Below are 230,686 nucleotides of genomic sequence, written 5' to 3'. Positions count from 1 at the left end.
GGTACTTCAGTGACACCTACGAGGGATTGCCCGTCGACGGCTACACCGCGTGGCTGCAGAACATGGCCGCCGACGACCGCATCGAGGTCCGGCTCGACACCGACTGGTTCGACGTCCGCGACGAGTTGCGCGCGGCCAACCCCGAGGCTCCCGTCGTATACACCGGCCCGCTAGACCGCTACTTCGACTACGCCGAAGGCCGGCTGGGCTGGCGCACCCTGGACTTCGACGTGGAAGTGCTGCCGATCGGAGACTTCCAGGGCACGTCGGTGATGAACTACAACGATCTCGACGTCCCCTACACCCGCATCCACGAATTCCGCCACTTCCATCCCGAGCGCGAATACCCGTCGGACCAGACGGTGATCATGCGCGAGTATTCCCGGTTCGCCGAAGACGAGGACGAGCCCTACTATCCGATCAACACCGAGGCCGACCGCGCCCTGTTGGCCGCCTACCGGACCCGGGCGAAGTCCGAGACCGCGTCATCGAAGGTTCTGTTCGGCGGGCGCTTGGGCACCTATCAATATCTGGATATGCATATGGCCATTGCCAGCGCTTTGAGCATGTATGACAACGTCCTCGCGTCGCACCTGCGCGACGGTAGACCGCTGGCGGAACCGCCGGCCGAGGAGAGTGCGCGCGGATGAGTGCCGTAAGCCTTTTGTCCCGAGTCATCCAGCCGCGTCCGGGCGAACCGCTCGACGTGCGCAAGCTGTACCTCGAGGAGTCGACCACCAACGCTCGGCGCGCGCATGCGACCAGCCGGACCTCGCTGCAGATCGGTCCGGAATCCGAGGTCTCCTTCGCCACCTACTTCAATGCGTTTCCGGCCAGCTACTGGCGACGCTGGTCGATCTGTAAGTCCGTGGTGCTGCGCGTCGAGTTGTCCGGTGCCGGGCGCGTCGACGTCTACCGGACCAAGGCCACCGGAGCGCGCATCTTCGTCGAAGGGCGCGCATTTGCCGGTGATGAGGACAAGCCGGCCGTGCTCGAGATCGAGGTGGCGCTGACGCCGTTTGAAGACGGCGGCTGGATCTGGTTCGACATCACCACCGACACCGCGGTGACCTTGCTCAACGCGGGCTGGTACGCGGCCGAGCCCGCGCCGGGAACGGCCAACATCGCGGTCGGCATCCCGACGTTCAACCGCCCCGCGGACTGTGCCAACGCGTTACGCGAACTCACCGCGGACCCCTTGGTGGACGAGGTCGTCGGCGCGGTGATCGTGCCGGACCAAGGCACCCGCAAAGTGCGCGATCACCCGGACTTCCCGGCCGCCGCAGCCCGCTTGGGCGACCGGCTCTCCATCCATGACCAGCCCAACCTGGGCGGTTCCGGTGGCTACAGCAGGGTCATGTACGAGGCGCTGAAGAACACCGACTGCCAGCAGATCTTGTTCATGGATGACGACATCCGCATCGAGCCGGACTCGATCCTGCGGGTGCTGGCGATGCACCGCTTCGCCAAGAGCCCGATGCTGGTGGGTGGGCAGATGCTCAACCTGCAGGAGCCGTCACACCTGCACATCATGGGCGAAGTGGTGAACCGGGCGAACTTCATGTGGACCGCGGCCTCGCACGCCGAGTATGACCACGACTTCGCCGAATACCCGTTGAACGACAACGAAGACAAGAGCAAGCTGCTGCACCGGCGCATCGACGTCGACTACAACGGCTGGTGGACCTGCATGATCCCGCGGCAGGTGGCCGAGGAGCTGGGCCAGCCACTGCCGTTGTTCATCAAATGGGACGACGCGGACTACGGGCTACGGGCCGCCGAACACGGTTACCCCACCGTCACCCTGCCGGGGGCGGCGGTGTGGCACATGGCTTGGAGCGACAAGGACGATGCCATCGACTGGCAGGCCTATTTCCATCTGCGCAACCGGCTGGTGGTCGCGGCCATGCACTGGGACGGTGACGTCACCGGACTGGTCCGCAGTCACCTCAAGGCGACGCTGAAACACCTCGCTTGCCTCGAGTATTCGACGGTGGAGATCCAGAACAAGGCCATCGACGACTTCCTCGCCGGCCCCGAACACATCTTCTCGATCCTGGAATCGGCGCTGCCGGAAGTGCACCGCATTCGCAAGTCCTACCCGGATGCGGTGGTGCTGCCCGCGGCCAGTGAGCTGCCCCCGCCATTGCACAAGAACATCGTGAACAAGCCCCCCACCAACCCGGTGACGATCGGCTACCGGTTGGCCCGCGGCATCTTGCACAACCTCAAGACCGCCGACCCGGCCCACCATGGCCGCCCGGAATTCAACGTGCCGACCCAAGACGCCCGCTGGTTCCGGCTGTGCACGGTCGACGGCGTCACCGTGACGACGGCCGACGGGTGTGGCGTGGTCTATCGGCAGCGCGACCGGGCCAAGATGCTCTCACTGCTGTGGCAGTCGCTGCGCCGTCAGCGGGAGCTGTCCAAGCGATTCGACGAGATGCGCAGGACCTACCGCAACGCGTTGCCGGTGCTGTCGAGCAAGCAGAAATGGGAGACGGCGCTGCTGCCGGCGACGAGCCACGAGCCCGAGCATGCCTGAACCGGCGCCACCGCGCGGTGAAGCCGCGGCGATCGTCGCGGTTCAGTCGGCACTGGCTGATCGCCCCGGGGTGCTGGGCACGGCGCGCGGGCTCTCCCACTTCGGCGAGCACAGCGTGGGCTGGCTGCTGGTGTCGGCGCTGGGCGCGATGCTGTTCCCGAGCCGGCGCCGGGAGTGGGTGGTCGCGGGGGCCGGCACCTTCGTCGCGCACGCCGCCGCCGTGGTGATCAAGCGGGTGGTGCGGCGCAAACGGCCCCATGACCCGGCCGTGACGGTCAACGTCGGCACGCCCAGCAAGCTGAGTTTCCCGTCCGCGCACGCCACCTCGACGGCCGCCGCGGCCATCCTGCTCAGCAGGGCGGCCGGGGTGTCCGAAGCTGCGGGCGCGGCGGTGTTGGTGCCGCCGATGGCCCTGTCTCGAATACTGCTGGGGGTGCACTATCCCAGCGACGTGGCCGCCGGCGTCGCCGTGGGTGCCAGCGTCGCGGCCATCGCCGCGCGACTCGACAAGGTCTCGACAAAAGGTATGTCGCTATGAGCGAAGACGTGGTGACCGGACCCCCGACCAACCTGGTGGCCGGTGTGGTCAAGGCGATGCGCCCACGTCAGTGGGTGAAGAACGTGCTCGTGCTGGCCGCCCCGCTGGCCGCGGCGGGCCGCGGGGTCCGGTACGGCTACGCGGAAGTGCTGTTCGAGGTCTTGGTGGCCTTCGTGGTGTTCAGCCTGGCCGCCTCGGCCATCTATCTGATCAACGACGTGCGAGACGTCGAGGCGGATCGGGAGCACCCCACCAAGAGGTTTCGCCCCATCGCCGCCGGCGTGGTGCCCGAATGGCTGGCGTACACGTTGGCGGTGGCGCTGGGCGTGACGTCACTGGGGCTGGCCTGGTGGTTGACCCCGAGCCTGGCCGTGGTGATGGTCGTTTACCTCGCCATGCAGTTGGGCTACTGCTTCGGCCTCAAGCACCAAGCGGTGATCGACATCTGTATCGTGTCATCGGCGTATTTGATCCGCGCCATCGCCGGCGGCGCGGCCACCGACATCCGGTTGTCGCAGTGGTTCCTGCTGACGGCGGCGTTCGGGTCGCTGTTCATGGTGGCCGGCAAGCGTTACGCCGAGCTGCAGCTCGCCGAGCGCACCGGTGCGGCGATCCGCAAGTCGCTGGAAAGCTATACGAGTACCTATCTGCGGTTCGTCTGGACGTTGTCGGCCACCGCCGTGGTGGTGTGTTACGGGCTGTGGGCGTTCGAGCGGGACAACTACTCGGGATCCTGGTTCGCGGCGTCGATGGTGCCGTTCACCATCGCCATCCTGCGCTACGCGGTCGATGTCGACGGGGGATTGGCCGGGGAGCCCGAGGAGATCGCCCTGCGGGACCGGGTGTTGCAGCTGTTGGCGCTGGCGTGGATAGGAACAGTTGGGGCCGCTGTTGCCTTCGGCTAGCTCCAGACTCAAGGCCCTGCAGGCCGGTGCGCTGGCACGGCGGCCAGTGCTGCGGCCAATCAGGTGGCCGGCGTTTCCGTATGACCCCTGGGTCCGGATCAGCCTGTGGATCGGTGTGGCGATCATTGCCCTGCTGTTCGGGTGGGGAGCCTGGCAACGACGCTGGATCGCCGATGACGGACTCATCGTGCTGCGCACGGTGCGCAATCTGTTGGCCGGCAACGGGCCGGTGTTCAACATGGGCGAACGGGTGGAGGCCAACACCTCGACGGTGTGGACCTATCTGCTCTACGCGGCGAGCTGGGTCGGCGGGCCGATGCGGCTCGAGTACGTCGCGCTGGCGGTAGCGCTGACGCTGTCGGTGCTGGGTGTGGTGCTGGTGATGCTGGGCGCCGGCCGGCTGTATGCGCCGAGCCTGCGCGGCCGTCGGGCGATCATGTTGCCCGCGGGGGCGCTGGTTTACATCGCGGTACCCCCGGCGCGTGACTTCGCGACGTCCGGCCTGGAAAGCGGTCTGGTGCTGGCCTACCTGGGACTGCTGTGGTGGATGATGGTCTGCTGGTCGCAGCCGCTGCGGGGTCGCTCGGACAACCCGGTCTTCATCGGCCTGCTGGCCTTCGTCGCCGGATGCAGTGTGCTGGTGCGCCCGGAGCTGGCGCTGATCGGTGGGCTGGCCCTGATCATGATGCTGATCGCGGCCCGCAGTTGGCGTCGTCGCGGGTTGATCGTGCTCGCCGGTGGGTTGCTGCCGGTGGCCTACCAGATCTTCCGGATGGGCTACTACGGCTTGCTGGTTCCCGGCACGGCGCTGGCCAAAGACGCCGCGAGGGACAAATGGTCGCAGGGCATGGTCTACCTGACGAACTTCAACCGGCCGTATGCGCTTTGGCTGCCGCTGGTGCTGGTGGTGCCGCTGGGAGTGGTCGTGATGTTCGCGCGGCGGCGGCCCGCGTTCCTGCGCCCGGTGCTGGCACCCGATTACGGACGGTTTGCCCGCGCGGTGCAGAGCCCGACCGCGGTGGTGGTCTTCATGGCCGGCAGTGGCGTACTGCAGGCGCTGTACTGGATTCGCCAGGGTGGCGACTTCATGCATGGCCGGGTGCTGTTGGCGCCGCTGTTCTGCGTGCTGGCGCCCGTCGCCGTCATTCCCCTGGTCGTGCCCGATGGCAAGGACTATTCGCGTGAGACCGGCTACTGGGTGGCCGGTGCCGTCAGCGTGCTGTGGTTGGGCGTTGCGGGCTGGTCACTGTGGGCGGCGAATTCGCCGGGGATGGGTGACGACGCCACCCACGTCAGCTATTCGGGGATCGTCGATGAGCGCCGTTTCTACGCTCAGGCCACCGGGCACGCGCACCCGCTGACCGCCGCCGACTACCTCGACTACCCGCGGATGGCCGCCATTCTGACGGCGCTCAACAACACCCCGGACGGGGCGTTGCTGTTGCCGTCGGGCAATTACACCCAGTGGGATCTGGCGCCGATGATCAAGCCCGGATCGGCCCCCGGCATCCCGGCCAGCGAAAAGCCGCAGCACACGGTGTTTTTCACCAACTTGGGCATGGTTGGCATGAACGTCGGGCTCGACGTCCGGGTGCTGGACCAGATCGGTCTGGCAAACCCGCTGGCCGCGCACACCGGGCGGCTCGAGCATGGCCGTATCGGCCACGACAAGAACCTGTTCCCGGACTGGGTGATCGCCGACGGTCCGTGGGTGAAGTGGTATCCGGGTGTCCCCGCCTACCTCGATCAGCAGTGGGTCGCGCAGGCCGAGGCCGCCCTGCGATGCCCCGCCACCCAGGCGGTGCTGAACTCGGTGCGGGCACCGATGAGCCTGCACCGGTTCGTGTCCAACGTGGTGCACTCGTTTGAGTTCACCCGGTACCGGATCAACCGGGTGCCGCTGTATGAGCTGGTCAGGTGTGGCCTCGAGGTGCCCGACGTCCCGCCCGCCCCGCCTCGGGAATGAGCAAGTCGGTAGTGGCGCCGGACCGTTTTGGGGGTGCCGCTGCGCGGCGCAATATTCGGTTTGGTAAATATTTGGGTCGGATTCGATCGCACCGCACGCCGGGGCTGACCCTGGTTTGATCGGATACTGACAGAAACATCACATTTGATCTGTCACCCGCGCGCACGGAACCGCGGGCACGTGCGAAAACGCAACGTTGCGGTGGCGGGCGGGTCCGAAAAATCGGTCCGGATCCCCGCTGGGTAACGAACTGCGCGCCGTCTTCGATGAGAGGATCGGCCCAAAGATGTGGTTGACTACACGGGCACTGCGGCCCACCGCGCGCAGTCTGACCTAGTTGAGGATGCGCCCGATCTAACCGGATGCGCCTAAATGAATGAGGATGAGGAAGCAAGGATGAAGCTTGTTGACAGGTTTCGTGGCGCCGTGACGGGTACGTCGCGCCGACTCATGGTGGGAGCCGTTGGCGCGGCCCTGCTATCGGGTCTGGTCGGCTTCGTCGGCGGCTCGGCGACCGCGAGTGCGTTTTCGCGGCCGGGCCTGCCGGTGGAATACCTGCAGGTGCCCTCGGTGGCGATGGGCCGCAACATCAAGGTCCAGTTCCAAAGCGGTGGCGCCAACTCTCCGGCGCTGTACCTGCTGGACGGCATGCGTGCGCAGGACGACTTCAGCGGTTGGGACATCAACACCCCCGCGTTCGAGTGGTACTACCAGTCGGGCATCTCGGTCGCCATGCCGGTCGGTGGCCAGTCCAGCTTCTACTCGGATTGGTACAACCCGGCTTGCGGTAAGGCTGGCTGCACCACTTACAAGTGGGAGACCTTCCTGACCAGCGAGCTGCCGCAGTACCTGTCGGCCAACAAGGGTGTCAAGCCCACCGGCAGCGGCGTGGTTGGTCTGTCGATGGCGGGTTCGTCGGCCCTGATCCTGGCGGCCTACCACCCCGACCAGTTCGTGTACTCCGGCTCGCTGTCGGCACTGCTGGACCCGTCGCAGGGCATGGGCCCGTCGCTGATCGGCCTGGCCATGGGTGACGCGGGCGGCTACAAGGCTTCCGACATGTGGGGCCCGAAGGACGACCCGGCCTGGGCGCGTAACGACCCGATGCTTCAGGTCGGCAAGCTGGTTGCCAACAACACCCGGATCTGGGTGTACTGCGGTAGCGGCAAGCCGTCTGACCTGGGTGGCGACAACCTGCCCGCGAAGTTCCTGGAGGGCTTCGTCCGGACCAGCAACATGAAGTTCCAGGCCGCGTACAACGCTGCCGGTGGCCACAACGCCGTGTGGAACTTCGACGACAACGGCACGCACAGCTGGGAGTACTGGGGTGCGCAGCTCAACGCTATGAAGCTTGACCTGCAGCACACGCTGGGTGCGACACCCAACACCGGTGACACCCAGGGCGCCTAGTACCAAGCGCTCGGCGTACTAACAGAACAGCGATTAACGGCGGCGGCCCTCAGGGGTCGCCGCCGTTAATCATTTCTGGCGTTATCTCCCCTTTATCCGGTCGTAGCCGGTGTGGTTAGCTACGTGCGGGCCGGGCCTTGCTGTGAGCACGCAGCGATACACGATGGAGGTGGACATGAGGGGTGTGTCAGTGGTGATACGGCTGCTCTGCGTTGCCGTGCTGTCAGTCACGTTGGGCGGTATCACGGTGGCCACGGGATCCACCGGAAAGGCCAACGCCGCTCCGTACGAGACCCTGATGGTCCCCTCGGGCGCAATGGGCCGAGACATCCCGGTGGCTTTCCTGGCCGGCGGGCCGCACGCGGCCTACCTTCTCGACGCCTTCAACGCCGGCCCCGATGTCAGCAACTGGGTCACCGCGGGTAACGCGATGAACACCCTCGGCGGCAAAGGAATCTCGGTGGTCGCGCCGGCGGGCGGCGCGTTCAGCATGTACACCGACTGGGAACAGGACGGCAGCAAGCAGTGGGACACCTTCCTCTCCAGTGAGCTGCCCGATTGGCTGGCTGCCAACAAGGGCCTGGCGCCCGGCGGCCACGCCGCGGTCGGTGCGTCCCAGGGCGGCTACGGCGCGATGGCGCTGGCCGCATTCCACCCCGACCGGTTCGGTTTCGCCGGATCGCTGTCCGGGTTCTTGTACCCGTCGAGCACCACCACCAACGGGGCGATCCTGGCCGGGATGCAGCAATTCGGCGGAGTGGATGGCAACGGCATGTGGGGTGCCCCACAGTTGGGTCGGTGGAAGTGGCACGACCCGTGGGTCCACGCCGCCCTGCTGGCGCAGAACAACACCCGAGTGTGGGTGTGGAGTCCGACCAACCCGGGCGCCAGTGATCCCGCGGCCATGATCGGCCAGGCCGGTGCGGCAATGGGCGACAGCCGGTCGTTCTACCAGCAGTATCGCAACGTTGGCGGGCACAACGGCCACTTTGATTTCCCGGGCGGCGGCGACAACGGCTGGGGCTCGTGGTCAGCGCAGCTGGGTGCGATGTCTGGTGATATCGTCGGCGCAATCCGCTAGCCGGCCGGCGTACGACCTCGGCTGACGGCGCTGCTCCGACACCCGCTGTATCTGTCAGCCGGGAAGTAACCCCGTGGTGAGCCGGTACCGTGTATGGAGTGCAGCTAAGGGCGGTACCGCCGCGTCAATACGCGGTGCGGGTGAGTTCGGGTGGCTCGGGTGGTGAGCGGGCGCGACACCGCCGCCCCCAGCACCTGTACCCACACTGATAAGTACCTACCCTGCAGCAGGAGAACATGGCCACGAACTCCCGGCGGAGACGCCGACACCGGATCCTTGCCTGGGTCGCCGCGGGTGCGATGGCATCGGTGGTGGCGTTGGTCATCGTGGCCGGGGTGATCCTGCTGCGCCATTCCGAAACCCCGCCGAGCGCGGTACCGCCGGGCATCTTGACTCCGGCGCCCACCACCCCCCACCCGCGCAAGCCCCGGCCGGCATTCCAGGATGCGTCGTGCCCCGACGTGCAGTTGATCGCGGTTCCGGGCACCTGGGAGTCATCGCCCCAGGATGACCCGCTCAACCCGCTGACGTTCCCCAAAGCGTTGCTGCTCAAGGTCACCGGGCCGATCTCCACGGACTTCCCCGAATCCCGGGTGCAGACCTACACGGTTCCCTACACCGCGCAGTTCCACAATCCGTTGAGTGCCGACGGCAAGATGTCCTATAACGACAGCCGGGCCGAAGGCGCCCGCGCGATGGTCGCGGAAATGACGGACATGAACAACAGGTGCCCCCTGACCAGCTACGTACTGGTCGGGTTTTCCCAGGGCGCAGTGATCGCCGGCGACGTGGCCAGCGATATCGGCAACGGCCGCGGACCCGTCGACGAAGACTTGGTGCTGGGTGTGACGCTGATTGCCGACGGGCGCCGGCAGCCCGGGGTGGGCAACGACATCCCGCCCAGCCCGCCGGGCGAAGGCGCCGAAATCACCCTGCACGAGGTGCCGGTGCTGTCCGGGCTCGGATTGACCATGACCGGCCCCCGGCCCGGCGGATTCGGTGCGCTCGATGACCGGACCAACGAAATCTGCGCCGAGGGCGACCTGATCTGCGCCGCCCCGCAAGAAGCTTTCAGCCCCGCCAACCTGCCGACCACCCTGAACACCCTGGCCGGCGGAGCGGGTCAGCCGGTTCACGCGATGTATGCCACCCCGGACTTCTGGAGCTCCGATGGGGAGCCGGCTACCGAGTGGACGCTGAACTGGGCCCATGAACTCATCGACAAGGCACCGCATCCCAAACACGGGTGATCGAGTCCCGGTAGTAGCGATCGGCGACCGCCAGCGGGCCTCGCCAGGGGGACACAGCGACTCGCTCGCGATGGCAGGCGCAAACAGCGGTACCTTGTGATTTGGTCTGTCGCGCCCTGCCCCTTAACGTTAAGAGAAATTTAAGAGCATGTGGAAGGCCGCATCGGGTCGAAGCTGGCACCGTCGCGCGAGCTGTGGCTCGCGCGCGCCGCTCGAGGGCTGGTCCGCGCACAGATGTAAAACGTCGGCCCAGCCGACCGAAATGTAACCCCGTCGGCGTAGCCGACTGAGCAGTGTTGTGACAGGAGAGGGCCCCATGGCGTACCACAACCCGTTCATCGTGAATGGAAAGATCAGGTTCCCGGAGAACACGAACCTGGTTCGTCACGTCGAGAAATGGGCACGGGTTCGTGGTGACAAGCTGGCCTACCGCTTCTTGGACTTCTCCACCGAGCGCGACGGTGTCGAGCGCGACATCTTGTGGTCGGAGTTCAGCGCCCGCAACCGCGCCGTCGGTGCGCGGCTGCAGCAGGTGACTCAGCCGGGTGACCGCATCGCGATCCTGTGCCCGCAGAACCTGGACTACCTCATCTCGTTCTTCGGTGCGCTCTACTCCGGCCGGATCGCGGTGCCGCTGTTCGACCCGGCCGAGCCGGGCCACGTCGGCCGCCTGCACGCCGTGCTCGACGACTGCACGCCGTCGACCATCCTGACCACCACCGACTCCGCCGAGGGCGTGCGGAAGTTCATCCGCAGCCGGTCGGCCAAAGAGCGGCCCCGCGTGATCGCGGTCGACGCGGTGCCAACCGAGGTCGCCTCCACCTGGCAGCAACCCGAAGCCAACGAGTTGACCACCGCCTACCTGCAGTACACCTCCGGCTCCACCCGCGTCCCCTCTGGCGTGCAGATCACCCACCTGAACCTGCCCACCAACGTGCTGCAGGTGCTCAACGCGCTGGAAGGCCAGGAAGGTGACCGCGGGGTCAGCTGGCTGCCGTTCTTCCACGATATGGGCCTGATCACGGTGCTGTTGGCGTCGGTGCTCGGGCACAGCTTCACCTTCATGACGCCGGCCGCGTTCGTGCGCCGGCCCGGGCGCTGGATCCGTGAGCTCGCCCGCAAACCGGGCGAGACCGGCGGCACCTTCTCGGCCGCGCCGAACTTTGCGTTCGAGCACGCCGCGATGCGCGGTGTGCCCCGCGACGACGAACCGCCACTGGACCTGAGCAACGTCAAGGGCATCCTGAACGGCAGCGAGCCGGTGTCGCCGGCTTCGATGCGCAAGTTCTTCAAGGCGTTCGAGCCCTACGGCCTGCGCGAGACCGCGGTCAAGCCGTCCTACGGTTTGGCCGAGGCCACCCTGTTCGTCTCCACCACACCGATGGACGAGGTGCCGACGGTCATTCACGTCGACCGCGACGAGCTGAACAAACAGCGCTTCGTCGAGGTTGCCGCCGACGCGCCAAACGCCGTCGCGCAGGTTTCGGCGGGCAAGGTCGGTGTCGATGAATGGGCGGTCATCGTCGACACCGAGACGGCCAGTGAGCTCCCGGACGGCCAGATCGGTGAGATCTGGTTGCACGGCAACAACCTGGGGATCGGCTACTGGGGCAAGGAAGAAGAATCCGCCCAGACCTTCCGCAACATCCTCAAGTCGCGGGTTCCCGAGTCGCATGCCGAGGGCGCTCCCGACGATGGCTTGTGGGTGCGCACCGGCGACTACGGGACCTACTTCAAGGGCCACCTCTACATCGCCGGCCGGATCAAGGACCTGGTCATCATCGACGGTCGTAACCACTACCCGCAGGACCTCGAATACACGGCGCAAGAATCCACCAAGGCGCTGCGGGTCGGGTACGTCGCGGCCTTCTCCGTGCCGGCCAACCAATTGCCGCAGAAGGTCTTCGACGACCCGCATGCCGGACTGAGCTTCGACCCCGAGGACACCTCCGAGCAGTTGGTGATCGTCGGCGAACGCGCCGCGGGTACCCACAAGCTCGAGTACCAGCCGATCGCCGATGACATTCGGGCGGCCATCGCCGTCGGGCACGGAGTGACCGTGCGGGACGTGCTGTTGGTGTCGGCCGGGACCATTCCTCGGACTTCGAGTGGCAAGATCGGCCGCCGCGCCTGCCGCACCGCCTACATCGACGGCAGCCTGCGCAGCGGCGTCAGCTCCCCGACAGTCTTCGCCACCGGATCGTAAGCAAGCGTAAGCAAAGGTAGCCATGGCTGACACAGGCCAACCTCAGTCGAACGAGGACGCGCAAGCCAACAAGTCCGATATGACGGTCCCCGAGATGCGGCAGTGGCTGCGCAACTGGGTGGGCAAGGCGGTCGGGAAGTCGCCGGACTCCATCGACGAGTCGGTGCCGATGGTCGAGCTCGGTTTGTCGTCACGGGATGCGGTGGCCATGGCCGCCGACATCGAAGACATGACCGGCGTCACGCTGTCGGTCGCGGTTGCCTTCCAGCATCCGACCATCGAGTCGCTGGCCACTCGCATCATCGAGGGTGAGCCCGAAGTCGCCGACGACGGCATCGACAACATCGACTGGACGCGCAACGGCCCGGCCGAGCGGGTCGACATCGCGATTGTGGGTCTGGCGACCCGGCTGCCCGGCGAGATGAACAGCCCGGAGGAAACCTGGCGGGCGCTGCTGGAGGGCCGCGACGCGATCACCGACCTGCCCGAGGGGCGCTGGTCGGAATTTCTGGAAGAGCCGCGGATCGCCGAGCGGGTCGCAAACGCCCGCACTCGCGGCGGCTACCTCAGCGACATTAAAGGCTTCGACTCCGAGTTCTTCGCGGTGGCCAAGACCGAAGCCGACAACATCGACCCGCAGCAGCGGATGGCGCTGGAGCTGACCTGGGAGGCGCTCGAGCACGCCCGCATCCCACCGTCGAGCCTGCGTGGCGGCCCGGTCGGCGTCTACGTCGGCGTCTCCAACAACGACTACAGCTTCTTGGCGGTGTCGGACCCGACCATCGCCCACCCGTATGCGATCACCGGCACCGCGACGTCGATCATCGCCAACCGGGTGTCCTACTTCTACGACTTCCGCGGGCCTTCGGTGGCGATCGACACCGCGTGCTCGAGCTCGCTGGTGGCAGTCCACCAGGGCGTGCAAGCGCTGCGCAACGGTGAGGCCGATGTGGTCGTGGCCGGCGGGGTGAACGCGCTGGTCACCCCCATGGTGACGCTTGGTTTCGATGAGATCGGCGCGGTGCTGGCCCCGGACGGCCGGATCAAGTCGTTTTCGGCCGACGCCGACGGGTACACCCGCTCCGAGGGTGCCGGCATGCTGGTGCTCAAGCGCGTCGATGACGCCCGCCGCGACGGCGACCAGATCCTGGCCGTCATCGCCGGCAGCGCGGTCAACCACGACGGACGGTCCAACGGCCTGATCGCGCCGAACCAGGACGCCCAGGCCGACGTGTTGCGCCGGGCCTACAAGGACGCGGGCATCGACCCGCGCAACGTCGACTACATCGAGGCGCACGGCACCGGAACCATCCTGGGTGACCCGATCGAGGCCGAGGCGCTCGGCCGGGTGGTCGGCAAGGGGCGTCCGGCGGATCGGCCCGCCTTGCTCGGTGCGGTCAAGACCAACATCGGACACCTGGAGTCGGCCGCCGGTGCGGCCAGCATGGCCAAGGTGGTGCTGGCGCTGCAGCATGACAAGCTGCCGCCGTCGATCAACTTCGCCGGACCCAGCCCCTACATCGACTTCGACGCGATGCGCCTGAAGGTGGTCGACGCGGCCACCGACTGGCCGCGATACGGCGGCTATGCGCTGGCCGGGGTGTCGAGCTTCGGATTCGGCGGCGCCAACGCCCACGTGGTGGTGCGCGAGGTACTGCCGCGCGACGTCATCGAGCGCGAACCCGATCCCGAGTCGGCGCCGGCCGCGCCCGCGCAGGCCGGCGAGTCCGAGGCGGCGAGCGCCGAAGGCCACGCACTGCGCTTCGACGAGTACGGCGAGATCATCACCGACGCGCCCAGCTACGGGCAAGCCGAAGAGGCGGAGCCCGAGCTGCCCGGGGTCACCGAGGAAGCGCTGCGGCTCAAGGAAGTCGCGCTGGAAGAGCTCGCGGCCAAGGAAGAGCCCGAAGGGCCCACCAAGCCCCTGATTCCGCTCGCGGTTTCGGCGTTTTTGACCTCGCGTAAGAAGGCCGCCGCCGCCGAATTGGCGGACTGGATGGAAAGCCCCGAAGGCCAGGCGTCCTCGCTGGAGTCGATCGGCCGCTCGCTGTCGCGGCGCAACCACGGCCGGTCCCGCGCGGTGGTGCTGGCCCACGACCATGAAGAGGCCATCAAGGGCCTGCGCGCGGTCGCCGAGGGCAAGCAGCGTCCCGGCGTGTTCAGCGTCGACGGTCCGGTGACCAACGGCCCGGTGTGGGTGTTGGCCGGGTTCGGCGCGCAGCACCGCAAGATGGGCAAGAGCCTCTACCTGCGCAACCCGGTATTCGCCGAGTGGATCGAGAAGGTCGACGCGCTGGTCCAGGACGAGCTGGGCTACTCGGTGCTCGAGCTGATTCTGGACGACTCGCAGGACTACGGCATCGAGACCACGCAGGTCACCATCTTCGCGATCCAGATCGCGCTCGGTGAGCTGCTCAAGCACCACGGCGCCAAGCCCGCCGCGGTGGTCGGCCAGTCGTTGGGCGAGGCCGCGTCGGCCTACTTCGCCGGCGGTCTGTCGCTGCGCGACGCCACCCGGGCGATCTGCTCGCGCTCGCACCTGATGGGCGAGGGCGAGGCGATGCTGTTCGGCGAGTACATCCGGTTGATGGCGCTGGTGGAGTACTCCGCCGACGGGATCAAGACGGTGTTCTCCGACTTCCCCGATCTGGAGGTGTGTGTCTACGCGGCACCCACCCAGACCGTCATCGGCGGCCCGCCCGAGCAGGTCGACGCGATCATCGCCCGCGCGGAATCCGAGGGCAAGTTCGCCCGCAAGTTCCAGACCAAGGGCGCCAGCCACACTCAGCAGATGGACCCGCTGCTGGGCGAACTCGCCGCGGAGCTGCAGGGCATCAAGCCGATGAGCCCGACCGCCGGCATCTTCTCGACCGTGCACGAGGGCAGCTACGTCAAACCCGGCAGTGACCCCATCCACGATGTCGACTACTGGAAGAAGGGCCTGCGCCACAGCGTCTACTTCACCCACGGCATCCGCAACGCGGTCGACAGCGGGCACACCACCTTCCTGGAGCTGGCACCCAACCCCGTCGCGCTGATGCAGGTTGGTCTGACCACGGCCTCGGCCGGTCTGCATGACGCCCAGCTGATTCCGACACTGGCCCGCAAGCAAGACGAAGTCGAGTCGATGATTTCGACGCTGGCGCAGCTCTACGTGCACGGCCACGACCTGGACATGCGCACCCTGTTCCAGGGGCCGGCCGGGCCGGCGGACTACGCGATCATTCCGCCCACCCGATTCAAGCGCAAAGAGCACTGGTTGGACGCAAAGTTCTCCGGTGATGCGTCGGTGATCATGCCGGGTAACCATGTCGCCTTGCCCGATGGCCGGCACGTCTGGGAATTCGCCCCGCGCGAGGCCACCGATCTGGCCGCACTGGTCAGAGCCGCTGCCACGCAGGTGCTTCCGGACGCCCGGCTCAGCGCTGCCGAGCAGCGCGCGTTGCCCGGCGAGGGCGCGCGGCTGGTGACGACCCTGGCCCGCCATCCCGGCGGCGCGTCGGTGCAGGTGCACGCCCGCATCGATGAATCGTTCACCCTCGTCTATGACGCCCTGGTCGCCCGGGTCGGCCAGGACGCGGTGTTGCCGGCCGCGGTCGGCGCGGGTACCGCCGTTGCGGCGGCTGTCGACGGTGCCGTCGATGCCGTGGCACCGTCCGCGGACGCGACCGAGGAATCCGACGCGGAGACGCTGACGGACAGCCTGACCAACCGCTACATGCCGAGCGGCATGGGCAGATGGACTCCGGATACCGGCGAAACCATCGCCGATCGCCTGGGCCTGATCGTCGGATCGGCCATGGGCTATGAGCCCGAGGACCTGCCCTGGGAGGTGCCGCTGATCGAGCTGGGCCTGGACTCGTTGATGGCCGTGCGGATCAAGAACCGTGTGGAGTACGACTTCGACCTGCCGCCCATCCAGTTGACGGCGGTGCGTGACGCCAACCTCTACAACGTGGAGAAGCTGATCGAATACGCGGTCGAACACCGCGATGAGGTCGAGCAGCTACACGAACACCAGAGGACCCAGACGGCCGAGGAAATCGCCAGGGCGCAGGCGGAGCTGATGCACGCCAAGCACGACTCCGCGCCGGCTCCCGCCGCGGAGGCGGAGGCCGAGGCGCCGGAGTCGGAGGCGGCCGCCCCGCCGGCGTCGGACGTGCCGCTGCCGCCGCCCACCAACCCGGCCGGCCCGTCCCCCAACGGGCAGTCCAGTTCGACGCCCGACCTCAAGGGCGCCGCCGATGCGCTCAACCAGGAAGCGGTCGCCAAGGCGCTGAACGCCGACGTGCCGCCGCGTGATGCCGCCGAGCGTGTCGTCTTCGCTACCTGGGCGATCGTCACCGGCAAGTCCGCGGGGGGCATCTTCAACCCGCTGCCCAAGCTGGACAAGGACAAGGCCGCCAAGATGGCACAGCGCCTGTCCGAGCGGGCGGAAGGTTCCATCACCACCGAGGACGTATTGAGTTCGCAGAACATCGAGGCGCTGGCCGAGAAGGTGCGCGGATACCTGGAGGCGGGCACCATCGACGGGTTTGTGCGCACCCTGCGGCCCCGCCCCGAGGGCAGCTCCAAGGTGCCGGTGTTCGTGTTCCACCCGGCCGGTGGTTCGACGGTGGTCTACGAGCCGCTGCTGAACCGGTTGCCGGCGGACACGCCGATGTACGGCTTCGAGCGGGTCGAGGGATCCATCGAAGAGCGGGCGGCCCAATACGTGCCGAAGCTGATTGAGATGCAGGGCGACGGGCCTTACATCCTGGTCGGCTGGTCGCTGGGTGGCGTGCTGGCCTACGCGTGCGCGATCGGGCTGAAGCGCCTGGGCAAAGACGTCCGGTTTGTCGGTCTGATCGACGCGGTGCGGGCGGGGGAGGAGATCCCCCAGACCAAGGAAGAGATCCGCAAGCGCTGGGACCGCTACGCCAAGTTCGCCGAGAAGACGTTCAACGTCACCGTTCCGGCGATCCCGTACGAGCATCTCGAGGAGCTCGACGACGAAGGTCAGGTCCGGTTCGTTCTCGAAGCCGTCAGCCAGAGCGGGGTGGAGATCCCGGCCGGCATCATCGAGCACCAACGCACTTCGTACCTGGACAACCGGGCGATCGACACCGCCGAGATCCACCCGTACGACGGGCATGTCACCCTCTACATGGCCGATCGCTACCATGACGACGCGATCATGTTCGAGCCGCGGTATGCCGTTCGCCAGCCGGACGGCGGCTGGGGCGAGTATGTTTCCGACCTCGAGGTCGTGCCGATCGGTGGCGAGCACATCCAGGCCATCGACGAGCCGATCATCGCCAAGGTCGGCGAACACATGAGCCGCGCTGTGGACAACATCAAGGCTGAACCGACCAGTGAGGTAGGCAAGTAGTGACGGATACAGCTCCAGGCCCAGCTCCTGTGGTGCACTCCACTGCCGAGAAGCTCGCGGAACTGCGGGAACGCCTGGAGCTGGCCAAAGAACCCGGCGGTGAGAAGGCCGCTGCCAAGCGTGACAAGAAGGGCATTCCGAGCGCCCGCGCCCGGGTGCACGCGCTGGTGGACCCGGGCACCTTCTTCGAGACCGGTGCGCTGTGCAAGACCCCGGGTGACCCGGGCGCGCTGTACGGCGATGGGGTGGTCACCGGGCACGCCATGATCGACGGCCGGCCGGTCGGGGTGTTCTCCCACGACCAGACCGTGTTTCAGGGCTCGGTCGGTGAGATGTTCGGCCGCAAGGTGGCCCGCCTGATGGAGTGGTGCTCGATGGTCGGTTGCCCGATCATCGGCATCAACGATTCCGCCGGCGCCCGTATTCAAGACACGGCGACCTCGCTGGCGTGGTACGCCGAGCTGGGCCGGCGCCACGAGATCTTGTCCGGCCAGGTACCGCAGATCTCCATCATCCTCGGCAAATGTGCTGGGGGAGCGGTGTATTCGCCGATCCAGACGGACCTGGTGGTCGCCGTGCGCGACCAGGGCTACATGTTCGTCACCGGGCCCGACGTGATCAAAGACGTCACCGGCGAGGACGTCAGCCTCGACGAATTGGGCGGCGCCGACTCGCAGGCCCGCTACGGCAACATCCACCAGGTGGTGGAGGACGAGGCCGCCGCATTCCAGTACGTGCGGGACTTCCTGTCATTCCTGCCATCGGACTGCTTTGGCGACCCGCCGGTGGTCAACCCCGGGCTGGAGCCCGAAATCACCCCGAGTGACCTCGAGCTCGACTCGATCGTGCCGGACTCGGACAACACCGCCTACGACATGCACGAGATTCTGCTGCGGATCTTCGACGATGGGGATTTCCTCGACGTCGCCGCGCAGGCGGGCCAGGCGATCATCACCGGTTACGCGCGCGTCGACGGACGCCCGGTGGGGGTGGTGGCCAACCAGCCGATGCACATGTCCGGCGCCATCGACAACGAAGCCTCCGACAAGGCCGCACGGTTCGTCCGGTTCTGCGACGCGTTCAAGATCCCGCTGGTCTTTGTGGTGGACACACCCGGCTTCCTGCCGGGGGCCGAGCAGGAGAAGAACGGGATCATCAAGCGCGGCGGGCGGTTCCTGTACGCCGTGGTGGAAGCCGACGTGCCGAAGGTGACGATCACCATCCGCAAGTCCTACGGCGGTGCGTACGCGGTGATGGGCTCCAAGCAGCTGACCGCGGACTTCAACTTCGCCTGGCCGACCGCGCGCATCGCGGTGATCGGTGCCGACGGTGCCGCGCAGTTGCTGATGAAGCGTTTCCCGGACCCGACCACGCCCGAGGCCCAGAAGATCAAGCGTGACTTCATCGAGGGCTACAACCTGAACATGGCGATCCCGTGGATCGCCGCCGAGCGCGGGTTCATCGACGCCGTCGTCGACCCACACCAGACCCGGCTGCTGCTGCGCAAGTCCATGCACCTGCTGCGGGACAAGCAGCTGTGGTGGCGGGTGGGCCGCAAGCACGGCCTGATCCCGGTCTAGCGAGTACCGCCCCCCAGTAGCTCGCCCGGCTAGGGCGAGCCCGGTCCGCCGTCGCCGCCGTCGCCGCCGGCGCCGGCGCCACCGGTAGTGCCGGAAGGAAGGCTGCCCGGGACGCCCGCGATGCCGATGGTGCCACCGGTGCCGGGAAGGCCGCTCTGTCCGACGCCGCCGGTCCCTCCGGTTCCGCCATCGCCGCCGTCGCCACCGAAGCCGCCCTCGAAGGCGCCATCGCCGCCCGTGCCGCCAGTTCCCCCTGGCCGCCTTGGCCACCGTCACCGCCGGTACCCAGTGCGCTGTCACCGCCGGTGCCGCCCTGGCCACCGTGGCCGCCGTCGCCACCACCGCCGAACAATCCGCCACTACCGGACACGCCGCCGTCGCCGGCTTGACCACCCTCACCGCCCTGGCCGCCGGTGCCGGCTCCGCCGCCGTCATCGACCCCTCCGGCGCCGCCCTGGCCACCGCTACCGCCATCTCTGCCGTCCCCGCCCAAGCCGTTGGTGGCGCCGGCGACGGCGTCGCCCCCATCGCCGGCCTAGCCGCCGGCGCCGCCTTGACCGCCGGTGGAGCCGTCAGCGCCAGCGGGGCCGATAGCACCGGCGCCGCCTAGGCCGCCGTTCCCGCCATCGCCGCCGGAGCCCGCGGAACTGCCGATGGTGGTGGTGGCGCCGCCTTTGCCGCCGTCGCCGCCGTCGCCGCCCATTCCCGCGGTACCGGCAGTGCCGCCGGAGCCACCCGAGCCCACCGCGCCGGCGCTGCCTCCCACGCCGCCGAAGCCGCCGTCGCCGCCGGCGCCTGCGGCGTCGCTGCCGTCGTCGTCGTAGCCGTTGCCACCTTGGCCTCCCGTGCCGCCCGCGCCCCCGGCTCCGCCGCTGCCGTTGGTCGCGCCGGCGACGGCACTGCCGCCGCTACCGCCGTCGCCGCCGTGACCGCCTTGGCCGCCGCGACCGCCGGGACGGTCGGCGGGGCCATCGATGCCATCGCCGCCGGTGCCGCCGGTGCCGCCGGTGCCGCCCGCCCCGGCGGTGTGACCACTGACGGCGGTGGCGCCTCCTTGGCCACCCGCGCCGCCGCCGTCGCCGCCGTCGCCCGCGAAGCCGATGCCGCCGGTGCCGACGATGCCGCCGGTGCTGGCCGCGCCGCTCTGACCGCCCAGGCCGCCGGCGCCGCCGCTCCCACCGGCGCCGGCATTGTCGCTGCCATCGTCGGCGCCGCCGCCACCACCCTGGCCGCCGGTCCCGCCGATACCGCCCTGGCCGCCGTAGCCATTAGTCGCGCCGGCGACGGCATCCCCGCCCTGGCCGCCGGTGCCTCCCGCGCCGCCCTGGCCACCGTCGTAGCCATTGCCGCCGGCCGGGCCGGCGCCACCATCGGCACCTTGGCCGCCGCCGCCGCCGGCGTTGCCGCCGTAGCCAGCATGATGACCGCTGATGGTGGTCGCACCGCCCTTGCCGCCGTCACCACCGGTACCGCCGGTGCCCGCGGCGCCCGCGGTGCCGCCGTCACCTCCGGTGCCGGCCGCTCCGCCGCCGCCGCCGCCGCCTTCGCCACCGTTGCCACCGACACCTGCGTTGTTGGCGTCGTCGTCGTCGTAGCCCTGCCCGCCCTTGGCCCCCGCGCCGCCCTGACCGCCGGCGCCGCCGCTGCCGTTGGTTGCGCCGGCGACGGCATCGCCGCCAGTACCTCCGTCACCCCCGGTGCCGCCGAAACCGCCGGTGGACCCGGCGGCGCCGGGAACGCCGGTGTCGGCAGCAGCGCCGCCTTCACCACCTTGACCGCCGCTCCCGCCGGTACCTGCGGTGTGCCCGACGATGGTGGTGGCACCGCCTTCGCCGCCGGCACCCCCGTCACCACCGTGGCCCGCGGTGCCGGGGAATGCCAAGCCCACCGTGCCGCCGCTGCCGGTCGCACCGGCCGCGCCCCCGGTGCCTCCAGCGCCGCCGGCACCGCCGGTGCCGGCATTGTCGCCGCCGTCATCGGTGCCGCCGGCGCCTCCTTGGCCTCCTTGGCCGCCGTAGCCACCGGTGCCGCCGCTGCCATTGGTTGCTCCGGCCACGGCGTCGCCGCCGGCGCCGGCCGGCGCCTCCTTGGCCGCCCTGCCCACCGTCGGAGCCGCTGCCACCGGCAGGGCCGGCGGCGCCGCCGCCTCCTTGGCCGCCATAGCCGCCATTGCCGCCCCAGCCGGCGGTGTGCCCGGCGGTGGTGGTGTCGCCGCCCCGGCCGCCACCGCCACCGGTGCCGGCGGTACCCGCGGTGCCCGCGGTGCCGCCGAGACCGGCCGTGCCCGCGGTGACGGCGGTACCGCCGTCACCGCCGTCACCGCCGTCACCGCCGTTGCCCCCGGCCCCGCCAGCCACACCGGTACCCCCGGCTTCGCCATTGCCGCCGCGTCCCCACAATCCAGCCGAACCGCCGGCACCGCCATTGCCGCCGGGTGCTCCAGAACCGCCGTTGCCACCGTTGCCGATCAGCCAGCCGCCATCGCCACCGTTTTGCCCGGTGCCGGGCGCCCCATCGGCACCGTCGCCGAACAGCGGACGTGCGGTCAGCGCTTGGCTGGGCGCATTGATCGCCGCGAGGACGTTCTGTTCGAGCGTTTGCAGGGGAGAGGCATTCACAGCCTCGGCAGCCGCGTAGGCGGCGCCGGCCCTGGTCAACGAATGCACGAATTCGGCGTGCAGGTGGGCAGCCTGGGTGCTGACCATTTGGTATTCCCGGGCGCTGGCGGAAAACAGCGACGCGATGGCCGTGGATACCTCGTCTTCGGCAGCGGCCAGCAGCCCGGTGGTCCGGGCCAGCGCCGCGGAATTGGCGGCGCCAAGAGCCGAGCCGATATTGGTCAAATCCGATGCCGCCGCCGCGAGCATGTCTGGCGTCGCGATCACATACGACATCCCGTGTCCCCTTACCCCAAGCGTGATGCGTTGGCGTTTACGGTCGCGCTAATTCGCCGCGGACCAATAGGGACTTTCGTCTCTACTTGGGAGTTGGTCGGTTCGGCCGCCCCGCGGGCATGGGCCAGGCCGATCAGGCGGTCGCCAGCGCCCCCGCCACGAGGTCACCGAACCGATCCAGGGCCTCTCCGGAGTCGGCGTCGATGCCGCGCAGCGGCCCACGATCAGCCAGATACCGTTCCGCGTAGAGCCGGGCGACCAGCGTCGCGCGGTCGGTGCCGCTGACCTCGCGCTCCCAGGCGGCCCGCTCGATGAGCAGCGCCCCCGCGTAGACGTCGCCCATGAACTGGGTCAGCGGAAAAAGCCGCGCCTCACCAAGGCGCCTGTCGAGCTTGGTCCACGCCGTGATTGCCGCGTCGAGATCGTCGATGCGGGCCTCGACCAGTCGCGTGGTGTCGTCGTGGTCGGCGACCGATACCGCGTCACGCAGTCGGGCCAGCAGCGTCTCGTGGGCGCTGGTCTGTTCGATACCCCGCCGTACGTCCAGGCACAGGATGTTGTCCGGGCCCTCCCAGATCGTGTTGACTTGCGCGTCGCGCAGCAGGCGGGCCACCGGCCAGTTCTCGACGTAGCCGTTGCCGCCGTGGATCTCGATCGCATCCGAGGCGGCGCTGATCCCGAGCCGGCAGACCTTGAGCTTGGTAACCGGAACGGCGATGCGCTGGCGGATGGTCCTGGGCTGGCGGTGGTTGGCCACTCCGAGACCGTCGAACACCAACGTCTGGGCGGCTTCGACGTCGACGATCAGCTCGGCGAGCTTGCGGCGCATCAGCGGCTTATCGATGAGTGCGCCGCCGAAGGCCCGGCGCTGGCGGGCATAGCACAGCGATTCGACCAAGGCGCGGCGCGCGTTACCCAGCGCGAACGACGCGATGCCCAGCCGGGCCGCGTTGGTCAGCTCCATCATCCGGGCCAGGCCGCGCCCGCCAGACGGGCCGGCTTGAGATTGCGGGCCGGATGGCTCCTCGGACAACAGGAAGGCCTCGGCGTCGACGAATTCCACCTCGCCGGAGGCGACCGATCGGGTGCCGAGCTTGTCCTTGAGGCGTCGGACCCGTACGCCATTGCGCGATCCGTCCCGGCGGGTGCGCAGCACCAGGAAATTCGCGACCCCTCGGGTGGTGTCGGGAGTGCCCTCGGGTTTGGCCAGCACGACGAAGGCCTGCCCGGCGCAGTTGGACGCGAACCACTTGAAGCCGTTGAGCCGCCAGGAGTCCCCATCGCGGGTGGCCGTCGTCTCCAGCGCGCCCAGATCCGAGCCGCCGGTGCGCTCGGTCAACAACTGGGCGGTCTCGCCGGCCCACTCGCCGGAGTCGAACTTGGCCAGGACGTGATCGCGCACGTCGGCCGGCGCGAAGGCGGCCACCAGCGACTGCACCATCCCGGCACCGGTACCCAGCGCGCAGCCCATGCCGATGTCGGCCTGGTTGAGCAGATAGTTGGCCGCAAACAGTGCCACGGTCGGTCGCATCCCGGCACCTCGCGCCTCATCACGCAATGCCGCCTGGGCATCCAGGACGGCGCGCTTGGACTGGGTGAAGGATGCCGGCATGACGATCCGGCTGACGTCGTGGCCCCAGCGGTCGTAGCGCTGCAGGCGCGCGCGGGGGGGGGGGGGGGCTCGGCCCACCGTGCCACCGCACCACCCATCAGCTCGCCGGTGCGGATCAGGTGCGGTTCGACGACCGCCAGCTCGTCGGGTTGCAGGTAGTACGCCACGGTCGATCGCAACGTGGGGTCGGTCAGGTACCAGTTGAGGCCCACAGCCCCGCGATAGCTCTCCGTTTGGTAGCGCTGGGCCTTCTCGGGCGTCGAGAAGGGCAACCGGTCGACGCCCTCCGTCTCGTACTCGCCGTCGCGCTGGCTCATGACGCGACGGTATTACACCTGTGCTGCCGGGTGAAGGCGTTGCGCCGGGTGCTCAGGCAGCGCGCGGCAGGTCTCGCGACGCCGCCGCTTCGTGCTGGCTGGGCCCGCTGGCCGCCGGCGCCCAGCCGACATAGATCAGATAGAGCCCGAGCAGCGCGAAGACGATGCAAAGACTCACCCACACGGCTTGCGCACCGATCATGCTGTTGGCCGCCGAAACAAACGCCTTGGGGAACGCCAGTAGCAGCACCCCGCGCAGCGTGACGATCCAGCCCAGCACCGACACGATGATCGCCGCTGCACCGTGCCAGTACTGGTGACCGGCCACCATCACCAGCCCCAGCACCAGCACAAAGGCGCCGGTGACCCATGTCCACAGGGAATTCGCCTCGAATTGCGACAGCAGGTTCTGCATGTCGGAGGCGCGGGCCACCGCCGTGACATCGACGATGACAAGCAGTGGACCCAATACCCGGCAAAACATCCGGGTCCTGGCCTGCGAATCCAGTGAGACGCTCATGGCTGTACCTCCTTTGACCACATTGGCCGCCATTGGCGCATCACCTCCATCGGATCACCACAACACGCTGCGGCGATAGGGTACGAAGTCCCGTTTTTGCCGGCAGATCCGTCGGTGCGGCCCCGGGCGGGCCCGATGCCCGCTAGATCGAAGCCAGAAAGTCGGAGGTGTAGACCTCGGCGGGGTCCTGGGAAAAACTGCTCGGACGTTGCACCAGCACCCAGACCCCCGTGGCACCCGGACGGATGGCGTTTCGAATGGTCACCGTCCCCGCGCCGGACCCGTCGAGGTCCAGTCCGGTGAAGGCGGTGTCCGGCGCGCCGGGGCCGCAAGGGGCCGACGACGGGCGGGGCGCCTGAATCAGGCCGACGTCATAGTGCATGCCTGGTAGCGCGGTGTTCACCAGATGCACCTCGGCGATCACCGTGGAACCGGCCGTGCGGATGAGGGCCGAGCCGGTGCCGGTGGGGCCTGGCGGCAGCTGGGGCGCGAAAGCGGTGATGCTGAAGTCGCAGTGTCGCCCAGCCGCCCGTAACCCAACCCGAGTAGCGCCTCCAGGATCCGGAATGGCACCCGCGGTGCCAGCCGAAAAAGCTGCCCCCGCAGAGATTGCCAGTGTGATTGCCGTGGACACCATCAATATCCGTACCAGCCTGCGCATCAGCCCCACCGTCTATGTGCGTTTGATTTGCCCGCCCGAACTGGGATATTGACCGCATCGCTGACGCTGAAACCTCACCGATGGCACCTACCGGGTGACCACGAATCGAAAATGGCTCGGCAACAAGGCTCGACCGCCCGCAGCTCACGCAACGCCGCCATGGGTTAGCGGATCACAGGGCGAAGATTTGCCCGTCCTTGGCGACTGTGGTTCTGCCCGAGTAGTTCTGGTTGATCTTGTCGAGCCATTGGGAATCGGGCAGGTCGTCGGGTGCGTAGTGACTCAGGATCAGATGCTTCGGTTTGACCACTGCGGCTACCTCGCCGACCTGCTCGGCGGAGGTGTGTGACTTGGGCAGATAGTCCGGCGGGAAGACGTTGCCGTAGTAGGCGGTATCGAGGCTGAACATCGCTTCGTGGACCAGGATGTCGGTGCCGTTCGCCAGCGCAACGAGGTTGTCGGATTTGGTGGTGTCGCCGGAGAAGGTAATGGACACAGCGGGGTTCTTCACGTCGAAGCGGAAGGCGAATGCGGGATAGACGTCGTAGTGGGGCACCAGCGTCGTGGTGACCGATACGTTGTCGTTCGGTACCACGGGGAACGGGCTGACCTTCGGCGCTGTGTTGCGATAGTCCGACCCCGCCGGCACCGGGATTTCGATGACCTTGGCCAGATCCTGAACGTTATCGATGCCGTAGTCGCGGATGAAGATGTTGCTGCTGTAGGCGAAGGCCTGGTGCAGCGCTTCAGTGGTCGCGGCCAGCCCTGGCGTCGGGTTGGCGGGATTGACGGTGGCGGGATTCGGGTTGCCGATTTCGCTTGGCGGCAATCCGCCGGCTGGACCGGGACCATAAACCGGGATCGGCGCCCGCCCGGGCGGGGCTTGGAAGCCGCCGGAGAGGAAGAAGCTGTAGTAGTCGACGATGTGGTCGGTGTGTAAGTGGGTGATGAAGATCGCCTTGAGGTCATTGAACTGCAGGCCCGCGTTGGTGAACGCGTTCAGCGAGCCCAAGCCGCAATCGATCAGATAGAGATCGCCGCCGATTTTCAGCACCGACGAGATTCCGATCTTGTTGGGCGTTGGCGGCGGGCCCGCGGCGACCCCGAGAGTGATCAGCGCATTTTCGGGCAACGCGGCCGGGCTGGGCGGCGCCGGCGACTCGCCCGGACCGCAGGCCGACGTGGCCAAAACGCCTGCGCCGACGACGGCTAACCCCGCCGCGGTCAGGGCGGACCGCCGTGAAGAGACCGCGGCCACTATCGATGCGCCACTGTGGTCGCACGCCTGGTGCATACCGTGCAGCTTAGGTTGCGTCATGGCCGAGGCCGCCGGTCGCGAAGAGCGGTGTGCGACTCACTTCCACGAACCGGTCCTTCGCGGCAGCTACGGACCGATGCGGATCTTGCCCGGCGACCACAACCCGCTGTGCGTCGTGGTGCCCAAGTCGAGCTGTGCGGGCGGCGCATCGACCAGGGTCTCGAACTGACGCAGTGACCCCCAGTCGCGCGCCCAGTCGCGGGACAGATAAGTCGCCATGACATGGGCCCGCAGCAGCAGGTCGGTGATACCGAGCAGACCGCCATTGACGCCGTCCTCCCAGGTGTCGGTGTCCAGCTTCTTGGCGTTGTAGTCCGGCGTGATACGGAACTTCGGGATCTCGGTGACGCCGTTGACGTGCAACATCGGCTGCTGGCAGGGGAACGCCAGCCCGACCGCCCAGTCCAGCAGCACCGGTTGCGTCGAACCGACGTACTCCTGCAACGAGCGCAGGTCCGGCACCCGCGGCGGGGTCAGCGCGATCCAGTCCTCCGGTGTCAGCGACAGGTCCTCGGCCACCACACGGACTGCGACGGCGTCGGCCGGCATCTTGTCGCGGGCAAAGCGCAGATTGCGCCAGGCCTTGGGCTGCTCGCCGAACAGGTCGTCAGGCACCATCCGTCCGGCGGCCACCAGCGGGCCGGGACCGGGCCTGGCGTACTCGAGCACCACGGTCTGTCCGGGGGTGTAGCCGTGCAGCACACTGTTTCCGGCGATCTTGCCCGCGGCGGTCACCACCACCAGGGGGTGCCCATCGTCGGGCTTGGGCAGCTGGTACCACGCCGAAGTGAGTTTGCTTTGCTGCTGTGACCCGGTGGCATAGGTACCCGCGAGCGGAACCCGCGCCGGGTCGAGCTGGTAGGGTAGCGGCACGGTGGACCCGTTGATACCCGGGGTCTTCAGCTTCACCGGCTGATCCCAGTCGTAGTCGGTTCCGGGCTGGTTCGGCTTCATGACCATCGCCTCGGCGACGGTGTGGTCGGGGACCCCGTTGGGGGAGAACCCGGCCGGGTTCACCCCGCCCAGCGGTCCCAGCGGGCCGTAGTCGCCGGGCAGCGGCGTCATGAAACCCGCGTTGGTGTCCGGCTCGACGAGCACGTCATCGGCCAGGCCGCAGCCGCCGGTAAAGGCCCTCAGGTTGGCCCAGCCATTGGAGTAGGTGGGGTATTGCCGGAGAATCCCGATACCCATCGATGCGACGAACACCACCGCCATGAAGCCGGCCGCGATGGGAACCGGCGCCGTGGTGAGCGCGCGGGTCAGCCGGCCTTCACCGCTGCCGCGCGGGGCGAAGTGTAGCCAGGCCGCGTACAGCACGGCGAGCGCGAACAGCACGAAAAATATGGTGCTGACCGTGATTCCGGCGATCTTGGGCATCGCGCTGTTGAACGGCACCCCGTAGCTGGAGACATACCACCACCCGTTGGTGGTGGCCCAGCACAACGCCAGGGTGAACAGCAGCGCCGCCAGGAATGCCATCCGGTTGCGCGACCAGCGCAGCACCGTTGGAGACACCAATACCGTCGTCAGCGCCGCCATCGCCGCTCCCACCGCGGCGAACAGCCCAAAGTGGTGCACCCACTTGGTGGGGGTGAACATCAGGAAGAACATGGTGCCGAAGATGACGCCCATCAGGCGCCACGCGGGTCCGCGCGCCACGCCTGCGACGCGCTTGCGCCGCAGCATGATGAACACCGCTGTGAACAGGCACAGCGCGGTAATCAGGAAGCCGAACCGGCGCGATAGCGACCCGTCGACGGTGGGCAGGATCAGGTAGTAGTACCGCAGGTTCTCGGTGTACCAGGCCTGGCTCGGCCCGATCTTGCCGCGCACCCGGGTGGCTTCGAACACCGTCGACAGGGTCTGGTCGGCGAACACCACGGTCAGGATGATGGTGCCGGCCGCCAGCATCGGCGACAGCAACGGCAACGTGCCGACCTGGCGCCGGCGTTTGACCAGGATCCGCAGGATGGGGCGGCCACCGGCCACCAGCGCGGCCACCGCGATCAGCCCGGTCGGTTGCACACCGAGGGTGAACGCGGCGGAGATGATCGCCAGCGCCGCCGGTGTCAGCCGGCCGTAACGCATCGACCGCTCGATCAACACGTAGGTGACCAGCGAGCCCAGCGCGATGATGCCTTCGGGACGCAGTCCGTTGTTGAATGGCATCCACGCGGTCAGCAGCACCATCGCCGCGGCCCAGTTGGCGGGTTTGCTGGCCGCGACCGCCGGCCCCAACCGGGGCAGCACCTCACGCGACAGCAACAGCCAGCACACCAGCCCGGCGAACAGGTCGGGCAACCGCATCCAGATGCTGGCGTCGCTGACGTGGGTCATCAGCGCAAGGAGGTTGTAGTACCAGCCGAACGGGTCCTCGGGGCTGCCGAACCAGCGGAAATAGTTGGACATGTAGCCGGCGTGATCGGCGACCCGGGCCATGCCGAGGATGTAGCCGTCGTCGGACGAGTTCGCCCCGATGACATGCCACAGCAGGAATCCGAATATCACCGCCGCGTCGACCAGGGTGAAGGCGCGCCAGTTAGCCGGGAACAGGCTGCGTAGCCGGCGCCCGTCCAGTCGGTCGAGGCGCCAGAGCGCGATCAGCGCGACGGTGGTGGCCAGGATCGCACCGATGATCGCCAGCAACTTCAGCGTGGTGGGTGTGGTGGAGAACCGGGTGTCGATGGTGGCCGAGAGCCGCAGCCCGTCCGGCGCGGGTCCGGTCAGATCGGTGAAGACCCCGACGATCTGAGGGCGCAGGTTGGGATCCGGGTAGCCACTGCGTAGCGGGGCGCCGGAGGGATCCTTGAGGCCGACAAAGGTGGCGAAGGTACCGGCATGCGTCGAGCTGATCTCGATGCGCTCGCATTGCGGGGAATCCACCTGCTCGCGTGGCACCGACAGGATCACCACGTTGCGGTCGGTGACGTTGACGCGCTTGCTGTTGACGACGACGAACAGCGCCTGCAGGTTGGCGTCCTTGCCCTGCTTGGGTGCGGTGCCCAGCACCACCCCGCCCTTGGCGGGCATGTCGCGCACCACGCTGCAGGGCACCGAGGCCGTCAGATTCACCGGCGTCAGCGAAATCAGCGGCGCGGTCACGCTGTTCAGCTGCCCGTTTTGCGGCCAGTTGAGCATCGCGGTGGTCTGCACGACCGGCAACAGCGGGGTGGCCACCGAGAGCACGAAGCCGATCAGGCCCGCGATCGTGGCTACCCATCGGGTCACCCGCACCTCACGGGCGCTAGCGGTGGTGGCGGCGGTGGCCTGTTCGGTTTCGTTCGTGACGCTCATGGCAGCGCCCTAATCGGTCCCTGGCGACTCCAGCCGGGCACTGTGATCACACCCTCTTGCACAACGGCCTCCGGCGCCTGATCGGCCGGCACCAAGCGGTAATACTGCTCCACCGATCCCCAGTCGCGATGCCAGTCACCGCGCAGGTAGGTGGCGATGGTCGAGGTTCGCAGCAGCGCCTGGGTGAACAGGAACGGCCCACCGGTCGGGCCGGCCTGCCACAGGTTCGACGACGCCGCGGTCTGCTTGTGGTCAGGCAGGATGCGGTACTGCGGCAGTTCGGCGATGCCGAGGTGCTCGGAGAACGGCCGCTGGCACGGGAAGTTGGCTGCGGTCGCAATGTCCATCAACACCGGGGTCTTCGATCCGATCAACTGCTGCAGGGTTTCCAAAACCGGCACCCGGGGCGGGGTGAAGGCGAACCACTGTTCGGGACTCAGGTTTGGGTCGTAGGCGACGATGCGCGCCACGTTGGCCTCCGGCGGGGCCCAGGCCAGCGGGAAGCGCAGGTTGCGCCACGCCGGTTGTGGCCCGATGTCGATCGGGAATACCTGCCCCAGCGGCTGCGTGGTGCCGTCGGGGCGAGTGACGCCCCACTCCAGTTTCAGGGACTGCCCGTAGATAAAGTCGCCGTCCTCTTTGTAGGACCAGATGGCCCCGGCCGCGGTGACCACGACCAGCGGCTGGGCGGCGATGTTGGCCTTCCAATCGCCGGGCAACTGGTACCAGGACGAGGTCGCCGTGGCGGCCAGCGAGTTCTCCCCGTAACTGCCCATCACCGGGGTACGGGCCGGGTCCAGTCCGAACGGCAGCGCCGCGTGGGATCCGTTGATGCCGGCCGGGCCCTTGCCGCCGGCGGTGCCGGCGGAGTCGCTGATGGCGGCGTTGGGCTTGTTGGGCGATGCGTCGGAGTTGACCAGGCCGGGCTTGCTGACCACCGGGTCGGACTTGAGGTCTTCGCCGACCCCTTCCGGCTTGAACCCGAACGGGTTGATGCCGCCCAGCGGTCCGCCCGGTCCGAAGGTCTGCCCCGGAAGTGGTTGCAGCATCCCGGCATTGGGATCGGGCTCGGCCAGCACGTCATCGGCCATAGCGCAGCTGTTCGGGGATAGCCCCGACGTCAGGGCGGCCAGGTTGGCCTTGCCGGTGGTGTAGAGCGGGTAGCGGAAAACCGCGGCCTTGGCCATCGAGCCGACTTCGCCCAGGACCATGATGACCGCGACCACCAGTAGCGGGGTGGAGGCCAGCACGCGGTTGCGCCGGTTGTCCTTGACTTCGGTGTGCCCGGCGTAGTCCATCCGGAAGTGGTACCAGGCGGCCAGCAGCCCGGTCAGGATCGACAGGGTCAGGAACATCGAGGTCACCGGATGGCTGGCGATCACCGGCTGAATGTCGTACCAGGGCACCCCGTAATTGCCGACGTAGAACCACCCGTTGATGCCCGAGGTAGCCCACGCCAGCACGAACAACAGGGCGGTCACATAGAGCGTGAGGTTGCGTCGGCTGTGCAGGCCGATCCGGGCGAAGCTGAATGCCATCACCGCCCCCAGCGCACCGGCCAGCCCGGCGAAGGCGCCGAACTGCACGGCCCACTTGGTCGGCGTGAAGGTCAGCAGCAGCAGACCAACCGCGGTGGTGCCGATCAGTCGCCAGGCCGGGCCGCGGGCCAAACCGCCCACCCAGCCCCGCCGCAGCAGCACCACCAGTGAGCCGAACAGGCAGAGCAGCAGCACCAGCACGGCGAAGCGTCTGGTCATCGACCCGTCAATGTTGGTTTCGACGGTCAGGAAGTAGTAGCGCAGGAAGTCCTGGTACCACGCGATGGTCGGGCCGACCTTGTACTTGATCCGCGCCGCCTCGGCCACGGTGGCCAGCGTCTGGTTGCGGAACACCACGACGGTGATCAGCGACAGCGATGCGGCCAGGACGGCGAGCGGGGCCAGCAGCCCGTCGGTGCCGCGGCGCTTACGGATGATCCCGGCGATGACGCGCGCCCCGGTCAGCAGCGCGGCCACCGCGATCAAACCTTGCGGTGCCAGCGTCGCGGTGAGCATCGCGACGATGATCGCGATCGCGGCCGAAGCCAGCCGGCTCAGCGCGATGGCGCGTTCCACCAGTGCCCAGGTGACCAGCACGCCAAGGGCGATCAGCGGCTCGGGGCGCAGGCCGTTGTTGAATGGCAGCCAGGCGGCCACGAAGACCGCGCCGGCGGTGAACACGGCCACCCGATTGGCGGCCAGGCCGTTCTTGCCGGGGCCGAGCCGGCGCAGCACGAAACGGCTGATGAGCAGCCAGCAGGCGATGCCGGCCAGGGCGGCGGGCAACCGCATCCAGACGCTGGCGGTGCTGATCTGGGCCAGGTGCGCCAGCAGCTCGTGATACCAGTCGAAGGGGGCCTCGGTGGCCCCGAAGTATCGGTAGTAGTTGGCCACGTAGCCGGCCTGGGGTGCGATCCGGGCGATGGTCAGGTTGTAGCCGTCGTCGGAGGAAAGGGCTCCGATCACATGCCAGAGCAGCAGCGTGGCGATCACCGCGGCGTCGGTGAGCCAGGTTGCGAACCCGACGCGCCAGCGCGACAGCCGGGGCAGCCGCGGCCGGTACCTGGAGAGCCAGGAGATGGGGGAGCGCCAGTCGCGCAGCGCGTCACCGCCGCGGCTGAGCCGGTCCAGGGCGGCCAAGGCCACGATGGCGCCCAGGACCGCGATCGCACCGAGGATCATGGCGATGGTCTTGGTGACCGTGGGCGCGGTGATGAATCGGGTGTCGACGTCGATGCGCGCCGACAACCCCGGTTGGGCCTGGACCTTCAAGTCGGTGAAGATGCCACCGACTTGAGGCTTCTTCTCCGGGGGCAGGGTGCCCGCGGCACCGGGAATGCCGACGAAATCCGCGTGCGCGCCGGTGGCGTCGGCCCAGATGTGCAGCGCGCTGCACCGACCCTCGGCGATCGCGGCGCGCGGTGCCACCGCGGCCACCGTGTCGCGGAATGCGACCACGACCGAGTCCTTGTCAGCGCGGACGACCAGCCCGTTCTTGCCGGTATCCACGCCCCCGGCGGGGAGGGTGGACAGCACCAGACCGCCGTTGGCGGGCAGGGTGGCGATCGCCGCGCAAGGCAGTGAAATGTCCAATGCGCGCGGCGCGCCGGACACCAGTGGGGCGGTGATCTGGCTGATGTCGCCGTCCGCGGAGGCGCCCTGGGGCCACAGGATCGTCGCCGTCGTCTGCTTCACCGGAAGGAGCGGAACCAAGGCGCACAGGACCAGCCCGGCGACTCCCAAGACGACGGCTGCTAACCGGGCGATCCGCTGAGATCGCTCATTACCGTCGAGGGACACGATGGTCGATCGTAGGCGACGCGGCTTAGCGCGGTGAGGACGCGGGGCCGCAAAGCGGCTCCGGGGAGGGCCCGGATCGGCGGATCCAGCGCCGTCAGGACGCGCCGCCGCAAAGCGATTCCGGCGCCGGCGCCGTGGCGAAGGGTCGGACAGGCGGATTGGGTGCGGCGCGGCCGCGAGTCCGCAAAGCGGTTGCCCACCGCCTCGGGGCCCCGCTAACCCTTACGCAGGGGTGCCGGATTCCACAGACCGCTGTGGGTTGCCGTGCCCAGTTGCAGCCGTGCCGGTTCGGCCTCCGGGTAGTACGGGGTGAGGCGCTGCAACGCGCCCCAGTCCCGGAACCAGTCGTCCTTGAGGTAGCTGGCGACCGTCGTCGCATGGAACAGCAGCTCGGTGACGCCGAGCGGGCCACCGCCGTTCTTGTCCATCACGGGCGAGTTGGCTTCCGCGCCGAACCGGTCCGGCAGGATCCGCCATTTCGGTGATTCATCGACACCGTTCTGATGGCCGAATGGCCGCTGGCACGGGAAGGCCAGGCCCACCAGCCAGTCCAGGAACACCGGATCCTTGGAGCCCACCACCTCCTGCAAGGTGCGCAGTTGCGGAATCCGCGGCGGGGTCAGGGCGATCCAGTGCTGCGGAGCCAGGTCGTTGTCGTCGGCCACCAGGCGGATTTGCGTGGCGGAGTCGGGGATGGCGGACAGCGTCGCCCGCAGGTTGCGCCACGCCGGTGCCGCCCCGACGTCGGCAAACCCCATCGAGCCGCCGTGCTTCCCAGCTGCCGCTTGCTCATCGGTGGCCCACTGGACCTGGACTTCGCGGGGATCGAACCGGCCGGCCGCGGACACCACCAGCAGCGGTGTCTTCTTCCGCTGATCCGCGGGGGGCAGTCGATACCAGCCCGACCGCAACATGGCAGGCACCTGGATGCCGGATCGCCAGCTGCCCAGCACCGGCGTGCGCGCCGGATCGAGGTTGAAGGGCAGCCGCGCGCGCGAGCCATTGATGCCCGGTGCGGCAGTGGTGCCGCCCTCGGTGCCGGCCTCGGTGCCGGTGACCAGACCGTCGTCGTTGACGAAGCTGCGGTCGCCCGGGCGCTCCATCACCGGGTCCGCGGAGACGTTGGCGGGGATTCCGTTGGCGGTGAACCCGTCTGACAGGCCGGCGCCCAGCGCATCGGCCACCGGAGCGCTCACCGGGGGCAGCATTCCCGCGTCGGGATCCAGCTCCACCAGCACGTCTTCGGCCAGCCCACAGCTCTTGCCGGTCAGCGCCTGCAGGTTGGACCGGCCCACCGACCACGCCGGGTACTGCGACATCATGCCCTGGGGCAACGAGACGACTTCCATCGTCACCAGCAACCAGGTGGCAATGGCCAGCGGCGCTTGGACGATCGGCGCCAGCCGCGCCCCGAGGCGGGTCCTGGGCGGCCCGTCCCCGGTGGCGACGAAGTTGAACCAGGCGGCCACCACCAGCACGATCACCGACAGCTCGAGCAGTGCGGTGGTCAGCGACCACCGCAGTCTGGGGAACGAGTTCGACCACGGAACGCCGAAGTTGGAGACATACCACCAGCCGTTGACGCTGGCGAACGACAGCGCCATCACAAACAGCACCACGGCGGCGAACACGGTGCGGTTGCGTCGCGAGCGCATCGCCACCCCGGTCACGGCGACGGCGGCCAGCGCTCCCAGCGAGCCGGCCAGCCCGGCGAACACCCCGAAGTGGTGGGTCCATTTGGTCGGGGTGAACATCATCGCCAAGAACGAGATGATCGTGATGCCGATGATGCGGCGGCTGGGGCCTGCCGCAGTGCCAGGAATCCGGCCCTTGCGCAGCGACATCGCCACCACGACGGCGAGCGCGAGGATTAGCGCCAGGACCGCGAAGCGACGGGCCACCGAGCCGTCGGGGCTGGCCATGAACAGTCGCTCGTAGCGGATGTGCTCGTCAAACCACTTGAGGCTGGGGCCGACCGCGCGTTTGAGCACGCTGGCCTGAGCCTCGCCCGCGAAGGTCTGGTCACGGAAGATCAGGATCACAGTGACGGTGGCCGCGGCGAGCAGCGGCGCCAGCAGCGGCAGCGCGCCGAACTGTTTGTAGCGGCGGTGCAGGATGGTGCGCAGCGGCCCGATCGCGACCAGCAGCGCGCCAATGGAGGCGATGCCGGTAGGCCCGGAGAACAGGGTCAGGGCACCGATGATGCACGCGATTGCCACCGGCAGCAGCCGGCTGGTGGCCACCGCTCGCTCGACCGAACACCAGGTCAGCAGGATGCCCAGGGCGATGATCGGCTCTGGGCGCAGCCCGTTGTTCAGCGGCAGCCAGACCGCCAGGAACATGCCCGCGGCCGTCCAGGCCGCGGCCCGGTTGGTCTTGACGGCGTGCCCCAGCCGCGGGATGACCTCCCGGCTGATCACCCACCAGCAGGTCAATGCCATCGCCAGGGTGGGCAGGCGCATCCAGACGCTGGCGGTGCTGACATGGGCCCACATCGCCAACAGGTCGTAGTACCAGCCGAACGGTGCCTCGGGCGTGCCGAACCAGCGGTAGTAGTTCGCCATGTAGCCGGCGTGCTCGGACACCCGGGCCATGGTCAGGATGTAGCCGTCGTCGGAGGTGTTGGCGCCGACGAAGTGCCACCACACCAACACGGCGGTGACCAGCCCGTCCAGCGCGCCGATCGACCACCAGCGCGGCGGCAGGATGCGCCGATGCCGGGTGCCGTCGGCGGTATCGAGGATGTGCAGAGCGACCAGGGCGACCGCGGTGGACAGCAGGCCGATGATCATCGCGGCCATCTTCAACGGGGTGGGGCTGCTGCTGTAGCGGGTGTCGATGGTCGCGGAGAAGCTCAGGCCCGGCGGTGTCGGCCCGGTCAGATCGGTGAACACCCCGACGATTTGCGGCCGGAAGTCGTAGCCGCTGCGTTCGCCGCGCAACGGCTCGCCCGGATGCTCGGCGTTGGGGCCCTGCTTGAGCCCGACGAATTCGGCGGTGACGCTCTCGGCGTGCGCGGTGAAGGTCAAACGCTGGCAGGCGGGGCTGAGCACTTGGCTCAGCGGCGCGGAGACCACCGGGACGTTGCGCACCACGAGAACCAGATCGTCGTTGGCGCGCTGAACGAGTAGTCCACGGTCGACGGCGTTGGGGGCTTGCTTGGGCACCGTCGACAGCAGCACCGTCTTGCCATTTTTCTGCGGGCCGGCCAGCCCGGCGGCCGCCGAACAGGGGATGGTGACTTCCAGGTCGGTGGCCACATAGCTGATCAGCGGTGCCTCGACGCTGCTGAACGTGCCATTCTGCGGCCAATTCAGCTTGGCCGTGGTCTGGTCGACCGGCAGCAGCGGGGTTGCCAGCGCCAGAAGGGTCCCCAGCAGACCCGTGACCACGGCGACGAGTCGGGCAATCCGGTACTTTGCTCCCGAATCGCTCACGGACGTAGATGGTAATTGTTCCAATGCGCCGGGTGCGGTCTCGGTCGCCATCAGGCGCTCGCCGCCGGCTTGCGGATGGCCAGCACGAAGGGGCCGATGGTCTCGACGGTGAAGCGTGGGTCGGCGAACAGCGCGGCCTTGAGGTCGACGGTGTAACGCCGGACGTTGGGCTGGTTGGGGTAGACGTCTTCGGCCAGCCGCAGGGTGTAGCTAGCGCCCGAACCGGGACCGGCGCCGCGTCGCATCAGGAAAACCGTTGGCGCCGGCCAGGGCAGTTTGTCCAGGGCCTGGACGAACTCGTCGGATGTCTTGATCTTGCCCCAGCTCTCGATCTGGGCCGCGCGCTTGTCGAACTGCGCCAGCGGGTTGGCGTAATGCGACGTCAGACCCTGAAAACCCCAGTAGGGGTAGTAGGACAGGAAGCTGTAGTCGGCGGTCATCACGACGACCTGATCGCGCGGCTTGCCGGTGACCTTGCGGATGGTCGTGTCGATCGTCGAGTAGTACTTCTCGGAACCGGGCGGGCGCTGATCGCCGCGCTCGCCGTAACCGTCGGTGTCGGTGTAGGCAATCGTGAGGTCGGGCCGCAACACGTCGGGAATGTCCTGGCTGAACGCGATCGCCCCGGCCAGTCCGATCGCGGCGGCGACGGGCAGCGCGGCGCGGCTGCGGACGGTCAGCGCACGCGTTCCTTCCAGGAAGCCAAAGACCCCGGCCGTGGCCAGCAGCACGGTCAGGGTCGGCTGCAACCGGAACGACAACAGGGTGGTGCGCGCCAGCGTGGTCAGCATCGACAGCAGTGACCACAGGTAGACGGCCAGCACGCCGATGGCCAGGGCGCCGGCCCGGGTCGAGGACCGTGCCCGCACCACCAGCCACAGAGTGCCCAGCATGCACAGCGCGCCCAGCAGCGAGAACTGCAGCATCGGGAAGGTCAGTTCGGCGCCGTCGGCGGGCAGGTAGTGCTGGGCGCTGCCGGTGTCGCTGACCGGGTCACGGGCCGCCCGCAACAGGTAGGGCAGCCAGGTGGTGGACGCGATCGTCGCAGCGATCACGGCGATCACGGCCAGCCGTCGCAGCGGATCCACCGCGGCCCTGAGCCCGCCGCGGCGCCACCGTGACACGACCAACAGCGCGGCCATCAGCGTGACCGTGAACGCGCTGTAGGCCACCAGCAGCGTGTACCAGGTGGCGGCGAAGCCGAGGAAGATCCCGGCGCCGACCACCGCGGCCCAGCCCCGAGCCGCCTCGGCGCCCAGCGTCACGTCAGCGTGTCTTTCGGCGTCGGGCGCCACGCTGGCGTGACGTTCGGGGCCGGGCGGGGCGCCGGCGCGCAGGCCCGACCACGTCAGCACCAGCACCGGCGGCAGCAGCACCGTGATCATCGCGGCGTAGGGCTCCGGCGAGCTGTAGGCCAGTGTCACCGCCGTGGTGGCGATGGTGACCAGCAGCGCGTACTCGAAGCGAATCATTCGCCACCACAGCACCAGCGCGACCGCGACCGCGACCGCGATCGAGGTGATGGCCCACGGCTTGAACATTTCCCAGGCGGGGCTGCCGGTCAGTGCCGCGGCGCGACCGCCGATCCAGAACCAGCCCGGCGGGTAGAACGGCGGCAGTCCGATGTAGGTCATGTCGTGCAGTGCCGGGCTGTCGGTCAGCCGGGTCAGGTATTCGGTGCGGAACTGCTGGTCCACCGAGATGCCGAACAGGTACAGCCGGGTGGCCCCCAGCGGCATGCCGAGCGTCACCACGGTGAACGCCGAGACTAACACCAAGCCACCCAGCTGAGCCGGCCGCCGCAGCCGGCCGCCGCGTCGCCAGGCCCAGCCGGCGCCGAGCATGCCGGCCAGGCAGCCGACCTGGCCGACGGTGGTCAGCGCGTGCAGCTGGTTGGACGACGGAAAGGCCGGCCACTGCACCTGCGAAATGGCGGATAGGGCGACCACCGCGACCGTCACGGCCACCAGTACCGCGGCCGCCATCTGGCCGAGGGTGGCCAGTGCATTACGCATGCTCAGATTGGCAGCCTGCGGAAGATGCTCCGCGGGATGTGACGCAACACCATCATCACGTAGCGAAATGCTGCTGGCGCCCAAACCAGTTCCTTACCTTTTGCGGCGGCGGTCACCGCGAGGTTGGCGACGTACTCCTTGTCCACCGTCAGTGGAGCTTCCTTGACGTGTGCGCTCATCCGGGTGCGCACCTGACCCGGCCGGATCACCAGGACACGAACCCCGTGTTCACGCAGAGCCTCGGACAGCCCGAGGTAGAAGCCGTCCAGGCCGGCCTTGGTGGATCCGTAGACGAAGTTGGAGCGTCGTACGCGTTCACCGGCCACCGTGCTCATGGCGATGATCTGGCCGAAGCCCTGGGCCCGCATCTTCTCGCCCAGCAGCACGCCCACCGACACCGCCGCGGTGTAGTTGATCTCGGCGATCTGCACGGCCTTGTGCTGGTTTTGCCACAGCTCTTCGGCATCGCCGAGCAAACCGAACGCGACGATGGCCACGTCGACGTCGCCGCCGCCGAATGCCTGCTCGATCACCTTCGGGTGGCTGTCGGTGTCCATCGCGTCGAAGTCGATCAGCTCGACCGAGGAGGCGCCGGCGGCCTTCATCTGCGCGACCGCGTCGTCGCGGCCAGGGTCGTCGGGCAGGCAGGCCAGCACGATCCGGGCCGGAGCGTTACGCAGGTAGCGCTGGCAAATGGCCAGACCGATTTCGGAGGTGCCGCCGAGCAGCAGCACGCTCTGGGGATTTCCTACGGCGTCCAGCACCATTTAGAGCAGCTCCAAACGTCGGGCCATGTCGGAGGCGAACACCCCGCAGGGGTCCACCTTGCGGCGCACGGCGATCCATTCGTCGATGTGCGGATACATGGCGTGAAAGGTTTCAGCGGTGGTACGAGAGTCCTTGGCGGTGTAGAGGCGGCCGCCGAATTCCATGACCCGGCGATCGAGTTCGCTGACGAACTCGTTCAGACCCGCCTTGATCGGGAAGTCGACGCAGATGTTCCAGCCGGGAATCGGGAAGCTCAGCGGGGCCTGATTCCCGGCGCCGAACAACTTGAACACATTGAGAAATGAGTAGTGCCCGCTGGCCTGGATGTCGCCGATGATCCGCTTGAACTCGTCGACCGCCTCGGTGGGAACCACGAACTGATATTGCAGGAAACCCGCCGGACCATAGGCGCGGTTCCACTCACCGAACATGTCCAGCGGGTGGTAGAACTGCGTCAGATTCTGGACCTTGCCCCGATAGGTGCCGGACTTGCGGTACCAGAGCTCGCCGATGGGCCCGAAGGTGTATTTGTTGGCCAGCCCATTGGGGAATACGTCGGGAAATGTGAGCAGTTGCGGCGCGTCGAACTTCAGCGGATCCCGTTGCAGCTTGGTGGGGAGCTGGTCGATGGTGGCCAAGCAGCCGCGCGACACCGCGGCACGGCCCAGCTTGGGCGGCCCGCTGATCGCGTCGAACCAGGCGCTGGAATAGGTGTAGTTGCCTTCGCTGCCGTCGCTGTGCAACGCGATGGTTTCGTCCAGGCTGGCGGTGACGTCCCCGTCGGCGATGAAGTACGCGGTCTCGGTGGGTGTCATCTCGATGGTGGCGCGCAGGATGATCCCGGTCAGGCCGTTGCCGCCGACGGTGGCCCAAAACAGCTCGGTGTCTGCGGTCTCGGTGCCCGTCGGAGTGAGGTGGCGGACTTCGCCGTCGGCGGTCAGCAGGTCCAGGCTGCGCACATGGTTGCCGAAGCTGCCCGCGCTGTGGTGGTTCTTGCCGTGGATGTCGCATGCGATCGCACCGCCGATGGTGACTTGCCGGGTGCCCGGCAATACCGGGACCCACAGGCCCAGCGGTAGCGCCGCCTTCATCAGCTGGTCGAGATTCACCCCAGCATCGACGTCGACAAGCGTGCTGTCGGCGCTGATCGAGTGGATCTTGTTCAGCGGGCTCATGTCGATCACCAACCCGCCGCCGTTTTGCGCGTTGTCGCCGTAGGACCTGCCCAGGCCGCGGGCGATGACGCCCCTGGCGCCGGTGTCGGCGACACGCGCGACAGCCGTCGCGATCACCTCGGGATCTGGGGTGCGGAGCACCTCGGCCACCGACGGCGCGGTTCGACCCCATCCGGTCAGCCGGGTGGGTGTGGTGGGAACGGGCGCGCTAAACATCGTCAAAGAGGGTACCGCTTGGTTCGGCAAGGATGCCCACGCTCACGCCGGTAGCGGGCGTTTTTGCCGGCGGGAAAGTGCAGTTTGGGCGGGACCGGCTCAGTGTCTACGGAAGATCACGGCCCGCTGCGCCACGAAGTTGATCACCGTAGCAACGGCCTGGGCGATCACGAATGCGACCGGTATCGCCCACCCGCGATAGTGCATAAGTGCAAGACAGAGGTGGTTGATTCCGACCTGCACGGCGAAGGTGACCCCGTAGAGAGCCATCACGGCGGCAAATCGCGCCCCGCTTGGTGCCGCCTGGAACGTCCACCGGCGATTGATCAGGTAGGCGGTGATGGTGCCGATCACGACGCTGATGAACTTGGACAGGTCGACCTGCAGGCCGACCACCTTGTAGAGCACCACGTACACGCTGAAGTCGACGATTGCCGCGAAACCGCCGGTCACGATGAAGCGGATCATCTGAGTCGTCAGATGCAAATGCTGGCGCTGGTGCTCTTCGGCGGGCGCGGCAGCGGGCTCTGGCGGGATCATCGGGGGAAGTCTAACCAGGTTGGCGAGCGATTCTGGCGTTCTGTCGGGAACGGGCGCTACTAGGTGGGCAACTTGATCGAGAGGAGTTCCACCTGGCTCGGTCCGCGCGGGGTGGAGTAGGTCACCGTGTCACCCGCCTGGCGCCCCGCCAGGGCCTGCCCCAGCGGGCTGTGCGCGGTCAGCGTCCCGTACTCGTGGCCGACCGGGTTCTCCTCGACGATGGCGATCACGTGCATCGTGACCACCTCGCCATCGTCGAAGCGCAAGGTGACCTCGGTGCCACTTGGCAGCGTTTCGGACCCGGTCGCGTTGGATGGCCCGGCTTTCAGTCGCCGATCGAGCTCGTGGATCCGTTCGGTCAGCACGGCCAGTTCGTCGGCGCGCTGAATCGCCTCAGCCGCGGCGCCGTGATCGCCGATCATTCCGCGGTCGTTTTTGACCTCGATCTCCAGCCGGTCGTGGCGTTGCCGGAGCCGGGCCAGCTCGGCGGCGAGGTTATCGCGCGCTGCCTCTGCCAGCCCTGGTGATTGGACTTCCTCACTCACGTCCGTCGACCTTTCGTCCGATGTGGGTTGCCCGTAGTTCCGTTTGCCAATAACTCATCGGCCATGTGGCGTTCCAGTGTTACACCACTGACAGGCCGCCGTCACCCGTATTCGTGAAGCGTTTACAGCCCGATAAAGTCCTGCGGCTTGCCCCGGACCGTCGTGGCCACCCGCCGGTGGCGCCAACGGCCTTGCTAGACGTTGTCTGTGGTTCCGGCGTTCCAGGGCGCCACCGCGTTCTCCCCGTCGTTGTCGTCAGCGACGCTGCCGCGCATCGCGTCGAAAATGGCGACCCCTTGAGAGACCAGCCCCGCGGCCACCTGGCTGAGCCCGTCGGCGCCATTGAGCACGGTGAGATTTGCGCCCGAGAGACCCAGGGCGGCCTTTTCGACGATGTCGGGCAGCTGGTCGATGAGCATGCGATCCAGCGCCACCCGGTTGTGCGACGCCGCAGCCTCGGCCTGGATCTTCATCTTCTCGGCGTCGGCGACGGCCAGGATGCGGACCCGCTCGGCTTCGGCCTCGGCCGGCTTGACCACCTCAGCGACCAGCTCCTGCTGGCGCAACTCGGCGGCCCGCTCGGCCAGTTCGGTGCGCATCTCGAGCACCTCGCGCTGGGACTGGGCCTCGGCCAGCGGACCGGCCTGGGCGGCCTGGGCTTGAGCCTTGTCGACCTCGGCCTTGTATTGCGCCTTGACAATGGCGGTCTCACGGGCGAATTCGGCTTGCTTGCGCTGCGATTCCTGCTCTGCCTCGGCGGACAACTGGTTGGCCTGCGCCTGGGCGATCTGTGCTTGCTGCTGGATCGCCGCATTGTGCGGTGCCGACATCGCGTCGATGTAGCCGAGCCCGTCGTCGTCGATCGACTGGATCTGCAGGGCGTCGACGTTGAGGCCGATTCGGGCCATCTCTTCCTTGGAACCGTCGAGCACCTCGGTCGCGAGCTTTTGGCGCTCCCGGATGATCTCTTCGACGGTCATGGAGCCGATGATCGAGCGCAGGTGGCCGGCAAAGATGCGCCCGGTCAAGACCGACATCTGGTCTTGTTCGGAGAGGAATCGTTGCGCCGCGGCGATGATGCTCTCGGTGTCGTTGCCGACCTTGAAGGCGATGACCGCCCGGACGTTGAGCGTGATGCCCTGCTGGGTCACGCATTTCTCGGCGACCTCGGCTTCACACATCGCCAGCGTGAGGAAGCGGACCTTACGGAAGAACGGAACGACGAAGGACCCGTGGCCGGTTACCACGCGAAACGGCGCGTTGCCTTTGACCCGGCCCCCGGATATCAGCATCGCCTCATCCGGATCGGGAACCTTGTAACCGAGCATTGTTGGACTCCTTGAATTTTTCGTGGTTTGGATCAGAGAAGTTCGGTTACGAACAGATCGTTCCAGGGCTCGACGAGCACCGTCCGGGCTCCCCGAACCCCTACCACCAGCACCGTGGTGCCTTTGGGTAACGGATGGTCAGATCGTGCCAGGAAGGCCTCCTTGGAGCCCCGAACGGTGAGCAGGACCTCGCCGGCACCGTGTTTGCCGCGGGTCGCGACCACCAACGTCCCGACGCAACCGATCACCGAGGCGTCGCTCACACTTGCATATTCTTCCAGCTACTGGCTTTTGCGTTCTCGGGTGATAGAGAGACTGCATGCGGATTCTGGCGGTAACACGCGCGCACAACGCCGGACGGACGTTGGTGCGCACGTTGGACTCGTTGGCTGCGTTCAGCGACGACATCTATGTGATCGATGACCGCAGCACCGATGACACCGCCGAGATTCTGGCGAACCACCCTGCGGTGACGAATGTGGTGCGTGCACGTTCTGATCTTCCCGCCACGCCCTGGCTGATTCCGGAGTCCACCGGGCTGGAACTGCTGTATCGGATGGCCGATTTCTGTCGCCCGGACTGGGTGATGATGGTCGACGCGGATTGGCTTGTCGAGACCGACATCGATGTCCGTGCGGCCCTGGCCCGCACCCCCGAGGACGTGGCGGCGCTGCTGTGCCCGATCGTGTCCAGTTGGGACGATCCCGAATATCCCGAGCTGATTCCGGTAATGGGAACCGCTGAAGCGCTGCGCGGGCCCTTCTGGCGCTGGTCTCCGGGTCTGCGTGCCGGGATCAAGCTGATGCACAACCCGCACTGGCCGGCCAATATCACCGACCACGGTCGGATCGGCCGGCTGGAGGGGGTTCGGCTGGTGCACGACGGTTGGTCGACGCTGGCGGAGCGGATCTCGAGAGTCGAGCACTATCTCCGGCTCGATCCGGATTACCGGCACAACTTCGGGGTGGCCTACGACCGGTCCCTGCTGTTCGGTTACGCGCTCGACGAGGTCGACCTGCTCAAAGCCGACTATCAGCGGCGCATCCGCGGCGACTTCGACCCGCTCGAGCCGGGCGGGCGGCTGCCGATTGACCGGGAACCGCGGGCCATCGGCCGTGGATACGGGCAACGCGCCGGTGGTTTTCACCCCGGTGTCGACTTTGCCGCCGACCCGGGAACACCCGTGTACGCTGTGGTGTCCGGGGCGGTCAGCGCTGTCGCTGATGTCGACGGCTTGTTGTCGATGACGATCTCGCAGGGCCCGGACCTCGACGTCGTCTATGTGTTTCGCCCGGTAGAGCGAAACGGGATGTCGGTTGGGGATCGGGTGCGCGCGGGTGCGCGGCTCGGCGCGGAGGGCGACTCGGACGACGGCTATCTGCATTTCGAGGTCCGCCAGCGCGGCTCGCACGTCAACCCGCTGCGCTATCTCGCCAAACTGGGGCTGCGGCCGTGGCCGCCGCCCGGGCGGCTGCGGGCGGTGTCGGGCAGTTATCCGCCGGCCACCCCGTGCACGATTACCGCGCCCCAGCGCTAGTGGGGGACGGTCATCCGTTCGCGGTCGACCTGTCGCCGAGCCCGTCCAGCTCGTATGCGTGCTGGGGCTGATCCTTAGCCCAGGCGATGTACCGGTCGATGCCTTCCCAAATATCGACTTGCGGCTCGAATCCGATGCTTCTCGCCAATGAGATATCGGCGGGAAATCGCTGGACCTCCCCAGGGCGGGCATCGCGCTGTTCGATTGTGGCATCGAATTTACCCGCGACGTACTCGACGATATTCTTCACGCAGGTGTCTTTACCGCTGGCAAAATTGATCGTCTGGCCACGCAGGGACGGGGTCTGCAATATCAGGTTGTAGGCGTTCACAATATCGCTGATATAGAGATAATCGCGGCTCGAAGTGCCCCCGCCGAAAATTGTCAGGTTCTTGCCATTGATTGCCTGCCGGACGAGCCGCGGAATCAGCGCGCCGAATCGGCCGGTCTTTTGGCGAATTCCAAAGATGTTGAACGGGCGGACGATGGTGACGTCGATTCCGAAGGAGCGAAAATACGAGTAGCACAGCCGGTCGGCGGCGGCCTTGGACGCGGCGTAGGGGCTATTCGGTTTCAGTTCGGCGTGTTCGTCGAGGCGCTGGCCTTCCTCGAGATTGTGCCCATCTCCGTAAACTTCGCAGGTGGACACGTATATCAGCCGGTTGCGGTAGCGGCGCACCGCTTCGAGTGCTCGGTAGGTGCCCATGACATTTGTTTCGAGAAAGCTTTTCGGGTCGCTAAGCGACTCGTCAACGTTGGTTCTGGCCCAGGGCTCCGGCGTTGTTGATTAGCAGGCTTGTGAGCTGGGGAATTGTGGATTGAGGAGGTCTAGGCGGCGGTTGGCGGTCAAAGCGGTGATCCGGCAGGCTTCGGCGATGTTGTCGGCGCCGTTGAGGCGGTGCAGATTGATCGCGGTGTTGCGTAGCGTTGCTAGGACCTGTGCGCCGTTTCCGGTATGTGCCCTTTGACGGTCTTCGTCGAAGGTGACGTCGCGTATCCAGTGCAGGCTGTTCTCGATTCCCCAGTGTTGACGCATCCAGGTCATGATCGCGGTAGGGCGGGCGTGCTCGAACGGCAGGCTGCAGATGGCATAGACCACCTCCACGCTGCGCTGGTCGGTGGCGGTGATCAAGCGTTCACGAGTGATCCGGATGATTTGTTTTGCGTAGGGGAAGCCGATTCCTCGTGCAGCGGTGATGATTTGCAGGGTGCGGGTCTCGACACGGCCGTGGCCGCGGGAGTCGTCGGTAGCGGCTGTGGGCACCTCGGCCCAGGGCAGCGCGGTGATACGCGCAAGTATTTTGGCTTGGTTGGACTTGACGATCATCAGGTAGTGCGACTTCAAGGTGGCGCAGATCAACTTCGCGGTGACGACCTGGGTATGCATCGCATCCACGGTGACCAGCCACCGCAAGCTACCCGGCAGCAGCGTGAGCAGGGCACGTACGCAGGGAATTTCATTGCTTTTCTCGGCGACAGCGAGTTGACCGAGCACCAATCGGGCACGGTGGGCGAACACCGACACGAGATGCGTGGCTGTCGCTTTGGCGCGTAAAGCACCACGCAGCATCTTGCCGTCCAACGCGATCGGCACCAATCCACTGGGGTCGCTGCTGGCCACGTGTGCAGTGAAGTAACTGCCCATCCTGGCGTTGAGGTCGGCGGGGTCTAGCCGAGACAAAACAGCGCGGAAGGTCTTCTCACTGGGCCGCCGGAACCGGACCCCTAATTGGGCCAACACATCATCGGGAGCGGTGGCCGCCCATGTGGCAAAACCAGCATAGCCGCGCATCCCCGCGGCAGTGGCCAGAACCGCGATCGCCAACAAAGCCATCAGCGAATACCTCCGACCGCGTGGGTCCCTCGGGTCTGGCACCGAGGCCAACACATCGAGAAACTCCGATCCGATGAGCTCGCTGCGCTCACCAGGACTCCAGCGGTCGAACACCTCTGGAACCGACGACACAGGCAATACTGAAACGGTAGGCACGGGCAACTCCAGACCAACGACGAACAGTAACCAACTCGATCGTTCTCCAGATAGCCCGTGCCTACACTCCGGCCCCAATAGCGCGGCACCAAAGATCATCAACCCAGCTCACAAGCCTGCTAATCAACAACGCCGGAGCCCTGGGTTCTGGCCGCCAGGTGAAACACGACGTGGTGATCACGCACCGCGCGATACACCGTCTCGCCGTCGGTTACCGATCCGGAGATAAATGAAACCCGCTCGTGCGATTGGAACCCTTGCATGTTGCGAGTGGTGTTTTTAGAAGGTGTATTGAGGACGGTTACTCAATGTCCATCGGCCAATAGGGATTCGGTCAGGTGGCTGCCTTGGAAGCCCGCGCCGCCGATGACCAGAATTTCCATCCGCTACCCTTCGAGTCTCATCGGCAATAGCGACCTGAATCGATGCTCACACGCAATGGCAGGACTTGTCAGCTGATTTCGAAATCTCGTGAAGGCCGTTTCATTGATGAAGTATACGTGCGGCGGCGTGTCGGAACACCTTATGGCTCCGGCGGGAGACCAGGGTAAAGGCGGCCAATACCGGTGTCGCCGGCGCGGGTTTCGCGGGGTTGGTAGCCTGGCGTGCCGCCATCGTCGCAGGCAGACTGCGCGGGACAGGAGATTTGTCATGCGGACATCGCGGCGGCCGCCGGTAAGGCTATTCGATGCGTATTTCCACATCATCGACCCATCGTTTCCGCTGATCGGAAACGATGGGTATTTCCCGCCCGCCTTCACCATCGGCGACTACCGCGCCCGCACCGCCGGGCTGGGCATCCGGGGCGGTGCCGTTGTTTTCGGGTCATTCCAGGGGTTCGACCAAGGGTATTTGCGGGAATCGCTGGCGCGGTTGGGGCCCGGTTTTGTCGGGGTCACCCAGTTGCCCTCGACGACTTCGGACGCGGAGATACGCGATCTTGATGCCGCCGGAATCCGTGCGGTCCGGTTCAATCTCTATCGCGGTGGGTCCGAGACCATCGACGAATTGAACTCGTTCGCCCGCCGGGTTCACGACATTGCGGGTTGGCATGTCGAGCTCTATGTCGATGCCGCGCACCTCGGGCAGTTGGCCGATCAGCTCATTGCGCTGCCAGCGGTCAGCATCGACCATCTGGGCATGTCAGCCGAAGGGGTTGAGCTGTTGCTGCCGTTGGTGGACAAGGGGATTCGGGTCAAGGCGACCGGCTTTGGCCGGGTCGGTTTGGATGTGCGGGACACGGTGAAGAAGATCCACGCGGTCAACCCCGATGCCCTGATGTTCGGCACTGACCTGCCCTCGACGCGTGCTCGGCGCCCGTTCGAGGACAGCGACATCGATCTGATCAGCGAGGCGCTCGGGGACGCGGGCGCCAGCAAGGTGCTGTGGGAGAACTCTGCCGCGTTCTATCGGCTGGCCGAGGCCCAGGACCGGTAAAGCGCGTGCGGCGAGCGGGCCGTCCCTGATTAGCCCGATGCGCCGCCGGTGCCCGGTGTCCCGCCGGCGCCCTGGTCACCGGTCTGGCCCGACATTGCGCCGCTGCCGCCGGTCCCGCCGTCGCCGCCAGTGCCGGCGTCACCACCGTCGCCCGCGTCGCCCATCTGGCCGAACATTCCACCCGAGCCGGCGGCGCCACCCGTGCCGCCGTTGCCGCCATTGCCGCCGGCGCCACCCGTGCCGCCGTTGCCGATCATGAGGTCGGTGGCGTTGCCGCCATCGCCGCGGTTGCCCCCCGCCCCGCCGCCGGACCCGCCGCTACCGCCGGCCCCACCGTTGCCGCCGGAAAAGCCGCCGATCGCACCGTTGCCCCCGGCACCGCCCCCGCCGGCGCCATCGCCGCCGGACCCGCCGCCGCCGCCGGACCCGCCCATGCTGGCGGTGCCGCCGTTGCCGCCATTGCCTCCCAGGGTGCCGGGCCCGCCGGTTTGGCCATCACCACCGCCGCCACCCAGGTCGACGCCCGTGCCACCCTCACCGCCGTTGCCGCCCTGCTGCCCGGCGAACACCCCCGGGCTACCCGGTGCGCCGTCGCCACCGATACCGGTGGTGTCAATGCCGTCGGTCCCGGGGTCAGCCTGCTCGAAGACCGGGTTTGGGGTGGGGTTGACGCCGGCGGCGCCAACGGTTCCGTTTCCGCCGTTTCCGCCGTTGCCGCCGTTTCCGTAAAGACCGCCGTTTCCGCCGGCGCCGCCGTTACCGCCGTCGGCGCCGGGTGTGGTGGGGGTGTAGCCGTCGCCACCTTTGCCGCCGTTTCCGGCCACGGTGGTGGGGGTGGCGCCGTCGGAGCCGTGGATGCCGGTGCTGGCTCCGGTGCCCCCGGCGCCGCCGGTCCCGCCGAGCCCTGGATTTCCGCCGTTGCCGCCCTTGCCGCCATCGAGATGGGTGGCATCGCCGGCCCCGCCGGTGCCGCCGTCGCCCTGTTGACCCTGGGCGCCGAACAGGCCGGCTTGTCCGCCGGCGCCGCCGTTTCCACCGGTGCCGCCGGTCCCGCCGTTGCCGCCGTCGCCTCCGGTGGCGCCGGGCGTGGTGGCGGCCGCGCCGATGCCGCCGATCCCGCCGGCCCCGCCCAGGCCGCCGGCCCCGCCGCGCCCGCCGCCGCCCAACAGCAGCCCGCCTTTGCCGCCGGCGCCGCCGTTTCCGCCGTTGCCGGCGGCCCCGCCGTCGCCTCCGGTTTGACCGGCTGGCCCGGAGATACCGGTAGCGCCGGCCCCACCGTTGCCGCCGGCCCCGCCCGCCGCTCCTTGGCCCAATAGGAATCCGCCGTCGCCGCCGGTGCCGCTGCTAGACAGGCCGCCGGCCCCGCCGCTGCCGCCGGACCCGCCGCTGCCGTTGTTGCCGGCCCCGCCGGCCCCGGACAGCCACCCGGCCTGCCCGCCGGCCCCGCCCATCCCGCCGCCGCCACTAGTGCCGGTCCCGCCGGCTCCGCCGGTCCCTCCGGCTCCGGTCAACCAGCCGCCGGCCCCGCCGGTACCCCCGGCGCCTCCGGTGGCGCCCGCTCCACCGGCCCCACCAGCGCCGCCATTGCCGATTAGGCCCGCCGCGCCTCCGTTGCCGCCGGCCTGCCCCGCCGCTCCGGTTCCGCCGTTACCCCCGTTGCCCCACAGCAGGCCGCCATCGGCCCCGTTCTGCCCGGTCCCGTCGGCGCCGTTGGCGCCGTTGCCGATCAGGGCCCGCCCCAGCAGTGCCTGGGTGGGCGCGTTGACCACGTTGAGCAGGTCTTGGGGCAGGCTCTGCAACGTTGCGGCACCCGAGGCTTCCGCACCGGAGTAGGCGTCGGCGCCCGCGGTCAACGCGGCCACGAAGCGGTCATGAAACTCCGCCGCCTGGGTGCTGACGGCCTGATAGGCCTGGGCGTGGTTGCCGAACATCGCGGTGACCGCCGCTGAGACCTCATCAGCGCCCAACGCACTCAACAGGGCCGTGGTCGGCGCCGCCGCCCACGCATTGGCCGTCTGCAGGCTGGATCCGATGGTCGAGACCTCAGCAGCGGCGGCGTTGAGCACCTCCGGGCTCGCGAAGACATAAGACATCGTTAGTTCCCCCGGCCGTTAGGCGCCCGACACCACCAAATCCGCGATCACCGCACCATGGGCACCGCACCATGGGCACAGCACCATGGGCACAGCACCATGGGCACAGCACCATGGGCACAGCACCATGGGCACAGCACCATGGGCACAGCACCATGGGCACAGCACCATGGGCACAGCACCATGGGCACAGCACCATGGGCACAGCACCATGGGCACAGCACCATGGGCACAGCACCATGGGCACAGCACCATGGGCACAGCACCATGGGCACAGCACCATGGGCACAGCACCATGGGCACAGCACCATGGGCACAGCACCATGGGCACAGCACCATGGGCACAGCACCATGGGCACAGCACCATGGGCACAGCGCCATGGGCACAGCGCCATGGGCACAGCGCCATGGGCACAGCGCCATGGGCACAGCGCCATGGGCACAGCGCCATGGGCACAGCGCCATGGGCACAGCGCCATGGGCACAGCGCCATGGGCACAGCGCCATGGGCACAGCGCCATGGGCACAGCGCCATGGGCACAGCGCCATGGGCACAGCGCCATGGGCACAGCGCCATGGGCACAGCGCCATGGGCACAGCGCCATGGGCACAGCGCCATGGGCACAGCGCCATGGGCACAGCGCCATGGGCACAGCGCCATGGGCACAGCGCCATGGGCACAGCGCCATGGGCACAGCGCCATGGGCACAGCGCCATGGGCACAGCGCCATGGGCACAGCGCCATGGGCACAGCGCCATGGGCACAGCGCCATGGGCACAGCACCATGGGCACAGCACCATGGGCACAGCACCATGGGCACAGCACCATGGGCACAGCACCATGGGCACAGCACCATGGGCACAGCACCATGGGCACAGCACCATGGGCACAGCACCATGGGCACAGCACCATGGGCACAGCACCATGGGCACAGCACCATGGGCACAGCACCATGGGCACAGCACCATGGGCACAGCACCATGGGCACAGCACCATGGGCACAGCACCATGGGCACAGCACCATGGGCACAGCACCATGGGCACAGCACCATGGGCACAGCACCATGGGCACAGCACCATGGGCACAGCACCATGGGCACAGCACCATGGGCACAGCACCATGGGCACAGCACCATGGGCACAGCACCATGGGCACAGCACCATGGGCACAGCACCATGGGCACAGCACCATGGGCACAGCACCATGGGCACAGCACCATGGGCACAGCACCATGGGCACAGCACCATGGGCACAGCACCATGGGCACAGCACTCACTAGCAAAATGATAACACACGTTTCCGAGTTTGGGTAACGATTGCCCACCTGGGCGTGAGCGGCCGGCAAACCCTTATCCGTTGACAGGCAAGTAACGGCTTGCATATCGTGCGGGAGGTGGGCGATGTCTTCAAGGCGCTGGCGGATCCCACCCGGCGTGTCATCCTCGGCGAGCTGACCGACCGGAACGGCCAAACTCTCTTCGAGATCTGCGCTCGTCTGACTACGAAACATGGGATTTGTTCGACACGACAGGCGATTTCGCAGCACCTCGATGTGCTGGAGGCGGCTGGGTTGATCGAAACGCAGCGCGGCGGCCGGCAAAAATTCCACTATCTCAACACCGCTCCCCTTGGCCAGATCGCCAAGAGGTGGCGCATCGATACCGCCGACTCCGGAAGAGGGACTACATGAGGATCAATCTGGCCAGTGTCCTGGTCGACGACCAAGACAAGGCACTGCGCTTCTACACCGAAATCCTCGGTTTCCAGACCAAACACGACGTTCCGATGGGCCAGTTCCGATGGATTACCGTTGTCTCACCGGAGGACCCCGACGGCACCGAGCTGGTCCTCGAGCCCGACGAGCACCCGGCGGCCAAGCCGTTCAAGGACGCGCTGAGCTCCGACGGGATTCCGTTCACGGCCTTCGCGGTCGACAACGTGCAAGCCGAGTTCGACCGACTCCGGGCCCTCGGTGTTCGCTTTACCCAGGAACCCACCGAGATGGGGCCGGTGACCACCGCGGTTCTCGACGACACCTGCGGCAATCTCATTCAGATCCAACAGGCCGGCTCGCAGCCCGCGAGTGAAGGGTCGGGCGGTTGATAGATGCCGAAATCTCGGGTGCGCGCGAAAAGTAAGGATTCTGCCGGGCCGCGGCGCTGTGCCAACTGGCCAGGCCCACCGGTGGTTACTCCGTAGGCGGGTGTCGCGTATCAGGGGAACCCAGGTCCGCCGTCGCCACCGTTGGCTCCGGTGCCATCGCCGCCGGAGCCTCCGGGGCCCGGGGTACCGGTGCCGGGGGAGGTGCCGGCCATACCGGCTTGGCCGGTAGATCCTGTGGCCCCGGTATCCCCGGACAGGCCGCTGGTGCCGTAGGGGGGACGGGGGTCGACGGGGTCGTAGCTAACGCCGCCGCTGCCGCCGTCGCCACCGGCACCGCCCTCACCGCCGGTCCCGCCGTTGCCGGCTGCGCCGCCGGTGCCGTTGGTGCCGGATTGTCCGTAGCTGCCGCCAGCACCCGCGGCGCCGCCGTCGCCGCCGTTGCCTCCGGTGCCTCCCGTGCCGCCGGTGCCTCCGTCCCCGCCGTCGCCACCGTTCCCGGGGAGCGACGAGAGGCTGTTGCCGGTGGAGTCGCCGCCGTTGCCGCCGATGGCTCCGGTGCCCCCGGTGGCTCCGGTGCCGCCGTCGCCTCCGGCGCCACCTGTACCGCCGTTGCCGCCGTTGCCGTAGAGGCCGCCGGACCCGCCTGCTCCGCCCGCGCCGCCATTGCTACCGTTGCCGCCGTCGCCGGCTTGGCCGGTGAATCCGTTGGCGCCGGACGACGTGCCGCCGTCGCCGCCTGCGCCGCCGCCGTCGCCGCCTGCTCCGCCGTCGCCGCCCCAGCCGCCTACCAGGGGACCGGTGCCGCCGGTGCCGCCGGCGCCGCCTTGGGTGCCGGGGCCGTCGATACCGCCGGTTCCGCCATTACCTCCGAAGGGATTCGTGTCGCCCTGGCCGCCGCTGTTGTAGCCGTCGCCGCCGGTGCCGCCTTGTTGTCCCGCGGTGGTGCCGTCGCTGCCGGTCGTACCGTTTCCGCCGTTGGTGGTGGTGCCGTCGGTTCCGGAGGTGGCGGTGCTGGTGACGGGGTGGGGGGTGGGGTTGGTGCCGGTGGCGCCGTTGCCGCCGTTTCCGCCGGTGCCGCCGTTGCCGCCGTTGCCGCCGTTGAGGGTGGGGTCGGTGGAGGTGTAGCCGTCTCCGCCGCGTCCGCCGCTGCCGTTGGTGGTGGTGGTGGGGGTGGTGCCGTTGATGCCGTGGGCGGCGGTGTCGGTGCCGTCGCCGCTGGTGCCGCCGGCCCCGCCGAGTCCGCCGATGCCGGGGTTGGCGCCGCTGCCGCCGTTGCCGCCGTCGACGTGGGTGGCGTCACCGTTGGCGCCGGTGCCGCCGTCACCGGCGATCGCGCCGTCACCGCCGTCACCGCCGGCTCCGCCGGCCCCGCTGGTGCCGGTGGCGCCGTGGGTTGCGCTGCCCCCGCCGCCGCCGCCCCCGCCGGTTCCGCCGTTGCCGCCGTTGCCGCCGTTGAGGGTGGGGTCGGTGGAGGTGTAGCCGTCTCCGCCGCGTCCGCCGTCGCCGGCGTTGGTGGTGGGGGTGGTGCCGGCCAGGCCGTGGGCGCCGGTGTGTGAACCCGTCCCGCCGGTCCCGCCGGCGCCGCCGGCGCCGGGGTTACCGCCGTTGCCGCCGTCACCGCCGTCGAGGTGCAGGGCATCACCGTTGGCGCCGGCGCCGCCGTTGCCGGCGATCGCGCCGCCCCCGCCGGTGCCGCCGTTACCGCCGGCCCCGGTTATCCCGGTGCTGCCGAACCAGCCGGTGCCACCGCCGTTACCGCCGTTACCGCCGTTACCGCCGTTGCCGCCGCTGGTCCCGGCGGTCGTCGCGGTTGCGCCCGCGCCTCCGGCTCCGCCCGCACCGCCGGCACCGCCGGCCCCGCCGGCTCCACCGTCGCCGCCGGCACTGAACAGCCAGCCGCCTCGGCCACCGGCCCCGCCGGCCCCGCCGGCCCCGCCGTCGTGTCCGGTCTGGCCGGTTTGTCCGGTCAAACCCTGGGCACCCGCCCCGCCGGCCCCGCCCGCGCCGCCATCACCGAACACCAGTCCGCCGCGCCCCCGGCCCCACCGACACCGCCGTTTCCGCCGGCTGCACGGGCCCCGCCCGCCCCGCCGGCGCCTCCTGTGCCGGCCAGCCAACCGCCGTGCCCGCCGGCGCCGCCCGCGCCGCCCGTCCCGCCCGCGCCGCCGGCTCCGCCGCTGCCGATCAACCCGGCGTCGCCACCGCGGCCAGCGGCCTGACCCGCCGCCCCGGCCCCGCCGTTGCCGCCGTTGCCCCACAAGAGGCCGCCCGCCCCGCCGTTGTGGCCGCTGCCCGCGGCCGCGTCAACACCGTCACCGATCAACGGGCGCCCCAACACCGCGATCGTCGGCGCGTTCACCGCACCGAGCACATCGTCGCCGACGGTCTGCAACACCGCCGCACCAGCGGCCTCGGTCCGGCCATAGGAGCCCGCGGCCGCGGCCAACGCCGCCACGAACCGCTGATGAAACGCCGCCGCCTGCGCACTGACCGCTTGATAGGCCTGAGCGTGGCCACCGAACAACCCCGCCACCGCTGCCGACACCTCATCGGCACCCAACGCGCCCAACACCGTCGCGGTCGGACCCGCCGCAGCCGAACTGGCCGCACCAACATTGGAACCGACACCAGCCAGTAGCGCGGCCGCCGACTCCAGCTCCTGCGCAGAAACCACCAGATAAGACATCACTGATCACCCCACCCCGGAACGGACCAAGACCACACCGCCCGGAATTCACCGGAGGTGACCATCAACGAAACTCAGATGGTAGCGGTATAAGACCCGATGTTTCCTGAATTGGGGCAAGAAGTTTTTGGACGGTGTGGGTCGCCCTCATCGCGGTCATAGAAGAATGGCTGCCAGATGTCCGGTCGGTACGGTGGGCAACTCCCCGACGGACTCGCGAAGGGCCGGCGCAGGACCAATGCCGCCGCGACGAATGCCACGACTACGGTCGGCGACTTAGGAGACCATGAACGACGATTCAGAGCTGGCTGAATGGATCAGCGAGCAGCATTGGCGGCAACCAGTGCAGAGCACCGCAATGACCGTCGCAGACGGGGGCCGGTTTCGGGTCACCCGAGTCGGTGCGGGTCAGGGATCTCCGGTGGTGCTGCTCCCCGGGATGTTCGACAACCGTCGTCTGTATTTGTGGCCGGGTGGGGGTGGGCTGGCCGAAGCACTGGCCGATAGCGGCCTGGACGTATGGATCGTCGAGCGGCGCGGAGCAGGTGGGGTAGCCGTCGATACCGGGGTCCGCGCGGGCTGGGAGGAGATGGTTCGCATCGATCTGTCGGCCGTCCAACGGCTGATCGCCACCCACAACGGTCGTCCGGCATTCTGGGTGGCGCACTCGTTTGGTGGGGTGGCATTGGCCCGCGCCGCCGCACAGACGATGCAACAAGCGCAGGTCGCGGGGCTGGTGTTGGTGGAAAGCGCCGTCGATATCCCGTTGCTGGCGAATCGGGTGGTGGCCGCGACCGTGCAGGCCAGCATGTGGCGCGGTATGTTCCCGGCCCGGCTGTTTCGGCTCGGTCCCGAAGACGAGCCAGTGGCCGCCTTCCAAGACGCGATCTCCTGGGGCCGTGCCGAACGCGCTGGCGGCGAGTTGTCGGCGGCGCTGCAGGCCGTACACGTGCCCGCACTGGCCATCACAGCTCCCCGCGACGTCATCGCCCCCGCTGGGCGCTGCAAGCGGCTTGCGCAGGCATTCGGCAACGCTGACCGGCGCATCCAATCCGCCGCACGCCGCCACGGATTCGCCCGCAATCACAACCACGAATCCCCGCTGCCGCATCCCTCGGCGAGTGCGGACGTGTTTCCGTTCCTACGTGACTGGTTTTCCGCGCGCCTCGACGAGTGCCCGCCGGACACCGCGGCTACCGCCCCGGTCGGGCGGCACCGCCTGCAATACACCGTCGAACTCGACGCTCCACCTGAGTGGACCTTCGACGTGCTCACCCACCATTGGGCGACTTTGTGGCCGGTACGCCACCGGCGGGTGCGGGCCGGGGTGCATCCCCGTGCGCCGGACGGTCTGCGGTCGGTCCGGGCGCAACGCGCGTTGGGCGTCTGGCCGATCCAGGAGGAGATTGTCGGTCACCGGCCGGCGCGGCTGATCGAATATCGGACCATTCGCGGCCCGGTGCGCAATCATTTCGGCCGCATCGAACTCACCGCCGTCCCCGGACGCGGCACACAGCTGGACTACTCGATCAGCTTCGACACCCCGGCGTGGTTGCCCGGGCGCTTGCTGGCCGCCGTGCTGGATGTGACCTGGCGTTTCTACAGCCTGCCCCGGCTACGGCACCAAACCGGCGGCGGCTGATAGGCAAAGCACCAAGACGGGTTGGGTTGATACCGCTGGCGGCGCTACACCCAGTAGGGCACCCGCGCGCGGTATTGCCGCATCGCGAACGCCGCCAGCACCCAGCCGACGATCGTCAGTGCGATCACCACCAGCCAGTGCCTCAGCTCTTGATGGGCACCCAGCAATGGCGCGCGGACGATGTCGAGGTAGTGCAGCAGGGGATTGAGTTCGACAATGCGTGCCCACCGGCCCGCGCCCTGGCGGTGCAGGGTCTCGTCGTTCCAGATGATCGGCGTCATGAAGAACAGCAGCTGCACCAGCGAATTGAGCAGCGGTGCGATGTCGCGATAGCGAGTCGCCAGGATGCCGAAACATAATGACACCCATACACAATTGAGCACGATCAACCCCAGCGCCGGCACCACCGACAGGTCCGCCCAGGACCACGGCTTGGGAAAGATGATCGCGACGACGAAGTAGATCACGATGTTGTGTGCGAAAAAGATCATCTGCCGCCAAACCAGCCGGTAGACGTGCACGCTCAACGGTGCCGGCAGCTGTTTGATCAAGCCTTCGTTGGAGACGAAGACGTCGGCGCCGTCCAGGATGGCCGCGTTGATCAGATTCCAGATGATCAGCCCCAGGGTGACGTAGGGCAGATGTGCGGACAGCTCGAGGTGGAAGAGCTTGGAATACAGCCCGCCCATCGCCAGGGCGGTGGTGCCGGTCGCGATGGTGATCCAGAACGGCCCCAGCACCGATCTGCGGTAGCGCTGTTTGATGTCCTGCCAGCCCAGGTGCAACCACAGCTCGTGGCGCCGAAAGCCCTCCAGCAGGTCACCCCGGGCGCGGGCGAACGTCCTGGACTGGGCCGCCGCGTCGATGAACGTCATCTGGATCCTCCAAGATCGGGCTTTCCGAACTTCTCGTGACGCCCCAAGCGGCGCAACCGAATCCACTCCCGCAGACCCTTGGGGTCGTGGCGGGTCACCAGGAAGAACCAGCCGAACCTCAGCCACTCTTGGGGCAGCAACTTACGCAGGCCGGGCTGAGACAACACGTAGCCGCGGTTGCGGTAGGTGAAGAACCGTTTGCCGGGGTCGTCAGGGTATTGGGTGTGCATCCGGCCGCCGAGGATCGGTTTGAACTCGTCCGATCCGCACGGGTGCAGATAGGCCGTGTCCAGGCAGGTTCCGAAGGGTAGTCCGGACCGAACCAGCCGGCGGTGGATCTCCACCTCGTCACCCCGGATGAAAAGCCTCAGGTCCGGGACGCCGATCGCTTCCAGCGTCGACGCGCGGAACAGCGCTCCGTTGAACAGCGAGGCTATTCCTGCCAGCAACTCCTGGCCCGCCTCGGTGCGCAATTCGCTGGCGTGCCTGCGCCACACCAGGCCACGCCGCAACGGAAAGGCCAGGCGCTGCGGGTCGTCCATGTTGCAGACGACCGGCGACACTTCGGCCAGCCCGTACTTTTCGGCGCATGCCAACAGGGTCGCCAATACGCCGGTGTCCCGGGGGCGCCCGTCGTCGTCGGCCAGCCACACCCAGTCGGCCCCCAGCGCCAGCGCGTGCAACATGCCGAGCGCGAAACCGCCCGCGCCGCCGAGGTTTCGACGTGACTTCAAGTAGGTGGTGGGGATCGGTTGTCCCGCAACAAGATCGCCAACCCGGTTGGCGCCGGAGTCCTCGGCAGCGTCGTTGTCGATCACGATCAGGTGATCGGGCAACCTGGTCTGGGTGCTCAGCACGTCCAGCGACTTGGCCAGCTCATCGGGGCGCCGGTGGGTGACCACGACGGCGATGACGGTGTCACTCATCCCCGGAAGCTTTGTGCGCCAGCGGCTGTTGAGCGACGTTGTCACGCTGCGTTTCGGCCAGCACGTCGCGCACGTGGCGGGCCGCGTCTTCGCCCTCGTAGGCCCGCACGACGTCCTCGATCCCGCCGCTGAGCTTGATCTCGCCGTGGTCGATCCACATCGCCGTCTTGCACAGCCGCGCCAGGAACTCGTTGGAATGGCTTGCAAAAACCAGGATTCCGGAACGCTCCACCAAACTCTGCAGCCGGGACTGGGCCTTCTTGAGGAACTCCGCGTCCACCGCGCCAATGCCTTCGTCAAGCAGCAGGATTTCCGGGTCGATGCTGGTCACCACGCCCATGGCCAGCCGGACGCGCATGCCGGTGGAATAGGTGCGCAATGGCATGGACAGGTAGTCGCCCAACTCGGTGAATTCGGCGATTTCGTCGACCTTGGCCAGCATCTGCTTGCGGGTCTGCCCCAGGAACAGGCCGCGGATGATGATGTTCTCGTAGCCGGAGATCTCGGGGTCCATGCCGATCCCCAGGTCGAAGACCGGCGCCACCCGGCCGGTGACCTTGGCCAGCCCACGGGTCGGCTCGTAGATGCCGGACAACAAGCGCAGCAGCGTGGATTTTCCGGCCCCGTTGTGGCCGACCAAGCCGACCCGGTCACCGTGTTCCAGGGACATGGTGATGTCCCGCAGGGCCTCGATGACGACGACGTTGGAGCTGTTGCGGCCGATGGAACCGCCGGCCTTGCCCAGGAAGGCCTTCTTCAGCGAGCGCGACTTGGCATCGAAGATGGGGAATTCGACCCACGCGTCGCGGGTTTCGATCCGTGGCAGTTCAGACACGGTCTAGAGGTACTGTCCGGTGCCGTGACCGTGGGGTCCCGGTTTGCCGATGCCTGGAGGCAGCGCACCCTGGCGCATCTGCTCCAGCTGCGCGCGCGCTGCCATCTGTTGGGCGAACAGGGCGGTCTGGATGCCGTGGAACAGCCCTTCGAGCCATCCGACCAGTTGCGCCTGTGCGATGCGCAACTCCGCGTCCGACGGCGCTGAGTCCTCGTTGAACGGCAGGGTCAGCCGGTCGAGCTCTTCGCGCAGTTCGGGTGCCAGACCGTCTTCGAGTTCGCGGATGCTGGTGGCATGGATGTCGCGCAACCGGTTGCGGCTGGCTTCATCTAGCGGTGCGGCCCGGACCTCTTCGAGCAGTTGCTTGATCATGGTGCCGATGCGCATCACCTTGGCGGGCTGTTCCACCAGGTCGGTCAGTGAGCGCTCGTCGGAGTCTTCGTCGGTTACCGCCATGAGCCTCGGGTCGATGCCACCGATGACCTCGACGTCCTCGGCCTCCGGGTCATCGTTGCCGGTACTCAATCCAGTCACCATCCTCTTACGGACCTACTTGGAGTGCGTCTGTGCGGTCTTGCCGCTCCACTCGTAAATTCGGGCTCCACCGTTGTCGTAAATTTTCTTCCACGACGGGGAATTCTCCAGAGAGACTAGCCCGTCGGGAACGGCGAACCCTCTGACCGTCGGGCTGCTGGTCAGGATGTAGCGAATATTGAGCACCTTGATCGACTCGACTACCCGGGGATCGGAATCGCCTCTACCTGCGTAGGCCCAGAAAATAAACCGGTGGTATCCCGGCCCCTGCTGCACGGGATAGTCGTAGTGGGTCCACAACGGATGCAGACCCGCCACGGCGTACATCCAGGCGGTGCCGTCGGTGTTGGCATTGCCGATCATGGTGTCGCGCGCGCCGGGCAGCGTCGCCAGGTACGCCATGGCGTCGAGGTCCTTCTGGTCGATCATCACCGAGTCGTACTTGTCGCCGAACAGGAACCGATGGCGCGGAAAGTAGTGCCAGGTGCTGACCAGGCAGACCCCCAGCAGTAGCGCCACGGTGACCGAGACCCAGAACGGTTGGGGCAGTGGCCGGAATCGATCCGTGAGTCCCCGCGCCGCCGCCACCACCAGCGTGACGATCCAGAACAAAGCCACGCCGGCCATCAGCATCAGCAGCAGCGTGGTGGCGGCCGCGATGCGGCGTGGATCGTTGTAGAAGAACTCGCCGAGCGACCCGGCCATCGCATCGATCGGACCGCCCAAGGGGGTTCCCGCATTGACGTTCATGACGACCAGCAGCAGCCACACCGCCAGCGGCCACCAAATCTTTTTGATCAGCAGAATGAACCCGCCGATCGCGGCCAGCGCAATCAGCGCGTACTGCACCGGGAAGTCGTTGAGATGGCGCGAATGCTGGAACACCGCATCGAACACGCCCCGCTTCTTGCTCAGGTAGGTGAGAAACGAATGCCCGGCGATGATGTCTTCCTGCTGTTCCACGCTGATGAACTGCGGCAACATGATCAACCCGGAAATCGCGGCCACCCCCGCCAGCGTCGCCAGATCGGCCAGCCGGCCCCGCACCGGATGCCACAGCGCCTCGAACAACCACCAGGCTGCGACCAAGAGCACGACCACCATGCCGCCCGCGATGTGCACCGACAGCACCCCCACCAGTGCCAGCACCGCTATCGGAATGCGGTCGCGGTGCCGCGGTGTCGAGGTGATCAACACCATCGCGGGTACCGCGACGCCGTAGGAGGCTAGATTGGGCATGGCCGCGGTGCCGAATTCCACGTAGGGCAGCGCGGTGAACGATGCGGACAGCGCCGCTGCTGTCGCCGCGGAGCCCGCGGTGCGCCATTCCGTCAGGTGGCCGCGCATCGCGCGCCAGGTCAGCGTTGCCGCGCTGACCGGAAACAGCCAGATCGCTGCGGCCAGCGAGTTCAGTGTGTAGCCGGTGGTGGGCGCCGCGCCGGTGAGTTGGCAGAACACCGTGGTCAGGCCATGAAACACCGAGGGGTAGTACAGCAGCGCATGGGTTTCGACGTTGCGCAGCTCGCCCATGTGGGTAGGGGAGGCCTGGCCGGTGTCGAGAATGAAGCGCACGGTGTTGGCGTGCCAGACCGCGTCCCAGGTGCTGGGGATGGACTGCCAGTGCGGGATGCCCCGGTAGGCCGCCCAGGCAATGAACAGCGTCCCCAGCGCCACGCCCGCCGCGACGGTGAGCGCCGGGCCGCGGCTGACACCGCGGGCTTCTGCCTCCTTGTCGCGAAAGCGGCCGAGTAGCAGCTGGAAACCCGTTACCGCCGCGGCCACGACCGCCAGCGCCAGCAGCGCTGTCCAGCCGTTCCACGGGATGCCGAGCGCGCCGTAGGGGACGATCGCCAGTGCGATCACGCCGTAGGTCAGCGGCGGGCCCACCGCGATAGCGATCGGCCAACTGAGCTGCGCGATACGTGCGATGAGGGTCCCCGGCGCGATCAGCAGGATCAATGCGATCAGCGTTCCGAACCACAAGGTCACTCGACTATTATGGCGGGGCCGGGTGACCTGGCTCCGGAAGCCGGAACGGTTGGAATGTCTGGAACGATCCGGGCCACCCGCTAAACGTCACCAATCCGCGTGAGTGGCTAGATTCTCTAAGGTGGCAGGCATGGCATATGACGTCGCCCGGGTGCGTGGACTGCACCCGTCCTTGGGCGACGGGTGGGTGCATTTCGATGCACCCGCCGGCATGCTCATTCCCGATTCGGTCGCGACCACTGTGTCCACGGCCTTCCGGCGTTCGGCCGCCAGCACCGCGGGCGCGCATCCGTCCGCCCGGCGCAGCGCCGCCGTGCTGCAAACGGCGCGGGAGGCGGTGGCCGATCTGGTCAACGCCGACCCGGCCGGTGTGGTGCTGGGCGCCGACCGTGCCGTGCTGTTGTCGGCACTGGCCGAGGCGTCGTCCTCACGCGCGGGGCTGGGGTACGAGGTGATCGTCAGCCGCCTCGACGACGAAGCCAACATCGCCCCCTGGCTGCGCGCCGCCCACCGCTACGGGGCCAAGGTGAAGTGGGCCGAGGTCGACATCGAGACCGGTGAGCTACCGACCTGGCAATGGGAGAGCCTGATCAGCAAGTCGACCCGGCTGGTCGCCGTCACCTCGGCTTCGGGAACCCTGGGCGCGGTCACCGATCTGCGGGCGATGACCAAGCTGGTTCACGACATCGGCGGCCTGGTCGTCGTCGACCATTCCGCCGCGGCGCCCTACCGGCTTTTCGACATCAAGGAGACCGAGGCCGACGTGGTCGCGATGAACGCGGTCGGCTGGGGCGGTCCGCCCATCGGGGCGATGGTCTTTCCGGAACCGGCGCTCATGCACAGCTTCAGCTCGGTGTCGACCGATCCGCACGCGACCGGCCCGGAACGGCTGGAGACCGGTTTACACCAATTCGGATTCCTGGCCGGTGTGGTCGCCAGCATCGAATACCTCGCCTCGCTCGACGAGTCGGCGCGCGGAACGCGGCGTGAGCGCCTGTCGGTATCGATGCAGTCCGCGTCGGCCTACTTGAACCGGATCTTCGACTACCTGATGGTCTCGCTACGGTCGCTGCCGCTGGTGATGTTGATCGGCCGACCGGAGGCGCGGATACCGGTGGTCAGCTTCGCGCTGCAGGACGTGCCGGCCGACCGGGTGGTGCAGCGCTTGGCCGACAACGGCATCCTGGCGGTTTCCAACTCCAGTTCGCGGGTTTTCGATGTGTTGGGCGTCAACGATGTCGGCGGCGCGGTGACCGTCGGGCTGGCCCACTATTCGACGATGGCCGAAGTGGACCAGCTGGTGCGTGCGCTGGCCTCGTTGGGCTGAGCCCGGGGGTTGGGGGTTTCCCGACGGCCTACGTTCGGGCTAGCCGTCGACGGTGAGCAGGATCTTTCCGTAGCTCTGACCTGACAGCAGCAGTTGATGCGCCTGTGCCGCCTGCCCGATGGGCAGTCGGGAGCCGATGATGGGCCGCACCCGGTTGCTGGCGATCATCGGCCAGACCGAGGCCGTCACGGCCTGGGCGATCACGGCCTTGCCGTTCGGACCCTGCAGCGGCCGGGCCCGCAGCGTGGTGCCGATGACGCGAGCACGTTTGGTCAGCAGTTTGCCCAGGTTGAGTTCCGCTTTGATCCCGCCCTGCATGCCGATGATCACCAGCTGTCCGTCCACGGCCAGCGCGTCGACGTTGCGGTCCAGGTAGGCCGCGCCCATGATGTCGAGGATCACGTCGGCACCCGAACCGTCGGTCTCTTGCTTCAGGCGCGCCACGAAGTCCTCGTCGCGGTAATTGATGGTGATCTGGGCTCCCAGATCGCGACACAGCTGCAGCTTCTCGGACGACCCCGCGGTGACCGCCACGCGGGCGCCCAACGCGGTGCAGACCTGGATTGCGTGGCTGCCGATGCCGCAGGCGCCACCGTGAATCAGCACCAGCTGACCCGGCCCCAGGTGCGCGGTCATCACCAGGTTCGACCACACCGTGCAGGCGACCTCGGGCAGCGCCGCGGCGTCGATCAGGCTGACTCCGGGGGGCATCGGTAGCACCTGGCCGGCCGGAACGGCCACATACTCGGCGTAGCCACCACCGGCCAGTAGTGCGCAAACCTCTTGTCCAGCAGACCATTCCGTGACACCGTCGCCGATATCGGTGATGGTGCCGCTGACTTCCATGCCGATGATCTCGCTGGCTCCCGGCGGCGGGGGATACTTGCCGGCGGCCTGCAAGACGTCCGCGCGGTTGACGCCGGCGGCGGCGACCTTGATGACCACCTCGCCTGCCCCGGCCGTGACATCGGGTACTTGCTGCCAAACCAGATGATCCGCGGATTCGGCGACGATGGCGTGCACGAACGCCACGCTACTACCTCGGAATCGGGCCCAGCTACCCTTAGCAGCGGTGGCGTGGCAGAGCGGCCTAATGCACTCGCCTTGAAAGCGAGAGACGGCTAAAACCGTCCGGGGGTTCAAATCCCTCCGCCACCGCCATGTGATCGATCGAGCCGTCGGCGACCGTGCTGGTGGTCGCGCTACCGCGTGGTCGCGCCCTATGCGGAGCTCAGTAGCGGCTCAGTAGCGGTTCAGTAGCGGCTCGATAGCAGCCCGGTAGCGGCTCAGTAGCAAGGCACCCGGACCGCACTTCCGCGCGGTGAGCATTCGGCTGGCACGGCCCGCACGTGCCGTAGAGACTTTGCCGGCCGAGGATTTTCGTGAGCAAGATCGACCCCCGGCAAGTTTTCGGCAGCGCCTTTGAGTATTCGCATCTACGCATTCTTGTTTGAGCATTCGCGGCTGGGTATTCGCAACCGAGTAGTCGCATTTTGGCATCTTCCGGAGTCCCGTAACTTCGGGATCAAAACCCCGGCGACGCCACCGTTGCTGTCACGAAAAACTGTCAATTGGAGGGCATTTCGTATAGAAAGTGGTGGCAGAAGGCGGCCGCTGCACTGCCGCGCATTTGGTTATTAATGGCACCCCTCGAGGACAGGGAGAGCATTAGTGAATTTCTTGGTCGATCCGCCGGAATTAACGTCGGCGCGAATTTATTCCGGTCCAGGTTCGGGGCAGATGTTCTCGGCCGCGCAGGCCTGGGATGGGTTAGCTGCGGAGTTACGCCTGGCGGCGTCCTCGTTCGAGTCGGTGACCGCAAACCTGATGGCTGGGGCCTGGCAGGGCGCGTCGGCGACGGCGATGGCGGCAGTAGCTACTCCCCATGCGGGACTGTTGCAGGGCCTGGCGGGCCAGGCCGAACAGGCCGCCGCCCAGGACCGGGTAGTGGCAAGCGCCTTTGAGGCGGTGCGCGCGGCCACGGTGCACCCGGCCTTGGTCGCGGCCAACCGCGCTCAGTTTGTGTCGCTGGCGCTCTCGAACATCTTCGGGCAGAACGCGCCCGCGATCGCGGCGGTTGAGACGGACTACGAGGAGATGTGGGCGCAGGACGTGACCGCGATGGTCGGTTATCACTCGACCAGCTCGGCGGCCGCCGAACAGTTGACCCCGTTTCATCGGATGTTGGCGGGCCTGTCTGGCCGGTCGGTCAGCTCGGCGGTGGCTGGCGGTCGCCTCGGCGGCTTTGTCATCCCGGGCCTGTCCATCGGCAACCGTGGCCTGCTGAACCTCGGTCTCGGTAACGCCGGGAACCTGAACCTGGGCTGGGGTAACGCCGGCAACCTGAACCTCGGCAGCGGAAACACCGGTGGAATCAACCTGGGCAGCGGCAACACCGGTAGTTTCAACCCGGGTTGGGGAAACGCGGGCAAGCTCAACCTGGGCAGCGGCAATATCGGCAACCTCAACCTGGGTAGCGGCAATATCGGCAAGGGCAACTTTGGGATTGGGAATACCGGCAACTTCAATCTCGGCGGCGGCAACACCGGCGGTCACAATTTCGGTAACGGCAACAGCGGCAACCACAACGTAGGCGGCGGAAACTACGGAAATTCGAATTTTGGCAGCGGGAATATCGGTTCCGGAAACTTCGGCTTCGGGAACTCCGGCAACAACAATATTGGCTTCGGCAACAGCGGCAACAACAATATCGGATTCGGTCTGACCGGAGATGGTCAGATAGGCATCGGCGGCCTGAAATCGGGCTCCGGAAATATTGGTGTCGGGAATTCGGGCAACAACAATATCGGCTTCTTCAACTCGGGTGACAATAATGTCGGTTTCCTGAATTCGGGCAGTGAGAACAAGGGCTTCATCAACTCGGGTCTTGGCACGGGGCGAGGCCCGAACTTGAGTGCGGGCATTGGAAATTCCGGCGACCTCAACACGGGCCTGTTCAACTCGGGTGGGTCGAGCGCGACTACCAACACCGGTTGGTTCAACTCGGGTTCCCACAACACGGGCATCGGAAACTCCGGCGATACCAACACGGGTTTCTTCAACTCCGGGAACCTCAATACGGGCTTGTTCAACTCGGGTGACGTCAACACGGGGCTCTTCAATTCGGGGAACAACAACTTCGCCGCCTTCAATTCGGGGAACAACAACTTCGCCGCCTTCAATGCCGGCAGCACGAACACCGGCAGCTTCAATGCGGGAAGCTCGAACACACTGGCCTTTAACTCGGGCGACTCGAACACCGGTTACGCAGGGTCGGGTAACTACAATACGGGGGGTTTCAACTCGGGGGCCAGTAACGCGGGCTTTTTCGACTCCGGGGATCTCAATACGGGCATCGGCAGTCCAGTTGATCAGAACGTCGCGAATTCGGGATTCATGAATACCGGAACCGGAAACTCGGGAATCAGGGGAACCGGTGACTATAACTCCGGATTCGCTAATAGGGGAACTTATAACTCGGGTGCTGACAGCGCCGGGCACGAGGCCGGGATGACCAGTAACTCGGGCGTTCTGAACATTGGAAGCAACAATGCGGGATTCCTGAACTATGGCAACTATAATTCCGGATTCAGAAACACCGTCTACCCATCGGGAACGCCCGTTGGGAATACTTCTGGATTTGTCAATGTGGGAGCGGTCAATTCGGGATTCTTCAGTACCGGGACGGGCGATTCCGGCTTCGGGCAATTAGCTGACTATTCCTCGGGTGTGCTCAACGCCAAGGACTACATATCAGGTTACTTTCACTAAAATTCGCGGGCCCCGATCGGCGACATCACTCGACGGTTTTCGGGGGAATCTCAGCGGTGATGGCATTCTTGAGGGCGACGTAGCGTTTGGCGTCGGGATCCCTGCCGGGCTTTCCGCTGTTGATGAGGCCGACCGATAGCCCGCGGTCAGGGTCGGCCCAGGTGGCGATATTGACCAGCCCGAGATGTCCGAAGGCCGCCGGTGCATTTCGGCCGAACGGTCCGAATCTGTTTGAACCCAACATGAATCCGGTTCCCCAGCGCAGGGGAGCGAGTCCCGTCGCGAAATCGGGCCGCAAACGCCGGCATTCTGTGACCGCGCTGCGCACCGTTTCGGGCGCCATGATCCGAACCCCGTCGAGTTCGCCACCGCGGCGCAGGATCTCCATGAAACGGGACAGCTCGTTGGCGGTCGACACCGTGTTCGACGACGGGATGATGGTGCGCAGGAACAGCGGCTTGTTCGTGTAGGGGATGACCTCGTGCACGGTGCCGCCGATCGCCTTGCGGAACGCCGCGGCGATCACCGGGGGCAACGGGCGCCCGGTGGCGTGGCTGGGCGCCACCAGCGGGAGGTCCTCCTCGGCGACGCCGAAGTTGGTCCAGCGAAAGCCCAGCGGGTCGAGGATCTCGGTGGCAAGGATGTCGCGAATCTCCTTGCCGGTGGTGGCCCAGATGATCTCGCGCATCAACGGTCCCCAGGTCAGCGCGTGGTAGATGTGCACCAGCCCCGGCGGGTAGAGCGGCCGCAGCTCGCCCAGCTCGCCCAGCTCGCCCAGCTCGCCCAGCTTGCGTGCGGCGTACTCGTGGTCGTCGGCCCGGGTGACGTCGGGGCGGGGCCCGGTGGGGAAGGGGACGCCGGCACTGTGGGTCAGCACGTGCCGGATGGTGGTGCGGTCTTTGCCGTGGCTGGTGTAGCTGGGTATGTACTCGCAGACGCGGTCATCGAGCGAGAAGTGCCCGCGTTCGGCCAGCATGTGCACGACCGTGGCGGTGATGGCCTTGGCCGAGGAATACGTACAGAACGGTGTATCGGTGCTGACCGGGATTTTCTCGGCGTCGGGCGCATCGCTGGGTGCGTTACCCCAGCCGTGGCCAATCGCCCGGTTGAGCACCACCCGGCCGTTGTGCCTGATGCACAACTGGATCGCCGGATGCATCCCGGCTTGGTACCAGTACCGAGTGGCCTGCCAGATCCGCTCGATAGCCGCACTGTCGATTTCGGAGTGATCTTCCGCACCGAGCGCCGTGACGGCGTCAAGGTCGGCCGGGACTCGAATCCTGCCGTCTTCGGTCATATTCGCCACACCGCGAGGGTACGTGGAGGCCGCCGCCTACTCCCCGGTGAACTGGGGAGGCCGCTTGGCGAAGGTCGCCGATATTCCCTCGGTGAGGTCCTTGGACGGCAGAAACGCCGCATTCCAGGCCGCGACGTAGCGCAGGTTTTCCGCGACGGCCGACGCGCGCTGCTGGTCGAGGACGTCTTTGACGCCGTACACCGCCAGCGGGGGATTGGCGGCAATTTCGGTGGCGGTGGCGTGGGCGGTGGCCAAGGTTGCATCGGCGTCTTCGAACACCTGGTTGACCAGGCCGATCTTCTCGGCCCGAGCGGCGTCGATATCCCGACCGGTCAGCGCCAGCTCCCGCAGATGCCCGTCGTTGAGGATCATCGGAAGGCGGGCCAGGCTGCCCATGTCGGCGACGATGGCGAGCTTGACCTCGCGTATCGAGAACTTCGCATCGGCGCTCGCGTAGCGCATGTCCACCGCCGAGATCAGGTCGACGCCGCCGCCAATGCACCAGCCGTGCACCGACGCGATGGTCGGGGTCCGGCAATCGGCGACCGCATTGGTCGCCTTCTGCATCCGCAGCACCTCGGCATGAAAGTCGGTGCGGGGACGCGCGAGCGCCCCTTCGGCCATCAGCGGGGCGAAAGTTCCGCCCATCGCCGGCACGTCCAGTCCGTAACTGAAGTTCTTGCCCGACCCGGTGATGACGATCGCCCGCACATCACGGTCGGCGTCCAGCGCCGCGAAGACTTCCGGCAGCTCCGACCAGAAAGCGGGCCCCATTGCATTGCCCTTGCCCGGCCCGATCAACGTCACCTGTGCGACCTGGTCTTTGATCTCGACGGTGACAGATTCGTATGTTTCGCCCATGTCCAGACCGTAGCGTGGCGGACATGGCCTCTGATTTGCGACCCGGACCAGATTCTCCGCCGACCGACGAGCTGGCCAGCGCCGAACGCGCCCTGGCGGTCCTGCAGCAGGTGCTGCACCCGATCGGAGATGGTGACCTGTTCCGGCCAACGCCGTGCCCCGAGTACGACGTGTCCGGGCTGACTGGGCACTTGCTGAACTCCATCGTGGTCCTCGGCGGTATGGCCGGCGCCGAATTCACGATGCGCGACCACACCTCCACGCCGGAAGGCCAGGTGGTCAGCGCCGCGCGCCCGGCACTGGATGCCTGGCATCGCCGCGGCATGGATGGCGACGTGCCGCTGGGCCCCGCCTCGATGCCCGCCAGGGTGGCCGTCTCGGTGTTCTCGATTGAATTCCTGGTGCACGCGTGGGACTACGCGACGGCGGTGGGGCATGACATTCACGTCCCGGACTTGCTGGCCGACTATGTCCTGGGTTTAGCGCAGAACCTGATCCAGCCGCACGAACGCGGTGCCGCCGGGTTCGATGATCCGGTCCAGGTTGGCGACGATGTCCGCGGGCTGCACCGGCTGGTCGCCTTCACCGGCCGCAACCCGATCAGGTAGGCACCCTCGACGCCTCTGCGCGGGCCCTACACCCGTTCCAGATAGAAGTAGTAGTAGCGGCCGTTATCGAGAACGCCTTTGCCGTTCATGATGCCCATCACCGCGTCGTCGTCGATCCGCTTGAAGTGGTCGTGCACGGGCTGGCCGTCGTAGACCATCGTGGCGGTGGTTTCGCCCCGAAAGTCCTCGAGCCACAGGCTGGCCTCGCCCTTGCCCATCGCCACGTTGGAGAACTTCTGCCCATCGGCGTCCAGGCACACCAGCGGCTGCACATCGGTGGGGGAGGTGAAGGTCTTGCCGAACCAGCGGGCCTTTTCCAACTGCCCGTTCATCTTGTGACCGGTGTCGAACTCACCGCCCTTCCACTCGCCGATCATGCCGTCGATGCTTGCCGGTTCCAGGGTCGCCCAGAAGTCGTCGAGCTCGGCATCCGGAATCGCACCCACACGGTTTTTGAACTCGGTGAACGTGTCACGGGCGTTCATCGCGCACCGTCGCGGTGGGTGATCCAGCAGCGGGCGAACCGCAGCAGGGCGTCGTTCTCTTCGGGAGCGGCAATGGTGACTCGCACCCCGTCGGCCCCGTAAGGGCGGACCACGATGTGCGCCTTGGCGGCCTGTGTGACGAAGTCGGTGGTCCGGTCTTCCAGCGGTAGCCACACGAAGTTGGCCTGTGACGGCGGCACGGTGAAGCCGGCGGCACGCAGTTCGGCGCTGACCCTGCCGCGTTCGGCCACCACCGCGTCGGTGCGGGCCAACAGCTCATCGGCGGCCTGCACCGAGGCGATGGCCGCGGCCTGGGCGAGGCTGGACACGGTGAACGGCACGTAGACTTTGTCCAGCGCGGCGATCACGTCGGGCTGCCCCACCGCGTAGCCGACGCGCAGGCCCGCCAGGCCGTACGCCTTGGAGAAGGTCCGCAAGACCACGACGTTGCTGTGAGTGCGGACCAGGTGCGGGTTGTCGGGAACCGTGCCGTCGCGCAGGTACTCGACGTAGGCCTCGTCGATGGCGACCAGGATGTGCGGCGGAACCGAGCGAACGAACTCGGCGAGAGCCTCCGGCTGCACCACCGTCGACGTCGGGTTGTTCGGGTTGCAGACGATGATCAGCCGGGTGCGCTCGGTCACCGCGGCCAGCATCGCCTCGAGGTCGAAGGTGTGGTTGGTCAGCGGCACCTGAATGGCGGTGGCGCCGGCCACCTGCACCTGGGGTGGGTAGAGCTCGAAGCTGCGCCACCCGAAAATCACCTCGTCTCCCACCGACGCGGTGATCTGCACCAGCTGCTGGCACAGACTCACCGAACCGCACCCGACGGCGATGTGCTCGGGGCCGAAGTCCGCCGCGCTCAGCGAGCTGACGTGGCGGGCCAACGCCGCCTTGACCGCAAGGCAGCCGTTGTCGGGGTAGCGGTTGATCGACTGGGTGGCGTGTTCGATGGCCGCGCGCACGCTGGGCAGGGGGCCGAACACCGTCTCATTGCTGGCCAGTTTGATGGCTCCCGGCACTGTTTTGCCGGGAACGTAGACTGGCAACCCGGCCAATACGGGGCGTAGGCGGGCGGTCACTTCGACAGCATATGTTGCGGCTGTGTACGCTAAGCCTCCGGCGGCTCGGGGGGTTCCCAGCGTCGGGTACCCTCAGGAAGTCCAAAGGAGGCGTGCCAGAGCGGCCGAATGGGGCTCACTGCTAATGAGTTGTCCCCCTTCAAGGGGACCGGAGGTTCAAATCCTCTCGCCTCCGCGCGGTTCCTCCGGGGACACAACTGAACATCGGCGCCCGTAGCTCAACGGATAGAGCATCTGACTACGGATCAGAAGGTTAGGGGTTCGAATCCCTTCGGGCGCGCTTGATGATGTCTGAGGACATCCGAGTTGGCGGGAATCGGCCCGAATCCTCGACGGGGGTTCGGGCTTTTCTGCGTCGGCGCCGCGCCGCCGCCCGGGTTGCGGGCTAGGCGCCGATCAGCCCCAGTGCCCGTTCGAACAGGTGCACTGTGGCGGCATGGAGCTGATCGCCCACTTCTTTCTCGGCCTGGCCCGCGCAGGCGCGTGCCAGCGTGCCCTCGATGACGATGCCCAGCTTGAAGCAGGCCAGCACGGTGTACCAGGTGATGTGAGATAGATCTCGCGTGGTGTTGGCCGCATATCGCTGCAGCAGATCGTCGGTGCTGGCCAACCCGTCCTGGGCGCCCAGGGCGTGGCCGAACACGCTGGCCCCGTCGGACTGCCGCCAGGTGGCCAGCAGCCAGCCCAGATCCAGCAGCGGGTCGCCGATGGTGCACATCTCCCAATCGCAGATGGCCACCACCTCCGGCCCGGTGCGGGAGAACATGACATTGGCCATGTGGTAATCGCCGTGCAGGATGCCGGGCGTCCACGCCGTCGGGCGATGGCTGTCCAGCCAGCAGGACACTTCCCCGATGCCGGGGATGTCGGGTCCCGGGTAGCCGTCGTACTGCTGATAGGACTCCAGTTCGGCAAGCCAGCGCGGCACCTGGCGTTCCAGAAATCCCGCCGGCTTGCCGAAGTCGGCGAGACCCACGGCGGCATGGTCGACCGCGCCGAGCTTGGCCAGCGCGTCGGCCATCGACAGGCCCATCTGAAACCGGATGCTCGCGTCCCCGGCGTGCAGCGGCGGCAGCCCTTCACCGGCATTGAAGCCTTCGACGGGTTCCATCAGATAGAAGACCGCATCACCGAGCACCGTGGGGTCCGGGCAGGCGGCGATCAAAGGTGGGTGTGGAACGTCGGTGCCGGCCAGCGCCGCAAGCACCTTGGTCTCGCGCAGGATCACGCTGTTGCTGCGCGGACGCAGGTGGCGGGGGCCGCGGCGCAGCACGTAGGTGCGTCCGGAGCGGGTGAACCGCAGCATCACGTTCTGTGTTCCACCGGTGACCGCGCAGACGTCGTACAAGGGACCTTCACCCAGTCCCTGCCCGGACATCCATTCCGCGACCGCGTCGGGATCCACCGGGTGCATCGGCGTCAGCCCTTGGCTTGTGGCGTGTATCGAACCGTTTGGGCCCGGATCATGCCGCCGTCGAAGATGAAGGTGTCCACGCCGTCGTCCACGCGGTGGTGCGCGGAATCGGCGGCCCATTCCAGGAACAACAGGTCGCCGTCGAAGACTTGGGATTTCAGGTCCCAGGTGGCCCCGGGCAGGTCGTCGAGCAACTTGACGAACACCTGGCGGATGGCATCCTTGCCGCGCGCGACACCCGCAGCGGTCAGGAGCACGGAGTCGTCGTCGTAGTCGGCGATGATCTCGTCGAGGTCACCGGCGGCGAGCGCGCGGCCGTGGTGGGCGAATACTTCCTGCGGCGTCCGTGTCATGGTGCTCCCTTGCAACCTGTAGACCCTCTGGGAAAAAGCGTAGGACACTCCCGGCGAGCGGCCACGGCCCGCGGCGGCTGCAAGACTGGATGGCTGGAACCCATTTCTGCTTGGGAGGCTGGCAATGCCACGAACCGACAATGATTCCTGGACCATCACCGAGAGCGTCGGAGCCACCGCCTTGGGTGTGGCAGCCGCCCGGGCCGCGGAGACCGAGAGCGAGAACCCCCTCATCGAGGACCCGTTCGCGCGAGTCTTTGTCGACGCCGCCGGCGATGGCATGTGGAGCATGTTCGCCAACCCCGCTTTGCTGGCCGGCGCACCAGAAATCGAGTCACAGGTGGGGGCGCGGGTCCGCCAGATGATCGACTTCATGGCGACGCGGACGGCGTTCTTCGACGAGTTCTTTCTGGGTGCCGCCGACGCCGGTGTGCGGCAGGTGGTGATCCTGGCGTCCGGTCTGGATTCCCGCGCCTGGCGGTTGCCGTGGCCGGACGGCACCGTCGTATACGAGCTTGATCAGCCCAGGGTGCTGGAATTCAAGTCCGCCACATTGCGTCAGCACGGTGCCCGGCCGACGGCGCAACTGATGAATATCCCGATAGATCTGCGCCAAGACTGGCCAGCGGCCTTGTTGGACAGCGGTTTTGACGCGTCTAAGCCGACTGCCTGGTCGGCGGAAGGGCTGGTGCGCTACCTTCCGGCGCGGGCTCAGGATCTGCTGTTCGAGCGCATCGATACGCTCAGCCCCGCCGGAAGCTGGCTGGCAACCAACGTGCCCCAGGAAGGCTTCTTGGATCCCGATCTGGTGCGCCGTCAACACGAGGAAATGCAGCGGATGCGAGCGGCGGCCGGCCGACTGGTGGAGATCCAGATGCCGGCCGTCGAAGACCTTTGGTACGCCGAAGAGCGCACCCCGGTCGCGGATTGGCTGGGTGAGCACGGCTGGCGCGCGTCGGCCACGACCTCGGCCGAATTGCTGACCCGCTACGGGCGTCCGGTGCCCGACGATGCCGAAGGACCCGTCCCGCCCACCCTTTTCGTGTCCGCACACCGGCCCGCGGCCTGATTAGCGCACGCCCGAACGCATTTAATGCGCAATTTATCCAAGAGATGAACGACGCTCACGGGGTCGGCTTAGGTTGGAATGGAAATGTAGTCGGTCTAGGGATTTCAACGTAATCGGCTGCGCTTCCGGAATGCCCACGATTGCCGACCACGGATGGAGGCAGCGTTGTCTCAGATGCCGCACATCGCGGTCGCCCCAGATCTTGTCGCTTCGGCCGCGAACCAGCTGGAGCGCATCGGTTCGGCGCTCAGCGCAGCAAATCTGACCGCCGCGGCGCCGACAACGACGGTGATGGCCGCCGGTGCTGACGAAGTGTCCACGGCCGTGGCCGCACTCTTCGGCGGGCACGCCCAGGAGTATCAGGCTTTGGTTGCCCGGGCGGAAGCCTTCCATTAGCAGTTTGTCCAGTTGATGACAACGGGTGCCGGGTCGTACGCGGCGGCCGAGGCGGCGAACACCACCCCCCTGCAGGCCGTCGGCCAGGAATTGCTGGCAGCGATCAATGGCCCCACCCAGGCCATCTTCGGGCGTCCGCTGATCGGCGACGGTGCCGCCGGGACGGCGACCGACCCCAACGGTGGCGCCGGAGGGCTGTTGTACGGCAACGGCGGCAATGGCTACTCCGAAACGACGGCCGGAGTAGCGGGGGGGCGCCGGTGGCGCTGCCGGGTTGATCGGCAACGGCGGAAGTGGCGGGAACGGTGGAATCGGCGCCGCGGGCGGCGCCGGCGGCAGCGGTGGGTGGTTGTGCGGCAACGGCGGTGCTGGCGGGCAAGGCGGTGCTGGCGCGGCCGCGGTGGACGGCCTTGGCGTTGGCAATGGCGGGAGCGGGGGAGTCGGTGGTGCCGCCGGGCTCTTCGGTTCGGGAGGCGCGGGTGGCTCCGGCGGGGTCGGTGGGCTGAACGCCGGTGCCCAAGGCGTCTTCGATATCAGCGCCGGTGATGGTGGCGCCGGTGGCCATGGCGGCCATGGCGGTCTGCTGTATGGCTCGGGAGGTACCGGTGGACAGGGCGGTGGCGGCGGCGACGGGTTCCTCGCCACAAATGCCGACGGCGCCACCGGTGTGGTCGACTTCATGGGTGGGAGCGCAGCGGCCGGTTCCGCCGGCAACGGCGGGGCGGGCGGTGCCGCCGGACTGTTCGGTGCCGGCGGGGCGGGTGGTGCCGGTGGCATCGGCGGGCTCGCCGGGCCTACCGACAACGGTGATTTCATCATCGCGAGCTCTAGTTCAACAATCACGATCGGTTCCCTATTCGGCACTGGGGGAACCGGTGGCGATGGGGGAATCGGTGGCCACGGCGGATGGCTATTCGGCAACGCCGGCGCCGGTGGGCCAGGGGGATCCGGCGGTGCTGGAACCTACATCAGCCCAAGCGGCCGCCTCACCGTGGTGGAGTTTGCCGGCGGTGTGGGTGGTGGCGGTGGAGCCGGTGGAGGCGCGGGTGTCTTCGGCAATGGCGGGGCCGGCGGCCTCGGCGGGGCCGGCGGGGTAAGCGGCGACCACTCCGGTGGGAACGGTGGTGAGGGCGGCAACGGCGGTGATGCTCAGTTCGCCGGCCACGGCGGAGCCGGGGGCCCAGGGGGTACCGGCGGCGGGGGAACCGCCGATGACGGCGTTGCCGGTTCGAATGGTTCGCCAGGACTGTTTTTCGGCTGAGCTGACCGAATACCCAGGGCTCCGGCGTTGTTGATTAGCAGGCTTGTGAGCTGGGTTGATGATCTTTGGTGCCGCGCTATTGGGGCCGGAGTGTAGGCACGGGCTATCTGGAGAACGATCGAGTTGGTTACTGTTCGTCGTTGGTCTGGAGTTGCCCGTGCCTACCGTTTCAGTATTGCCTGTGTCGTCGGTTCCAGAGGTGTTCGACCGCTGGAGTCCTGGTGAGCGCAGCGAGTTCATCGGATCGGAGTTTCTCGATGTGTTGGCCTCGGTGCCAGACCCGAGGGGCCCACGCGGTCGGAGGTATTCGCTGATGGCTTTGTTGGCGATCGCGGTTCTGGCCACTGCCGCGGGGATGCGCGGCTATGCTGGTTTTGCCACATGGGCGGCCACCGCTCCCGATGATGTGTTGGCCCAATTAGGGGTCCGGTTCCGGCGGCCCAGTGAGAAGACCTTCCGCGCTGTTTTGTCTCGGCTAGACCCCGCCGACCTCAACGCCAGGATGGGCAGTTACTTCACTGCACACGTGGCCAGCAGCGACCCCAGTGGATTGGTGCCGATCGCGTTGGACGGCAAGATGCTGCGTGGTGCTTTACGCGCCAAAGCGACAGCCACGCATCTCGTGTCGGTGTTCGCCCACCGTGCCCGATTGGTGCTCGGTCAACTCGCTGTCGCCGAGAAAAGCAATGAAATTCCCTGCGTACGTGCCCTGCTCACGCTGCTGCCGGGTAGCTTGCGGTGGCTGGTCACCGTGGATGCGATGCATACCCAGGTCGTCACCGCGAAGTTGATCTGCGCCACCTTGAAGTCGCACTACCTGATGATCGTCAAGTCCAACCAAGCCAAAATACTTGCGCGTATCACCGCGCTGCCCTGGGCCGAGGTGCCCACAGCCGCTACCGACGACTCCCGCGGCCACGGCCGTGTCGAGACCCGCACCCTGCAAATCATCACCGCTGCACGAGGAATCGGCTTCCCCTACGCAAAACAAATCATCCGGATCACTCGTGAACGCTTGATCACCGCCACCGACCAGCGCAGCGTGGAGGTGGTCTATGCCATCTGCAGCCTGCCGTTCGAGCACGCCTGCCCTACCGCGATCATGACCTGGATGCGTCAACACTGGGGAATCGAGAACAGCCTGCACTGGATACGCGACGTCACCTTCGACGAAGACCGTCAAAGGGCACATACCGGAAACGGCGCACAGGTCCTAGCAACGCTACGCAACACCGCGATCAATCTGCACCGCCTCAACGGCGCCGACAACATCGCCGAAGCCTGCCGGATCACCGCTTTGACCGCCAACCGCCGCCTAGACCTCCTCAATCCACAATTCCCCAGCTCACAAGCCTGCTAATCAACAACGCCGGAGCCCTGCTGATCACCCGCGGGCCGAATCGCCGGAATTGATGGCAGCATGGAACCGTGACGGGAAAGGTTTCCACGACGACGGTGTCCTGGGATGTGGTTTCGGTTGACAAGCCCGAGGATGTCAACGTCGTCATCGGCCAGGCGCACTTCATCAAGACGGTCGACGATCTGCATGAAGCCCTGGTCGGGGTCAGCCCGTCGCTGCGGTTCGGGCTGGCCTTTTGCGAGGCGTCGGGCCCACGCTTGGTCCGCCGCACCGGCAACGACGCCGAGTTGGTCGACCTTGCCACCGACACCGCCCTGGCCATCGCGGCCGGCCACAGCTTTGTGATCTTCCTGCGCGAGGGCTTCCCGGTGAACATTCTCAACCCGGTCAAGGCGGTGCCCGAGGTCTGCACGATCTTCTGCGCCACCGTCAATCCCGTGGAAATCGTGGTCGCGGCGACTCCCCGGGGTCGCGGCATCGCCGCGGTGATCGACGGCCAGACGCCGCTGGGCGTGGAGACCGACGTGGATGTGACCGAGCGGCGCGAACTGCTTCGCGCCATCGGCTACAAACTTTGACGGCCTCGCGCCGCGGTCACTGCTTGCGGTAGAGCGAATCGATCTCGCCGGCGAATCGTTCGGCGACCACGTTGCGCTTCACCTTCAGCGTGGGGGTCAGCTCACCGGTGAGGACGGTGAAGTCCACCGGCAGGATGCAGAACTTGCGGATTGATTCCGCTTGGGAGACCACCTGATTAGCCTGTTTGACGGCCTGATCGATCTCGGCGGTGAGGTCGGGGTCATCGATGAGGTCCGCAACCGAGGCGGCGGCGGCCTTGCTGTGGTGCTGCTTCCAGACCTCGAAGCCTTCCGGGTCGATGGCGATCAGCGCGCCGACGAAGGGCCGGTTGTCCCCGACCACCATCGCCTGGCTGATCAGCGGGTGCGCCCGCAGCTGGTCTTCGAGGACCGCCGGTGCCACGTTCTTGCCGCCGGCGGTCACGATGATCTCCTTCTTGCGACCGACGATCGACAAGAATCCGGCGTCGTCGACCGACCCCAGGTCACCGGTGTGGAACCACCCATCGACGATCGCCTCGGCGGTGGCCTTCTCGTTGTGCCAATAGCCGGTGAACACCACCCCGCCGCGGACCAGCATCTCGCCGTCCTCGGCGATCGCCATGCTGTTGCCGGGCAACAGGTTTCCGACCGTGCCCACTCGCTCTTGACCGATCCGGTTGGCGGTGATGGCAGCGCTGGTTTCGGTCAGTCCGTAGCCCTCGTAGATCGTCAGCCCGATGCCGCGGTAGAAGTGACACAACCGGGTGCCCAGCGGCGCTCCCCCGGAGACGGCGGCGTGACAATCGCCGCCCAGCGCCGAGCGCAGCTTCTCGTACACCAGCCGATCGAACAGTGCATGCCGGGCCCGCAGCAACAGGCCTGCGCCGCCGGTGTCCAGCGCCTTACTCCAGGCGATCGCGGTTGCGACGGCGAGATCGAAGATCATGCCGCGGCCGCTGTCGCGAGCCTTCAACTCGGCTGTGTTGTAGACCTTTTCGAATACCCGGGGCACCGATACCACGACCGTCGGCTTGAAGACGCCCAGCGTCGCCACCAGGTTCTTGATGTCGCCGGTGTAGCCGATGGTGACTTTGTTGGCGAACGCAAACATCGACAGCGACCGGGCCAGCACATGGGCCAGCGGCAGAAATACCAGCAGTCGCTCGCCCTTGCGCAACAGCGTCGGAAAGCATGACGCCGCGCCGCGCGCTTCGTAGAGCAGATTGGAGTGGGTCAGCTGACAGCCCTTCGGGCGCCCGGTGGTGCCCGAGGTATAGATCAGTGTCGCCGGGTCGGAGGACCGCAGCGCTGCCAGCCGGTCGTCGAGTTGGTCGCGGGCTACCGATTTCCCTGCTTCGGCGAGCTCGTCGAGCGCCGCGGGCCCATCGGAGTCGAGGTGCAAGATCTTGCGCAAGCTGGGCAACTCATCGCTGAGTTGCTTGATCAGCTGGGCATGGGCATCGGTCTCGGCGACCGCCAATACCGCCCCCGAATCCTCCAGGACCCAGCGCACTTGCTCAGCCGAAGACGTGTCGTAGATCGGCACGGTCACCGCCCCGACCGAGAGGATCGCGTAGTCGAGGATCACCCACTCGTAGCGAGTGGCCGACAAGATGGCCACCCGATCGCCGGCATTGACCCCCTCGGCGATCAAACCCAGTGCGGCGGCCCGGATCTGCTGGGCGGCCTGGGCGCAGGTCACGTCCGTTCAGGTGCCGTCGACAAGCCGCTGAAAGATCACATGATCTGGGTAGTCTCGCTCATGCGTGTACACGCAGCTGGCGACGTTGTCCTCTGCGGTAACGGTGAAATCCGCGGGAACATCCCATTCACGCATGCTCAGCAACCTCTCCCAAGTCAGATCCGAAAGTCAGATAGCGGTGCCGGGGCCAAACAACTGAGTCAAGCTCTGTCGGCTCGCACCCATTCGAGATTAGGCGCCCAGCCGCCACCTTCCCAGTACCGGCTGAAAGCCTACGTTGCGAATCGGCCCTTGTGCCGCCATTCACACTTTGACCTGTAGATATCCAGCCGACCACCGGCCACGCCGACTCTGGTCCTTGACACGACGCGAGCTTGTGCAGAGTGTCGAGTGCATGTCCGTGGTGCGCGGGACCGGGCTCTCGAACTACCCGAACCTGGTTTCCGAATTGGGCGGAGACCCGGCGGCGCTGCTGCGCGCGGCCGGTGTCTGCGAGCAAGACGTCGGCAACTACGACGCGTTCATACCGGTGCGCGCGGTCATCCGAGCGATCGAGACAGCCGCGGCCGCCACGGGCACGCACGACTTCGGGCGGCAGCTGGCGCAGCGGCAGGGCATCGAGATTCTCGGACCGGTTGGGGTGGCGGCGCGCACCGCCGCGACGGTGGCGGATGCCCTGATGATCTTTCACACCTTCATGGCCGCCTACAGTCCGGCCATCCACATCGAGATCACGCCGCTGGCCCATACGCAGCGCTCGTTCGTCGACATCGAGATTGTGCCCGACGATCCGATCCCCTGCCCGCACACGTTGGAGCTGGCACTGGGCGTCTCGTTGGGGGTGTTCCGTTTGCTGATGGGTGCCGACTACACCCCGCTGGCGGTGCATCTGCCGCACGACCCGTTGACCCCTCCGACCACCTATGTGCGGTATTTCGAGTGCACGCCCCACTTCGCGGAGCGCCGCAGCGGATTCACGGTGCGCAGCACCGACCTGGTCCGTCCGCTGCACCGCGACGAACTGGCGCACCGCGCGGTGGTCGACTACCTGAGCAGCATCACCCCGCTGGGCGCCGGGATCGTCGAATCGGTGCGCACCATGGCCCGCCAGCTGCTGCCCACCGGGGCGGCGACACTCGAGGTGGTCGCCGCGCAATTCCACCTGCATCCCAAGACCCTGCAGCGCAGGCTTGCCGACGAATCCACCACCTTCGCCGCACTCATCGACGAGGTGCGCAAGGAGACCGCCGATCGCTACCTGCGGACCACCGCCATGAGTCTGTCGCATCTGGCGCGCGAACTCGGCTACGCCGAGCAAAGCGTGCTGACCCGCTCGTGCAAACGCTGGTTCGGAATCGGGCCGGCCGCCTATCGCGCCAAGACCCGCGTGCGGGCTACCCCGCGACGGAGATAGCGACAACGACTCTTCCGGCATCACCGACTACCGGACCGCCGCGAGTGCGGACGGTTCCCAGCCAGCGGTAGACATCGGCGCTCGAGTTACGTCACAGCCCGACCGCACGCTCCAGCTCCTTAAGCGAGGTCTCCAGATGTCCGAGCATCCGCTGCAGATGCGGCACGCTGCTGCGGCAACCGACCAGCCCGAAGTCCAGCCGGTCGGCGGTACTGGTCAACGTGATGTTGAGCGCTTGTCCGTTGATTGGCAGCGACACCGGATAGTTGCCGACCAGTCGGGCACCGTTGAAGTATCGAGGCTCCCGGACGCCGGGGACGTTGGAAATGCAGACGTTGAACGGCGGCGGTGTCACCGTCGACAGACCCGGAAGCGTATTGAGCGCAGCGGGGCTCAGCAGCAGCAGCGACAGGGCCAACGCCTGCGCCTGGGGCAGTTGTGCCAGCACCTTCTTGTTGTCGCGCATCGAGGCGTGGATGACGGCCTAGCGCTGCGCCGGATCGTCAAGATGTGTCGCCAAGTTGCACAACACCGCACCGACCATGTTGCCCCCGACCGAATCACGCTCGGTGCGCAGGCTGACCGGAACCATCGCCACCAGCGGTGCGTCGGGCAACGCGTCGTTGTCTTCCAGGTAGCAGCGCAGCGCACCCGCGCACATCGCCAGCACGACGTCGTTGAGGCTCACTCCCGCAGCGTTTTTGACCGTCTCGACGCGGTCGATGTCCCATGACTGCGCGGCGCAGCGCCGCGCTCCGCCGATGGCGACATTGAGCATGGTGCGCGGCGTTGCGAACGGCAACGTCAGCTGCTGTTCCAATAGCGCGGACCGCGCCAGGCGCAGTGACGAGGGAGCCAGCCCCGCAACCGATCCGAGCATCCCGCCGAGTTGGCGCAGCGGGCCGGGCCGGGTCTGAACCCCGCGCGGCCGCTCCGGCGCCGGCGACCAGGTAGCGCGGAAGTTGGTGTCAGCGGGATCGGCCGGAAGCGACCGGCGCATCAGCGCGAGTCCGGAGACGCCGTCGATCAGCGCGTGGTGCATCTTCGAGTAGATCGCAAAGCGCCCGTCGTTGAGGCCTTCGATGACGTGTGTCTCCCACAACGGACGATGACGATCGAGCAGGTGGGCATGCAGCCTCGAGGTCAGTTCCAGCAGCTCACGCACCCGCCCCGGAGCCGGCAGGGCCGAACGCCGCACGTGAAAGCCGAAGTCGATGTCATCGTCGACCGACCAGCCCAGATTGGTGAGTACGCCCTGAAACGATGCGGGGCGCTTGCGGAACAGCGGGGCCACCTCGCGGCAGTCGAGCATCGCCTGGTGAGTCTCATGCACGAATGCCCGTCCCGCCCCCTCGGGAGGTTCGAACAGTTGCAGCGCACCGACATGCAGCGGATGCTCGCGCGACTCTGCTGACAAGAACAGCGCGTCAACCGGTGACATCAGTTCCATCGTCTTGTTACTCCTCGTGGTGGCTCGGCCCGTCTGCGGGCAGTCAGCCCGTCAAGGCCAGCGGGGGTGTGTCGGCGGCGGCCGACGCACTGAATTGCAGGTGGTCATCGTCGACCGGACCTTCGCGCAGCGTCGCGCGGTCTGCGCGGTAGTCCATGCAGGTCCGCCATGGGCCTTCGGTGCCCTGGTGGGGGAACGCGGCGGCGGCACGCTTGACGTATCCGGCGGTGATCTCCAGCAGCGGCCTGGTTGGCATCGACGCGGGCGCGTGCGGGCGACATATGTTGTGACCGTTGGCATCCATGTGGGCCAGCAGTCGGCAGAAGTGCTCGCACACCAGCCCGACCTTGAGCGTCCATGACGAGTTGGTGTAGCCGAAGACGTAGGCGAAGTTGGGGACGTCGCCGAGCAGGAAACCCTTGAAGGCCACCTTCTGGGAGACATCGACGGGTTCACCGTCGACCGACAGGCCGATGCCGCCGAAGGCGAGCAGGTTCAGGCCGGTGGCGGTGACGATGATGTCGGCTTCCAATTCACGCCCGGACTGCAGCCGGATCCCGCGCTCGGTGAACGTCTCGATCTGGTCGGTGACTACCGAGGCCCGCCCGTCGCGAATGGCCTGGAACATGTCGGCGTCCGGCACGACGCACAGCCGTTGATCCCAGGGGTTGTAGTCGGGCCGGAAATGCTCGTCTACCGGATACCCGGTTGGCAGCAGCCGGGCGTTGAGATGGCGGATGACTCGCCGCGCCGCCCCGGGGTAGCGCTGGCAGAAGTGCCACACGAGTCGTTGCTTGGCGACATTCTTCTTGCGGGTGAGGGCGTAGGCCCGCTTCCGGCCGACCAGCTTGGGCAACGTGTTGGCGATGCGGTCCTTGGACGGCACCGGAATGATGTAGGTCGGCGACCGCTGCAGCATCGTCACGTGGCCGGCGGTCTCGGCCATCGCCGGCACCAAGGTGACCGCCGTCGCGCCGCTACCGATGATCAGCACCCGCTTGCCCCGGTAGTCCAGGTTTTCGGGCCACTGTTGCGGGTGCACCACCTGGCCGGCAAAGCGCTCGCGGCCGGGGAACTCCGGTGTGTAGCCCTCGTCGTACCGGTAATAGCCGCTGGCGCAGAAGAACCATTCGCAGCTCATGGTCACGCGTTCGCCGGAGCAGAGGCGCTCGATCGTGACCCGCCAGCGCGCATCCCGGGTAGACCAGGCCGCCTCTATCACCTTGTGCCCGAAGCGGATCGCCCGTGCGAGGCTATTCTCTGCGACCGTCTCCCGAAGGTAGGACATGATGGCGCCGGCACTGGCGATCGCCTTCTCGTTTTCCCAGGCCTTGAACTCGTAGCTGAACGTGTGCAGATCGGAGTCCGAACGAATCCCGGGGTACCGGAACAAGTCCCAGGTTCCGCCGATGTCGTTGCGCGCCTCGACGATTGCAAACGTCTTTGCCGGCTGATGTTCCTGCAGGTAGTAAGCCGCGCCGATGCCCGAGATCCCGGCACCGACGATCAACACGTCGACGTATTCGATGCTGCTGGAGTTCATTTTCGCGTGTCCTGTTCGGGTTGGCTGGCCCCACGGACCGCATTGTCCGCAGGGCGGTGGTTGAACCACCAAGAACACTTTGCGGCAGGACACGGCCCTCAGTCTTGACAGCAAGCGACAACTTTTTGACCATCAAGGACACCGGGTACCGACTAGGTCACAGCAGGTCGGTGGTGGTTTTCAACCCCGCGTCACGGAGCGCCCGGGCCCCTTCCCCTGCCGCCGGTGCACCCGCTGCGCGCCTCCCGCCGCCGTCGTTGACAGTGCCCGCCATATCGACATACCGTGCGTTTGGGAGGTCGCCGATGAGTGGTCCCGCCAAGCTTCGAGTCATCCAATGGGCGACCGGGGGCGTTGGTAAGGCCGCCATCGAGTGCATACTCAATCACCCGCAGCTCGAGCTGGCCGGTTGCTGGGTGCACAGCGCCGCCAAACACGGCCTCGACGTCGGAACGATCATCGGCGCGGCCCGGTTTGGCGTTACCGCCACCAACGACGTCGACGAGTTGCTGGCGCTGGACGCCGACTGCGTCATGTACAGTCCGCTGGTCGCCGATGAGCAAGACGTCAAAGCGATTCTGCGCTCGGGCAAGAACGTGGTCACCCCGGTTGGCTGGGTTTATCCCGACCTCAGCAAACCGCGCGTCAAAGCGGTCGCCGATGCGGCGGTTGCCGGCGGGGTGACACTGCACGGGTCAGGCATCCACCCTGGCGGCATCACCGAACGATTTCCGCTGATGGTCTCCTCGCTCTCGTCCGCGATCACCCATGTCCGCGCCGAGGAGTTCTCCGACATCCGCACCTACAACGCGCCCGATGTGGTGCGCGACATCATGGGATTCGGCGTGCCCCCTGCCCAAGCCATGCAGGGACCGATGGCGGCGCTGCTCGAATCCGGATTCAAGATGTCGGTACGAATGATCGCCGACCACATGGGATTTCACATCGACCCAACGATCAGAGCGACACACGAGATCGCCGTGGCGACCTCCGACATCGCCTCCGATGTGCTGCCCATCGCCGCGGACACCGTCGCCGGCCGCAAGTTCCGCTGGCAGGCACTCGCCGACGGAAAGCCGGTGATCACCGCCGCGGTCAACTGGCTGATGGGGCAGGCCGACATGGACCCGGACTGGTCGTTCGGGGAGCGCGGCGAACGTTTCGAGATCGAGATCACCGGCGACCCGAGCGTGAGTCTGGTGTTCAAAGGCCTGCAGCCAACATCGATTACCGAAGGGCTGCAACGAAACCCCGGCGTCGTCGCGACCGCCAATCACTGCGTCAACGCCATCCCCGTTGTCTGCGCCGCCGATCCCGGCATCGCGACCTACTTGGATCTGCCGCTGTTCGCCGGCCGGCCGGCACGAGCCAGTCGAGGTCTCGAGCGGTGAGCTACTCGCATCCGGAATCACTACGGGGGCACATCGCGATCGTCACCGGCGCCGCCCGCGGGGTCGGCAAGGGCGTCGCGGCCGCGCTCCTCGAACGTGGCGCCGCGGTGCTGCTGGTCGACATCCTCGACCAGGCCCTGGCCGCCACCACCGCCGAACTCGATTCGACGGGTCGCGCCAAAATGCTGGTCGCCGACCTGCGCGATCCCGACAGCGCGCAGCGGATCGTCGCGGCCGCGGTCGACGCCTTCGGCACGGTACACGGCCTGGTCAACAACGCCATCGCGACCAACGAGCCCAAACCATTCGTCGAGATCACCACCGAGGATCTGGCCCTGGACCACGACGTCGGCCCGCGGGCGACGTTTCTGCTGATGCAAGCGGTGTACCCGGTGATGGTCGAGGCTGGCGGGGGCTCGATCGTGAACCTGGGCTCAGGAACCGGCACCGGCGGCGAAGCCAAGTGGGGTGGCTATGCCGCGGCCAAGGAGGCGATCCGCGGATTGTCGAAAGTCGCCGCGCTGGAGTGGGGGCGCGACAACATCCGCGTCAATGTCATCTGCCCGTTCGCCGAGTCGGATGGGGTCAAGCTCTGGAAGCAGTTCGCCCCCGATGACTACGCCAAGGCACTGCGTCGGGTTCCGATGCGGCGTATCGGCGATGTTCGCACCGACGTGGGGGCGCTGGTGGCGTTTCTGCTGAGCAGCGATGCCTCCTTCATCACCGCGCAGACGATTCACGTCGACGGCGGAACCGGCTGCTTCCGATAGCCGCCCGGTGCGCGCGGACGCACTGGCCTGCCGGTCATGACGGTGGCCGCCGAACCGCTTGCGGGTTGGCGATCCGGATGGGGGCGCCGTCCAGCCAGGCGACCACCGCTTCCACGGTGTCGGCGTAGCAGGCACTCGGCATTTCGCGGGTGACATACCCGAGGTGGGGCGACAGGGTCACGTTCGGCAGCGATCGCAACCGGTGATCGACCGGAAGCGGCTCCACGTCATAGACATCGAGTCCGGCTCCGGCGATTCGCCCGGCCTCGAGCGCACCGATCAGCGCGCCCTCGTCGGCGATCGGGCCCCGGGACGTGTTGATCAGGTAGGCGCCGGGCTTCATCGCCGCCAGCTCGCCCGCGCCGACCAAGGCCCTGGTGCGTTCCGAAAGCACCACATGGATGGACACCATATCGGATTGGGCGAAAAGCACCGGCTTGTCCACCCGGCGCACGCCGTGGGCCGCGGCGGCCTCCTCGGTGAGATTCTGGCTCCACGCGATGACGTCCATCCCGAACGCCTTCGCGTATTCGGTCATCCGCTTGCCGACCCGGCCGAGACCGAGCAGTCCGAGCGTCTTGCCGGACAGCGTCATGCCCGTGGTGGTCTGCCAGCCACCCGCACGCAGCTGACGATGCTCTTCGGCCAGGTTGCGCACCGTCGCGATCAGCAGCCCCCAGGCAAACTCAGCGGTGGCGTCGCGCGCGGCCCTGAATCGGGGATGGGCGAAGTTCGAATGAGCGACCAGCACCCCGCGCTCGGTGGCCGCGGCCAGGTCCAGGTTGGGCAGGTTCATGCCGACGATGGTGATCAGCTTCAGGCGCGGCAACCGCTCGAGCAGCGAGCGCGGAAAGGCCATCCGCTCGCGCATGGTGCACACCGCGTCGAAGTCCGCCAGCGCCTCGGCGGCCTCGGCCTGGCCAAGATGGCGGTCGAAAACGGTGAGGGTGGCCCTGCCCCGCACCGGTGGCCAGTCGGCGAGGTCGGTGGCTACGCGCGCGTAGTCGTCGAGAATCGCCACCCGGGGAACGTGGTCTTGGCCGAAGCCATGCGATGCCGGCTGGCTCATTTCCAGGCCCCTATCAGCTATCGACTCGTGTACCGCCCCCTCGCCACTGCATTGTGCCCGGCCCGGCGGCGCATCACCGTGGCGCTCGAGCGGCAATCTCGCCACAGTTGAGTAGGGTTCCTATGGTGGTGACGCCCGAGATCCCCGCGCACTATCTGTTGTCGAGCGCCGCACCCAACCCGCGCACCCTGATCGACATCATCTACGAGACGGCCGCGCGGTACCCGGACGCCGCGGCGATCGACGATGGAACAGTTCAGCTCACCTACAGCGAGCTGGTCGAAGACATGGAGGCCAGCGTGGCCTGGCTCGCCGCCAGGGGCGTGGGCCGGGGCGATCGGATCGGCATCCGGATGCCATCCGGAAGCTATGGGCTGTACACCGCGATCCTGGCGATACTTGCCGCCGGCGCGGCCTACGTGCCCGTCGACGCCGATGATCCCGACGAGCGCGCCGAGCTGGTCTTCGGGGAAGCCAACGTGGTCGCGGTGATCACCGAGGGCGGCATCGAGCGAACACTCGGGGCATCGCGCGGCTGGCGCGCCGGGGCGCCGCTGGTTCGAGACGATGCGTGGATCATCTTCACCTCCGGATCCACCGGTACCCCCAAAGGCGTTGCCGTCACCCACCGCAATGCCGCCGCGTTCGTCGATGCCGAAGCCCAGATGTTCCTGCAAGATAACCCGATTGGCCCCGGCGACCGGGTGCTGGCCGGTTTGTCGGTCGCCTTCGACGCATCGTGTGAGGAGATGTGGCTGGCCTGGCGCCACGGCGCCTGTCTGGTCCCCGCGCCGCGATCGCTGGTGCGCAGCGGGATGGACCTGGGGCCCTGGCTGGTGACCCGCGACGTGACCGTGGTTTCGACCGTGCCGTCGTTGGCCGCGCTGTGGCCGGCGGAGGCACTCGAAGCGGTGCGGCTGTTGATCTTTGGCGGCGAGGCGTGCCCTCCGGAATTGGCCGAGCGGCTCGCGGTGGATGGCCGGGAACTGTGGAACACCTACGGCCCGACCGAAGCCACCGTGGTCGCGTGCGCCGCCCGGCTCGACGGCACCGGGCCGATCAGCATCGGGCTGCCGTTGCCGGGGTGGGACCTGGCCGTCGTCGACGCCAACGGTCAGCCGGTCGGCTACGGCGAGGTCGGCGAGCTGGTGATCGGTGGGGTGGGGTTGGCCCGCTACCTCGACAGCGACAAAGACGCCGAAAAGTACGCCTCGATGCCGTCCCTGGATTGGACGCGCGCCTACCGCAGCGGCGACCTGGTGCGCCTCGAACGTGACGGGCTCTACTTCTGTGGGCGCGGCGACGACCAGGTCAAAGTGGGTGGCCGGCGCATTGAGTTGGGTGAGGTCGACTCGGCGTTGGTCCACCTGGCCGGAGTCAGCGGCGGCGCGGCCGCCGTACGCCGCACCGCCACCGGCACGCCGGTGCTGGTCGGTTACGTGGTCAGCGCCGATCCCGCGTTCGACATCGCCGCGGCGCGCCGTCAACTCGCCGAACATCTGCCCGCCGCGCTGGTACCGCGCCTGGTGCAAATCGACGAGCTGCCCACCCGCACGTCGGGCAAAGTCGACCGCGATGCGCTGCCCTGGCCGCCGCCCGGCAGCAGCGACACCGAAGAGACACCCGATCTGGCCGGCACGACGGGTTGGCTGGCCGGAATGTGGCGTGACCTGCTCGGCGCCGCCATCTCCGGCCCGGAGGCCGACTTCTTTGCACTCGGCGGCGGCTCGCTGGCGGCCGCGCAGCTGGTCGCCATGCTGCGCCACCAGTATCCGCAGGTCACCGTCGCCGATCTGTATGACCATCCCCGGCTCGGATCGCTGGCCGGGTTCCTCGATGAGCTCGGGCCGCCGCCGCAGGTTGACGAACGTGTCGTTGGCCCCACCCCCCGGCTGACCCAACTGATCCAGACGGCCGCGGCGATACCGCTGACCACCTTGGCGGCGTTGCCGTGGGTGACCTGGCTGGCGGTGGGCAACAACATCGCCCATGACTTGCACCTGGTGCCGTGGACCGTGTCGGTGAACTGGTGGCTGATCGTCGTGGCGTTCGTCGCGTTCGTGACACCGTTGGGCCGGATGGGCATCGCGGTGCTGTGTGCACGCATCCTGCTGCGCAAGGTGACACCGGGCAGCTATCCCCGCGGCGGATCGGTACACCTTCGGGTGTGGTTCGCCGAGCGGCTGGCCGAGGCCAGCGGGGCCGAAAACATGGCCGGGGCCCCGTGGCTGGTCTACTACGCCCGCGCGCTGGGCGCCGACATCGGCAAGGGCGTCGACCTGCAGGCGATGCCGCCGGTCACCGGACTACTGACGGTGGGGCACCGCAGCGCGATCGAGCCCGAGGTGGACCTGTGCGGACACTGGATCGACGGCGACCTGTTTCACGTCGGCGCCATCACGATCGGCAACGACGCAACGATCGGGTCGCGAACCACGCTGTTGCCCGGCGCGGTGGTCGGCAAGAACGCCGATGTGGCACCCGGCTCCGGGGTGATCGACAAGATCAAGAACGGCCAGTACTGGAAGGGGTCACCCGCGGCCAAATCGGGCCGGGTCAATCACCCGTGGCCGGACCAGCGACCGCCGCGCCGAGGGCAGTGGGTGGCCGTGTACGGGTTGACCTCGCTGCTGCTTGCCGGTCTGCCGCTGCTGGCCGCGGTCACCGGCCTTGCGGTGATCGCGGCGGCGGTCCGGCACACCCGCAGCCTGTCCCAAGCGGTGCTGCCGGCGCTGTTGTGGACCCCGGTCGCGACGCTGGCCGCCACCGCCGTCTACGTGCTGGTGACGGTGCTGGCGGTGCGCGCGATGTCGATCGGGCTGCGCGCGGGCTACCACCCGGTACGCAGCCGGACGGGCTGGCAACTGTGGACGACCGAGCGGCTGATGGACGCTGCCCGCAACTATCTGTTCCCGCTGTATGCCAGCCTGCTGACGCCGATCTGGTTGCGGATACTGGGCGCCAAGGTGGGCCGCGGCACCGAGATCTCCACTGCCCTGGTGATCCCCAAGTTCACCGTGATCGAGGATGGCGCGTTCCTGGCCGACGACACCATGGTCGCCGCATACGAACTGGGCGGCGGCTGGATATATGCCGCGCCGACGACGGTGGGCCGGCGGGCGTTCTTGGGCAATTCGGGCATCACCCAACCGGGCCGGCGCGTCCCCGACGACGGGCTGGTGGCGGTGCTGTCGGCTACGCCGCCCAAGGCCAAACGCGGCTCCTCCTGGTTGGGCAGCCCGCCAATGAGGTTGCGGCGCAAGCCCGCCGAAGCCGATGCCGCGACCACCTTTGAACCGCCCCTGCGGTTGAAGCTGATGCGGGCCGCGGTGGAGACATGCCGGCTGCTCCCCATGATGGTGACCGTTGCGATCGGCCTGGCCGTGCTGGGCGGTCTGCAGGCGGTGGTGTTGGCGTTCGGGCCGTCAGGGATTTGGTGGGCCGCGCTGCTGGGCGGATTGGTTCTGCTGGCCGCCGGTGCCGTCGCCGGGGTGATCTCGGTCGTGGTGAAATGGCTGGTTGTCGGCCGGATCAAGGCCAGCGAATATCCCCTGTGGTCGTCGTTCGTGTGGCGCAACGAGCTGGCCGATACGTTCGTCGAAACCGTCGCGGCTCCGTGGTTCGCCCGCGCGGCCGGCGGCACACCCGTGCTGAACATGTGGCTGCGTGGCCTGGGGGCCCACATCGGCCGCGGGGTGTGGTGTGAAAGTTACTGGCTGCCGGAGGCGGACCTGGTGACCCTCGGCGCGGGATCCACCGTCAACCGCGGCTGCGTGGTGCAGACCCATCTCTTCCACGACCGAATCATGCGGATGGACAGCGTCGTTCTGGAACCCGGCGCGACCCTCGGCCCGCATTGTGTGGCGTTGCCCGCGGCCCGGTTGGGCTCGGGCGCGACGGTCGGTCCGGCCTCACTTGTTGTCCGCGGCGACGAGGTACCCGGGTCGACGCGCTGGCAGGGCAATCCGATCAGGCCGTGGCAGACTCGCCGCAAGAAGTCCAGCGGCACAAAACAATCCGAAGGCGGCGCAAAGGACACTGCCGCGTGAAAGCATCCGCCAAGATGCCGAAGAAAGCTATCAAAATCATCGATCCATACCTGCCCCAGAACGGCAACTTCGGCTACCGGGTTTCACGCTACGAGCTGGACCTGGAATACAAGGTTGCGATCAACCGACTGTCGGGAACGGCGACGATCACCGCGGTGACCCTGACCGAGTTGCAGGAATTCACCCTCGATCTATCCGATGCGCTGTCGGTGTCGAAGGTGTTGGTCAACGGCAAGCGCGTCGCGCGCTTTGCCAGCCGCAACGGCAAGTTGCGCATCGGGTTGACCTCGAAGCTGGCTACCGGAGTGGCGTTTTCGGTTCTCGTGCGTTACAGCGGAGCGCCGCGGCCCCTGCAAACGCTCTGGGGTGAAGTCGGATTCGAGGAACTGACCGAAGGGGCGCTGGTGGCCGGCCAACCCAACGGCGCGGCCTCGTGGTTTCCGTGTAACGACCATCCCAGCGCGAAAGCGGCGTTTCGCATCCAGATCAGCACCGAGAGCTCCTACCGGGCGATTGCCAACGGCAAGCTCGTCGGGCAGCGGGTACGGGCGTCACAGACCGTGTGGACCTACGAGCAGCCCGAACCCACCTCGACCTACCTGATCACCCTCCAGGTCGGCGTCTACGTCATGGCCCGGATGTCCAGGTCCCCGGTGCCGATCAGGGCGGCGCTGCCCGAACGGCTGCGCTCCGAGTTCGACCACGACTTCGCCGGGCAGCCGGCGATGATGCAGTTGTTCATCGATCTGTTCGGCCCGTATCCGCTGGCGAACGGATACACGGTCGTGGTCACCGACGATGCTCTGGAGATACCGCTGGAGGCGCAAGGCATCTCGATCTTCGGCGCCAATCACTGCGATGGCACCCGTTCCAGCGAACGGCTCATCGCGCACGAACTGGCGCACCAGTGGTTCGGTAACTCGGTGACGGCGCGGCGATGGTGCGACATCTGGCTGCACGAGGGATTCGCCTGCTACGCCGAGTGGCTCTGGTCGGAGCACAGCGGCGGGCCCAGCGCCGATGAGCTGGCCCGCTATCACCACCAGGAGCTGCGGGGGAAACCGCAAGACCTGCTACTGACCGATCCCGGGCCCCAACTGATGTTCGACGATCGCGTCTACAAGCGCGGCGCGTTGGCCCTGCACAGCCTGCGCGGGCGGTTGGGTGACGCGAAATTTTTCGCCCTGCTCAGGGATTGGACGACGCGGTACCGGCACGGCACGGTCATCACCGACGACTTCACCGGCCTGGCCGCCAACTACGCCACCGAGTCGCTACGGGACTTGTGGGACACCTGGCTGTATTCGACCGCAGTGCCCTGACGCCGCCGGCCACTACAAGTTGGCCAGGTCATCGGGTACATCGACGGCGTGTTCTTGCAGCACCTCGAGTGGCACCAACTTCCAGTGCCCGCTCGTTGGTGGATGCCAGCACCACCGGCGCGGCGCAGCCGTCATAGTGGGCACGCAGCCAATTCACCGCGACGACGCACCAGCGGTCGCCTGGCAGCAGTCCGGGAAAGCGGTACTCCGGCACCGGGGTGGACAGGTCGTTGCCGATCGAACGCTGATGTTCGAGGAACTCGGCGGTCACCACCGCGCAGATCGTATGCCGGCCAACGTCCTCGGGCCCGGTAGCACAGCAGCCGTCACGATAGAACCCGGTGGGCGGCTCAGTCCCACACTGCTCCAACGGGTTACCCAGCACGTTGCGATCAGCCACCTGCCCAGTATCGCTCGTTCAGGCGCGAAATTGGCTGAAGCGGCGGGGATACCCAGCCACACGATCAGACGTTCGCCAACGCCGATCCCGACCGCCATCCGACGTCGATCAGGTTTCTGGCCACCGCCACGTCGGTGTCGGCGTACATCCGCGCGATCGCGTTGACGGCCTCGCCGGCCCTCCTGAGCTCTTCCTGCGCCGCCTGATTGAGGGCAAGCATTTGTCCGGCGTGTTTAGTGAACGCCAGCATCGCCTGGGTGGAAACCTCGTCGGCCCCAGCCGGCCGCACCGAAGTTATGGAAGTGGCCGCCGTCGCGCCGGCCTGCAGACCCCGAAAGGCGCCTTCGGCCAACTGCGCACCAATATCGGCGGCGACCGGATCGATCGACATCGACTGCATCTGGTCCTCCTTAGTTGCGCGGACTTGGGCCCGATGACCGCAACGGCCGGATGAGCGCACACCAGTCCCGGATGGGCCGTGACCGTGTGAGCGACACCACAACCAATGTTTATAGCGACAGTAGTAACTGGCCATAGTTGTATTCGTCAAGACTTTTACCATGGCGTTAGATTCCCGATGTTGAGCCCGGGGTAACGCCGGTAGCCGTTATGCCACCGCATATTTCGCGACTCGGCTCGTTCGGAGGCCCCTCCCGACGACTGAGCGGGCAGGACAGATGCGTGCGCTCGCAAACCGCGCCGCAGCGCTCATCGCACCCCCGGGAATCGCCGCGAGGCGGCTCCCGAACCGGCCGGCATTGCCCGCCCCCACCGATGCCGCCGGGCCCGTCTTTCGAGCATCCGATGATGCGCAGCCCGCTACTGACGTTTGTCGGGCCGAGGTTTCACACGACGAAGGTGCGACGCACGCTGTACCAAAGCCGCCCCAGGGCCATACCCCCCTCGGGTTTGCTGGCAAATCTACTTCGCGGTAGGTTCAGCCGCGTGATACTTACCGGTGCCTTTCTCGCGGACGCCGCTGCCGCGGTAGACAACAAACTCAACGTGTCGGGCGGCGTGCTGTCCCGTTTCGCGGTCGGGCCTGATCGTCTGGCCCGGTTTGTCCTGGTAGTGCTGACCCAGTCGAACCCGGGCAGCACGGATCGGCAGCTCACTGTCGAGGCATGGCCTCCTGCGGATGCCGAAGCCACCCGGCTGCAATTCGAGGTTCCGGAGGCCGCCGTGGCCGAGTTTCCGGGCTTCGCCTTCTTCGAGATCCAGCTGCGCCTTCCCATCGACGGCCGCTGGGAACTCGTGGCCAGCTCCGACACCGGGTCGGTCACGCTTCCGGTGCTGGTCACCGAGATGCCCCAACAGTTGGGCTTCTAGGCCCCCGTCAGTACCCTCCCCGGCCGCCCATCGGGGTCTGTGAGCGCCAGAAACGCGGTCCGATCGGGAAGCGGGCTCGGGACATCGGCGGTGACTTCCGGGGCATAGCCGTTGCCCTGCAGCGTCGCCTCAGACGCAATCCGACGCGCCGTCGACAACGAACACCGCCCCGTTGGTGTAGCTGCTGTGTTCGGTGCACAGGAACGCCACCGTGGGTGCGATGTCACCGACTGATCCGAAGCGGCGCACCGGAATATGAGCAAGCTCCGCATCCACCAGCTCGGTCGCGAGATGCATCGGCGCGGTCATCGGGGTATCGATCGTGCCCGGCGCCACGGCATTTACCCGGATGCCCTTGGCCGCCCACTTGACCGCCAGGTTTCTGGTGACACAGATGATTCCCGCCTTGGCGGCTCCGTAGCCGGGGACCAAGGTGACCGCGCGCAATGCCGACATCGATGCCATGTTGACCACGCTGGCGCCTCCCACCGCGGTCGATGCCTTCAGCGAGCGGTAGAGACCCATGGTAAGCCGGTACGGACCGGTCAGATTGAGCTGTACCGAAGCGTCAAAACCATCCGGCTTCGATTCATCAAGTCCCCCAGGGAAATTCGCGCCGGCGTTGTTGACCAGGACATCCAGCCGGTCGAAGCGCTGTGTCAGCTGGGCTATCGAATCCGGGTCGGTGAGCTGCAGTTGCCGGTAAGTCATGCCGGACAAGTCGGTGTCGTAGTCCGCGGACCCCGGCTTGGTTCCGGTGACGGTGACCTGGGCCCCCGCGTCCCGGAACAGCATCGCGATCCCATGTCCGATCCCGCTGGTACCGCCGGTGATCAGGGCCGCAGTCCCAGTGAAATCGAAGCTCACCCGCGCCGTCATGAGTGGCTCGCTATCTGACGCTCTAGCCATGCGCTTTCCCAGAAGTTGGTACTGCAGGCGAGCAGGTTTTCGTGGGCTTGTCTGAGTACCTCACGGGCGCCCGGGTGGTCCCGCTCGATCAGCTCGGCAAGGTGGATCGCTTGCACCCGGGCGGCCGGAGACCAGATGAGCGCGGGCTCGATCCACAATTGCATCCGCGCCCGCCAGGTCCACCACATCGGCGGCGACAGCGTCGAATCCCACCGGATACAGCTCGGTTGTCGAGCGATGGTGGAACCAGCCCGAGTAGTTCTCCCAGATCGCCCGCACGTCCCAGGCCACCGTCCCATATCCCTGGCCGACGTCGTATTCGGCGGGGAGCACGATCTCGCGCATCAGGGTTTCCACATCCTTGCCGGCGTTCATCCCGGCGACGGTCTGATCGTGGACGTATGTGATGGCGTCGCGCAGTCGGGTGAGCTCGCAATAGATGAGCTCGGCGCCGGTGATCGGGTCAAAATGACCGGTCACCAGAATTTCGGGGCGCAGCGCGCGCACCCGCTCGATCGAGGCGATGGCAGCCAGCGCGTCGCGGTACTGGTCGCCACGCATGGTGACGAGGTTGGGGATGTGGCCGAATAGCGGACCAAAGGTATTTCCGCACAGACATATTCGTTCCTCCGGCAGCCAGACCACCAACGAGTCGGTCGTTTCTCCCCCCGGTACCGACACCAGCTCCATCCGTCGGCCGCCGACTTCCAGGACGAGCGTGTCCGCGAAATCAAGATCGACGTTGGGCACGCTCTGGCCGGCAGGCGGGTGGTACCGAGACGTCGCTGGATCGCCTGGATGCCGGCGCTCAGCGTGTCTTTGAAGGCGAAGGCACTGCGGCTGGCCCGATACGGGATGAGGCGCTCGTTGTCGTCGCGCCAGAGGGTCCAGTTCGCTTGTGCGACAACCTTTGTCTCGGGGTCGCGCACGCTGTCCAGGCCACCGACGTGGTCCACGTGGCCCTGGGTCAAGATGATGTAGCGCACCGGCGAGCAGTCCACGGCATCGAAATTCGCGCGGTGCACCGGGCCCTCAAATCCCATCCCTGTGTTGACCACCACCCGACCGTCAGCGGTGGTCAGCAAGTAGGAGTTCGACAGTCCCGGTGAACACCACAAGCCTGGCGCGATCTGCTCAGCCCGCTCAGCGGCCGCCGGGCGCATCGCATCGGCGCCCGGCCTGCTGCGGTAGACCGGTTCGAACATCGCGGTCGTCTCCTTCACTCGGGGCGGACATCAAACCTGTCGAAATAGAAGTCGAACCGTTCCCGAAGTTGCTCGGCCGAGCTGCCGAAATGACGTTGCAGGTGGTAGCGCACCCGACCGTGCTTGCCGCGCGGATTGCCGTCCAGGTACTGCTGAAACAGTCCGCGAACCTTCGGGGTTATCGCGACGCCGCTGCACCGGTAAAGCTCGTCCAGCAGCGCCATTTCGTTGCCGTTGAGCTGATGGAAGCCGATGTCGATGCTGCGGTCGGGCGGCACAATGTCACGGTCACGCACGCAGGCCCACAGCAGTGGATACACGCGGTCGCTCCAGTAGTCCAGCAGCCAGCCGGCGTCGATGCTGGTGCGGCGCAGCCGGTCAGAGTAGGCCATCATGGTGATGGTCGACTGGATCACCGCCACCGGATCACGGTGCGTGAAAGCCACCGTGGCGTCGGGAAAGGTCGCCATCAACGGGCCCAGCTGCTCGCAATGCTGCGGGCTCTTGAGGACCCAGGTTTGCGGGCCGCGCAGAAACGTCAGCGCCTGCAGCACCTTCTTCAGGTAGGCGTAATGGCGGCGTTGGTCGAGCCCCAGATAGTAGTCGCGCCAATCGGGCACCCGCGCATGCCATTCCAGGACATAGGAGGCCAGGTCCAGGTCGAGGAGCTCCACTTCCTCCTCGATCGCTTCGGGAAACCGGTCATGCATGGCGGCCACCACCGGAGCGGCGGCCATCAATGCATCATGCTCGGTTTTGGCCCTGGTGTAGCGCGGGTCCACGCCGAAGATGTCGGGGCCTTGGCCTCGGGCCGGGATCGGGTCTTGACTCTCCCAGTACGGCAGCGCACGCCGGCGCGGATCGGCAGCGAGCAGATTCACCAGATGGGTGGTGCCCGACCTCGGCATGCCCACCACGACGAACGGTTTTTCGATCCGGATCGATTCGATCTCGGGGTATCGGCGGATGAGGTCGGTCAATGAGAGGCGGTTGCGCAGCAGCCGAACCACTCGCTGCCGCAAGGACGAGCGGGTGAGCTGGGTGAGACCTTGCTCACCTTCGATCGCTGCCACATGGGCCCTCAAGCGGTTTCCGAAGCCGTCGGTGTCGCCAAGGTCGTCGCCGACCCCGGCCTGGTCCACAGCTTCGGCGAGCAGTGCCGCGATGTCGAATTCGACGTGTCTGGACTCGGTGAACTGCAGAACCTGGCGCTGGACGTCGGTCAGCACGGGCCTCGTCAGATCGTCAAAGTCGATGTCAGCGATGTCAGTGCTGGAAGGTTCCACCGGATCCCCACTTCGACTTCGACATACTCCAAAGACGGTAGCCGCGGGTGTGGCCGTTTCGTCAAGCGACACCGGCTGGGGCCGGGGTAGCGTGGGGAGGCGAGATTACGAGGGGGTAGTGCTAGCCGATGGCGACACCGAATCAACCCGGAGGTTCCTCCGACGAGCCCCCCTGGGTCGGGCAGCCTTACGGCCAGCCGGGCCCCAATCCCCAGTTCCCACCGTCATGGGGGTATCCGGCTCAACCCGGGGGCCAGCCACAGCCATACCCCGGCAACCCGTCGTACCCGTACCCAAATTTCGCCCAGGCGCCAGATCCGCAGGCGCCCTTTGGGCGCGATCCGATCAGCGGTGTGCCCCTTTCCGATAAGTCGGCCGCCACCGCCGGACTGCTGCAGCTGTTTTTCGGTTTCGCCGGGATCGGCCGGTTCTACGTCGGCTCGAATTCCGTTGCCACGGCTCAGTTGTGCCTCGGACTCGGCGGCCTGGCCTTCACCGTTTTCTGCCTCATCGGCTTTCCGTTTCTCATTGCCGCGGTGCTGTGGGGAATCGTTGACGCGATCATGATCTTCACCGGCAACGTTGCCGACAGCTACGGCCGCAAGCTGCGCTAGGCGCCCCGCCCACGCAGCGGTAGTCTGCAGCGCAATCACGTCGTATCGAACGTCCGCAGAAAGGTGGCCCGGTGCTCGTTGTCACGACCAATGACATTCCCGGTTGGGAAATCCAGCGGGTGTGCGGCGAAGTCTTCGGACTGACCGTTCGTTCCCGAAATGCCTTCTCCCAGATAGGCGCCGGATTCAAATCGATGTTCGGCGGCGAGTTGCAGGGCATGACCACGAACCTGGCCGAGAGCCGCAATGAGGCGATGGCCCGGCTGATGACCGAGGCCCGCAACAAGGGCGGCAACGCGATTATCGGGATGCGCTTCGACACCACCGAGCTCGGTGACGTATGGACCGAGATCTGCGCGTACGGCACTGCGGTGCAGGCGGTGCCGGTCACCGATGCCGCACGCTACACCGCGTCGCAGCTCGGTTATGGCGGCGCACCCCAGCCTCAGCAATAGCTGCGGGGCGCTCCGAGCCCCGCCGAGCGTGCCGTGACCATGGCTGTAGGTTCGGGGAGTGATAGTGGGGGCTTTTCTAGCCGAAGCGGCCGCTGCGGTGGATAACAAGCTCAACGTATCCGGCGGCGTTTTGTACCGATACTGGGTCGACACCGACCGGGCAGCACGGTTTCTGCTGGTGGTGTTGACCCAGACCGAAACCGACGACCCCCACCAGCGGATCGAAGTCGAGATCAGACCTCCTACCGATGACGAACCCCTGCTGATGGGATTCGAGCTGCCCGACGCCGCAACCACCGCCGAGGTCGGGTTCGCCATCTTCAACGTTGAGGTGAGCCTGCCCGTCGACGGCCGTTGGGTAATTGTGGTGACCGGAGGAGCGGGAGCGATCTCGCTTCCGTTGTTGATCAGCGGGTAAAACGGGCCCGGCTCGGCTAGATCCCAGTTATTCGCTTGTCCTGCAGGCCATCTTCTAACGCCGGACCGGGAATGGTTGGGTGTGGCATCGCTCAGCCCGGGTTGCCTGGTTCACCGTTGATCCCGTTATCGGAAGGCGCGCCACCCGCGCCCGTCCCGACGAGGCCTCCGAACCCACCGCCGCCGCCTTGGCCGCCGATGACACCGAACCCGCCGTCACCACCGTCGCCGCCGTCGCCGCCGAAGCCGCCTAGTTTGCCATCGCCGCCTATCCCTCCAACGCCACCGGTACCGCCGGAGCCACCAGTGCCGCTTCCGCTAGCGCTACCGCCGCCGCCGCCGTCACCGCCGGTGCCGCCACTGCCGCCGACCGTGAACAACCTGTCGCCCCGACCACCATTGCCGCCGGCCCCGCCGGCGCCTCCGACACCACCTACCCCGTCCTCGGTGGCACCTCCCAAGCCGCCGGAACCGCCCGCCCCGCCAACTCCACCATTTATGACGATGGTGCCGATAGCGGCATTGCCACCCTTGCCGCCGATACCACCGGCGCCGCCGACACCATCCCCGAATGCTTGACCACCGTTGCCACCGTTGCCACCGAGGCCGCCGCCCTCGCCCGCGCCGCCGGTGGCGTTTCCTCCGGCGCCTCCGGCCCCTCCTGCGCCTCCGGTGCCGTAGGTGCCAGTGGCGCCCGACGCTCCGCCGTCGGTACCGGCACCACCTGCCCCGCCCAGACCGCCCGAGCCGCCGTTGCCGCCGAGGCCGCCATTCGACGGGATGATGCCATCGCTACCCGCTCCGCCGGCCCCGCCGGCACCACCGGTGCCGCCCTTGCCACCGTCGCCGCCACCAACTCCATTCACGCCGGCTCCACCGGCACCACCCTTACCGCCATCGCCACCTTGGGAGCCGAAACCGCCGGTAGCTCCTGCCCCCACGCCATTTGCTCCCGACGCGCCGACACTGCCGTTCCCGCCGGCCCCGCCATCGCCGCCGTGGCCGGCATCGCCAGCGGCACTAGCGCCATTGACGCCGGCAAGTCCTGCGGCGCCGCCAGCCCCGCCATCGCCGCCGTTGATACGGAAACCGCTCGGGTGGATATGGCCATCGCCGCCGCGGCCACCCACTCCGCCGGCACCGCCGTCACCGTTACGTGCGCCGCTGCCCCCACCGGCGCCTCCATTCCCGCCGGCCCCGGCGTCGCCGCCAGCCCCGGGGCCAGGGACACCCGGGCTGGCGGTGCCGTTCGCGCCGGCCCCGCCATTGCCGCCGGCACCGTTAACACCACCGACGCCACCGGAGTCACCGCCGGCACCGCCCGCACCGGCGTGCCCGCCGTCACCAGCTGAACCCGCGATACCCGCACCGGCGCCCGCGGCACCACCAGCGCTGCCATCGCCGCCGGCTCCACCACCACCGGCCGTAGCCGCACTATCGCCACCGAGGCCGCCAACACCGCCCGCGCCACCGGCACCGCCGTCTCCGTTGACGCCAGTAGACCCGGCGCTGCCGCCAGCACCGCCAGCCCCGCCCATGCCGCCGTCGTAACCGAACAGGCCCGGTCCTTCGGCATTGCCGCCGGCGCCCCCGACGCCGCCATCGCCGCCGGCACCGCCGGCACCCGTGTTACCCGCACTGCCACCGCTGCCACCCGTGCCGGCCGCACCACCGGAACCGGCCGCACCACCGGCACCACCTGCGCCGCCGTCGCCGCCGTCCACGCTAGCGGGGACGCCGCTGGCCCCGGCACCACCCGTGCCGCCTGCGCCGCCTGCACCGCCAGCACCGCCGCTGCCGTTGACTCCGCCCGCAACACCATTGCCGCCGACGCCACCAGCTCCACTGGCACCCCCGGCCTTCCCGGCCGTGCCCGGGTCGCCCGAGACCACTCCTGCGCTGCCGTCGTCACCAGCGCCACCAGCACCCCCGGCGCCACCATCACCAGCGCTACCGGCCGCACCCGCAGCGCCTCCGGTGCCGCCGGTTCCCGCCGCGCCACCAGTTCCGGCGGCGCCACCAGTACCGCCGGTTCCGCCGTCACCGCCGGCCACACCGGCGCCGATACCACTGGCCCCGGCACCGCCGCCGCCACCGGCACCACCGTTGCCGCCAGCACCACCAGCACCGTTGACGCCGTTGAACGCGGCGCTGCCGCCGGCTCCGCCGGCACCACCAGCACCACCAGCCCACCCGGCCGTACCCGAGTCACCCGTGTTGACGCCTACGCCACCGTGGTCGCCGGCGCCACCAGCACCGCCGGCACCACCGGTACCCCAAGCTCCCGTGGTACCTCCGCCGCCTGGGAACCCTGCCGCACCGCCGGTCCCTCCGGCGCCACCGGCACCACCATCAATGCCAGCACCGATGCCGCTGCCCCCGGCCCCGCCAGCGCCTGCCGCGCCACCGTTTCCGCTGGCGCCACCGACGCCGTCAACACCTCCGGCGCCACCGCCACCGCCAGCCCCGCCATCGCCGCCGCGGGCACCGGCCGCGCCGCTGCCGTCGATACCGGCACCGCCGAACCCGCCAGCACCGCCGTCACCTGCGCTGCCACCCGTGCCGCCGGCGCCCACACCGAAGCCTGCGTTGCCGCCGTTACCGCCCGCGCCTCCGGCACCACCCACACCGGACGTGCTCGTGCTGGAGCCACCATCACCGCCACGGCCACCGCCACCACCAGCACCGCCGTCACCGTTGACACCGCCCACACCACCGGAGTCACCACCGGTTCCCCCGGCACCACCAGCGCCACCGATCCCGCCAGCCGCACCGGTGTTGAAGCCGCCACTGAGTCCCTCACCACCGGCACCACCGGCACCGGCGTGGCCACCATCACCACCGAGACCCGCAGCCCCGACACCGCCACCCGCGGCGCCACCCGCACCGCCATCACCACCGGAGCCCGCCACGGTCGCACTAGCGCCACCGGCCCCACCCGCAGCCCCGGCACCCCCATCATCACCGGAGCCATTAACACCGCCGGCCCCGGCACTACCCCCAACGCCACCAGCACCACCGGAGCCACCAGCAAAACCGGCCTGGCCCGCCAGGCTGGCATCACTACCCGCACCACCAGCGCCACCAGCACCGCCAACACCGGCACCCGCGGTCTGCCCGGCGTTACCCCACAGCCATCCACCGGAGCCTCCGGAACCCCCGGCACCGGCGGCACCACCGGCGCCGCCATCGCCACCAGCACCGCCCGCCATATCGAAGCCCACACCGCTGGCCCCGGCACCTCCGCCGCCGCCTAGCCCGCCCGAAGCGCCCTCGCCACCGACCCCGCCGGCGCCGAACAACAACGATCGGCTCGCACCCCCGACACCACCAGCACCACCCGCGCCACCGACACCGCCAATACCTCCCGTGCCTCCTGGAGTACCGCTGTCGACGCCAGCTGCCCCACCACCACCGACCCCGCCCGCACCGCCGGCTCCGCCGGTGCCAAACAACAACGAACGCGCCACACCCCCGGCGCCACCAGCACCACCATGCCCGCCGATGCCACCGGCGCCGGCACCCACGCCCCCAGCACCACCCACACCACCGGAGCCACCCGCACCCCACAACCAGCCACCACTGCCCCCGGCCCCACCAGACCCGCCGGTCATACCCGCAGCACCGACGCCACCGGCACCACCCACGCCACCGGTGCCGATAAGACCCGCGGAACCACCGGCTCCACCGTTGGCTCCGGCCGCCCCCGACCCACCATTTCCGCCGTTGCCCCACAAGATCCCGCCGGCCCCACCGGCCTGCCCAGTGCCCGCGACCCCATCAACTCCATTACCGATCAACGGACGGCCGAACAACGCCATACTCGGCGCATTGACCACCCCCAGCGCCTGCTGTTCGAGCTCCTGCAACGGCCACATATTCAGCGCCTCGGCCTGCCCATAGGCGCTCCCGCCCGCGGTCAGCGCCCGCACGAAGTCGTCGTGGAGCAACGCCACCCGAGCACCCATCGCCTGGTACTCCCGACCGAAACCACCAAACAATTCCGCAATCGCGGCCGACACCTCATCACCGGCAGCCGGCAACACCCCCACCGTGGCACCGGCCGCCGCCAGATTGGCCTCCCGAAGCCCCGCACCCAGACCCGCCAAATCCCGAGCAGCCGCCTCCAACAGACCCGGACCCACCGAAACAAACGACATCACACCACTCCTCTGCGATAGGCGGGCACCATCGGAAAAATGGGCTAAACCGCTCGTCACCCATCGGCTCCAGTGCCGATTCCCGCGTATCGTAAGTAGCGATGTGGCGAAATATATTGCCACACAGGTTATTTGAAACAAATCTGTCTAGTACGTGAAACCAATGTCTCGAACGGGAAGGCGCCGCCTCAAAACGGCTCTAGGCCGAGACCACACGTTGAAGGGACGCGACACCCGCCACTGGAGGGAGCAGTGGCTGGAGAGTTCTATGGTCGACCCGGTGCGTCACCGTTCGCGCGACCACGATGGCCACGGAGCTGTGATGCTGCCCGGCCTTGGTCCGCTCGTCGAAGATTGCGCGCCAATCCACGCCAAGAACAAAAACCCCGGCCGACGGCCGGGGAATCTGTAGCCGATGACGCGACCCGTGGTGTCACCCACGGGTCGACTCATCGCTTGGCGGTGGCGGAGGGATTTGAACCCTCGGACGGTTTTAGCCGTCACACGCTTTCGAGGCGTGCTCCTTAGGCCGCTCGGACACGCCACCGCCGAGCAGCTTACCGAACCGATGGCCCGTCACCCCAATCGCTGGCGGCCGAAGAACTCTTCCAGGGGCGCAGCGCACTCCTGTGCGAGGACACCACCGCGCACTTGCGGGCGGTGATTAAGCCGACGATCGCGCACCACATCCCACAAGGAACCGACCGCGCCAGTCTTGGGTTCCCACGCACCGAACACCAAACGAGCCACCCGCGCCAGCACCAGAGCACCCGCACACATGGTGCACGGTTCGACCGTTACCGCCAGCGCGGCGCCTTCGAGCCGCCACCCATCCCCGAGCACTCGCGCCGCCGCCCGCAACGCCAGGATCTCGGCGTGGGCGGTCGGATCGCCGAGTTCCTCGCGGGCGTTTACCGCGCGGGCGAGTTCGGTCCCGTCAGCGGAGATCACCACCGCACCGATGGGTACGTCGCGCGGACCGGCCGTCGCTGCTGCCGCCAGGGCGGCGCGGACCAGATCTTCGTCCGCGATCACCGACCGAGGCGGTCGATTATCGCCGACAGCTGCTCCGCGAAGCCCATTTCCCGGGCGATGCGGCCGAGTTGTTCGTCGGCGTAGAGGTCAGTCTCGTCGAGGATGACCCCCAGCACGGCCTCGGGCAGGCCGATATCTGCCAGCAGGCCCAAATCGCCTTCCTCGAACGGGTCGGCATCCTCGAGGTCCTCGGGATCTATTTCAGAGTCCAGGCTGTCTAGGACTTCAGCCGCGATGTCGTAGTCAAGTGCCGCGGTGGCGTCCGACAACAGCAGCCGTGTCCCTGAAGGCGCCGGACGCAGGATGACAAAGAACTCGTCATCGATGTCCAGGAGCCCGAAGACAGCTCCCGAGCTGCGCAATTCCCGCAGCTCGGTTTCGGCCTCCGACAGCGTGGCCAAGGCCTTCGGACTCATCGCGGCGCAACGCCATTTGCCTTCTTCACGAACCACGGCAACGCCGAAACCGTCCGGCGTTTCCGCGGACGGGCCTTTCGCTGCGGCCCGTTGTGCTCCCATGGGCGCTTACGGTAGTCGCTGGCCAGGTTTGTGACCAGATGACCCTTGACCAGCGCCGCTGGGCAAGCGCGGCGGCGGACACGCACAAGCAATACAAGTGTGCCAACCTTGGGACTGTGCAGACGACACCCGTGTGTGTACTCGGGCTGGGCTTGATCGGTGGTTCCATCATGCGGGCCACCGCTGCAGCAGATCGTGTGGTCTTCGGCTACAACCGGTCGGTGGAAGGCGCCAACGGCGCCCAGTCGGACGGATTTGAGGCCACCACCGATCTCGCCGAAACACTGGCCCGGGCCGCCGACACCACCGCATTGATTGTGCTGGCCGTTCCTATGCCGGCGTTGCCGAGCATGCTGACCCACATCCGCGAGTTGGCCCCTAACTGCCCGCTGACCGACGTGACCAGCGTCAAGACCGCCGTCTTGGAGGAAGTCACCGAGGCCGGTCTGCGCGAGCGCTTCGTCGGCGGTCACCCGATGACCGGCACCGCACACTCCGGTTGGGGGGCTGGTCACGGCGCCCTATTCACGCGGGCACCCTGGGTCGTCAGCGTCGACGACCACGTGGATCCCGTGGTGTGGTCGATGGTGATGCAGCTGGCGCTGGACTGCGGAGCGGTGGTCGTGCCGGCCAAGTCCGACGAGCACGACGCGGCCGCGGCGGCGATCTCACACCTGCCCCACCTGCTCGCCGAGGCACTGGCGGTCGCCGCCGCCGAAGTCCCCCTGGCTTTTGCTCTGGCCGCGGGTTCGTTCCGGGACGCCACCCGCGTTGCCGGCACCGCTCCCGACCTGGTTCGGGCGATGTGCGAGGCCAACACCGGACAGTTGGTGCCGGCTGCGGACCGAATCATCGAATTGCTCAACCGCGCACGCGATTCGTTGGCCTGCAATGGCTCGGTGGCCGACCTGGTCGACGCGGGCAACGCCGCGCGCACCCGCTACGAGAGCTTCCCGCGCTCCGACATCTCCACGGTGACGATCGGCGAGCCGCGCTGGCGCGAACGACTGGCGGCGGCCGGCCGGGCGGGCGGCGTGATCAAATCCGCTCTGCCAAGCCTGGATAGTCCAGGATGAAACCTTCATCGTCGACGGTCACGGTGGTATCGGCGACCGGGGAGCGCAACTTGATGCCATCCAGGCGGCCCTCACTGCTGTAGCTCACGGTGGCCGCGTCGACACTCATCTCCGGCACGTTGACGTAGACCATCGGCAAGGTGATCATCTCCGCACGCTCGTGGATTCCGAGGCGCCGGATCGGCAGCGCGTTGAAGAACGGGCTGAACACCAGGTCGATGTCCAGCGCGCCGTTGTACCCCGCTCGGCTCTCACCCTGGTGGTCGGTGACCAACCACATGTTCTCTTCGTCCCGGGCGATCGCGAGCTGACGTTCCCGCTCGGCCAGCGTGACGGTCAGTCCGAACCGCTTGGTGGCGCCGGTCTCGTCGGTCTGCAGATCGTAGAAAGCGCCGAATGCGGGATTGCTGGCGGTAGCGGCCGCCACAATGCGGCCATTTGCCCTGATCCGCTTGCCGGACACCTGAATTCGTACCGATTCCATGCGCGAGACGTCTTGAGCACGCCACGTCAACATAGCCGTCCAGAGGCGCCGAGCCGGATCAGAGGAAACTGAGTTCACATCTCTACCGTAGGACGTGTGAACCAACCGCGGCGGAATTGGGACTAACTGCAACGTCAATTCGGTCATCTGGCTGGTGCCAGAACCTGCTCACGCGGCCGGTACCGGGCACCGACGCCCATCCCGCCAACGCCAGCAGCCCGTCCAAAGACAGCGCCAGCGCCGCCACCATCAGCGCACCGACCAAGGCGATATGGAACTGACGTTCCTTGATCCCATCGATCAGGTAGCGGCCCAGCCCGCCCAGGCTGGCGTAGGCAGCCACCGTCGCGGTGGCAACCACCTGCAGCGTCGCGCTGCGCAACCCGCCGAGTATCAGTGGCAGGGCGTTGGGCATCTCGACGCGCAACACCACCTGGGCCTCGGTCATCCCCATCGCACGGGCGGCATCGACCACCAGCGGGTCGACGCTGGCGATGCCCGCGTAGGTGCCGGCAAGTAGCGGCGGCATGCCCAACAGCATCAGCGCGACTATCGGCGGCCCCAGACCCAGCCCGAACAACAGCACACCGAGCAGCAACACGCCCAGCGTCGGCAAGGCGCGCAGCCCGTTGACCGCGCTCACCACCAGCAACTGACCACGGCCGGTGTGGCCGATGATCAACCCAATCGGTATGGCAACCAGTGCCGACGCCGTCACGGCCAGCGCGGTGTATTCCAGGTGCTCGGCGGTACGGTGGGCCAGGCCGGCCGATCCGGTCCAATTTGCGGCGGTGGACAAGTAGGACAGCGCCTGTTGCAGGAAGTTCATCGAGCCCCACCCACGATCGGAGATCTGAACCGACGCCGGCCACGCGAGCTGCGCTCCCACGGCGTGGCCAACCTGCCGGCCACGTTGAGCACCATGTCGATCAGAATGGCCAGGACAAACATCACGGTGATGCCGGCCACGATCTGGTCACTCTTGTCCATCAGGTAACCCGCGGTGAACCAGGTGCCCAGACCGCCGATGCCGATCACCGCCCCCACCGAAACCATCGCGATATTGGTCACGACGACCACCCGCAGGCCGGATACCAGCACCGGAATTGACAGCGGCAGTTCGACTTTCAGCATTCGCGCAATCGGCGAATAGCCGACCGCCACGGCGGCATCCCGGACCTGCGCGGGCACCGCATCCAGGGCCTCCAGCACCGCACGCACCAGCAGGGCGGTGGTGTAGGCCGACAGCGCGATGATCACGTTCGCCTCTTGCAGGATCCGCGTCTTGATGATCAGCGGCAACACCACGAACAGCGCGAGCGACGGGATGGTGAAGACCACGCTGGCGGTTGCCGTCGTCAACCGACGAAGCGTCGGTGCGTGCTGCACGAACAAGCCCAGCGGGATCGCGATCGCCGTACCGATCAGCACCGGAATCAACGACAGCCGCAGATGGACCATGGTCAGCGCCCAGGCGGTGCCGAGGTGGGTCATCAAGTAATGCATACCCGGGCCTTATCGCCGGCTTTTCAACGCGGACAGCACGTCATCGGCCAGCACTCCACCGATGACCTTGCCGCCGTCGTCGACGGCCACACCCATGGATGACGGCGACGACAGCGCGGCATCCAGCGCCTGGCTAAGGTTGCCGTTCGGCCGGAACACCGCCCCGACCACGGTCATGGCGTCCGGCAAGGTCGCACCATCGCGATGGCGGCGCAATCCGTCGGCGTCAATCCAGCCCACCGGGACGTCATCGTCGCTGACCACCAGCGCCCAGCCATCGGGCGGTTGCGACCGCCCCAGACTGCTCACACAGATCCGCTCGAGGTTATGCAGCTCGAGCCCCGCCCCATCGAAGAGTTGCAGCAACCGGTAGCCACGGCCCAAGCCAATGAATTTCGACACGAACTCATTGGCCGGGCGGGCCAGCAGCCGGGCGGGCTGGTCACATTGCTGCAACCGACCGCCCGGCGCGAACACCGCCACCACCTCACCGAGTTTGAACGCCTCGTCGATGTCGTGCGTGACGAAAACGATGGTCTTGTGTAGATCGCTTTGCAGACGCAGGATTTCGTTCTGCAGGTCATGGCGTACCACCGGGTCGACAGCAGAGAAGGCCTCGTCCATCAACAGGATCGGCGGGTCAGCCGCCGGCGCCCGCGCCAGCCCGACCCGCTGTTGTTCGCCACCGGAGAGTTGGGCCGGATAACGGCTGGCCACCTTGGGGTTCAGACCAGGGCTCCGGCGTTGTTGATTAGCGGGCTTGTGAGCTGGGGAATTGTGGATTGAGGAGGTCTAGGCGGCGGTTGGCGGTCAAAGCGGTGATCCGGCAGGCTTCGGCGATGTTGTCGGCGCCGTTGAGGCGGTGCAGATTGATCGCGGTGTTGCGTAGCGTTGCTAGGACCTGTGCGCCGTTTCCGGTATGTGCCCTTTGACGGTCTTCGTCGAAGGTGACGTCGCGTATCCAGTGCAGGCTGTTCTCGATTCCCCAGTGTTGACGCATCCAGGTCATGATCGCGGTAGGGCGGGCGTGCTCGAACGGCAGGCTGCAGATGGCATAGACCACCTCCACGCTGCGCTGGTCGGTGGCGGTGATCAAGCGTTCACGAGTGATCCGGATGATTTGTTTTGCGTAGGGGAAGCCGATTCCTCGTGCAGCGGTGATGATTTGCAGGGTGCGGGTCTCGACACGGCCGTGGCCGCGGGAGTCGTCGGTAGCGGCTGCGGGCACCTCGGCCCAGGGCAGCGCGGTGATACGCGCAAATATTTTGGCTTGGTTGGACTTGACGATCATCAGGTAGTGCGACTTCAAGGTGGCGCAGATCAACTTCGCGGTGACGACCTGGGTATGCATCGCATCCACGGTGACCAGCCACCGCAAGCTACCCGGCAGCAGCGTGAGCAGGGCACGTACGCAGGGAATTTCATTGCTTTTCTCGGCGACAGCGAGTTGACCGAGCACCAATCGGGCACGGTGGGCGAACACCGACACGAGATGCGTGGCTGTCGCTTTGGCGCGTAAAGCACCACGCAGCATCTTGCCGTCCAACGCGATCGGCACCAATCCACTGGGGTCGCTGCTGGCCACGTGTGCAGTGAAGTAACTGCCCATCCTGGCGTTGAGGTCGGCGGGGTCTAGCCGAGACAAAACAGCGCGGAAGGTCTTCTCACTGGGCCGCCGGAACCGGACCCCTAATTGGGCCAACACATCATCGGGAGCGGTGGCCGCCCATGTGGCAAAACCAGCATAGCCGCGCATCCCCGCGGCAGTGGCCAGAACCGCGATCGCCAACAAAGCCATCAGCGAATACCTCCGACCGCGTGGGTCCCTCAGGTCTGGCACCGAGGCCAACACATCGAGAAACTCCGATCCGATGAACTCGCTGCGCTCACCAGGACTCCAGCGGTCGAACACCTCTGGAACCGACGACACAGGCAATACTGAAACGGTAGGCACGGGCAACTCCAGACCAACGACGAACAGTAACCAACTCGATCGTTCTCCAGATAGCCCGTGCCTACACTCCGGCCCCAATAGCGCGGCACCAAAGATCATCAACCCAGCTCACAAGCCTGCTAATCAACAACGCCGGAGGCCTGGGTTGCTTTTGCTGCCGATTTCTGCGACGGATGGTTGTCGCAATATCGTCAGAACCGGTCAGAACGTTCGGGCATGAGTGATGAATTGTCGGGCGGAGAGCCGACGAAGTACGGTGCCGACAGTGATGAATTCCGGCATCCAGCGCAGGCGCGTCCCGTCGCAGACGGGGGCCTCTAGCAGGATGTTTACTGACCGAGCCGGATGGCGGCCAGCGCGCAACGATGAATTGCCTGGCCAAATTGATGAATTAAACTGCGATGTTGGTGAATTTCACCGATGGCCATTAATAATCTTCAGGTATTTCACAGTCGAAATCGTTGAGCTAATGCGCCGGATAATGATATTCGGTTATTCCTAACCGGTGCAGAGACCCGGAACAGTGCAACCGCGATCGGCGAGCTATCGCGCAAGCGCCTGACTCGAGTGTCTGCGCGAGCCCGCTTGACCACGCCCGTGGAAGCGGGCGCCAACGTACCAACAAGAAGATCCTCGGCATCACCAACGTCTTCGCCGCCGAACATGAGTCGACGGTGAGGAGGGCGACATGAACCACATGAACCAGCTGATCGCCGCGGCGACCGGATGCGTCCAGCCCAGCGTCCCCGGCACACCAGGCGCCCGGCCCGCGACACCAGACCCCAACCCGGCCAGCACCCCCGGCGTCATCGAGTGAGATGGCCGTGCTCGGCCGGCAGTTTGACCCGCATTGTGAAAAGGAGAAGGTGATCGCCCATGGCGGAGATGAAGACCGATGCCGCGACCCTGACCGGTCAGGCCCGTCAGTTCGAACGGATCGCTGATGACCTGAAAGCCTCGATCCGGCGGGTGGAGACAAACGCGGCCGGGTTGCTGCTGGCCTGGCGCGGTGATGCCGGCCATGCCGCCCAGGCTGCGATTGCGCTGTATCACCAGGCGGCCACCCAGCAGGTCAAGAAACTCAATGAAATCTCGACAAAGATCTGGACTGCCGCGCAGGACTACACCGACACCGATGACCACGAAACCGGCTTGCTGTCAAACCAAATGAACTTCTAGTCCCCTCCTGAGCATCAGAAACGGAACAGCGACATGGCAGTACTGCACTACAACTTCGCCGCCATCGAGATCGGGGTTGCCGAAATCCAGGCCGAGGTCATCAAAACCCAAAAGCACCTCCACGACGCCAACCAGGTTCTTTCCACCCTGACCGAGGTGTGGGGTGGCAGCGGCTCTGAGGCCTACCAACAGGTCCAACAGCAATGGGATAGCGCCTCTGCTGACCTCAACGCCGCGCTGCAGGCCCTCGCGCGCGCCATCCACCAGTCCAACCAAGAAATGCTGACCACCGAAACAGGCCTCGCGGCCCTGTTCGCCTAGCCCACCAACAGCCAATGACAAACACACGCACAAGGATCCGCGAATGACGACATCGAAGAACCCAGTCACTGTCGATGCCCCTGTCCTGGCGGCTGCCGGGGACGCGCTGCGGGGCCTCTCGTTTCCGTCACCGCCGAAGCCGCCGATCGGGCTGGAAATGGACTACGCGGTGATCGCGGCCAATGAGGTGCTGCCGCACATCTACTTCGCGGTGAAGGACGTGCTCAACACCGCTCAATCCACCCTGCACCAGTTGGGCTCCAACATCGTCACCGCGGCCAACACCTATACGAACACCGACAAAACGCTGGGTGAGCAGCTCAGCCAGTACAAGTTCCAACCGCCGGCGGCCGCGAATCCGGCGCCGGCGGGTACTGGCGTCGAGGACTGACGCAAACATGACGAGACGTCCAGATGTGCAGGTGGCGCCCAAAGGCCTGACGCCGAAAGGCGCCGAGTTGGAGGTGCAGAGCGCGGCGGAAGTCCTGACCCTTTCGGGCGACACGTGGCGGACCTCCTGTACGGGCGGAAGCCAGGCGCCGCAACAACTTGCGCAGGGTTTCGAGCGGGCGGCCAAGAACCATCGGGGCACCGACCGAGCGGCCCGGGTCTGGCGTGCGTACCTGCAAGAGGTGCTGGAATCCGCCGACCCGCAGATGCCAGCCGAGCTCGATGAGCGGCTGGCTCGAGCGCTGCCGCACTTGCACGGCATTCTGTCGGCCCTGGCCGACGTGATCGATGAGGGTTTTCAGATCGTGAGAGGTGGCTAGGCGATGCCGCAGATAATCAAGAAACCGGACACTCCCAACTCGGAGGCGATGCTCGAACCGAACGGGTGGCCGAACGTCTACGAGCTCGACCTGATCAACCAGGCCCGTGATTACTTCATGGCACACAAGCAACTGAGCGAAGTGCACTCGGCTTGTCTCAAGCAGATGAGCGAGATGTTCACCAAAGATGTCTGGTCGGGAGATGCCGCTGAGGCCGCCCACGCCAAGCTCAGCGACTTCAGCTCGCGGCTGGAAACCGTGGTCAAACAGCTGTTGGGCGTATACATCTGGTACGGCGACATGGCCGCGCTGCTCATGACGGTCAAGAAGCGAATCTGCATGCTCGTCATAGAGACTGAAGCGGAGGTGGACGAACTCGAGGCGTCCGCGGAGGAAAACCCCGCAGCGCCCCTTCAGATCATGGCGCTGCTCGCTGAGGCCAACGCGTCGAACACCGCCATGGTGGTTACCGTCGCAACGGCGCTGCAGACGGGCTTGGGATTGATCCCGGAGGACATGTTCCCGGCGATCGATATGAACTCACCCGCGGATTACCTCCCCGATCTCGACCCGCCGCTACCGCCGCTACCCGCGCCGATCTCCAACAACATCCCCAAGCCGATAAAGCCACTACTGGGCCAGCAAGAACAGGCTTCGGACTCGACGTCATCGGACACCGTGCAACCCACGTCGGGGAGCACGCCGGCAGCCACCTCGGTGCCGACTTCGGGTGCGACGGCCGCGTTGAGCCCGCTGTCGAGTCTGAGTTCACTGTCGTCTCTGGCGTCGATGTCGGGTGCGGGAATGTCGGGATCCTCGGCGGCCGCCCCTCAAGGTCCGCCTTCCTCGGAGCCGGACACGTCGGCAGCCGAGCCGGCCGCTGCACCGGTGCCCACCGGTGGGGGTGGCGCGCACCCGGGTGGACAAGGGATCCGGCCCCAGTTCTTGGGGCCGGAGGTCGGGGCGAGTTCCCCAGTACCGCAGGCTGATCCGGCGGCCGCCGCGTCGGGCGCTTCGTCAGCCTCGGCGGCACCGACGACATCGATTGCGTCGGGGGGTGCCGCCGCGGGGCCGGGCGTGCGTTCGAGTGCTCCGGTAGCCGGCACCCGATCGGGTCGAACGCCCACCACGCCGGCAGCAGACAAGTCAGCGGGCAAGGCCCCGGTGCACGCCCGATCCACTGCGGATGGGGACTTCGCCGGCACCGCCGAGACGATGGATGCTGATGCGCTGGTGGCGATTCCGGTGGCCGCCGCGCTGGCGGAACGTGATGCGATCGCTGCGGCCTCGACGCCACGCACCAGCGAGGCGCCCGATCCATTGGCCCTGGCCCGACGCATCGCCGCGGCGCTGAACGCACCCGATGTCGGCGGCACCGATGAATTCGGGTTCTTCTGGGTCACCGCTGTGACCGCCGACGGTGAGATCGTGGTGGCCAACAGCTACGGGCTGGCCTACATCCCCGACGGGGTGCACCTGCCGGCAGCGGTGCACATGGCCAGCAGCGACCGGGGGATCGCCGCCAGCGAGCGGGCCCGCTGGGCCACCTACCCGGTGATGGCCGTGCAGGGCTGGGCCGCCCATCACAACGCCACGCTGCGCGCGATCATCGCCACCGAAGAACAGCTGGCCAACTGCGATCCCGGCGTGCCGAAGATTCTGCTGCAACCCGACGAGATCCCCGACACCGGCCAGATGAGCGGTCGAACTCGGCTGGAAGTGGTGGACCCACGCGCGGCCAAGCGCCTGGCCGCGACCGTTGATGCGCGTCTGATCGACTTGTTACCCGCCGCACCGGCGGATGCCAATGCGCCGGTCGATCGACGCCACAGGTTGTGGTTCGAGGTACTCAAACCCATGGGCAGCGAGTGCGCGGGCCGCGAGATTGCGCGCGTGGCCGAGTTCTACAACTACGCGGCCCACAGCCAAGAGATTCTGCTTTGGCGGGCACACAACGCCGTCGACGCCGACGCCCAGCGCGCTGCGGTGACCGACTGGCTGTACTGGCTGTACATCACCGCGCAACTCGACAGCGCACAAGCAATCGCTGCCTGATGGGGGTCGGCTGCTCACGCCCTGGCCGAGCCGGCACTCGGCCAGGGCGTGAGTGGGCAAGGTGGTCCCTCGGGGCGCAGCTGACCGCGTCAACCATCGGAGGTAGCTAAGCGATGCCCATCCCAAGACCGACCACTGCCGACGCCCCGGCGATGCTCGAACCTGACGGATGGCCCGGCATCGAGGAAGACCTCGTGTCGGACCTGGCGGTGATGTTGCGCCGCACGTGCGCGCAGCTCGAAGACGTGGGGGAGGCGTGCTGGGAGGCGGGGGCGCTGTTTGAGGATGGTCGTTGGCAGGGCCCGGCCGGCGCCGCAGCCGCTGTGAGGTTCGAGGAAATCCTGGAACAGATGAGGTCCGTGCTGGCCGCTATCGCACTTGTCACCGACTGGCACTTCGACGTGTGCGAATTCGCCACGGAGGTCAAGGAGGATATCTTCGCCGGCGTCCTCAGCACTCAAGCGCTGATCGAGGCGACACGGGAGGCCCAACCCGAAGCGGTCCCGCCGTTGATCGCGGCGCAGCATGTGAGCAACATCTTGAAGGTCAGCGGGCTCGGCCTGCACATTGGGGCCGACGGCACGGTGCTGCTGGCCGAGATCTGAGCGGCACAGATCAAGATCGCCAACGGGATCCGCACACCAGGTCCCTACCAAGTCCGAAGAGCCGGTCAACGCCGGACCGGATTGGTCAGCTGGCGCGCGTTCGCCCGGCCGGGGTGACCTACCTCCCGGCTGCATCGGCCTCTTGGTAGGCGCGGGCCGCGGCAGCCATATCATTCGACAGCTGGAAAAGATCCTTTTGGATAGCCAGCAGCCTCGCGTTCAACGTTCCCAACATGGCCGGCGAAAGCCGATTGAAATGCACTGATGCCGGATCAGTTCCGATCGCAAGGACTCCCGGCGGAATCCTCGGAAAGTCAGCTGCGGTACTGATCGCGAACAGCTCACCCGCCGCAGTCCGCAGGCTGGGGATACTGACGGTCAGAGGGGAGGTCATTGCTGGATCCCTTTGGTTGTCTTCGGCGTTGGGCGTTGGTAGGTGGAGTGATTGACCGCTGCCGGCTTGGCTGGTTAGTAGTCGAGTGCTTCGCGTAGTGCGGCAGCACTACGCGCCGTCGCACTACGCGAAGCACTGGGCTACTGAGCGGCCAAGATGGCAATCCGCTATGGGTTAGATCTCAATATCCCCACTGTCAACGATCGTTGAATACACTGGTTGGCATGCCCGTGAAGACGCGAGACGCAACCGCCACCCGGTCAGCGATCCTGGATGCTGCACAGTCCCAGTTCGGGGAGAACGGGTTCGAGCGAACAACCATCCGATCGGTGGCCAAGGCCGCCGGGGTCGATCCGGCGCTGGTCATGCACTACTTCGGCAGCAAGGCGGGGCTCTTCACGGCAGCCACCCGATTCGACATCAAATTCCCGGATCTCTCGGGCATCCCAATGGACCGCATCGCCGACGCGCTGCTGCCCAATTTCCTCAGGGTGTGGGGGCCCAGGGGGGCATTCCTCCCGCTACTGCGCGCGGCCGCGACCAACCGTGACGCGGCGGACGCGCTGGTCGAGGTGTTCGTCGACCGGGTCGGCCCAGCGCTATCGGCGATCGTGCCGGACCGGGGGCCCGAACGCGCCGCGCTGGTGGCAGCGCAAATGGTCGGTGTGGCGACGGCCCGCTACGTAATCGGCCTCCCGCCGTTGCTGCACATGGACGACGAGGAACTCATCAGATGGCTGCGGCCGGTGATCGTGCATTACCTGACCGACCCCGCGCCGTGACGACCGTTTCCGGATCCGAACTTGCCCGAGCCGGCTTCCCCGTTGCGCTGCCGGTGGGCTATTCGAGCGCGGCGCTGGCGGCGTGGGTGCCGGCTCGACGCCCGGAAAACACGCAATCTGCGATGGACAGCCCGCTGACATAGGAGTTGGAGCAGATGCCGGTTGCCGTGCGAGCCGCACCGAACAAACCGGGAATCGCCGCACCGGATGCGTCGAGCACGGCTCCGGTCTGTTCATCGACCTTGATCCCGCCGAGGGTCAGCATCGGGGTGGGGTTGAGCAGGCTGGGCCGAACCGAGATGTTCAGCAGGGTGAAAGGAGCGCGGGCTACTCGGCGCACAAATTCCGCGGGCTTACCGGCGGGGTCTGTCGCTGCGGCGTCGATTGCGTTGTTGTGCGCGTCGACGGTGGCCTGCAGGCCGTCGGGATCGACGCCCGCCTTGCGCGCCACGTCGGCCAGCGTCTCGGCCCTCACCGAATCGGCGACCATCAATGCCGCGGCTTGAGCGCGCTGAAACCACAACGGCTGCTTGAGCATCTGGCGCCGAGCTTCATTCATCAAGTCCGCATCGGTGACCAGCCATGCCCTGGCGTTGTGATCTTGCACCAAGGCTTTGCCGACCGCAGCGCCGTACCGACTCTCGTCGATGACGCGTTGACCTTGCTGGTCGACCATGACGGTGCTGATGAATGCGCTCGGTGGCGTGATGAAGCGCCATGCCGAGACGTTGTCCATCCGTTCGGTGACCGCTCCCACGCTCTGTGCCAGCGCAATACCGCTGTCATCATCACCGCTGGTGCCGAGTTGAAGCCCGGTCACGTAGCGCGGGGCATACCGTTTGATCCATTCGCTGTTGGCGATGAAGCCACCGGCACACACGATCACCCCTCGGCGTGCCCGGATCTGAACCGCGCGGGCGTAGCGTCGCTCAAGGGCACGCAGGCGGCGCTCCATCAAGTTTCGCAGCGGCGGATAGTAGATCCCGGGCTTGGTGGACACCGCCGCTAACGCGGCATACGCCCGCCGAATGCGGGGTGGCGCATCGTGCATCGTCATCGCTTCGACTCCGGTCACCCGACCCGTCGAGTCCTGCAGCAGCTTTGTCACCTTGGTGTGGGGGTAGAACTGAACACCAAGGGAGAGTGCGGCTTTGGCCAGTGGCGCATATAGCTGCTTGCCCGAGGTGCCTTTTCCCTTGACTCGGTGTCCGCGCTGGACGGGCGGAGTGTGGCTGCGAAACGCCCCGGAATTCTCGCTACCCGAGTGGTAGAGGTAGTAGTGATTATTCGGAAACGAGGTTTTGTAGGGACAAACGGTGGAGTCGAAAGGCACGCCGTAGTTGCTCAGCCAGTCGATCATTTCGGGGCTACCGCGCACGAATGATTCCAGGGTCGACTCGCTGACTGCATCTGCGACTTCGAGGCGGAGATAGGTCAGCATCTGTTCGAAGCTGTCGCGCACACCGGCTTGCTGCTGGACCGCCGTACCACCGCCGGCATAGATGATGCCGCCCGATATCGCTGTTGCGCCACCACCATTAGCCCGATCCAGCGCCACCACCTGCACGCCCTGTTCGCGTGCCGTGATGGCCGCGGACACACCTGCCGCGCCAAAACCGATCACGACTACGTCGGTGGATTCGACAATGTGCTCCGGTGTGTCATCAGCCATGCGGCTACCCCAATCAGTCTTCGCTTGCCGGCGCGGGTGACTGTAACAGGTGCCAATGCGCGGCGAAGGGGATCGAGGCGGGCTGCACCGGCGGCATGGGGAGCGACCGAAACGTCCTCAGCACTCGACGATGTTGACAGCGACGTTGATGGCCAGGCCGCCGGCCGAGGTCTCCTTGTACTTGGCGTGCATGTCGGCGCCGGTAGCCCGCATGGTGTCGATCACCTGGTCAAGGGTCACGCGGTGGAAACCGTCACCCCGCAGCGCCATTCGGGCGGCGTTGATGGCCTTACCCGCGGAGATCGCGTTGCGCTCGATGCAGGGGATCTGCACCAGCCCGGCGATGGGATCGCAGGTCAGGCCAAGGCTGTGTTCCATGGCAATCTCGGCGGCGTTCTCCACTTGCCGCGGCGTGCCACCGAGGACCTCTGCCAGTCCGGCGGCGGCCATCGCGGCCGCGGAGCCGACTTCGCCCTGACAGCCCACCTCGGCCCCGGAAATCGACGCCCGCTCCTTGAATAGGGATCCGATGGCGCCCGCGGTCAGCAGAAAACGAACCGTGGCGTCGTCGGAGTCCGCGGTACCGGCCCGTGTGTAGTGGGCGGCGTAATGCAGGACGGCGGGCACAATGCCGGCCGCACCGTTTGTTGGCGCCGTGACGACGCGGCCGCCGGAAGCGTTCTCCTCATTGACGGCCAGCGCAACCAGGTTGACCCAATCCTCGGCGAATTCGGGTTTGCGGTTCGGGTCTTCGGCGTTCAAGCGCTCATACCAGCTCTTCGCGCGACGCCGCACCTGCAGGCTGCCAGGGAGTAAACCGTCGCGCGAAATGCTCTGCTGTTCGCACTCCACCATGACGTCGCGTAGGTGCAGCAGACCGCTTCGGACGTCTTGTGCACTGCGACAGCATGATTCGTTGCGTAGCGCCACCTCGCTGATCGAGATGCCGAATTGGTCGCAGATGTCGAGCAACTCCTGGCCCGAGGAGTACGGCAGGGGGGTGCGACATGAATGGCGGTCGTCGCTGTGATCGGAACCCGCTGTGACGATAAAGCCGCCGCCGACAGAGAAGTAGGTCTCGGTGGCCAGCACCCGCCCGCCGGAATCGGTGGCGGTCAGCGTCATCCCGTTGGGGTGGGTGGGCAAGACGACGTCGGGATGCAGCTTGACGTCCCCCTCGGTAAGGGGGACCGCCACGGTGCCGTCGATCCGGGTGACTCCGGACTCGGCGATTTCGGCGAGCCGGCGCTCCTTGGCTTCGCTGCTGATCGCCTCGGGCTGAAAGCCTTCCAGGCCGAGTAGCACCGCGGACATGGTGCCGTGGCCCGCGCCGGTGGCCGCGAGTGAGCCGAAGAGATCGATTTGTACCGCGGCGACGGCATCGCGCTGCCCCGCGCTGCGCAGCGCAGCGATGAATTCGTTGGCCGCGCGCATCGGGCCCACGGTGTGGGAACTGGAGGGCCCGATGCCCACGGTGAAGAGTTCGAAAACGCTGATCGTCATGGCTTGTGCAGTTCCGGGTACAGCGGATAGCGCGCGGCGAGCTCCTGGACCTGCTTGCGCAGCTCACCCAGCTGGTCGTCGTCAGCAGCGGTCAGCGCCGCCGCGACGATGTCGGCTACGGCACCGAAGTCATCGTGGGAGAAGCCGCGCGAGGCCAGCGCGGGGGTGCCGATGCGCAGCCCGGAGGTGACCATCGGGGGCCGCGGATCGAATGGGACGGCGTTGCGGTTGACCGTGATGTCGACGGCGGCCAGCCGGTCCTCGGCTTGCTGGCCATCAAGGTCGGCGTTGCGCAGGTCGACCAGCACCAGGTGAACGTCGGTTCCGCCGGTCAGCACGGTGATGCCCCGTTCGGCGACATCGGGCTGGTTCAACCGATCGGCCAGGATTTGGGCACCGTCGAGGCAACGCTGTTGGCGCTGCACGAATTCGGGCTGCGCAGCCATTTTGAAGGCGGTGGCCTTCGCGGCGATGACGTGTTCGAGCGGCCCGCCCTGCTGGCCGGGGAACACCGCGGAGTTGATCTTCTTGGCGATGGCCGCATCGTTGGACAAGATGATGCCGCCGCGCGGCCCACCCAGCGTCTTGTGCGTGGTGGAGGTGACGACGTGCGCGTGCGGCACCGGGCTGGGGTGCAGGCCGGTGGCGACCAGGCCGGCGAAATGTGCCATGTCGACCATCAGCACGGCACCGACCTCGTCGGCGATCTCACGGAATCGGGCGAAGTCCAACTGCCGGGGGTATGCCGACCAGCCCGCGATGATCATCTTGGGCTGGTGATCGCGGGCTGCTTGAGCGACGGCATCCATGTCAATGAGGTAGTCGTCTTTGGACACCTCATAGGCCGCGACGTTGTAGAGCTTGCCGGAGAAATTGATCCGCATCCCGTGGGTGAGGTGGCCCCCGTGAGCCAGCGAGAGCCCGAGAATGGTGTCTCCGGGATTGAGCAACGCGTGCATGGAGGACGCATTGGCAGTCGCACCCGAATGTGGTTGCACGTTGGCGTATTCGGCGCCGAAGAGCGCTTTGACGCGGTCGATGGCCAATTGCTCCACGCCGTCGACGAATTCGCAGCCGCCGTAGTAGCGCCGGCCCGGGTAGCCCTCGGCGTACTTGTTGGTCAGGACCGAGCCTTGGGCCTGCATCACCGCCAGCGGTGCGTAGTTCTCCGAGGCGATCATTTCCAGCCCGGTTTCCTGGCGGTTGAGCTCGCTGTCGATCAGGGCCGCGATGTCGGGGTCGAAGGTGCTTAGGGATTCGTTGAGGATGCTCACAAGCTTAGTCCGTTCTGTCCCGCGTACTCGCTGGCGGTCAACAGATCTCCTACGGCCGTCGGCTGCACGGAGTACAGCCATCCCGCGCCGTAGGGATCGGTGGCGATGGTTGCCGGGTCATCGACGGCGGCGGTGTTGACCTCGACGATCTCACCGCTGGCGGGGGCGATCAAATTCGAAACGGTCTTTGTCGATTCCACTTCCCCGCAGGATTCGCCCGCGGAGACGGTCTCGCCGACCTCGGGCAGTTGCACGAAGACGAGGTCGCCGAGGGCTTCGACGGCCACCGAGGTGATGCCGACGCGGACGGGACCGTCGGGTGTGGCCGCACCGGGCGCGATGTCGATCCACTCGTGGTCAGCGGTGTAGCTGCGGTCGCCAGGTATTTTGCGGTCGGTCATGGTCGCCTTTCTTGGGATGCGTGGGCGGTCGCGATGGTCATGAGGATCAGGCTGGGCGCGGTCGCACGTAGAACGGTGTCGCGACTACCCGGAAGCGTTCCATGCTGCCCCGGATATCCACGGCGACAATGGAATCAGCGTCTACCGTGCCGGCGTCGACGTAGCTGATCGCGATCGGGTAGCCCAGCGTGGGAGAAAGGGCCCCCGACGTGACCGTCCCGATCTGCCGTTGGCCGTCCTCGGTGTACACCGCATATCCGGCCCGAGCGGCGCGCTTGCCGAGTCCCTGCAGGCCGATCAGCGTGCGTCGCGGTCCCTGCGCGGCCAGTTCGGCGAGGGCATCGCGGCCGACGAAGTACTTCTCGAGCCGTACCGTTCGGCCCAGTCCCGCGTCGTATGGGCTGGTCTCCAGCGAGAGTTCATGGCCGTAGAGCGCCATACCGGCTTCCAGCCGCAGCGTGTCGCGGCAGGCCAATCCGGCCGGGATGACGCCGTCGGCGCGACCGGCGTCGAGTAGCAGGTGCCAGACCGGGGCGGCGTGCGCGTTGTCGACGTAGAGTTCGAATCCGTCTTCGCCGGTGTATCCGGTGCGGGCCAGCAGCACTGGTATCTCGCCCAGCTGTACTTGCGTGGCCGCGTAGTACTTGAGCTCGGTGACCGTGGCCCGGTCGGCCTCGGCGACCACCTTGCACAGCATCCGCTCGGCGACGGGTCCCTGCAACGCGATGAGCGCGGTGTCCTGGGAGCGGTCGGTGACCGTGGCGTCGAATCCGGCGGCCCGTTGGACCAGCGCTTCGTAGACGGCCGCCACGTTGGCGGCGTTGGCAACGACGAGGAAATTGTCCTCGGCGAGCCGATATGCCACCAGGTCATCGATCACACCGCCGTCCTCCCGGCACAGCAGTGAGTACTTGGCCTTTCCTACCTTGAGGCCGGAGAACGCGCCCACCAACGCGTAGTCCAGGGCGGCCGCGGCCCCGGGACCGAGGACCTCGATTTCGCCCATGTGCGACAGATCGAACAATCCGGCGGCGCTGCGCACGGTGTGATGTTCGGTGAGCTCGCTGCCGTAGCGCACCGGCATTTGCCAGCCGGCAAAGTCGGTGAAGCGGGCACCCAGCTCATGGTGCTGCTGCAGCAATGGAGTGGCCGGTGTGATTCTGCTGGTCGTCATGTCTATTCCCTTGCTGGTCAAAGTACTTGAAGTGACGCGGATTTCGGCGGCAACGTTGACTCGAAGGCCGCTGGCGACGGGCACGAGCAGACCAGGTTGCGATCGCCGTGTACGCCATCGATGCGCCGCACCGGAGGCCAGTACTTGTCGGTGACCAGCCAGGGCGCCGGGAATGCGGCCACACTGCGCGGGTACGGCAGGTCCCAGGTATCTGCACACACCATTTCGGCGGTGTGCGGGGCTTGGCGCAGTGGGCTGGCCTCCAAGGGCCACTCGCCCCACATGACCAGGTCGATTTCGCCGCGGATGGCGACCATCGCATCGACGAACCGGTCGAGCTCGGCCAGATCTTCGGACTCGGTCGGTTCCACCATCAGTGTGCCGCTTACCGGAAACGCCAGCGTGGGGGCGTGGAATCCATAGTCGATGAGCCGCTTGGCGACGTCCTCTGCGGTCACTCCGGAGCGGCGGGTCAATTCCCGCAGATCCAGAATGCACTCGTGGGCGACCAATCCGTGTGGACCGGTGTAGAGCACCGGGTAGTGGTCGTTGAGCCTGGCGGCCAGGTAGTTGGCTGACAGCACGGCCGACTTGGTGGCCGTGGCCAGGCCGTCGGGACCCATCAGAGCGATATAGGCCCAGGTGATCGGCAAGATCCCGGCTGATCCGTAGTTCGCCGCCGCCACCGACGAGTCACTGGTGTCCTGGTGCGGGTCGTCCGGCAGGAACGGGGCCAGGTGCGCCCGCACCGCGACCGGGCCCACACCGGGTCCACCCCCGCCGTGCGGAATGCAGAATGTCTTGTGCAGGTTCAGATGTGAGACGTCGCCGCCGAAATGGCCCGGCCGCGCGATTCCCACCAGCGCGTTGAGGTTGGCGCCGTCGATGTACACCTGGCCGCCCGCCTTGTGCACCAGATCGCACACGGTGGTGACGTCGGGCTCGTAGACACCATGGGTGGACGGGTAGGTGAGCATGATGGCCGCCAGCTCCGCTGAATGGGTGCTGATCTTGGCGCGCAGGTCGGCTAGGTCGATGCTGCCGTCGGCGGCAGTGGCCACCACGACCACCTGCATGCCGGCCAGCACCGCCGAGGCCGCGTTGGCGCCATGAGCCGACTGCGGAATCAGGCAGATTCGGCGTTGCTGCTCGCCGCGACTGGCGTGGTAGCCGTGAATGGCGGGCAGGCCGGCGAGTTCGCCCTGGGATCCCGCGTTGGGCTGCAGCGAGACGCGGTCGTAGCCGGTGATCTCGGCCAGCCAGCGTTCGAGATCGGCGATCAGCTCCCGATATCCCGTGGTCTGCGCAATCGGGGCGTGCGGGTGGATGGCCGCGAACTCCGGCCAGCTGATCGGGGCCATTTCGACCGCGGAGTTGAGCTTCATGGTGCACGAACCCAGCGGGATCATGGTGCGGTCCAGGGCCAGGTCGCGATCCGAGAGCTTGCGCAGGAACCGCATCATGGCGGTCTCGGAGCGGTGTTCGTAGAATACGCCGTGCTGCAGGTAGGGCGTTGTCCCGAGCAACTCCGAGCCCAGGGGGGATCGGCTCGGCGCGATGCGTTCGACATCGAAGGCCTTGAGCACCAAAGTGATGACCTCGGTGGTGGTGGTGGTGGTCTCGTCGCAGCTGATTCCGACATGATCAGAACCCGCACGTCGCAGATTGATGCCGAGGCTTTCCGCGCGTGCGATCAATTCGCCGGCGCGGCCTGGGACTTCGACCAGCACGGTGTCGAAGAACTGGTCATGGGCCACGGTGTAACCGTGGTGGCGCAGGCTGGCCGCAATCGACACAGCATGGGCGTGAACTCGAGAAGCGATGTCGCGCAGCCCCTCCGGTCCGTGATAGACGGCGTACATCGCGGCGACGTTGGCCAGCAGTGCCTGGGCGGTGCAGATGTTGCTGGTGGCCTTGTCGCGGCGGATGTGCTGTTCGCGCGTCTGCAGGGCAAGTCGGTAGGCCGGTGCGCCGTTGACGTCCTTGGACACCCCGACCAGCCGGCCCGGCAGTGCCCGCTCCAGCCCGCTCCGGACCGCCATGTACCCGGCGTGGGGCCCGCCGAAGAACAGCGGAACACCGAATCTCTGGGCCGAGCCCACCGCGATGTCGGCGCCGAGTTCCCCTGGCGGGGTCAACAGGGTCAGCGACAGCAGGTCCGCGGCGACGGTGGTCATGGCGCCCCGGGCTTTCGCGGTGGCGATCAACCGGCCCAGGTGCCGTACCGCGCCGCTGGCGCCGGGTGCTTGCAGCACGATGCCGAAGAAGTCGCCCTCGGGCAGCTTCTTTTCGATGTCAACGAGTTCGATGTCGATGCCCACCGCTGCCGCACGGGTCCGAAGCACCGACAGGGTCTGGGTGAAGCAGTCGCTGTCGACCAACAGTCGTGCAGACGGGCTCTTGTTGGACCGCCGCATCAGCAGCATCGCTTCCACGACCGCTGTCGCCTCGTCGAGCAACGACGCGCCGGCCAGTGGCAGCCCGGTGAGGTCCTCGATCATGGTCTGGAAGGTCAGCAGCGCTTCGAGACGGCCCTGCGAGATCTCGGGCTGATAAGGGGTATACGCCGTGTACCAAGCCGGCGATTCGATGAGGTTGCGGCGCAGCACTTCTGGTGTCACACACGGCGAGTAGCCCTGGCCGATCATGGACACCCGGATCGTGTTGCGTTCGGCCATCGAGGCCAGATCGGTGAGCACCTGCTGTTCGGTTCGAGCCGCGGGCAGGGCCATCGGCGCGGTGTTTCGGATCCACGCCGGCACGGCAGCATCGATGAGGTCATCGAGGCTGGGGTAGCCGACCGTGGCGAGCATGTGCGCAATCGCCGCAGGATCGGGGCCGATGTGACGGGGCACGAAACTGGAAGCGACAGCGCGACCGCCGTGCAGTTGTTCATATGTTTCAGACAAGGGGCAACTCCGGTTTCCGTGGGCCCGGATCGCACCGGGCTGGTTGCTCCCTCCCCGCTCTGTCCTGAAACCTGAGAGTCTGTGGCGCCGCCATTACAGCGACGTCGTACACCTTCGGTAAGGCACGGTCTAGGTGACCGATCCTTGTCTCCAGAGTCGCCTCGGCGATGCGGTACTGGGGCCTGAGAGATTCTCGGGGAGGAGATTGCTCCTACGGCGCCTCGATAGCGAGGTTTCTCCCGCGTCGCGTCAACAGCAATGTTGTTGGCTATTTTGTTGTGACGAGCAGTCAACATACACACCGACTCGTCGTCTTGTCACTCCCCCGATTGGCCACATTTGGCGGTGCCCGGCGGTTGGCCGGACACCGCACGGGCGGGCGGTTGGCTGCAGGCCCGGGGCGACCAAGACCGGACACATTTGACCATCGAGCGTTAAACGCGGATGCGCACAATAATATTCGGGGCCCGCGGCGCCGCATTCGGACCGCTGTTCAGCTGCGAAAACGGCGGCCGGAGCTGTGGTGGGTGCCGGATCGATTGCTGATCCGATCCGCCCGATGTGAACCATCACACACGCGGGGCCCCCGGTCCGGGGCGAAGTCCGCCCCCGCTCATCCGCTCGGGTTCGGGTAGATCAAGGTAGCGCTCCAGGTTGCGGTGCATGTTGATGATCCGCCGTTCCTCGCCGGACAGCACCAGATGGGTGAAGCCGGGCTGATGCAAGCCGCGCTGGACACCCGGGAGCACTCGGATGTCTTGAGTGAGCACGATCCCGGGCTCGGCCTGATCGGCGGCCATCCGGACGTCTGTCGGCTTGTTGTGCGGCGCGTCCGGCGGCATCCGCGTCATCAGAAACATCACCATCTCGCCCTTGTCGGGATCGGCGAAGTGCTCCGGCTGGGGCCGCGAGCACATGATGGTCAGGTGGTCCGCGTTGGCCAGAAACGTCATGTTGGGAAACAAGTTGTACTGATGCAGCCGGGTTATCCGATCGGTGTCGGCCCACTCGAGGTCGACACCGCGGGTGGCGGCAAAGGCTCGGGTGCGTGCCGCAATGAGATCCTGAACCGACTGGCCGGGCCGGCGCTCGTCGGCCGGCAACGGCGTGCCTTCGGCCGCGCCCATCAGCGCACCCTGCGTGTAAACGTAAGCGTCCCAGACCTCTTGGTCGCTCAGGGTGCCTTCGAAGCGTGGGCTCGGCACACCGTAGGGCTGGTCCGACTTCCCAGCGTGCCTCCAGATCTGTTGTGGGGCGTGAATATCGTCGACACAGCGCAACAATTCGGGATGCAACGTCTGAATGTGGTAGGTCTCGCTGTAGCCGTCAGCGATGGTCTTCCAATTGGCATCGACTTCCACGGTGAGCGTGGCGTAGCAGCGAAAATCACTCAGCCCGCACCACGCGATGTCTTCGGGTATCGGGTCCAGGTAATCCATCAATGGCATCGCGGTGACGTCGAGACTGACGAAGACCAGGCCCTCCCAGGTCTCGACCCGCACGGGCAGCAACGGGAAGTCGGGCATGTGCAGCGAGCCGAAACCCTTGCGATTGGGCACTCGCCGCAGTTCTCCGGTCAGATCCCAGGCCCAGCCGTGGTAGCCGCACTTCAGTTCACGCAGGCCCGAACCCGAGCCCGCGCACAGCGAATTGCCCCGATGGCGACACACATTCTGGAATGCGCGCAGCACGCCGTCGCAGTCGTGGACGATCAGTACCGAATAGGGGCCGCAGCGGTATTCGAAGTAGTCGCCCGGCGCGGCGACATGGTCGAGCATGCAGGCGAGCTGCCACACCTTGGGCCACATTCGTTCGATTTCGAGCTGGGCGAACGCGGGGGAGTGGTAGCGCTGCGCGGGCACCAGTGTCGGGGAAGCCGGCGGAACTCCAATCGCGTCCTCGTCGCGAGTGCGGGCGGGATTGCCGGCGGCGGTGCTCATCGCGTCCCGCTAACGCGCTCCGCGCACCAGGCGGCCGGGACGGGCTCCGGTGTCGACACCGCCACGGCGGGTCACCGCTCCGCTGACGATTGTGGCGGCGTATCCGCTTGCGCCCTGCAATATCCGGTTGCCGCCGGCGGGCAGGTCGTAGGCCACAGCGGCCGGATGCGGCCGCAGCGCTTCGAGGTCGATGACGTTGAGATCGGCTTTCTTGCCGGGCTCGATGGTGCCGCGGTCGGTGAGGCCGAACAGGTGGGCCGTGTCGCGGGCCTGCTTGCGGATCACATATTCCAATGGCAACTTCTCGCCCCGCTTGCGATCGCGTGCCCAATGGGTCAGCAAGAAGGTGGGGTAGGAGGCGTCGCAGATCATGCCGCAGTGAGCGCCGCCGTCCGAGAGCCCCAGAACGCCGGCCGGGTGCAGCATCATTTCGCGGATCGCATCGCAGTTTCCGTCTGCGTAATTGAACAGCGGCAACATCAGCATGGCGCTCGCGTTCGATTCGAGCATCAGGTCATAGAGGGTCGCCAGCGGATCCTGGCCGCGGGCTTGGGCTATTGCGGCGACGGTGCGGTCGCGGGTGGGTTCATAGTCGGGCGGATCGCCTAGCGCATAGAGGCGTCCCAGCGAGTACTGAACGAAGGCGGACATGCCGTCGAACAACACGTTCGGGTCGATGGGTAGGTCGTCCTCGGACAGGATCGCGGCTTTCACCGCGGGATCGGCCAACCGTTGCGCGAGCTCGTCGCGGGTGCAGTCGGCCTTGAGCCGGCGGTAGGTCGGGCGGTGGGTGAAGGCGTGGTGACCTTGGAACCCGATCATCATCCCGAACGGGCGCGCGGCGATCTGCGGGTGCAGGCGGCTGCCCGCCGCGTGCGCGCTGGCCGAGAGCTCCAGCTGCTCGCGCCACAGGTTGGGATCGGCGTCCACCTGGATCAGAGCGAACGATACGGGTCGATCGATCTCACCGGCCAGGTGCCGCATCCATTCCAGTTCCCTTCTCGGCCCGACGATGTCCTCGCCCGCGGCGCCCTGCGGGGCGAGCTCGAAGACGGCCTGTCCGCCGGCGGCCATGGCGCGCCCCAGCCCGAATAGCTCGTCCTCGGCGGCGAAGGTTCCGGGCACCGGTTCGCCGTCCATCGCGCGGTGAGCCAGCGTGCGTGAGGTCGAGAACCCGAGCGCACCGGCCTCGATCGCCTCGGTGACCAGCCGGCCCATCGCCGCGATGTCTTCGGCGGTGGCCGGTTCATTACGGGCGCCGCGTTCACCCATCGTGTATGCGCGCACGGAGCCGTGGGCGATCTGGCTCCCCACGTCGATGGAGAACTTCTGCTTGCCGATCGTGTCGAGGTATTGGGGGTAGCTTTCCCAGCCCCAGGTGATGCCCTCGGTGAGCGCGGTGCCGGGGATGTCCTCGACCCCCTCCATCAGCCTGATCAGCCAGTCCTCGCTGCCGGGGCGAACGGGTGCGAAACCCACCCCACAGTTGCCGGTGACCACGGTCGTCACCCCGTGCCCGCTGGAGGGCTCCAGGGTGCTGTCCCAACTCACCTGACCGTCGTAGTGCGTGTGGATGTCGACGAAGCCGGGGGCCACCACCTGACCGGTGGCGTCGATGGTTTCGGCGGACTCACCGCCCAGGCCGGGATCATCGGTGCCCCGCCGGACGACGTCGACGATCTTGCCGTCCTTGATGCCGATGTCGGCCCGGTAGCGTGCGGCCCCGGTGCCGTCAACGACGGTGCCGCCGACGATCTTCAAATCGAACATGAGCCCTCTGAGCCTCTCCCTGGTCGCGCGGCTGCGACGCGAGCCACCGGCCTGCCAACCCGGACCTGGATGGTTATTACGCTACGGCGCGTAGCGTATGTACGACGGTATTCCGCCCGCTCGATTCAGTCAATGATTCGAGAGCGCAAACGCTGGGGTGCCGGCTCAGCTATCGGAGATGTCGTTGAGCGCGTCATCCAGTGCGTCATAGAGGGGCAACATGGCGTCGATCCCCATCAGCCTGATCGGCCGGCTGGTGGCCGGACCGTCCGCGACCACCACGAATCGCGTCGGCGCCACGGCCTGCGCCTTGGCGCTGACCAGGACGGTCATCCCCGCTGAGGCCAGGAAATCGACCTTCGAGAGGTCAACGATCAGTGTTGCGGGCGCCTCGATGAGCGAAGTGCGGAGCATCTCGGCCAACCGGGGTGCGGTCAGCATGTCGAGTTCCCCCGACACCGTCACCACGACCGCTTCGCCAACCCGGGATTTTTCGATTCCGAATGCTGTGGGTGGCGTTGGGTCGCCAGATTGTTCCACCATTGCTGTATCTCACATCCGTCCCTGTTCGGGACACCGCTCGTTGGCAGACATCCAATGTTTCGGGCCGGGCTGCTATCTGAACCCCGCCGACCGCTTCCGCCGCCAACATGCAGCTCAGTGGCGCACCCCCGGTCTGCACAAATCCTAGGCCACCACCAGATCGGGCGCGCTCGCCGCGCGGGATCCGGCATGCCGACGCCGCAATCGCGCCGGTCGGTTGGCGCTGCCGGGCCTGGGTGGCCTCAACAAAACATGGTCCCCGACGATGCGACGTTGGTAGGTTCTGGGAATGCTCTTCGGGGCGTTGAGCGACATGCAATGGAGAAAGCGCCGCCTGGTCATTGCGATTATCAGCACCGGAATTATCTTCGGGATGACGCTCGTCATGACCGGGCTGGCAAATGGTTTCCGGGTGGAGGCGCAGCACACCGTCGATTCCCTCGGTGTCGACGTTTTCGTGGTCAAAGCCGGCGCGGCCGGGCCGTTTCTGGGCTCGATTCCATTTCCCGACGTTGACGTGGCGCGGGTGGCCGCCGAGCCCGGCGTCGTGGCCGCGGCGCCGCTGGCCAGCATGGGCACGATCATGAAGGAAGGCAAGTCAACCCGAAACGTCACGGCTTTCGGTGCACCGGAGCACGGACCGGGCATGCCCGAGGTATCGGACGGGCGAGCGCCGTCCAAACCGGACGAGGTCGCGGTATCCAGCACGCTCAACCGGCATATCGATGACACCCTGCAGCTCGGAGCGCACAAGCTGCGGATTGTCGGCATCGTGCCCAACTCCACGGCGCTGGCCAAGATCCCCAACATTTTTCTGACCACCGAGGGCCTGCAGCGGGTGGCCTACAACGGGCAACCGATGATCACGTCGATCGGGATCGACGGCTCGCCCCGAGAGCTCCCGGAGGGCTACCAGACCTACGACCGGGAGGGCGCGGTCAACGACCTGATACGTCCGCTGAAGGTCGCCGTGAATTCAATTTCGATCGTGGCGGTCTTGCTGTGGATTGTGGCGGTGCTGATCGTCGGATCGGTGGTGTATCTCTCCACGCTGGAGCGCATGCGCGACTTTGCGGTGTTCAAGGCGATCGGCACGCCAACGCACTCGATCATGGCGGGACTGGCGTTGCAGGCGCTGGTCGTCGCGGTGCTTGCCGCTGTTGTGGGTGTCGTCCTGTCGAAACTGCTGGCTCCGTTGTTCCCGATGATCGTCGCGGTGCCTGGCGGGGCCTATCTGGCGCTACCGGTGGTGGCAATCCTGATCGGCCTGCTGGCCAGCGTCGCCGGACTCAAGCGGGTGATGACCGTGGATCCCGCACTCGCGTTTGGAGGTCCTTAGCCGGTGGGCGATCTCAGCATTCAGGACCTGGTAGTCGAGTACTACAGCGGTGGATATGCCCTTCGGCCGATCAATGGTTTGAACCTCGACGTGGAGGCCGGGTCTCTGGTCATCCTGCTCGGTCCGAGTGGATGCGGGAAGACAACGTTGCTGTCTTGCCTGGGCGGCATTCTGCGACCCAAGTCCGGGGCGATCAAGTTCGAGGACATCGATATCACCACGCTCGAAGGTACGGCGCTGGCGAAATATCGGCGAGACAAGGTGGGCGTCGTCTTTCAGGCGTTCAACCTGGTGCCGAGCCTGACCGCGCTGGAGAATGTGATGGTTCCGCTGCGTTCGGCCGGGATGTCACGTGCTGCGGCACGGGCGCGCGCCGAGGAGTTGTTGAAGCGCGTCAACCTCGAGGAGCGGATGAAACACCGGCCCGGGGACCTCAGCGGAGGGCAACAGCAGCGCGTCGCGGTTGCGCGCGCGATCGCGCTGGACCCGCCGCTGATCCTGGCCGATGAACCGACCGCACACCTCGACTTCATCCAGGTAGAGGAAGTGCTGCGGCTTATCCGCGAGCTCGCCGATGGTGACCGAGTGGTCGTGGTGGCCACCCACGACAGCAGGATGCTGCCGATGGCTGACCGTGTTGTGGAGTTGACGCCCGATTTCGCGGAGACCAACCGGCCGCCCGAAGTCGTCGAATTGAAGTCCGGGGACGTGCTGTTTGAACAGAGCACGATGGGCGACCTCATCTATGTCGTATCGGCGGGTGAGTTCGAAATCGTGCACGAATTAGCTGACGGCGGCGAAGAATTGGTCAAAGTTGCCGGGCCCGGAGAATATTTCGGCGAGATGGGGGTGCTGTTTCACATGCCGCGTTCGGCAACGGTGCGGGCCCGCACCGACGCGACGGCCGTCGGCTACACGGCGCAGGCGTTTCGTGAGCGGCTCGGTATCGGCGGTATGCGCGACCTGATCGAGCACCGCGAGCTTTCCAGCGACTGATTCGGCGACGGAGCTGGCGGGTCAGCGCCGGTGCCCGGCGAAGAACTGCCAGATGGTGTCGGTCGCGTCCAACGCCGTCGACGGTTCGGGAAGACCGAGTCTCTCCAGCAGGGGGCCGCGCGTACCGCCGGGCCATTGATGGCCCGCCCCGGCCACCGAGATCAATTCCACGGTGTGGCCGTCTGCGCATTCGGCGGTCACGGTTGTCACCACGCCCGCAGTGCTCGAGATGGGCGGTCCACATGCGTCGATGGCGCGCCAGGTCGCGTTCACCGAAGGCACCGACGGGCCATCCACCCGTGGCGATCCGTTGATTTTCACCGCTTTGCCGGGGCCGCCGTCATAGGGGACGCTCTGGTCTGCCGTGCCGTGGATTTGCGGCACCGAGGTCGGCCGCGCGCGTGCGCAATCGGTCACCAGAGTGCCGGCCACCGGTGCGATCGCGGCGAAGATATCCGTTTGGCAACCCAACCGCAGCGCCATCATGGCGCCGTTGGACATGCCGGTCGCGTAAACACGCGCGGAATCTATCGGGATCTGTTTTCCGATCGCGGCAACCATGGCGGTGAGGAATCCGACGTCGTCGACATTGTTGCGCTGGGGCAGGCCGCAGCAGGTTCCAGCGTTCCAGGCCCGGTGCAGACCGTCGGGATAGGCGACCAGGAAGTGCTGCTGATCTGCCTTGTCGTTCCAGTGGTACGCGCGCTCGGCCTGCGCACCGTTGCCGAAACCGCCGTGCATCATCACCACCAGTGGGACCGCGCCGGTCAATCCCTGCGGCCGGTAGAGATTGAACGTCCGTTCGGCGCCATCCCACTGGATGCTCTGAGTGGACCGGCCCACCGGGATCGTCGCGGGTGCGGGCGCTCCAGTCGCATGCCCACCCGCGGAACATCCGCCCGTCCAGACGACGAGCGAGCCGAGGATAACCGCGCTCAACACCCGAAGGATGCGAGCGGTTTCACGCGCCATCAACTCATGGTGACAGCCCTCTGCCGGAATGACAAGTAGCTTGTCAATCAAGCGAGGGGCTGGCTTCCAGGCGGGGCCGTTCCTTACCGCGGGAGTCGCGCCACGGCCAGGATCCGAGCGGCCACCAGGGCGGCGACCGTCACTGCGATGCAGGCAAGTCCGTCGTCCTTGAGGCCCCACTTCACCGACGCCAGGATGGCCGCCCCGGCCACACACAGCAGTACGCCGACCCCCGCGCCGCGCCAGACCGAGGTGATGGCAGGTGCGCCGTCCCAGCCGGGCAGCGGATTGTTCTCCAGCGGCCGCAGCGCAACGAACAGCGCTGCCACCGCACCACACATGATCAACAGTTGGGCAGCGCTGATCACGGCGAAGCCCGGCTCGCCGGGATAGCGGGGAGCTCCCAATCCGTCGAAGAGCAGGTGCACGCCCAGCAGGGCTGGCATATGCCACAGGTACAAAGTCATGGCTCCGGAGTTGCCGATCGCCGCCAACCACCAGACCCGCGGGCGCCGAGCCCATCGGGCGATTGCCGGTGCCGCCACAACAGCCAACGCGCTCAGAATGATTGCGTGACCGGCCAACAACAGTGAGGGAGGGCTCATGTTGGGCAGCCGCTGGCCTTCGATGCCAACCAGGCTCAGCTCGTAAGGGCCCCAGCACAGCAACGCGACGTTGGTGGCCAGAAATATCGCGGCGGTGCCGATCGCGCGGGCTCGTGTCAGCAATCGGCGGCGATAGGCCACGCCGAACATGGCGGGAATGAGCCAGACCGCGAGGTTGAGGTATCCGAGCGATGGTCCGGCGCTGCAGTGCAGTCGGACGGCGTCGACGGCCGCGATCATGGCGTAGACCGCGGTTACGCTGGCGGCCAGGCGCGCCGTGCTGGTGATTCGAGATAGCACCGGCATCGCCGCCAGCACCAGCACGTAGGCGCCGAGAAACCACAGCAATTGGATGCTCACACCGGCGACCGGCTCGTAAACGTGCTGGGGCAGTAGCGGATAGAAGATGACCAGCGCCACCGCCCAAAAGCTCAGGTAATAGAAAACCGGTCGAAACAGCCGCGCGGCGCGCTTCATCAGCCAGCCGCCCCAGTTCGTTCCGGGTCGCCAGGACGGGACACACGCCGCCGCACCGGCGAAAAAGAACAACGGCATGATCTGAAAAATCCAGGTCAGAGCCTGAAACGTGGTCGAGGTGGTCAGCAGGTTGTCCCAGCGGAGGACTTCACCGCGGATGACGCTGGTCGCCATCACCGTATGGCCCACGACCACGCCGACCAAGGCCGTGATGCGGATGACGTCGATGGCGCGGTCACGGTCGGCCGGGGTGCGTTCGGCAAGTTCGGCGGGGCTGGGAAAGCCCGTCAGCGATGTCATGCCTGAAGCATCACGGGTGGGCCGGGTGGACCGCTTGGGTAGTTCTACTCGTCTTACCCGGGTAGGGCTACCCGAATGGTGGGCGCAACAGTGCTGCCGGGTGAGCTATCTGGCTGGGGGCCAACGATTTACATCGAACGCTGCAGCGTCAGGCTGAACAGCAGGTAGCCGATGCAGAGCAGGAAGTTCAATGCGACGATAACCATGCCCAGCGAGAGCAATGCATGCCGGCACTTGCGCTGCAACCGGTGTAATTTCGCGACGCGTTTTTCACGGGTTATTTGGATGGCGATCAACGCAAAACTGATATTCGTCATTTCGCTATCCGAGGCGGGCATGCCGGCGTGCATCTCCCGAAGACGCTGCGGTGAGATCCTCACGCCCACCCCGGCGAATCGACGGCTCAGCCGTCGCGCCTGGCTGCGGCCGAATAAGTGATCGCGCATCGGCAGCTGATGCGAGAGTCTCCGTCGTTCGTCGCCCCACGGGTTCGACGAGGTCGTCACAAGCCGGAATTCTATGCCGTTTCGGTCCCTTATAGGGAGCGCCGCGCCAAATTTCTTCACGCCATTTGTGAATTACCGCAATTGCTCGGTGGGTACCCCAGGCTCCGGCGTTGTTGATTAGCAGGCTTGTGAGCTGGGTTGATGATCTTTGGTGCCGCGCTATTGGGGCCGGAGTGTAGGCACGGGCTATTTGGAGAACGATCGAGTTGGTTACTGTTCGTCGTTGGTCTGGAGTTGCCCGTGCCTACCGTTTCAGTATTGCGTGTGTCGTCGGTTCCAGAGGTGTTCGACCGCTGGAGTCCTGGTGAGCGCAGCGAGTTCATCGGATCGGAGTTTCTCGATGTGTTGGCCTCGGTGCCAGACCCGAGGGACCCACGCGGTCGGAGGTATTCGCTGATGGCTTTGTTGGCGATCGCGGTTCTGGCCACTGCCGCGGGGATGCGCGGCTATGCTGGTTTTGCCACATGGGCGGCCACCGCTCCCGATGATGTGTTGGCCCAATTAGGGGTCCGGTTCCGGCGGCCCAGTGAGAAGACCTTCCGCGCTGTTTTGTCTCGGCTAGACCCCGCCGACCTCAACGCCAGGATGGGCAGTTACTTCACTGCACACGTGGCCAGCAGCGACCCCAGTGGATTGGTGCCGATCGCGTTGGACGGCAAGATGCTGCGTGGTGCTTTACGCGCCAAAGCGACAGCCACGCATCTCGTGTCGGTGTTCGCCCACCGTGCCCGATTGGTGCTCGGTCAACTCGCTGTCGCCGAGAAAAGCAATGAAATTCCCTGCGTACGTGCCCTGCTCACGCTGCTGCCGGGTAGCTTGCGGTGGCTGGTCACCGTGGATGCGATGCATACCCAGGTCGTCACCGCGAAGTTGATCTGCGCCACCTTGAAGTCGCACTACCTGATGATCGTCAAGTCCAACCAAGCCAAAATACTTGCGCGTATCACCGCGCTGCCCTGGGCCGAGGTGCCCACAGCCGCTACCGACGACTCCCGCGGCCACGGCCGTGTCGAGACCCGCACCCTGCAAATCATCACCGCTGCACGAGGAATCGGCTTCCCCTACGCAAAACAAATCATCCGGATCACTCGTGAACGCTTGATCACCGCCACCGACCAGCGCAGCGTGGAGGTGGTCTATGCCATCTGCAGCCTGCCGTTCGAGCACGCCCGCCCTACCGCGATCATGACCTGGATGCGTCAACACTGGGGAATCGAGAACAGCCTGCACTGGATACGCGACGTCACCTTCGACGAAGACCGTCAAAGGGCACATACCGGAAACGGCGCACAGGTCCTAGCAACGCTACGCAACACCGCGATCAATCTGCACCGCCTCAACGGCGCCGACAACATCGCCGAAGCCTGCCGGATCACCGCTTTGACCGCCAACCGCCGCCTAGACCTCCTCAATCCACAATTCCCCAGCTCACAAGCCTGCTAATCAACAACGCCGGAGCCCTGGTGGGTACCCCATAGCGGTCTTGATACGGACGCACCCGGTCGCGAACGACGCTGGCGTCCAGGCCGGTATCCGACCAGGTGTACCGACCCCGCCCGCCATCACCGGGATGAGCCCTCAGGAAGTCACGCATGCGTTGTTCGGTTTCCGGCGCCAGCTCGCGGCCCAGCTTGCGATATACGCCCCTGATCGTGTTCCAGGGGTCATTAACGAAGTCGGTGTAGAGCACGTCGATCACCTGGCCGCCGGGGGGGGGCGCCACCGGCGCGCAGCGCCATCTCCCGGTCGAGGCCGACCACGATTTCCTCGTAGCACTGGGCCGCGCATTCGGCGATGCTGGATTCGTCGCTGGCCATCCGGCGCAGGTGATGGGTCAGCGCCGCGATTGAGGAGATGACGTTGAGTGGGTCACGGTGTGTCTGCACGATCAACGCGTCGGGGTACTCGGCCAATAGCGCATCCAGCTGCCACAGATGCGCGGGCGATTTGAGCAGCCACTGGCCCCAGACGCCGGATTGAAGGTGTTGCAGAAAGATTCGATGGAATCGGTAGGCGCCGCGGTGGTCCGCCTCGTACAGCAGCCAGCGGTAGTAACTGGGTAGCCGGTACTGCACCGAATAGATCATGCTGGTGAATTCGCTGGCCGTGATGCGGACGCACTCCTGTCCGACCTGTGCGCCCATCGGGTGAAAGGACAGGAAGCCGGGAATGATCTGCTCGGAGAGTTCGATGCTGGCCTTTGTCTGCGCGATTCGTGGATCGCTGAGATACGTCTCGGGCGCGGGGACCGGACACGGCGCATCGACTTCCCAGGTCAGCGGTGCCCGAAGGTCGGGGTCCTGGGCGAGCAAGTCGTAGAGAATCGTCGTTCCGGTGCGGGGCTGGCCGACGATGACGATGGGCTGATCGATTGCCTTCGTGGCGATTTCGGGGTGCTGGCGGCGCCACGCGATGACGCCGAGGCGGTTACGCAATGCGCGCATCAGGTCCAGGTGGGCGATCTCGACGCCGATAGCCGACAACCGCGCCTCGTGGATCAGTGCGTCGGTGACCCGCTGCAATCGGTCTTGCCACCCGTCGGCGCCGAAGTCGTCGCTTCCGGCTTCCTCGCAGGCGGTGGCGATCAGGCGTTCGGGCTTGAACCGATCCTGCGGCATGCTCATGCCCGCTGCTCCCGGTGGCGTACCGACACCTCGACGTCGGGCGCTTGGGGATTGTCCAGCCAGCGCAGGATCACGAACCCCCGATGCCGGCCACCGGTGTCGAGCCAATGTCCAAAACCGAAGTCCTGCTCGGAAATTGCAATACGCACCCGGCCATCCGCGCCGGCACGTACCGCCCGATTGGTCACCGAGCTGTGCCTGCTGTCCGGCTCCAGACATTCGTGCCAGATGCTTTCCAGCGCGACACTCCAGTACCGCGTTTCCGGTGGCTCGAAGTCCAGCACCAGGGCCTGCCCCGGTGCTAGCCGGAAGGTCCCGATCATGTACAGGTTGTCCGGGGTGGTGTCGGCGGCGCCAAGATCGGCGGCCTGGGCGGTCAGTAGGGTGTTGGGGTGGTCGAGCAGTTCGGGCTTGATGGTGCGGTGCAGCGTGGTGAGCTTCATCAAGGACCACGCCAGTGCCGTGAACTGTCCCGCAAGTTCGTCGTCGGTTGGTGGCGACGCCGGGGCTGGGTCGAAGGCCTCGATGCGCATTTTGGCCAGCTCTTCGTGGCTGCGATCGCCGACGTACTCCCGGACGACGATCGCCGATGCGTCGTCGGGGATTTGCACCCACTGCCCGCCGCCGAGCTCGCCGGGTTCCAGCGCCGAAAGCAGCAGCGTGAATTCACCAGACTGCAGCGCTAAGTCGGCGTCGCTGAGGTAGCCGGCCATTCGCCGGGGCGTGAGTCCGGTGCCGGCCAGTATCTGTATTCCCAGGTAACAACTGGTGCCCCGGGTACCGGTGATCCGGTAACGGTGGTCGCCGCGGATCATCGCCAGAAAGTAGTTGCCCTCCGGGTTGGGGCCGCCAATCATGCGGTTCGGCGGACACATATCGAAGAACACGGGCCGGGCGGGGTCGGACTCCACCGACATTTGCGCGCATAGCGACGACACCCGGGCGATGACCCGCAGTCCTTCCAGGAGTTCCGGCTCGGACTCGGCGTCCTCGGTCACGATCTTGGTGACGTCTGCGAGCATCCGCTGAAAGAACTGCCACGCGGCAAGCGCCTGGGGGGCATCCGCGACAGGCCTGGCGAGGTGGTGAGACATAGTGTCACAATAAGACTATGTCTCACACATTCGGTAGTGGTTCGCGTGAATATAGTGGGCGAATGTCTCCGCCACCCGCAGCCACCTCGCTTGCCGAGCGCAAGCGCACCGCGACCCGCCAGCGCATTGCCACGGCCGCGGCGCAGCTGGTTGCCGATCTGGGGTTGGCCGCGGCAACGGTGGAGCGCATCGCCGATACCGCCGACATCAGCCGGGCGACCTTTTTCCGTTATTTCAACTCCAAAGAAGACGCCGTCGCAGAAGGCATGACAGCGCACTGGCTGGACCGGATCGCTACCGCTCTGGCGGCACAACCCGAGCATCTGAGCGCCGTCGAGGCGGTCGTTGGCGCCTTCGGTGGGCTCGCCGTCGGATTTGCCGAGATGGAAGATCAAGTACGCGAATTGGCAACGCTTACCCGGTCTTCGGAAACGTTGGAAGCCTGGACGCTGCACATCTATGTGCGGTACGAATCGGCGATCGCCGACTTGATTGCACCGCGGATACCCAATTTGGTACCCCAAGACCCGAGGCCGCGGCTGGTCGGTGCGTTGGCGATGGCCGTGGTGCGCATCGCGCTGGATGACTGGCTTGGTCAGGGTGGCTCGCTGCCGGATCGGGTGCAACAGGGGTTGGCGGCGATTGTCATCGCGTGAATGGCGTCCAACCGGGCGCCGGTTGCGGTGCTGGATCGTCGTCAGTCCCCAGCGCGTTGCGCCCTAGGTGCGTACGGCCACCGCTGATAGCAGATCGGCCAATCGATCTGGCCGGTCGAGCATCGAAAACGTCCTGGCCCCCTCGATGAGCTCGAGTCGGGCGTTCGGGATGGTGGCGGCGAGGAGCCGGCCGTCCTCGAGTGCAAAGAACTTGTCGTCGGCCGACCAGGCGATCAGGGCGGGCTTGCTGAACTCGGGCAGCCGCGCGGCGACGCCCCTGGTGACGTCGGTATGCAATGACAGGGTTAGCTGACGCAGGTCTTCGGCGATCGCCGGATTCGAGAGCGCCGGTTGTACCCAGCGCTGCGCCAGCTCATCGATGTCGGCGTGGGCAAGGTCGCCGTAGGCGCGCCGGCGGGCCGCCGGCGACCGCATGGTTTGAATAGCGGCCCGAAACATCTTCTTGGACTTGGCTGCCAGGATCACCGGCTTGAGAATCGGTGGCGGAAAGTGTTCGAAAGCATCGCAACTGGTGAGCACCAGCGCGCCAAGACGCTCGGGATGATGCACCGCCACCAACTGTGCGACGACCCCACCGGTGTCGTTGCCTACCAGCACCACATCATGCAGGTCCAGGGTTGCCAGCACATCGGCGACCAGGTCACCCACGCCGGTGATCGATCGGTCGGCATCCGGACCCAATGCCCTCGGGTGTGCGCCAAGGGGCCAGGTCGGCGCGAAGCAACGCAAGCCCCGCTCGGCAAGCCGTTCGCTGACCTGGTGCCATAGCTGGCCACCCATCAGGTACCCGTGCACGAATATGACCGGTCTGCCGTGTTCGGGTCCGGTTACTTCGTAATGGATGGTTCCGGCGTTAATGTCGATCGTCGGCATGGATGACTCCCATTTCGATACACTTACAAACACGCTGCCGGTAACTTACCAACAGGTTGTATGGAAATCAAGAGACGCACGCAAGAGGAGCGCTCCGCGGCTACCCGCGAGGCGCTGATCACCGCTGCTCGCAAGCTGTGGGGCAGTCGCGGCTATGCCGAGGTGGGGACGCCGGAGATCGCCGCGGAAGCCGGCGTCACCCGCGGCGCCATGTACCACCAATTCGCTGACAAGGCAGCGCTATTCGGTGAGGTCGTCGAGGCGGTGGAACAGGACGTGATGACGCGGATGGCTACCTCGGTGGCTACCTCGGGGGCGGCCACGCCCGCCGACGCGATCCGTGCTGCCGTCGATGCCTGGCTGGAGGTGTCTGGCGATCCAGAGGTGCGTCAGTTGATCCTGTTGGACGCACCCGCGGTGCTAGGCTGGGCGGGCTTCCGCGATGTCGCACAGCGCTACAGCCTGGGCATGACCGAGCAGTTGATCACCGAGGCCATCCGGGCGGGCCAGCTGGATCGCCACCCGGTGCGGCCACTGGCCCATGTGTTGATCGGCGCGCTCGACGAGGCGGCAATGTTCATTGCGACGGCCGATGATCCCAAGCGTGCCCGCCGCGAGAGCCGACAGGTGTTGCGTCGGCTGATCGACGGCATACTGAACGACTAGCAGCTGGCATTCGGGCGCGCTCGGCCATTCCGGCCGCGGCGAACCACGGTCGCGCGCTGCACCCGGGTGGGTACGCTAGCCCGGATCATCGGCCCACCCTGGGGGAATCAATGGCATTTCGAATCGGCATGAATATCGCGGCCTGGGTGCTGTGCGCCGGCGCGGTCGTGGGTGCGCCCCCGGTGCAGGCCGCACCCGGCGCCGTCTTGCCCCCGATCCCATCCACGGGTGGCGGGCCGATCATCGGTGGCGGTGATGAGGCTGCCCAGAGCCGCATCGCGCGACAACTCATGAGCGTGGGTAATGCCGATGTCCAAGAGGGTGATGGCGCGGACGCGGCCTCGTTCATCATGGACTCGGCGCAGGTGGCCGACTCACGCCTGGCTTCCGCATTCGCCCCCCTGCAGCGCGCGTTGGGATGTCAGAAGGTCAACACGTCATTTGGGGCCCGTGCCTACCGGCGCAGCGATGGCGGGTTGGGGGGGGGGGGGCGATGCTCGTCATCGCCGAGAGCGCTACATCGGACATGCAGGCGCTGACCGGTTGCATCCGGTCCGTCTGGCCCGCGGCAACCGCCGGTGGATCCAACGCGATGTGCGCCCACGGATGGACCTATCCGACGTCAGGGCAAGACCACCGCCCTGAGACTTACCACATCCTGCTGGCCGGCACCGCCGCCGACTTCTGTGCCAAGCTCGACGAGGACTACGCAAATTTCGCCACCAACTGGCCGTGAGCACTCACCGCTGGTGGTAAGCCGTCCGAAGCGGCGGGGCGTTTCACGCATCGGGCGGGGAGTCCGCCGGCATCGCCGGGGTAATGCCCGTGGCCAGACCACATCGTCGACGTCTCACCTTGTTTGCTCTGGAATCAATGTCCAATGAATATCGTGGGTGCCAGGACGTCCAAGTATGGCCAGCTCGCGCGTTCGCTTCGTGGCCACCCGCACGCCGGTTAGCTGCAGGTTTATCGAGGATCTGGACACGTCGCGGGGGTTCGTGGCTGCGGGTTGCCGCAGCATAGGTATGCCTTCGTGTTATTCATCATGTCGCGCTATGCTCACCCAATGCTTTGCTCGGAGGTGATGTTCGGTGGCGCGTAGGCGCGGATGGAATGGAGCGCCGCCGGCCTCGGACGAAGAGGCATCGCGGCGCATTGTCGACACGGCGGTGAGGCTGATCGCCGAGACCGGATCCGATGTCAGTCTCGCCCAGGTCGCAGCGTCTCTGGGGGTCATCAGGCAGACGGTCTACCGCTACTATCCGACCGCAGATGCGCTCATGCGCGCGGCGGCAATCGCATCGGTGGACGGCTTTCTTGATCGGCTCACCGAAGCCGTGCGCGGCATGCGCGATCCCGCGGAGGCGATGGCCGAAGCGGTGATGTTTACGCTGCGCGACGTGGTGCGCACGCCCCATCTCGGCATTCTGATCGCGCAACCGTACGCCCACACACACCCGGAAAATCTCACCTCCGAAGAGGCACAGGTATTCGGGGTGCGGATGCTGGAGCGTTTCGACGTCGACTGGGCGGAGTATGGATTCGCCGACGAGTCGGCCAGGCACGACCTGGTGGAGTTCCTTCTGCGGGTGTTGCTGTCATTCTTTGTCGCGCCCAATGTGCCCAGTCGCTCCGATGATGAGCTGAAAAGCTTTATCAGGCGGTGGGTCGGCGGCGCCATCCTGGCGCAGAAGCGCTGACCCGGGCTGCCAATGTGCCTACGGTGAGAAGCTAAGCGCTGTAAGCCTTTTCACAGGTGGGCCTGACTGAAGAACTGCCAGATGGTGGCGGTCGCGTCCAGCGCCGTCGACGGTGGCGAGATGCCGGCGATCGTTTCCAGGACGGGTTTGGACCTGCTACCGGGCCACTGGTGGCCGGCTCCGGCCACCGAGATCAATGTGACCCTGCGTGCGTCGGTGCAGGAAGCGGTTTGGGTTGTCACGACTCCGGAAGTGGTTGAGGTCGGCGGTGCGCACGCATCAATGGCGCGCTAGGTGGCATTGACCGCGGCCGCTGAGGGGCCGTCGACACGCGCAGTGCCGTCGAACGAGCGGGCCGCGCCCGGCCCGCCGTCGTATGGGACGCGATCGTCGGCGGTGCCGTGGATTTGCAGCACCGATGTGGGCCGCGCGTGGGCGCAATCGGTCAGCAGCGTGCCGGCCACGGGAGCGATCGCCGCGAACTTGTCGGACTGGCAACCCAACCGAAGCGCCATGATGGCGCCGGCCGACATGCCGGTGGCGTAGACGCGTGCCGGATCGATCGGGGTCCGGCGCTGGATGGTCGCGACCATATCGGTGATGAATCCGACGTCGTCGATGTCGAAGCTCTCCGGCGCGCCACAGCAGGTGCCGCCATTCCAGGCGCGCAGCACACCGTTGGGGTATGCGACCACGAAACCGTCGGTGTCGGCCTGACTGTTCCAGTGGTAGTCGCGCTGGGCCTGCGCGCCATCACCAAAACCGCCGTGCAACATCACCACAAGGGGCGCCGCGCCGGTTAAGCCACGCGGACGGTACACCCGATAGATCCGGAAAATCCCGCCCGAGTTGAGGATCTGAACCGACCGTCCGGCCGGGATCGGGAAATCGGGCGTTGCCGATAGCCGCGTGCCGACTACGCAGGTGTTGGCCAAGAAGATCAAGGCGGCCAGCAGGCACACGTTGACTACCCGAGCGCATCGAACCGCCACGGCCACATGGTGACACCCAGCCGCATACTTGACAAGCATCTTGTCATTAGTGTCGTGAATGGCAGACTCGGTGTCATGCGACGTGTTCTGGATGCGGCGTGGGAGCCCACGGTGCCGGCCCTGATGCAATTGGTCGCGGCCACAGCGGCTCCCCAGTTGAGGTCGGCGTTCGCCGCGGCCGGACTCGATGGGATCCGGCCGGCACAAGCGATCGGCCTCGTTCCACTGGCGGGCGGGGGCCTGCATGCGTCGGACCTGGCCGACCGGCTTGGGGTGAGTAGGCAGGCGGTGGCCCAGGCGGTAGCCGCACTGGAACGCCACGGGTATGTCCTGCGGGCGCCGGACCCGGCTGACGCTCGTGCGCGAATCATCGAGTTGACGCCACGGGGCCGCCAGGCGCTTCGGGTGATGCGCGCCAACGCGCTCGATGCGCAGCGGCGGTGGCAAAAGATCCTGGGACCGCAACGATTGGGCGAGCTTCGGGAGACGCTGCAGCTCCTGCTCGATGCGGAGTCCGGGGCGTAGGGGCCGCCGGTGCTGCGGCGCAAAGGCCGTGCCGGCCACTGGGTTCAACGAAACGCGTGACTCATCCGCCGCTTGAATGCCTCGTCGAGGCGCAGGTAGGTGCTGCGCAATGGGTGCCCGGGCCAGTCGTCGCCGATCAGCTCCGCCGGTAGCAATGGGTCGCGTTGGAGGTGGCGGACCACCGCGATCGACAAAGCGAACTGGTAGCTGGAACGTTGCGCCGAAACGTCGCGGCTACTCCGGTCCAGTTCGGCATCCATCGCCTGGATGAGGGTCAGGGCATCGGCCGCCCACTCGTCGAGGGAGAACAGGCTGCTGGCCTTGTCGGCGCTGATATCGGTAGCGGCGCCATGAAAATGGATGCACTGGCGGTCCAGCACCGACCGGGAGATCGGAAGACGTTGCGGGTCAAGGTTATCCGGACGTATCCAGACGCCTTCGCGCAGCTCCGCGAGGTGCAGAGCCATGGCTGCCTTTCTGAGCTCGAGGCGATCGGCCGCGGAGCGGCGATCCAGCGAGACGACCGCCAGTTCCCAGGTTCGGTCCCAGGAGCCAACGGCTGTGTCAGCGATCCGAGACGCCTCGTCGACACGCTGCCGCCGCTCCAGCAGGTGCCCGGCGAGCGCATAGCTGCCTTCGCCGCTGGTCAGTTCGCCGCTGCTGACCATCCGCCAGAGGCAGGTGCGGGCGGCGCCGTCGCTGATGCCGAACAGGGAGGCCACCGCCACCAACTCGGCCACCGTGAGGCGGGCCTGGTCGGCGCCCAGCAATGCCGATGCGAGCACCGAACGTGCGCTGAGCGGCCGGTTGCCGATCAGCCGGCGTACTCGGGCCGCGGACGTCGGGGACACCTAACCTCCATATCACCGAATTGTTGACGCATGATTTCCACAGTGTGATACTGGCATACGTGAGCTCGCCGACGAAGCCGTTGGTTGCCGAGGATGCAGAGATCGTCCGGCGCGTCCTTGCCCATATCGATGCCGGGACCACCGACGAGGGCGAGGCTTGGCGCGAGCCGGTCGAAAACTACGTCAGTCCAGAGCGCTTCGCCGCCGAGTTACGGTTGCTGCGCGGCATGCCGAGTGTGTTCGTGCCGTCGGCCGCGATCCCGAACAACGGCGATCACGTGGAACGGACCGCCTTCGGGGTGCCCCTGTTCGCGGTGCGCGGGGCCGACGGGCGAGCGCGGGTGTTCCGCAATGCCTGCCGGCATCGCGGCTTTGCTCTGGTGGAGAACGCCGGCTGTTCTCATGCGCTGGTATGCCGCTACCACGGTTGGATATACCGTCTGGACGGGTCGTTGTCGCACGTCCCGCACGCGGAGGCCTTCCCCGACCTGGACATGTCCGCGCGTGGCTTGGTCGAGGTGGAAAGCCACGAGGTGGACGGGCTCATCGTGATTGGTCCACTCGACCCCGTGGACGCTGGCCTGATCGAGGACGAGGGAGCGATCGGCTGGCTGACCGACGGTAGTCCCTGGCGGGCGAAGCTCGTCCCGGCCGAGCGCCTGATTGTCGTTGAATCAACGCTGCGGGAGATCAATTGGAAGGTGCTCGTAGAGCAGTTCCTAGAGGGCTACCGTATCCGGTCGACCCACAAAGACACGTTCTTTCCCGTCCAGTACGACGATCTCAATGTGGTGGAGGCATTCGGGCCCAACACTCGTATCACCTTCCCGTACCGCAATATTGAACGGCTCCGAGACCGTCCGGAGCACACCTGGACCACGGGTGCCAGGGTGACGTATTTGTATCAGCTGTTCCCCAACGTCATGTTGGCGACGTTCCCGGATGTGATCGCCATGGTCGTGATCGATCCGGTGAGCGTCGATCGCACCGCCGTGACCATCTATTCGATGGTCACCCCCGATGTCGCCGAGCGTGATTCGCTCGACGCGTCGAGCAACTTGGCCGGCGCGGGCAGCTTCATCGGGCAGGGCCTCTCCGAGGACAACGAGATGTCCGAGGGCGTTCAACGTGGCCTCGCCGCCGGAGCAAACGCTTTCGTCGAGTTCGGTCGGCACGAGAGTGCGGTTGGACGTTTCCATGCCGCCCTCGGTAGGCGGTTGGCTCGGTTGACCTCCGCCGGGTGACGTTTCGAGGCGGCCGTGCCGAAGGCGGCTATCGTGGGCAACCGGAGGGTTCGCCGGGCAGCGTTGAGAGTTCGGCAGGCGATTCCGGTGTGGCGTCCCATCGCGTCGGACTGCCCGTGGCTGGCGGTGCGTCCGTGATGACGCTGGTGAAGGAGCGCAACCGCAGGCTGTTGCTCACCACGAACACGCTGGAGAACGCCATCGCGGCACCGGCGAGCATCGGATTGAGCAGACCGAAAGCGGCCAACGGGAGCGCGGCGACGTTGTAGCCGAAGGCCCAGAACAGGTTGGTCTTGATGGTGTTCAGGGTCCGCCGGGAGAGCCGGATCGCGTCTGCTGCGGCACGCAGGTCACCGCGCACCAGGGTGAGATCGGCGGCCTCGATCGCCACATCGGCGCCGGTGCCCATCGCCAGTCCCAGATCCGCGGTGGCCAACGCGGCTGCGTCGTTGACGCCGTCGCCCACCATCGCGACGATCTTGCCTTCGGACTGCAGGCGCCTGACCGCGGCAACTTTGCCCGCTGGCAGTACATCGGCGATGACCTCGTCGATACCGACCTCGTCGGCGATGTGGCGCGCCACCGTTGGGTTGTCACCGGTTAGCAGCACCGGGGTTAGCCCCAGCCGTTTGAACTCCCGAATGGCCGCAGCGCTGGTGGGTTTGACGGTGTCGGCGATCACCAGGATGGCGCGCGCCCGACCGTCCCAACCCACCGCGACCGCCGTCTTGCCCTGGCTCTCGGCCCGATCCTTGGCCGCTGCCAGGTCCGGGTCGAGGTGCTGTGCCCAGTCCGCTAGCAGGCTGGCGCGTCCAACGATGACGGCGTGCCCGTCGATAATGCCCCGAACCCCTTGACCTTCGGTGTTGGCGAAGTCCGCCGGCTCGGGCAGCGTGCCCAGTTCTGCCCTGGCGCTCTTGACGATTGCCGCCGCGATGGGGTGTTCGGAGGCGGCCTCGAGCCCGCCCGCGTAACGCAGCGCCGTTGCGCGGTCGGTGTCGGACACGGTGATCACCTCGAGCAGGGTCATCTTGCCGGTCGTCACGGTTCCGGTCTTGTCCAGCACGATTGTGTCGACTCTGCGGGTGGACTCGAGCATTTCGGGCCCCTTGATGAGGACCCCCAGCGCGGCCGCGCGCCCGGTGCCGACCAGCAGTGCGGTCGGAGTCGCCAGTCCCAGCGCGCACGGGCAGGCGATGATGAGCACGGCCACCGCGGCGGTCAGCGCCGCGCTGACCGGATAGCCCGCGCCGAGCCACACACCCAGTGTGGTCACGGCGATGGCGATGACGATCGGCACGAATACCCCGGAGACGCGGTCGGCGAGCCGTTGCACGTCGGCTTTGCCCGATTGGGCGGCCTCGACGAGCTTGGCCATCTGCGCCAGCTGGGTGTGCTCACCGACCCGGGTGGCGCGCACCACGAGGCGCCCGCCGGCGTTTGTGGTGGCGCCGGTGACGGTGTCCCCCGGGCCGACCTCAACCGGGACGGACTCCCCGGTGAGCATCGACGCGTCCACCGCCGAAGAGCCGGCGACGACGGTGCCGTCGGTGGCGATCTTTTCGCCCGGGCGCACCACGAACTCGTCGTCGACGGTGAGTTCTTGCACGGGGACCCGGATCTCGGCGCCGTTGCGCAATACCGCTACGTCTTTGGCGCCGAGCTCGAGTAGCGCCTGCAAGGCGGCGCCCGCGCGCCGCTTGGAGCGCTTCTCGAAATACCGGCCCGCCAACACGAACGCGATCACCCCCGCGGCCACCTCGAGATAGATGTTGGATGCGCCGTCACCGGGTGTGATGGTCAGCTCGAAGGGGTGGCGCATCCCGGGTTCTCCGGCCGTACCCAGGAACAGGGCGTACAACGACCACAGGAACGCCGCGAGGGTCCCAACCGAGATCAAGGTGTCCATGGTGGCGGTGCCGTGCTTGAGATTGACCCACGCGGCTTGGTGGAAAGGTCGGCCCGCCCACACGATGACCGGCGCGGCCAGCGCCAGCGAGGCCCACTGCCAGTACCGGAACTGCAGGGTGGGCAGCATCGCCATCAGGATCACCGGGCCGGCCAGCACAACCGCGCCGACCAATCGACCGCGCAGCGACGCCAGCTCGGGGTCGACGCCGTGCGTGTCCGTTGTTGCCGCCGCCGCGGGCTGTTGCCGGTGCTGCGGCAAAGCCGCTGCGTAGCCTGCCTTCTCGACCTCGGTGATCAGGATCTGCGGGTCATACCCGGCCGGGGCAGTGACGGTGGCCCGCTCGGTCGCGTAGTTGACGGTCGCGCTGACACCGTCGAGCTTGTTCAACTTCTTCTCGATGCGCATCGCGCATGACGCGCAGGTCATCCCGGCGATGTCCAGCTCGACGTTGCTCAGTGTGGCCGGCAAACCGGTCGTCTTGGGCATGGTGTGCTCCTTACTGATGTGTTGCTGGATGGCTGGATTGCTCTGCGGCGCAGCGCACGAACTGGGCGGTGTGCACTCGCCCGTTCACCTGGAAGTCGAGGTAGAGCAGGTAGCGGCCCGGGGTGGGCGGTTCGGTGGTGAAGGCAATCTGGGCCGGGCTAGCCGATCCGGCCGACGCCGCGCCATTCTCGGGATGTGCATGCAGATACGCCAGGTCTCCCTCGCGCAGCACCACCAGATGTCCGTATGCACCGAGGTAGGGCTGCAGGGTCGTGACCGGCTGGCCGTCCCGGGTGACGGTTGCGATCAGCCGTGACGGTGACTGGGCCGTGAACGGGCCGTCGATGGTCACGGTGAACCCGTCGGTCCGGCTGACGTTTGTCGCCGACGGCGGTGGGTCCGGGGTGAACATGCCCCCGACATTGAGCGCATATGTCAGGACCGTGGGGTTGCCGCCTTCCGGGACGAAGTCGGCGAACACCCGATAGGTACCGGCGGCGTTCCATGCCCATGGGATTGACCAGCGGCCCTCGGCGCTCATCGTGGGATGGACATGGCGAAACTCGGTGCCGTCGCTGCGGACCACGATGAGATGAAGTTTCTTGGCGTTCTCGATCGCATACCTCGTCACCGGCACGCCTCCGAGCGACTGGACCCGAAATGACAAGGTGCCCTGCACTCCGACCGCGGGTGGGGCCGCGACGTCGTCGAGCATCAGATCGCCCGCACTGAGAGACACCCCGCGCACCGGTTGCGTCCCAGCCTGGTGACCGGCGTGCCCGGACCGAGCCCAGGACGTCGAGATCGGGTGCGCAATCACCGCACCCCCGACCAGGAATGCCGCGCCGAACAACGCGGCCATGCCCGTCGCGTACAGGGCTAGTCTGGCGCGCGCGCTCATGCGACCAGGACCGCCTGGTAGCCGGCCTCGTCGATCGCACCCAACACCGTCGTCGGATCAATCGGAGCCGACCCTGCAACCAGCAGCCTGCCCGTTCGCGCGCTGACGGCGACCGTGGCGCCGCCCGGGATCTGGGCCACCTCGCTTCGGATGGCGGATTCGCAATGCCCGCATCGCATCCCGGCGACCTGGTACTGGCTGGTGTTCATCACTCTCCCATCTATACCCCCTAGGGGTATATAACCACTCTGTCTATATACGCCCCCAGGGGTATATCTGTCAAGGGCTTCGGGCGTGATGTTTTTCCAGCGGGTGTCCCGGGTGTGGAGCGGCTACCGGCCGGTGGCAAGGCAAATGGGCTAGCGGGTTACGTAGGCTGGGGCGAGTTCACGTGACGCGAGGAGAACTGATGACTGTCGTGGTTGTCGATGCGGGCCCTCGTCGGGTCAGTCGTTCCGTCGAAGTGGCCGCTCCCGCGGCCGAGCTGTTCGCAATCGTTGCTGATCCGCGGCGTCACAGCGAACTGGACGGCTCCGGCACGGTTCGCGACAACATCAAGGCGCCGGTGACCCTGGTGGCCGGCACGAAGTTCTCGACAAACATGCGAATGTTCGGCGTGCCGTACCGCATTACCAGCACGGTGACCGCTCTCAAGCCCAACGAATTGGTCGAATGGCGGCATCCGGCCGGGCACCGCTGGAGATGGGAGTTCGAGTCTCTCTCGCCCACGCTCACCCGCGTCACCGAGACCTTTGATTACCACGCGGCGGGTGAGCTCAAGAACAAGCTCAAGTACTACGAGCGGATTGGCGCGTGCAAGGCCAACGCGGCCGGCATCGAAGCAACGCTGGCTAAGCTGCGTGATCGCTACGCCGCGCGATAGGTCAATGACGGCCCCGCCGTCACTCACCGTGATGACGCGGGGTCCGCGGCGTCCCAGGGCACGACTCCCGACACCCAGTGCGTCAGTTGCTCCACCTGGTCGTTTCGGTGCAGGTGTCGTGGCGGCGTCGCGAAGGTGGAGTACGGCCGGCAGCGGATCACGACGCGGTTCTCGCGTTCGCACATCGCCTCGACGCTCGGGCGCGCCTGGGCGTCGAGCGGTTGCCCCGACATCCGGCCGGCAACGGCCATCATGACGTCGACCGCCAGCTCACGGTCCGGATCTAGCATCGCGTCGGCGTAGACCTGCAAATAGGTGAACGGCCAACGCTCGTCGAGGACGCACAAGCTGACCTTGCCGTCGCGCTCGACGACTCTGGCTTTGCCGCGCCCGGCCATGGTGGCCACCAACAGTTCGTCGTCATCGGTGGGGATGTAGTAGACGATCGACATCCCCGGGCCGTCGTTGCGCCGACGGTATCCAAACACACACGTGCGGTGGGTGCGGACGAACTCGCGGCGCTCGGACGGCAGCATGTCGCGGTCGGTAGGTGCCGTGTAGGGCTGCGCTGACAGGGGCAGGAGCATGATGAACCATCCTTGTTCTCGGGTAGGCGGGCCAGGGGTCAGGGCTTCGTGGTGGCGGAGTCGGGAATGTCGGCTACGCGGGTAGCACCTCTTCTGCCAGCAGCCTCAGGCTGCTCCAGCCGACCTCGACAGGCAGCCCTCCGATGAGCGGGTTCATCACGACTTCCTTTCTGCCTCGTTGCAGCTGGCCGACCAGTTGGTCGGGAGTGAGGATCTGCACGTTGTCGAGGCCGCGCAGCTCGGCGATCGAAGCCGCCGGTGCTTCGTTGGGGCGGGGGACATCGGCGCGCTTCCAACCGCTGTACTCGGTGGCCTCGTTCATGATGAAACCGCCGAACCGGGACCAGGCTTCGTCGGGGTCGGCGTGCAATAGCGTTACGGTGCTGCCGTTTTCGGGGTGGTAGACGAATCCCCGCTTGTTACGGCGGGCCAGCTCCTGGTGGTATACGGCCTCGAGTTCGGGCATCGCCATCGGTGGGGAGAACGGCAAGCTGAAGCGCGCGGCCCGGCGGGCCGCCGCAACGCTCATCCCGCCGACGAAAAGGATCGGGTGTGGATGGGTCCGCGGGTTGGGGGTGACATTGATCAGCCGGCCATCGTATTCGAACGGATCATCGCCCCACGCCTGCAACAGCACCGAAAGGCAGTGGTCCATCAGGGCACCCCGGCGCGACCAGTCCTTGCCGGCGGCGTGGTACTCCTGGGGCCGGTAGCCCATGCCGGCCACGAAGCTGAAGCGGCCCTGGGACAGGTTGTCGAGCACGGCGATGTCTTCGGCGGGCCGAACCGGATCGTAGAGCGGGACGATCAGAGCATTGATGCTGATGCGCACGTTTCGGGTGCGTCCGGCCACCGCGGCGGCCAGAATCAGCGGCGACGGCAGCCAGCCGGTCGCGGCCAAGTGATGTTCTTCGGCGCTGACCGCGGTGAACCCGTGGTGGTCGGCATATTCGGCCATGTCGAGCGCGGCGCGATAGCGCTGGGCGTGGTCTGCCGCCGGATCGGCGATGTTGGTCATGTTCAGCCGCAACGCGGTCAGCAAACTCATGTTCGGTGCGTGGCCGTTGGTTTGGCTCCCGCGAACAGTGATCCTCGGAGCAGTTGCTTGGCCGAGTCGAGTGTGACGTCGTAGGACTGCGGACCCAGATTCGCCGCTTGCTCGGTGAGGCCGCGCGTCAGTGCGCAGATGGCGTCCACCGCGGCGCCGGGGGCGATGCCGGCGGACAGCACGCCCCGCCCCCGGGCGTCGTCGACGATTTCGGTGATGACGTCGCGAAGGGCCTTGGAGCCCGGGTAGGTTCGGCGGCCGCCACCGGTCTGGTCGGCATTCTCGGCGCGCACCGCTCGTAGGAACCCGGCCAGGTAGGGATAGTCGCGCATCAACCGTTTCGACTCATCCAACACCGCGTCGAGCCGGTCGACGATGTCATCGGAAGAGGCCGCGGCGGCATGGAGCCGGGGCAAGACGATCTCTTCGATCTCCGTGGCGGTGGCATTGAGTAGCTCCGACTTGTTCGGAAAGTAGTGGTACAAGCTGCCGCTGGTCATGTCGGCCGCCTTGGCGATCTCGCGGATCGACGCCTGGGCGGGGCCGGCCTCGGCCACACAACGCATTGCCGCGGTGATGATCCGTTGACGGGTTTGTTCGCCGCGCGCGCCCACCGGCCGGCCGAGCTGGGATCTCGTCGAGAAGGTGGGGACGGTCATGTCAGGCGGCACTCGCAATCGGGCTGTCGATCACTCACCGCGGCCCCGCGGACGCCGGAAGTCATGATCATTCGAATATATTCGACTATGCCCGCAATGCGCCCACGGCCGATGAATATGCAAGACCCGTTGGTGAGGATCCGACCGCAATGACCCGCACGCAGCTGGGCCGCCCGGTGGGCGCCAGTGGCGAGGAAACCCGTCAGCGGATCATCGTCGCGACGATGCAGCGTGTCAGCAAAGTGGGATATGCGCGAGCCACCATCCGCGAGATCGCTCGCACCGCGAATGTGACCAGTGCCAGCTTGTACAACTACTTTCCGAACAAGTCCGAGCTGATCAAGGAGACGATCGCGGCCAGGGCCGATGCGGCGATGCCGCGACTGCGGCGGGCCGCCGAAGGCGGCGGCAACATCGTTGATCGCATCGAAGCGGTGCTCGACGAGTGCGGCGAGTTGATCCGGGAATACCCGCAACTGGCCGCCTTCGAGTTCGCCATCCGGGCCGAAGACGGCATCGCTGTGGACGCCCAGGAGGGGAGCGGCCAACTCGGCGAAGTCGGGTTCACCGCGTTTCGAGAAATAATCAGGGGCCTGGTCGAGGATGCCCGGCGCCGGGGTGAGCTTGCCGAGCAGGCCGATACGGTCGGTGCGATAGAGGCGATCTATGCGCTCATCTACGGTCTGACCGAAATGGCGGCCACCCTGCCACTGGACCAATTCCACGCCGCGCTGAGCGCGGCCAAGGGTTTGATCAGGGGCACGCTGTTTCGCTGCTGATGGCCGAACTGGCGATTTGTGGGGCCTCGAATACGTGGTGATCGCTTGATATGATCAAGCGATCACTTATAGGGTCATCTCGCGTAGAGCGGAGTTGAGACCTTGACTGAAACCGTCGGGTGCGCGTTCGACGTTGATGTGTTGCGCCAGAAGTACGCCGAAGAGCGGACGAAGCGGCTGCGTCCCGACGGGATCGCGCAGTACGTGGAAATCGCGGGTGAGTTCTCCCGATTTGGCGAGGATCCCTGGGCGGATGAAGAATTCGCGCGCGAACCCCTGACCGACGAGGTGGACGTGGCGATCATCGGGGCCGGCTTCGGCGGTCTGCTGACCGGTGCACGGCTGCGCCAACTCGGTGTGCAAAGTGTGCGGCTGATCGACCGCGCGGCCGACGTTGGGGGTACCTGGTACTGGAATCGGTATCCGGGGATCGCGTGCGATGTCGAGTCGTATGTGTACATGCCGCTGCTCGAGGAGCTTGGCTACATTCCGACCGAAAAGTACGCCAAGGGCGCCGAGATCTTTGCGCACTGTCAGCGCATCGCTGCGAAGTACGACCTGTACCGAGATGCCTGCCTACAGACCGACGTCCACGAAATCCGCTGGGATGCGGACATATCCCGCTGGATCATTCGGACCAATCACGGGGACCGGATCCGGGCGAGATTCGTATCGGTGGCCAACGGATATCAGGCCAAGCCCAAGCTGCCCGGGATCGCCGGGATCGCCAGCTTTGGTGGCAAGACGTTCCACACCAGCCGGTGGGACTACGGCTACACCGGCCAGGGCTTGCAGAATCTGGCCGACAAGCGGGTCGGCATCATCGGCACGGGCGCGACGGCAGTGCAGTGCGTGCCCCACGTGGCGGCGGCGGCCCAGCAGCTCTACGTGTTTCAGCGCACGCCTTCGTCGGTGGATGTGCGCGCCAATGAACCCACGGATACCGAGTGGGCTGCCACATTACAGCCGGGCTGGCAGCGCAGACGCATCACGAACTTTCAAGTTCTGACCGCCGGAGGGCAGGCATCCGAAGATCTGGTCGCTGATGCCTGGACGAGCATTACCCGCAAGCTTCCCGTGATGCGTCACGACAGCGCCGGCACGACGGACCCGGAGAAACGCTCGCGGGAAATCGAGTTCGCCGACTTCGCCAAGATGGAGGAGATCAGGGCGCGGGTCGATCAGCTGGTGACCGATCGTGCCACCGCGCAAGCACTCAAGCCGTGGTACGGATACTTCTGCAAACGGCCGTGCTTCCATGACGAATACCTGCAGACCTTCAACCGCGACAACGTCACGCTGGTCGATACCGAAGGGGCGCGGCGTAGAGCGCATCATCGAGTCCGGCGTGGTGGTCGACTCGGTGGCCTACGAGCTGGATTGCCTGATCTTTGTGACGGGGTTCGAAGTTGGCACCGACTACTGCCGTCGCACCGGCTTCGAACTGATCGGCCGGGACGGCATCACCCTGACCGACCGGTGGCGCGACGGTGTGCGCACCTTTCAGGGACTGTGTGCCAACGGTTTCCCGAACTGCTTCATCGAAAGCATCGCCCAGGCCGGCCTCACGGTGAACTTTCCATATCTGCTCGATGTGCACAGGCCAGTCATGTCGCATGGATCATCGCCTGGGCGCTCGAGCACGGGGTGAGCGAGGTTGAGGCCTCGCCGGAGGCCGAGGCCGCTTGGGTCGAGGCGGTGGTGACCCGTTCGGCGGCGACCGCCGAGCGGGCCAAGACCTGCACCCCCGGCTATTACAACCGCGAGGGGAAGGCGGATGCCAAGACTCGCCAGGGCAGCTTCTTCTTCGGCGCTCCCACCGAATACGCCGACATCCTCGAGACATGGCGGGCCAAAGGGGACCTGGAAGGTCTGGCGATTCGTGGTGCGCAGGTGCCACGATGACCCGGCCGGCGGCCCGGCTACGGTACTTCGCGGGCCGGCTCCGGGCGGCGACCCGGCGTGGGCGCCCACCACGGGTCGTCATCATCGGGGCCGGTTTTGGCGGCATCGCCGCCGCCGTTGCGCTGCGCGGCGCGGGCATTGATGATTTGGTGATTATCGAGGGCGCCGACGGCGTTGGGGGGACCTGGCGTCGCAACACCTATCCGGGAGCCGCCTGCGATATTCAGAGTCATCTGTACTCATTTTCGTTTGCGCCCAACAAATTCTGGAGCCGCACCTATGCTCGGCAACCCGAGATCCTGGCTTACTTGGAATCGGTCGTAGACGATTTCGATCTACGCCGCCACCTGATGCTGAGCGCCATGGTCCGCTCGATCCGCTGGGACGAGGACACGTGGGGGTGGGTCTGCCAGGTGGACCGGGCCGGGGGGGACCGCTATCTTGACCGCCGACGTGGTGGTGTGTGCGACTGGCTTGTTCGGGCCGCGCAAGCTGCCCGACATCGCCGGGCTGACCGATTTCGGTGGCACGTTGATGCACACCGCCGGCTGGGATCACCGTGTCGATTTGACGGGAAAACGGGTGGCGGTGATCGGCACCGGGGCCAGCGGGGTGCAGGTCGTCCCCGAACTGGCGAAGCTCGCTGGGCGCCTGACGGTATTTCAGCGCACCCCACCTTGGATGGTTCCCAAGGACGATCGCCGCTACACCGCAACCGAATTGAGGCAGTTTCGGCGCAACCCGCTGGCAATTCGGCGGACCCGCTGGCAGATCTGGAAGTTCCAGCATGACAACACCGCTACCTTCGCCGATGATCCGGTGGTGACATCGCGCACCCAGATCGCTACCTCCTTCCTGGAGCGCGTCGTCGCCGATGAGCGGCTGCGCCGTGCGCTGACGCCCGGCTATCCGTTCCGTTGTAAGCGAGTGCTGCTGGGTGATGACTTCTACCGGGCGCTACAGCACGACCACGTCGAACTCGTTACTGATCCCATCGAGCGAGTCACCGAGACCTCGGTCGTCACGACTGCCGGGCAAGTCGTAGACGTCGATGCGGTGGTGCTGGCCACGGGATTTGAGACGTCGCGCTACCTGTCGGGCATCGAGGTGATCGGCACCGGAGGGCAGTCCCTACACGAGCGGTGGGGTGATGACCCCGCCGCCTACCTGGGTGCGGCAGTCGGCGGCTTTCCGAACTTCTTCATGCTCTACGGTCCGAACACCAACCAGGGCGGAAACTCGATCGTCTACATACTTGAGGCCGGCGCACGCCTGGTGGCCAGCGCGGCCAGTCGGCTGGCGCGCCGCGGTGGATACCTCGATGTCCGTCCGGAGGCGGAAAGGCGCTACAACGACGAGATCTCCGCGGATTTGGAACGCACGATCTGGACTCAGTGCCAGAGCTACTTCCGCTCACCTTCGGGGCGCATCGTCACCCAGTGGCCGTACACCGAGCTGGAATACGCGCGCCGAACCTGGCGGATCAGGCCACGGGACTGGTTGCACCACAAGGGGGTGTCGCCGGTGGCGCAACGGGGCGGGCCGGGGAGCGCGGCGTCAGCTCAGACTGAAATCGATGACCCCGCGGATCAACTCGCCGGCAACCAGATCGGCGTAGGCGTCGTTGATGCTGTCGAGCGAGTAGCGCTTGGTGATCATCTCGTCCAAGAGTAACTGCCCCGACTGGTACATCGTGGCCAGCAGCGGAATGTCACTCTTTGGGTTGCACGAGCCAAAGACCGTGCCACACAGCGTCTTATTCATCAGCACGAAGTCTTGAAGACCGACGGCGATGGAGTGCATCGCGGGGTCCGGCAGACCGGTGAGCACGCAGGTTCCGCCCTTGCGGGTCAGCGACAGTGCCGCCGCGACGTCGGCCGGGCCGATCGTGGCGGGGGATACCACGACCACATCCGCCATCACGCCGCGAGTTAGCTTGCGCACCGTCTCAACGGCCTCGTCCGTGGTCGCCGCGGTATGAGTGGCCCCAAAGGTCAGCGCGGATTTGCGCTTGAACTCAACGGGATCGACCGCGATGATGCGGGTCGCTCCCTGGATACGGGCGCCTTGGATGGCCGCTGTTCCGATGCCGCCCGCGCCGATCACCACGGCGATGTTGCCGCCGCGGACCTGAGCGCGTCGTGCCGCCGAGCCATATCCGGTCGGTATCGCACAGGCCAGCAGGGCTGCCGGCACCAGCGGGAACGTCTGATCAATCTTGACCAGCGAATCGGCCGAGACCACCGTATGTTCGGCGAACGCGCCGATCTTGGACACGTGGCCGAGGTCGCGTCCATCGAGGCTGTGATGACGGAACGTACCGCCGGTGGGCATTCCGGGTGCCAAGGTGCCGTATCCGGTATCGCATAGGTATTCCATTCCCGTTGCGCACCAGCGGCACTGGCCGCACACCGCGATGAAAGACGTCACCACATGGTCGCCGGGTGCGAACCGGGTCACCCCCTCGCCGACCTCGAGCACGACGCCGGATCCTTCATGGCCGCCGATGGTCGGGGACATGGTCGGCAGCCCCAAAGAGCGCAGTGTCTCCGGTGGTGGCGCGAGGTTGCCGCGTCGGATGTGTTCATCGGAATGGCACAGTCCGGTCGCGCTCAGTTGCAGCAGCACCTCGCCGGCGCGCGGCGGGTCGAGCTCGAATTCTTCGACGGTCCAGGGGTGACCGTACCCATAAAGGATGGCCGCGCGGCTTCTCATTGAAGGTCGTCCTCCTCTGGCAGGTCGCCTCGACAACTCAGCACAACCTTGCCACCAAGTGGCTTCGCAATCTCGTCCTGAAAGCCAGGCCGTCTCTTACAATCAATCGATTGATTATATGACCGGTCGTCCCGTGGCGGAAGGACATCGATGTCGCATCTGGTCGCGATCCCCGACCTGCTCGCCAGTGCCGCGGCCGATCTGGCGGGCGTTGGCTCGTCGGTGTGTGCGGCCAACGTGGCGGCCGCCGGCTCCACCACCGCACTGCTGGCGGCCGCCGGTGATGAGGTCTCGGCGGCCATCGCAACGCTGCTTTCCGGCCAGGGGCGGCAGTACCAGGCGATCAGCGTTCAGGTGGCCGCCTTTCACGCTCGATTCGTGCAGGCGTTGGGTGGCGCCGGGGGTGCGTATGGTGCCGCCGAGCAGGCCGGCATTTCGCCGCTACAGCTCGTCGAGCGGGACCTGCTGGGCGTGATCAATGTGCCTAGCCAGGCGCTAACGGGCCGCCAACTCATTGGCGATGGTGCCGATGGTGCGCCGGGCACCGGCCGCGACGGCGGCCCCGGCGGATTGTTGTACGGCAATGGCGGCGACGGCGGGTCCGGCGCCGCCGGTCAGGTCGGCGGCAACGGCGGTAATGCGGGGTTGATCGGCACCGGTGGGGCGGGCGGGCAGGGCGGTTCGGGGGTGAGCACGACGTTGGCGCAGGCGGGCGGCCGCGGCGGATCTGGCGGACTGTTGTTCGGTAACGGCGGGTTGGGCGGGCAGGGCGGTTCCGGTGGAACCAGCGGAACCGGCGGCCCGGGCGGCCCGGGTGGCTCGGCCCAATGGATCGGTGACGGGGGAAACGGGGGCAGCGGCGGGTCGGGCGTCGACCCCGGGGCCGGCGGCGCCGCCGGCAACGGCGGCCGGCTCTACGGCCACGCCGGTTCCGATGGTGCCCAGGGCGCGCATGTCGGTGCGCCGGGTGACCCCGGGAATCCGCCGGACCCGGGCTCTGGGGCCGGCCAGAACGCGGTTGACGCGGCCGCCGGGAGAGACCTGGTGGCGTCCAACGCCGGACCCATTACGAATGCCTCACTCGACGAGATATCCGGCATCGAGTCCGGCGTCGCCAACCCGAACATCTATTGGGTGCACAACGATTCCGGGGATACGGCGCGGGTATTCGCCATCGATGCCAAGAGCGGGGCCACGCTGGGCACCTACACGCTCAGCGGTGCGAAGGCATCCGACTGGGAGGACATCGCGATCGGTCCCGGACCGGTGCCGGGCCAGTCCTACCTCTACCTGGGCGACATTGGCGATAATGGGCTCTCCCGCAGCGCAATAGCCGTCTATCGGGTACCGGAGCCGATAGTCACCGGCACCGCCGCCAACCCCGTCACCACCACGCTGACCGGTGTGGACACGCTCAATCTCAAATATCCCGACGGCCCACACAACGCGGAGGCGCTCATGGTGGACCCGCGCACGGGACGCATGCTCATCATTGACAAGACCTCGAGCGGCAATCCCGCGATCTATTCGGGGCCCACTGGACTGGCTAGCGGCAGCACCACCACCCTGCAGGACGTGGGCACGCTGGCATTGCCGAGCGGCTCTAGCTACTTGGTGACCGGGGCCGATGTATCGCCGGACGGAACGCAACTGGCCGTGCGCACCTATGGCCACGTCTACTTGTGGAATCGTGATCCTTCCCAAGACATTTGGATGGCGTTGGCGCAGCCGGCGGTTGCCGGCCCGACACCGGATGAGTCGCAGGGCGAAGCGATAACCTTTCACCCGGACGGCAACGGCTACGTGACCGTGAGTGAGGGGACAAACCAGAACCTGCACAACTTCGATGCGCCATCCACGGTCTAGCATCCAGATGACGGTCTGACCGGTTGCCCGGTCTGGCTCGTGCGGCTAGCCGTTCGCCCTGATGGCGGCGACGACACCGCCGTCGACCAGGAGATCCGCCCCGGTGATGAATGTTGCCTCGGGGCCCAGCAGGAAGGCCGCCGCTGCGGCGATGTCGTCGGGGGTTCCGATTCGACCGGTCCCGGACATGGCGATCATCGCCCGCATCCCATCGCCGACCGGGGAGGCGAGTTCCTGCTGTCCCATGGGTGTCGAGATGATGCCGGGGCTGATCGAATTGACTCGTGCCTCCCGCTGCCCCCATTGTCGGCTTGCCGCACGGACCCGAATGCTATTGGCCTGCTTAGCGAACGGATAGGCGAAGGCCGGCTCCACGATGCTGCCGACGAAGTCCAGTTCGAGCAACTGTCCGGGCGGGCGGTGGGCGAGCTCGTGTTCTTGTTCGGCGCTGGGCGGCGGCAACAGATGGCCCGCCATGCTGGCAATGATCACACCCGCGCCCCCTGGGGCGATCACCGCGCCGAACTCCTGCAGCACCAGCGCAACGCCGACTAGGTCGACGGCCAGGATTGCCTGCGCTGACGCTTGCGCCGGAGACAACCCCGCGGTGTGCGCCAATTGTGTGACGGCACCGAGGGTGGCGGCGTACTGGGCGAGATCGTGAACCGACTCCGCGGCGCAGACATCCACGCCGCGGCTCCTGACGTCATGTCCCTCCGCGGCAAGGGATTTGGCTACCGATGCCAACGTGTCGGCGTTATTGTCGGCCAACAGCACCGTCTTGCCCGAGCCGAGCCGCCGGGCGATCGCCTGCCCCATGCCGCCGACCCCGATCACGGTCAGAACGTTCCGGCTCACAGCTACCCCATCTTCTTCGGCCCCGCCGACCTACTCCCCGAACCCGCGCGAACTGGCAACGCGGCCCGGGCCGCCCCAATGGCCAACAATAGGGCGGCTGAGGCTACCTTCGACAGGTGCCGGCGGGACAACCGTGGAACATCAACATTCATTACGACGCGTTGTTGGCTGCCACCGTCGCGCCGGGTACCCAAACCGCTCTCGACGTCGGGTGCGGGGACGGCTTCCTGTCGGCCCGGCTGGTTGACCGGGTACCCGATGTCACCGCTTTGGACGTCGACGCGGACGTGCTGCGACGCGCAGAACACCGATTCGCCGACACCTCCATCCGGTGGGTGCACGGCGACGTCATGACCGGCGAGCTACCGCATCGCGGCTTCGACGCGGTGCTCGCCAGCGCGTCGTTGCACCACATCGAGGACACCCGTGGGGCATTGATCCGGCTTGCGGAGCTGGTGTTGCCCGGCGGAACGCTGGCGGTGGTGACCTTTGTCAGACCGTCCCCGCGAAACGTCCTGTGGCACCTCACCGCGTGGCTGGCTACTGGCGTCGCCAATCGAGTCAGACGGAAATGGGACCACACCGCCGCCATCAAATGGCCACCGCCGGTGACGTTTTCACAGTTGCGCGAATTGGTTCGGGAACTGCTGCCCGGGGCCCGAGTGCGGCGCTTGCTCTATGGGCGGGTGCTGATCACCTGGCAGGCGCCCGGCTGACCGCCCGAGCTCACGGCGACGGTGCTGGCCCGCGTGAGCAGCGCAACGGCTTCGGACTCACCGAGGCCGTTTGGGTCGGTTGAACACCGGCGGGCGCTTCTCGAGAAAAGCCATCATCCCCTCGCGGGCATCATCGGAACTCAAGGTTGCGTAGATGGCCCGTCGCTCCGCGGCGAGTAGATCGTCCAAAGTCCGGTGCTCGCAGTCATGAAAGGCTCCCAGCATGGCCCGCACGGCAAGAGCGGGTTGCCCCGCTAACTCCAGGGCGAGCTGCGTTGCTCGGTCCTTCAGCTCGTCGAGTGGCCACACCTCATCGACGAGACCGATGGCATGTGCCTGCGGCCCGGTTACGGTCTTGGCCCGCAAGACCATGCCGAGGGCATGCTGGCGCCCCACGGTCTTGGCCAACCGAGCCGAGCCTCCCCAGGCAGGAGTCGAACCCAGGTGCAACTCCGGCAGCCCGATCGACGCCCCTTCCTCGGCGGCGAGGCGGAAGGTGCAGCCCAGTGGGAGTTCGAGGCCGGCTCCCAGGCAGTGGCCGAACAGCGTGGCGACGGAAGGCTTGCCCATGTTCTCGATGCGCTGGATGAGATCGAGGCGTCGATCGAAGAACGCGTCGACGCTGCCCGCCGCCTGGATGCCGGTTGGCAGTTCCTTGAGATTCATCCCGACGGAGAAGTTCTCCAGACCGTCCGCGGTGATGACGAAGGCCCGGATCTCGTCGTCGGCGGCAATGTCGTCTACCACCTCGCTGAGCCGCTCAACGTAGGCCAGGCCTATCCGGTTCCGTGGCGCATCCGTGTTGGTGACGATAGCGACACCGCCGTCGAGCTTCTCGTACCGCAGGGGCTCATCCATAGTCGTCACGAGCCTACACCCGGTGGCCGGTGCGGCTGCCGATCTCGCCGCCCGCAGCTACCTCCGCGCGCGACCCACTTCCATATCGTGCGCTGTACCAACGGCATGGCAATGACGTTGCGGGCAAACGAGATCTGTGGAGACAAAGACGAGACGCGATGCCGAGCGGGTAGCGCAGGCCGTCTCGGAAATGTCTTGTCCATCTTTGCGTTCGGTCATGGCGTACTTCGAAGCTGGTCGGTGGCTAGGGAATGCCACTGCGCGCCCGCTTGCACGGTTCGCGCAACGCGTTGAATGATCGGCTCGTGACCAAGCGTGAAGATCATGGTGTGAATCGCTGGGAGCTGCTGGTCTGCTCGGTGACCGGTCATGCCACCTACGCACACGATGACCGGGCACTGGCGGACCGGCTCAGCGCCGACACCGAGTTGGGTGAAGTGTGGCGCTGTCTGCGCTGTGGTGACTTCACGCTCGGTGCGCCGCGTGGCCGCGGGCATCCGGAAGACGCGCCGTTGATCATGCGTGGCAAGGCGCTGCGTCAGGCCATCATCATTCGCACGTTGGCGGTCGAACGCCTGTTTCGGGCGATGGTGCTCGGGCTTGCGGCGTGGGCGGTATGGGAGTTTCGCGGCGCGCGGGGAGCCATTCAGACAACCCTTGATCGGGATTTGCCGATCTTTCGCGCCGCCGGGTTCAAGGTCGATCAGATGTTCGTCGTTCAGGAACTGGAAAAGGCGCTGGCCGCAAAGCCATCGACGCTCGCGTTGATCACCTTCATGCTCGCCGCCTACGCCGTCCTGCAGGTGGTCGAGGGGGTGCGCCTGTGGCTGCTCAAACGCTGGGGCGAGTACTTCGCGGTGGTGGCAACCTCGGTCTTCCTGCCGCGGGAGATCCACGACCTGGCCAGGGGGATCACCATGACCCGGGTGGTCACCTTCAGCATCAATGTGGCCGCCGTGCTCTACCTGCTGATCTCCAAGCGGCTGTTCGGTCTGCGCGGTGGGCGCAAGGCCTATGACGAGGAACTGCATGGTGAGCAGCTGCTGGACCTGGAGCGCGCCGCCATGGTGACATGACGGACCGGCTCGGCGCGGCGACGCTCAGGCCCGGATCTGCTTGGACTGGATGAATATCCCCTCGGCGTCCACCGTTATGCCGCTTTCGTCGGCGATGTGGCCGACCGAGAACGTCTTGACCCCTTCGATACGTTCAACGCGGCCCTCGGCGCGTAGCGGCCGTCCGAGCACGGTGCCGCGCCGGTAGCGTAAGGTCAGCGTCCCGGTATAGGCGGGGCGGCGCGGCAGATGGGCCGTCGCGCCCAGCACATGATCGAGGATCATCGAGCACACGCCGCCGTGCACATGGCCTGGCGGCCCCTCGTAAGCCGCGCCCAAGGTGAACTCCGACCACACCAGTCCGTCGGGTTCGTGATGGATCGACAACGGTGGTGCGACCGGGTTGCGCACACCCACCACAACATTGCCCCACGCGACGGCCTCACCCTCCGGAGTCAGCTGGACGCCGAACCCTCCCGGGTGCAGCGCGTCACTCAATTCCTCGGCAGCACTGTCGATTTTGGCCATGGAAGCGGTGACCGTCGCCGGATCCGCCTGGGTGCGGATGCTGACGTCGATGAGGCGACGGATCGATGCGGTCAGCGGCCCGTAGACCGACTCGAGCCGGTCGAAATCGGTGCCAGGCCATTCGTCGGACATCCTCGCAACCTAACAGCGCTGCGGGCCGGCGAGCAGGCATACTGCGCTCAGCAACGAACGGAGGTCGGTATGGGGACCTATGCGATCACGGGATCGGCGTCTGGGATGGGAAATGCGACCGCGAGTCGGCTTCGGGAAGCGGGCCATCGGGTGATCGGCGTCGACCTCGATGGCGCCGACGTCGTCGCCGATCTGTCGACACAGCAGGGCCGGTTACGGGCCGCAAGCGACGTCATTGCGGCCTGTGACGGCAGGCTCGATGGCGCGGTACTGGCCGCGGGATTGGGGCCGAGTCCGGGCCCGGGCCGGTTGCATCGCATCGCCCAGGTCAATTACCTGGGTGTGGTGGAGCTATTGCAGGCGTGGCGGCCCGCTCTAGCTGCCGCCGAACGGGCCAAAGCAGTTGTGATCGCAAGTAATTCGATGACGACTGTTCCGATGGTGCCGCGGCGCAGCGTGCGGGCGCTGCTCGACCATGATGCCGACAAGGCGGTGCGCGCGGTGCGGTTGTTCGGTAGAGCCGCGCCTTCGCTGATGTATGCGGCGTCGAAAATCGCGGTGAGCCATTGGGTTCGGCGCCAGGCGGTGCTGCCGGAGTGGGCCGGATCGGGGGTGCGGCTCAACGCTCTGGCGCCCGGCGCGATCATGACGCCGCTGCTGGCCGAACAGCTGTCGGACCCGACTCAGGCCAAGGCCGTCCGGTCGTTCCCGATCCCGGTCGGTGGATTCGGCGAGGTCACCCACATGGCCGACTGGATATGTTTCATGCTCAGCGACTCTGCGGATTTCCTCTGCGGCAGTGTGGTGTTCGTGGATGGCGGTTCCGACGCGTACTTTCGCGCCGACGACTGGCCGAGGCCGGTCCCGGCCCGCCGGCTGCCCGGCTACCTGCTGAAGTTCCGGCGAGGCTCCCGCACCACAGTTCGCTGACATCCGTCATTGACAGGTGTCAGTTAATGCTCGTACGGTATCGGTGTGGGCTCGACCGCGTCGACTACCGCGCCGCACTCGCCGCAGCAAAAGGTGCGCGAGGCTCAGCGGCTGCGCAGCCGGGCGCGGGTATTCGATGCCGCGGTCGCCGAGATAGGTCGGCGCGGATTAGCCGGCGCGGATGTGGCGGCGATCGCCGCGGCGGCCGGGGTGGCACGGGGGACGTTCTACTTCCACTTCCCCACCAAGGAGCACGTCTTGGTGGAGTTGGAGCGCGCCGAGGAACTCGCCATTGTGGCAAAGCTGCGCGATCCAACCGCCGATTCCACCGACCTGGTATCGGTATTGAGTTCGCTGGCGCACCAGGTGGTTGCCGTCGAGCGACGGCTGGGCCCGCTTGTGTTCCGGGACATGCTCGGATTGCACTTTGCCCCAACCCGGCCGGTCGAGGACCAGCTGGGCGAACACCCGTTGGCCGAATTCGTCATTGAGACGATCGCGCAGGCGCAGCGGGCGGATCGGGTCCCACCGGATGCCGACGCGGGTGAGCTGGGGGTGATCTTCCTGACCGGTTTGTTCGCGTTGCTGGCCACCGGCGCGACGACGCCGGACGCGCGGACCGCGTTACTGAACCGCTTCGTAACGACCGTTGTTCACGGAATGGAGGCACGATGAGCAGTTCAGGTATCGAGGGCTACCGCGAATATCTGGCCCGACGCGACGGCGAGGCGGACCTGTTGCATCGCCGGCTTGCCACCCGGGAAGAGTTCTTTGCAGCGCTAGTAGCCGAGCCCATTCGCTCGGCGCGCCGCGTCGATCGGCAGGTGTTCCTGCGCAACCTGCGGCGGCGTCGACCCGAGCCGGGACTCGACCGGGCGATGTTGTTCTTGCTGGCCACCGCCAAGCTGAACCAGGCTGAGCGGTTTGGGGTGAACCTGGGCGAAACCTACGGAGTCAACAGCGGTGCCGACCTGCCGCCGGAGCGGGTCTACGTCGAACTCGAGGAGCACTATCACACTCGGCTGCTGGCGTACGTGCTGGACATGTTTGGTCTGCCGTTCCAGGTGATTGCGCCACCGTTGCTGGTGCGCCAGTTCGTCAAGATGAGCGTGTTCCTGCCGGATCGACTCGCATTCCCAATCGTGGGCGCGGGCGAGATGGCGGGTTGCATCATGTTCGACGAGCTGCGACGCGCCGGAGTCGAACTGTTCGCCGACGAACCGGCGGTGGCGGCCCGGATCGAGCGCCTCTACAGCGAGATACTCACCGACGAATTGGCCCACGTCGGCTACTGCGCGGCAAGCTGCAACGCCGCGGGCCGGGCCACGATGCGCCGGCTGTACCCCGTTGTCGGACGGTTCTTCGCTCGCTAGACCTACGAGATAAGTCTGCTCGTCGATGTGGCGAAGTTTCGGGCCCGCCTGGACCGGCCGTTCGACGTCGACGAGCTCGCCGCCGGCCTGACAAACGAAACCTTTGTAGCCGCGCTGCCCTGATAGACCGGCCGAGCCCGCTTTGGCCTGTCGCTACAATCGCGGTCAGGTTTTTGGGCCACCGGTGGAGTTGGCCGGCGATGGGAGATTGACTTGCAGGGCAACGGTTCACGGTGACGATAGGTGTTATCTGCGCGATCCCGCAGGAATTGGCCTATCTGCGCACCAATCTGGTCGCCACCGATCAACAGGAGATCGCCCAAATTTGTTTCTATGCCGGTCAACTGGGGGATCGGCGGGTGGTGCTGACCGCGGCCGGAATGGGCAAAGTAAACGCCGGCCTGGTCGCCACCCTGCTAGCGGACCGATTCGATTGTCACACCGTGATTTTCACCGGGGTCGCCGGAGGACTGGACCCGGCGTTGTCCATCGGCGACATCGTTATCGCCGATCGCGTGGTGCAGCATGATTGTGGGTTGCTCACCGATGACGGACTGCAGCCCTACCAGCCCGGCCACGTCCCGTTCATCAAACCCACCGAACAGCTGGGCTATCGGGTGGACCCGGAACTGCTGGATCGGGTCAAACACCGCCTCGAGGACTTCACCCTGCCAGCGCTGTCGGCCGCCGCCGGGGGCGGAGCCCGCCCACCGCGGATCAACTACGGAACCATCCTCACCGGCGACCAGTATCTGCATTCCGCGCGCACCCGGGACCAGCTCTACAACGACTTTGCCGGCATGGCCATCGAGATGGAAGGCGGTGCGCTGGCTCAAGTATGCGAGTCCTTTGCCATTCCCTGGCTGGTCATCCGCGCGCTCTCCGACCTCGCCGGCGCCGGTTCCGGGCTGGATTTCAATCGGTTCGTCGACGAGGTTTCGGTCAGCTCGGCCCGGATGTTGCTGCACCTGCTGTCGGTGGTGGACTGAACCATCCGCGGGTGCGGCTCGGCGCGGGTGGTGCCCGTCGCGACACATACCTGATGTACAGGAAACGCCGCGGCTCGTCGCAGTGACGTATATCTGGGCGCTCGCACATAAGAGGTCTGCCCGAAGGCAGATCCCCGTCTTCTGACGGTGGGTCAAGCAGGCCCTTGCGGGCCTCGCCCAAAAATGGGCTTACTGCACTTCGGACAGACCACCAGGTTGCCCTGGTAACAATCAGTATTTCAGCGAAACAACGGCTCGTCGATGGCCAAAGGTCCCCACCAGGATCGGCCCAAAGTCACCTCACCGATTGCCAGCCGCGGTACCCGCGCCGAGCCGGCGCAGTGTTTGGATGGGTAGGTGGTTGATACCGACGCCCCGCTGCCCGACCGCTCCGAACGTGTGGTGAGTGCCACCCGCGAAATTGCGGCCGGCGCGGCGCAAATATTCGAGCTGATCGCCGACCCGTCTCGCCAGCCCGACTGGGACGGCAACGACAATCTTGCCCACTGTGCCGCGGGACAACGGGTACACCGGGTCGGCGATGTCTTCCGCATGACGCTGACCCTGGGCAGCGTGCGCGAGAACCACATCGTCGAGTTCACCGAGGCCCGGTTGATCGCCTGGCGCCCATCAGAACTCGGAAAAACGCCGCCCGGTCATCTTTGGCGCTGGGAGCTCACCCCGATCAGCGGTACCCGCACCCTGGTCACCCACACATACGACTGGACGGAGCTGTCCGACCCGGCGCGGTTCCCCCGGGCGCGGGCCACCACCACCGTGCAGCTGCGCGCTTCGCTGGACCGCCTCGCGGGGCACGCCGAGGCCGCTGCGGCCGGCGACTGATCACCGGGCCACCACCGGGAACCCCGGCCGGCAAATGCCCCGAGTCGGCCCAGTTGCCGCGGCTTTCCCTATCCGGCCCAGTGGCCCGGTACGGTCACCCTATGGCTCTCCCACCACCAGGAAAAGACCGCGCCGCCATCGTCACCGGCGCCTCGTCGGGCATCGGCGAGGAATTCGCCCGGATCCTTTCCCAGCGTGGCTACCAGGTGGTGTTGGTGGCCCGCAGCGCCGACCGCCTCGAAGCCCTCGCGGGACGGTTGGGTTCGGATACCCACCCGCTGCCCGCCGATCTGTCTGTGCGCAGCGACCGCGCCGGCCTGGTCGACCGGGTGGCGGCGCTGGGCCTGGTGCCCGACATCCTGATCAACAACGCGGGGCTGTCGACGCTGGGTCCGGTGGCGAAATCGGTTCCCGAACAGGAACTCAACCTGGTCGAGGTCGATGTGGCCGCGGTGGTCGACCTGTGCAGCCGGTTTCTGCCGGCCATGGTCGAACGCGGGCGAGGCGCGGTGCTCAACGTGGCGTCGGTGGCCGGATTCGCCCCCCTGCCCGGGCAGGCGGCCTACGGTGCGGCCAAGGCGTTCGTGTTGTCCTACACCCACAGCCTGCGCGGCGAACTGCACGGCAGCGGAGTTTCGGTGACGGCGCTGAGCCCGGGACCGGTGGACACCAGCTTCGGCGACGTAGCCGGGTTCACCCAGCAGGAAACCGAGAGCTTGCCCAAGATCATGTGGAAGTCCGTCGATCAGGTGGCGCAGGCCGGCATCGACGGTTTGGCAGCCGGCAAGGCCGTCGTCGTCCCCGGTCTTGCCAACCGCATCTCGGCCGAACTGATCCGGGTAACGCCACCGGATTGGATGGGCTCGATCATGGCCCGCATCCACCCCGCCATGAAGCGCCAGTGAGCGCAGCGCAATGAGTTGTCCTCGAGTTGTGCTTCGGTAGCGTGCGGGCGGGGTGCCCACTTTCGATAGGGTGAAGACCGCGTGAGTACCACACAGTCAGTGCCCGGCCAGACCGGCACCACTGCGGCCGAACGGCCATTTGTCGCCAGGATGATCCGCACCCTCGCGGTGCCGATCATCCTGTTCTGGTTGGCGGTGGTGGTCCTGCTCAGCGTGTTCGTCCCATCACTGGAAGTGGTCGGACAAGAGCGTTCGGTGTCGCTGAGCCCCACCGACGCGCCGTCGGTCGTGGCCCTCAACCGCATCGGCCACGTCTTCAACGAAGGCGAAACCGACAGCGTGGCCATGATCATCCTGGAGGGCGACAAGCCCCTCGGCGACGATGCCCACAAGTTCTACGACGGGCTGATCCGCAAGCTGCGCGCCGACAAGAAGCATGTGCTGAGCATCCAGGACTTCTGGGGGGATCCGCTGACGGCGGCGGGCGCCCAGAGCAACGACGGCATGGCGGCCACTGTCCAGGTGCGCCTGGCCGGCAAGCAAGGTGAGCTGCTGGCCAACGAATCCGTCGAGGCGGTCCGCAAGATCGTTGACGCCACCCCGGCCCCACCCGGGGTGAAGGCCTACGTCACCGGTGGGCCGGCCATGGCCGCGGATCTACACAAGAGCGGCGACCGATCCATGGCCAAGATCACCCTGACCACGGTCGCGGTGATCCTGATCATGCTGCTGTTTGTCTATCGATCCCCCGTCACGGTGTTCTTGCTGCTCGTCACGGTGGGCCTGGAACTGACCGCGGCGCGCGGGGCCGTCGCGCTGCTCGGCCACAGCGGATTGATCGGGCTTTCCACCTTTGCGGTCAGCCTGCTCACGTCACTGGCGATCGCCGCCGGAACCGACTATGGGATATTCATCGTCGGTCGCTACCAGGAGGCCCGGCAGGCCGGTGAAGACCGCGAATCGGCCTTCTACACCATGTACCGCGGCACCGCCCATGTCATCCTGGGCTCCGGTCTGACCATCTCCGCGGCAACGTTTTGCCTGAGCTTCACCCGGATGCCCTATTTCCAGACGTTGGGCATCCCCTGTTCGGTGGGGATGCTGGTGGCCCTGCTCGTCGCATTGACGTTGGCGCCGGCCGTCCTTGTCGTCGGCGGCCGGTTCGGCGCGTTCGACCCCAAACGGGTGCTGCAGGTACGCGGCTGGCGGTGGGTCGGCACGGCCATCGTGCGCTGGCCGCTGCCCATTCTCGCCGTCACGTGCGCCGTCGCGCTGGTCGGTCTGATCACCCTGCCCGGCTACCGGCCCAGCTACAACGACCGGGCCTACCTGCCCAGCTTCATCCCCGCCAATCAGGGCCTCGCGGTCGCGGACCGCCACTTCTCCCAGGCGCGGATCAACCCGGAGATCCTGATGATCGAGTCGGATCACGACATGCGCAACCCCACCGACTTTCTGGTGCTGGACAAGCTGGCCAAGGGCATATTCCGGGTTCCGGGCATCTCCCGCGTGCAGGCCATCACCAGGCCTTCCGGAACAACCATGGATCACACCACCATCCCGTTTCGGCTCAGCATGCAAAACGCCGGTCAGGTGCAGTCGTTGCACTACCAGCGCGCGCGGATGAATGACCTACTGACCCAGGCCGACGAGATGGCCAAGACGATTGCGCTGACCAGGCGCATGTACGAACTGTCGTCGCAGCTGGCCGACAACACCCACCGGATGGTCGGCGACACCATCGAGATGCAGCAGATCACCAACGAACTGCGGGACAAACTCGCGGATTTCGACGACTTCTGGCGTCCGATCCGCAGTTACCTCTACTGGGAGAAGCACTGCTACGACATCCCGAACTGCTGGACATTCCGGTCTCTCTTCGACGCACTGGACGGTCTGGATCAGATCGACGAGAAACTCGACGTGATGGTCGGTGACCTCGAGAACGTGGACCGGCTGATGCCGCAGATGACCGAGACGTTCCCGCCGATGATCGAATCCATGGAACACATCCGGACCATGATGCTGACCATGCACAGCACCATGTCGGGCATGGTCGACCAGATGACCGAGCTCAGCGAGAACGCCAACGCGATGGGCAAGGCGTTCGATACCGCCAAGAACGACGACTCGTTCTATCTGCCGCCAGAAGTGTTCGAGAACGCGGACTTCAAACGTGCGATGGGAAGCTTCCTGTCGCCGGACGGGCACGCGGCTCGCTTCATCATCTTGCACCGCAGCGACCCCGCCTCGGCCAGCGGCATCGCCAGTATCGACAAGATCCGCACCGCGGCCGAGGAGTCACTCAAGGGGACTCCGTTGGAGAACGCCACCATCTACCTGGCCGGGGTGGGCGCCATCTTCAAGGACGTCTCCGAGGGCGCGAAATGGGATCTTCTGATTGCCGGAATCGCTTCGCTCTGCCTCATTTTCGTCATCATGCTGATCCTCACCCGCGCGCTGGTGGCTGCCGGCGTGATCGTGGGTACGGTCGCGATTTCACTTGGCGCCTCGTTCGGATTGTCGGTATTGCTGTGGCAACATATCATCGGCATGCCGTTGCACTGGCTGGTGATCGCGATGTCGGTCATCGTGCTGCTGGCCGTGGGGTCGGACTACAACCTGTTGCTGGTCTCCCGGTTCAAACAGGAAATCCCCGCCGGCATCAATACCGGCATCATCCGATCCATGGGCGGCACCGGCAAAGTCGTGACCAACGCCGGGCTGGTGTTCGCGTTCACCATGGCATCCATGGTGGTCAGTGACGTGCGGATGATCGGACAGGTGGGCACCACCATCGGTCTGGGGCTGCTGTTCGACACCTTGGTGGTGCGGGCGTTCATGACCCCGGCCATTGCTGCGCTGTTGGGTCGGTGGTTCTGGTGGCCGCTGCGGGTGCGCTCACGACCTGACCGCGGAGCCATCCAGCGAGCCGCCCAGAGCGACACCGAGCCGGCGCCGGTGGAGAGTGCCCCGGCCACCGCCGGGAGTTAGATCGCCGGGACTCGGGTGGAGGGCTAGGCCAGTGCGGGTCTTGGCGGCTGTGCGCACCCTTGCTCCAGCAAGGCCCGCAGCGCCGTTGGCGGTGCGGCGATCTCGGCGACGGTTCCGACTTGCAGGGGGATGCTCGGGTAACCGGCCAGGTATTGCGAGTAGGAGCGCGCACCCAACCTCATGCCGAGGCTGACCCGCGCGTCGACCACCAACCACCGTTGCGGATTTCTTCTCGCCCAGTCGCTTTGGTCCAGCCGGTGCTTCCACTCGGCGGCGTCGATTTCATCGAGTGCATAGCCGCTGAGAAGTTCGCGGTATTGCACCGCCGCGCCGCGCACGACGGTGATTCCGTGACCCAGCCCGGCGGCGCCCGAGAATTGCGGCAACAGCCCCAAAATCGCCTGCGCGGCGGCTCGGCCAGTAGTGACCTCTTCGGTCAAAGTCAGGGTCGGGAAGGCACGCAATGCCATACAGGCATCGACCACCGAAACCAGGATGTCGGCGGACTCGCGCAACTGGTAGTCCTCGCCGAGCACCCGGGGCAGGCGCACGATGGTGAAATCCAGAGCCGGCGATGATGCGGCAACGATCAACTCCGCGAGTGATTTTGACGCCGCGTATGGATAGGGCGACATGCGGGGGTCGGTGACTCGCGGCGCGGTGACATCAGCACTGATGACGAACGTCGACAGGTGCACCAACCGCACATCCCGTTGTGCGCACACCTGCGCAACCGTGGAAACCAGCTCAACGTTGGCGGCCCGGAGGCCGCGGTAGGGCACCAGCACGTTGGTGTTGCCGATGCAGTTGATCAGGGACCGTGCGCCGGTGTCGCGTATCAGGGCATCGAGGTCCGCCGCGTCCAACGCTGCGCCGAGTTGTTCGATCCGGATCCCTTCGAGATCCCGCAGGGCCGACCACGGGCCATGCTCGGGGGGCTTTGACCTACTGGCCAAAACTATTTCCGGACAGGCTAGTCCGGCCTGCTTGCGCTGCAAGACGGCGCGGGCAAATCCGGTGCCGACAATTCCGGATGCCCCGAGCACGACGATTGGTGCCGCGGCCCGGTCGTGCGGCGGCGGCTCGGCACCCAACGGCTGCGGGGTGCACTGGCTCCCCAACGACACCAGGTCACGCTCGATCGCGGCGGCCGTTTCAGCGTCGAGCCAACCATCGGTCGCGGGCGCGGCCGGGTTTGAGCCCAGGTCGCAAACCAGGTTCGCGGCGGTATCGGCACTGATCAGCTCCAGCACCGAGAGGTGCCGACCGAGATACCTGCGAGTGTCGGGCAGGATCCTGATGAGATCCAATGAGCCGATTCCCGCACCGAGTAGCGATGAGTCCGCAGCGAGGGGCCTTCCGAGGTGGCAACTCCACACGCGCGCGAGGCCGGCCGCGCTCTCGCCGGCCTCGGCGTCCCTTGGTACCGCGTCGGCGAGTTGCGGCAGTGTGTGCAGCCTTGCGCCATCGACCTTCCCATTTGGCTTGCGAGGGATACTCGGCACGGCGACAACAAAGAACGCGGGCACTCCCAGGCTTGCCAGGGCGAGCCCGATCCGTCCCGCGGTCGCACCGTCCTCGGCGGCTTCGCGGGTCCGCTCGGTTTCGAACCACACCCCCAGACGGCCGTCATGAGGCTCGATGGCGACATCGCAGACCGTAGGGTCAGCGCTGATGCGCCTGGGGACCGCGGCGGTGTCGACCCGCTTGCCGGCGACTTTGACGATGGTGTCTTTGCGTCCGGCGAAGACGGGAAAGCCTTCTTCGTCGATGGTCACTCGGTCAGCGGTGGCAAACGCGCGCAGTTGCGATCCGTCGCCGGGGGCCACGGCACCGAAGCTGCTGTCATCGATCCCGAGATATCCGTCGCTGACCAAGGGCCCGGCGATGACCACCTCGCCGAAGGCGATGAACACGGTATTGGGCACCATCGGCAGGCCCACCCTGAGCCGAGTGTGTGCGGCGGCCGCGATGCCGTCGTAGACGATGGGAAGGTGTGTGGCGACCACCGTTGCTTCGGTCGGACCGTAGCTGGAGACAAGTGAGATCGGTGCCAAGGCGGGGGAGTTGACCCACTTGTCGACGGTGCTGGTGCGGATGGATTCGCCGCCGATGACGATCTGGCGCAGCCGCGAACGGCCGATGACGTCGACGGCGTCGCCGTCCTCGCACAGCAGGTGCCACACCGCGGTCGGCAGGTCGACGACCGTCGGCCCCAAGGCGTGGATATCGCGCGCCAGACCGCCCAAGTCGCCGGTCTTCATGGCCGCGGATCGGACCAACTCCGCCCCGCAAACAGCGGCGCCAAAGATTTCCTCAACGCTGATGTCCGCCGTCAAGGGCGCGCATTGCAGGATGGTGTCTTGGCTGTTCCAGCCGTAGCTGGGGCCGATTGCGGCACAGAAGGCAGCGAGTGACCCATGCGATATCCGCACCAGCTTGGGCTGCCCGGTCGTCCCCGACGTGGGCATGATGTACGCCGCCTTGGTGGCCAGCAGGGGATCTCGTGCCACCTGGTCAAGGCGCTGGTCAATGCGCTCCTGCAGGGCGTGATCCGGGACCGCCCCGAGCCGGACCGCGGCCACGTCGACCGGGTGCGCCGAAATCCCTTCACAGTGCTCACCAATTGTCTTGGCTCGTAACGAAAGATCGTCGACCGACTCGCACATGCTGTAGCCGCACCCCGCGAGGTGACAGGCCAACAACAGATCAACGGTCTTATCGGTGTTGTCGTCGGCGCACACCAGCACATCACCGGGCGCCACCCCATGGCACACCAGCCAGCCGACCCACGGGTAGACCTGGCGACGCCGGTCCAGAAACTGGCGCAGGCCCGGTGCCGCATCGACAAACCACGCAGGTGCCGACGGTGGCCGCGGTCGCCCCGCGGTCTCGGTGCGGCAGGGGAGGCCGTCGGCGCCCACCTCGAACCACTCGTTGGCGGTCATGGCGATCGGCTGATCCCACAGCGCCGCCATCGATTCCAACGCCGCGCCGATACGAGCGGCGACCCCGGCGCCGGTGTTGCGCTCGGGCAGATCGGCTCGGTCCCAGATCGCCAGGTTGAGGGTGTGCCGTTGTTCGTCGAGCACGCATGCCACGGTGGTGCCCTCGATCGGGCCGATCTCGGTCGCAACGGGTGCTTCCGACAGGAACGGGCGAAGGCCGGGCGCACATGATTCGCGGATGAAATTCAGCGTCAGGGCCTGCACATGAGAGGTCCGGTTGATTGCCAGATACATTCGGCGGTAATGCTCTTCACGAATCCATCGGCGTCGCACCGCCTTGACGTAGCCGCGGTCAAGGTCGCGGACCACCTCCCGCACCGACGCGAAAGGCCGAAATCGGAGGGCGTGCGCAACCGAGTTGACCAGGCACGTGGCGACATTGAGTTCGGGGTCGCCGAACCGGTTGTCCACGGCGTGCACCAGCAGGCTCTCGGTGCTCTGCCAAAGCCCCGCCTGCACCGCGACCGCGGCCGCCGCCACCAGAACGTTGAGCGGTACTTGTTGAGCCTCCGAGAGGGCACGCAGGGCGTCATAGGCTGGGCCGCAGAGGGCGATCGACTCTTGCAGGACGCCCTTGGCCGCGGCCCCGGAGGTACCGCTGGCGCCTTGCGCACCCCCACCCTGGCCGGCCTCGGCGGTGAGCTCGCGCTGCACGGCGTCGGCTTGTCGCCGTAGTGCTTCGGCCACCTTGGCCGTTTCACGAAGATGCGCGGCCGCCAGCTTGGCCAATCCTTGGCTGAGGGTGGGCATTTCGCCTACCCCGGCGGGTTCGAGGCTGGCCGCCAGAAAGTGCGCCAGATCGGCCTCAATGATCCCGGTCGCCCCGCCGTCAAGCAGGATGTGGTGGGTGTGAACGTCGAGACCGCAAACATTGCCGCCCTCGTCGGTCGAGACGGTATAGCGCACGAGCGGCCTGTCCAGGATGCCCGAAGACCAGGTGTGCTCCAGATCGGCGCCCGGCCCGTCCGGTTGGCCCTGGGCGGCCGAGCGTACGAGCACAAGGTCGCTGAATTGCAGCCGCGGCACCAGCTGTGGGTAGTCCGCGCCCGTCGCGGCCATCTGCAGAACGCACAGCTGAACGGGGTTGTTGAGCACCGATGCTTCCAGCGCGACAAGAAAATTCGACAGCGCCAGCGGGTGAAACCGATAGCGCTTGCCGATCAGATACAGCGCGGGGTCGTTGTCCTGGAGCACCCCGTTGTACAGGTTCTGCTGCGATTTGCTTAGCGGAATGGCCTCCGCGCAGCCTACTTCGGGCGCGGTCACGTAGGACTTTCCAGTTCGGACTGCGACAGCTCCGAAACCCAGCCCTCGATCGAGAGGTTCTCGGCCAATCGGGATGGCAGTTCGGCCTCTCGGTCCACGCCCAGCCGCTTCATCAGCAGCACGAACCTGACGGAGTCGAGTCCCAGATCCCTGAGATCGGTAGCGTCGCCGTCGATCAGATCCGTTTCGTCGATGTAGAGCACGTCACAGACGGCGAGCAGGATCCGTTCGCGCACCGGGTCAGCCACCGGTTTGGACCTGATTCGCCTCCGCCGCCAGCGACGTGCGCATCACCTTGCCCGACTGTGTTCGCGGAATCTCGCTGACGATCACGATTGTCGACGGCCGCGCCACCGATTCGGACTCGCGGCGATAGTGAGCCGCAATCGTGTGCTTGAGTTTGCGGGCCGCTGACGCGTCCACGTCGGTGGCAGCTACCACGGCCAGGCCCACCAGCGCCCCGAATTCCGGATCGGGGATCTCGAAGCAAGCGGCCTCGCGGACGCCCGGAACGCCCTCCGCAATGCGATCGACCTCGTCGGGGGCGATGTTCACGCCGCCCGAGATGATCATCTCCGAGGACCGCCCCTTGATGTAGAAGAAACCATCCTCGTGGCGCTCCAACAGATCGTCGGTGTTCACCCAGCCGTCGATCAGGACCTCTTGGGTACGTTGAGGATTGCTCCAATACCCCAACATGTTTGCCGGCGACTTGATCCACAGCGTGCCGAATGACGCGGAAGGGCCGGCGCCCGGGGCGTTGGGGCCGGCGCCGTCCGCTTCGTCGTCGGCCGCCAGATAGACCTCCACGCCGGGGTAGGGGCGGCCCACCGCGCCCGCCTCGATCTTGGCAATCGAGCCATCGTCTGTCGGCAAACATAAAGCTGTGCAGCCTGTTTCGCTCAGCCCGTAGACCTGTGCGGTGCGAACACCGGTGGCTTCGATGAACCGCACATCGGCGGCGATCGCCCGCGAACCGCCGTACCCGAGTAGCCGCAGCGATGGAACCGTTGTAGCCGCGGACTTCAACTCCGAAACCAGTTTCGAAAGCAGGGTCGGCACCAGGCATGTGGTGTTGACGGCGTTGGAGTTCAGAATCTGCATCAGCGAAGGGGTGTTCTCACCACCGGTGATGCACAACCCTCCACGCATCAAACAGGTAAGTATCCACCACAACCCACCGATGTGGGTTGCCGGCAGCGGGGAGTAGGTGGTTTCGCCGTCGACCCAGGTGACCCAGTTGAGCCCCTCGTTGCGCAAGATGTCCGGTACGGCGAAGAAGGTGCGGTTGGCCAGCAGCACCGCCTTTGGTTCGCCGGTGGTGCCGCTGGTGAAGATCATCGCCAGCGGATCGTCGGCGCCAAGCCCGGGCTCGGTCGCCGGACGATCCGTATCCGGCGAATGGGCGAACTCCCCGGTGCCAGAGCCGATGTCGACCCGGATAGCGGGTATCGCGGCGAGGCCTTCGGGTAGCGACGAGGACCCGACCTTGCTCCCGGGCGCGATCAGAACCGCGACGGGGTCGGTGATCTGACAGAACCGATCGATGGTTGCCGGCGGAAGATTGCCGTCGGCCATCACGGCGATGGCACCAAGCTTCGCGCAGGCCAGCACCGCTAGGTAGGTCTCGGGTCCATTGTCCGAGATAACCAGTACCCGTGATCCTCGCGATGCCGACTGCGCACGGAGCGCGCCGGCGTAGCGATCCACTTCGGCGGCCAGCTCGCCATATGGCAGCGCACTCGTGCCATCGCAGCGGCGTAAGGCGATCGCCTCGGGCCGCCGCTGAGCCTGCTCGATGATCCGTTCCAGCACGGTAGCGGGTAAGTCGGACATAGCTCTAAAGCGCTTTCCTTCCAGCGATCTAGGGGATGTTCAGGGCCGCCAGTTCGACCTCGCCGGAGGCGGCTCCACCATCCTCGTCCCAAAACTCGATGGCGCACGGTACCAGGAGATAGCGCCACGTCCGTTGGACAAACTGCAGATTTCGGCATTGCAGCCGTGCGGAGAATTTCGCGGGGTTGATGGGCCGGTTGAAACGTGATGACGAGTTCCTGATGAACATGCTGGCGAGTTGATGCTGGAAGTAGTCCTCCAGCGACCAGCCCCGCAGTTGCGGAATCTCCTCGTTGGCAACGGCGGGCGCGAAGGCGCTGTATGCGAGTTGGTTGAAGCAGAGAATCAGTTCAACCGCATTGAAGTGACCGGTGCTGCGGATATAGGCGGACTCGCTGATCGTGAAATTCCCATAGGCCAGCACCGAATCGTCGTCGGCGTGGTACCGGGCGTCGAGCAGGTAGCGACACCCCTTGTAGGAGTAGGGCTCGAGAACCCGGGCGAGCAGATCCTCGGCGATCGCAGTGGTGCCGGCGGACTCGACAGCGGCGTGAGCGGGCGAGGTCAAATCGGTGGTGCTCATGCCGGGTAGCCCGGCGTCTCGAGACCATCCAGCATGGTCAGGCGGTAGGTCGTGAGGGTGCCCGAGGCCGTCCCGTGCTTTGCCCGGTGCATGAGAACTCGGTTGTCCCACAAGATGATGTCCGGTTCTTGCAGGAATTCGTCGCGGTAGCCGCGCACCCCCACCCTGTTCTTGCTGCGCTTTCTGCGACTGGCTCGGCTGCTGCTCAGCGCGGCTGGAGCGGCGGCGCGGGTGGTGTCGGTGGCGGTGGCGGCCGCGCCGCTGGTGGCCCCGGGGCCCGAGCTCACCCCCGGGGGTGCGGGGCCCAACACCGCGTAGCTGATCGCGGGTGAACTGGGCGGGCTGCCGGTGGGGGCGGGGGAGGGGGCGCTGGGTGCGGGGCTGGTGGCTTGTGGGCTTGGCGGGGCGGACGCCGACGCCGCCGGCGTCAGACCAACGACCGGTTGCGGGCCGGCCAGGTCGGCCACACTGCGCTCCGCGGGAGCGGCAACGGGTGCCGTTATCGGCGTTCTGTTCGCCAGGTAGGCCAGCGCACTCAAGGCGCTCAACGCGCTGAGCGCGGGAGTGAAGAAGGGAAGCAGTAGCAACCCGTACGAGGCGTAGTACGGGTACCAAAGAAAGTCGTATAGCTGCAAAGCGATGATGGCGAGGATGACCGCGACCGCCGGGCTGAAGCCCATCCGCTGGAAAAACTCCAGGAAATACTTGTACGGATCGGCAAGGAAACTCAGGATGTCCCTCAACAGCTGACCGATCCAACTCCCGATGCCCGACGCGGCGGCCTGGCTCTCGCCGCCGGGCCGCAGGATGGACGGCGCCGGTGGCGTGGGTGGTACCGCCGCGGCCGCGACCTCACTGACTGCCTGATAGGTGGTCATGGTCTCGGCGGCTTGAACCCACATGCGGACGTAGTCGGCCTCGTTGAGCGCGATGGGGATGGCGTTGATGCCGAAGAAGTTGGTCACCACCAGCACGCCGTGGATGGCGTGGTTAGCGGCCAGCTCTGCGAGCGTGGGCATGGCGGCTACGGCGCTGCTGTAGCCGGCGGCCGCGATCCTGTGCTGCGCGGCGGTTACCGAGCTATCGATCGCGGCCTGCTCCAGCCAGATCAGGTAGGGGCCATGCGCGGCCAACCACTGGTGGGCGGCGTATCCCTGCCAACTGGTGGCTTGAACCTCGGCCAGTAGCTGGGTCAACTCGACAACGGCAGCGCTGTATTGCGCGCTCAGCTCTTGCCACTGTGCGGCGGCAGCAAGCAGCGGTCCCGGGCCTTGGCCCGCGCTCAACAGGGCCGAGTGCACCTCGGGAGGTATGGCCATCCATATCGGGGCGGTCAGGGCTTACCCTCTCCTGCGTAAGCGTGGTGCGCGCGCCGTGGGCGGGCTGACGCTGGTTGGCTTTACCAGGGTTAGTCGGGGCGAGTGAGCAAAAAGTTCCCACCGTGGCGGCCGTGGTTCTGAATCCGGGTTGGGCAGGTCTTGCCGGAGGAGCGCGGCGCACCCTGGTTGGGCGGGGCAAGCCGGTCATTTCGCGAGGTCAGGTGAATCCATCTGGTCGGCAGCGGGTTCGGAATCAGCCGTCGTCACCCGTCGTCACCCGTTGCGGGGAGGGCGCTGCCGCACCTTGGTGCCCTATATTGTGCAGCCATGCCAGTCATTGACGCCCGTCATCTCGACGGCATATCCGAAACTGCGTTGCTGACCCTGCATCAGCGCGCGACCGAGGCCGCCCGGCCCGATGCCATCATCGACGACCCGATGGCCATCGCCCTGCGCAATGACATCGACTACCCCTACCACCACTTCGGCCGTACTCACCAAGCTACCGCCCTGCGTGCCTTGGCATTTGACAACAGCACCCGGGATTTTCTGCGGACCCGCCCCGGCGCCACCGTGGTCGCACTGGCGGAGGGGCTGCAGACCAGTTTCTGGCGTCTCGACAATGGTGAGCTGAACTGGCTTTCGGTAGACCTGGCGCCGATCGTGCGGCTGCGTGAGCAGCTGCTTCCCGCCTGCGACCGACTTCGCTACTGCGCTCAGTCCGCGTTCGACTACTCGTGGATGGAGCAGGTGGACGACACCAACGGCGTGCTGATCACCGCCGAGGGGCTGTTCCAGTACCTGCGCCGTGATGTGGTGTTCGAGCTGATCGCGGCCTGCGCCAAACGATTTCCCCATGGCCAGCTGGTTTTCGACAGCATCCCTTGGCTGTTGAGCGTGTATTCGCGCCGGCGCGGGTTCAAGCTCAGTGAGCACTACACGGCGCCCCCGATGCCGTTTTGGTTCACCGCCGACCACTATGACGAACTGCGCGCCATCCCCGGTGTTCGCGCGGTCCGTGAGTTGCCGGCGCCGGCGGGCCGCGGAAGGTTCTTGCGCTGGGCACTTCCGGTGGCGTACCGGCTGCCCGGGTTGGGCCGGTTGCGGGCCCCGGTGACGCTGGTCGAATTCGGCTGACTCGGCAGCGCAAGTTCGCGCCGAGCCGCCGCGAAACGAACACCCGGGAACAATTCGTCGGCAATACGCGACTATTAGGTCATGGATTGCGAGGTGGCGCGCGAAGCGTTGTCGGCCCGACTCGACGGCGAGCGAGAACCGGTGCCCTCGGCGAGAGTCGACGAGCACCTGGATGAGTGCGGTGCCTGTGGTCTCTGGTTCGAACAGGTGGCCGGCCAAGCTAGCCGTCTGCAGCGCCTGATCGAATCCCGGCCGGTCATCGGGGCGGTTGATCTGGCCGGGATTCGGCCGACGCCGCAGCCGCGGGAACGCAAACGAATGAGCTGGCAGCGCTGGGCACTGTTGTGCGTGGGGATCGCGCAGGTCGCCGTGGGAATCGTGCAAGGACTGGGCTTCAGCCTCGGCCTGGGCCACCACTATGTGATCGGGTCGGGCAACCATCTGCTCAACGAGTCCACGGCGTGGACGATCGCGCTGGGTGTGGCCATGGTGGTCGCGGCGATATGGCCGGGCGCCGCCGAGGGACTCGCCGGTGTGCTGATGGTCTTCGTGGCGGTTTTGAGCGTCTATGTGGTTGTGGATGCGCTGTCCGGTGCCGTGACGACTTCGCGGGTCCTGACCCATCTGCCGGTGCTGTTGGGCACCGTCCTGGCAATCATGGTGTGGCGAAGCCGCGGTGCTCCTCGGCCGGCGCCGGACGTGTTGGCAGACGAGCCCGATATCGTTCTGCCGCAGAACGCATCTCGCGGACGTCGCCACGGCCACCTGTGGCCCACCGACGGATCGGCGGCCTGATCAGGCGCTGCGGCGCAGGATCACTCGGTGGCGCCGGGTTCGGTTGTGGACGTTGTCGTCTGGCTGGTGGCGGCACCGAAGTTACGCAGCTGCAGGCTGTTTGAGACGACAAAGAACGATGAGAACGCCATCGCGGCGCCGGCGACAACTGGGTTGAGCACACCGGCCGCGGCGATGGGGATGGCCGCGATGTTGTAGCCGAATGCCCAGGCCAGGTTGAGTTTGACGGTGCGCATGGTCGCGGCGGCAAGGCCGAGCGCCAGGGGCACGACGTCGAGGTTGTCGCGAACCAGGATGATGTCAGCGGCGCCGATCGCAACGTCGGTGCCACGCCCCATGGCCATTCCCAGATCGGCGCTGGCCAGTGCGGGACCGTCGTTGATGCCGTCACCGACCATGGCGACGACATGGCCGCGGTCACGCAGTTGTTCGATTACGTCGACTTTGCCTTCGGGCAGAATGTTGGCGATCACCTCGTCGATGCCGACCCGGTCGGCCACGGCGGCCGCCGATGCCGGGTTGTCACCGGTCAAAAGCATGGTCCGGAGCCCGCGTTCGCGCAGCGCGGCTACCGCATCGGCCGCCGAGTCCTTGACGGCGTCGGCCACCGCGATGACCCCGCACGGTGCACCGTCGATCTCGACGAATACAGCCGTCTCACCCAGGGACTCGGCGTTGCGCCGAGCGGCGCGCAAGGCCGTGTCACTCGAGGAGGAACCGATCCAGGACGGCTTACCCACCCGCACCGAGCGCCCGGACACGGTACCGCTGACGCCGCGCCCGGGTATGGCGCGGAATTCGGTGACGGTGTCGTGCTGGGTGGTCGCCGCGGCGATTGCCAGGGCCACCGAGTGCTCGGACGCCGCCTCCACCGTGGCGGCGATGGCGAGCACCTCGTCTGCGTCCCAGCCCGGTGCGGCCACCACCGCACTGACTTTGAGCTGCCCCGAGGTCAGTGTTCCGGTCTTGTCGAAGACGACGGTGTCGATGGATCGGGTGGCTTCCAGGGATTGATAGCCCTTCAGGAAGATGCCGAGTTGGGCACCGCGGCCAGAGGCGACCATCATCGCCGTCGGCGTCGCCAGGCCCAGGGCGCACGGGCAGGCGATGACCAGGACGGCAATGGCGGCGGAAAAGGCGCGGTCGGGTGAACCGCCGGCCAGTAGCCACCCGGCCGCGGTCAGTGCGGCGATGACAAACACGCACGGAACGAACACCGAGGCGATCTGATCGGCCAGGCGCTGTGCGTTGGCCTTTTGCGCTTGCGCCTGCTCGACCAGCCGGACCATTCCGGCGAATCGGGTGTCGGCGCCCACCGCCGCGGCCTCCACGATCAACCGGCCGTCAAGCACCACGGTGCCGCCGATGACCTGGCCGCCGGGACGCACCCGGGTGGGTTTGGCCTCGCCGGTCATCGTGCTCATGTCGACCGCGGCCGAACCGTCCAGGACGAGGCCGTCGGCGGCGATGGTCTGTCCGGGGCGCACCACGAAGCGATCCTGCTCTTGGAGTTCGTCGGCGGGGACCACCAGCTCTGACCCATCCGGCTGCAGGACGGCAACCTCCTTGGCGCTTAGCGCCGCCAACGCCCGCAGCGCGCTGCCCGCCTTCGACTTGGCGCGGGCCTCGAAATACCTTCCGGCCAGCACGAACACCGTGACGCCCGCGGCGACCTCAAAATAGATGGCGTCGCTGCCCAACAGCGCCTGCCAGATGCCCTTGCGGTCGGCGAGCTGGTGGCTACCGAACACGGTGTACAGCGACCAGATCGTGGCGGCGGTGATGCCCACCGAGATCAGCGTCTCCATGGACGCGCCGTGGTGGCGCGCGTTGCGTAGCGCGATGCGGTGAAACGGCCACGCCGCCCATGTCACGACCGGCAGAGCCAGCGCTGTGAGCACCCACTCCCAGCCGGTGAAACGAGTGCTGGGCACCACCGCGAACATCACCGAGAGATCGGCCAGCGGCACGAACAGCACGGCCGCGACGGCTAGCCGGATCAGCAGGTGGCGAGCATGCTCAGCATCGGGATCGCCCGCGCCCTGACCGTCGTCCGGCTGCACCTCGGCTTGGTAACCGGCCTGCTGGATCACCTCGCACAGCGCAGCGGCGTCGACGTCCTCGCCGGCCTCCACGGTCGCCGTGCGGGTACCGAAGTTCACCGATGCCCGAACCCCCGGCACCTTGTTGAGCGTCGACTGGACCTTGCGGGCGCATGCGAAGCAGGACATGCCGGTGATCCCGAGTTGGAACCGCTGGACCTGTTGGTCGCGCTCCAAGTGCTTGTCGGTCGTCACGATCGTCGTTGACATCGTGGGGCTTGACCTCCTGCTGATCTGTGGCTTGCCGATGCAAGCTTCTCCCCACACAGGTCGTTGTCGCTAGCCCAGGAGTTCCCTGGCCGTTGCGCGAATCTATGGCCTACGCTCAACGATCGTGGTCACCGGCGGCGCTGATGAGCAAATCACTGTCCTGGCCATGGCCGCCGGACGTGGTGATCGGGCCGCGCTTGCGGAATTCATCGAGGCCACACAGCGCGATGTGTGGCGGCTGGTCGCCTATCTCAGCGATCCGGCCTGCGCCGATGACCTGACGCAAGAAACGTTTCTGCGGGCGATCGGTGCCCTGCCGCGCTTCGCCGGTCGGTCTAACGCCCGCACTTGGCTGTTTTCGATCGCCCGTCGCGTGGTTGTCGATCAGATCCGCTACAAGACGCGCCGGCCCCGCCCGGCGTATGTCGCCGACCTCGGCGAAGCGCTTGGGCAAGCTCGTCGCGGCAGCCGGTTCGAGGACATCGTTGAGATTCGGCTCCTGCTCGACGGGCTTGACGAGAAGCGCCGCGAAGCACTGATCTTTACGCAGGTCTTGGGCCTCTCATACGCCGAAGCGGCGCAGATTTGTGGTTCGCCCATCGGCACCATCCGCTCTCGCGTGGCACGGGCCCGCGACGATCTGTTGCGGGCTGCCCGAGAGGGCGAGCGGGCTGGATAGTTCGAGGCGTTCGCTGGCCGGCCGTCGGGGCGGTCCTAGATGCCGAACACCATGGCGGCGAAAGCGATCGCCATTCCCGCCGCCATCATCGCCCGTCCGGCGTGGGTCAGGCAGCTGCGCCAGGACTCCGTCCCGGCGCGTGGCCGCGCACGCACCGACATGACCGCCCAAATGATCGCGGCGATGGCAAACGCCAACAACCAAAACCAATTGACGGCGCTGACCCAGCCCGGCGCGGTGGCACCGGCGGCCATGTCGGTCCCCGACATGTGCATACCGGGCATCGAGGTGCCGGGCGCCATCGTTTGATGCGCGGCCGGGCAGGCCAGGAGCTGGTCGCTCATCGCGACGTACATCCAGGCCATGGCCAGCATCATCAATGCGTGGTAGCTGCATCCCACGAGCGCGGTGATGGTCTTGGCCCGAAGCGCGGTGAGCGTGGCGAACCAGCCGGCTGCCAGCAGAAAGAACACCGCGGGACCGGTCGTCGGCAACGCCGCTCCCACGGGCCAGAGCATTACGACCATCGCAATCGCCATCACCAAGTGCAACCCATTGCTGACGACCGAGGTCCACGCCCGCTGTTGGGTGACCGTCGGGGCTCCGGAGAAGGCTGAAGAGGCTGGAAGGGCTGAAAATGTCGAAAGCGCCGGAAGCGCCGGAAGCGCCGGAAACGCTGAAAGGGCTGAAAGGGCATAGTCGGCACCGCTGAACACGAACAGTCCGGTGGCCAGCCAACGAATCAGCAGGTCATTGATCATGTGGACTCACTTGCCGGGGTGTGGGGCGGTCACGGTGTCGCTCTCGGGCTCGGCGGCGATGGCCACCGCAGGATATGCGGTCCATGCTCTATAGGTCGCTACCGGCCGATCCGAGGTTCCCGGCCAAACCTGTGTGCTACGACATCCAGTCGTAAGCTCGAGGGATGGATACTGACGGGCCTGGTGTGGTTGCGTCTTCTGCTGCGCCGCCGTCCCGGTCCGGCTCGCTGACGTCGGTCTGGCTACTGCTGGGCCTGCTCGCCATCTCGGCAGTACTGGCGAGCTACGGGGTGGTTTCCGGCGTGCGGCGCTATGCCACGGTGGGCAATCCCTACCCCGGTTGGTTTCTGAGTGCCGCCGAGCCGACCGGCTACTTTCTCGCGTCTTTGTCCGGCGCTGTCTGTCTTGGCGGTTTGATCTATGTCGTCATGATGTCGCGGCCCGAGCACGACGGCCTGATCGATGCGGGTGCATTCCGAATTCACCTTGTAACAGAACGGGTTTCAGTTGCGTGGCTGGTTCTGGCTGCGTCGATGGTGGTGGTCCAGGGCGCCCACGACTCCGGAGTGTCGCCGATCAGGCTGCTGGCCAGCGGGGCGGTGCGCGACGCCATCGCAACCTCGGAGATCGCGCGCGCCTGGATTGTCGTCACCATTTGTGCCCTGGTGGTCGCGGTGGCGTTGCGCCTCAACACCCGTTGGGTCGCTCATGTCGTGCTGCTCATCCCCACCGTGATTGCGGTGATCGCGACGGCCGTGACCGGCAATGCGGGACAGGGGCCCGACCACGACTTTGCGACCAGCGCGGCGATCGTCTTTGCGTTGGCGGCTGCCACGTTGACCGGTCTGAAGGCCGCGACGGCGCTGACCGGGGCGACGCCGACCCGCGCCGTCCAACTGATGCAGGTGGCTTGCGGTGCGCTTGCGGTGTCCTACGGTGCGGTGCTGCTCTACCTGTTCGTTCCCGGCTGGGACTTCGGTTCCGAGTTCGCCCGAATCGGTCTACTGGCCGGGCTCTTGCTGGTGCTGGTGTGGGTGTTCGACTGCTGGCAGCTCTTCGTCCGGCCGCCACGATCGACGCGCGGCGCCACCGCGGCCCCACTGGCGATGATGGCGGTGCTGGCGGCGATCGGCGCGATGGCCGTTCAGACCGCGCCACGGTTCGTTGCCCATCAATTCACTGCGTGGGACGTCTTTTTGGGATATGAACTGCCGCAACCGCCCGATGTGGGCAGGTTGATCACCCTGTGGCGGTTCGACAGTTTGGTCGGGGTTGCCGGGGTGGTGCTGGCCGCCGGATATGTGGCCGGCTTCGTCCGGCTGCGTAGGTGGGGCCATGCTTGGCCCGTCAGCAGGCTGGTGTCCTGGCTGATCGGTTGTGCCGTATTGGTGATCACGAGTAGCTCGGGCGTGCGGACCTACGGGTCGGCGATGTTCAGCGTCCATATGGCCGAACACATGACGCTGAACATGTTCATTCCCGTGCTGCTGGTGCTGGGTGGGCCCGTCACGCTGGCGCTACGGGCATTGCCCGCCGCCGGTGAGGGACAGCCGCCCGGGCCCCGCGAATGGCTGACATGGCTGCTGCATTCGCGGGTGACGGCCTTCTTCTCACACCCGATCATCGCGCTCATCCTCTTTGTGGCCTCGCCGTACATCGTCTATTTCACGCCGCTTTTCGATACCCTCGTCCGGTATCACTGGGGCCACGAGTTCATGGCCGTGCACTTTCTGATCGTCGGGTACCTCTTCTACTGGGCCATCATCGGTATCGACCCGGGGCCCCGGCGGCTCCCCTATCCCGGACGTATCGGGCTGCTCTTTGCGGTGATGCCGTTTCACGCGTTCTTCGGCATCGCGCTGATGACAATGAATTCGGCGATCGGCGATACGTTCTACCGTTCGGTCATTCTGCCCTGGCTGGCCAGCATCGAATCCGATCAACACCTTGGTGGTGGAATCGCCTGGGGCGCAACTGAGCTACCGATCATCATCGTGATCGTGGCGTTGGTGGCCCAGTGGGCGCGCCAGGACCGTCAGGTGGCTGCCCGCCAGGATCGCCATGCCGACAGCAGCTACGCGGACGACGACCTGGAGGCCTACAACGCGATGCTGCGCGAATTGGCGCGGATGCGGGAGTGAAGGCGGGGACGGATCACTAGCCGACCACGGCGAAATCGCCGTTGTCGGCCAGCGTTGCCTGGACCTGTTCGCGGGTGAGCTCGGTGTCGGTGCAAACTCGCACCGCCGACGCGCCGGCGGCGTCCAGCTCTACTTCGACGGTCAGGACCGACGGCAGCGCGCTCAAGGCGTTGGTGATGGTCTCCACGCATCCCTCGCAACGCAGACCGGTAACGGCGAATGTTTGTTCAGTCATCTATTTCTCCATTGGACGCGACAATGCGCGCGGTAGGTGGTCCAAAGTTGCTTAGCCGCAGGCTATTTGACACTACGAAGAACGACGAGAACGCCATCGCGGCGCCGGCGATGAGCGGGTTGAGCAGGCCAGCGGCAGCGATCGGAATCGCGGCGACGTTGTAGCCGAACGCCCAGATCATGTTTGTTCGGATCGTGCGCATCGTGGCTCGCGCCAGATCGAGCGCCTGCCCAACGATGTGCAGATCGTCGCGCACCAGGATGATGTCGGCCGCCCCGATCGCAACGTCGGTGCCGCGACCGATCGCCAATCCCAGGTCGGCAGATACCAGGGCGGGACCGTCATTGATCCCGTCCCCGACCATCGCGACCGTATGGCCTTGGTCGCGGAGCTGTCGAATCACGTTGACTTTGCCGTCCGGAAGTACATCGGCGATGGCGGTATCGATGCCCAGCTGGGTGGCCACCGAATCGGCCACGGCCTGATTGTCGCCGGTGAGCAAGATGGTTCGCAAGCCCCGGCTGCGCAGTGCGGCGATCGCGTCGGCCGCGGAGTCCTTGACCGTGTCGGAAATCGTTACAGCGGCGCAGACCTCACCGTCCACCGATACGAAGACTATTGTCTCGCCGCGAGATTCGCCTTGCGCACGAGCGGTGTCCAGTACCTCGTCGGCTGCTGTGTTGCGGGTAATCCAGGACGGCTTACCGACCTCGATGCGGTGGCCGTCGACGATCCTCGACACGCCGCAGCCGGCCACCGCGACAAAGTCGGTGACCGGTGCCGGATGTGGTGAGGCCGCGACGATCGCTGTCGCGACAGCGTGCTCAGAAGCTGCCTCGACCGCGGATGCAAGAGCCAGAACTTCCTCGCGCACCCGCCCGCCGGTGGTGGTCACCGTGTTGACGGTCAGCTTCCCCACCGTCAGCGTGCCCGTCTTGTCGAATACCACGGCGTCGATACCGTGAATGGTTTCCAGCGCCTGATAGCCCTTGATGAAAATCCCCAACTGCGCCCCGCGTCCGGAGGCGACCATCATTGCCGTCGGGGTGGCCAGTCCGAGCGCGCAGGGGCAGGCAATCACCAGCACACCCAGCGTTACCGAGAAGGCCCGGTCGGCGCCGGCGCCACTGAGCAGCCAGGCCACGCCGGCGAGTCCGGCGATCGCAAAGACGACCGGCACGAACACCGCGGAGATCCGATCCGCCAGGCGCTGTGCGCGCGCCTTCTGAGCTTGTGCCTCCTCGACGAGGCGAACCATGGCCGCGAATTGGGTGTCGGCGCCCACCGCGGTGGCCTCGATGACCAGACGCCCGTCCAGGACGATGGTGCCGCCGATGACGGGCGCGTCCGCAGTGGCGCGCACCGGTTTGGACTCACCGGTCATCGCGCTCATGTCGATTGCCGCGGTGCCGTCGATCACGACGCCGTCGGCGGCGATGGTCTGCCCGGGACGGGTCACAAATCGCTGCCGCTTTTTGAGTTCGGCGGCCGGTATCACCAGCTCGGCGCCGTCGGGCAGCAAAACCGTGACGTCCTTGGCGCCTAACGCCGCCAGGGCGCGCAGTGCGCCGCCGGCCTTGGACTTGGCGCGTGCTTCGAAGTAGCGGCCGGCAAGTACGAAAACCGTCACGCCGGCGGCGACCTCGAGATAGATCGAGTCGCTGTTGAGTATCGCCTGCCAGATCCCCCGGCTCTGGCGTGGTTGCCGGTCAACGAAGACTGTGGATAGCGACCAGACGGTAGCGGCCGTGATGCCCACCGAGATCAGCGTTTCCATGGATGCGGTGCGATGGCGGGCGTTGCGGATCGCCACCGAGTGGAAGGGCCAGGCGGCCCAGGTCACGATCGGGGCGGCCAGGGCGGTCAAGAGGTATCCCCAGCCGGGGAACCTGGTGCTGGGCACCAGGGCGAACATGGTCGACAGATCGGCCAGCGGCACGAACAGCACCGCCGCCACCAGTAGCCGGCGCAGCAGTGTGCGAGCGTGCTCAGCATCTGGATCGCGGTCGTCGGCGGCCGACTCGGCGTGCGGAACGGCCTGGTAGCCCGCCTTCTCGACCAGCTCGCAGAGCTCATCGGCGGCGACGTCGACGGCGTCGATGGTGGCCACCCGGGTGGCGAAGTTCACCGAGGCGCGTACGCCGGGGACTTTGTTGAGTTTCGTTTCGACGCGGCTCGCGCACGCCGCGCATGACATACCCGAAACATCGAGCTGGATACGCCGCGCGGAGCCAAGATCGAGGTCTCCCGTAATCGGAGCCGCCACGGCCCTCCTCAGATCAGCACATTTCTCCCTGTCAGACTACAAGTCGTAGCTGGGCCGCAGTCAGTTCCGTTCGGAACGGGTGTGCTCGGACACCGTCGCCGCGGTGGGGTCATCGCCGCAGGTTGGGGTGGTTACGGCAGCATCGAATATGACGGTGGTCACTATGCCCGGCGGGCACTCCACTGCCAGCCGCCGACAGTGGCCCGGCGGTGGCCCGCTGCTGGGGCCAAGCGACTTTTCGCCGCTACGACGGTTGACTCTGAAGTTCCGCGACTGACGCTCGGATTTGCGGCAGGCCGGGCAAATGCGCGAGCAGGCCACTGTCAGCCGCGATCACCTGTCCGGTGATGAAGGCGGCTCGGTCCGAGGCCAGGAAGCAGACGAGCTCGGCGATTTCATGTGGTTCGCCGATGCGACCGGCAAGGTGGTGAGTGGCAAAAATATCGACGATCGGCTGGGGCAGCCCGACCTCGAGCCGCGGGGTACGGACCAGGCCGGGGGCGATCGCGTTGCACCGCACGCCGTGACGCCCGTATTGCGTTGCCACGTACCGGGTGAGCGTTTCGATCGCGGCCTTTGTGCAGGCGTACGCGGTTGACATGTCGTAGGCGGCGTGTGCGGTTGCGGAAGAGATATTGACGATCGCGCCGCCGCCGGCACTGATGAGCCGGGGAATCGCGTACTTGCACATGAGCATCGTCCCGCGCGCGTTGACGGTGAAGGTGTCGTCCCAAACATCGACAGTCATCTGGGAGACCAGCATGTCTGCGGGGTCGGAATGCGCGGCGTTGTTGTCCACGATGTCGAGCCGACCGAATGTGTCGATCGTGAAGTCGATCAGGGCCCGCACCGATACCTCGTTGGTGAGGTCGACGACATGGTGGACGGCTCCCCGACCGACGGAGGCAGCCGCACCGGCGAGGTCCGTCTCGGGCAGGTCCGCCAAAACGACTCGTGCGCCCGCGCACGCCAGCACTCGCGACGTCTCGAGTCCGATGCCACCGCACGCGCCCGTGATGATCGCGACTTTGTTTTCGAGTTCTGCCGTCATGCCTCACTCCCGTTCCCCCCGGCGTAACCGCGGCCGTGATCGATGCAAACCCGGCCGGGTGCGGGCCCTCCGGATCGTGGTGAACCGGCTGGCTAGTCCCAAACCACTGGAAGTGCGGACGGTCCACGGAAGTGGATGCCGCTAATCAGCGGCGCCGGCGCGTCGGGGTCAACACGCAGACCGGGAAGTCCGTCGAGCATCGCGTCGATCAATGCGGCAATCTCGCGGCGCGTGGTGTTCATGCCGGAGCAGATATGGGTGCCGAAACCGAAGGTCGCGTGATGTGGTCCCGTGCGGTCGATTCGGAACTCGTCAGGATCGGGCGGATATGCTTCCGGATCCCGGTTGGCTGACCCGATGGCTAGCAGCAGCGGTGTTCCGGCGGTGAGTTCCGTGCCTCGAATGACCACATCGCGGGTGATCATGCGAGGGATGAAGAGCGATGGCGGTTCCAGGCGCTCACCCTCGGCGAGCGCCAACCGCAGGCGGCTGCGGTCGCGCCGGATGCGGTCCAGTTCGTCCGGCCGTTGCAGTAGGAGGGTGAGCGTGTTCAAGAACTGTCGAGTGGTGGTGTCGGTTGCTGCTAGCAGCAGCGAACGTAGAAACGAAGTGATCTGCTCGTCATCAAGAACGCCGCCTTCATACTCGGCTCGGATGAGTGAACTAATGAGGTCGTTTCTCGAAGCGCCGGCCGCCCGTTTGCGCTGAACAATCGGAAGCAGCCGGTCCCAGCTGCGGGCCGACGCCTCGGTCGCCTTTTGAAACCTGAGCAGAAATTGGTCTGCTTGTGCCGGATCCGGGGTGGACCACAACGCGAGCAGGATGGTCAGGACGTCAGCATGGAACTCTTCGTAGTTTTCTTTGAAGTCCTCTAAGCCCAGGATTTCGTAGATCGCGCGCAACGGGTACTCGAGCGCCATCGCAATGAGGTCGGCGCCCCGCTTGGACGCCAGGTCCGCGACGTACTTTGCGGCAAGTGGCCGGAAGATACTCTCGTCCCAGGAGCTCAACAACTTGCCGCCAAAAACGGACTGGAGATAGCCGCGCCACTGGCGGTGCTCCGCGCCGTCCATCGCGAGGATCGATCGGCCGATCAAAGGTCCTTGCGAGATTTCCCAGATGCTGCTGGAGAAGGTCTCATGGTTGCGCAGGATGGCCATCACGTCATCATGGCGAAAGACCGTGTGCGTTTCGCCGGCGTGCTGACCCATGTATGAAGGCGCGCCAAGAGCAACCATGATGTCGCCCTTCATAACCGGTGTCTCACGTCGGCGTTCTGCGAGCATCGGGTAGGGGTCATCCATGCTTGACAGGCGGAAGGCTTCCCCGAGTTCTTGTGATAACTCGGCAACCGATGGGCTCATAAGTTTCGACGCTAACACGGCGGCCCGGCCGTTTTAAGGCCTGCGATAGTGCATTGCGCAAAATTGAGTCATTTGACTGAACCTGTTGGGGCAAAAGGTATTAAAGCTAGTCGAAGCGATCCCCACCTGACTCCCGTGAAAGCCCCGTCACCGCCCACGAATTCCGCTCCCGCCGCCTCGAAGGTGCGCTGCCCGCGGGTGCCAAATTGCTCGCGTGCCCAACCTAAAGATGCCGAATCCGATCTCGCCGCGTTTGTCGAGATCAACTGGATTGCAACGGCATTGAGTCGGAATATCCGCGCGCGCACGGACTGGCCGAGGTCGCTGCCGCATCTCGCCGAGTTCGGCGATGCGCGATGACGCGCGGCTCTCGAGGCTGGTTAGTCCGCACGATTACGTCCCGCAGGCTGATTCGTTTGCTGCCCAAGACATCACGGTTCGACCAGTATGCTGGTCCGCTCACCGCTCTTGTGTTGGCTACGTGGCCGCGTGGACACATCATGGCCGGCTGCGGCTTTGCGCAACGCGCCGACCGTTGCCTGCTCGCGAGGGATGCGGCTAAACGGGTCAAACGAGTACCAGCGCATCGCGTTGAGGTGAGTCATCTTGTCCACTTCGAGGTCAGGCACGCTGTTTGCGGTCAAAACCTCCCCAAGCTCCTCGGGCGCACCCGGCCACATCGAATCGCTGTGTGGGTAGTCGGCTTCCCAGGCGATGTTGTCGATGCCGATCATGTTGCGCAGCTTGACACCCACCGGATCGCTGATGAAGCATGCCAGGAAATGTTCCCGGAACACCTCGGACGGGACCTTGCCGCCGAAGTCCTGGTGGGTCCACGTCGAATGCATTTCAAACACGCGGTCCGCCCGCTCCAGAAAGTAGGGGATCCAGCCCGTGCCGCCCTCGGACAACCCGATCTTGAGGTCCGGGTAGTCCTTGATCGGTCTGGACCACAACAGATCCGCGGCCGCCTGCACAATGTTCATCGGCCCTAGAGTCATTAACACATCTATCGGTGCGTCGGGTGCTGTCGTCACCAGGTTGCCGGAGGATCCGAAGTGGATGTTCATCACGGTGTTGGTGTCGCACAGCGCTTTCCATAGTGGATTCCAGTAGTCGTTGTGAAAGCTGGGGTAACCCATCGTCGCGGGATTCTCGGTGAACGTCAGCGCGTGCACGCCCTTCTTCGAGACCCGCCGCACCTCTGTCGCGCACGCCTGCGCATCCCAGATGACCGGCAACGCCATGGGGATGAACCGTGCCGGATATGCCCCGCACCATTGGTCGATATGCAAGTCGTTATAGGCCTGTATCAATGCCAACGAAAAATCCGGATCGTCGGTCGCGAACCGCCGGCCGGCAAATCCTGGGAAGGAGGGAAAACAAATCGAGGCCAGGATGCCCCCGGCATTCATATCCTTGACCCGTTCGTCCACCTGATAGCAACCGGGCCGAATCTCGTCCAGACCCTGCGGCTCCAGGCCGTATTCCTCCTTCGGCCGCCCGGCTACCGCGTTGAGCGCCGGATTGGGGATCACGCTGTCACGGAACTTCCATACGTCGGAGCCGTCTGGATTACGCACCAGCCGCGGCGCGTCCCGCAGATACTTCGCGGGCAGATGGTTATCGAACATATCGGGCGGCTCGACGATGTGGTCATCGACGCTGATCAAGATCATGTCATCGGTGTTCATGGCCGTTCCTTTCCAAGACGCTGTCCCGCTGCCCGTCAGCGGAGCCATGAAGGCATGGCGTTGAGATGGATCAACTGGTGATGGGGTGTTGGCGTTGAAGGTGATGCGCAGATGCTGCACGGTGCGCACCGACACGTTGTCGTAGACCAGCCCGGCCGTGTCCACCGCGTAGTCGGGAATGCGAGCCAAGAATTCTTCTAGAGCGACCCGTAATTCGAGTCGCGCCAGATGCGATCCGAGACAGCGGTGGATGCCGCTGCCGAAGGCGAGGTGGTGGAACCGGGCGCGGTCGAAGTCCACGTGCAGGGGATCCGGATGGGCGGTGGGATCTACGTTGGCAGCCGCCCAGCTGACGTGGATCGCTTCTCCCGCCCGGATTGTCAGCCCGTCGCCGAGGTCGATGTCGGCTGTGGCGTAGCGGATGCCGCTGGGCGCCGGCGATTCGTAGCGCATCAGCTCCTCGATCGCAGCCGGGATCCGTGCGGTGTCCTCGACCAGGCGACGGCGCTCGTGCGGGTGTTGGCCCAGCCAGGCCAGGATGCACGACATGGACGCGGTGACCGTGTCCAAGCCAGCGAATATCAGCAGATGGATGATGTTGAACAGTTCCGCATCGGTCAACGGTTGGCCGTCGATCCGTGAGCGCAACAACACCGCGAGCACTTCCTCGCCCTGAGCTCCTTCGGCACGTTGTCGGGCCACGAGCCTGGTGAAGTACTCCAGCAGCATGGCCCCGGCAGCGGCCTGGTTGGCCTGGATCTCCTCGCGGGTCTCCCCTTGCGGATGCAACACGCCGTTTTTGAATGCCGTGAAGAACTCAATGTCTTCGAGCGGAGCGCCGAGGAGCTCCAGAAACGTAAAGCATGGCAGCGGCGCGCAGTAGGCCTGATACAGTTCGGCGCTAGTCTGGCCGGCAAAGCCGTCGACCAGTTGCGCGGCACGGTTGCGAACAGCGGCTTCCAACCGTGCCATCTGCTTGGGCGCGAAGAGCGGATCTAACAGCCGTCGCCACTTCTTGTGTTCCTCACCATCTATCTCCAACGGGATCAGGGGATTGTCGTTGCCGAAATTCCCCCCGCGACCACCCGGGCCCAGTACCGCCGGATGACGGTTGATCCGCATCAGGTCATCGCGACGGTACAGTGTCACCACTCCCGCTTCGGTGCGTTCGGCACGCGCACCTTGTGCTTTCGCGTTGTAAATAATCTGTGGGTTGGCAAGGCTTTTCACCGCCAAGGTCAACGGCGCCAGCCGGGGAACGAACCGCTCATTGCCCTCCATTCAGACCTCACTCACGACCGGTGTACCGACGAGATCGGTGCATTCGGTCTCGGAGGCCCGCTCTTCGGCGATTCGCAATGCCTGCTCAATCAACGTCTCAACGATCTGCGACTCCGGCACGGTCTTGATCACCTCGCCCTTGACGAATATCTGCCCCTTGCCGTTTCCGGAGGCCACGCCCAGGTCCGCCTCGCGTGCCTCACCGGGACCGTTGACTACACAACCCATCACCGCCACGCGCAGCGGAGCGCCAAGACCGTCTAGGCCCGCGCTGACTTCATTTGCCAGTCTGTAGACGTCAACCTGCGCGCGCCCACAGGACGGGCACGAGACGATCTCCAGCGATCGCGGGCGCAGGTTCAGTGACTCGAGGATTTGGGTGCCGACCTTGACCTCTTCGATAGGTGGGGCCGACAGCGAAACCCGGATGGTGTCGCCGATGCCGCTGGAGAGCAGGGCGCCGAACGCGACCGCCGACTTGATCGTGCCCTGGAACGCAGGCCCGGCCTCGGTGACCCCGAGGTGAAGTGGATAGTCGCACTGCGTCGCCAAAAGCTGGTACGCGGCCACCATAACGACCGGGTCATGGTGCTTGACGCTGATCTTGATATCACCGAAGCCGTGCTCCTCAAACAGCGATGCCTCCCACAGCGCGCTCTCGACCAGCGCCTCGGGGGTCGCTTTGCCGTACCTCTGGATGATTCGCTTGCCCAGCGAGCCGGCGTTGACGCCGATGCGGATCGGGATGCCGGTGTCCGCCGCAGCCTTGGCCACTTCTTTTACCCGGCTATCGAATTCCTTGATGTTGCCCGGGTTTACCCGCACCGCGGCGCAGCCGGCGTCGATCGTGGCGAAGATGTATTTCGGCTGGAAATGGATGTCCGCGATGACCGGAATGTGACTGTGCTTGACGATCTGCGGTAAGGCATCGGCGTCTTCTTGTCGTGGGCACGCTACCCGCACAATGTTGCAGCCGGCGGCGGTCAGCTCTGCGATCTGCTGCAGAGTTGCGTTGACATCGTGAGTCTTGGTGGTCGTCATCGACTGCACCGCAACGGGATAGTCGCTCCCGATACCGACATTGCCTACCATCAGTTGGCGAGTCACGCGTCGCGGCGCTAGCCGAGGCGCGGGCGGTGCGGGGATGCCCAGACCAATGGTCATGGTGTCTCCAGAGGGGAGGGCGCCAATGGATCCAGCGGTTCGGATCTGTCATGGCTGCCGGGTGAGTCCGCAATCAGCGCCGACTGGCATGCCGCGCTGATTGCGGAACCGGACAACCCACATTCAGTAAGGATCTGGTCGCGGCCCGCGTGCGCGATGTAGTCGCGCGGCAGCCCCAGGACAAGGGTGCGGGTCCGGGGGCTCAGCCACCCGATCTGGTGGTTGAGGCGTGAGCCGATCCCTGCGTCGGCGACCCCGTCCTCGACACATACGGTGATACGGTGTTGGCGGGCAAGCTCGGTGAGCGCCGGGTTCAGCGGCCACACCCAGCTAGGATCGACAACGCTGACCCCGACCCCGGCCGCAGCAAGGCGCTCTGCGGCGTCGACACAGGGGTGCGCCATGACACCCACGGCGATCAGCAACACGTCGCGATCGGGTTTCCCGCCGGCGAAAAGGACATCGACCCCGTCAATCTGGCCCACCGCAGGGATATCGTTGTCGGGCACTCCTTTTGGGTATCGCAGCGCGTTCGGTGACGTGTCGTCGATCGCGACACGCAGCTGCTGGCGCAGCCTTACTGCGTCACGGGGGCAGGCGACACGCAAGCCGGGCACATTCGTCAGCAGCGCCAAGTCCCACATCCCGTGATGGCTGGCGCCGTCGGGTCCGGTTATCCCGGCTCTGTCGAGGACCAAGGTCACGGGGAGCTGGTACAGTCCGACGTCGAATAGCAACTGGTCGAAGGCTCGATGTAAGAACGTGGAATACAGTGCCACGACGGGATGTGCGCCCGCGCTGGCCAGGCCCGCGGCACACGCCAAGAGGTGTTGTTCGGCGATGCCGGAGTCGAAAACCCGGTCGGGGCATTTGCGTGACAACGCGCCGAGGCCGGCCGGCAGCCGCATCGCCGCGGTCATACCGACGACATCGGTCCGTTCGTCGGCGATTCGGACGAGCTCTTGCTCGAATACGTCGGTCCAGCTTGCTGCAGTGGGTTTGGCCGGCCGGCCGGTGGCTACCTCGATGACACCGCAGGCATGCATGCGGTCGCTCTCATCCGCTTCGGTCGGTGGGTAGCCGCGTCCCTTCGCGGTGACAGTGTGGACGACAACGGGCTTGTCCAGTGCGGCCGCTTGCCGCAGCGCCGAACAAATCGATTCGACGTCGTGCCCGTCCGTGGGGCCGATGTAGGTAAAGCCCAATGTTTCGAACAGATTGGGCCCTGAGCTGACGCCATGGCGCAGCGCCTGCAGGTGAGTGGCTACCGCGCCGGTCGTGGGATCGTATGAGCGCCCGTTGTCGTTGAGCACAATGATCACGGCGCGGTCGGCGCCGCCCAGATTGTTCAGGCCCTCCCATGCCACTCCACCGGTAAGAGCGCCGTCGCCAATCACGCTCACGACACGGCGATCACCTCGCCCCTGCAGGGCCAAGGCTTTGGCAATGCCGTCCACCCACGCCAAACTCACCGATGCATGCGAATTTTCGACCCAATCATGGTGGGATTCGCTGCGGCTGGGATATCCAGATAAGCCACCGGGTTGGCGCAGGGTGACAAACTGGTCGCCGCGACCGGTGAGCAGTTTGTGCGGGTATGTTTGATGTCCGGTATCGAACACCACGATGTCACGCGGCGAGGAAAACACCCGGTGCAGGGCGATGATCAACTCGACGGTACCCAGTCCCGCGCCGAGGTGGCCCCCGGTGCTGGCCACCGTCTCGATCATGCGTCGACGGATCTGCGCGGCCAACAACGGTAATTGGTCGGCGGGCAGTGCCTGGACATCCTGCGGACCATTGATGAGTGAAAGCAGGTCGGCTCGATCGGCACGCATGGTGATGCTCACGGGACTCGTACTTTTGGCGGCAGGGCGAAGCGCACCGATTCGGTTGTGACCGGGCTTTCGACCACATTGATCGGCCCGCGCAAGCGCAGCGCATCGATCACTTGCTCAACCAGCCGGGGTGGAGCCGAAGCGCCGGCCGTGATGCCGATCGTGGCCGTCGAGTCCAACCAGTGCGGGTCGATATCGGTGGGGCCGTCGATGAGGTATGCGGGGTGCCTCGGCGCCGCGCCAGTTCGACCAACCGCTGCGAGTTCGACGAGTTCTGTGACCCAACCACCAACAGCGCATCGCACCGCCGGACAATAGCCTCAACCGCCCGCTGCCGATTCGTTGTCGCGTAGCAGATATCTTCTGTAGGCGGTTCTGCAAGTTTTGGGAACCGTTTGCGCAGCGCGTCAATGACGTCGGTGGTTTCGTCCACCGCCAGCGTCGTCTGAGTTAGGTAAGACACTTGGGCGTCTTCGGGAAGATCCAGTTCCGTCACGTCATCGGCATTCTGCACCAACAACATTGAATTCGGGGCAACTCCGAGGGTGCCGTCGGTCTCTTCATGTCCAAGGTGGCCGATCAATAGCACGGTATCGCCGCGCCCGGCGAACCGCGCGGCTTCCGCATGAACCTTTGTGACCAGCGGGCAGGTGGCGTCAACGACCTCGAGTCCGCGCCCGTTGGCGGCCGCGCGTACTGCCGGGGAGACGCCATGTGCGGAGAAGACCACGACGGCACCCGGTGCGGGAGGATCGGGAATCTCATCGAGCTCGTCAACGAAAATTGCTCCGCGGTCTTGTAGTTCGGCGACCACCGTGCGGTTGTGCACGATCTGCTTGCGTACGTACACCGGCCCGGTAGCACGGTCGAGCACACGCTCGACCGCTTCTATCGCCCGGTGTACGCCGGCGCAGAACGAACGTGGCGAGGCCAACAGAACGGTGGTGGCTGCCGACTCATCTGCGAGCGGGCGCGGTCGCGAACGCGATGAGGGGTTGACGGTGGTCATTGAGACTCCTGCCGCAGCAATGCCTTGAGGCAGATGGCGGTGCTGACCGCTCGGCTTCCCCAGATCCGTGCGTGGTTATCGAGTAGGGGGATGGCTTCCCAGGAGCCGTCGTGAAACTGGGTGTCGTGCAGGAGCGACGCGTCGTGGCGGTCGGGTGCGCAGTTTGCCGCGGTGATCGCCAGCATTGCCAGCGCACGATTGAGCGGATCGGGCGCCGGCACCTGCCGGAGAAATCGGACGGCACGATCAACTGATGACTGGTGGCCGCCCGCGGCCACCAGCTGGCGCACTACGACGTAGGTGCTGTACGAGGTTCCGACATACCATGCCGCGCGCCAGAACCCCATGGGTTGTTGCTGAACTGTCAACCATTTGGTTGCGATTTCCAGCAGTGGGGTCAATGGCGAGTCGCCTACCTGGTCTTGATACAGCGTCGCGCCGTAGAGGAGGTTGGCGACGACTTCCGCGTCACGTCCGGTGTCGTCGCGCCCACGCCCCCATATCTTGTTGATGACGATTCTGTCTTCGGGGTCGGTCGCGAAAAAGGTGCTTATCGGGCCGTCCTCCCATGCGTTGAGGGCTGCAAGCTTGAACGCGTCCGCTAAGGTTTCGGGCGTCGCTTTGCCTGCTCGAACGAGCACTTGCGTCATTTGCCCAAGGCTGTCGGCGTCGTAGGGCAATGGCTCGAAGCCGGGGAAATAGCGCCAAGAAATTTCATCCCGGCAGCCGAGTAGGTAGTCGATGTTCTCGTCCACCATGGCTTGGCATTCCGAGTGGCCGGCGTCGAGAGCATCTTGCAGGGCATCGGTGATCATTGCCACGTGGAACGCCTTGTTCTCACAGGTGAATGTGGAGAATCTGTGCACCTGATCCGCGGTGAGGTCAAGATGATCGGCGGCGAGTTGAACAAACTTCGCCGTGGAATAGGACCCCATCTTGTGTACGGCGTTTGGATAACCCAATGCGTGCTGTTCGGTGAGATACCCTATTGCTCGCTGAATGTGCGCCGCCATGTCATTCTCCAAAGTGCCGGTGTTGGGGTTTTCGGGGAGTCTGAGATCTGCCGGGACTGCGTCAGCCGCCCTGTTTGCCTATCGCTGCCACGTCGGCCCGGAGATCGGTGCCGGGCGTGATCCGGACGCTGCGGCGCAACATGACGATGCCGGTGGTCGCCAGCCAGAGGTACAGCAAGAGGTACGGGATCAAGCTGATCAGGCTGATGGGCGCCGCCGGTCCGGTATCGGCCAACAAGAAGAATTGGGCGCTGGCCAGCGGGATGGCCGTCCAGGGTGTGGCGACCGCCAGCCACTTGGGGAAAACGGCGCTGCGACGCATCGCAATGCCCGCGCAGAACAGTGTGATCGCCACACTGACCAGGGATCCGATGTAGCCGAAGGGAATGAGTAAATCGCAAGCGAGTCTTGTGAACTCCGGCGAGAGGCCGCGCAGGCCGGCGGTCCAGTACAGGCCATTGCCGGCCAGCAGCGCGACGGTCGCCATGGCGGCGGACGGGATGATCAGGTCAGTGTATAGCGATGGACGGGTATCGGTGAGCACCGCTCGTTTCACCCCGGCGACTGCCCATAGCAGTAGTACAAACCCGGCATTGGTGAGAAAGATCTGTGCGGCGATGGCCGACTGCTGACCGGCGAAATAGCCGGCGATCCGCTCGTCGGTCCAGGCCCAACTTGGATAAGGTTCCAGCGGGGTGCCAGTCAGGAAGTTCACCACGATTCCGGGGATGATTGCCATGATGGCTGCCCACCCCGCGGCTCGGATATCGCGGGCTTCGGTCGTGTCCCGGATGCCGATCGTCATCGTTGGTCTCCAATCGTGGTGGGTATTTGACCGATCAACTGATGTCGCGCCGCCGTGCTATCGCCGCTGCGACGGGCCGGCTTGATAGCGCGGGCAGCTATGCCATTCGATGGAGTCGGCGTGCCAGCGTTCTTCGCGATCGAGAAGCGCTGTGACGGAGGCCAATTCCTGCGATGAACCAATGCCTATCCGAGGGAGTTGCCCTTTGAGGTCAAGATAGGCAAGGGTTTCTCGCTCGATCAGCCATGCAACCTCGTCAACGGCTTGCTGTAGTGCGCACCCGCGGTCTTTCTGCAAGACCAGGGCCAGATTCATGCAAGACCCGTCGCGCAGCTCCTTTGCGAGCGAAAGCAGGTCATTGCTCCACAACACACAGTTGAGCAGCATCGTGCGGAGCTGTCGGATTGCGGGATGGTCCAGCGAACGGACAGAGCCGGCCAGCCCGAAAAGCACCGGATGAAGCTCGAGCAAAGGAACAGCCATCGAGCTCTGCCGCCGCAACCGGGGATACACCGCCAGGGAGGGAATACTGGCGGTTCGGAGGTGATCGAGTTCCCATATCCGCGCTTGCAGGGACCTTTCGAACGCGTTGCGAAAGTTCTTGCGCGCATTCCGATCGCCCAGGGCGTTCAGAAATCGCCACAACGGCCGAACAATTCGAGTGATATCGAGATCATCGTCGCTGGACGCGTCGGGTTGGTCCAGCAGCCGAAGGGCCGTGCGGTGAATGTGACGTAGCGTCTCGGGGTTGAAAGTCTGCCCGCCACCGTCTTGCTGTTCGGAGTACTCATCAAGCACGGAGAAGAGCAGAAAGTACGAGGTGACGGTGTGCAACCCCGCTGTGGTCACGTCGGGATACAGGCGCCCGGCATGATCCACGAGATGAATGCCTGAGACGGAGCGCCGAATCAGAGTGTTGCCGTCTTCGGGTAGCGCGCAGGGCTCCGGCGTTGTTGATTAGCAGGCTTGTGAACTGGGGAATTGTGGATTGAGGAGGTCTAGGCGGCGGTTGGCGGTCAAAGCGGTGATCCGGCAGGCTTCGGCGATGTTGTCGGCGCCGTTGAGGCGGTGCAGATTGATCGCGGTGTTGCGTAGCGTTGCTAGGGCCTGTGCGCCGTTTCCGGTATGTGCCCTTTGACGGTCTTCGTCGAAGGTGACGTCGCGTATCCAGTGCAGGCTGTTCTCGATTCCCCAGTGTTGACGCATCCAGGTCATGATCGCGGTAGGGCGGGCGTGCTCGAACGGCAGGCTGCAAATGGCATAGACCACCTCCACGCTGCGCTGGTCGGTGGCGGTGATCAAGCGTTCACGAGTGATCCGAATGATTTGTTTTGCGTAGGGGAAGCCGATTCCTCGTGCAGCGGCGATGATTTGCAGGGTGCGGGTCTCGACACGGCCGTGGCCGCGGGAGTCGTCGGTAGCGGCTGCGGGCACCTCGGCCCAGGGCAGCGCGGTGATACGCGCAAATATTTTGGCTTGGTTGGACTTGACGATCATCAGGTAGTGCGACTTCAAGGTGGCGCAGATCAACTTCGCGGTGACGACCTGGGTATGCATCGCATCCACGGTGACCAGCCACCGCAAGCTACCCGGCAGCAGCGTGAGCAGGGCACGTACGCAGGGAATTTCATTGCTTTTCTCGGCGACAGCGAGTTGACCGAGCACCAATCGGGCACGGTGGGCGAACACCGACACGAGATGCGTGGCTGTCGCTTTGGCGCGTAAAGCACCACGCAGCATCTTGCCGTCCAACGCGATCGGCACCAATCCACTGGGGTCGCTGCTGGCCACGTGTGCAGTGAAGTAACTGCCCATCCTGGCGTTGAGGTCGGCGGGGTCTAGCCGAGACAAAACAGCGCGGAAGGTCTTCTCACTGGGCCGCCGGAACCGGACCCCTAATTGGGCCAACACATCATCGGGAGCGGTGGCCGCCCATGTGGCAAAACCAGCATAGCCGCGCATCCCCGCGGCAGTGGCCAGAACCGCGATCGCCAACAAAGCCATCAGCGAATACCTCCGACCGCGTGGGTCCCTCGGGTCTGGCACCGAGGCCAACACATCGAGAAACTCCGATCCGATGAGCTCGCTGCGCTCACCAGGACTCCAGCGGTCGAACACCTCTGGAACCGACGACACAGGCAATACTGAAACGGTAGGCACGGGCAACTCCAGACCAACGACGAACAGTAACCAACTCGATCGTTCTCCAGATAGCCCGTGCCTACACTCCGGCCCCAATAGCGCGGCACCAAAGATCATCAACCCAGCTCACAAGCCTGCTAATCAACAACGCCGGAGCCCTGGGGTAGCGCGCTCGTCATGGCCAGCTCTACTTCGGTCGCTGCCGGATGACGAGAGTGAGCAAAGGCGGCGGGAAAAGGACAGTAGATATCGGGTAAGACGAATTCGCAAATGGCGGTCACGGACACCTCCGGCTCAACCGATTTCGTGGCTTGTTAGACGCCGGCCGGGTTCGCCAGGAGTTCGGTCGGCCGTACGTGCGGTGACACGCAAAGCGAGATTGCGTGGGCGCAGTGACGCCGCCACGGCCGGGCGGACCGGCAGGCCGGGAAGGCGCTGCATCCGCCAGTTGGCGGCAATGGTCGCCAGGGCGAGTGCCGCCTCTGTGGTGCCGAAGTTGTCGCCGATGCACTTGCGGGTCCCGCCGCCGAATGGGATATAGGTGTTGCGGCCGATAGCCCGGGCACGCTCGGGTAGCCATCGGTCCGGGTCGAAGCGGTCGGGCTCGGCATAGAGATCGGGACGATGGTGGATCAGGTACGGGCTGAAGATGACCGTCGCCCCGGCCGGTATCCGATGCCCACCGAGGTAGACATCGGCGGTGGCCACGCGGCTGATGATCCACCCGGGCGGATAAAGGCGCAGGGTCTCGGTGACGATCCTGTTGACCAGCCCTAGCCGAGGCAGGTCGGCGTGGGTAGCCGCCCTGCCCGCCAGGACCGGATCGATCTCGGCGTGCACGCGTTGCTCGATGGCGGGATGTTCGGCCAGTAAGTACAGCGCCCAGGCCACCGTAAGGGCAGTGGTCTCGGTCCCCGCAATGAAAAACGACACGATCTGGTCGATGACCTCGGTATCGGTGAAAGCTACTGTGCTGCTGTCGACTTCATGCGAGGCCAGGATCGCCGAGAGAAGGTCGCCACGGTCGACGCCGGCTGCTCGGCGGCCGGCAACCGCCGAACCGATGGTATGGCGTAGCCGAGTGCTGGCGCGATGATAGCGACGGTTGTCGACGGTGGGCAGCCGATCCAGCGGTGGCGGCGTCAGCATCCGCCAGTACAGGACCGCGAAAATGGCGGTCAGGTCATCGAGTGCCTGGCGCAATGCCGGGCTAGGGAGGCTATTCGAGAACATCGTGGTGAGCAGGGTCCGGCCGGTGATCGCCATCATCTCCGCGGGTACATCGATGATCTGGCCGTTCTGCCAGCGCCCGACGGTCGCGGCCACCTGAGTGGTCATGGTCTGCGCATAACCAGGCAACCGCTGCGTATGGAAGGCCGGTTGCAGAAGGCGCCGCTGCCGCCGGTGCTGGCTACGGGGGCAGGTGCTCAGACCATCGCCCAGCATCTCTCGGAACCGGTCAAAGAAGATGCCGCCCTTGTCGAAAATTCGGTCATCACAGAGGATTTCGTGGGTGAGTTCCGCCGTGCACGCCACCACGGCGGTGGCCGGCCCGATTCGGATGCGCACCAGGTCGCCTCGGGCGGGCAACGACAGCAAGAACGACAACGGGTTACGCAGCGGCGGCAAGGTATGGCCGAGTAGTGGCAACGCGGCGGGCGCGGCGGGAATCGAGGTAGGCATCGTCGACACACCTCACTTGTCCCGATCGATCACCAGCTGCGCCAATGCCACGAGCTCACTGCATCTCATTGATTCGGGTAGCGCCGCGATCGCGGCGCGCATCCGTTCATCGGCAAAGTGCTGCGCGGCCTGCCTGCCGCCCGCGGTCTCTACGAGTTCGGCAGCATGAACAACCTCACGGTGGGTCATGGCGTGGTCGGACCTGTACAGCCTTGCCAGTTCGAGGGCCGCTTCGCAGTCAGAGCTAAGCGCTACAACGATCGGTAAGGTCGCCTTGCGACTGGCCAGATCACTGCCGACCGGCTTTCCGGTCCGGGCAGGGTCCCCCCCAGATGCCAATCAGATCGTCCACTATCTGAAACGCCAGGCCGAGCTCGTAACCAAACCGTTCCACCGCGGCTACGGTCGCCGCGTCCGCGCGGGCGCTTACCGCACCCGATGCGCACGCACACGCCATCAACACGGCGGTCTTTCCGGCCGCCATCCGCAAGTAATCCGGCACTGTTACGGTCGTGCATCGCTCAAATGAGCAATCCTGGTGCTGGCCCACACACAGGTCGAGGCACGTTTGCTCCAGACGGGTGATCGCGTTCACGGCCACCCCCTGCCCAAGCGAGTCGGTAAGCGTCCGGATCGCCAGGGCATGTAGCGCATCTCCCAGCAGGATCGCGTTATTCACTCCCCATACCCGCCATACAGTTGCCCTGCCCCTGCGGGTCGAATCACCGTCCATCACATCGTCGTGAAGCAGCGTGAAGTTGTGAATCAGCTCCACGGCTGCCGCCGCGGGGGCGGCTTCGCGAGCATCTCCGCAGGCCCGGGCCGCCCCGAAGGCAAGAGCGGCCCGCAGCGACTTACCCGAGGTACCTGCCGCGTCGCGCCCGTTGGCATCCCACCAACCGAAGTGGTATCCGGCCATCGTGGCCAACGGCTCGGCCAACGACCCAATTATATTCCGCAGGAACGGTTCACACTCACGCTGAGCACGTCTCAAGACGGCCATTCCAGCGCGAGGTGCTTCGCCAACGTGTGTTGTATCGACCGACATCCACGGCCTCCTGGCATCGCATGTCGCTAGGCCCACACAGCCTCAGCATGTATTGAGCGCTGAGAGATCAACTGAAAGTTATTTTTCAACGGCACTTTTGGCAGCAACAGCTGGGTTTCCGAGCTGTAGCGCCAACCGGCCATCCACCAGAACGCGATGCGTGAAGCGTGCTACCCGCCAGTTCCCTCGCCGCACCGACTAGGGAACGGCGCTCCCTGGGGCCGAATGTGTCGGGTCGTCCGCCGGTGGCGGGGAAGGGGGTGCAGGCGGGAAGCCTCGTCGAGCCACAGACTCGGCCGGCCAAAGCCCACGGATGAACATCACTGGTGCCCGGGCATTTTCCATTTACTGCTCCTTGCCCCCGTGGTCCCCCCTGATAGCGAAGACATGCCAAGAGTCGCACCTAGCCGACCTAGCGGGATCAGTCAGATGACTCAAACGTGTCGGGCGCAGCATCGAAGACATCGCGAACCCGGGTAACCCCCAGGGCTCCGGCGTTGTTGATTAGCAGGCTTGTGAGCTGGGTTGATGATCTTTGGTGCCGCGCTATTGGGGCCGGAGTGTAGGCACGGGCTATCTGGAGAACGATCGAGTTGGTTACTGTTCGTCGTTGGTCTGGAGTTGCCCGTGCCTACCGTTTCAGTATTGCGTGTGTCGCCGGTTCCAGAGGTGTTCGACCGCTGGAGTCCTGGTGAGCGCAGCGAGCTCATCGGATCGGAGTTTCTCGATGTGTTGGCCTCGGTGCCAGACCCGAGGGGCCCACGCGGTCGGAGGTATTCGCTGATGGCTTTGTTGGCGATCGCGGTTCTGGCCACTGCCGCGGGGATGCGCGGCTATGCTGGTTTTGCCACATGGGCGGCCACCGCTCCCGATGATGTGTTGGCCCAATTAGGGGTCCGGTTCCGGAGGCCCAGTGAGAAGACCTTCCGCGCTGTTTTGTCTCGGCTAGACCCCGCCGACCTCAACGCCAGGATGGGCAGTTACTTCACTGCACACGTGGCCAGCAGCGACCCCAGTGGATTGGTGCCGATCGCGTTGGACGGCAAGATGCTGCGTGGTGCTTTACGCGCCAAAGCGACAGCCACGCATCTCGTGTCGGTGTTCGCCCACCGTGCCCGATTGGTGCTCGGTCAACTCGCTGTCGCCGAGAAAAGCAATGAAATTCCCTGCGTACGTGCCCTGCTCACGCTGCTGCCGGGTAGCTTGCGGTGGCTGGTCACCGTGGATGCGATGCATACCCAGGTCGTCACCGCGAAGTTGATCTGCGCCACCTTGAAGTCGCACTACCTGATGATCGTCAAGTCCAACCAAGCAAAATATTTGCGCGTATCACCGCGCTGCCCTGGGCCGAGGTGCCCGCAGCCGCTACCGACGACTCCCGCGGCCACGGCCGTGTCGAGACCCGCACCCCGCAAATCATCACCGCTGCACGAGGAATCGGCTTCCCCTACGCAAAACAAATCATCCGGATCACTCGTGAACGCTTGATCACCGCCACCGACCAGCGCAGCGTGGAGGTGGTCTATGCCATCTGCAGCCTGCCGTTCGAGCACGCCCGCCCTACCGCGATCATGACCTGGATGCGTCAACACTGGGGAATCGAGAACAGCCTGCACTGGATACGCGACGTCACCTTCGACGAAGACCGTCAAAGGGCACATACCGGAAACGGCGCACAGGTCCTAGCAACGCTACGCAACACCGCGATCAATCTGCACCGCCTCAACGGCGCCGACAACATCGCCGAAGCCTGCCGGATCACCGCTTTGACCGCCAACCGCCGCCTAGACCTCCTCAATCCACAATTCCCCAGCTCACAAGCCTGCTAATCAACAACGCCGGAGCCCTGGGTCGAGGGGTGGGTCGCGATGCACACCGCCTGGAACAACGGGGCCAACGACACCTGGCTGCCGTCGCAGTACTCGCAGATACGCCAGGGCAACATCCCGGCCTGCATGGGCTACTACACCCGAGCGGACCTCCCGATCCACTACATGCTGGCCGACACTTTCACGATCTGCGATGACTACTACTGCTCGATGTTGACCGGGACCGCGCTCAACCGCCTGTACTGGTTGAGCGCCTGGATCGACCCGGACGGTACCAACGGTGGGCCGCTGCTGAACGAGCCGAATTTCCTGCCGCTGCAGCCGTTCAGCTGGCGCATCATGCCGGAGAATCTCGAGGATGCCGGCATTAGTTGGAAGGTGTACCAGAACAAGTTTTTCGGGCACTACATCAATTCGCCTATCAGCGACAACGGCCTGGTTCAGGCTTTCAAGCAAACCGCCGATCCAAGGTCGAATCTCGCTCGATTCGGCATCGCCCCCACCTACCCTCAGGATTTCGTTCTCGACGTGAAAGCCAACAGGCTGCCGAAGGTTTCCTGGGTGGTCCCCAACATCATCCAATCCGAGCATCCGGCACTGCCGGTGAACGTCGGTGCGGTTGCGATTGTGAACATATTGCGGACTTTGCTGTCCAATCCCGCGGTGTGGGAAAAGACCCGGAAAAGACCGCGTTGATCATCAGCTATGACGAATGCGGTTCGTTCTTCGATCACGTCACACCGCCCACGGCGCCGCCGGGAACGCCGGGCGAATACGTCACGGTGCCCGACATCGACGCGGTGTCCGGCTCCGGTGGCATCCGGGGGCCGATCGGTCTGGGCTATCGCGTGCCGTGCATCGTCATTTCGCCCTATAGCCGTGGGCCGCTGGTGGTCTCCGACACCTTCGACCACACCTCGCAGTTGCGATTGATCGAGACACGGTTCGGGGTGCCGGTGCCCAACCTGACCCCTTGGCGACGCAGTGTCACCGAGGATATGACCTCGGCGTTCAACTTTGCTGTCCCGCCGAACCCATCGCGACCCAAGTTGGATCCTCCGCTGCTCAACGCGCTGCCCAGGCTGCCCCAATGCGTCCCCAACGCGGTATTGGGATCCTTGGGGGGAGCGGCGGTGGCCAATCCGTATCGGGTGCCTTACCCGCAGGTGCCGCCCACGCAGGAGACCACGCCCGCCCGCGGAACGCCCAGCGGTCCCTGCTAACGGCCGAAGGCGTCACCGGCCACCCGGCGGGTTGTTGCGGTAATCGGCGCCCTGGGCACTACCGGCGGGAGTCGTCGCGGTCGGGTGTGTGCCGGCATGGCGGTGCTCCGGATTCGCCGTCGCGGGCCGAAAGTGCGTGCTAACTTACCAAAGGGGACGCAGGTCACCACTTTTCCGCTAGTCGACGCGATCGTGTCGCGTCGGGGTGGCAGCCTGGACGGCGTTGTCGTCATCGCCGCACAGCATCTGCTGGAGACGACGCATGCGATGCTGCGCTCGTTGTTTCGGGTCGGGCTCGACCCCCGCAACGTCGCGGTGATCGGCAAGCGTTACTCGACTCATCTCGGAGTCGCCGATGCCATGCGAGCCGACGGTGTTCACGTCGATGAGTTCAGCGCCGCCTACGCGCCCCACGAATCCTTCGACACCGAGTACACGCGACATGTGGAACGGTTCTTCGCCCAATCCTGGGATCGGCTTGCGGCTGGCCGAGCCGGCCGAGTCGTGCTGCTCGACGACGGTGGCTCGTTGCTGGCCGCCGCTGGTGCCGCACTCGACGGCACGGCCAACATCGTCGGGATCGAGCAGACGTCGGCGGGCTACGCCAAGATCGCCAACTGCGCGCTCGGGTTTCCCGTCGTCAACATCGCCCGCTCGTCGGCCAAGGTCCTCTACGAGTCGCCGATAATCGCGGGCAACGTGACACGATGCGCCTTCGATCGCATCGAGGGCCTCGACCGCGGTGACGCCATCCTGATCACCGGTGCGGGAGCGATCGGCAGCGCGCGGGCCGACCAGCTGCGTCCCCGTCATGAGCGGGTGGATGTGTACGACACCCGCGTGGGCCACCCGGGCCCGATCGATCTGACCCAGGCGATCGGTGACTACGATGTGATCATCGGTGCCACCGGAGCGACCAGCGTGCCCACCGAGTTGCACGATCTACTGCGCCCCGGCGTGGTGTTGATGTCGGCGTCATCGTCTGATCGCGAGTTCTCGGGCGCCGCGTTGCGCCGGCTTGCGATTCCGGATCCCAACTGCCATGCCGACCTGCGCATCGCCGACGGCAAGCTCGATGCGACATTGCTGAACTCGGGATTTCCGGTCAACTTCGACGGCTCGGCAATGTGCGGTGACGAGTCCATGTCGCTGACCATGGCGTTGCTGGCGGCGGCGGTGCTCTACGCGGCCAGCGCGGAAGCCGCCGATATCGACTGCGATCATCCGCATCTCGGGCTGACCGACCAGGGCGACATCGTGCAGTCGTTTCTGAACATCGATGTCCCGCTGCAGGCTCTCGGCAGGCTGCTGTTGCTCTCGGTCGGCGGGTACCGTCGCATCGAGCTGCGGTCCGGCGACATCGTGTTCCGTCAAGGGGAGCCGGCCTCACACTTCTACGTCGTCGAATCCGGTGAACTCGAAGCGTTTGTCGACGGCCAGCTGGTGCTGCGGCTGGTCGCCGGCGATCACTTCGGCGAAATCGCTCTGCTCAGCGGCTGGCGGCGGGCGGCCACGGTGCGGGCGAGCCAGCCCTCAGTGCTGTGGTCGCTGGACGCCGCGGCCTTCAGCGAGGTCCTCAGAGTGGACGCCACGATGCGCGAGCTTGCGCACCAGGCCATTCATTCACGGGTCAGCCGCGTGGTCGGCGCACCCAAGTCATCGCGCGTCTAGCAGACCCGCGGCCCTTTGGCGTCGATCGCCAGCCCGAAGCCCGTCCCCGAACCGCTGCCGATCAGATCTCTACCGCTGGCCCGTGAGGTGCTCCCGGACCAGCGCACAAAGCCGCCATCGGCCCGGCACGCCCTTGAGTTCGTGTTCGCCGCGCTCGGCGAATCTGTGGCTCGAGCCGGTGACGATGTCACGCACCGTCGAGGACACCAGCACCTCACTGGAGCCGGCCAGCGCACAGACCCGGGCACCGATGTGTACGGCCAGGCCGGCGACGTCGGCCCCCCGCACCTCGACCTCGCCGGCATGAATCCCCACCCGGACCTCGATGCCGAGCACCGCGACGGCGTCGACGACGGTGTCCGCGCAGTTGATTGCCGCACTCGGGCTGCTGAACTTCGCGACGAACCCGTCGCCCGCGGTATTGACCTCGCGCCCACCGTACCGCTGGATCTCGTGGCGGACCAGGTTGTCGTGGTTATCGAGCAGGTCGCGCCAGCGCAGGTCACCCACGGTGGCCGCGCGCTGGGTCGAGCCGACGATGTCGGTGAACATGACCGTGGTCAGTACCCGCTCGGTGACGAAGCCGCCCCGGACGCCGGTGATGAACTCCTCGACCTCGTCGAGCAACGCGGCGGTGTCGCCGACCCAATACAAGGAATCGGAACCGGGAAGCTCGACCAAGCGCGACCCGGCAATGTGCTCGGCCAGATAGCGGCCGTGCTCGACCGGAACGAACTTGGTGCCCACCCGATGCAGGATCAGCGTCGGCGCGGTGATGTGGGGCAGCGAGTCGCGCGCATCCGAGGCTTGAACCGCGTTGATGAAGGCGCGCGCCGTGCTGGGCGAGGCCGCCCGGTTTCCGGCCAGATCCCACCAGTCGCGGAACGCGTCGTCATGGGCCACGCTGGGCGCCATGATGCGCAGCACGTCGAACCCCTGCTCGACCGCGTCGGGATCGGTTCCGAGGGTGAGGAATGGTTCGGCGGTGTTGGACCTGATGCCCAGTTCGTAGTCGGGCGCATGCAGTGTCCGCGCGGAGGCGTTGATGAGCACCAGGCTGCGCACCCGCTCGGGATAGTCGGCGGCCAGCACCAGGGCGGTCGTCGCGGTGAACCCGGAGGCAAGAATCGTGGCTTGCTGGCATCCGGCCGCGTCCATCACCGCAATCGCATCCTCGGCCCAGAACCTCGGGCCGAGCGCATCCGGCGACGAAACCCGCGATGACAGGCCGACGCCGCGATGGTCGAACCGGATCAGGCGGGAAACGACGCCAGACGGCGGTGAAAGCGGTACATCGACGGTTCGGAATCGATGGTGTCGACCGGAATCGAGGCCCCCGGTATGACGAGCAGGTCGATCGGATGATCCCCGATCACCTGGTAGGCGATGTCCAGGTCGCCGCACCTGGCGTAGCGAGTCCGGGGAGTTCGGGGCGCCTGCGACACGGCTACAACGTAATGATCGGAATCAGATAGCGGGCGGCGTACTCGCGGACCGCGGCGTCATCCGAGGTATCGAGACGCTCGGTGGGAAACATGATGATGCCAACGGCAACACGCAGCAGGATGTCGGCGATGTTGGCGAGGTCGGCGTCGGGAGCATCGGCGCCGCAGCGCCGCAGCGTGTGGGCGATGCCGTCGGCGAATTGGCCGATCGGGAAGACGTGGGAGCGGGAAAACATGCCGAATAGCTCCGGCTCGCTTTCGGCTATCCGCGAGTACAGCGGGGAATCCTGGATGAGTCGGACCCCGAGGGTGAACGCCTCGATCACCGCCTCACGCGGGTTGTGGCCGTTGGTGGCCTGGTTCAGGGCGGCGAAGAACAACTCCGCCTCGCGCCGCACGACCCGTTCGAACAGCTCGTCCTTGGTGGGAAAGCGTCGGTAGATGGTGCTGCGGCTGACACCGGCCCGGGTGGCGACGTCTTCGATGTTCGCCCGCCGGACACCGTAGGTCTCGAAAACCGCGCGTGCGGTGTCCAGGATGGTGCGGTCGAGATCGGTGATCGACTCGACTCCGTCGGTGCTGGTCTCGGTGCCCATTTTTGACTGCATGATAGATCGGCTCCGCCTTGCGGATTCCCCCGAATGCCGCGTTTTCCCAGATCACTGCCCCTGATCTGGAGCCTGACGCGGGGCACCGCTCATTTGCGGCCGCCCGCCGCGGTGGCTAGGGTGACACAAAGAGACGAACTTGTATCAGTGGTTCACTAACGACACATGGATTCGTCAAGGAGGGTGGATGGCAACGGAGCTGACCGCGGGCGTGGATTTCGACACCGGTGTCCGGGAGGCCCTACCCATGCCGATCGACCGGCCCGTCGACGACGAGATCGTCGCGCAGCGGCTGGGCCCGACTTCGCTGATCTGGAAATTCTATGGAGACGTGCGTACTCAACTCTTCGGATTCCAGCGCGCGGCCGGCACCGAAAACTGCATCGAACAGCTCGGTCAGGGAGTCCTCGATCATTCGGTGGTCTTCAGCGACACCCTGGGCCGGGCCAAGCGCACCGGACCGCCCTTGATGCGGACCGTGTATTCCGAGGACCCCCACGGGTGGGGTCGCACGGTGCGGGATTTTCACAAGCCGATCAAGGGCACCATCGGTGATGGCTCTCGGTACCACGCGTTGAATCCGGAGTTGTTCTACTGGGCCCACGCCACGTTCGTCGACCAAATCCTCTACAACACCGACACGTTCATCCGGAGGCTGTCCCGCGCGGAAAAGGAGCAGATCTTCGAGGAGAGCAAGATCTGGTACGGCCTTTACGGCGTCAGCGATCGAAGTCAGCCGCAAACCTATGACGAGTTCGTGGCCTACTGGGACGGCATGCTCGACCGGTTCGTCCCGCACAAGACCGTGCTCTACGGGACCGGCTATCTACGCAAAGGGATCCCTGGCCCCCGCAAGCTGCCTGCGCTGATCTGGAGGATCCTGTCTGCGCCCCTGAACGCCTACGCCCGGTTGGTGATTGTCGGAACCCTGCCGCCGCAGATGCGCGAGGTGTGTGACCTCGATTGGAACGCCAAGAAGGAGAGGCGATTTCAGCGTTCCGCCGCCCTCATACGAGGGCTGAATCCGGTGCTGGGGCGGCTGCCGGTCAGGTTGATCTACTTGCCATGGGCGGCGCAGGCGTGGACCCGCTCGGGGGTTGACCCGCGCAGGCTCCACCGCCGCGCCGCCTCGACATAACGGCCGCCGCGAGGACGGCCCTACTGGGGCCGGGAGGCTGGATACGGCAGCAGCGCCATTTCGCGGGCGTTCTTGATCGCGGTGGCGATCTGCCGTTGTTGTTGCACGGTGAGACCGGTGACCCGACGAGAGCGGATCTTGCCGCGATCGGAGATGAACGTGCGCAACCGCGAGATGTCCTTGTAGTCGACCTCGCTGACCCCGAGCGAATCCAGCAGGTTCTTCTTGGCGGGCGTTGCCGGGGCTGCGATGGGGCGCCGAGTGCGTCTGGGTTTCTTTTTCATCTGTGGCTACCAGCTCGCCTTGCGAACACCCGGTAGCTGACCCGCATGGGCCAACTCGCGCACTCGCACCCGCGACAATCCGAACTTGCGCAGGTGGCCGCGCGGACGGCCGTCGATGGCGTCGCGATTGCGCAGCCGTACCGCACTCGCGTCACGCGGCTGACGGCTCAGGGCGCGTTGTGCGTCGAGCCGCTGCTCGTAGCTGCTGGTGGGAGATTGGATGATCTGCTTGAGTTCGGCGCGCCGCTGGGCGTAGCGCGCGACGATGTCTCGGCGCTTGTTGTTCTTGACGATCTTGGATTTCTTGGCCATTCAGCGTTCCTCCCGGAATGGGACGTGCTTGCGAATCACCGGGTCGTACTTGCTCAGAATGAGCCGGTCGGGGTCGTTGCGGCGGTTCTTGCGGGTGATGTAGGTGTATCCGGTTCCCGCGGTGGAGCGAAGCTTGACTGCCGGGCGAATCTCGTTGCGCGCCATTAGATCTGTTCACCGGCCCGCCGGAGCCGCGCGACCGTGGCCTCGATGCCGTCGCGGTCGATGACCTTGATGCCCTTGGCGCTGACCCGCAGCTTGATGCGACGGTTCTCCGACGGCAGGTAATAGGTCTTGAGCTGAATGTTCGGTGACCACCGTCGTCGGCTCCGGCGGTGCGAATGCGACACCGTATTGCCGAAACTCACCGTGCGACCGGTGACTTGGCATCGTGCGGACATGGGCGCCTCCTCAGTGCACGCTTATTGAAAATCATTTTCGACAACCCCGTGTGACGCACTGTATCGTGAGTCCGGTCTTAATGAAAATCGTTTTCAATAACGATCGGGAGAGCTCGGGAAGGAGTGGTGATGCGGACTCCCGTTGTGCTGGTGGCGGGGCAGGGCGATACCGACGACGTGACCGGCCTACTGCTGCGCCGGCCCGGAACGGTCGTTGTCGAGCATCGGTTTGATGGGCACGTGGTGAGGCGCAACATCATCACCTTTCGCCGCGGAGAACTGAGCACTGCCGAAGAGGCGCTGGAGTTGGCGCATGGATGCGTCTCCTGCACCATTCGCAACGATCTGCTGATTCTGCTGCGCAGGCTGCACCGCCGAGACGGCGTGGACCGGATCGTGGTGCACCTGGCGCCCTGGCTGGAGCCCGAACCCATCTGCCGGGCAATCAATCACGTGCGGGTCCGGGTCGGGCCCGGCTATCCGGACGCTCCGGCCGGCCGCGACGTTCGGATCGGCGCGGTGGTGACGTGTGTGGACTCGGCGAACTGGCTGGCGCAGTCTCTCGGCGACGAGGAACTAGCCGACGGACGGACGTTCGCTCAGGTGACAGTTGGTCAGGCCGAATTCGCCGACGTGCTGGTGCTCAACCGCCCCGACCCGGTCACGCTGGCCGTGTTGCCGCGCCTGGCGCCGCGGGCGAGGATCACCGTCGGGCTCGACCGGGTCGAGTTGGCGCTGGCCAACCTCGACGACTACTCACGCAGGGGGCGCAGCGACCATCCGCACGCTTCGCTGTTGGGCGGGCGGCCTCCGTTGGGCACCGACGGTGGGGTCGGCATCGTGGAGTTCAACGCCCGCCGCCCGTTTCGGCCGGAGCGCCTGCATGACGCCGTCGACCACTTGCTCGATGGCGTGATTCGTACCCGTGGACGCCTGTGGTTGGCCAATCGGCCCGATCAGGTCATGTGGCTCGAATCGGCGGGTGGAGGCCTGCGGGTCGCCTCGGCGGGCAAGTGGCTGGCGGCGATGTCACCCGCCGAGGTGGACCACGCCGACCCGGAGCGACGCCTGTTTGCCGAGCTGATGTGGGAATACCGCTTCGGCGACCGGCACACCGCGATGACGGTTCTGGCCTGCGGCGCCGACCGGGCAGAGATCACCCGGGTGCTGACCGGGGCGCTGCTCACCGACCGGGAGATGGCCCGGCCACAGGATTGGCCGGCCTACGACGACCCGTTCGGCGACTGGCATGAAGACCCGTGCCACGAGACGCCGGATGAATCCGGGCAGTTCTCCGGGCACCTCAACAAAGGAGAACTGGAATGAAATCCGACACTCACCCCGACTACCACCCGGTGGTCTTCGAGGACGCGACCACCGGCACCCGCTTTCTCACGCGATCCACCTTGACCAGCTCTCGCAGCATTGACTGGAAGACCCCCTCGGAGGTGCACACCTACCCGTTGGTGGTCGTGGAGGTGTCCGCCGATTCGCATCCGTTCTGGACCGGTACCCGCCGCACGCTCGATACCGCGGGACGCGTCGAGAAGTTTTACCGACGATATGGACGGGCTGATCGGCCCGCAACGGGCTGACCTGCCCGAATCTGGGCGGCTGAGCTGATTGTGGCCGCGGTGGCGCGGCCACGGGTCGCTGGCGGGGACTCGGATGTCGCCAAACCCCCACACCCCGGACCCGCAAATGCCAGAGTGACCATGGGTCACAATAGGCAAAACAGTAGTCCGCAACGGGGGAACCGCTCCTATGAATCTGGCGACGCAGGCCTTAGCGAAGGCCTTCGAACGAGCCAGCAACGGACTGGCGAACCCGGCGACGCTGGCCGATCCCGACCGGCTACGCGGCGCAGTTACGGGCAAGACCGCGTTGGTTACCGGTGCGTCCTACGGGATCGGCGAGGCAACCGCGCGGAAACTGGCCGCCGCCGGAGCCACCGTGCTGATGGTGGCGCGATCAGCGGAGCGCCTTGAGGACCTCGTGTCGGCCATCGCCGCGGGCGGTGGAGCGGCGGTCGCCTACCCGACCGATCTCACCGACGAGGCTGCCGTCGGAGTACTGACCAAGCAAGTCAATCAGAATCACGGACCGCTGGACATCGTGGTCAGCAACGCGGGCAAGTCGTTGCGCCGGTCGCTGCATGACCAATACGACCGTCCGCACGATTTCCAGCGCACCATCGACATCAACTACCTGGGTCCGATTTGGCTGTTGCTCGGATTGCTGCCGGCGATGCGTGAGAGCGGCCGAGGCCATGTGGTGAACGTTTCCAGTGTCGGCGTACGCCTGGTCCCGGGCCCGCAATGGGGCGCCTATCAGGCCTCCAAAGGGGCGTTCGATCGCTGGCTGCGCAGCGTGGCGCCGGAGCTACACGGCGACGGTGTGGACGTGACGTCCGTCTACTTCGCCCTGGTCCGTACCCGGATGATCGAACCGACGCCGATGCTGGGCCGGCTTCCCGGCCTCGAGCCCGATCAGGCCGCCGACGCTGTGGCGAAAGCGATCGTCGAACGGCCTCGCACCAACGAGCCGCCCTGGCTGTGGCCGGCCGAACTGGCCTCGGTATTGCTGGCCGGGCCCGCCGAGCAGGCGGCGCGGGTGTGGCACCGCCGGTTCTTCGCCCCAACCGCCGAGGCAGGAAAGAGCTGACAATGATGGCTGCAGGCGTGGTCACAACCGCGGCGCGGGCGTTACTGGGATCGGGGCTGCTCAGCCCGTCCAGCCCGGCCGCCGCGCTGCGGCTGGTCCGCGAGCTGTACCGGGGCGGTACGAACCTCTACACCCCGCTCGCTATCGCGGCGGCACGGTGGCCGGAGCGGACCGCAATCGTCGACGACGACGGTGCGCTGAGCTACCGCGAGATTCAAACGATGACCGAATCGGTCGCCGGGGAGCTCACCCTTGCCGGCATCGGGCCCGGGCAAGCCGTGGGCGTCATGTGCCGCAATGGCCGCAACTTTGTCGCGGCGGCGTTTGCCGCCGGGTTGGTCGGTGCCGACGTCGTGCTGGTGAACACGGAGTTCCGCGCCACCGCGCTCGCCGCCGCGCTGGAAGCACACCAGATGCGGGTGATGTTGTGCGACGACGAGTTTGTCGACCAGGTGGCCGGAACTGGCGAATCGGTGTTGGTCATCGATCCGAGCACCGTCACCGCCCGGGACTGCGCGCGGCCCAAGGTCGCCCCCTCCGGACGAATCGTGTTGTTGACTTCGGGCACCACCGGGGTCCCGAAGGGGGTGCCGCGCAAGCCCAAGGTGAGTTCTGGGATCGGGGTCAGCGTGACGCTTCTGGAGCGAACCAGGCTGCGTGTCGGTTCGCGAATGACGCTGGCCACGCACATGTTTCACGGTCTGGGATTTGGCATGCTGGTGCTGACCATCAGCCTGGGCGGAACGGTGCTGACCCGTCGGCACTTTGATGCCGAAGCAACGCTGGCCCAGACATCGCTGCATCGCGCCGACGGCTTGAGCGTGGTTCCCATCATGTTGGCGCGCATCCTCGATCTGCCCGATCAGGTGCGGGCGCGAAATCCGCTGCCGTGCTTGCGGGTGGTGATATCCAGCGGCGATCGACTCGATCCCAGCCTGGCGCGCCGCTTCATGGAGGCCTACGGCGACGTTCTGTACAACCTGTACGGCTCCACCGAAGTGGGCATCGGCGCACTGGCCACACCGGCCGAGCTGCGCGACTGGCCCGAGACGGTGGGCAGACCCGTCGCCGGGTGCCCGGTGCGGATTTTCGACCGGAACGGACGGCCCGTCGGGCCGCGGGTAACCGGGCGGATCTTCGTTGGCGGCGAACTGAATTCCGACGGCTATTCCGGCGGTGGCGGCAAAGCCGTCATCGACGGCATGGCCAGCACCGGAGACATGGGCTATCTCGACGAATCGGGCCGGCTCTACATCGTCGGACGTGAAGACGACATGATCGTCTCCGGCGGCGAGAACGTCTATCCGCGGTCACTGGAGAACGCGCTGGCCAGCCACCCCGACGTTGCCGAGAACGCGGTCATCGGCGTTGCCGACGAGCAGTTCGGCCAACGGCTGGCCGCATTCGTCGTCGCCCGCCCAGGCTGCGACATCGACGCGGACGCGATCCGCGATTACCTCAAGGGCCGGGTGTCGCGGTTCGAACAGCCCAGAGACATCCACCTGGTCAGCAGCATTCCGCGCAATCCGGCCGGCAAGGTGCTGCGCAAACAGCTGGCGAGCTACGCCGAACCCGAAGCCCAGTCCTGATGTTCTAGGGCCACGTCAACGGTCTTGGCCAGCCACTTGGGCGCGAGCACCGAGACCGCGGTTGCCCCGGCGGTGGCACTGAACACCCCGGTCCAGGCAACCGGTCCCAGCGGTGTGCATCCGAAAAAGTGGCTGACCACCGGGGTCTGGATGATGCCGATCAGGACGCCGGCGCTACCGAACGCGGTAGCCAAAACGAGTGGGCTGTGGCTTCGGGTCAGCAGGGTTTGTGCCAGCTGAGTGGTCACAAGCGCGGTCAATCCCATTGTCGCCGTGCGGCGTTCGGTACCCGGGGTCCAGCGGCCGATGGCCCAGGCGGCGGTCGCGCCCGCGGCGGTGACGACGCCCCGGTTGGCGATCTGGCGCATCAGCGGCGCGTCCAGGGAGGGGGTCGGAGCGGTCAGTACCGCCCGCTGGCGCCTGCGCCGTGCCTCCTCGATCTCTTCATCGCTGAGATCGCTGTCGTCCTCGGGATCGTCGTATTGCGACGTGATGGCGACCGCAAGCGCTGGGAACATGTCGGTAAGCAGGTTGACCAGCAGCAGTTGTCGGGTTCCCACCGGGGCGCGCCCGGCACCGAAAGCCGTGCCGATGATGGTGAACAGCACCTCACCCACATTGCCGCCGACGAGGATCGTCACCGCATCGCGCACGCCGGCCCACATGCTGCGGCCTTCGACCAGCGCGTCGAGCAACACACCCAGATCGTCGTCGGTCAAGACGATGTCGGCGGCGCCCCTGGCGGCCGACGAACCGCGACCGCTCACTCCGATGCCGACGTCGGCCATCCGGATGGCGGCGGCATCATTGGCGCCGTCGCCGACCATCGCGGTCACCCGTCCACAACGCTGCAGCGCGGCCACAATCTGAACCTTCTGCTCCGGGCTCACCCGGGCGAACACCTGCACGTCGGCGGCGAGTTTGGCGCACGCGTCCTCATCGAGACCGATCAGTTCGGCTCCGGTGACCACCCGGACATCCTCGGGCAAGCCGAGCTGGCGGGCGATTGCCCGCGCGGTGATGGGATGGTCGCCGGTGATCAGCACCACGTTGCGCTGCGCATCCACCAGCGCCTCGATCAATGGTCGCGCCGACGGGCGCGCGGTGTCGGCCAGGCCGACATAGCCGAGCAATTCCAGGTCGTGGGCCGCCGCATCGACTGCGTCGGCGTCGGTGTCGTCATCGTCGGCCGTGTCATGTTCCCAGGGGCGCTTGGCGACCGCCAGTACCCGCAACCCGCGTTCGGCGAGGCTGTGCACCAAGGCTTCCGCATGTTCGAGGTCGGCGTCGGGGTCCGCGAACCGGCAGCGGGGCAGGATCGTCTCGGGGGCGCCCTTGAGCATGAGTGTCGGATGGCCGTTGCTGGTCCCGGTCGTGCCTATCGAGGCGGCGTAGCCGCGGCTGGATTCGAATGGGACTTCGGCGATCACGGTCCAGGCCGAATCATCCAGGCCTTCCAGAGAATTCGCCGCGACGATGATTGCCTCATCGGTCGCGTGGGCGTGCCCCTGTCCATCGTGGGGCTGGGTGGTGGCCCGGGCGGCGGCCCGCAGCACCTCGGTGGAGCGGGGGTCGGCGCTGTCGATGAACGGATCCAGCGGACTGGTCGAGCTGGGAATGGCGCACACGACACGCAGCCGGTTCTCGGTGAGCGTGCCGGTCTTGTCGAAACACACGGTGTCGACGCGGCCCAGCGCCTCGATGGTGCGCGGCGCGCGCACCAGCGCTCCGTGCGCGGTCAAGCGCTGTGCGGCGGCCAGCTGCGAGAGGGTGGCCACCAGCGGCAGCCCCTCCGGCACGGCGGCGACCGCGATGGCAACGCCGTCGGCCACTGCTTGACGCAGCGTGGCACGCCGCATCAGGGCCAAGACGCTGACCGAGGCGCCACCGGCCAAGGTGAGGGGGAGCACCTTGCTGGTCAGCTCGCGCAGCCGGGCCTGCACCCCGGCCGAGGTCTCGACGTCGGCGACCGCCGAGATCGCCCGATGCGCCGCGGTGCCGGCGCCGGTGGCCACCACGATGGCCCGCGCCCCCCCGGCCACGATGGTGCTGCCCTCGAACAGCATGCTGGCCCGGTCGGCATCGTTGACGGCGACGGGGTCGACCTGCTTGTCCACCGGCAGCGACTCACCGGTCAGTAGCGACTCGTCGACTTCGAGGTCCTCGGCCACCAGGAGCCGAGCGTCGGCGGGTACCACCTCCGGGGCGGCCAGGTCGATGACATCACCAACGCGCAGCGACTTGGCCGACATGGTGGCGGTGCGGGTGGCATGCCGGGCGGCCTCCAGCCGGCGCCGCGTGGTCGCGACCGCCGGCACGACGACCCGGCGCACCATTTGGTCTTGTTCGGCGAACAGCTCCGCCGCGGCCGCCTCGGCGCGCAGCCGCTGCACCCCACCGGTGATCGCGTTGACCGTCATCACGCTGGCCACCAGCAGCGCGTCCACGTTGCTGCCGACGATCGCCGAGGCCGCGGCGCCCACCGCCAGGATCGGAGTCAGCGGGTCGGCGAGCTCATGCCGCGTCGCCGCCGCCAGCTGGGCCAGCGTGTGTGCCGGGCCACGCAGCGGGGAGACCAGCGGTTCATAGGAGAGGTCGTCCAGGAGACGACGCCAGGTCGGCGTTCCAGGGTCCACGGCCATGGGGCGTGCACCACCGGCCAGTCGCGCATAGACGATCTCGGGGTCCAGGGCGTGCCAGGCGGTCAGCGGTTGGGGCGTGGGATCGGGGAGCCGCAGCACGGTGGCGGCCGACCAGCTTCCCGATAGCAGGGCAGTGGCGGCGGCGGTGTTGACCGGGTTGAGCCAGCGCCGGAAGCTGGCGGGGTTGGTGGTTCTGGCCTGCTCGCCGGTGACCAGCAGCAGCCCCGCCAATGTGGTGCCGCCCTGGGCGAGGTGCACCGACGACACGCTGGAGGCGCGGGCCACCGGAATCGCGGACAGAATCCGGACCGCCGCGGCGAGGTCGGTACCGGTAATGATGTCGGCAGTCCACGGGGTCGCCGCGCGCGGATCGTCCAGGGCGACCCCGATGTCGGCGATCGCCAGCGCGGCCAACGTATCGGTCGAGGCGAAATCGCGGTGCAGCGCGGTGATCAGCAAGACGGGTCCGCGATCGGTGCGCAGCTCACGCACCAGGTTCAGCAGCGGCGTGCCGGGCGGATGGGTGGATCCGACACTAGCGGACAGGTCTTCGGTGCCGGCGACATGGCGTAGCACGACCCGGGCGCCGGTCCGATGCGCCGTCTGCAGCAGCGGGATCGCATAGGGGTCGACCTCCCACCCCACGTCGACGTTGCCCACCGTCTGGCCATCGACCACCAGATCGGCGTGTTCGAGCCCCTGGGCGGGTGTGGCCGAGGGACCGCGCAGCGGAACCCAGCGCAGCCGCGCGCCGGTCGCCGGCAGCTCGTCGGGGTCGGGTTCGGGAGCCTCTTCACCGTGCAGCAGCGCGTCGGCGACCTCGTAGACCCGGTCGTCATCCCAGCCGGGTTCGTCGCCCTGGGCGCGGAGGACGGCGCGGTGGTCACCGCGCAGCGCGGCGCCGTCGATGACGACCACCTGCACCCGATCCAGCCGGCGCAGCGCGCCGGGGTCAAGCACCAATTGACCTTCGCTGGCGAGCCCGCGGCCCAGGACCGCCGCGAACGCTTGCCGGCCCATGTGCGCCGCCCGTGGCACGCCGGCCAAGATGGCGCCGGCCGCGTCCTCGGTGCCGCCGCCGGCCACCAGCGCACTCGCCGCGGCGATCAACGCGCCGTTGGCCGCGGAATTGACGTAGCTCTCCACCGGGCCGGCCATCGACCCCTTCGCCGTGTCGATGGCGGCATCGATGGACCCGCCGACCATGACGTGTGATGCCTCGCCGGCAGCGGCCGCCGCCCAGCTGTGCCGGGGTTCCTGCGCTTGCACGCCGGCCGACGAGATGACCGGAACCACCGGTGCTTGCGGCCGCCCGGGGGAGGCCAGCGCGGGTTCGCGGTCTCGCCATACCCGCCGGTGTGCCGTCGCCTCCGAGATCTGCAGGCCACGCTGCACCAGATCCAGCAGCGGGGTGCCGACCGCCTGGGTCAGCCCGTTGGCGGCGGCGGTCGTGGCGGCCAGCGCAATGTCGGTACCCACCCGGCCCAGCCGGGATTCCAGCAGCGACACCATGCGTGGCTGGTGATTGATCAGGGCGGCGGCGGCGCGGGTGGTCTGCGGTGCGGCGGGCAGCCGGATCACCCAGCCGGTCACCGCGGCGCCCAGGGCGGCCAGATCCAGCGCCGCGGCGGTGAGTGGGACCAGCACCGCCAACGGGTTGCCCGGGTCGGCGAAGGGCGCCGAGTTGGGCGAAGATAGCGATCCGGACAGGAAGATGTCGGCGGCCACGGTGGCGGCGGTGTCGCACACTTCGTCGAGCACGGTGTCGCTGTCGGCGCCGTCCTCGAGCTCGACCACCAGCCGACCCAACGCCCCCTCGACGTGCGCCTTGGCCACACCCGGGATGCGGCGGACCGGCTCCTCGACCACCGCCGCGTGCTCATGCCAGCGCGGGAATGGCAGCAACGGATCCAGGTCGAAATGCACCCGGCGACCGCTGTGCCAGCGCAGCGGCGGAGTGACGCCGTCCGGGGCCCCGTCGGCAGCACCGTTTCGCCCGATCGCCCGGTTGGTCGTCTGGGCCACCGATTGCACTACCGGACCTGCCAGCTCCACCACTGGGCTGGCTAGCGTCTGCAAAACACCGGCAGCATCGGCGGCAGTCTGCACGCCGGCCCGCACCACCTGTGCCGCTCCGCCGGTCACCCCAGCGACCAGATTGGCCACTGGGTTGACCACACCCGGAATCTTCATGCGCCACCCTTCAATAACGTGTACCGCGCCAATCCTCCTGGCGTCTTACCAACCTGTCCACACGGACCCCCGGGTGTGTGGGCCTCTGGTGAGGCGCCCGCGCATCGATCCCCGTGGGTCCGGTGCCACCACCTTGGGGGCGGTGGGAGCCGATGGAACCGACCCGGTGTTCGCTTCGGCCCGCCTGGCACTCCGGATCAATAGTGCCGCGCCGGTGCGACCGCGGGCCGCAAATCAACAGCCGTTTACCCAGATTTGCCGGAAACCGCAGGCTGGGGCCCAAGGCGGCCCAGTGGTCCGCATCCACGGTTCGGGGCTGTTGCGGGCGAGTTCGTCACGTCCACGGAATCTGCGCCGCCGGGCACGCACATCGTCAATCACCGGGTGGTGGTTGGGTATCCCAAAAATGCGATACGCGCATCGCCGCGCAAGGGTGCCGCACCGCGATTTTCGGGTGGAAAACCGGGCTTACAGAATTCGGTGGTTGGCCCTGCCGACGTGGTAACCGGTCGGGAAGGACTTTTCGATGACCTGCAGCTGATGGTCCACTCTGGACTCGAGTTCGAGGACGACGCAGCCGTCGCCAACGGCCTTCGACTCCAAAACGATGTACCTTTGACCGCCACCGTTGACATCGGTGATCGGGTCACCAGAGTGCAAATTCTCGACGGCCACCAATTCAGGGGTTCCGTGTGACTCCACGCGAAATACAGTAGGGCAATCCTGCCGACCAGGGAACACCCCGCGCGGGAACAAACTTGCCGATCAGCGAGGCGCGGCGAGTCCTGGCGACAATTGGCGACACATTCGCCGGTCGAGCCGGCGCCGGTGCGGCGGCGGTGCGCCGATAGGAGGCGCTTCGCCGGCCTCCGGCCCCAGGGCTCCGGCGTTGTTGATTAGCAGGCTTGTGAGCTGGGGAATTGTGGATTGAGGAGGTCTAGGCGGCGGTTGGCGGTCAAAGCGGTGATCCGGCAGGCTTCGGCGATGTTGTCGGCGCCGTTGAGGCGGTGCAGATTGATCGCGGTGTTGCGTAGCGTTGCTAGGACCTGTGCGCCGTTTCCGGTATGTGCCCTTTGACGGTCTTCGTCGAAGGTGACGTCGCGTATCCAGTGCAGGCTGTTCTCGATTCCCCAGTGTTGACGCATCCAGGTCATGATCGCGGTAGGGCGGGCGTGCTCGAACGGCAGGCTGCAGATGGCATAGACCACCTCCACGCTGCGCTGGTCGGTGGCGGTGATCAAGCGTTCACGAGTGATCCGGATGATTTGTTTTGCGTAGGGGAAGCCGATTCCTCGTGCAGCGGTGATGATTTGCGGGGTGCGGGTCTCGACACGGCCGTGGCCGCGGGAGTCGTCGGTAGCGGCTGCGGGCACCTCGGCCCAGGGCAGCGCGGTGATACGCGCAAATATTTTGGCTTGGTTGGACTTGACGATCATCAGGTAGTGCGACTTCAAGGTGGCGCAGATCAACTTCGCGGTGACGACCTGGGTATGCATCGCATCCACGGTGACCAGCCACCGCAAGCTACCCGGCAGCAGCGTGAGCAGGGCACGTACGCAGGGAATTTCATTGCTTTTCTCGGCGACAGCGAGTTGACCGAGCACCAATCGGGCACGGTGGGCGAACACCGACACGAGATGCGTGGCTGTCGCTTTGGCGCGTAAAGCACCACGCAGCATCTTGCCGTCCAACGCGATCGGCACCAATCCACTGGGGTCGCTGCTGGCCACGTGTGCAGTGAAGTAACTGCCCATCCTGGCGTTGAGGTCGGCGGGGTCTAGCCGAGACAAAACAGCGCGGAAGGTCTTCTCACTGGGCCTCCGGAACCGGACCCCTAATTGGGCCAACACATCATCGGGAGCGGTGGCCGCCCATGTGGCAAAACCAGCATAGCCGCGCATCCCCGCGGCAGTGGCCAGAACCGCGATCGCCAACAAAGCCATCAGCGAATACCTCCGACCGCGTGGGTCCCTCGGGTCTGGCACCGAGGCCAACACATCGAGAAACTCCGATCCGATGAGCTCGCTGCGCTCACCAGGACTCCAGCGGTCGAACACCTCTGGAACCGGCGACACAGGCAATACTGAAACGGTAGGCACGGGCAACTCCAGACCAACGACGAACAGTAACCAACTCGATCGTTCTCCAGATAGCCCGTGCCTACACTCCGGCCCCAATAGCGCGGCACCAAAGATCATCAACCCAGCTCACAAGCCTGCTAATCAACAACGCCGGAACCCTGGGCAATGGCCCATTCACCCGCTTTCCGATAACGGGTTCCCGGCCTTTTCCGGTAATCGGAACCGGCCACGACTGGGTTCACTTCACCGGCACCCGCGGAATCCTCCGGGAAAATCAACGGGCGCAAATAGTCGTGGCGATCACGGACACAATTCGACGGCCCACCGAGGTGTTTGGTCGTTGATCCCGACAGGTTCTTGCCCGGGCGATCTGCCGGTGCCGTAGCGCAGCCCGACAGTCACGCCACCGGTTGCGAGCATCGCCGGTCAGATTCGCAAGCGAGGCAAACCGACTGTTCAGAGCGGTGCTACGGGGTGACAAGACAGCCCCCAGGAGAACCCCTCCTGTCGTGTACATTCACTCCGTTCCGATGGGGTCGGCGACCAAGAGCGCGTAATCCAGGACGCGGCCGCCGTGTCGCGCACGGACGAAGATCCAAAGGCGTCCAAAGACACGCCGGCCCGGCGATCGGTTGGATCTCCGACGGTTCGACAAGTGCCCACAACCCGGCCGGCGTCGGCCGGGGTGAGCGATAGGGGTGCCGGGACGATGGGGCTCACCGGCATTGCCGACGGGGCGGATCTCGCCCATCCCGGCGGGTTGGTTGCGGTGGCCGCCAACCACGATGGCGATCCAAATATGCCGATGCTTCCGGCGAGCCGGGCCGCACCTCCCGCCTGACGCGCTAACGGTGCGTATCGCTACCGCCACGCCAACCGGGACACGCCTTTGCGTCCCGAATTCCTCTCGCCGGAGACGCGCCGCAGCAAATGCGACCCGAAGGAACGCTACCGTACTGTATATTAGCCTTCTGCCGAGGATGCCCGATGGGCAACGAGTCGGGACAGCAAGTTTTCGATGGCGTAGCAGCTGAGCCACAGAGGGGGATTGCGAAGTGACGTTGCGGTTGGGGCTTGCCGTCCTCTTGGAGACGACGGCTCGATGTGGATCGGGGGCAGCCAGATGTCGGTGACAGCGCTTTATGCGATGGCCTTGCCGCCGGAGTTGCACCGATTGCAACTGGAAAGCGGTGTGGGCCCTAGCCCGATGCTCGCCGCCGCCGGGGCCTACACCGCGTTGAGCGCAGAACACGCCGCCGCGGCCACGGAACTGACCGCCCTCTTGGCCCAGGTGCAGGCCGACACCTGGCAGGGCCCAAGCGCAGGGCGGTATCAAGCCGCGCACCTGCCGTATGTGGCGTGGCTGGAAAAGACCAGCGCCGACTGCGCGCAAACAGCCGTCGCATACGAAAGTGCCGTTGCGGCCTATGAACTCACCTTGGCCACCACGCCCACCTCGGCCGAGCTGATCGCCAACCGCACTCTTCGCGGCGTACTGATCGCGACAAACTTCTTCGGGATCAACACAATCCCGATCGCCGTCAATGAGGCCTGGTATGCCGCGCAGTGGATCCGGACCGCGCTCGCGATGATCGCTTACGGCGCGGCCTGTGACGCGGCGGTGCTCTCGGCACCACCCAACACCCCCGCACCGATGCTGCTGGCCCCCGGCGCCGGCGAAGCCGCCGCCGCAGTCGGCGGCGCCGAAGCGGCGGCCGTCGGCACGCTGGGGGGCATACTCACCGTCTTGCTCACCGCGCTGTTCAACATCGTTTGGCGCATTATCGAGGCGATTATCAGCATCGTTATTGCAGCGTTTTCCTTAAGCCTTTCTGGAATCATACTTGCAATCCAGGTAGCGCTATTCGCCATTTACGTCGAAGTGTTCATCGCTTTCTTCAGCTTTATTGGTTTTATCATCGCGAATCCGTGGCTCGTGCCGGCCGCCGGAGCCCTGGGGTATCCATGAACCGCGGCAATGTTCGTCCGAAGTTGGTACTGGGTGTCATCGTTTTGGGCAGCTTCATCGCATCTATCGATTTGACCATCGTCAATGTCGCGCTGCCCACGTTGTCTCGTGCGTTGCAGGCCAGCAACGCCGAACTGCAGTGGATCGTCGATTCATATGCGATTGCTGCGGCCGGATTGCTCTTGGCGGCAGGCAATCTAGGCGATCGCTATGGCAGGCGCGGCTGGCTCACAATCGGCCTTGTCATTGTCGGCGCCTCGTCTGCGGTGGCCGCCAGTGCCGGCTCGGCGCAAGCGGTCATCGGGGCACGCGCGGTGATGGGGGTCGGTGCCGCGATCATCTTTCCGACATCGCTGGCGCTGGTCACAAATGTATTCGTTGATTCGACGCACCGCGCCAGAGCAATTGGAGTCTGGTCGGCGGTCACTGGCATCGCGGTGGTTATTGGGCCATTTCTGGGCGGATGGCTGATAGAGCACTTCTCGGTGGGCTCGATCTTTTGGGTAAATGTACCGATCGCGGTCGTCGCCATAGTCAGCGTAAATATGTTTGTACCAACTTCGCGCAACCCCGATCGCCCACCACTTGACCTGCCGGGTCTGCTCGTATCGACCGTCGGCGTCACCGTCTTGACCTACACGCTCATCGAGGCGCCCAACATCGGCTGGGCCAGTGCGAGAACCGCTGCGGGCTTTGCGCTCGCGGTCGTCTTGCTCGCGGTGTTCCTCTGGTTGGAGCGAAGAACGTGGCACCCAATTCTTGATCTGTCGATCTTCGCGAACCGCCGGTTCTCCGGAGGGACCGCGGCTGTCACAACCGCCTATCTGGTGATGTGCGGCTTCATCTTCGTTGCCACGCAGTACCTCCAATTTGTGGCTGCCTACCGCGCGTTCGATACGGGAGTGCGGCTGGTGCCGCTTGCGTTCTCCTATGCGGGCCTCAGTGTCATCGCTCCGCGCATTGTCGAACGGGTGGGTACCACCGCAGTGGTCACCAGTGGCCTTGTGATGGTGGCGGTTTCCGTGGCCTGCGCGGGTGGCTTCGACGCCGGCACGCCGTATTGGCTGATCGCGGCGGTGATGGCCGAGCTCGGCAGCGGACTGGGCCTCACCATGGCCCCGGCCAGTGAGGCGATCATGGGTTCATTGAGCCCGACCGCCGCCGGTGTCGGGTCGGCGGTGACCGGGGTGGCTCGCCAACTCGGGGCATGCCTGGGAGTGGCCATCGTGGGCAGCGTCTTCGCATCGGTCTACCTGAGGTCGATGAGCAGTAATGCGGCGTTACATGGCCTCGATCCGGCGGCGCGTGCCGCGATGCGGCAGTCGATGGCGGCAGCCAAGCAGGTGCTCGACCAACTCCCCGTCGGGGAGGCGCCAGCCATCCGGGATGCCGTCGAATCGGCATTCCTGGAAAGCTTTGGCGTCGGTTGTCTGGCGTGTGCGGTTTTCGCCGCGGTCGGCGCGGTCGTGGTCGCATTCCTGTTGCCCGCGCGCGGTGAGGTCCGCGACGACGTTGCGGTGTCGGTGGCGGCCTCGGCCATCGGGCCAGCTGAAGGAGGCAAATGACCCACGAGCGAGACCCGCATGAGAATTCGGGCACTGGTCGGAGCCGGCGGGTCCTGGTGATAATCCCGACGTACAACGAGCGGGAGAACCTGCCCCTGATCCACCGGCGCGTCAAGGATGCCTGCCCAGACGTGCATGTTCTTGTCGTTGATGACGAAAGCCCGGATGGCACTGGCCAACTCGCTGACGAGCTGGCCGCCGCCGACCCCGGCTGCACATACGTGTTGCACCGCAACGTCAAGGACGGTCTGGCCGCGGCCTACCTGCAGGGTTTCGTCTGGGGTATGCAGCGCAATTACTCGGTGCTAGTCGAGATGGACGCCGATGGTAGCCACGCTCCCGAACAGCTGCACCGACTGTTGGAGGCTGTTGAGGCGGGCGCCGATCTGGCCATCGGGTCCCGATATGTGCGCGGCGGGACGGTACGCAACTGGCCACGGCGACGGCGCGTGTTGTCCAAGGCGGCCAATACGTACTCGCGGTTGATACTGGGCGTCGGTGTCTATGACATCACCGGTGGCTATCGGGCCTATCGCCGCGAGGTGCTCGAGGCACTCGACCTCGACACTCTCGAATCCAGGGGCTATTGCTTCCAAGTTGAAATGACTTGGCGCAGCCTCAATGCCGGCTTCGCCGTGGTGGAGGTGCCGATTACCTTCACCGAGCGGGAGGTCGGTGCCTCAAAGATGAGCGGATCCAACATCGGCGAGGGAATAGTCCAGGTCGCCCGATGGGGCGTCAAAGACCGACTGCGGGGTCTGCGAACCGCCCGAATTTCGCTTACCGCCCAGCGGTTCGCAGCCGCGGTATGGACCGCTATTCGGGAGCGACGAGCGCGAAGACCTGCTTGGCGACCTGCAGCATCCATCCGGTCACATTCGGTCCATGGTCACGCGGCCAGTTCAGCTGGAAGCTCACCACCCACGGTTGCCCGGTCTTGTCCTCCGCATACCAGCTGAAGGTCAAGTCTCCCGGCAGACCACCGGCTTTCGCGCCGATGTAGGGCCAGTAGTTGCGGTCTAGCGCAATGCCCGCGACGGCGGACAGGATCTTTCGCACCGGTGCGGCGGGACCGACCGCATCGGCCTGCAGTGCCAGGTGGACCCGGCAGATGTCCTCGGCGCTGCCATACCATTCGGCACCGTAGTTTGATGCCGGGGTGTGGGCACGAGTCGGATCGGGGCGGTACGGAGTCGAATCGGCCTGTTCGAGTAATGCCGCTCGCTGTTGCGCAGACGCCTGCTTCCATTGCTCCCGCAGATCGGGTTGACCCCAACCCACCGAGAACAGCTCATACATGGTGGGGAAAGGAGTCATGCTGGCCGGATCGTGATGGCCGGCGGTGGCCAGCGCCTGCTCGATGGCGTGCTTGCCCAGCCGCCCGATCAGCAAGTCGGTGGCCATGTTGTCGCTATTGGCGATCATTTTCTCGGCCGCCCGGCGTGCCGAAACATGGTCGCCGGGAGATAATTCCAGGCCAGAGGAGCCGACGGCCTTGCTCTTGGCGGTAACGGTCAGCTGGTCGTCCCAGGATGCGGTGCCGCTCTTGATTGCATCCGCCAGGGCATGCAGCACGTACAACTTGAAAATCGATGCCAGGGGTAGA

Annotated in this window: 165 protein-coding genes, 4 tRNA genes, 26 pseudogenes and 1 riboswitch (2 of these 196 running past the window's edge); of the genes and pseudogenes, 84 read left to right on the top strand and 111 right to left on the bottom strand. The window is 66.2% G+C overall.

Annotated elements, in window-relative coordinates:
- From glf to MPSD_RS27110, 11 genes are all read left to right on the top strand, one after another.
- Window positions 1-650: the 3' portion of a UDP-galactopyranose mutase gene (gene glf, locus MPSD_RS27165; RefSeq protein ID WP_020785547.1), read on the top strand. It extends 559 nt beyond the left edge of the window; only the last 650 of its 1,209 coding nucleotides appear in the window; the start codon falls outside the window, past its left edge; it ends in the stop codon at window positions 648-650.
- Window positions 647-2,545 carry a glycosyltransferase gene (locus MPSD_RS27160; RefSeq protein ID WP_086084840.1) on the top strand — a complete coding sequence of 633 codons (1,899 nt, stop codon included), beginning with the start codon at window positions 647-649 and terminating at the stop codon, window positions 2,543-2,545. Before glf ends, MPSD_RS27160 begins: the two co-directional genes overlap by 4 nt.
- Complete coding sequence (locus tag MPSD_RS27155) at window positions 2,538-3,083, top strand: phosphatase PAP2 family protein (protein WP_015357640.1); 546 nt, start codon at window positions 2,538-2,540, stop codon at window positions 3,081-3,083. The genes MPSD_RS27160 and MPSD_RS27155 overlap by 8 nt, the downstream gene beginning before the upstream one ends.
- The gene (locus tag MPSD_RS27150) at window positions 3,080-3,988 is read left to right on the top strand and encodes a decaprenyl-phosphate phosphoribosyltransferase (RefSeq protein ID WP_011742458.1); all 909 of its coding nucleotides are present in this window, start codon (window positions 3,080-3,082) and stop codon (window positions 3,986-3,988) included. Before MPSD_RS27155 ends, MPSD_RS27150 begins: the two co-directional genes overlap by 4 nt.
- A complete protein-coding gene (gene aftB, locus MPSD_RS27145) occupies window positions 3,963-5,954 on the top strand; it encodes a terminal beta-(1->2)-arabinofuranosyltransferase (RefSeq protein WP_179953023.1) in 1,992 nt (663 codons plus the stop codon). Before MPSD_RS27150 ends, aftB begins: the two co-directional genes overlap by 26 nt.
- Window positions 5,955-6,350: 396 nt before the next feature.
- Window positions 6,351-7,364: a diacylglycerol acyltransferase/mycolyltransferase Ag85A gene (gene ag85A, locus MPSD_RS27140; RefSeq protein ID WP_086084853.1), complete on the top strand. Its 1,014-nt coding sequence runs from the start codon at window positions 6,351-6,353 to the stop codon at window positions 7,362-7,364.
- 175 nt (window positions 7,365-7,539) lie between these two features.
- On the top strand, window positions 7,540-8,445 hold the full coding sequence (locus tag MPSD_RS27135) for an esterase family protein (RefSeq protein ID WP_012396869.1): 906 nt from the start codon (window positions 7,540-7,542) through the stop codon (window positions 8,443-8,445).
- Between the two features lie 236 nt (window positions 8,446-8,681).
- Window positions 8,682-9,695 carry a carboxylesterase Culp6 gene (gene culp6 / locus MPSD_RS27130; RefSeq protein ID WP_020785552.1) on the top strand — a complete coding sequence of 338 codons (1,014 nt, stop codon included), beginning with the start codon at window positions 8,682-8,684 and terminating at the stop codon, window positions 9,693-9,695.
- Between the two features lie 316 nt (window positions 9,696-10,011).
- Window positions 10,012-11,901, top strand: a complete 1,890-nt coding sequence (gene fadD32 / locus MPSD_RS27120) for a long-chain-fatty-acid--AMP ligase FadD32 (protein WP_012396868.1) — start codon at window positions 10,012-10,014, stop codon at window positions 11,899-11,901.
- 22 nt (window positions 11,902-11,923) lie between these two features.
- Window positions 11,924-17,272 (top strand): polyketide synthase Pks13, encoded by a 5,349-nt coding sequence (pks13, locus tag MPSD_RS27115; RefSeq protein WP_086084841.1) that lies wholly within the window; start codon window positions 11,924-11,926, stop codon window positions 17,270-17,272.
- Window positions 17,272-18,852, top strand: coding sequence for an acyl-CoA carboxylase subunit beta (locus MPSD_RS27110; protein WP_012396866.1), 1,581 nt, complete (start codon window positions 17,272-17,274; stop codon window positions 18,850-18,852). Before pks13 ends, MPSD_RS27110 begins: the two co-directional genes overlap by 1 nt.
- Before the next feature lie 29 nt (window positions 18,853-18,881).
- Here the strand turns inward: MPSD_RS27110 and MPSD_RS30380 are convergent.
- The 15 genes and pseudogenes from MPSD_RS30380 to MPSD_RS27035 form a co-directional block, all read right to left on the bottom strand.
- A pseudogene (locus MPSD_RS30380) lies at window positions 18,882-21,746 on the bottom strand (PE family protein).
- A 133-nt stretch (window positions 21,747-21,879) separates the two neighbouring features.
- Window positions 21,880-23,675: pseudogene (locus tag MPSD_RS27100) on the bottom strand (acyl-CoA dehydrogenase family protein).
- A 52-nt stretch (window positions 23,676-23,727) separates the two neighbouring features.
- Window positions 23,728-24,228 (bottom strand): hypothetical protein, encoded by a 501-nt coding sequence (locus MPSD_RS27095; RefSeq protein ID WP_015357632.1) that lies wholly within the window; start codon window positions 24,226-24,228, stop codon window positions 23,728-23,730.
- A 109-nt stretch (window positions 24,229-24,337) separates the two neighbouring features.
- The gene (locus tag MPSD_RS28525) at window positions 24,338-24,832 is read right to left on the bottom strand and encodes a hypothetical protein (protein WP_232022903.1); all 495 of its coding nucleotides are present in this window, start codon (window positions 24,830-24,832) and stop codon (window positions 24,338-24,340) included.
- Between the two features lie 196 nt (window positions 24,833-25,028).
- Window positions 25,029-26,174 (bottom strand): MBL fold metallo-hydrolase, encoded by a 1,146-nt coding sequence (locus tag MPSD_RS27085; protein ID WP_372509730.1) that lies wholly within the window; start codon window positions 26,172-26,174, stop codon window positions 25,029-25,031.
- Between the two features lie 66 nt (window positions 26,175-26,240).
- Window positions 26,241-29,468: an arabinosyltransferase EmbB gene (gene embB / locus MPSD_RS27080; protein WP_086084843.1), complete on the bottom strand. Its 3,228-nt coding sequence runs from the start codon at window positions 29,466-29,468 to the stop codon at window positions 26,241-26,243.
- Window positions 29,465-32,806: an arabinosyltransferase domain-containing protein gene (locus tag MPSD_RS27075; protein ID WP_086084844.1), complete on the bottom strand. Its 3,342-nt coding sequence runs from the start codon at window positions 32,804-32,806 to the stop codon at window positions 29,465-29,467. The genes embB and MPSD_RS27075 overlap by 4 nt, the downstream gene beginning before the upstream one ends.
- A gap of 215 nt (window positions 32,807-33,021) precedes the next feature.
- On the bottom strand, window positions 33,022-36,294 hold the full coding sequence (locus MPSD_RS27070) for an arabinosyltransferase domain-containing protein (RefSeq protein WP_086084845.1): 3,273 nt from the start codon (window positions 36,292-36,294) through the stop codon (window positions 33,022-33,024).
- A complete protein-coding gene (locus MPSD_RS27065) occupies window positions 36,294-38,258 on the bottom strand; it encodes a galactan 5-O-arabinofuranosyltransferase (RefSeq protein WP_020785563.1) in 1,965 nt (654 codons plus the stop codon). The genes MPSD_RS27070 and MPSD_RS27065 overlap by 1 nt, the downstream gene beginning before the upstream one ends.
- Window positions 38,259-38,260: 2 nt before the next feature.
- Entirely contained in the window at window positions 38,261-39,025 is a 765-nt protein-coding gene (locus MPSD_RS27060; protein ID WP_011742444.1) for a decaprenylphospho-beta-D-erythro-pentofuranosid-2-ulose 2-reductase, read from the bottom strand.
- On the bottom strand, window positions 39,026-40,417 hold the full coding sequence (locus tag MPSD_RS27055) for a decaprenylphosphoryl-beta-D-ribose oxidase (RefSeq protein WP_020785564.1): 1,392 nt from the start codon (window positions 40,415-40,417) through the stop codon (window positions 39,026-39,028).
- Between the two features lie 99 nt (window positions 40,418-40,516).
- A complete protein-coding gene (locus MPSD_RS27050) occupies window positions 40,517-40,882 on the bottom strand; it encodes a GtrA family protein (RefSeq protein WP_086084855.1) in 366 nt (121 codons plus the stop codon).
- Between the two features lie 134 nt (window positions 40,883-41,016).
- Entirely contained in the window at window positions 41,017-41,502 is a 486-nt protein-coding gene (locus tag MPSD_RS27045) for a GreA/GreB family elongation factor (RefSeq protein WP_086084846.1), read from the bottom strand.
- A 194-nt stretch (window positions 41,503-41,696) separates the two neighbouring features.
- Window positions 41,697-42,830 (bottom strand): SPFH domain-containing protein, encoded by a 1,134-nt coding sequence (locus tag MPSD_RS27040; protein WP_012396853.1) that lies wholly within the window; start codon window positions 42,828-42,830, stop codon window positions 41,697-41,699.
- 32 nt (window positions 42,831-42,862) lie between these two features.
- The gene (locus MPSD_RS27035; RefSeq protein WP_020785567.1) at window positions 42,863-43,093 is read right to left on the bottom strand and encodes a hypothetical protein; all 231 of its coding nucleotides are present in this window, start codon (window positions 43,091-43,093) and stop codon (window positions 42,863-42,865) included.
- A 56-nt stretch (window positions 43,094-43,149) separates the two neighbouring features.
- On the opposite strand from MPSD_RS27035, the gene MPSD_RS27030 reads away from it, so the two are divergent.
- A complete protein-coding gene (locus tag MPSD_RS27030; RefSeq protein WP_086084847.1) occupies window positions 43,150-44,367 on the top strand; it encodes a peptidoglycan DD-metalloendopeptidase family protein in 1,218 nt (405 codons plus the stop codon).
- Window positions 44,368-44,377: 10 nt separating this feature from the next.
- Here MPSD_RS27030 and MPSD_RS27025 read toward each other — a convergent pair.
- From MPSD_RS27025 to MPSD_RS27010, 3 genes and pseudogenes are all read right to left on the bottom strand, one after another.
- A pseudogene (locus MPSD_RS27025) lies at window positions 44,378-45,133 on the bottom strand (NAD-dependent epimerase/dehydratase family protein); the annotation flags it as partial.
- 21 nt (window positions 45,134-45,154) lie between these two features.
- Window positions 45,155-46,357 (bottom strand): ISAs1-like element IS2404/ISMul1 family transposase, encoded by a 1,203-nt coding sequence (locus MPSD_RS27020; RefSeq protein WP_420811857.1) that lies wholly within the window; start codon window positions 46,355-46,357, stop codon window positions 45,155-45,157.
- A 149-nt stretch (window positions 46,358-46,506) separates the two neighbouring features.
- Window positions 46,507-46,740 (bottom strand): annotated as a pseudogene (locus tag MPSD_RS27010) (GDP-mannose 4,6-dehydratase); the annotation flags it as partial.
- Between the two features lie 268 nt (window positions 46,741-47,008).
- Between MPSD_RS27010 and MPSD_RS27005 the strand changes: the two are divergent.
- Window positions 47,009-47,794 carry an amidohydrolase family protein gene (locus MPSD_RS27005; RefSeq protein WP_020785570.1) on the top strand — a complete coding sequence of 262 codons (786 nt, stop codon included), beginning with the start codon at window positions 47,009-47,011 and terminating at the stop codon, window positions 47,792-47,794.
- A 29-nt stretch (window positions 47,795-47,823) separates the two neighbouring features.
- On the opposite strand, the gene MPSD_RS27000 is transcribed toward MPSD_RS27005, so the two are convergent.
- Window positions 47,824-49,887, bottom strand: a complete 2,064-nt coding sequence (locus MPSD_RS27000; RefSeq protein WP_086085896.1) for a PE family protein — start codon at window positions 49,885-49,887, stop codon at window positions 47,824-47,826.
- Between the two features lie 71 nt (window positions 49,888-49,958).
- Here MPSD_RS27000 and MPSD_RS28305 point away from each other — a divergent pair, with 71 nt between their 5' ends.
- The 3 genes from MPSD_RS28305 to MPSD_RS26985 all read left to right on the top strand — a co-directional run bounded on the left by MPSD_RS28305 (window position 49,959) and on the right by MPSD_RS26985 (window position 51,992).
- On the top strand, window positions 49,959-51,176 hold the full coding sequence (locus MPSD_RS28305; RefSeq protein WP_167470909.1) for a serine-rich family protein: 1,218 nt from the start codon (window positions 49,959-49,961) through the stop codon (window positions 51,174-51,176).
- A gap of 97 nt (window positions 51,177-51,273) precedes the next feature.
- Complete coding sequence (locus MPSD_RS26990) at window positions 51,274-51,579, top strand: ArsR/SmtB family transcription factor (RefSeq protein WP_011738479.1); 306 nt, start codon at window positions 51,274-51,276, stop codon at window positions 51,577-51,579.
- On the top strand, window positions 51,576-51,992 hold the full coding sequence (locus tag MPSD_RS26985) for a VOC family protein (RefSeq protein ID WP_011738480.1): 417 nt from the start codon (window positions 51,576-51,578) through the stop codon (window positions 51,990-51,992). The genes MPSD_RS26990 and MPSD_RS26985 overlap by 4 nt, the downstream gene beginning before the upstream one ends.
- 110 nt (window positions 51,993-52,102) lie before the next feature.
- On the opposite strand, the pseudogene MPSD_RS30370 reads toward MPSD_RS26985, so the two are convergent.
- Window positions 52,103-54,678: pseudogene (locus MPSD_RS30370) on the bottom strand (PE family protein).
- Between the two features lie 286 nt (window positions 54,679-54,964).
- Here MPSD_RS30370 and MPSD_RS26975 point away from each other — a divergent pair.
- Window positions 54,965-56,320, top strand: a complete 1,356-nt coding sequence (locus MPSD_RS26975) for an alpha/beta fold hydrolase (RefSeq protein ID WP_020785572.1) — start codon at window positions 54,965-54,967, stop codon at window positions 56,318-56,320.
- Window positions 56,321-56,364: 44 nt separating this feature from the next.
- On the opposite strand, the gene wzm is transcribed toward MPSD_RS26975, so the two are convergent.
- Genes wzm through MPSD_RS26950 form a run of 5 tightly spaced genes read right to left on the bottom strand, consistent with a single transcriptional unit; the run spans window position 56,365 to window position 61,479 of the window.
- The gene (gene wzm / locus MPSD_RS26970) at window positions 56,365-57,195 is read right to left on the bottom strand and encodes a galactan export ABC transporter permease subunit Wzm/RfbD (RefSeq protein WP_015357615.1); all 831 of its coding nucleotides are present in this window, start codon (window positions 57,193-57,195) and stop codon (window positions 56,365-56,367) included.
- Complete coding sequence (gene glfT1, locus MPSD_RS26965) at window positions 57,192-58,121, bottom strand: galactofuranosyltransferase GlfT1 (RefSeq protein ID WP_020785573.1); 930 nt, start codon at window positions 58,119-58,121, stop codon at window positions 57,192-57,194. Before glfT1 ends, wzm begins: the two co-directional genes overlap by 4 nt.
- A complete protein-coding gene (gene wzt, locus MPSD_RS26960; protein ID WP_015357613.1) occupies window positions 58,114-58,956 on the bottom strand; it encodes a galactan export ABC transporter ATP-binding subunit Wzt/RfbE in 843 nt (280 codons plus the stop codon). The genes glfT1 and wzt overlap by 8 nt, the downstream gene beginning before the upstream one ends.
- Before the next feature lie 3 nt (window positions 58,957-58,959).
- Window positions 58,960-59,493: a bacterial proteasome activator family protein gene (locus MPSD_RS26955; protein WP_012396839.1), complete on the bottom strand. Its 534-nt coding sequence runs from the start codon at window positions 59,491-59,493 to the stop codon at window positions 58,960-58,962.
- A 12-nt stretch (window positions 59,494-59,505) separates the two neighbouring features.
- A complete protein-coding gene (locus tag MPSD_RS26950; RefSeq protein ID WP_020785574.1) occupies window positions 59,506-61,479 on the bottom strand; it encodes a DUF6541 family protein in 1,974 nt (657 codons plus the stop codon).
- Between the two features lie 130 nt (window positions 61,480-61,609).
- Between MPSD_RS26950 and MPSD_RS26945 the strand changes: the two genes are divergently transcribed.
- The gene (locus MPSD_RS26945; protein WP_020785575.1) at window positions 61,610-62,806 is read left to right on the top strand and encodes a cysteine desulfurase-like protein; all 1,197 of its coding nucleotides are present in this window, start codon (window positions 61,610-61,612) and stop codon (window positions 62,804-62,806) included.
- Between the two features lie 39 nt (window positions 62,807-62,845).
- Here MPSD_RS26945 and MPSD_RS26940 read toward each other — a convergent pair whose 3' ends face one another.
- Window positions 62,846-63,838 carry an NAD(P)H-quinone oxidoreductase gene (locus MPSD_RS26940; protein ID WP_015357610.1) on the bottom strand — a complete coding sequence of 331 codons (993 nt, stop codon included), beginning with the start codon at window positions 63,836-63,838 and terminating at the stop codon, window positions 62,846-62,848.
- Window positions 63,839-63,877: 39 nt separating this feature from the next.
- Between MPSD_RS26940 and MPSD_RS26935 the strand changes: the two genes are divergently transcribed.
- Window positions 63,878-63,967, top strand: a tRNA-Ser gene (locus MPSD_RS26935).
- Between the two features lie 510 nt (window positions 63,968-64,477).
- The gene (locus MPSD_RS26930; RefSeq protein WP_086085657.1) at window positions 64,478-66,577 is read left to right on the top strand and encodes a PPE family protein; all 2,100 of its coding nucleotides are present in this window, start codon (window positions 64,478-64,480) and stop codon (window positions 66,575-66,577) included.
- Window positions 66,578-66,602: 25 nt separating this feature from the next.
- On the opposite strand, the gene lipE is transcribed toward MPSD_RS26930, so the two are convergent.
- Complete coding sequence (gene lipE / locus MPSD_RS26925; protein ID WP_086085658.1) at window positions 66,603-67,874, bottom strand: lipase LipE; 1,272 nt, start codon at window positions 67,872-67,874, stop codon at window positions 66,603-66,605.
- 36 nt (window positions 67,875-67,910) lie between these two features.
- Window positions 67,911-68,735: a crotonase/enoyl-CoA hydratase family protein gene (locus MPSD_RS26920; protein WP_020785579.1), complete on the bottom strand. Its 825-nt coding sequence runs from the start codon at window positions 68,733-68,735 to the stop codon at window positions 67,911-67,913.
- A gap of 23 nt (window positions 68,736-68,758) precedes the next feature.
- Here MPSD_RS26920 and MPSD_RS26915 point away from each other — a divergent pair, with 23 nt between their 5' ends.
- The gene (locus MPSD_RS26915) at window positions 68,759-69,343 is read left to right on the top strand and encodes a TIGR03086 family metal-binding protein (RefSeq protein ID WP_036426128.1); all 585 of its coding nucleotides are present in this window, start codon (window positions 68,759-68,761) and stop codon (window positions 69,341-69,343) included.
- Window positions 69,344-69,369: 26 nt separating this feature from the next.
- Here MPSD_RS26915 and MPSD_RS26910 read toward each other — a convergent pair whose 3' ends face one another.
- Both MPSD_RS26910 and MPSD_RS26905 read right to left on the bottom strand, forming a co-directional pair.
- Window positions 69,370-69,828: a DUF4334 domain-containing protein gene (locus MPSD_RS26910; protein WP_015357607.1), complete on the bottom strand. Its 459-nt coding sequence runs from the start codon at window positions 69,826-69,828 to the stop codon at window positions 69,370-69,372.
- The gene (locus MPSD_RS26905; protein ID WP_015357606.1) at window positions 69,825-70,910 is read right to left on the bottom strand and encodes a pyridoxal phosphate-dependent aminotransferase; all 1,086 of its coding nucleotides are present in this window, start codon (window positions 70,908-70,910) and stop codon (window positions 69,825-69,827) included. The genes MPSD_RS26910 and MPSD_RS26905 overlap by 4 nt, the downstream gene beginning before the upstream one ends.
- An 86-nt stretch (window positions 70,911-70,996) precedes the next feature.
- Between MPSD_RS26905 and MPSD_RS26900 the strand changes: the two genes are divergently transcribed.
- Both MPSD_RS26900 and MPSD_RS26895 read left to right on the top strand, forming a co-directional pair.
- Window positions 70,997-71,085: transfer RNA gene (locus MPSD_RS26900), tRNA-Ser, on the top strand.
- Between the two features lie 32 nt (window positions 71,086-71,117).
- Window positions 71,118-71,190 (top strand) — tRNA-Arg (locus tag MPSD_RS26895).
- A gap of 105 nt (window positions 71,191-71,295) precedes the next feature.
- On the opposite strand, the gene MPSD_RS26890 is transcribed toward MPSD_RS26895, so the two are convergent.
- Both MPSD_RS26890 and MPSD_RS26885 read right to left on the bottom strand, forming a co-directional pair.
- Window positions 71,296-72,324 (bottom strand): phosphotransferase family protein, encoded by a 1,029-nt coding sequence (locus tag MPSD_RS26890; RefSeq protein ID WP_020785582.1) that lies wholly within the window; start codon window positions 72,322-72,324, stop codon window positions 71,296-71,298.
- Window positions 72,325-72,329: 5 nt separating this feature from the next.
- Window positions 72,330-72,677 carry a nuclear transport factor 2 family protein gene (locus tag MPSD_RS26885; RefSeq protein WP_015357604.1) on the bottom strand — a complete coding sequence of 116 codons (348 nt, stop codon included), beginning with the start codon at window positions 72,675-72,677 and terminating at the stop codon, window positions 72,330-72,332.
- A 124-nt stretch (window positions 72,678-72,801) separates the two neighbouring features.
- On the opposite strand from MPSD_RS26885, the gene MPSD_RS26880 reads away from it, so the two are divergent.
- From MPSD_RS26880 to MPSD_RS26860, 4 genes and pseudogenes are all read left to right on the top strand, one after another.
- Entirely contained in the window at window positions 72,802-73,746 is a 945-nt protein-coding gene (locus tag MPSD_RS26880) for a class I SAM-dependent methyltransferase (RefSeq protein ID WP_020785583.1), read from the top strand.
- Between the two features lie 174 nt (window positions 73,747-73,920).
- Window positions 73,921-75,403 (top strand): annotated as a pseudogene (locus tag MPSD_RS30365) (PE family protein).
- Window positions 75,404-75,560: 157 nt separating this feature from the next.
- On the top strand, window positions 75,561-76,763 hold the full coding sequence (locus MPSD_RS26865; RefSeq protein WP_420811984.1) for an ISAs1-like element IS2404/ISMul1 family transposase: 1,203 nt from the start codon (window positions 75,561-75,563) through the stop codon (window positions 76,761-76,763).
- A gap of 68 nt (window positions 76,764-76,831) precedes the next feature.
- Window positions 76,832-77,341, top strand: a complete 510-nt coding sequence (locus tag MPSD_RS26860; RefSeq protein WP_036426134.1) for an adenosine-specific kinase — start codon at window positions 76,832-76,834, stop codon at window positions 77,339-77,341.
- A 16-nt stretch (window positions 77,342-77,357) separates the two neighbouring features.
- Here MPSD_RS26860 and MPSD_RS26855 read toward each other — a convergent pair.
- A pseudogene (locus MPSD_RS26855) lies at window positions 77,358-79,160 on the bottom strand (AMP-dependent synthetase/ligase).
- 259 nt (window positions 79,161-79,419) lie between these two features.
- Between MPSD_RS26855 and MPSD_RS26850 the strand changes: the two are divergent.
- Window positions 79,420-80,439, top strand: a complete 1,020-nt coding sequence (locus MPSD_RS26850; protein ID WP_020785589.1) for an AraC family transcriptional regulator — start codon at window positions 79,420-79,422, stop codon at window positions 80,437-80,439.
- A gap of 91 nt (window positions 80,440-80,530) precedes the next feature.
- Here MPSD_RS26850 and MPSD_RS26845 read toward each other — a convergent pair.
- Together MPSD_RS26845 and MPSD_RS26840 are read right to left on the bottom strand one after the other, a co-directional pair.
- Window positions 80,531-81,880, bottom strand: a pseudogene (locus MPSD_RS26845) (WS/DGAT/MGAT family O-acyltransferase).
- A gap of 52 nt (window positions 81,881-81,932) precedes the next feature.
- On the bottom strand, window positions 81,933-83,432 hold the full coding sequence (locus tag MPSD_RS26840; RefSeq protein ID WP_020785592.1) for a flavin-containing monooxygenase: 1,500 nt from the start codon (window positions 83,430-83,432) through the stop codon (window positions 81,933-81,935).
- A gap of 305 nt (window positions 83,433-83,737) precedes the next feature.
- Here MPSD_RS26840 and MPSD_RS26835 point away from each other — a divergent pair, with 305 nt between their 5' ends.
- Both MPSD_RS26835 and MPSD_RS26830 read left to right on the top strand, forming a co-directional pair.
- A complete protein-coding gene (locus MPSD_RS26835) occupies window positions 83,738-84,823 on the top strand; it encodes an NAD(P)H-dependent amine dehydrogenase family protein (RefSeq protein WP_015357596.1) in 1,086 nt (361 codons plus the stop codon).
- On the top strand, window positions 84,820-85,593 hold the full coding sequence (locus MPSD_RS26830; protein WP_020785593.1) for an SDR family NAD(P)-dependent oxidoreductase: 774 nt from the start codon (window positions 84,820-84,822) through the stop codon (window positions 85,591-85,593). The genes MPSD_RS26835 and MPSD_RS26830 overlap by 4 nt, the downstream gene beginning before the upstream one ends.
- 34 nt (window positions 85,594-85,627) lie before the next feature.
- Here MPSD_RS26830 and MPSD_RS26825 read toward each other — a convergent pair whose 3' ends face one another.
- Entirely contained in the window at window positions 85,628-86,662 is a 1,035-nt protein-coding gene (locus MPSD_RS26825) for a D-2-hydroxyacid dehydrogenase family protein (protein ID WP_020785594.1), read from the bottom strand.
- Between the two features lie 122 nt (window positions 86,663-86,784).
- On the opposite strand from MPSD_RS26825, the gene MPSD_RS26820 reads away from it, so the two are divergent.
- Window positions 86,785-90,711 carry a Pls/PosA family non-ribosomal peptide synthetase gene (locus MPSD_RS26820; RefSeq protein WP_020726918.1) on the top strand — a complete coding sequence of 1,309 codons (3,927 nt, stop codon included), beginning with the start codon at window positions 86,785-86,787 and terminating at the stop codon, window positions 90,709-90,711.
- A 14-nt stretch (window positions 90,712-90,725) separates the two neighbouring features.
- Window positions 90,726-92,033: a M1 family metallopeptidase gene (locus MPSD_RS26815; protein WP_020726919.1), complete on the top strand. Its 1,308-nt coding sequence runs from the start codon at window positions 90,726-90,728 to the stop codon at window positions 92,031-92,033.
- 12 nt (window positions 92,034-92,045) lie between these two features.
- On the opposite strand, the pseudogene MPSD_RS26810 reads toward MPSD_RS26815, so the two are convergent.
- Window positions 92,046-92,433, bottom strand: a pseudogene (locus tag MPSD_RS26810) (DUF2237 family protein).
- Window positions 92,434-92,497: 64 nt separating this feature from the next.
- Entirely contained in the window at window positions 92,498-92,833 is a 336-nt protein-coding gene (locus MPSD_RS26805; protein ID WP_011741963.1) for a PE family protein, read from the bottom strand.
- Between the two features lie 545 nt (window positions 92,834-93,378).
- On the opposite strand from MPSD_RS26805, the gene MPSD_RS26800 reads away from it, so the two are divergent.
- On the top strand, window positions 93,379-93,762 hold the full coding sequence (locus MPSD_RS26800) for a hypothetical protein (RefSeq protein WP_036426137.1): 384 nt from the start codon (window positions 93,379-93,381) through the stop codon (window positions 93,760-93,762).
- Window positions 93,763-93,891: 129 nt separating this feature from the next.
- On the opposite strand, the gene MPSD_RS26795 is transcribed toward MPSD_RS26800, so the two are convergent.
- From MPSD_RS26795 to MPSD_RS26785, 3 genes and pseudogenes are all read right to left on the bottom strand, one after another.
- Entirely contained in the window at window positions 93,892-94,641 is a 750-nt protein-coding gene (locus MPSD_RS26795) for an SDR family NAD(P)-dependent oxidoreductase (RefSeq protein ID WP_020785598.1), read from the bottom strand.
- A pseudogene (locus MPSD_RS26790) lies at window positions 94,638-95,876 on the bottom strand (MBL fold metallo-hydrolase). The gene MPSD_RS26795 and the pseudogene MPSD_RS26790 overlap by 4 nt, the downstream one beginning before the upstream one ends.
- 14 nt (window positions 95,877-95,890) lie before the next feature.
- Window positions 95,891-97,162 (bottom strand): sulfotransferase family protein, encoded by a 1,272-nt coding sequence (locus MPSD_RS26785; protein ID WP_086085536.1) that lies wholly within the window; start codon window positions 97,160-97,162, stop codon window positions 95,891-95,893.
- A gap of 128 nt (window positions 97,163-97,290) precedes the next feature.
- On the opposite strand from MPSD_RS26785, the gene MPSD_RS30625 reads away from it, so the two are divergent.
- From MPSD_RS30625 to MPSD_RS26770, 3 genes are all read left to right on the top strand, one after another.
- Window positions 97,291-97,776, top strand: a complete 486-nt coding sequence (locus MPSD_RS30625; RefSeq protein ID WP_015357588.1) for a TM2 domain-containing protein — start codon at window positions 97,291-97,293, stop codon at window positions 97,774-97,776.
- Between the two features lie 71 nt (window positions 97,777-97,847).
- On the top strand, window positions 97,848-98,231 hold the full coding sequence (locus MPSD_RS26775) for a YbjQ family protein (protein ID WP_020785603.1): 384 nt from the start codon (window positions 97,848-97,850) through the stop codon (window positions 98,229-98,231).
- A 58-nt stretch (window positions 98,232-98,289) separates the two neighbouring features.
- On the top strand, window positions 98,290-98,649 hold the full coding sequence (locus MPSD_RS26770; RefSeq protein ID WP_011741970.1) for a hypothetical protein: 360 nt from the start codon (window positions 98,290-98,292) through the stop codon (window positions 98,647-98,649).
- A gap of 91 nt (window positions 98,650-98,740) precedes the next feature.
- On the opposite strand, the gene MPSD_RS26765 is transcribed toward MPSD_RS26770, so the two are convergent.
- The 4 genes from MPSD_RS26765 to MPSD_RS26750 form a co-directional block, all read right to left on the bottom strand.
- Complete coding sequence (locus MPSD_RS26765) at window positions 98,741-102,808, bottom strand: PE family protein (RefSeq protein ID WP_086085535.1); 4,068 nt, start codon at window positions 102,806-102,808, stop codon at window positions 98,741-98,743.
- Window positions 102,809-103,265: 457 nt separating this feature from the next.
- Window positions 103,266-103,355, bottom strand: a tRNA-Ser gene (locus tag MPSD_RS26760).
- Between the two features lie 29 nt (window positions 103,356-103,384).
- Window positions 103,385-103,843, bottom strand: coding sequence for a nucleoside deaminase (locus tag MPSD_RS26755; RefSeq protein ID WP_020785607.1), 459 nt, complete (start codon window positions 103,841-103,843; stop codon window positions 103,385-103,387).
- Window positions 103,840-104,361: a tRNA adenosine deaminase-associated protein gene (locus MPSD_RS26750; RefSeq protein ID WP_011741974.1), complete on the bottom strand. Its 522-nt coding sequence runs from the start codon at window positions 104,359-104,361 to the stop codon at window positions 103,840-103,842. Before MPSD_RS26750 ends, MPSD_RS26755 begins: the two co-directional genes overlap by 4 nt.
- A 131-nt stretch (window positions 104,362-104,492) precedes the next feature.
- On the opposite strand from MPSD_RS26750, the gene MPSD_RS26745 reads away from it, so the two are divergent.
- Window positions 104,493-105,437 carry a prephenate dehydrogenase gene (locus MPSD_RS26745; RefSeq protein WP_051153762.1) on the top strand — a complete coding sequence of 315 codons (945 nt, stop codon included), beginning with the start codon at window positions 104,493-104,495 and terminating at the stop codon, window positions 105,435-105,437.
- On the opposite strand, the gene MPSD_RS26740 is transcribed toward MPSD_RS26745, so the two are convergent.
- The 5 genes and pseudogenes from MPSD_RS26740 to MPSD_RS26720 form a co-directional block, all read right to left on the bottom strand.
- Window positions 105,400-105,999, bottom strand: a complete 600-nt coding sequence (locus MPSD_RS26740; protein ID WP_036450676.1) for a putative glycolipid-binding domain-containing protein — start codon at window positions 105,997-105,999, stop codon at window positions 105,400-105,402. The genes MPSD_RS26745 and MPSD_RS26740 overlap by 38 nt on opposite strands.
- Before the next feature lie 4 nt (window positions 106,000-106,003).
- On the bottom strand, window positions 106,004-106,750 hold the full coding sequence (locus MPSD_RS26735; protein ID WP_015357580.1) for an ABC transporter permease: 747 nt from the start codon (window positions 106,748-106,750) through the stop codon (window positions 106,004-106,006).
- Window positions 106,747-107,427 (bottom strand): ABC transporter permease, encoded by a 681-nt coding sequence (locus MPSD_RS26730; protein WP_012396805.1) that lies wholly within the window; start codon window positions 107,425-107,427, stop codon window positions 106,747-106,749. The genes MPSD_RS26735 and MPSD_RS26730 overlap by 4 nt, the downstream gene beginning before the upstream one ends.
- Before the next feature lie 9 nt (window positions 107,428-107,436).
- Window positions 107,437-108,159, bottom strand: a pseudogene (locus MPSD_RS26725) (ATP-binding cassette domain-containing protein); the annotation flags it as partial.
- A gap of 19 nt (window positions 108,160-108,178) precedes the next feature.
- Window positions 108,179-109,381 (bottom strand): ISAs1-like element IS2404/ISMul1 family transposase, encoded by a 1,203-nt coding sequence (locus MPSD_RS26720; protein WP_420811983.1) that lies wholly within the window; start codon window positions 109,379-109,381, stop codon window positions 108,179-108,181.
- Between the two features lie 688 nt (window positions 109,382-110,069).
- On the opposite strand from MPSD_RS26720, the gene MPSD_RS30360 reads away from it, so the two are divergent.
- From MPSD_RS30360 to MPSD_RS26680, 7 genes are all read left to right on the top strand, one after another.
- Window positions 110,070-110,198 carry a hypothetical protein gene (locus tag MPSD_RS30360; RefSeq protein WP_015354011.1) on the top strand — a complete coding sequence of 43 codons (129 nt, stop codon included), beginning with the start codon at window positions 110,070-110,072 and terminating at the stop codon, window positions 110,196-110,198.
- Between the two features lie 59 nt (window positions 110,199-110,257).
- Window positions 110,258-110,560, top strand: a complete 303-nt coding sequence (locus MPSD_RS26705) for a WXG100 family type VII secretion target (protein ID WP_020785611.1) — start codon at window positions 110,258-110,260, stop codon at window positions 110,558-110,560.
- A 33-nt stretch (window positions 110,561-110,593) separates the two neighbouring features.
- Complete coding sequence (locus tag MPSD_RS26700) at window positions 110,594-110,881, top strand: WXG100 family type VII secretion target (RefSeq protein WP_020785612.1); 288 nt, start codon at window positions 110,594-110,596, stop codon at window positions 110,879-110,881.
- Between the two features lie 43 nt (window positions 110,882-110,924).
- Window positions 110,925-111,272, top strand: coding sequence for a hypothetical protein (locus tag MPSD_RS26695; protein WP_015354014.1), 348 nt, complete (start codon window positions 110,925-110,927; stop codon window positions 111,270-111,272).
- Window positions 111,273-111,279: 7 nt separating this feature from the next.
- Window positions 111,280-111,651 (top strand): hypothetical protein, encoded by a 372-nt coding sequence (locus tag MPSD_RS26690; protein WP_223161359.1) that lies wholly within the window; start codon window positions 111,280-111,282, stop codon window positions 111,649-111,651.
- A gap of 3 nt (window positions 111,652-111,654) precedes the next feature.
- Window positions 111,655-113,706: a hypothetical protein gene (locus tag MPSD_RS26685; protein ID WP_086085637.1), complete on the top strand. Its 2,052-nt coding sequence runs from the start codon at window positions 111,655-111,657 to the stop codon at window positions 113,704-113,706.
- Between the two features lie 152 nt (window positions 113,707-113,858).
- The gene (locus MPSD_RS26680; RefSeq protein WP_232022682.1) at window positions 113,859-114,311 is read left to right on the top strand and encodes a hypothetical protein; all 453 of its coding nucleotides are present in this window, start codon (window positions 113,859-113,861) and stop codon (window positions 114,309-114,311) included.
- Between the two features lie 118 nt (window positions 114,312-114,429).
- Here the strand turns inward: MPSD_RS26680 and MPSD_RS26675 are convergent, their stop codons facing one another.
- A complete protein-coding gene (locus MPSD_RS26675; protein WP_015354018.1) occupies window positions 114,430-114,705 on the bottom strand; it encodes a hypothetical protein in 276 nt (91 codons plus the stop codon).
- Window positions 114,706-114,929: 224 nt separating this feature from the next.
- Here MPSD_RS26675 and MPSD_RS26670 point away from each other — a divergent pair, with 224 nt between their 5' ends.
- On the top strand, window positions 114,930-115,487 hold the full coding sequence (locus tag MPSD_RS26670) for a TetR/AcrR family transcriptional regulator (protein WP_011742382.1): 558 nt from the start codon (window positions 114,930-114,932) through the stop codon (window positions 115,485-115,487).
- A gap of 58 nt (window positions 115,488-115,545) precedes the next feature.
- Here MPSD_RS26670 and MPSD_RS26665 read toward each other — a convergent pair whose 3' ends face one another.
- The 9 genes from MPSD_RS26665 to MPSD_RS26625 all read right to left on the bottom strand — a co-directional run bounded on the left by MPSD_RS26665 (window position 115,546) and on the right by MPSD_RS26625 (window position 128,673).
- A complete protein-coding gene (locus tag MPSD_RS26665) occupies window positions 115,546-117,159 on the bottom strand; it encodes an FAD-binding protein (RefSeq protein WP_086085639.1) in 1,614 nt (537 codons plus the stop codon).
- 117 nt (window positions 117,160-117,276) lie between these two features.
- Window positions 117,277-118,662 carry an L-serine ammonia-lyase gene (locus MPSD_RS26660; protein WP_015354020.1) on the bottom strand — a complete coding sequence of 462 codons (1,386 nt, stop codon included), beginning with the start codon at window positions 118,660-118,662 and terminating at the stop codon, window positions 117,277-117,279.
- Window positions 118,659-119,936 carry a serine hydroxymethyltransferase gene (glyA, locus tag MPSD_RS26655; RefSeq protein ID WP_011742385.1) on the bottom strand — a complete coding sequence of 426 codons (1,278 nt, stop codon included), beginning with the start codon at window positions 119,934-119,936 and terminating at the stop codon, window positions 118,659-118,661. Before glyA ends, MPSD_RS26660 begins: the two co-directional genes overlap by 4 nt.
- The gene (locus MPSD_RS26650) at window positions 119,933-120,337 is read right to left on the bottom strand and encodes a glycine cleavage system protein H (protein WP_015354022.1); all 405 of its coding nucleotides are present in this window, start codon (window positions 120,335-120,337) and stop codon (window positions 119,933-119,935) included. Before MPSD_RS26650 ends, glyA begins: the two co-directional genes overlap by 4 nt.
- Window positions 120,338-120,383: 46 nt before the next feature.
- Window positions 120,384-121,511, bottom strand: coding sequence for a glycine cleavage system aminomethyltransferase GcvT (gcvT, locus tag MPSD_RS26645; protein WP_015354023.1), 1,128 nt, complete (start codon window positions 121,509-121,511; stop codon window positions 120,384-120,386).
- 17 nt (window positions 121,512-121,528) lie between these two features.
- Window positions 121,529-124,324, bottom strand: coding sequence for an aminomethyl-transferring glycine dehydrogenase (gcvP, locus tag MPSD_RS26640; protein WP_232022902.1), 2,796 nt, complete (start codon window positions 124,322-124,324; stop codon window positions 121,529-121,531).
- 256 nt (window positions 124,325-124,580) lie between these two features.
- Window positions 124,581-124,672: riboswitch (glycine riboswitch) on the bottom strand.
- A gap of 317 nt (window positions 124,673-124,989) precedes the next feature.
- A complete protein-coding gene (locus tag MPSD_RS26635; protein ID WP_086085641.1) occupies window positions 124,990-126,360 on the bottom strand; it encodes an aromatic ring-hydroxylating oxygenase subunit alpha in 1,371 nt (456 codons plus the stop codon).
- A 9-nt stretch (window positions 126,361-126,369) separates the two neighbouring features.
- Entirely contained in the window at window positions 126,370-128,130 is a 1,761-nt protein-coding gene (locus MPSD_RS26630; protein WP_086085642.1) for an N-acyl-D-amino-acid deacylase family protein, read from the bottom strand.
- Between the two features lie 165 nt (window positions 128,131-128,295).
- On the bottom strand, window positions 128,296-128,673 hold the full coding sequence (locus MPSD_RS26625; RefSeq protein ID WP_012392211.1) for an STAS domain-containing protein: 378 nt from the start codon (window positions 128,671-128,673) through the stop codon (window positions 128,296-128,298).
- Window positions 128,674-128,962: 289 nt separating this feature from the next.
- Between MPSD_RS26625 and MPSD_RS26620 the strand changes: the two genes are divergently transcribed.
- The gene (locus tag MPSD_RS26620; protein WP_086085643.1) at window positions 128,963-130,012 is read left to right on the top strand and encodes an ABC transporter permease; all 1,050 of its coding nucleotides are present in this window, start codon (window positions 128,963-128,965) and stop codon (window positions 130,010-130,012) included.
- A gap of 3 nt (window positions 130,013-130,015) precedes the next feature.
- Complete coding sequence (locus tag MPSD_RS26615) at window positions 130,016-131,008, top strand: ABC transporter ATP-binding protein (protein ID WP_086085644.1); 993 nt, start codon at window positions 130,016-130,018, stop codon at window positions 131,006-131,008.
- A 21-nt stretch (window positions 131,009-131,029) separates the two neighbouring features.
- On the opposite strand, the gene MPSD_RS26610 is transcribed toward MPSD_RS26615, so the two are convergent.
- From MPSD_RS26610 to MPSD_RS26600, 3 genes are all read right to left on the bottom strand, one after another.
- Window positions 131,030-131,980: an extracellular catalytic domain type 1 short-chain-length polyhydroxyalkanoate depolymerase gene (locus MPSD_RS26610; protein WP_036426153.1), complete on the bottom strand. Its 951-nt coding sequence runs from the start codon at window positions 131,978-131,980 to the stop codon at window positions 131,030-131,032.
- An 83-nt stretch (window positions 131,981-132,063) separates the two neighbouring features.
- Window positions 132,064-133,362 (bottom strand): acyltransferase family protein, encoded by a 1,299-nt coding sequence (locus tag MPSD_RS26605; RefSeq protein WP_020785627.1) that lies wholly within the window; start codon window positions 133,360-133,362, stop codon window positions 132,064-132,066.
- Between the two features lie 128 nt (window positions 133,363-133,490).
- Window positions 133,491-133,868 carry a hypothetical protein gene (locus MPSD_RS26600; protein ID WP_232022681.1) on the bottom strand — a complete coding sequence of 126 codons (378 nt, stop codon included), beginning with the start codon at window positions 133,866-133,868 and terminating at the stop codon, window positions 133,491-133,493.
- Between the two features lie 240 nt (window positions 133,869-134,108).
- On the opposite strand from MPSD_RS26600, the gene MPSD_RS26590 reads away from it, so the two are divergent.
- Window positions 134,109-135,311 (top strand): ISAs1-like element IS2404/ISMul1 family transposase, encoded by a 1,203-nt coding sequence (locus tag MPSD_RS26590; RefSeq protein ID WP_420811982.1) that lies wholly within the window; start codon window positions 134,109-134,111, stop codon window positions 135,309-135,311.
- On the opposite strand, the pseudogene MPSD_RS26585 reads toward MPSD_RS26590, so the two are convergent.
- Window positions 135,277-136,492 (bottom strand): annotated as a pseudogene (locus MPSD_RS26585) (sulfotransferase family protein). The gene MPSD_RS26590 and the pseudogene MPSD_RS26585 overlap by 35 nt on opposite strands.
- Window positions 136,489-137,586, bottom strand: a complete 1,098-nt coding sequence (locus MPSD_RS26580; protein WP_020785630.1) for a DUF1214 domain-containing protein — start codon at window positions 137,584-137,586, stop codon at window positions 136,489-136,491. Before MPSD_RS26580 ends, MPSD_RS26585 begins: the two are co-directional and overlap by 4 nt.
- A gap of 62 nt (window positions 137,587-137,648) precedes the next feature.
- Between MPSD_RS26580 and MPSD_RS26575 the strand changes: the two genes are divergently transcribed.
- Window positions 137,649-138,242, top strand: a complete 594-nt coding sequence (locus tag MPSD_RS26575) for a TetR family transcriptional regulator (protein ID WP_012392219.1) — start codon at window positions 137,649-137,651, stop codon at window positions 138,240-138,242.
- A gap of 63 nt (window positions 138,243-138,305) precedes the next feature.
- On the opposite strand, the gene MPSD_RS26570 is transcribed toward MPSD_RS26575, so the two are convergent.
- Complete coding sequence (locus tag MPSD_RS26570; RefSeq protein ID WP_020785631.1) at window positions 138,306-139,136, bottom strand: alpha/beta fold hydrolase; 831 nt, start codon at window positions 139,134-139,136, stop codon at window positions 138,306-138,308.
- A 60-nt stretch (window positions 139,137-139,196) separates the two neighbouring features.
- On the opposite strand from MPSD_RS26570, the gene MPSD_RS26565 reads away from it, so the two are divergent.
- From MPSD_RS26565 to MPSD_RS26550, 3 genes and pseudogenes are all read left to right on the top strand, one after another.
- Complete coding sequence (locus tag MPSD_RS26565; protein WP_086085079.1) at window positions 139,197-139,802, top strand: TetR/AcrR family transcriptional regulator; 606 nt, start codon at window positions 139,197-139,199, stop codon at window positions 139,800-139,802.
- Window positions 139,803-139,912: 110 nt separating this feature from the next.
- Window positions 139,913-140,538: pseudogene (locus MPSD_RS30960) on the top strand (hypothetical protein).
- A gap of 355 nt (window positions 140,539-140,893) precedes the next feature.
- Window positions 140,894-141,502, top strand: a complete 609-nt coding sequence (locus MPSD_RS26550; RefSeq protein ID WP_020727704.1) for a TetR/AcrR family transcriptional regulator — start codon at window positions 140,894-140,896, stop codon at window positions 141,500-141,502.
- Between the two features lie 50 nt (window positions 141,503-141,552).
- Here MPSD_RS26550 and MPSD_RS26545 read toward each other — a convergent pair.
- Window positions 141,553-142,533: pseudogene (locus tag MPSD_RS26545) on the bottom strand (extracellular catalytic domain type 1 short-chain-length polyhydroxyalkanoate depolymerase).
- Window positions 142,534-142,569: 36 nt separating this feature from the next.
- Here MPSD_RS26545 and MPSD_RS26540 point away from each other — a divergent pair.
- A complete protein-coding gene (locus MPSD_RS26540) occupies window positions 142,570-143,019 on the top strand; it encodes a MarR family winged helix-turn-helix transcriptional regulator (protein ID WP_020785636.1) in 450 nt (149 codons plus the stop codon).
- A gap of 44 nt (window positions 143,020-143,063) precedes the next feature.
- Here MPSD_RS26540 and MPSD_RS26535 read toward each other — a convergent pair whose 3' ends face one another.
- Complete coding sequence (locus MPSD_RS26535; protein ID WP_086085078.1) at window positions 143,064-143,870, bottom strand: PaaX family transcriptional regulator C-terminal domain-containing protein; 807 nt, start codon at window positions 143,868-143,870, stop codon at window positions 143,064-143,066.
- Window positions 143,871-143,914: 44 nt separating this feature from the next.
- Between MPSD_RS26535 and MPSD_RS26530 the strand changes: the two genes are divergently transcribed.
- The gene (locus tag MPSD_RS26530) at window positions 143,915-145,114 is read left to right on the top strand and encodes an aromatic ring-hydroxylating oxygenase subunit alpha (RefSeq protein ID WP_020785638.1); all 1,200 of its coding nucleotides are present in this window, start codon (window positions 143,915-143,917) and stop codon (window positions 145,112-145,114) included.
- 28 nt (window positions 145,115-145,142) lie between these two features.
- On the opposite strand, the gene MPSD_RS26525 is transcribed toward MPSD_RS26530, so the two are convergent.
- Genes MPSD_RS26525 through MPSD_RS26515 form a run of 3 tightly spaced genes read right to left on the bottom strand, consistent with a single transcriptional unit; the run spans window position 145,143 to window position 148,622 of the window.
- Window positions 145,143-147,512, bottom strand: a complete 2,370-nt coding sequence (locus MPSD_RS26525) for a heavy metal translocating P-type ATPase (protein ID WP_086085077.1) — start codon at window positions 147,510-147,512, stop codon at window positions 145,143-145,145.
- A 10-nt stretch (window positions 147,513-147,522) separates the two neighbouring features.
- Window positions 147,523-148,413, bottom strand: a complete 891-nt coding sequence (locus tag MPSD_RS26520) for a hypothetical protein (RefSeq protein WP_012392229.1) — start codon at window positions 148,411-148,413, stop codon at window positions 147,523-147,525.
- On the bottom strand, window positions 148,410-148,622 hold the full coding sequence (locus tag MPSD_RS26515; RefSeq protein ID WP_036426156.1) for a heavy-metal-associated domain-containing protein: 213 nt from the start codon (window positions 148,620-148,622) through the stop codon (window positions 148,410-148,412). Before MPSD_RS26515 ends, MPSD_RS26520 begins: the two co-directional genes overlap by 4 nt.
- A gap of 200 nt (window positions 148,623-148,822) precedes the next feature.
- On the opposite strand from MPSD_RS26515, the gene MPSD_RS26510 reads away from it, so the two are divergent.
- Window positions 148,823-149,296 carry an SRPBCC family protein gene (locus tag MPSD_RS26510; protein ID WP_015354047.1) on the top strand — a complete coding sequence of 158 codons (474 nt, stop codon included), beginning with the start codon at window positions 148,823-148,825 and terminating at the stop codon, window positions 149,294-149,296.
- A 23-nt stretch (window positions 149,297-149,319) separates the two neighbouring features.
- Here MPSD_RS26510 and MPSD_RS26505 read toward each other — a convergent pair whose 3' ends face one another.
- From MPSD_RS26505 to MPSD_RS26495, 3 genes are all read right to left on the bottom strand, one after another.
- Window positions 149,320-149,883, bottom strand: coding sequence for a pyridoxamine 5'-phosphate oxidase family protein (locus MPSD_RS26505; RefSeq protein WP_015354048.1), 564 nt, complete (start codon window positions 149,881-149,883; stop codon window positions 149,320-149,322).
- Window positions 149,884-149,956: 73 nt separating this feature from the next.
- Entirely contained in the window at window positions 149,957-150,931 is a 975-nt protein-coding gene (locus MPSD_RS26500) for an LLM class flavin-dependent oxidoreductase (protein ID WP_106407422.1), read from the bottom strand.
- A complete protein-coding gene (locus MPSD_RS26495; RefSeq protein ID WP_020727713.1) occupies window positions 150,928-151,590 on the bottom strand; it encodes a TetR/AcrR family transcriptional regulator in 663 nt (220 codons plus the stop codon). The genes MPSD_RS26500 and MPSD_RS26495 overlap by 4 nt, the downstream gene beginning before the upstream one ends.
- 149 nt (window positions 151,591-151,739) lie before the next feature.
- Between MPSD_RS26495 and MPSD_RS26490 the strand changes: the two genes are divergently transcribed.
- From MPSD_RS26490 to MPSD_RS26480, 3 genes and pseudogenes are all read left to right on the top strand, one after another.
- Window positions 151,740-152,369 carry a TetR/AcrR family transcriptional regulator gene (locus MPSD_RS26490; RefSeq protein ID WP_086085076.1) on the top strand — a complete coding sequence of 210 codons (630 nt, stop codon included), beginning with the start codon at window positions 151,740-151,742 and terminating at the stop codon, window positions 152,367-152,369.
- A 102-nt stretch (window positions 152,370-152,471) separates the two neighbouring features.
- Window positions 152,472-154,274 (top strand): annotated as a pseudogene (locus tag MPSD_RS26485) (flavin-containing monooxygenase).
- Window positions 154,271-155,948: pseudogene (locus MPSD_RS26480) on the top strand (flavin-containing monooxygenase). The pseudogenes MPSD_RS26485 and MPSD_RS26480 overlap by 4 nt, the downstream one beginning before the upstream one ends.
- Here the strand turns inward: MPSD_RS26480 and MPSD_RS26475 are convergent.
- On the bottom strand, window positions 155,832-156,989 hold the full coding sequence (locus tag MPSD_RS26475; RefSeq protein WP_020785647.1) for a Zn-dependent alcohol dehydrogenase: 1,158 nt from the start codon (window positions 156,987-156,989) through the stop codon (window positions 155,832-155,834). The pseudogene MPSD_RS26480 and the gene MPSD_RS26475 overlap by 117 nt on opposite strands.
- 150 nt (window positions 156,990-157,139) lie before the next feature.
- On the opposite strand from MPSD_RS26475, the gene MPSD_RS30355 reads away from it, so the two are divergent.
- Complete coding sequence (locus MPSD_RS30355; RefSeq protein ID WP_086085075.1) at window positions 157,140-158,855, top strand: PE family protein; 1,716 nt, start codon at window positions 157,140-157,142, stop codon at window positions 158,853-158,855.
- Window positions 158,856-158,900: 45 nt separating this feature from the next.
- Here the strand turns inward: MPSD_RS30355 and MPSD_RS26465 are convergent, their stop codons facing one another.
- Entirely contained in the window at window positions 158,901-159,713 is an 813-nt protein-coding gene (locus MPSD_RS26465; protein WP_036426166.1) for an SDR family oxidoreductase, read from the bottom strand.
- Between the two features lie 116 nt (window positions 159,714-159,829).
- On the opposite strand from MPSD_RS26465, the gene MPSD_RS26460 reads away from it, so the two are divergent.
- On the top strand, window positions 159,830-160,429 hold the full coding sequence (locus MPSD_RS26460) for a class I SAM-dependent methyltransferase (RefSeq protein ID WP_020785650.1): 600 nt from the start codon (window positions 159,830-159,832) through the stop codon (window positions 160,427-160,429).
- Between the two features lie 57 nt (window positions 160,430-160,486).
- On the opposite strand, the gene MPSD_RS26455 is transcribed toward MPSD_RS26460, so the two are convergent.
- Complete coding sequence (locus MPSD_RS26455; protein WP_020785651.1) at window positions 160,487-161,287, bottom strand: enoyl-CoA hydratase/isomerase family protein; 801 nt, start codon at window positions 161,285-161,287, stop codon at window positions 160,487-160,489.
- 305 nt (window positions 161,288-161,592) lie between these two features.
- Here MPSD_RS26455 and MPSD_RS26450 point away from each other — a divergent pair, with 305 nt between their 5' ends.
- Complete coding sequence (locus MPSD_RS26450) at window positions 161,593-162,363, top strand: DUF2127 domain-containing protein (RefSeq protein ID WP_086085081.1); 771 nt, start codon at window positions 161,593-161,595, stop codon at window positions 162,361-162,363.
- A gap of 24 nt (window positions 162,364-162,387) precedes the next feature.
- Here MPSD_RS26450 and MPSD_RS26445 read toward each other — a convergent pair whose 3' ends face one another.
- Window positions 162,388-163,002: a PaaI family thioesterase gene (locus tag MPSD_RS26445; RefSeq protein WP_020785653.1), complete on the bottom strand. Its 615-nt coding sequence runs from the start codon at window positions 163,000-163,002 to the stop codon at window positions 162,388-162,390.
- A 69-nt stretch (window positions 163,003-163,071) separates the two neighbouring features.
- On the opposite strand from MPSD_RS26445, the gene MPSD_RS26440 reads away from it, so the two are divergent.
- The 7 genes and pseudogenes from MPSD_RS26440 to MPSD_RS26410 all read left to right on the top strand — a co-directional run bounded on the left by MPSD_RS26440 (window position 163,072) and on the right by MPSD_RS26410 (window position 171,036).
- Window positions 163,072-163,932 carry an SDR family oxidoreductase gene (locus tag MPSD_RS26440; RefSeq protein ID WP_020785654.1) on the top strand — a complete coding sequence of 287 codons (861 nt, stop codon included), beginning with the start codon at window positions 163,072-163,074 and terminating at the stop codon, window positions 163,930-163,932.
- Window positions 163,933-163,977: 45 nt separating this feature from the next.
- Window positions 163,978-164,607 carry a TetR/AcrR family transcriptional regulator gene (locus MPSD_RS26435; protein ID WP_020785655.1) on the top strand — a complete coding sequence of 210 codons (630 nt, stop codon included), beginning with the start codon at window positions 163,978-163,980 and terminating at the stop codon, window positions 164,605-164,607.
- Window positions 164,604-165,428 (top strand): annotated as a pseudogene (locus MPSD_RS26430) (hypothetical protein). The gene MPSD_RS26435 and the pseudogene MPSD_RS26430 overlap by 4 nt, the downstream one beginning before the upstream one ends.
- 110 nt (window positions 165,429-165,538) lie before the next feature.
- A complete protein-coding gene (locus MPSD_RS26425; RefSeq protein WP_020785657.1) occupies window positions 165,539-166,294 on the top strand; it encodes a 5'-methylthioadenosine/adenosylhomocysteine nucleosidase in 756 nt (251 codons plus the stop codon).
- Window positions 166,295-166,651: 357 nt separating this feature from the next.
- Window positions 166,652-167,137: an SRPBCC family protein gene (locus MPSD_RS26420; RefSeq protein ID WP_011742353.1), complete on the top strand. Its 486-nt coding sequence runs from the start codon at window positions 166,652-166,654 to the stop codon at window positions 167,135-167,137.
- Window positions 167,138-167,238: 101 nt separating this feature from the next.
- Entirely contained in the window at window positions 167,239-168,042 is an 804-nt protein-coding gene (locus MPSD_RS26415; protein ID WP_012392248.1) for an SDR family NAD(P)-dependent oxidoreductase, read from the top strand.
- Between the two features lie 150 nt (window positions 168,043-168,192).
- Window positions 168,193-171,036, top strand: coding sequence for an MMPL/RND family transporter (locus tag MPSD_RS26410; RefSeq protein ID WP_051153763.1), 2,844 nt, complete (start codon window positions 168,193-168,195; stop codon window positions 171,034-171,036).
- 23 nt (window positions 171,037-171,059) lie between these two features.
- Here MPSD_RS26410 and MPSD_RS26405 read toward each other — a convergent pair whose 3' ends face one another.
- From MPSD_RS26405 to MPSD_RS26385, 6 genes and pseudogenes are all read right to left on the bottom strand, one after another.
- Window positions 171,060-175,310, bottom strand: coding sequence for an AMP-binding protein (locus MPSD_RS26405; RefSeq protein ID WP_086085074.1), 4,251 nt, complete (start codon window positions 175,308-175,310; stop codon window positions 171,060-171,062).
- A complete protein-coding gene (locus MPSD_RS26400; RefSeq protein WP_020785660.1) occupies window positions 175,307-175,546 on the bottom strand; it encodes an acyl carrier protein in 240 nt (79 codons plus the stop codon). Before MPSD_RS26400 ends, MPSD_RS26405 begins: the two co-directional genes overlap by 4 nt.
- A gap of 4 nt (window positions 175,547-175,550) precedes the next feature.
- Window positions 175,551-177,146, bottom strand: a complete 1,596-nt coding sequence (fadD10, locus tag MPSD_RS26395; protein ID WP_020785661.1) for a fatty acid--CoA ligase FadD10 — start codon at window positions 177,144-177,146, stop codon at window positions 175,551-175,553.
- Window positions 177,147-177,174: 28 nt separating this feature from the next.
- Window positions 177,175-177,729, bottom strand: a complete 555-nt coding sequence (locus MPSD_RS26390; RefSeq protein ID WP_020785662.1) for an FcoT family thioesterase — start codon at window positions 177,727-177,729, stop codon at window positions 177,175-177,177.
- Window positions 177,726-177,860, bottom strand: a pseudogene (locus tag MPSD_RS28520) (TauD/TfdA family dioxygenase); the annotation flags it as partial. The gene MPSD_RS26390 and the pseudogene MPSD_RS28520, both read right to left, overlap by 4 nt.
- Window positions 177,861-179,048: pseudogene (locus MPSD_RS26385) on the bottom strand (PPE family protein); the annotation flags it as partial.
- 327 nt (window positions 179,049-179,375) lie between these two features.
- Here MPSD_RS26385 and MPSD_RS26380 point away from each other — a divergent pair.
- Together MPSD_RS26380 and MPSD_RS26375 are read left to right on the top strand one after the other, a co-directional pair.
- Window positions 179,376-180,185, top strand: a complete 810-nt coding sequence (locus MPSD_RS26380) for a class I SAM-dependent methyltransferase (protein ID WP_015354066.1) — start codon at window positions 179,376-179,378, stop codon at window positions 180,183-180,185.
- Window positions 180,186-180,266: 81 nt separating this feature from the next.
- Window positions 180,267-180,980: a zf-HC2 domain-containing protein gene (locus MPSD_RS26375; protein ID WP_036426171.1), complete on the top strand. Its 714-nt coding sequence runs from the start codon at window positions 180,267-180,269 to the stop codon at window positions 180,978-180,980.
- Between the two features lie 20 nt (window positions 180,981-181,000).
- Here MPSD_RS26375 and MPSD_RS26370 read toward each other — a convergent pair whose 3' ends face one another.
- Window positions 181,001-183,292, bottom strand: a complete 2,292-nt coding sequence (locus MPSD_RS26370) for a heavy metal translocating P-type ATPase (RefSeq protein ID WP_020785665.1) — start codon at window positions 183,290-183,292, stop codon at window positions 181,001-181,003.
- A gap of 124 nt (window positions 183,293-183,416) precedes the next feature.
- Between MPSD_RS26370 and sigC the strand changes: the two genes are divergently transcribed.
- Entirely contained in the window at window positions 183,417-183,971 is a 555-nt protein-coding gene (gene sigC / locus MPSD_RS26365) for an RNA polymerase sigma factor SigC (protein ID WP_011742342.1), read from the top strand.
- A gap of 35 nt (window positions 183,972-184,006) precedes the next feature.
- On the opposite strand, the gene MPSD_RS26360 is transcribed toward sigC, so the two are convergent.
- Window positions 184,007-184,732, bottom strand: a complete 726-nt coding sequence (locus MPSD_RS26360; protein ID WP_086085072.1) for a DUF5134 domain-containing protein — start codon at window positions 184,730-184,732, stop codon at window positions 184,007-184,009.
- Between the two features lie 164 nt (window positions 184,733-184,896).
- On the opposite strand from MPSD_RS26360, the gene MPSD_RS26355 reads away from it, so the two are divergent.
- Window positions 184,897-186,873 carry a cytochrome c oxidase assembly protein gene (locus tag MPSD_RS26355; protein WP_036426174.1) on the top strand — a complete coding sequence of 659 codons (1,977 nt, stop codon included), beginning with the start codon at window positions 184,897-184,899 and terminating at the stop codon, window positions 186,871-186,873.
- Between the two features lie 16 nt (window positions 186,874-186,889).
- On the opposite strand, the gene MPSD_RS26350 is transcribed toward MPSD_RS26355, so the two are convergent.
- From MPSD_RS26350 to idsB, 15 genes and pseudogenes are all read right to left on the bottom strand, one after another.
- Window positions 186,890-187,108: a heavy-metal-associated domain-containing protein gene (locus MPSD_RS26350; RefSeq protein ID WP_086085071.1), complete on the bottom strand. Its 219-nt coding sequence runs from the start codon at window positions 187,106-187,108 to the stop codon at window positions 186,890-186,892.
- Entirely contained in the window at window positions 187,101-189,374 is a 2,274-nt protein-coding gene (locus tag MPSD_RS26345; protein ID WP_086085070.1) for a heavy metal translocating P-type ATPase, read from the bottom strand. The genes MPSD_RS26350 and MPSD_RS26345 overlap by 8 nt, the downstream gene beginning before the upstream one ends.
- Before the next feature lie 244 nt (window positions 189,375-189,618).
- Window positions 189,619-190,425, bottom strand: a complete 807-nt coding sequence (locus MPSD_RS26340) for an SDR family NAD(P)-dependent oxidoreductase (RefSeq protein ID WP_015354073.1) — start codon at window positions 190,423-190,425, stop codon at window positions 189,619-189,621.
- Window positions 190,426-190,517: 92 nt separating this feature from the next.
- On the bottom strand, window positions 190,518-191,729 hold the full coding sequence (locus tag MPSD_RS26335; RefSeq protein ID WP_232022677.1) for a cytochrome P450: 1,212 nt from the start codon (window positions 191,727-191,729) through the stop codon (window positions 190,518-190,520).
- Between the two features lie 491 nt (window positions 191,730-192,220).
- The gene (locus MPSD_RS29990) at window positions 192,221-193,483 is read right to left on the bottom strand and encodes an amidohydrolase family protein (RefSeq protein ID WP_086085069.1); all 1,263 of its coding nucleotides are present in this window, start codon (window positions 193,481-193,483) and stop codon (window positions 192,221-192,223) included.
- A gap of 243 nt (window positions 193,484-193,726) precedes the next feature.
- Window positions 193,727-194,212, bottom strand: a pseudogene (locus MPSD_RS29985) (cytochrome P450); the annotation flags it as partial.
- A gap of 552 nt (window positions 194,213-194,764) precedes the next feature.
- A complete protein-coding gene (ispG, locus tag MPSD_RS26320) occupies window positions 194,765-195,928 on the bottom strand; it encodes a flavodoxin-dependent (E)-4-hydroxy-3-methylbut-2-enyl-diphosphate synthase (protein ID WP_015354076.1) in 1,164 nt (387 codons plus the stop codon).
- Entirely contained in the window at window positions 195,925-197,745 is a 1,821-nt protein-coding gene (locus MPSD_RS26315; RefSeq protein ID WP_372509723.1) for a 1-deoxy-D-xylulose-5-phosphate synthase, read from the bottom strand. Before MPSD_RS26315 ends, ispG begins: the two co-directional genes overlap by 4 nt.
- Window positions 197,746-197,774: 29 nt before the next feature.
- A pseudogene (gene ispH / locus MPSD_RS26310) lies at window positions 197,775-198,775 on the bottom strand (4-hydroxy-3-methylbut-2-enyl diphosphate reductase).
- Window positions 198,772-199,788 carry a hypothetical protein gene (locus MPSD_RS26305; RefSeq protein ID WP_086085068.1) on the bottom strand — a complete coding sequence of 339 codons (1,017 nt, stop codon included), beginning with the start codon at window positions 199,786-199,788 and terminating at the stop codon, window positions 198,772-198,774. The pseudogene ispH and the gene MPSD_RS26305 overlap by 4 nt, the downstream one beginning before the upstream one ends.
- A 61-nt stretch (window positions 199,789-199,849) precedes the next feature.
- Window positions 199,850-200,593, bottom strand: coding sequence for a hypothetical protein (locus tag MPSD_RS26300; RefSeq protein ID WP_020785677.1), 744 nt, complete (start codon window positions 200,591-200,593; stop codon window positions 199,850-199,852).
- Between the two features lie 57 nt (window positions 200,594-200,650).
- The gene (locus MPSD_RS26295; protein ID WP_020785678.1) at window positions 200,651-201,472 is read right to left on the bottom strand and encodes a terpene synthase family protein; all 822 of its coding nucleotides are present in this window, start codon (window positions 201,470-201,472) and stop codon (window positions 200,651-200,653) included.
- Window positions 201,473-201,550: 78 nt separating this feature from the next.
- A complete protein-coding gene (locus MPSD_RS26290; protein ID WP_420811981.1) occupies window positions 201,551-202,753 on the bottom strand; it encodes an ISAs1-like element IS2404/ISMul1 family transposase in 1,203 nt (400 codons plus the stop codon).
- 276 nt (window positions 202,754-203,029) lie between these two features.
- Window positions 203,030-204,418, bottom strand: a complete 1,389-nt coding sequence (locus MPSD_RS26280) for a cytochrome P450 (RefSeq protein WP_036426181.1) — start codon at window positions 204,416-204,418, stop codon at window positions 203,030-203,032.
- A gap of 12 nt (window positions 204,419-204,430) precedes the next feature.
- Window positions 204,431-205,466 (bottom strand): annotated as a pseudogene (idsB, locus tag MPSD_RS26275) (geranylgeranyl diphosphate synthase IdsB).
- Between the two features lie 627 nt (window positions 205,467-206,093).
- Between idsB and MPSD_RS26265 the strand changes: the two are divergent.
- The 3 genes and pseudogenes from MPSD_RS26265 to MPSD_RS26255 all read left to right on the top strand — a co-directional run bounded on the left by MPSD_RS26265 (window position 206,094) and on the right by MPSD_RS26255 (window position 210,189).
- A pseudogene (locus tag MPSD_RS26265) lies at window positions 206,094-207,295 on the top strand (ISAs1-like element IS2404/ISMul1 family transposase).
- A 30-nt stretch (window positions 207,296-207,325) separates the two neighbouring features.
- A pseudogene (locus MPSD_RS26260) lies at window positions 207,326-208,518 on the top strand (phospholipase C); the annotation flags it as partial.
- A 96-nt stretch (window positions 208,519-208,614) separates the two neighbouring features.
- On the top strand, window positions 208,615-210,189 hold the full coding sequence (locus MPSD_RS26255; protein ID WP_086085758.1) for a cyclic nucleotide-binding domain-containing protein: 1,575 nt from the start codon (window positions 208,615-208,617) through the stop codon (window positions 210,187-210,189).
- A 69-nt stretch (window positions 210,190-210,258) separates the two neighbouring features.
- On the opposite strand, the pseudogene MPSD_RS26250 reads toward MPSD_RS26255, so the two are convergent.
- Window positions 210,259-211,634 (bottom strand): annotated as a pseudogene (locus tag MPSD_RS26250) (adenylate/guanylate cyclase domain-containing protein).
- Window positions 211,635-211,636: 2 nt separating this feature from the next.
- Entirely contained in the window at window positions 211,637-212,242 is a 606-nt protein-coding gene (locus MPSD_RS26245; protein WP_020785686.1) for a TetR/AcrR family transcriptional regulator, read from the bottom strand.
- 187 nt (window positions 212,243-212,429) lie between these two features.
- Between MPSD_RS26245 and MPSD_RS26240 the strand changes: the two genes are divergently transcribed.
- Window positions 212,430-213,380, top strand: coding sequence for an oxygenase MpaB family protein (locus tag MPSD_RS26240; RefSeq protein WP_020785687.1), 951 nt, complete (start codon window positions 212,430-212,432; stop codon window positions 213,378-213,380).
- 20 nt (window positions 213,381-213,400) lie between these two features.
- Here MPSD_RS26240 and rpsR read toward each other — a convergent pair whose 3' ends face one another.
- The 4 genes from rpsR to rpmB are packed head-to-tail and all read right to left on the bottom strand — an operon-like array spanning window position 213,401 to window position 214,377.
- Window positions 213,401-213,664, bottom strand: coding sequence for a 30S ribosomal protein S18 (gene rpsR / locus MPSD_RS26235; RefSeq protein ID WP_011742332.1), 264 nt, complete (start codon window positions 213,662-213,664; stop codon window positions 213,401-213,403).
- Window positions 213,665-213,670: 6 nt separating this feature from the next.
- A complete protein-coding gene (gene rpsN, locus MPSD_RS26230; RefSeq protein ID WP_011742331.1) occupies window positions 213,671-213,976 on the bottom strand; it encodes a 30S ribosomal protein S14 in 306 nt (101 codons plus the stop codon).
- The gene (rpmG, locus tag MPSD_RS26225; protein WP_011742330.1) at window positions 213,977-214,141 is read right to left on the bottom strand and encodes a 50S ribosomal protein L33; all 165 of its coding nucleotides are present in this window, start codon (window positions 214,139-214,141) and stop codon (window positions 213,977-213,979) included.
- Window positions 214,141-214,377, bottom strand: coding sequence for a 50S ribosomal protein L28 (gene rpmB, locus MPSD_RS26220; RefSeq protein ID WP_011742329.1), 237 nt, complete (start codon window positions 214,375-214,377; stop codon window positions 214,141-214,143). The genes rpmG and rpmB overlap by 1 nt, the downstream gene beginning before the upstream one ends.
- Before the next feature lie 129 nt (window positions 214,378-214,506).
- On the opposite strand from rpmB, the gene mrf reads away from it, so the two are divergent.
- The 4 genes from mrf to MPSD_RS26200 all read left to right on the top strand — a co-directional run bounded on the left by mrf (window position 214,507) and on the right by MPSD_RS26200 (window position 218,630).
- Window positions 214,507-215,703 carry a ribosome hibernation factor-recruiting GTPase MRF gene (gene mrf, locus MPSD_RS26215; RefSeq protein WP_036427089.1) on the top strand — a complete coding sequence of 399 codons (1,197 nt, stop codon included), beginning with the start codon at window positions 214,507-214,509 and terminating at the stop codon, window positions 215,701-215,703.
- Window positions 215,700-215,972: a type B 50S ribosomal protein L31 gene (locus MPSD_RS26210; protein WP_020785689.1), complete on the top strand. Its 273-nt coding sequence runs from the start codon at window positions 215,700-215,702 to the stop codon at window positions 215,970-215,972. Before mrf ends, MPSD_RS26210 begins: the two co-directional genes overlap by 4 nt.
- A 169-nt stretch (window positions 215,973-216,141) precedes the next feature.
- Complete coding sequence (locus MPSD_RS26205) at window positions 216,142-217,041, top strand: SDR family NAD(P)-dependent oxidoreductase (RefSeq protein ID WP_011742326.1); 900 nt, start codon at window positions 216,142-216,144, stop codon at window positions 217,039-217,041.
- A 2-nt stretch (window positions 217,042-217,043) separates the two neighbouring features.
- Window positions 217,044-218,630, top strand: a complete 1,587-nt coding sequence (locus MPSD_RS26200; RefSeq protein ID WP_020785690.1) for an AMP-binding protein — start codon at window positions 217,044-217,046, stop codon at window positions 218,628-218,630.
- Here the strand turns inward: MPSD_RS26200 and MPSD_RS26195 are convergent.
- The 3 genes from MPSD_RS26195 to MPSD_RS26185 form a co-directional block, all read right to left on the bottom strand.
- The gene (locus MPSD_RS26195) at window positions 218,603-223,465 is read right to left on the bottom strand and encodes a cation-translocating P-type ATPase (protein WP_020785691.1); all 4,863 of its coding nucleotides are present in this window, start codon (window positions 223,463-223,465) and stop codon (window positions 218,603-218,605) included. The two genes, MPSD_RS26200 and MPSD_RS26195, sit on opposite strands and share 28 nt — an antisense overlap.
- 468 nt (window positions 223,466-223,933) lie before the next feature.
- Window positions 223,934-224,167: a hypothetical protein gene (locus MPSD_RS26190; protein ID WP_015354093.1), complete on the bottom strand. Its 234-nt coding sequence runs from the start codon at window positions 224,165-224,167 to the stop codon at window positions 223,934-223,936.
- A gap of 194 nt (window positions 224,168-224,361) precedes the next feature.
- Window positions 224,362-225,564 (bottom strand): ISAs1-like element IS2404/ISMul1 family transposase, encoded by a 1,203-nt coding sequence (locus MPSD_RS26185; protein ID WP_420811980.1) that lies wholly within the window; start codon window positions 225,562-225,564, stop codon window positions 224,362-224,364.
- 691 nt (window positions 225,565-226,255) lie between these two features.
- Between MPSD_RS26185 and MPSD_RS30955 the strand changes: the two genes are divergently transcribed.
- The 4 genes and pseudogenes from MPSD_RS30955 to MPSD_RS29980 form a co-directional block, all read left to right on the top strand.
- On the top strand, window positions 226,256-226,387 hold the full coding sequence (locus MPSD_RS30955) for a PPW family C-terminal domain-containing PPE protein (protein ID WP_420811979.1): 132 nt from the start codon (window positions 226,256-226,258) through the stop codon (window positions 226,385-226,387).
- A gap of 282 nt (window positions 226,388-226,669) precedes the next feature.
- Window positions 226,670-227,515 carry a PPE family protein gene (locus tag MPSD_RS26175; protein WP_232022674.1) on the top strand — a complete coding sequence of 282 codons (846 nt, stop codon included), beginning with the start codon at window positions 226,670-226,672 and terminating at the stop codon, window positions 227,513-227,515.
- Window positions 227,512-229,080, top strand: a complete 1,569-nt coding sequence (locus tag MPSD_RS26170) for a DHA2 family efflux MFS transporter permease subunit (RefSeq protein WP_086085154.1) — start codon at window positions 227,512-227,514, stop codon at window positions 229,078-229,080. The genes MPSD_RS26175 and MPSD_RS26170 overlap by 4 nt, the downstream gene beginning before the upstream one ends.
- Before the next feature lie 38 nt (window positions 229,081-229,118).
- Window positions 229,119-229,832: pseudogene (locus tag MPSD_RS29980) on the top strand (polyprenol monophosphomannose synthase); the annotation flags it as partial.
- Between the two features lie 64 nt (window positions 229,833-229,896).
- Here the strand turns inward: MPSD_RS29980 and MPSD_RS26160 are convergent.
- A protein-coding gene (locus MPSD_RS26160; RefSeq protein WP_161628238.1) for a serine hydrolase crosses the window boundary here: on the bottom strand, window positions 229,897-230,686 show its 3' portion. Its footprint extends 581 nt past the window's final position; the window shows 790 of its 1,371 coding nt (coding positions 582-1,371); its start codon lies beyond the right edge, outside the window; the stop codon is at window positions 229,897-229,899.

It is taken from the genome of Mycobacterium pseudoshottsii JCM 15466 (genome assembly GCF_003584745.1).
Taxonomy (GTDB): domain Bacteria; phylum Actinomycetota; class Actinomycetes; order Mycobacteriales; family Mycobacteriaceae; genus Mycobacterium; species Mycobacterium marinum.
Note: the sequence above shows the minus strand (reverse complement) of the source record. Positions and strands in the feature narration are given on the sequence as shown.

Bases quoted from the DNA above. Each gene is read 5' to 3' on its own strand.
- MPSD_RS27160 (WP_086084840.1), top strand. From the start codon at position 647: ATGAGTGCCGTAAGCCTTTTGTCCCGAGTCATCCAGCCGCGTCCGGGC.
- MPSD_RS27155 (WP_015357640.1), top strand. From the start codon at position 2,538: ATGCCTGAACCGGCGCCACCGCGCGGTGAAGCCGCGGCGATCGTCGCG.
- MPSD_RS27150 (WP_011742458.1), top strand. From the start codon at position 3,080: ATGAGCGAAGACGTGGTGACCGGACCCCCGACCAACCTGGTGGCCGGT.
- ag85A (WP_086084853.1), top strand. From the start codon at position 6,351: ATGAAGCTTGTTGACAGGTTTCGTGGCGCCGTGACGGGTACGTCGCGC.
- MPSD_RS27135 (WP_012396869.1), top strand. From the start codon at position 7,540: ATGAGGGGTGTGTCAGTGGTGATACGGCTGCTCTGCGTTGCCGTGCTG.
- culp6 (WP_020785552.1), top strand. From the start codon at position 8,682: ATGGCCACGAACTCCCGGCGGAGACGCCGACACCGGATCCTTGCCTGG.
- fadD32 (WP_012396868.1), top strand. From the start codon at position 10,012: ATGGCGTACCACAACCCGTTCATCGTGAATGGAAAGATCAGGTTCCCG.
- pks13 (WP_086084841.1), top strand. From the start codon at position 11,924: ATGGCTGACACAGGCCAACCTCAGTCGAACGAGGACGCGCAAGCCAAC.
- MPSD_RS27095 (WP_015357632.1), bottom strand. From the start codon at position 24,228: ATGGCGGCCAATGTGGTCAAAGGAGGTACAGCCATGAGCGTCTCACTG.
- MPSD_RS28525 (WP_232022903.1), bottom strand. From the start codon at position 24,832: ATGGTGTCCACGGCAATCACACTGGCAATCTCTGCGGGGGCAGCTTTT.
- MPSD_RS27085 (WP_372509730.1), bottom strand. From the start codon at position 26,174: ATGACGCAACCTAAGCTGCACGGTATGCACCAGGCGTGCGACCACAGT.
- embB (WP_086084843.1), bottom strand. From the start codon at position 29,468: ATGAGCGTCACGAACGAAACCGAACAGGCCACCGCCGCCACCACCGCT.
- MPSD_RS27070 (WP_086084845.1), bottom strand. From the start codon at position 36,294: ATGGCGACCGAGACCGCACCCGGCGCATTGGAACAATTACCATCTACG.
- MPSD_RS27065 (WP_020785563.1), bottom strand. From the start codon at position 38,258: ATGCGTAATGCACTGGCCACCCTCGGCCAGATGGCGGCCGCGGTACTG.
- MPSD_RS27060 (WP_011742444.1), bottom strand. From the start codon at position 39,025: ATGGTGCTGGACGCCGTAGGAAATCCCCAGAGCGTGCTGCTGCTCGGC.
- MPSD_RS27055 (WP_020785564.1), bottom strand. From the start codon at position 40,417: ATGTTTAGCGCGCCCGTTCCCACCACACCCACCCGGCTGACCGGATGG.
- MPSD_RS27040 (WP_012396853.1), bottom strand. From the start codon at position 42,830: ATGCTCGGTTACAAGGTTCCCGATCCGGATGAGGCGATGCTGATATCC.
- MPSD_RS27030 (WP_086084847.1), top strand. From the start codon at position 43,150: ATGCGGATTCTGGCGGTAACACGCGCGCACAACGCCGGACGGACGTTG.
- MPSD_RS27005 (WP_020785570.1), top strand. From the start codon at position 47,009: ATGCGGACATCGCGGCGGCCGCCGGTAAGGCTATTCGATGCGTATTTC.
- MPSD_RS27000 (WP_086085896.1), bottom strand. From the start codon at position 49,887: ATGTCTTATGTCTTCGCGAGCCCGGAGGTGCTCAACGCCGCCGCTGCT.
- MPSD_RS28305 (WP_167470909.1), top strand. From the start codon at position 49,959: ATGGGCACAGCACCATGGGCACAGCACCATGGGCACAGCACCATGGGC.
- MPSD_RS26985 (WP_011738480.1), top strand. From the start codon at position 51,576: ATGAGGATCAATCTGGCCAGTGTCCTGGTCGACGACCAAGACAAGGCA.
- MPSD_RS26975 (WP_020785572.1), top strand. From the start codon at position 54,965: ATGAACGACGATTCAGAGCTGGCTGAATGGATCAGCGAGCAGCATTGG.
- wzm (WP_015357615.1), bottom strand. From the start codon at position 57,195: ATGACGTTCATCGACGCGGCGGCCCAGTCCAGGACGTTCGCCCGCGCC.
- glfT1 (WP_020785573.1), bottom strand. From the start codon at position 58,121: ATGAGTGACACCGTCATCGCCGTCGTGGTCACCCACCGGCGCCCCGAT.
- MPSD_RS26955 (WP_012396839.1), bottom strand. From the start codon at position 59,493: ATGGTGACTGGATTGAGTACCGGCAACGATGACCCGGAGGCCGAGGAC.
- MPSD_RS26945 (WP_020785575.1), top strand. From the start codon at position 61,610: ATGGCATATGACGTCGCCCGGGTGCGTGGACTGCACCCGTCCTTGGGC.
- lipE (WP_086085658.1), bottom strand. From the start codon at position 67,874: ATGACCGAAGACGGCAGGATTCGAGTCCCGGCCGACCTTGACGCCGTC.
- MPSD_RS26920 (WP_020785579.1), bottom strand. From the start codon at position 68,735: ATGGGCGAAACATACGAATCTGTCACCGTCGAGATCAAAGACCAGGTC.
- MPSD_RS26915 (WP_036426128.1), top strand. From the start codon at position 68,759: ATGGCCTCTGATTTGCGACCCGGACCAGATTCTCCGCCGACCGACGAG.
- MPSD_RS26910 (WP_015357607.1), bottom strand. From the start codon at position 69,828: ATGAACGCCCGTGACACGTTCACCGAGTTCAAAAACCGTGTGGGTGCG.
- MPSD_RS26890 (WP_020785582.1), bottom strand. From the start codon at position 72,324: ATGCACCCGGTGGATCCCGACGCGGTCGCGGAATGGATGTCCGGGCAG.
- MPSD_RS26885 (WP_015357604.1), bottom strand. From the start codon at position 72,677: ATGACACGGACGCCGCAGGAAGTATTCGCCCACCACGGCCGCGCGCTC.
- MPSD_RS26880 (WP_020785583.1), top strand. From the start codon at position 72,802: ATGCCACGAACCGACAATGATTCCTGGACCATCACCGAGAGCGTCGGA.
- MPSD_RS26850 (WP_020785589.1), top strand. From the start codon at position 79,420: ATGTCCGTGGTGCGCGGGACCGGGCTCTCGAACTACCCGAACCTGGTT.
- MPSD_RS26840 (WP_020785592.1), bottom strand. From the start codon at position 83,432: ATGAACTCCAGCAGCATCGAATACGTCGACGTGTTGATCGTCGGTGCC.
- MPSD_RS26835 (WP_015357596.1), top strand. From the start codon at position 83,738: ATGAGTGGTCCCGCCAAGCTTCGAGTCATCCAATGGGCGACCGGGGGC.
- MPSD_RS26825 (WP_020785594.1), bottom strand. From the start codon at position 86,662: ATGAGCCAGCCGGCATCGCATGGCTTCGGCCAAGACCACGTTCCCCGG.
- MPSD_RS26820 (WP_020726918.1), top strand. From the start codon at position 86,785: ATGGTGGTGACGCCCGAGATCCCCGCGCACTATCTGTTGTCGAGCGCC.
- MPSD_RS26815 (WP_020726919.1), top strand. From the start codon at position 90,726: ATGCCGAAGAAAGCTATCAAAATCATCGATCCATACCTGCCCCAGAAC.
- MPSD_RS26805 (WP_011741963.1), bottom strand. From the start codon at position 92,833: ATGCAGTCGATGTCGATCGATCCGGTCGCCGCCGATATTGGTGCGCAG.
- MPSD_RS26795 (WP_020785598.1), bottom strand. From the start codon at position 94,641: ATGACGGCGCGGGTGAGCTTCGATTTCACTGGGACTGCGGCCCTGATC.
- MPSD_RS30625 (WP_015357588.1), top strand. From the start codon at position 97,291: ATGGCGACACCGAATCAACCCGGAGGTTCCTCCGACGAGCCCCCCTGG.
- MPSD_RS26765 (WP_086085535.1), bottom strand. From the start codon at position 102,808: ATGTCGTTTGTTTCGGTGGGTCCGGGTCTGTTGGAGGCGGCTGCTCGG.
- MPSD_RS26750 (WP_011741974.1), bottom strand. From the start codon at position 104,361: ATGGGAGCACAACGGGCCGCAGCGAAAGGCCCGTCCGCGGAAACGCCG.
- MPSD_RS26735 (WP_015357580.1), bottom strand. From the start codon at position 106,750: ATGAACTTCCTGCAACAGGCGCTGTCCTACTTGTCCACCGCCGCAAAT.
- MPSD_RS26730 (WP_012396805.1), bottom strand. From the start codon at position 107,427: ATGCATTACTTGATGACCCACCTCGGCACCGCCTGGGCGCTGACCATG.
- MPSD_RS30360 (WP_015354011.1), top strand. From the start codon at position 110,070: ATGAACCACATGAACCAGCTGATCGCCGCGGCGACCGGATGCGTCCAG.
- MPSD_RS26705 (WP_020785611.1), top strand. From the start codon at position 110,258: ATGGCGGAGATGAAGACCGATGCCGCGACCCTGACCGGTCAGGCCCGT.
- MPSD_RS26700 (WP_020785612.1), top strand. From the start codon at position 110,594: ATGGCAGTACTGCACTACAACTTCGCCGCCATCGAGATCGGGGTTGCC.
- MPSD_RS26695 (WP_015354014.1), top strand. From the start codon at position 110,925: ATGACGACATCGAAGAACCCAGTCACTGTCGATGCCCCTGTCCTGGCG.
- MPSD_RS26690 (WP_223161359.1), top strand. From the start codon at position 111,280: ATGACGAGACGTCCAGATGTGCAGGTGGCGCCCAAAGGCCTGACGCCG.
- MPSD_RS26685 (WP_086085637.1), top strand. From the start codon at position 111,655: ATGCCGCAGATAATCAAGAAACCGGACACTCCCAACTCGGAGGCGATG.
- MPSD_RS26680 (WP_232022682.1), top strand. From the start codon at position 113,859: ATGCTCGAACCTGACGGATGGCCCGGCATCGAGGAAGACCTCGTGTCG.
- MPSD_RS26675 (WP_015354018.1), bottom strand. From the start codon at position 114,705: ATGACCTCCCCTCTGACCGTCAGTATCCCCAGCCTGCGGACTGCGGCG.
- MPSD_RS26670 (WP_011742382.1), top strand. From the start codon at position 114,930: ATGCCCGTGAAGACGCGAGACGCAACCGCCACCCGGTCAGCGATCCTG.
- MPSD_RS26665 (WP_086085639.1), bottom strand. From the start codon at position 117,159: ATGGCTGATGACACACCGGAGCACATTGTCGAATCCACCGACGTAGTC.
- MPSD_RS26660 (WP_015354020.1), bottom strand. From the start codon at position 118,662: ATGACGATCAGCGTTTTCGAACTCTTCACCGTGGGCATCGGGCCCTCC.
- MPSD_RS26650 (WP_015354022.1), bottom strand. From the start codon at position 120,337: ATGACCGACCGCAAAATACCTGGCGACCGCAGCTACACCGCTGACCAC.
- gcvT (WP_015354023.1), bottom strand. From the start codon at position 121,511: ATGACGACCAGCAGAATCACACCGGCCACTCCATTGCTGCAGCAGCAC.
- gcvP (WP_232022902.1), bottom strand. From the start codon at position 124,324: ATGCTCGCCACGGTCGGCTACCCCAGCCTCGATGACCTCATCGATGCT.
- MPSD_RS26635 (WP_086085641.1), bottom strand. From the start codon at position 126,360: ATGAGCACCGCCGCCGGCAATCCCGCCCGCACTCGCGACGAGGACGCG.
- MPSD_RS26630 (WP_086085642.1), bottom strand. From the start codon at position 128,130: ATGTTCGATTTGAAGATCGTCGGCGGCACCGTCGTTGACGGCACCGGG.
- MPSD_RS26625 (WP_012392211.1), bottom strand. From the start codon at position 128,673: ATGGTGGAACAATCTGGCGACCCAACGCCACCCACAGCATTCGGAATC.
- MPSD_RS26620 (WP_086085643.1), top strand. From the start codon at position 128,963: ATGCTCTTCGGGGCGTTGAGCGACATGCAATGGAGAAAGCGCCGCCTG.
- MPSD_RS26610 (WP_036426153.1), bottom strand. From the start codon at position 131,980: ATGGCGCGTGAAACCGCTCGCATCCTTCGGGTGTTGAGCGCGGTTATC.
- MPSD_RS26605 (WP_020785627.1), bottom strand. From the start codon at position 133,362: ATGACATCGCTGACGGGCTTTCCCAGCCCCGCCGAACTTGCCGAACGC.
- MPSD_RS26580 (WP_020785630.1), bottom strand. From the start codon at position 137,586: ATGTCTCACCACCTCGCCAGGCCTGTCGCGGATGCCCCCCAGGCGCTT.
- MPSD_RS26575 (WP_012392219.1), top strand. From the start codon at position 137,649: ATGTCTCCGCCACCCGCAGCCACCTCGCTTGCCGAGCGCAAGCGCACC.
- MPSD_RS26570 (WP_020785631.1), bottom strand. From the start codon at position 139,136: ATGCCGACGATCGACATTAACGCCGGAACCATCCATTACGAAGTAACC.
- MPSD_RS26565 (WP_086085079.1), top strand. From the start codon at position 139,197: ATGGAAATCAAGAGACGCACGCAAGAGGAGCGCTCCGCGGCTACCCGC.
- MPSD_RS26540 (WP_020785636.1), top strand. From the start codon at position 142,570: ATGCGACGTGTTCTGGATGCGGCGTGGGAGCCCACGGTGCCGGCCCTG.
- MPSD_RS26525 (WP_086085077.1), bottom strand. From the start codon at position 147,512: ATGCCCAAGACGACCGGTTTGCCGGCCACACTGAGCAACGTCGAGCTG.
- MPSD_RS26520 (WP_012392229.1), bottom strand. From the start codon at position 148,413: ATGAGCGCGCGCGCCAGACTAGCCCTGTACGCGACGGGCATGGCCGCG.
- MPSD_RS26515 (WP_036426156.1), bottom strand. From the start codon at position 148,622: ATGAACACCAGCCAGTACCAGGTCGCCGGGATGCGATGCGGGCATTGC.
- MPSD_RS26510 (WP_015354047.1), top strand. From the start codon at position 148,823: ATGACTGTCGTGGTTGTCGATGCGGGCCCTCGTCGGGTCAGTCGTTCC.
- MPSD_RS26505 (WP_015354048.1), bottom strand. From the start codon at position 149,883: ATGCTCCTGCCCCTGTCAGCGCAGCCCTACACGGCACCTACCGACCGC.
- MPSD_RS26500 (WP_106407422.1), bottom strand. From the start codon at position 150,931: ATGAGTTTGCTGACCGCGTTGCGGCTGAACATGACCAACATCGCCGAT.
- MPSD_RS26495 (WP_020727713.1), bottom strand. From the start codon at position 151,590: ATGACCGTCCCCACCTTCTCGACGAGATCCCAGCTCGGCCGGCCGGTG.
- MPSD_RS26490 (WP_086085076.1), top strand. From the start codon at position 151,740: ATGACCCGCACGCAGCTGGGCCGCCCGGTGGGCGCCAGTGGCGAGGAA.
- MPSD_RS26475 (WP_020785647.1), bottom strand. From the start codon at position 156,989: ATGAGAAGCCGCGCGGCCATCCTTTATGGGTACGGTCACCCCTGGACC.
- MPSD_RS30355 (WP_086085075.1), top strand. From the start codon at position 157,140: ATGTCGCATCTGGTCGCGATCCCCGACCTGCTCGCCAGTGCCGCGGCC.
- MPSD_RS26455 (WP_020785651.1), bottom strand. From the start codon at position 161,287: ATGGATGAGCCCCTGCGGTACGAGAAGCTCGACGGCGGTGTCGCTATC.
- MPSD_RS26445 (WP_020785653.1), bottom strand. From the start codon at position 163,002: ATGTCCGACGAATGGCCTGGCACCGATTTCGACCGGCTCGAGTCGGTC.
- MPSD_RS26440 (WP_020785654.1), top strand. From the start codon at position 163,072: ATGGGGACCTATGCGATCACGGGATCGGCGTCTGGGATGGGAAATGCG.
- MPSD_RS26415 (WP_012392248.1), top strand. From the start codon at position 167,239: ATGGCTCTCCCACCACCAGGAAAAGACCGCGCCGCCATCGTCACCGGC.
- MPSD_RS26410 (WP_051153763.1), top strand. From the start codon at position 168,193: ATGATCCGCACCCTCGCGGTGCCGATCATCCTGTTCTGGTTGGCGGTG.
- fadD10 (WP_020785661.1), bottom strand. From the start codon at position 177,146: ATGTCCGACTTACCCGCTACCGTGCTGGAACGGATCATCGAGCAGGCT.
- MPSD_RS26390 (WP_020785662.1), bottom strand. From the start codon at position 177,729: ATGAGCACCACCGATTTGACCTCGCCCGCTCACGCCGCTGTCGAGTCC.
- MPSD_RS26380 (WP_015354066.1), top strand. From the start codon at position 179,376: ATGCCAGTCATTGACGCCCGTCATCTCGACGGCATATCCGAAACTGCG.
- MPSD_RS26375 (WP_036426171.1), top strand. From the start codon at position 180,267: ATGGATTGCGAGGTGGCGCGCGAAGCGTTGTCGGCCCGACTCGACGGC.
- MPSD_RS26370 (WP_020785665.1), bottom strand. From the start codon at position 183,292: ATGTCAACGACGATCGTGACGACCGACAAGCACTTGGAGCGCGACCAA.
- MPSD_RS26360 (WP_086085072.1), bottom strand. From the start codon at position 184,732: ATGATCAATGACCTGCTGATTCGTTGGCTGGCCACCGGACTGTTCGTG.
- MPSD_RS26355 (WP_036426174.1), top strand. From the start codon at position 184,897: ATGGATACTGACGGGCCTGGTGTGGTTGCGTCTTCTGCTGCGCCGCCG.
- MPSD_RS26350 (WP_086085071.1), bottom strand. From the start codon at position 187,108: ATGACTGAACAAACATTCGCCGTTACCGGTCTGCGTTGCGAGGGATGC.
- MPSD_RS26340 (WP_015354073.1), bottom strand. From the start codon at position 190,425: ATGACGGCAGAACTCGAAAACAAAGTCGCGATCATCACGGGCGCGTGC.
- MPSD_RS26335 (WP_232022677.1), bottom strand. From the start codon at position 191,729: ATGGATGACCCCTACCCGATGCTCGCAGAACGCCGACGTGAGACACCG.
- MPSD_RS29990 (WP_086085069.1), bottom strand. From the start codon at position 193,483: ATGAACACCGATGACATGATCTTGATCAGCGTCGATGACCACATCGTC.
- ispG (WP_015354076.1), bottom strand. From the start codon at position 195,928: ATGACCATTGGTCTGGGCATCCCCGCACCGCCCGCGCCTCGGCTAGCG.
- MPSD_RS26305 (WP_086085068.1), bottom strand. From the start codon at position 199,788: ATGGCGGCGCACATTCAGCGAGCAATAGGGTATCTCACCGAACAGCAC.
- MPSD_RS26300 (WP_020785677.1), bottom strand. From the start codon at position 200,593: ATGACGATCGGCATCCGGGACACGACCGAAGCCCGCGATATCCGAGCC.
- MPSD_RS26280 (WP_036426181.1), bottom strand. From the start codon at position 204,418: ATGCCTACCTCGATTCCCGCCGCGCCCGCCGCGTTGCCACTACTCGGC.
- MPSD_RS26255 (WP_086085758.1), top strand. From the start codon at position 208,615: ATGGCGGTGCTCCGGATTCGCCGTCGCGGGCCGAAAGTGCGTGCTAAC.
- MPSD_RS26245 (WP_020785686.1), bottom strand. From the start codon at position 212,242: ATGCAGTCAAAAATGGGCACCGAGACCAGCACCGACGGAGTCGAGTCG.
- MPSD_RS26240 (WP_020785687.1), top strand. From the start codon at position 212,430: ATGGCAACGGAGCTGACCGCGGGCGTGGATTTCGACACCGGTGTCCGG.
- rpsR (WP_011742332.1), bottom strand. From the start codon at position 213,664: ATGAAAAAGAAACCCAGACGCACTCGGCGCCCCATCGCAGCCCCGGCA.
- rpsN (WP_011742331.1), bottom strand. From the start codon at position 213,976: ATGGCCAAGAAATCCAAGATCGTCAAGAACAACAAGCGCCGAGACATC.
- rpmG (WP_011742330.1), bottom strand. From the start codon at position 214,141: ATGGCGCGCAACGAGATTCGCCCGGCAGTCAAGCTTCGCTCCACCGCG.
- rpmB (WP_011742329.1), bottom strand. From the start codon at position 214,377: ATGTCCGCACGATGCCAAGTCACCGGTCGCACGGTGAGTTTCGGCAAT.
- mrf (WP_036427089.1), top strand. From the start codon at position 214,507: ATGCGGACTCCCGTTGTGCTGGTGGCGGGGCAGGGCGATACCGACGAC.
- MPSD_RS26210 (WP_020785689.1), top strand. From the start codon at position 215,700: ATGAAATCCGACACTCACCCCGACTACCACCCGGTGGTCTTCGAGGAC.
- MPSD_RS26205 (WP_011742326.1), top strand. From the start codon at position 216,142: ATGAATCTGGCGACGCAGGCCTTAGCGAAGGCCTTCGAACGAGCCAGC.
- MPSD_RS26200 (WP_020785690.1), top strand. From the start codon at position 217,044: ATGATGGCTGCAGGCGTGGTCACAACCGCGGCGCGGGCGTTACTGGGA.
- MPSD_RS26195 (WP_020785691.1), bottom strand. From the start codon at position 223,465: ATGAAGATTCCGGGTGTGGTCAACCCAGTGGCCAATCTGGTCGCTGGG.
- MPSD_RS30955 (WP_420811979.1), top strand. From the start codon at position 226,256: ATGGGGCTCACCGGCATTGCCGACGGGGCGGATCTCGCCCATCCCGGC.
- MPSD_RS26175 (WP_232022674.1), top strand. From the start codon at position 226,670: ATGTCGGTGACAGCGCTTTATGCGATGGCCTTGCCGCCGGAGTTGCAC.
- MPSD_RS26170 (WP_086085154.1), top strand. From the start codon at position 227,512: ATGAACCGCGGCAATGTTCGTCCGAAGTTGGTACTGGGTGTCATCGTT.